The 222,679-nt window shown below is 62.3% G+C and carries 235 protein-coding genes, 3 tRNA genes and 1 riboswitch (2 of these 239 cut by a window edge); of the genes, 95 read left to right on the top strand and 143 right to left on the bottom strand.

Annotation, left to right across the window (positions count from 1 at the left end):
* From CXQ94_RS04640 to CXQ94_RS04660, 5 genes are all read right to left on the bottom strand, one after another.
* Nucleotides 1-855: the 5' portion of a hypothetical protein gene (locus tag CXQ94_RS04640; protein WP_104087034.1), read on the bottom strand. The gene continues 114 nt to the left of window position 1, outside the view; only the first 855 of its 969 coding nucleotides appear in the window; it begins with the start codon at nt 853-855; its stop codon lies beyond the left edge, outside the window.
* The gene (locus CXQ94_RS04645) at nt 848-1,894 is read right to left on the bottom strand and encodes a hypothetical protein (protein WP_104087035.1); all 1,047 of its coding nucleotides are present in this window, start codon (nt 1,892-1,894) and stop codon (nt 848-850) included. Before CXQ94_RS04645 ends, CXQ94_RS04640 begins: the two co-directional genes overlap by 8 nt.
* Before the next feature lie 183 nt (nt 1,895-2,077).
* Nucleotides 2,078-2,359, bottom strand: coding sequence for a hypothetical protein (locus CXQ94_RS04650; protein WP_104087036.1), 282 nt, complete (start codon nt 2,357-2,359; stop codon nt 2,078-2,080).
* Nucleotides 2,360-2,416: 57 nt separating this feature from the next.
* The gene (locus CXQ94_RS04655) at nt 2,417-3,256 is read right to left on the bottom strand and encodes a hypothetical protein (protein ID WP_104087037.1); all 840 of its coding nucleotides are present in this window, start codon (nt 3,254-3,256) and stop codon (nt 2,417-2,419) included.
* Nucleotides 3,256-6,285 (bottom strand): phage tail tape measure protein, encoded by a 3,030-nt coding sequence (locus tag CXQ94_RS04660; RefSeq protein ID WP_104087038.1) that lies wholly within the window; start codon nt 6,283-6,285, stop codon nt 3,256-3,258. Before CXQ94_RS04660 ends, CXQ94_RS04655 begins: the two co-directional genes overlap by 1 nt.
* A 39-nt stretch (nt 6,286-6,324) precedes the next feature.
* Between CXQ94_RS04660 and CXQ94_RS04665 the strand changes: the two genes are divergently transcribed.
* A complete protein-coding gene (locus CXQ94_RS04665; protein ID WP_104087039.1) occupies nt 6,325-6,558 on the top strand; it encodes a hypothetical protein in 234 nt (77 codons plus the stop codon).
* Here CXQ94_RS04665 and CXQ94_RS04670 read toward each other — a convergent pair.
* The 56 genes from CXQ94_RS04670 to CXQ94_RS04930 form a co-directional block, all read right to left on the bottom strand.
* Nucleotides 6,555-6,821, bottom strand: a complete 267-nt coding sequence (locus CXQ94_RS04670; protein ID WP_104087040.1) for a hypothetical protein — start codon at nt 6,819-6,821, stop codon at nt 6,555-6,557. The two genes, CXQ94_RS04665 and CXQ94_RS04670, sit on opposite strands and share 4 nt — an antisense overlap.
* Nucleotides 6,822-6,859: 38 nt before the next feature.
* The gene (locus CXQ94_RS04675) at nt 6,860-7,513 is read right to left on the bottom strand and encodes a hypothetical protein (protein ID WP_104087041.1); all 654 of its coding nucleotides are present in this window, start codon (nt 7,511-7,513) and stop codon (nt 6,860-6,862) included.
* Nucleotides 7,514-7,522: 9 nt separating this feature from the next.
* Nucleotides 7,523-7,774, bottom strand: a complete 252-nt coding sequence (locus CXQ94_RS04680) for a hypothetical protein (protein WP_104087042.1) — start codon at nt 7,772-7,774, stop codon at nt 7,523-7,525.
* Nucleotides 7,775-7,876: 102 nt separating this feature from the next.
* Nucleotides 7,877-8,401 (bottom strand): hypothetical protein, encoded by a 525-nt coding sequence (locus CXQ94_RS04685; RefSeq protein WP_104087043.1) that lies wholly within the window; start codon nt 8,399-8,401, stop codon nt 7,877-7,879.
* On the bottom strand, nt 8,402-8,608 hold the full coding sequence (locus CXQ94_RS04690) for a hypothetical protein (protein WP_104087044.1): 207 nt from the start codon (nt 8,606-8,608) through the stop codon (nt 8,402-8,404).
* 27 nt (nt 8,609-8,635) lie between these two features.
* Nucleotides 8,636-8,995: a hypothetical protein gene (locus tag CXQ94_RS04695; RefSeq protein WP_146070228.1), complete on the bottom strand. Its 360-nt coding sequence runs from the start codon at nt 8,993-8,995 to the stop codon at nt 8,636-8,638.
* A gap of 53 nt (nt 8,996-9,048) precedes the next feature.
* The gene (locus CXQ94_RS04700) at nt 9,049-9,471 is read right to left on the bottom strand and encodes a hypothetical protein (RefSeq protein ID WP_104087046.1); all 423 of its coding nucleotides are present in this window, start codon (nt 9,469-9,471) and stop codon (nt 9,049-9,051) included.
* Entirely contained in the window at nt 9,468-9,857 is a 390-nt protein-coding gene (locus tag CXQ94_RS04705; protein ID WP_104087047.1) for a DUF6093 family protein, read from the bottom strand. The genes CXQ94_RS04700 and CXQ94_RS04705 overlap by 4 nt, the downstream gene beginning before the upstream one ends.
* Nucleotides 9,858-9,866: 9 nt before the next feature.
* Nucleotides 9,867-10,328 carry a hypothetical protein gene (locus CXQ94_RS04710; protein ID WP_104087048.1) on the bottom strand — a complete coding sequence of 154 codons (462 nt, stop codon included), beginning with the start codon at nt 10,326-10,328 and terminating at the stop codon, nt 9,867-9,869.
* A gap of 1 nt (nt 10,329) precedes the next feature.
* Nucleotides 10,330-11,226 (bottom strand): P22 phage major capsid protein family protein, encoded by an 897-nt coding sequence (locus tag CXQ94_RS04715; protein ID WP_104087049.1) that lies wholly within the window; start codon nt 11,224-11,226, stop codon nt 10,330-10,332.
* A gap of 52 nt (nt 11,227-11,278) precedes the next feature.
* Entirely contained in the window at nt 11,279-11,770 is a 492-nt protein-coding gene (locus CXQ94_RS04720; protein WP_104087050.1) for a hypothetical protein, read from the bottom strand.
* An 84-nt stretch (nt 11,771-11,854) separates the two neighbouring features.
* Nucleotides 11,855-12,640 carry a hypothetical protein gene (locus CXQ94_RS04725; RefSeq protein WP_104087051.1) on the bottom strand — a complete coding sequence of 262 codons (786 nt, stop codon included), beginning with the start codon at nt 12,638-12,640 and terminating at the stop codon, nt 11,855-11,857.
* The gene (locus CXQ94_RS04730) at nt 12,624-13,937 is read right to left on the bottom strand and encodes a phage portal protein (RefSeq protein ID WP_181034070.1); all 1,314 of its coding nucleotides are present in this window, start codon (nt 13,935-13,937) and stop codon (nt 12,624-12,626) included. Before CXQ94_RS04730 ends, CXQ94_RS04725 begins: the two co-directional genes overlap by 17 nt.
* Nucleotides 13,937-15,376, bottom strand: coding sequence for a phage terminase family protein (locus tag CXQ94_RS04735; protein ID WP_258066715.1), 1,440 nt, complete (start codon nt 15,374-15,376; stop codon nt 13,937-13,939). The genes CXQ94_RS04730 and CXQ94_RS04735 overlap by 1 nt, the downstream gene beginning before the upstream one ends.
* 310 nt (nt 15,377-15,686) lie before the next feature.
* Nucleotides 15,687-16,049: a hypothetical protein gene (locus CXQ94_RS04740; RefSeq protein WP_219816979.1), complete on the bottom strand. Its 363-nt coding sequence runs from the start codon at nt 16,047-16,049 to the stop codon at nt 15,687-15,689.
* A gap of 38 nt (nt 16,050-16,087) precedes the next feature.
* A complete protein-coding gene (locus tag CXQ94_RS04745) occupies nt 16,088-16,558 on the bottom strand; it encodes a hypothetical protein (RefSeq protein ID WP_219816980.1) in 471 nt (156 codons plus the stop codon).
* Nucleotides 16,559-16,888: 330 nt separating this feature from the next.
* Nucleotides 16,889-17,101, bottom strand: coding sequence for a hypothetical protein (locus CXQ94_RS04750; protein ID WP_104087055.1), 213 nt, complete (start codon nt 17,099-17,101; stop codon nt 16,889-16,891).
* 480 nt (nt 17,102-17,581) lie between these two features.
* A tRNA-Ala gene (locus tag CXQ94_RS04755) sits at nt 17,582-17,654 on the bottom strand.
* Nucleotides 17,655-17,852: 198 nt separating this feature from the next.
* On the bottom strand, nt 17,853-18,419 hold the full coding sequence (locus CXQ94_RS04760) for a hypothetical protein (protein WP_104087056.1): 567 nt from the start codon (nt 18,417-18,419) through the stop codon (nt 17,853-17,855).
* A 20-nt stretch (nt 18,420-18,439) separates the two neighbouring features.
* Nucleotides 18,440-18,682, bottom strand: a complete 243-nt coding sequence (locus tag CXQ94_RS04765; RefSeq protein WP_104087057.1) for a hypothetical protein — start codon at nt 18,680-18,682, stop codon at nt 18,440-18,442.
* Nucleotides 18,679-19,215 (bottom strand): hypothetical protein, encoded by a 537-nt coding sequence (locus tag CXQ94_RS04770; RefSeq protein WP_104087058.1) that lies wholly within the window; start codon nt 19,213-19,215, stop codon nt 18,679-18,681. Before CXQ94_RS04770 ends, CXQ94_RS04765 begins: the two co-directional genes overlap by 4 nt.
* Nucleotides 19,212-19,421, bottom strand: a complete 210-nt coding sequence (locus CXQ94_RS04775) for a hypothetical protein (protein WP_104087059.1) — start codon at nt 19,419-19,421, stop codon at nt 19,212-19,214. The genes CXQ94_RS04770 and CXQ94_RS04775 overlap by 4 nt, the downstream gene beginning before the upstream one ends.
* The gene (locus tag CXQ94_RS04780) at nt 19,418-19,639 is read right to left on the bottom strand and encodes a hypothetical protein (RefSeq protein WP_104087060.1); all 222 of its coding nucleotides are present in this window, start codon (nt 19,637-19,639) and stop codon (nt 19,418-19,420) included. Before CXQ94_RS04780 ends, CXQ94_RS04775 begins: the two co-directional genes overlap by 4 nt.
* A gap of 319 nt (nt 19,640-19,958) precedes the next feature.
* On the bottom strand, nt 19,959-20,303 hold the full coding sequence (locus CXQ94_RS04785; RefSeq protein WP_104087061.1) for a hypothetical protein: 345 nt from the start codon (nt 20,301-20,303) through the stop codon (nt 19,959-19,961).
* Nucleotides 20,304-20,589: 286 nt separating this feature from the next.
* Nucleotides 20,590-20,805 carry a hypothetical protein gene (locus CXQ94_RS04790; RefSeq protein WP_104087062.1) on the bottom strand — a complete coding sequence of 72 codons (216 nt, stop codon included), beginning with the start codon at nt 20,803-20,805 and terminating at the stop codon, nt 20,590-20,592.
* Nucleotides 20,802-21,092 (bottom strand): hypothetical protein, encoded by a 291-nt coding sequence (locus CXQ94_RS04795; protein WP_104087063.1) that lies wholly within the window; start codon nt 21,090-21,092, stop codon nt 20,802-20,804. Before CXQ94_RS04795 ends, CXQ94_RS04790 begins: the two co-directional genes overlap by 4 nt.
* Nucleotides 21,089-21,553 (bottom strand): hypothetical protein, encoded by a 465-nt coding sequence (locus tag CXQ94_RS04800; RefSeq protein ID WP_104087064.1) that lies wholly within the window; start codon nt 21,551-21,553, stop codon nt 21,089-21,091. Before CXQ94_RS04800 ends, CXQ94_RS04795 begins: the two co-directional genes overlap by 4 nt.
* Nucleotides 21,550-21,744, bottom strand: a complete 195-nt coding sequence (locus tag CXQ94_RS04805) for a hypothetical protein (RefSeq protein ID WP_104087065.1) — start codon at nt 21,742-21,744, stop codon at nt 21,550-21,552. The genes CXQ94_RS04800 and CXQ94_RS04805 overlap by 4 nt, the downstream gene beginning before the upstream one ends.
* Nucleotides 21,741-21,992: a glutaredoxin domain-containing protein gene (locus CXQ94_RS04810; RefSeq protein ID WP_104087066.1), complete on the bottom strand. Its 252-nt coding sequence runs from the start codon at nt 21,990-21,992 to the stop codon at nt 21,741-21,743. The genes CXQ94_RS04805 and CXQ94_RS04810 overlap by 4 nt, the downstream gene beginning before the upstream one ends.
* Entirely contained in the window at nt 21,989-22,138 is a 150-nt protein-coding gene (locus tag CXQ94_RS22455) for a hypothetical protein (RefSeq protein WP_181034071.1), read from the bottom strand. The genes CXQ94_RS04810 and CXQ94_RS22455 overlap by 4 nt, the downstream gene beginning before the upstream one ends.
* Entirely contained in the window at nt 22,135-22,530 is a 396-nt protein-coding gene (locus tag CXQ94_RS04815; RefSeq protein WP_104087067.1) for a hypothetical protein, read from the bottom strand. The genes CXQ94_RS22455 and CXQ94_RS04815 overlap by 4 nt, the downstream gene beginning before the upstream one ends.
* Entirely contained in the window at nt 22,527-22,961 is a 435-nt protein-coding gene (locus tag CXQ94_RS04820; protein ID WP_146070229.1) for a hypothetical protein, read from the bottom strand. Before CXQ94_RS04820 ends, CXQ94_RS04815 begins: the two co-directional genes overlap by 4 nt.
* Before the next feature lie 188 nt (nt 22,962-23,149).
* Nucleotides 23,150-23,497, bottom strand: a complete 348-nt coding sequence (locus CXQ94_RS04825; RefSeq protein ID WP_104087069.1) for a hypothetical protein — start codon at nt 23,495-23,497, stop codon at nt 23,150-23,152.
* Nucleotides 23,498-23,529: 32 nt separating this feature from the next.
* Nucleotides 23,530-24,504, bottom strand: a complete 975-nt coding sequence (locus CXQ94_RS04830) for a DNA methyltransferase (RefSeq protein ID WP_104087070.1) — start codon at nt 24,502-24,504, stop codon at nt 23,530-23,532.
* On the bottom strand, nt 24,480-25,886 hold the full coding sequence (locus CXQ94_RS04835) for a DEAD/DEAH box helicase (protein ID WP_104087071.1): 1,407 nt from the start codon (nt 25,884-25,886) through the stop codon (nt 24,480-24,482). Before CXQ94_RS04835 ends, CXQ94_RS04830 begins: the two co-directional genes overlap by 25 nt.
* Complete coding sequence (locus tag CXQ94_RS04840) at nt 25,883-26,212, bottom strand: hypothetical protein (protein WP_219816981.1); 330 nt, start codon at nt 26,210-26,212, stop codon at nt 25,883-25,885. Before CXQ94_RS04840 ends, CXQ94_RS04835 begins: the two co-directional genes overlap by 4 nt.
* A gap of 187 nt (nt 26,213-26,399) precedes the next feature.
* Complete coding sequence (locus tag CXQ94_RS04850; protein ID WP_104087074.1) at nt 26,400-26,891, bottom strand: hypothetical protein; 492 nt, start codon at nt 26,889-26,891, stop codon at nt 26,400-26,402.
* 71 nt (nt 26,892-26,962) lie between these two features.
* Nucleotides 26,963-27,202, bottom strand: coding sequence for a hypothetical protein (locus tag CXQ94_RS04855; RefSeq protein WP_104087075.1), 240 nt, complete (start codon nt 27,200-27,202; stop codon nt 26,963-26,965).
* A gap of 69 nt (nt 27,203-27,271) precedes the next feature.
* The gene (locus CXQ94_RS04860) at nt 27,272-27,925 is read right to left on the bottom strand and encodes an RNA ligase family protein (RefSeq protein ID WP_104087076.1); all 654 of its coding nucleotides are present in this window, start codon (nt 27,923-27,925) and stop codon (nt 27,272-27,274) included.
* Nucleotides 27,926-27,934: 9 nt separating this feature from the next.
* Entirely contained in the window at nt 27,935-28,432 is a 498-nt protein-coding gene (locus CXQ94_RS04865) for a single-stranded DNA-binding protein (protein WP_104087077.1), read from the bottom strand.
* A complete protein-coding gene (locus CXQ94_RS04870) occupies nt 28,432-28,977 on the bottom strand; it encodes a hypothetical protein (protein ID WP_104087078.1) in 546 nt (181 codons plus the stop codon). Before CXQ94_RS04870 ends, CXQ94_RS04865 begins: the two co-directional genes overlap by 1 nt.
* Nucleotides 28,977-29,114 (bottom strand): hypothetical protein, encoded by a 138-nt coding sequence (locus CXQ94_RS22460; protein WP_181034072.1) that lies wholly within the window; start codon nt 29,112-29,114, stop codon nt 28,977-28,979. The genes CXQ94_RS04870 and CXQ94_RS22460 overlap by 1 nt, the downstream gene beginning before the upstream one ends.
* Nucleotides 29,114-29,953, bottom strand: coding sequence for a lambda exonuclease family protein (locus CXQ94_RS04875; RefSeq protein WP_258066719.1), 840 nt, complete (start codon nt 29,951-29,953; stop codon nt 29,114-29,116). Before CXQ94_RS04875 ends, CXQ94_RS22460 begins: the two co-directional genes overlap by 1 nt.
* Complete coding sequence (locus CXQ94_RS04880) at nt 29,950-31,167, bottom strand: AAA family ATPase (protein WP_181034073.1); 1,218 nt, start codon at nt 31,165-31,167, stop codon at nt 29,950-29,952. Before CXQ94_RS04880 ends, CXQ94_RS04875 begins: the two co-directional genes overlap by 4 nt.
* Before the next feature lies 1 nt (nt 31,168).
* Nucleotides 31,169-31,336, bottom strand: a complete 168-nt coding sequence (locus CXQ94_RS22465; RefSeq protein WP_181034074.1) for a hypothetical protein — start codon at nt 31,334-31,336, stop codon at nt 31,169-31,171.
* A gap of 70 nt (nt 31,337-31,406) precedes the next feature.
* Entirely contained in the window at nt 31,407-31,571 is a 165-nt protein-coding gene (locus CXQ94_RS22470; RefSeq protein ID WP_181034075.1) for a hypothetical protein, read from the bottom strand.
* Nucleotides 31,564-31,824 (bottom strand): hypothetical protein, encoded by a 261-nt coding sequence (locus tag CXQ94_RS04885; RefSeq protein WP_104087080.1) that lies wholly within the window; start codon nt 31,822-31,824, stop codon nt 31,564-31,566. The genes CXQ94_RS22470 and CXQ94_RS04885 overlap by 8 nt, the downstream gene beginning before the upstream one ends.
* A complete protein-coding gene (locus tag CXQ94_RS04890) occupies nt 31,817-32,119 on the bottom strand; it encodes a hypothetical protein (RefSeq protein ID WP_104087081.1) in 303 nt (100 codons plus the stop codon). Before CXQ94_RS04890 ends, CXQ94_RS04885 begins: the two co-directional genes overlap by 8 nt.
* Nucleotides 32,120-32,210: 91 nt before the next feature.
* Nucleotides 32,211-32,399, bottom strand: coding sequence for a hypothetical protein (locus tag CXQ94_RS04895; protein ID WP_104087082.1), 189 nt, complete (start codon nt 32,397-32,399; stop codon nt 32,211-32,213).
* Complete coding sequence (locus CXQ94_RS04900) at nt 32,396-32,671, bottom strand: hypothetical protein (protein WP_104087083.1); 276 nt, start codon at nt 32,669-32,671, stop codon at nt 32,396-32,398. The genes CXQ94_RS04895 and CXQ94_RS04900 overlap by 4 nt, the downstream gene beginning before the upstream one ends.
* Entirely contained in the window at nt 32,668-33,801 is a 1,134-nt protein-coding gene (locus CXQ94_RS04905) for a DNA polymerase III subunit beta (RefSeq protein ID WP_104087084.1), read from the bottom strand. The genes CXQ94_RS04900 and CXQ94_RS04905 overlap by 4 nt, the downstream gene beginning before the upstream one ends.
* A gap of 72 nt (nt 33,802-33,873) precedes the next feature.
* On the bottom strand, nt 33,874-34,203 hold the full coding sequence (locus tag CXQ94_RS04910) for a hypothetical protein (protein ID WP_104087085.1): 330 nt from the start codon (nt 34,201-34,203) through the stop codon (nt 33,874-33,876).
* A gap of 40 nt (nt 34,204-34,243) precedes the next feature.
* A complete protein-coding gene (locus CXQ94_RS23030) occupies nt 34,244-34,366 on the bottom strand; it encodes a hypothetical protein (RefSeq protein ID WP_258066720.1) in 123 nt (40 codons plus the stop codon).
* Nucleotides 34,367-35,391: 1,025 nt separating this feature from the next.
* Nucleotides 35,392-35,643, bottom strand: coding sequence for a hypothetical protein (locus CXQ94_RS04920; protein WP_104087087.1), 252 nt, complete (start codon nt 35,641-35,643; stop codon nt 35,392-35,394).
* Between the two features lie 87 nt (nt 35,644-35,730).
* Nucleotides 35,731-35,940 (bottom strand): helix-turn-helix domain-containing protein, encoded by a 210-nt coding sequence (locus CXQ94_RS04925; protein WP_181034076.1) that lies wholly within the window; start codon nt 35,938-35,940, stop codon nt 35,731-35,733.
* Nucleotides 35,941-35,963: 23 nt separating this feature from the next.
* Nucleotides 35,964-36,212, bottom strand: coding sequence for a helix-turn-helix transcriptional regulator (locus CXQ94_RS04930; RefSeq protein WP_104087089.1), 249 nt, complete (start codon nt 36,210-36,212; stop codon nt 35,964-35,966).
* Nucleotides 36,213-36,329: 117 nt separating this feature from the next.
* Here CXQ94_RS04930 and CXQ94_RS04935 point away from each other — a divergent pair, with 117 nt between their 5' ends.
* The 3 genes from CXQ94_RS04935 (at nt 36,330) to CXQ94_RS04945 (ending at nt 37,988) form a co-directional block, all read left to right on the top strand.
* Nucleotides 36,330-36,584 carry a helix-turn-helix transcriptional regulator gene (locus CXQ94_RS04935; protein WP_104087090.1) on the top strand — a complete coding sequence of 85 codons (255 nt, stop codon included), beginning with the start codon at nt 36,330-36,332 and terminating at the stop codon, nt 36,582-36,584.
* 349 nt (nt 36,585-36,933) lie between these two features.
* Nucleotides 36,934-37,188, top strand: coding sequence for a helix-turn-helix transcriptional regulator (locus CXQ94_RS04940; RefSeq protein ID WP_181034077.1), 255 nt, complete (start codon nt 36,934-36,936; stop codon nt 37,186-37,188).
* 320 nt (nt 37,189-37,508) lie between these two features.
* A complete protein-coding gene (locus tag CXQ94_RS04945) occupies nt 37,509-37,988 on the top strand; it encodes a glutathione peroxidase (RefSeq protein WP_219816982.1) in 480 nt (159 codons plus the stop codon).
* Here CXQ94_RS04945 and CXQ94_RS04950 read toward each other — a convergent pair.
* Nucleotides 37,980-38,879, bottom strand: a complete 900-nt coding sequence (locus CXQ94_RS04950; RefSeq protein WP_104087092.1) for a hypothetical protein — start codon at nt 38,877-38,879, stop codon at nt 37,980-37,982. The two genes, CXQ94_RS04945 and CXQ94_RS04950, sit on opposite strands and share 9 nt — an antisense overlap.
* A 139-nt stretch (nt 38,880-39,018) precedes the next feature.
* Here CXQ94_RS04950 and CXQ94_RS04955 point away from each other — a divergent pair, with 139 nt between their 5' ends.
* Together CXQ94_RS04955 and CXQ94_RS04960 are read left to right on the top strand one after the other, a co-directional pair.
* Complete coding sequence (locus CXQ94_RS04955) at nt 39,019-39,318, top strand: type II toxin-antitoxin system VapB family antitoxin (RefSeq protein ID WP_104087093.1); 300 nt, start codon at nt 39,019-39,021, stop codon at nt 39,316-39,318.
* Nucleotides 39,311-40,114: a LytR C-terminal domain-containing protein gene (locus CXQ94_RS04960; RefSeq protein WP_104087094.1), complete on the top strand. Its 804-nt coding sequence runs from the start codon at nt 39,311-39,313 to the stop codon at nt 40,112-40,114. The genes CXQ94_RS04955 and CXQ94_RS04960 overlap by 8 nt, the downstream gene beginning before the upstream one ends.
* Nucleotides 40,115-40,117: 3 nt before the next feature.
* On the opposite strand, the gene CXQ94_RS04965 is transcribed toward CXQ94_RS04960, so the two are convergent.
* The 4 genes from CXQ94_RS04965 to kynU all read right to left on the bottom strand — a co-directional run bounded on the left by CXQ94_RS04965 (nt 40,118) and on the right by kynU (nt 43,750).
* Nucleotides 40,118-40,744: a TetR/AcrR family transcriptional regulator gene (locus CXQ94_RS04965; protein WP_104087095.1), complete on the bottom strand. Its 627-nt coding sequence runs from the start codon at nt 40,742-40,744 to the stop codon at nt 40,118-40,120.
* A gap of 45 nt (nt 40,745-40,789) precedes the next feature.
* Nucleotides 40,790-42,052, bottom strand: coding sequence for a type II toxin-antitoxin system HipA family toxin (locus tag CXQ94_RS04970; RefSeq protein ID WP_104087096.1), 1,263 nt, complete (start codon nt 42,050-42,052; stop codon nt 40,790-40,792).
* Nucleotides 42,049-42,249: a helix-turn-helix domain-containing protein gene (locus CXQ94_RS04975; RefSeq protein ID WP_104087097.1), complete on the bottom strand. Its 201-nt coding sequence runs from the start codon at nt 42,247-42,249 to the stop codon at nt 42,049-42,051. The genes CXQ94_RS04970 and CXQ94_RS04975 overlap by 4 nt, the downstream gene beginning before the upstream one ends.
* 235 nt (nt 42,250-42,484) lie before the next feature.
* Complete coding sequence (kynU, locus tag CXQ94_RS04980) at nt 42,485-43,750, bottom strand: kynureninase (protein WP_104087098.1); 1,266 nt, start codon at nt 43,748-43,750, stop codon at nt 42,485-42,487.
* Nucleotides 43,751-43,869: 119 nt separating this feature from the next.
* On the opposite strand from kynU, the gene CXQ94_RS04985 reads away from it, so the two are divergent.
* On the top strand, nt 43,870-45,162 hold the full coding sequence (locus CXQ94_RS04985; protein ID WP_258066726.1) for a CynX/NimT family MFS transporter: 1,293 nt from the start codon (nt 43,870-43,872) through the stop codon (nt 45,160-45,162).
* Here the strand turns inward: CXQ94_RS04985 and CXQ94_RS04990 are convergent.
* Nucleotides 45,159-46,604: a DUF5129 domain-containing protein gene (locus CXQ94_RS04990; RefSeq protein WP_104087099.1), complete on the bottom strand. Its 1,446-nt coding sequence runs from the start codon at nt 46,602-46,604 to the stop codon at nt 45,159-45,161. The two genes, CXQ94_RS04985 and CXQ94_RS04990, sit on opposite strands and share 4 nt — an antisense overlap.
* A gap of 390 nt (nt 46,605-46,994) precedes the next feature.
* Between CXQ94_RS04990 and CXQ94_RS04995 the strand changes: the two genes are divergently transcribed.
* Nucleotides 46,995-48,620 carry a ribonuclease J gene (locus CXQ94_RS04995; protein WP_181034078.1) on the top strand — a complete coding sequence of 542 codons (1,626 nt, stop codon included), beginning with the start codon at nt 46,995-46,997 and terminating at the stop codon, nt 48,618-48,620.
* A 97-nt stretch (nt 48,621-48,717) separates the two neighbouring features.
* Here CXQ94_RS04995 and CXQ94_RS05000 read toward each other — a convergent pair whose 3' ends face one another.
* Nucleotides 48,718-49,185: a UPF0158 family protein gene (locus tag CXQ94_RS05000; protein WP_219816983.1), complete on the bottom strand. Its 468-nt coding sequence runs from the start codon at nt 49,183-49,185 to the stop codon at nt 48,718-48,720.
* A 119-nt stretch (nt 49,186-49,304) separates the two neighbouring features.
* On the opposite strand from CXQ94_RS05000, the gene CXQ94_RS05005 reads away from it, so the two are divergent.
* Nucleotides 49,305-50,558, top strand: coding sequence for an alpha-L-fucosidase (locus tag CXQ94_RS05005; protein ID WP_104087102.1), 1,254 nt, complete (start codon nt 49,305-49,307; stop codon nt 50,556-50,558).
* A 30-nt stretch (nt 50,559-50,588) separates the two neighbouring features.
* Here the strand turns inward: CXQ94_RS05005 and CXQ94_RS05010 are convergent, their stop codons facing one another.
* On the bottom strand, nt 50,589-51,989 hold the full coding sequence (locus tag CXQ94_RS05010) for an NAD(P)-binding domain-containing protein (RefSeq protein WP_104087342.1): 1,401 nt from the start codon (nt 51,987-51,989) through the stop codon (nt 50,589-50,591).
* A 409-nt stretch (nt 51,990-52,398) separates the two neighbouring features.
* Complete coding sequence (gene abc-f / locus CXQ94_RS05015; protein ID WP_104087103.1) at nt 52,399-54,036, bottom strand: ribosomal protection-like ABC-F family protein; 1,638 nt, start codon at nt 54,034-54,036, stop codon at nt 52,399-52,401.
* A gap of 152 nt (nt 54,037-54,188) precedes the next feature.
* Between abc-f and CXQ94_RS05020 the strand changes: the two genes are divergently transcribed.
* Nucleotides 54,189-55,145, top strand: a complete 957-nt coding sequence (locus tag CXQ94_RS05020; protein WP_104087104.1) for a DMT family transporter — start codon at nt 54,189-54,191, stop codon at nt 55,143-55,145.
* Here the strand turns inward: CXQ94_RS05020 and CXQ94_RS05025 are convergent.
* Nucleotides 55,142-55,858, bottom strand: a complete 717-nt coding sequence (locus CXQ94_RS05025; RefSeq protein WP_104087105.1) for an NADPH-dependent F420 reductase — start codon at nt 55,856-55,858, stop codon at nt 55,142-55,144. The two genes, CXQ94_RS05020 and CXQ94_RS05025, sit on opposite strands and share 4 nt — an antisense overlap.
* 42 nt (nt 55,859-55,900) lie before the next feature.
* Between CXQ94_RS05025 and CXQ94_RS05030 the strand changes: the two genes are divergently transcribed.
* On the top strand, nt 55,901-56,419 hold the full coding sequence (locus tag CXQ94_RS05030) for a MarR family winged helix-turn-helix transcriptional regulator (RefSeq protein ID WP_104087106.1): 519 nt from the start codon (nt 55,901-55,903) through the stop codon (nt 56,417-56,419).
* 46 nt (nt 56,420-56,465) lie between these two features.
* Here CXQ94_RS05030 and CXQ94_RS05035 read toward each other — a convergent pair whose 3' ends face one another.
* Nucleotides 56,466-57,119, bottom strand: coding sequence for a GntR family transcriptional regulator (locus CXQ94_RS05035; RefSeq protein WP_104087107.1), 654 nt, complete (start codon nt 57,117-57,119; stop codon nt 56,466-56,468).
* 189 nt (nt 57,120-57,308) lie between these two features.
* Between CXQ94_RS05035 and CXQ94_RS05040 the strand changes: the two genes are divergently transcribed.
* A complete protein-coding gene (locus CXQ94_RS05040; RefSeq protein ID WP_104087108.1) occupies nt 57,309-58,316 on the top strand; it encodes a 1-aminocyclopropane-1-carboxylate deaminase in 1,008 nt (335 codons plus the stop codon).
* 50 nt (nt 58,317-58,366) lie between these two features.
* Here the strand turns inward: CXQ94_RS05040 and CXQ94_RS05045 are convergent, their stop codons facing one another.
* The gene (locus tag CXQ94_RS05045; protein ID WP_104087109.1) at nt 58,367-59,572 is read right to left on the bottom strand and encodes a hypothetical protein; all 1,206 of its coding nucleotides are present in this window, start codon (nt 59,570-59,572) and stop codon (nt 58,367-58,369) included.
* Between the two features lie 320 nt (nt 59,573-59,892).
* Here CXQ94_RS05045 and CXQ94_RS05050 point away from each other — a divergent pair, with 320 nt between their 5' ends.
* Nucleotides 59,893-61,686: an ABC transporter ATP-binding protein gene (locus tag CXQ94_RS05050; RefSeq protein ID WP_104087110.1), complete on the top strand. Its 1,794-nt coding sequence runs from the start codon at nt 59,893-59,895 to the stop codon at nt 61,684-61,686.
* Nucleotides 61,686-63,431 (top strand): ABC transporter ATP-binding protein, encoded by a 1,746-nt coding sequence (locus tag CXQ94_RS05055; protein WP_104087111.1) that lies wholly within the window; start codon nt 61,686-61,688, stop codon nt 63,429-63,431. Before CXQ94_RS05050 ends, CXQ94_RS05055 begins: the two co-directional genes overlap by 1 nt.
* 23 nt (nt 63,432-63,454) lie before the next feature.
* On the opposite strand, the gene CXQ94_RS05060 is transcribed toward CXQ94_RS05055, so the two are convergent.
* On the bottom strand, nt 63,455-64,609 hold the full coding sequence (locus tag CXQ94_RS05060) for a Gfo/Idh/MocA family protein (RefSeq protein WP_104087112.1): 1,155 nt from the start codon (nt 64,607-64,609) through the stop codon (nt 63,455-63,457).
* A 208-nt stretch (nt 64,610-64,817) separates the two neighbouring features.
* Between CXQ94_RS05060 and CXQ94_RS05065 the strand changes: the two genes are divergently transcribed.
* The 17 genes from CXQ94_RS05065 to CXQ94_RS05140 all read left to right on the top strand — a co-directional run bounded on the left by CXQ94_RS05065 (nt 64,818) and on the right by CXQ94_RS05140 (nt 84,720).
* Complete coding sequence (locus CXQ94_RS05065; RefSeq protein WP_258066785.1) at nt 64,818-67,613, top strand: glycoside hydrolase family 2 TIM barrel-domain containing protein; 2,796 nt, start codon at nt 64,818-64,820, stop codon at nt 67,611-67,613.
* The gene (locus tag CXQ94_RS05070) at nt 67,586-68,332 is read left to right on the top strand and encodes an SDR family NAD(P)-dependent oxidoreductase (RefSeq protein WP_146070231.1); all 747 of its coding nucleotides are present in this window, start codon (nt 67,586-67,588) and stop codon (nt 68,330-68,332) included. The genes CXQ94_RS05065 and CXQ94_RS05070 overlap by 28 nt, the downstream gene beginning before the upstream one ends.
* Before the next feature lie 57 nt (nt 68,333-68,389).
* Complete coding sequence (locus CXQ94_RS05075) at nt 68,390-69,091, top strand: RraA family protein (protein ID WP_104087115.1); 702 nt, start codon at nt 68,390-68,392, stop codon at nt 69,089-69,091.
* A complete protein-coding gene (locus CXQ94_RS05080; RefSeq protein WP_104087116.1) occupies nt 69,091-70,059 on the top strand; it encodes a mannonate dehydratase in 969 nt (322 codons plus the stop codon). Before CXQ94_RS05075 ends, CXQ94_RS05080 begins: the two co-directional genes overlap by 1 nt.
* 28 nt (nt 70,060-70,087) lie before the next feature.
* Nucleotides 70,088-71,443: a BNR repeat-containing protein gene (locus tag CXQ94_RS05085; protein ID WP_181034079.1), complete on the top strand. Its 1,356-nt coding sequence runs from the start codon at nt 70,088-70,090 to the stop codon at nt 71,441-71,443.
* 142 nt (nt 71,444-71,585) lie between these two features.
* Nucleotides 71,586-72,740: a LacI family DNA-binding transcriptional regulator gene (locus tag CXQ94_RS05090; protein WP_181034080.1), complete on the top strand. Its 1,155-nt coding sequence runs from the start codon at nt 71,586-71,588 to the stop codon at nt 72,738-72,740.
* A gap of 264 nt (nt 72,741-73,004) precedes the next feature.
* Complete coding sequence (locus CXQ94_RS05095; protein ID WP_219816984.1) at nt 73,005-74,015, top strand: sugar ABC transporter permease; 1,011 nt, start codon at nt 73,005-73,007, stop codon at nt 74,013-74,015.
* Nucleotides 74,012-74,938 carry a carbohydrate ABC transporter permease gene (locus CXQ94_RS05100; protein WP_258066731.1) on the top strand — a complete coding sequence of 309 codons (927 nt, stop codon included), beginning with the start codon at nt 74,012-74,014 and terminating at the stop codon, nt 74,936-74,938. Before CXQ94_RS05095 ends, CXQ94_RS05100 begins: the two co-directional genes overlap by 4 nt.
* Nucleotides 74,939-75,004: 66 nt before the next feature.
* Nucleotides 75,005-76,621 (top strand): extracellular solute-binding protein, encoded by a 1,617-nt coding sequence (locus CXQ94_RS05105; RefSeq protein WP_104087119.1) that lies wholly within the window; start codon nt 75,005-75,007, stop codon nt 76,619-76,621.
* Between the two features lie 20 nt (nt 76,622-76,641).
* Complete coding sequence (locus CXQ94_RS05110) at nt 76,642-77,529, top strand: PmoA family protein (protein ID WP_146070232.1); 888 nt, start codon at nt 76,642-76,644, stop codon at nt 77,527-77,529.
* Between the two features lie 100 nt (nt 77,530-77,629).
* Nucleotides 77,630-77,770: a hypothetical protein gene (locus CXQ94_RS22475; protein WP_181034081.1), complete on the top strand. Its 141-nt coding sequence runs from the start codon at nt 77,630-77,632 to the stop codon at nt 77,768-77,770.
* A 60-nt stretch (nt 77,771-77,830) separates the two neighbouring features.
* Nucleotides 77,831-78,865 (top strand): LLM class flavin-dependent oxidoreductase, encoded by a 1,035-nt coding sequence (locus CXQ94_RS05115; protein ID WP_104087345.1) that lies wholly within the window; start codon nt 77,831-77,833, stop codon nt 78,863-78,865.
* 111 nt (nt 78,866-78,976) lie between these two features.
* Complete coding sequence (locus tag CXQ94_RS05120) at nt 78,977-79,909, top strand: sensor histidine kinase KdpD (RefSeq protein ID WP_146070233.1); 933 nt, start codon at nt 78,977-78,979, stop codon at nt 79,907-79,909.
* 5 nt (nt 79,910-79,914) lie between these two features.
* Complete coding sequence (locus tag CXQ94_RS05125) at nt 79,915-80,601, top strand: response regulator transcription factor (RefSeq protein WP_104087346.1); 687 nt, start codon at nt 79,915-79,917, stop codon at nt 80,599-80,601.
* Nucleotides 80,602-80,750: 149 nt separating this feature from the next.
* Nucleotides 80,751-81,794, top strand: coding sequence for an ABC transporter substrate-binding protein (locus tag CXQ94_RS05130; protein ID WP_104087122.1), 1,044 nt, complete (start codon nt 80,751-80,753; stop codon nt 81,792-81,794).
* 30 nt (nt 81,795-81,824) lie between these two features.
* Nucleotides 81,825-83,573 carry an iron ABC transporter permease gene (locus CXQ94_RS05135; protein ID WP_104087123.1) on the top strand — a complete coding sequence of 583 codons (1,749 nt, stop codon included), beginning with the start codon at nt 81,825-81,827 and terminating at the stop codon, nt 83,571-83,573.
* A complete protein-coding gene (locus CXQ94_RS05140) occupies nt 83,551-84,720 on the top strand; it encodes an ABC transporter ATP-binding protein (RefSeq protein ID WP_104087124.1) in 1,170 nt (389 codons plus the stop codon). The genes CXQ94_RS05135 and CXQ94_RS05140 overlap by 23 nt, the downstream gene beginning before the upstream one ends.
* Before the next feature lie 76 nt (nt 84,721-84,796).
* On the opposite strand, the gene CXQ94_RS05145 is transcribed toward CXQ94_RS05140, so the two are convergent.
* The 5 genes from CXQ94_RS05145 to CXQ94_RS05165 form a co-directional block, all read right to left on the bottom strand.
* Nucleotides 84,797-85,180, bottom strand: a complete 384-nt coding sequence (locus tag CXQ94_RS05145; RefSeq protein WP_181034082.1) for an RNA-binding S4 domain-containing protein — start codon at nt 85,178-85,180, stop codon at nt 84,797-84,799.
* Nucleotides 85,181-85,283: 103 nt separating this feature from the next.
* A complete protein-coding gene (locus CXQ94_RS05150; protein ID WP_104087126.1) occupies nt 85,284-86,285 on the bottom strand; it encodes a sugar phosphate isomerase/epimerase in 1,002 nt (333 codons plus the stop codon).
* Nucleotides 86,282-87,493 (bottom strand): Gfo/Idh/MocA family protein, encoded by a 1,212-nt coding sequence (locus CXQ94_RS05155; RefSeq protein WP_104087127.1) that lies wholly within the window; start codon nt 87,491-87,493, stop codon nt 86,282-86,284. The genes CXQ94_RS05150 and CXQ94_RS05155 overlap by 4 nt, the downstream gene beginning before the upstream one ends.
* A 12-nt stretch (nt 87,494-87,505) precedes the next feature.
* Nucleotides 87,506-88,612, bottom strand: a complete 1,107-nt coding sequence (locus CXQ94_RS05160) for a Gfo/Idh/MocA family protein (protein ID WP_104087128.1) — start codon at nt 88,610-88,612, stop codon at nt 87,506-87,508.
* Nucleotides 88,613-88,616: 4 nt separating this feature from the next.
* A complete protein-coding gene (locus CXQ94_RS05165) occupies nt 88,617-89,351 on the bottom strand; it encodes a sugar phosphate isomerase/epimerase (protein WP_104087129.1) in 735 nt (244 codons plus the stop codon).
* A 156-nt stretch (nt 89,352-89,507) separates the two neighbouring features.
* On the opposite strand from CXQ94_RS05165, the gene CXQ94_RS05170 reads away from it, so the two are divergent.
* From CXQ94_RS05170 to CXQ94_RS05195, 6 genes are all read left to right on the top strand, one after another.
* Nucleotides 89,508-90,734, top strand: coding sequence for an ROK family transcriptional regulator (locus CXQ94_RS05170; protein ID WP_258066735.1), 1,227 nt, complete (start codon nt 89,508-89,510; stop codon nt 90,732-90,734).
* 11 nt (nt 90,735-90,745) lie between these two features.
* A complete protein-coding gene (locus tag CXQ94_RS05175) occupies nt 90,746-91,855 on the top strand; it encodes a LacI family DNA-binding transcriptional regulator (protein WP_104087131.1) in 1,110 nt (369 codons plus the stop codon).
* A gap of 321 nt (nt 91,856-92,176) precedes the next feature.
* Nucleotides 92,177-93,481, top strand: coding sequence for an ABC transporter substrate-binding protein (locus CXQ94_RS05180; RefSeq protein WP_104087132.1), 1,305 nt, complete (start codon nt 92,177-92,179; stop codon nt 93,479-93,481).
* 194 nt (nt 93,482-93,675) lie between these two features.
* Nucleotides 93,676-94,650 carry a carbohydrate ABC transporter permease gene (locus CXQ94_RS05185; protein WP_104087347.1) on the top strand — a complete coding sequence of 325 codons (975 nt, stop codon included), beginning with the start codon at nt 93,676-93,678 and terminating at the stop codon, nt 94,648-94,650.
* Nucleotides 94,643-95,482 carry a carbohydrate ABC transporter permease gene (locus CXQ94_RS05190; RefSeq protein WP_104087133.1) on the top strand — a complete coding sequence of 280 codons (840 nt, stop codon included), beginning with the start codon at nt 94,643-94,645 and terminating at the stop codon, nt 95,480-95,482. The genes CXQ94_RS05185 and CXQ94_RS05190 overlap by 8 nt, the downstream gene beginning before the upstream one ends.
* A 116-nt stretch (nt 95,483-95,598) precedes the next feature.
* Nucleotides 95,599-96,471 (top strand): TolB family protein, encoded by an 873-nt coding sequence (locus tag CXQ94_RS05195; protein WP_104087134.1) that lies wholly within the window; start codon nt 95,599-95,601, stop codon nt 96,469-96,471.
* Between the two features lie 50 nt (nt 96,472-96,521).
* On the opposite strand, the gene CXQ94_RS05200 is transcribed toward CXQ94_RS05195, so the two are convergent.
* From CXQ94_RS05200 to aceA, 4 genes are all read right to left on the bottom strand, one after another.
* Complete coding sequence (locus CXQ94_RS05200; protein ID WP_258066739.1) at nt 96,522-97,616, bottom strand: S1C family serine protease; 1,095 nt, start codon at nt 97,614-97,616, stop codon at nt 96,522-96,524.
* A gap of 146 nt (nt 97,617-97,762) precedes the next feature.
* Nucleotides 97,763-98,467, bottom strand: a complete 705-nt coding sequence (locus CXQ94_RS05205; RefSeq protein ID WP_104087136.1) for a DsbA family oxidoreductase — start codon at nt 98,465-98,467, stop codon at nt 97,763-97,765.
* Between the two features lie 195 nt (nt 98,468-98,662).
* Complete coding sequence (gene aceB, locus CXQ94_RS05210) at nt 98,663-100,318, bottom strand: malate synthase A (protein ID WP_104087348.1); 1,656 nt, start codon at nt 100,316-100,318, stop codon at nt 98,663-98,665.
* A 43-nt stretch (nt 100,319-100,361) separates the two neighbouring features.
* Nucleotides 100,362-101,684: an isocitrate lyase gene (gene aceA / locus CXQ94_RS05215; RefSeq protein ID WP_104087137.1), complete on the bottom strand. Its 1,323-nt coding sequence runs from the start codon at nt 101,682-101,684 to the stop codon at nt 100,362-100,364.
* A 123-nt stretch (nt 101,685-101,807) separates the two neighbouring features.
* Here aceA and CXQ94_RS05220 point away from each other — a divergent pair, with 123 nt between their 5' ends.
* From CXQ94_RS05220 to CXQ94_RS05230, 3 genes are all read left to right on the top strand, one after another.
* Entirely contained in the window at nt 101,808-103,295 is a 1,488-nt protein-coding gene (locus tag CXQ94_RS05220; protein WP_258066741.1) for a helix-turn-helix transcriptional regulator, read from the top strand.
* A gap of 118 nt (nt 103,296-103,413) precedes the next feature.
* Complete coding sequence (locus CXQ94_RS05225; RefSeq protein ID WP_104087139.1) at nt 103,414-104,238, top strand: hypothetical protein; 825 nt, start codon at nt 103,414-103,416, stop codon at nt 104,236-104,238.
* Nucleotides 104,239-104,494: 256 nt separating this feature from the next.
* A complete protein-coding gene (locus CXQ94_RS05230; protein ID WP_104087140.1) occupies nt 104,495-105,013 on the top strand; it encodes a GIY-YIG nuclease family protein in 519 nt (172 codons plus the stop codon).
* A gap of 46 nt (nt 105,014-105,059) precedes the next feature.
* Here the strand turns inward: CXQ94_RS05230 and CXQ94_RS05235 are convergent, their stop codons facing one another.
* The 3 genes from CXQ94_RS05235 to CXQ94_RS05245 form a co-directional block, all read right to left on the bottom strand.
* Complete coding sequence (locus tag CXQ94_RS05235) at nt 105,060-105,875, bottom strand: hypothetical protein (protein WP_104087141.1); 816 nt, start codon at nt 105,873-105,875, stop codon at nt 105,060-105,062.
* Between the two features lie 138 nt (nt 105,876-106,013).
* Nucleotides 106,014-107,423 (bottom strand): NAD-dependent succinate-semialdehyde dehydrogenase, encoded by a 1,410-nt coding sequence (locus CXQ94_RS05240; RefSeq protein ID WP_104087142.1) that lies wholly within the window; start codon nt 107,421-107,423, stop codon nt 106,014-106,016.
* 180 nt (nt 107,424-107,603) lie between these two features.
* Complete coding sequence (locus CXQ94_RS05245) at nt 107,604-109,376, bottom strand: plasmid pRiA4b ORF-3 family protein (protein WP_104087143.1); 1,773 nt, start codon at nt 109,374-109,376, stop codon at nt 107,604-107,606.
* A 227-nt stretch (nt 109,377-109,603) separates the two neighbouring features.
* Here CXQ94_RS05245 and CXQ94_RS05250 point away from each other — a divergent pair, with 227 nt between their 5' ends.
* Genes CXQ94_RS05250 through CXQ94_RS05260 form a run of 3 tightly spaced genes read left to right on the top strand, consistent with a single transcriptional unit; the run spans nt 109,604 to nt 112,245 of the window.
* Complete coding sequence (locus tag CXQ94_RS05250; RefSeq protein ID WP_104087144.1) at nt 109,604-111,490, top strand: FAD-binding monooxygenase; 1,887 nt, start codon at nt 109,604-109,606, stop codon at nt 111,488-111,490.
* A 50-nt stretch (nt 111,491-111,540) separates the two neighbouring features.
* Complete coding sequence (locus CXQ94_RS05255; protein ID WP_146070234.1) at nt 111,541-111,900, top strand: hypothetical protein; 360 nt, start codon at nt 111,541-111,543, stop codon at nt 111,898-111,900.
* 57 nt (nt 111,901-111,957) lie between these two features.
* Nucleotides 111,958-112,245, top strand: coding sequence for a hypothetical protein (locus CXQ94_RS05260; RefSeq protein ID WP_104087146.1), 288 nt, complete (start codon nt 111,958-111,960; stop codon nt 112,243-112,245).
* 37 nt (nt 112,246-112,282) lie between these two features.
* On the opposite strand, the gene CXQ94_RS05265 is transcribed toward CXQ94_RS05260, so the two are convergent.
* Nucleotides 112,283-113,230: a phosphotransferase family protein gene (locus CXQ94_RS05265; protein WP_104087349.1), complete on the bottom strand. Its 948-nt coding sequence runs from the start codon at nt 113,228-113,230 to the stop codon at nt 112,283-112,285.
* A gap of 60 nt (nt 113,231-113,290) precedes the next feature.
* On the bottom strand, nt 113,291-113,734 hold the full coding sequence (locus CXQ94_RS05270) for a VOC family protein (protein ID WP_104087147.1): 444 nt from the start codon (nt 113,732-113,734) through the stop codon (nt 113,291-113,293).
* A gap of 117 nt (nt 113,735-113,851) precedes the next feature.
* Between CXQ94_RS05270 and CXQ94_RS05275 the strand changes: the two genes are divergently transcribed.
* Nucleotides 113,852-114,361, top strand: coding sequence for a hypothetical protein (locus CXQ94_RS05275; RefSeq protein ID WP_104087148.1), 510 nt, complete (start codon nt 113,852-113,854; stop codon nt 114,359-114,361).
* 46 nt (nt 114,362-114,407) lie between these two features.
* Here the strand turns inward: CXQ94_RS05275 and CXQ94_RS05280 are convergent, their stop codons facing one another.
* The 7 genes from CXQ94_RS05280 to CXQ94_RS05310 form a co-directional block, all read right to left on the bottom strand.
* The gene (locus CXQ94_RS05280; RefSeq protein WP_104087149.1) at nt 114,408-114,857 is read right to left on the bottom strand and encodes an iron chaperone; all 450 of its coding nucleotides are present in this window, start codon (nt 114,855-114,857) and stop codon (nt 114,408-114,410) included.
* A gap of 57 nt (nt 114,858-114,914) precedes the next feature.
* Entirely contained in the window at nt 114,915-115,745 is an 831-nt protein-coding gene (locus tag CXQ94_RS05285; protein WP_181034083.1) for an HpcH/HpaI aldolase/citrate lyase family protein, read from the bottom strand.
* Entirely contained in the window at nt 115,730-116,515 is a 786-nt protein-coding gene (gene hpaH / locus CXQ94_RS05290) for a 2-oxo-hept-4-ene-1,7-dioate hydratase (protein ID WP_104087150.1), read from the bottom strand. The genes CXQ94_RS05285 and hpaH overlap by 16 nt, the downstream gene beginning before the upstream one ends.
* A 64-nt stretch (nt 116,516-116,579) precedes the next feature.
* The gene (hpaD, locus tag CXQ94_RS05295) at nt 116,580-117,653 is read right to left on the bottom strand and encodes a 3,4-dihydroxyphenylacetate 2,3-dioxygenase (protein WP_104087151.1); all 1,074 of its coding nucleotides are present in this window, start codon (nt 117,651-117,653) and stop codon (nt 116,580-116,582) included.
* 28 nt (nt 117,654-117,681) lie between these two features.
* On the bottom strand, nt 117,682-119,187 hold the full coding sequence (hpaE, locus tag CXQ94_RS05300; protein WP_104087152.1) for a 5-carboxymethyl-2-hydroxymuconate semialdehyde dehydrogenase: 1,506 nt from the start codon (nt 119,185-119,187) through the stop codon (nt 117,682-117,684).
* Nucleotides 119,188-119,224: 37 nt separating this feature from the next.
* A complete protein-coding gene (locus CXQ94_RS05305; RefSeq protein ID WP_104087351.1) occupies nt 119,225-119,908 on the bottom strand; it encodes a GntR family transcriptional regulator in 684 nt (227 codons plus the stop codon).
* Nucleotides 119,905-121,377 (bottom strand): fumarylacetoacetate hydrolase family protein, encoded by a 1,473-nt coding sequence (locus CXQ94_RS05310; protein ID WP_104087153.1) that lies wholly within the window; start codon nt 121,375-121,377, stop codon nt 119,905-119,907. The genes CXQ94_RS05305 and CXQ94_RS05310 overlap by 4 nt, the downstream gene beginning before the upstream one ends.
* A gap of 177 nt (nt 121,378-121,554) precedes the next feature.
* On the opposite strand from CXQ94_RS05310, the gene CXQ94_RS05315 reads away from it, so the two are divergent.
* Entirely contained in the window at nt 121,555-122,046 is a 492-nt protein-coding gene (locus CXQ94_RS05315) for a DUF2127 domain-containing protein (protein ID WP_104087154.1), read from the top strand.
* 27 nt (nt 122,047-122,073) lie between these two features.
* On the opposite strand, the gene CXQ94_RS05320 is transcribed toward CXQ94_RS05315, so the two are convergent.
* Nucleotides 122,074-123,357: a hypothetical protein gene (locus CXQ94_RS05320; protein ID WP_104087155.1), complete on the bottom strand. Its 1,284-nt coding sequence runs from the start codon at nt 123,355-123,357 to the stop codon at nt 122,074-122,076.
* 157 nt (nt 123,358-123,514) lie between these two features.
* Here CXQ94_RS05320 and CXQ94_RS05325 point away from each other — a divergent pair, with 157 nt between their 5' ends.
* Nucleotides 123,515-124,102: an antibiotic biosynthesis monooxygenase gene (locus tag CXQ94_RS05325; RefSeq protein WP_104087156.1), complete on the top strand. Its 588-nt coding sequence runs from the start codon at nt 123,515-123,517 to the stop codon at nt 124,100-124,102.
* A 4-nt stretch (nt 124,103-124,106) separates the two neighbouring features.
* Here CXQ94_RS05325 and CXQ94_RS05330 read toward each other — a convergent pair whose 3' ends face one another.
* Nucleotides 124,107-125,033 (bottom strand): NADP-dependent oxidoreductase, encoded by a 927-nt coding sequence (locus CXQ94_RS05330; protein WP_181034098.1) that lies wholly within the window; start codon nt 125,031-125,033, stop codon nt 124,107-124,109.
* Between the two features lie 212 nt (nt 125,034-125,245).
* On the opposite strand from CXQ94_RS05330, the gene CXQ94_RS05335 reads away from it, so the two are divergent.
* Nucleotides 125,246-125,995, top strand: coding sequence for an alpha/beta hydrolase (locus CXQ94_RS05335; RefSeq protein WP_104087352.1), 750 nt, complete (start codon nt 125,246-125,248; stop codon nt 125,993-125,995).
* Nucleotides 125,996-126,028: 33 nt separating this feature from the next.
* The gene (gene kynA / locus CXQ94_RS05340) at nt 126,029-126,877 is read left to right on the top strand and encodes a tryptophan 2,3-dioxygenase (RefSeq protein WP_104087158.1); all 849 of its coding nucleotides are present in this window, start codon (nt 126,029-126,031) and stop codon (nt 126,875-126,877) included.
* Nucleotides 126,878-126,969: 92 nt separating this feature from the next.
* On the opposite strand, the gene CXQ94_RS05345 is transcribed toward kynA, so the two are convergent.
* The 4 genes from CXQ94_RS05345 to CXQ94_RS05360 are packed head-to-tail and all read right to left on the bottom strand — an operon-like array spanning nt 126,970 to nt 131,701.
* Entirely contained in the window at nt 126,970-128,130 is a 1,161-nt protein-coding gene (locus CXQ94_RS05345) for an alpha/beta hydrolase (RefSeq protein ID WP_104087159.1), read from the bottom strand.
* A gap of 16 nt (nt 128,131-128,146) precedes the next feature.
* Nucleotides 128,147-129,508, bottom strand: coding sequence for a DUF3100 domain-containing protein (locus CXQ94_RS05350; protein ID WP_104087160.1), 1,362 nt, complete (start codon nt 129,506-129,508; stop codon nt 128,147-128,149).
* On the bottom strand, nt 129,505-130,728 hold the full coding sequence (locus CXQ94_RS05355) for an amidohydrolase (RefSeq protein WP_104087161.1): 1,224 nt from the start codon (nt 130,726-130,728) through the stop codon (nt 129,505-129,507). The genes CXQ94_RS05350 and CXQ94_RS05355 overlap by 4 nt, the downstream gene beginning before the upstream one ends.
* Before the next feature lie 43 nt (nt 130,729-130,771).
* Nucleotides 130,772-131,701: a MurR/RpiR family transcriptional regulator gene (locus tag CXQ94_RS05360; RefSeq protein WP_258066746.1), complete on the bottom strand. Its 930-nt coding sequence runs from the start codon at nt 131,699-131,701 to the stop codon at nt 130,772-130,774.
* 161 nt (nt 131,702-131,862) lie between these two features.
* Between CXQ94_RS05360 and CXQ94_RS05365 the strand changes: the two genes are divergently transcribed.
* Both CXQ94_RS05365 and CXQ94_RS05370 read left to right on the top strand, forming a co-directional pair.
* The gene (locus CXQ94_RS05365; RefSeq protein ID WP_146070235.1) at nt 131,863-132,459 is read left to right on the top strand and encodes a hypothetical protein; all 597 of its coding nucleotides are present in this window, start codon (nt 131,863-131,865) and stop codon (nt 132,457-132,459) included.
* Nucleotides 132,460-132,497: 38 nt separating this feature from the next.
* Nucleotides 132,498-133,319, top strand: a complete 822-nt coding sequence (locus tag CXQ94_RS05370; protein WP_104087164.1) for a MerR family transcriptional regulator — start codon at nt 132,498-132,500, stop codon at nt 133,317-133,319.
* Here CXQ94_RS05370 and CXQ94_RS05375 read toward each other — a convergent pair.
* A complete protein-coding gene (locus tag CXQ94_RS05375) occupies nt 133,316-134,218 on the bottom strand; it encodes a hypothetical protein (RefSeq protein ID WP_104087165.1) in 903 nt (300 codons plus the stop codon). The two genes, CXQ94_RS05370 and CXQ94_RS05375, sit on opposite strands and share 4 nt — an antisense overlap.
* 214 nt (nt 134,219-134,432) lie before the next feature.
* On the opposite strand from CXQ94_RS05375, the gene CXQ94_RS05380 reads away from it, so the two are divergent.
* Complete coding sequence (locus CXQ94_RS05380; RefSeq protein WP_104087166.1) at nt 134,433-135,173, top strand: queuosine precursor transporter; 741 nt, start codon at nt 134,433-134,435, stop codon at nt 135,171-135,173.
* Between the two features lie 183 nt (nt 135,174-135,356).
* Here the strand turns inward: CXQ94_RS05380 and tgt are convergent, their stop codons facing one another.
* From tgt to CXQ94_RS05400, 4 genes are all read right to left on the bottom strand, one after another.
* Nucleotides 135,357-136,706 carry a tRNA guanosine(34) transglycosylase Tgt gene (gene tgt, locus CXQ94_RS05385; protein ID WP_104087167.1) on the bottom strand — a complete coding sequence of 450 codons (1,350 nt, stop codon included), beginning with the start codon at nt 136,704-136,706 and terminating at the stop codon, nt 135,357-135,359.
* A 77-nt stretch (nt 136,707-136,783) separates the two neighbouring features.
* A complete protein-coding gene (locus tag CXQ94_RS05390) occupies nt 136,784-137,500 on the bottom strand; it encodes an SRPBCC domain-containing protein (RefSeq protein WP_104087168.1) in 717 nt (238 codons plus the stop codon).
* A gap of 203 nt (nt 137,501-137,703) precedes the next feature.
* Entirely contained in the window at nt 137,704-138,243 is a 540-nt protein-coding gene (locus CXQ94_RS05395; protein WP_104087169.1) for an NUDIX hydrolase family protein, read from the bottom strand.
* A gap of 55 nt (nt 138,244-138,298) precedes the next feature.
* Nucleotides 138,299-138,871, bottom strand: coding sequence for a hypothetical protein (locus CXQ94_RS05400; RefSeq protein WP_104087170.1), 573 nt, complete (start codon nt 138,869-138,871; stop codon nt 138,299-138,301).
* A gap of 72 nt (nt 138,872-138,943) precedes the next feature.
* On the opposite strand from CXQ94_RS05400, the gene CXQ94_RS05405 reads away from it, so the two are divergent.
* Together CXQ94_RS05405 and CXQ94_RS05410 are read left to right on the top strand one after the other, a co-directional pair.
* Nucleotides 138,944-139,543, top strand: a complete 600-nt coding sequence (locus tag CXQ94_RS05405; protein WP_104087171.1) for a YdeI family protein — start codon at nt 138,944-138,946, stop codon at nt 139,541-139,543.
* A 74-nt stretch (nt 139,544-139,617) separates the two neighbouring features.
* On the top strand, nt 139,618-140,343 hold the full coding sequence (locus CXQ94_RS05410) for a phosphatase PAP2 family protein (RefSeq protein ID WP_104087172.1): 726 nt from the start codon (nt 139,618-139,620) through the stop codon (nt 140,341-140,343).
* Here CXQ94_RS05410 and CXQ94_RS05415 read toward each other — a convergent pair.
* The gene (locus CXQ94_RS05415; RefSeq protein ID WP_104087173.1) at nt 140,258-141,310 is read right to left on the bottom strand and encodes a glycoside hydrolase family 76 protein; all 1,053 of its coding nucleotides are present in this window, start codon (nt 141,308-141,310) and stop codon (nt 140,258-140,260) included. The genes CXQ94_RS05410 and CXQ94_RS05415 overlap by 86 nt on opposite strands.
* A 123-nt stretch (nt 141,311-141,433) precedes the next feature.
* On the opposite strand from CXQ94_RS05415, the gene CXQ94_RS05420 reads away from it, so the two are divergent.
* Complete coding sequence (locus CXQ94_RS05420; RefSeq protein WP_104087174.1) at nt 141,434-142,213, top strand: SDR family NAD(P)-dependent oxidoreductase; 780 nt, start codon at nt 141,434-141,436, stop codon at nt 142,211-142,213.
* The gene (locus CXQ94_RS05425; protein WP_104087175.1) at nt 142,210-143,400 is read left to right on the top strand and encodes an acyl-CoA dehydrogenase family protein; all 1,191 of its coding nucleotides are present in this window, start codon (nt 142,210-142,212) and stop codon (nt 143,398-143,400) included. The genes CXQ94_RS05420 and CXQ94_RS05425 overlap by 4 nt, the downstream gene beginning before the upstream one ends.
* A 25-nt stretch (nt 143,401-143,425) precedes the next feature.
* On the opposite strand, the gene CXQ94_RS05430 is transcribed toward CXQ94_RS05425, so the two are convergent.
* The gene (locus tag CXQ94_RS05430) at nt 143,426-144,232 is read right to left on the bottom strand and encodes a DUF1684 domain-containing protein (protein WP_104087176.1); all 807 of its coding nucleotides are present in this window, start codon (nt 144,230-144,232) and stop codon (nt 143,426-143,428) included.
* Nucleotides 144,233-144,330: 98 nt separating this feature from the next.
* Here CXQ94_RS05430 and CXQ94_RS05435 point away from each other — a divergent pair, with 98 nt between their 5' ends.
* The 13 genes from CXQ94_RS05435 to CXQ94_RS05495 all read left to right on the top strand — a co-directional run bounded on the left by CXQ94_RS05435 (nt 144,331) and on the right by CXQ94_RS05495 (nt 152,849).
* Nucleotides 144,331-144,888, top strand: coding sequence for an SRPBCC domain-containing protein (locus tag CXQ94_RS05435; protein WP_104087177.1), 558 nt, complete (start codon nt 144,331-144,333; stop codon nt 144,886-144,888).
* A gap of 131 nt (nt 144,889-145,019) precedes the next feature.
* Nucleotides 145,020-147,842, top strand: a complete 2,823-nt coding sequence (gene ppc, locus CXQ94_RS05440; protein ID WP_104087178.1) for a phosphoenolpyruvate carboxylase — start codon at nt 145,020-145,022, stop codon at nt 147,840-147,842.
* 138 nt (nt 147,843-147,980) lie between these two features.
* Nucleotides 147,981-148,286, top strand: a complete 306-nt coding sequence (locus CXQ94_RS05445; protein ID WP_104087179.1) for a hypothetical protein — start codon at nt 147,981-147,983, stop codon at nt 148,284-148,286.
* 138 nt (nt 148,287-148,424) lie between these two features.
* On the top strand, nt 148,425-148,961 hold the full coding sequence (locus CXQ94_RS05450; protein ID WP_258066787.1) for an Asp23/Gls24 family envelope stress response protein: 537 nt from the start codon (nt 148,425-148,427) through the stop codon (nt 148,959-148,961).
* On the top strand, nt 148,958-149,149 hold the full coding sequence (locus CXQ94_RS05455; RefSeq protein WP_104087181.1) for a DUF2273 domain-containing protein: 192 nt from the start codon (nt 148,958-148,960) through the stop codon (nt 149,147-149,149). Before CXQ94_RS05450 ends, CXQ94_RS05455 begins: the two co-directional genes overlap by 4 nt.
* Nucleotides 149,146-149,514 (top strand): hypothetical protein, encoded by a 369-nt coding sequence (locus tag CXQ94_RS05460; RefSeq protein ID WP_104087182.1) that lies wholly within the window; start codon nt 149,146-149,148, stop codon nt 149,512-149,514. Before CXQ94_RS05455 ends, CXQ94_RS05460 begins: the two co-directional genes overlap by 4 nt.
* Entirely contained in the window at nt 149,511-150,092 is a 582-nt protein-coding gene (locus tag CXQ94_RS05465; protein WP_104087183.1) for a hypothetical protein, read from the top strand. Before CXQ94_RS05460 ends, CXQ94_RS05465 begins: the two co-directional genes overlap by 4 nt.
* Nucleotides 150,089-150,691, top strand: a complete 603-nt coding sequence (locus CXQ94_RS05470; protein WP_104087184.1) for a hypothetical protein — start codon at nt 150,089-150,091, stop codon at nt 150,689-150,691. Before CXQ94_RS05465 ends, CXQ94_RS05470 begins: the two co-directional genes overlap by 4 nt.
* A 33-nt stretch (nt 150,692-150,724) precedes the next feature.
* Entirely contained in the window at nt 150,725-150,955 is a 231-nt protein-coding gene (locus CXQ94_RS05475) for a CsbD family protein (protein WP_104087353.1), read from the top strand.
* Nucleotides 150,956-150,995: 40 nt separating this feature from the next.
* Nucleotides 150,996-151,253 (top strand): GlsB/YeaQ/YmgE family stress response membrane protein, encoded by a 258-nt coding sequence (locus CXQ94_RS05480; RefSeq protein ID WP_104087185.1) that lies wholly within the window; start codon nt 150,996-150,998, stop codon nt 151,251-151,253.
* Nucleotides 151,254-151,357: 104 nt separating this feature from the next.
* Nucleotides 151,358-151,927, top strand: a complete 570-nt coding sequence (locus CXQ94_RS05485) for an RNA polymerase sigma factor (RefSeq protein ID WP_104087186.1) — start codon at nt 151,358-151,360, stop codon at nt 151,925-151,927.
* Entirely contained in the window at nt 151,924-152,514 is a 591-nt protein-coding gene (locus CXQ94_RS05490) for a hypothetical protein (protein ID WP_104087187.1), read from the top strand. The genes CXQ94_RS05485 and CXQ94_RS05490 overlap by 4 nt, the downstream gene beginning before the upstream one ends.
* On the top strand, nt 152,511-152,849 hold the full coding sequence (locus CXQ94_RS05495; protein ID WP_104087188.1) for a hypothetical protein: 339 nt from the start codon (nt 152,511-152,513) through the stop codon (nt 152,847-152,849). Before CXQ94_RS05490 ends, CXQ94_RS05495 begins: the two co-directional genes overlap by 4 nt.
* Nucleotides 152,850-152,873: 24 nt before the next feature.
* Here the strand turns inward: CXQ94_RS05495 and CXQ94_RS05500 are convergent, their stop codons facing one another.
* On the bottom strand, nt 152,874-153,794 hold the full coding sequence (locus tag CXQ94_RS05500) for a pseudouridine synthase (protein ID WP_104087189.1): 921 nt from the start codon (nt 153,792-153,794) through the stop codon (nt 152,874-152,876).
* Nucleotides 153,795-153,977: 183 nt separating this feature from the next.
* On the opposite strand from CXQ94_RS05500, the gene CXQ94_RS05505 reads away from it, so the two are divergent.
* The 4 genes from CXQ94_RS05505 (at nt 153,978) to CXQ94_RS05520 (ending at nt 157,907) form a co-directional block, all read left to right on the top strand.
* Nucleotides 153,978-155,474, top strand: a complete 1,497-nt coding sequence (locus tag CXQ94_RS05505; RefSeq protein WP_104087190.1) for a WXG100 family type VII secretion target — start codon at nt 153,978-153,980, stop codon at nt 155,472-155,474.
* A 131-nt stretch (nt 155,475-155,605) separates the two neighbouring features.
* Nucleotides 155,606-156,118, top strand: a complete 513-nt coding sequence (locus tag CXQ94_RS05510) for a hypothetical protein (RefSeq protein ID WP_104087191.1) — start codon at nt 155,606-155,608, stop codon at nt 156,116-156,118.
* A gap of 183 nt (nt 156,119-156,301) precedes the next feature.
* Complete coding sequence (locus CXQ94_RS05515) at nt 156,302-156,889, top strand: RNA polymerase sigma factor (RefSeq protein ID WP_258066751.1); 588 nt, start codon at nt 156,302-156,304, stop codon at nt 156,887-156,889.
* Complete coding sequence (locus tag CXQ94_RS05520; RefSeq protein ID WP_104087192.1) at nt 156,864-157,907, top strand: CU044_5270 family protein; 1,044 nt, start codon at nt 156,864-156,866, stop codon at nt 157,905-157,907. Before CXQ94_RS05515 ends, CXQ94_RS05520 begins: the two co-directional genes overlap by 26 nt.
* 84 nt (nt 157,908-157,991) lie before the next feature.
* On the opposite strand, the gene CXQ94_RS05525 is transcribed toward CXQ94_RS05520, so the two are convergent.
* The 3 genes from CXQ94_RS05525 to CXQ94_RS05535 form a co-directional block, all read right to left on the bottom strand.
* Complete coding sequence (locus CXQ94_RS05525) at nt 157,992-158,822, bottom strand: CPBP family intramembrane glutamic endopeptidase (RefSeq protein ID WP_258066752.1); 831 nt, start codon at nt 158,820-158,822, stop codon at nt 157,992-157,994.
* Between the two features lie 101 nt (nt 158,823-158,923).
* The gene (locus CXQ94_RS05530) at nt 158,924-159,736 is read right to left on the bottom strand and encodes a DNA-formamidopyrimidine glycosylase family protein (RefSeq protein ID WP_104087193.1); all 813 of its coding nucleotides are present in this window, start codon (nt 159,734-159,736) and stop codon (nt 158,924-158,926) included.
* A complete protein-coding gene (locus CXQ94_RS05535; RefSeq protein ID WP_258066753.1) occupies nt 159,729-164,693 on the bottom strand; it encodes an ATP-dependent helicase in 4,965 nt (1,654 codons plus the stop codon). Before CXQ94_RS05535 ends, CXQ94_RS05530 begins: the two co-directional genes overlap by 8 nt.
* Nucleotides 164,694-164,977: 284 nt before the next feature.
* Here CXQ94_RS05535 and CXQ94_RS05540 point away from each other — a divergent pair, with 284 nt between their 5' ends.
* Nucleotides 164,978-165,466 (top strand): hypothetical protein, encoded by a 489-nt coding sequence (locus CXQ94_RS05540; RefSeq protein WP_181034084.1) that lies wholly within the window; start codon nt 164,978-164,980, stop codon nt 165,464-165,466.
* Nucleotides 165,467-165,490: 24 nt separating this feature from the next.
* On the opposite strand, the gene CXQ94_RS05545 is transcribed toward CXQ94_RS05540, so the two are convergent.
* The 5 genes from CXQ94_RS05545 to CXQ94_RS05565 form a co-directional block, all read right to left on the bottom strand.
* On the bottom strand, nt 165,491-166,156 hold the full coding sequence (locus CXQ94_RS05545; protein ID WP_104087196.1) for a DUF4232 domain-containing protein: 666 nt from the start codon (nt 166,154-166,156) through the stop codon (nt 165,491-165,493).
* A 129-nt stretch (nt 166,157-166,285) separates the two neighbouring features.
* Nucleotides 166,286-166,993: a YcnI family protein gene (locus CXQ94_RS05550; protein WP_104087197.1), complete on the bottom strand. Its 708-nt coding sequence runs from the start codon at nt 166,991-166,993 to the stop codon at nt 166,286-166,288.
* A 77-nt stretch (nt 166,994-167,070) separates the two neighbouring features.
* A complete protein-coding gene (locus tag CXQ94_RS05555) occupies nt 167,071-167,748 on the bottom strand; it encodes a hypothetical protein (protein ID WP_104087198.1) in 678 nt (225 codons plus the stop codon).
* A gap of 28 nt (nt 167,749-167,776) precedes the next feature.
* A complete protein-coding gene (locus CXQ94_RS05560; RefSeq protein ID WP_104087199.1) occupies nt 167,777-169,327 on the bottom strand; it encodes a cell wall metabolism sensor histidine kinase WalK in 1,551 nt (516 codons plus the stop codon).
* Nucleotides 169,318-170,055 (bottom strand): response regulator transcription factor, encoded by a 738-nt coding sequence (locus tag CXQ94_RS05565; protein ID WP_104087200.1) that lies wholly within the window; start codon nt 170,053-170,055, stop codon nt 169,318-169,320. The genes CXQ94_RS05560 and CXQ94_RS05565 overlap by 10 nt, the downstream gene beginning before the upstream one ends.
* A 149-nt stretch (nt 170,056-170,204) precedes the next feature.
* Here CXQ94_RS05565 and CXQ94_RS05570 point away from each other — a divergent pair, with 149 nt between their 5' ends.
* Nucleotides 170,205-171,020 (top strand): excalibur calcium-binding domain-containing protein, encoded by an 816-nt coding sequence (locus CXQ94_RS05570; protein ID WP_258066757.1) that lies wholly within the window; start codon nt 170,205-170,207, stop codon nt 171,018-171,020.
* A gap of 122 nt (nt 171,021-171,142) precedes the next feature.
* Here CXQ94_RS05570 and CXQ94_RS05575 read toward each other — a convergent pair.
* Nucleotides 171,143-171,232: transfer RNA gene (locus CXQ94_RS05575), tRNA-Ser, on the bottom strand.
* Between the two features lie 92 nt (nt 171,233-171,324).
* Between CXQ94_RS05575 and CXQ94_RS05580 the strand changes: the two genes are divergently transcribed.
* Nucleotides 171,325-172,506, top strand: a complete 1,182-nt coding sequence (locus tag CXQ94_RS05580; RefSeq protein WP_258066758.1) for a winged helix DNA-binding domain-containing protein — start codon at nt 171,325-171,327, stop codon at nt 172,504-172,506.
* Nucleotides 172,507-172,517: 11 nt separating this feature from the next.
* On the opposite strand, the gene CXQ94_RS05585 is transcribed toward CXQ94_RS05580, so the two are convergent.
* Together CXQ94_RS05585 and tadA are read right to left on the bottom strand one after the other, a co-directional pair.
* Nucleotides 172,518-172,961 carry a hypothetical protein gene (locus tag CXQ94_RS05585; protein ID WP_104087202.1) on the bottom strand — a complete coding sequence of 148 codons (444 nt, stop codon included), beginning with the start codon at nt 172,959-172,961 and terminating at the stop codon, nt 172,518-172,520.
* Between the two features lie 87 nt (nt 172,962-173,048).
* Nucleotides 173,049-173,543, bottom strand: coding sequence for a tRNA adenosine(34) deaminase TadA (gene tadA, locus CXQ94_RS05590; RefSeq protein ID WP_258066760.1), 495 nt, complete (start codon nt 173,541-173,543; stop codon nt 173,049-173,051).
* 22 nt (nt 173,544-173,565) lie between these two features.
* Here tadA and upp point away from each other — a divergent pair, with 22 nt between their 5' ends.
* Complete coding sequence (upp, locus tag CXQ94_RS05595; RefSeq protein ID WP_104087203.1) at nt 173,566-174,204, top strand: uracil phosphoribosyltransferase; 639 nt, start codon at nt 173,566-173,568, stop codon at nt 174,202-174,204.
* Nucleotides 174,205-174,365: 161 nt separating this feature from the next.
* On the opposite strand, the gene CXQ94_RS05600 is transcribed toward upp, so the two are convergent.
* The gene (locus CXQ94_RS05600) at nt 174,366-174,869 is read right to left on the bottom strand and encodes a MarR family winged helix-turn-helix transcriptional regulator (RefSeq protein WP_104087204.1); all 504 of its coding nucleotides are present in this window, start codon (nt 174,867-174,869) and stop codon (nt 174,366-174,368) included.
* A 103-nt stretch (nt 174,870-174,972) separates the two neighbouring features.
* Between CXQ94_RS05600 and CXQ94_RS05605 the strand changes: the two genes are divergently transcribed.
* Nucleotides 174,973-176,592 (top strand): MFS transporter, encoded by a 1,620-nt coding sequence (locus CXQ94_RS05605; RefSeq protein ID WP_104087205.1) that lies wholly within the window; start codon nt 174,973-174,975, stop codon nt 176,590-176,592.
* A 210-nt stretch (nt 176,593-176,802) separates the two neighbouring features.
* Here the strand turns inward: CXQ94_RS05605 and CXQ94_RS05610 are convergent, their stop codons facing one another.
* A complete protein-coding gene (locus CXQ94_RS05610; protein WP_104087206.1) occupies nt 176,803-177,603 on the bottom strand; it encodes an SUMF1/EgtB/PvdO family nonheme iron enzyme in 801 nt (266 codons plus the stop codon).
* A gap of 30 nt (nt 177,604-177,633) precedes the next feature.
* A complete protein-coding gene (locus tag CXQ94_RS05615; protein ID WP_181034085.1) occupies nt 177,634-178,263 on the bottom strand; it encodes a transglycosylase in 630 nt (209 codons plus the stop codon).
* A 114-nt stretch (nt 178,264-178,377) separates the two neighbouring features.
* A riboswitch (cyclic di-AMP (ydaO/yuaA leader) is annotated at nt 178,378-178,558 on the bottom strand.
* Between the two features lie 192 nt (nt 178,559-178,750).
* Here CXQ94_RS05615 and CXQ94_RS05620 point away from each other — a divergent pair.
* The 4 genes from CXQ94_RS05620 to CXQ94_RS05635 all read left to right on the top strand — a co-directional run bounded on the left by CXQ94_RS05620 (nt 178,751) and on the right by CXQ94_RS05635 (nt 182,619).
* Nucleotides 178,751-179,260, top strand: coding sequence for a MarR family winged helix-turn-helix transcriptional regulator (locus tag CXQ94_RS05620; RefSeq protein ID WP_104087358.1), 510 nt, complete (start codon nt 178,751-178,753; stop codon nt 179,258-179,260).
* A complete protein-coding gene (locus CXQ94_RS05625) occupies nt 179,257-180,522 on the top strand; it encodes an MFS transporter (RefSeq protein WP_258066764.1) in 1,266 nt (421 codons plus the stop codon). Before CXQ94_RS05620 ends, CXQ94_RS05625 begins: the two co-directional genes overlap by 4 nt.
* A gap of 553 nt (nt 180,523-181,075) precedes the next feature.
* Nucleotides 181,076-181,927, top strand: coding sequence for a winged helix-turn-helix domain-containing protein (locus CXQ94_RS05630; RefSeq protein ID WP_104087208.1), 852 nt, complete (start codon nt 181,076-181,078; stop codon nt 181,925-181,927).
* Between the two features lie 170 nt (nt 181,928-182,097).
* Nucleotides 182,098-182,619 carry a histidine phosphatase family protein gene (locus CXQ94_RS05635; protein ID WP_104087209.1) on the top strand — a complete coding sequence of 174 codons (522 nt, stop codon included), beginning with the start codon at nt 182,098-182,100 and terminating at the stop codon, nt 182,617-182,619.
* A gap of 35 nt (nt 182,620-182,654) precedes the next feature.
* Here CXQ94_RS05635 and CXQ94_RS05640 read toward each other — a convergent pair whose 3' ends face one another.
* From CXQ94_RS05640 to CXQ94_RS05685, 10 genes are all read right to left on the bottom strand, one after another.
* Entirely contained in the window at nt 182,655-184,691 is a 2,037-nt protein-coding gene (locus CXQ94_RS05640; RefSeq protein ID WP_104087210.1) for a YhgE/Pip family protein, read from the bottom strand.
* Nucleotides 184,688-185,635: an ABC transporter ATP-binding protein gene (locus tag CXQ94_RS05645; RefSeq protein ID WP_181034086.1), complete on the bottom strand. Its 948-nt coding sequence runs from the start codon at nt 185,633-185,635 to the stop codon at nt 184,688-184,690. The genes CXQ94_RS05640 and CXQ94_RS05645 overlap by 4 nt, the downstream gene beginning before the upstream one ends.
* 182 nt (nt 185,636-185,817) lie before the next feature.
* Entirely contained in the window at nt 185,818-186,768 is a 951-nt protein-coding gene (locus tag CXQ94_RS05650) for an alpha/beta hydrolase (RefSeq protein WP_104087211.1), read from the bottom strand.
* Between the two features lie 37 nt (nt 186,769-186,805).
* Nucleotides 186,806-187,492, bottom strand: a complete 687-nt coding sequence (locus CXQ94_RS05655; RefSeq protein WP_104087212.1) for an N-acetylmannosamine-6-phosphate 2-epimerase — start codon at nt 187,490-187,492, stop codon at nt 186,806-186,808.
* A gap of 33 nt (nt 187,493-187,525) precedes the next feature.
* A complete protein-coding gene (locus CXQ94_RS05660; protein ID WP_104087213.1) occupies nt 187,526-188,455 on the bottom strand; it encodes an ROK family protein in 930 nt (309 codons plus the stop codon).
* A 170-nt stretch (nt 188,456-188,625) separates the two neighbouring features.
* Complete coding sequence (locus CXQ94_RS05665) at nt 188,626-189,555, bottom strand: dihydrodipicolinate synthase family protein (protein ID WP_258066768.1); 930 nt, start codon at nt 189,553-189,555, stop codon at nt 188,626-188,628.
* A gap of 119 nt (nt 189,556-189,674) precedes the next feature.
* The gene (locus tag CXQ94_RS05670) at nt 189,675-190,496 is read right to left on the bottom strand and encodes an ATP-binding cassette domain-containing protein (RefSeq protein WP_104087214.1); all 822 of its coding nucleotides are present in this window, start codon (nt 190,494-190,496) and stop codon (nt 189,675-189,677) included.
* Nucleotides 190,496-192,529, bottom strand: coding sequence for a dipeptide/oligopeptide/nickel ABC transporter permease/ATP-binding protein (locus CXQ94_RS05675; RefSeq protein ID WP_104087215.1), 2,034 nt, complete (start codon nt 192,527-192,529; stop codon nt 190,496-190,498). The genes CXQ94_RS05670 and CXQ94_RS05675 overlap by 1 nt, the downstream gene beginning before the upstream one ends.
* Nucleotides 192,530-192,532: 3 nt before the next feature.
* On the bottom strand, nt 192,533-193,489 hold the full coding sequence (locus tag CXQ94_RS05680) for an ABC transporter permease (RefSeq protein WP_104087216.1): 957 nt from the start codon (nt 193,487-193,489) through the stop codon (nt 192,533-192,535).
* Between the two features lie 137 nt (nt 193,490-193,626).
* On the bottom strand, nt 193,627-195,252 hold the full coding sequence (locus CXQ94_RS05685; RefSeq protein WP_104087217.1) for an ABC transporter substrate-binding protein: 1,626 nt from the start codon (nt 195,250-195,252) through the stop codon (nt 193,627-193,629).
* 389 nt (nt 195,253-195,641) lie between these two features.
* Here CXQ94_RS05685 and CXQ94_RS05690 point away from each other — a divergent pair, with 389 nt between their 5' ends.
* From CXQ94_RS05690 to CXQ94_RS05700, 3 genes are all read left to right on the top strand, one after another.
* Nucleotides 195,642-196,373: a FadR/GntR family transcriptional regulator gene (locus CXQ94_RS05690; protein ID WP_104087218.1), complete on the top strand. Its 732-nt coding sequence runs from the start codon at nt 195,642-195,644 to the stop codon at nt 196,371-196,373.
* A 91-nt stretch (nt 196,374-196,464) separates the two neighbouring features.
* On the top strand, nt 196,465-197,211 hold the full coding sequence (locus CXQ94_RS05695; RefSeq protein WP_104087219.1) for an alpha/beta fold hydrolase: 747 nt from the start codon (nt 196,465-196,467) through the stop codon (nt 197,209-197,211).
* The gene (locus CXQ94_RS05700; RefSeq protein ID WP_104087220.1) at nt 197,208-197,927 is read left to right on the top strand and encodes a triacylglycerol lipase; all 720 of its coding nucleotides are present in this window, start codon (nt 197,208-197,210) and stop codon (nt 197,925-197,927) included. The genes CXQ94_RS05695 and CXQ94_RS05700 overlap by 4 nt, the downstream gene beginning before the upstream one ends.
* On the opposite strand, the gene CXQ94_RS05705 is transcribed toward CXQ94_RS05700, so the two are convergent.
* Genes CXQ94_RS05705 through CXQ94_RS05720 form a run of 4 tightly spaced genes read right to left on the bottom strand, consistent with a single transcriptional unit; the run spans nt 197,924 to nt 204,038 of the window.
* A complete protein-coding gene (locus CXQ94_RS05705) occupies nt 197,924-200,167 on the bottom strand; it encodes a glycoside hydrolase family 3 C-terminal domain-containing protein (protein ID WP_104087221.1) in 2,244 nt (747 codons plus the stop codon). The genes CXQ94_RS05700 and CXQ94_RS05705 overlap by 4 nt on opposite strands.
* A gap of 23 nt (nt 200,168-200,190) precedes the next feature.
* Nucleotides 200,191-201,993, bottom strand: coding sequence for a glycoside hydrolase family 3 protein (locus tag CXQ94_RS05710; protein WP_104087222.1), 1,803 nt, complete (start codon nt 201,991-201,993; stop codon nt 200,191-200,193).
* Between the two features lie 30 nt (nt 201,994-202,023).
* Nucleotides 202,024-202,755 carry a phosphatase PAP2 family protein gene (locus tag CXQ94_RS05715; protein WP_104087223.1) on the bottom strand — a complete coding sequence of 244 codons (732 nt, stop codon included), beginning with the start codon at nt 202,753-202,755 and terminating at the stop codon, nt 202,024-202,026.
* A complete protein-coding gene (locus CXQ94_RS05720) occupies nt 202,755-204,038 on the bottom strand; it encodes an MFS transporter (RefSeq protein WP_104087224.1) in 1,284 nt (427 codons plus the stop codon). Before CXQ94_RS05720 ends, CXQ94_RS05715 begins: the two co-directional genes overlap by 1 nt.
* A 117-nt stretch (nt 204,039-204,155) precedes the next feature.
* Here CXQ94_RS05720 and CXQ94_RS05725 point away from each other — a divergent pair, with 117 nt between their 5' ends.
* The 4 genes from CXQ94_RS05725 to CXQ94_RS05740 all read left to right on the top strand — a co-directional run bounded on the left by CXQ94_RS05725 (nt 204,156) and on the right by CXQ94_RS05740 (nt 208,982).
* Nucleotides 204,156-204,755, top strand: a complete 600-nt coding sequence (locus CXQ94_RS05725) for a TetR/AcrR family transcriptional regulator (RefSeq protein ID WP_104087225.1) — start codon at nt 204,156-204,158, stop codon at nt 204,753-204,755.
* A 30-nt stretch (nt 204,756-204,785) separates the two neighbouring features.
* Nucleotides 204,786-206,045 (top strand): ROK family protein, encoded by a 1,260-nt coding sequence (locus tag CXQ94_RS05730; RefSeq protein WP_104087226.1) that lies wholly within the window; start codon nt 204,786-204,788, stop codon nt 206,043-206,045.
* Between the two features lie 109 nt (nt 206,046-206,154).
* Nucleotides 206,155-207,465: an MFS transporter gene (locus CXQ94_RS05735; RefSeq protein WP_258066771.1), complete on the top strand. Its 1,311-nt coding sequence runs from the start codon at nt 206,155-206,157 to the stop codon at nt 207,463-207,465.
* An 11-nt stretch (nt 207,466-207,476) separates the two neighbouring features.
* On the top strand, nt 207,477-208,982 hold the full coding sequence (locus CXQ94_RS05740; protein WP_104087228.1) for a carboxylesterase/lipase family protein: 1,506 nt from the start codon (nt 207,477-207,479) through the stop codon (nt 208,980-208,982).
* A 150-nt stretch (nt 208,983-209,132) separates the two neighbouring features.
* Here CXQ94_RS05740 and CXQ94_RS05745 read toward each other — a convergent pair.
* Nucleotides 209,133-209,205 (bottom strand) — tRNA-Arg (locus CXQ94_RS05745).
* Nucleotides 209,206-209,489: 284 nt separating this feature from the next.
* Here CXQ94_RS05745 and CXQ94_RS05750 point away from each other — a divergent pair.
* Nucleotides 209,490-211,334, top strand: coding sequence for a phosphoenolpyruvate carboxykinase (GTP) (locus CXQ94_RS05750; protein ID WP_258066772.1), 1,845 nt, complete (start codon nt 209,490-209,492; stop codon nt 211,332-211,334).
* A gap of 35 nt (nt 211,335-211,369) precedes the next feature.
* Here CXQ94_RS05750 and CXQ94_RS05755 read toward each other — a convergent pair whose 3' ends face one another.
* The 3 genes from CXQ94_RS05755 to CXQ94_RS05765 are packed head-to-tail and all read right to left on the bottom strand — an operon-like array spanning nt 211,370 to nt 213,736.
* A complete protein-coding gene (locus CXQ94_RS05755) occupies nt 211,370-211,819 on the bottom strand; it encodes an Rrf2 family transcriptional regulator (RefSeq protein WP_104087229.1) in 450 nt (149 codons plus the stop codon).
* On the bottom strand, nt 211,820-212,299 hold the full coding sequence (locus tag CXQ94_RS05760) for a hypothetical protein (RefSeq protein ID WP_104087230.1): 480 nt from the start codon (nt 212,297-212,299) through the stop codon (nt 211,820-211,822).
* Between the two features lie 21 nt (nt 212,300-212,320).
* Nucleotides 212,321-213,736, bottom strand: coding sequence for a phosphomannomutase/phosphoglucomutase (locus CXQ94_RS05765; protein WP_104087231.1), 1,416 nt, complete (start codon nt 213,734-213,736; stop codon nt 212,321-212,323).
* A gap of 110 nt (nt 213,737-213,846) precedes the next feature.
* Between CXQ94_RS05765 and CXQ94_RS05770 the strand changes: the two genes are divergently transcribed.
* Nucleotides 213,847-216,009: a RecQ family ATP-dependent DNA helicase gene (locus CXQ94_RS05770; protein ID WP_104087232.1), complete on the top strand. Its 2,163-nt coding sequence runs from the start codon at nt 213,847-213,849 to the stop codon at nt 216,007-216,009.
* 137 nt (nt 216,010-216,146) lie between these two features.
* Here CXQ94_RS05770 and CXQ94_RS05775 read toward each other — a convergent pair whose 3' ends face one another.
* Nucleotides 216,147-216,905, bottom strand: coding sequence for an SDR family NAD(P)-dependent oxidoreductase (locus CXQ94_RS05775; protein ID WP_104087233.1), 759 nt, complete (start codon nt 216,903-216,905; stop codon nt 216,147-216,149).
* The gene (locus CXQ94_RS05780; protein ID WP_104087234.1) at nt 216,906-217,796 is read right to left on the bottom strand and encodes a fumarylacetoacetate hydrolase family protein; all 891 of its coding nucleotides are present in this window, start codon (nt 217,794-217,796) and stop codon (nt 216,906-216,908) included.
* Between the two features lie 208 nt (nt 217,797-218,004).
* On the opposite strand from CXQ94_RS05780, the gene CXQ94_RS05785 reads away from it, so the two are divergent.
* The 5 genes in view from CXQ94_RS05785 to CXQ94_RS05805 are tightly spaced (at most 4 nt apart) and all read left to right on the top strand, a layout consistent with a single transcriptional unit that may run on beyond the window.
* Nucleotides 218,005-219,345: an enolase C-terminal domain-like protein gene (locus CXQ94_RS05785; RefSeq protein ID WP_104087235.1), complete on the top strand. Its 1,341-nt coding sequence runs from the start codon at nt 218,005-218,007 to the stop codon at nt 219,343-219,345.
* Nucleotides 219,346-219,349: 4 nt separating this feature from the next.
* Nucleotides 219,350-220,666 (top strand): alpha-L-fucosidase, encoded by a 1,317-nt coding sequence (locus tag CXQ94_RS05790; RefSeq protein ID WP_104087236.1) that lies wholly within the window; start codon nt 219,350-219,352, stop codon nt 220,664-220,666.
* Nucleotides 220,666-220,977 carry an L-rhamnose mutarotase gene (locus CXQ94_RS05795; RefSeq protein ID WP_104087237.1) on the top strand — a complete coding sequence of 104 codons (312 nt, stop codon included), beginning with the start codon at nt 220,666-220,668 and terminating at the stop codon, nt 220,975-220,977. The genes CXQ94_RS05790 and CXQ94_RS05795 overlap by 1 nt, the downstream gene beginning before the upstream one ends.
* Nucleotides 220,974-221,942 carry an aldo/keto reductase gene (locus tag CXQ94_RS05800; RefSeq protein ID WP_104087238.1) on the top strand — a complete coding sequence of 323 codons (969 nt, stop codon included), beginning with the start codon at nt 220,974-220,976 and terminating at the stop codon, nt 221,940-221,942. The genes CXQ94_RS05795 and CXQ94_RS05800 overlap by 4 nt, the downstream gene beginning before the upstream one ends.
* Nucleotides 221,935-222,679: the 5' portion of an amidohydrolase gene (locus CXQ94_RS05805; protein WP_104087239.1), read on the top strand. It continues 125 nt past the right edge of the window; the window shows 745 of its 870 coding nt (coding positions 1-745); its start codon is at nt 221,935-221,937; its stop codon lies beyond the right edge, outside the window. Before CXQ94_RS05800 ends, CXQ94_RS05805 begins: the two co-directional genes overlap by 8 nt.

Consider the following 222,679-nt stretch of genomic DNA (forward strand, 5'->3'; position numbering starts at 1 on the left):
TGCGAAGTGGGTTGGTAGGTCTACGGCGTCCCCGGCCCACCCCGCTGGGATGGTGAGCGAGAACGGGGACCCGACAAGAGATACGGCCCCACCTGGGCGGCGATCATGGATATGACATTGAAAGATGATCGTGACCGGGGCGTTGAAGTTGCCCACCCCAGCTAGACGCCGGGGCAACAGGATTCGGACGCGATCAATCGTTCGCCCCGCAAGTTCCTTAGGAGACCCGCCGTAGAACCATGAACCATAGGCCCGCGTCGCAGAACCCGGGATGAGGCCCTGAAATACGCGGCCAACCCGGGCAGGAATCACCGACTCCCACCCACCAACAGCAGAGTAAGTCGACGCGTCCACACACCGGTAGTCACCTCGTCCCGACTCCGACGGTCCCGGCGGTGGTTGGATCGGCGGTGGCCCCGTTTCCGGTGCCGCGGTTGGAACGACTTTCCCGGTCACGGTCGGCATTGCTGCGTTCCAGGCGAGCAGTACCTCATTACCTACGGCGGGGGTGTACGAGCCGACAAAGTCCGCCACATAGTCCACGCCGTCGGTGCCCGTCACTGTGATGGTGACTGACCCTGCCGGTACGGTCTTGACCTTCGCCCTGCCAGGTCGCGGGGATGCTGTCAGACGCCCGGTCACCACAGCCTCCGACTGGCCAGTCTCGCCGGAGACGATGTCCACCACGACGGCGTCACCAAGTGACACCACGACTGGGTCTACGTACCGTGCCGGCAGGATGTTTCCATTGACATTCACTGCGAGTTTGCCCGCCGCGTTCATCACCATGATGCCCCGATACCGGCTCAACCCGCCCAACGGAATTTGTTCTTGAAGCTTGATGAGGTTAGCCACGCACAACACCCCTAAACGCTCGTTGCGCTTCCGTGTACGAGCACGTCACTGTCAAGGTCATGGCCGCCACGGATGAGCCCGACGATTTCAGGTCCATTTTCGTCACCCGCCCTATCAAATACATTTCTTGCTGGCCTACCAGATAGGTGGCAACCTGCACCCAATCACCCACCTGGATAGACGGGTCTGGCAGGCAAATGATGTCCAGATCCTGGGTGAGTCCGGCCAATTGAGTGTCACGCATTTCCCGTGCGTACTCATCGCACTGCTGTTGCGTGTTGAGCATCGTGGACTCATAGAACTTCGGGTACCGGCCATGGGCTCCGCCAAATTTCAAAGCCCCGGAATCAATGGTGGCGATGCCACGGATCGGGACATCCTGCCCGCCAATGGTCGCCGTCCCGTCAGCGATAAACATGTTGTACAGGCCGTCAAGCTTCTGGCCGCGCTGCACATCGACGAGCATCCCGTCATCCCCGCCACGGAGTACACGCACCTCGCCGTGCTTCACCAACGGGTACACCTCAAGCTGGGCGTCCCCGTTCATCCGGTAATTGCACCCGATCCGCTTGCACAAGTCCTGGACGGCGTTGAGCCGGTCACCCTCGAAAATGAGGGACTTATTCACAGCCCTGTCCACGACCCCAGCCACAGCCACCACGGGGGCAATACCATCCATCAGCCGTCGAATCTCCGACAAGATCGTGGGCGCCCCACCCTGAGGAGATTCCGGGGCTAGTAGCTTGTAGATGCTGGCGTCAACAGCCAGATCTTCCGCCGACAGATTCAGGGAAGCGCCAGAGGACACCATGACCTGCCGCTTACCCTTCGGAATTGGCGAGCCAGGATTCACGTGGCCGCGATGGTCAATGACATAGGAACGCCACTTCTCTGTCGGAGCATTACCCGTCACCCGGTACTCACCGATCGACACTGACCCGGCCCCGCCGACCTGATACATGCACTGCAAACGGGTACCTGCGACACCGAGGGGGTCCTCCAAGAGCCACGGCATCCTAGACGCATCCACATCAGCCATCGACAGATTCAGTGACTGGATCTGTCGGCCCTCATCCCACGACAAAGACCAGGAAGTGATCGGCAAAGGATCAGGCCACACCAACCGGCCCCCGTACCAGGCAAAGACAATCAGCCGGTCAGTAGTTCGTGAGCCTGTTAGCGCGGCCCGGGTATTAGGATCAATCCACCGCACAAGGCCCCCTTAGATCAACGCATTAGCCGAGCATCGGAAGAATGGATTAGTGCCAGCCACTTCGGCCGCGATTCGCCAGTACGGGGCCTTCACCGTGAATCGCTGCACGATTGCCCCGGGCCGGGCCAGTACGCCGATGACGTTGTCCGGCTGGGCTACAGCCCACGTCGCACCATCGAATGACCACTGCACACCAAAGACCACAGACGCTTCCTCGCCAGACACCTCGGCAACCGACACGCCAACGCTGATCCATTCCCCGGCCAGCGTTTGCTGAACTTCGCCAGTCATTGACTCGGTAATTTCCTTGCCCGCAAAAAGCGGTATCCCAGTCGCCATATTTTCCCCTTACGCCCCAGACGGGGACTTGATAACGTCCAGCCAGGTCTTCCCGGCCAGTGCGGTTTCAATCTGCTGCCAAGTTGCGTACAGGGCTTCCACGTCGCCCCACGTCCAGCGCGGCACCAGAACATCCATGGATGGGCCCTTGATAAGCGGTGCTTTGATAAGCCAGTCCACGGTGTCATCACCAAGCTGCGCCCGCTTCGGCAACTCACTTACACCTGCCGCTGCGATATAACACAGCGGCGGCAGACTATTGCCCCAGGGTGCAACGGGACGGATGAGTAGCGGCCCACCCGACATGATCAAGTCCCGCAGATTATTCGACTGCTCGGCCGCCTTGGTGACCATGTCGAAATCCACGCCGCTCGCACTCGCCCGCTGCCCGATCAAAGCCACCGGATCAGTGGACCCGATGACCTGCATCAGGGAAACATCCGCCGCATACATCAGCTCGGATAACGCTGTCGCCCGGAGGACTGGCGCCCCGTCAGTGCGGTGCGTCGCGTCGATGGCGATAGCGGAGCCGGGCACCAGCGGATCTTGCAGCCACCCACGCGTTGACGGCACAGTGATGGAAGCCGCCGTCGTTGGCTGGGTGATCGTCGGACCGCTGATGATCTCAACATCGTAAGAAGCCACAATGTTGAATGGCACCTCGTCGTCGATGACATAGTCAGAATCGACCGTCTCCCGATTCCCGCCACCCCTGATCAGGGTTCGCCGCCCGGCAGCCGTCCGCCACACATTGAACACAGTCGGTGTGGCACCGAGCCCCGTCACCGTCACCCCAACGGACGGAGCCGGAGACGGGGCCAACGTAACCACTTGCACTACAGCACCCATCAGCGCGCCCTCCTTCTACCTGCAAAGTCATCCGCCTGATTGACTGCACGATTCGCGACGCCACCGGCGATGACCTCAATGCGGGCATCAATCTGTTCATTGCCGATGTACACCCGAACCTCGGGAGCCGATACAGAAACCGACCCTTGCCCACCAGAAACCGGCGAGTAAGCGGACTGACTCATGGACGCCCCATACCCACCCGCCAGAGACTTCGACGGCGCCTCGTAGGTTAGGTTGTTTACGGACTCCATGAAGGGGACCCCATACTTTTGGACGGCGGCCGTCCGTTGCATGAACTCCCCGCTGCTGGCCCAGATAGGTACATCATCAGAAGTGCCCGTGCCAGGGCCAGAGATGAGCCCTCCAATTGGGAACGGCTTCACTTTGCCGCCGCCCGCAAGCGCTTGGATTAGACCACCGGTTGCTTTCTGCTGTCCTCCGCTTCCACCGACGCCGTTGGATACGTGCTCCTCTGAGTAGATCGACTTCTCATGAGTGGTCACCCACACATTGGCTGTCTTGCCATCAAGGTTTCGGACGCTGTTGTCTATACCGTTGAGCTTCGCCATGGAGTCGACATAGTTCTGAATCGCCGTGTCCACGTTCGCGTTGTCCGGGATGCCCAAGACCTTGCGCGCCATCTTGTCCGCGTCCTCGCCAGTCATGCCGAACCGGCCGCCGGCCGCAACTAGGGAGTCGTAAGTGCCGCGAAGTTTCCCTTGTAGCTCCTCTTGCGTGGCACCGTTGTTTGCCATCGCTTCCATGTTGGAGATGCCAGCTTGCGCCACGCCATCCAAGGCACGAGAGTTGGCCTTACCGGCCTCAGTGGTGATGTCAAGACTGGTGCCGTACTTTTTGATGGAAGCGTCTAGGCCTTCAAGCGACTCTTGCCACTTGATAGCCGCCTCATTGGCCGAAAGCTGAATCAGCCCGGTAGCGAACATTGCCTCTAGCAGCTTGCCCAAAGAAGCCACTGTGCCATCGGCTGCAAGACCAACCTCAGCCAGAGCCTTGGCCGTCTCCTCGTTTGCCGCGGCCTGCGCCTGTGCCGCAGCGGTCTGCCCCTCGGCGGACTTGGAGGCCGCATCAATCAGCGGAGGGACATTGCCCAGCATCCACTGGTAGTACTCCTCATTAGTCAGGTTCACACTGAGAGTGTCTGCCTGCTTGCGAAGCGCGGCCTCGTAGGTGCCGAACGCCTTTGCCGTGTTCTCAACACTGACACCAGAGGCCTTGCCTTCTGCTGCAATCTTTGAGAACGCCTGGGCCGCCCGCTTGCCGTCACCGTTCTGCACCAGAGTGGCGAGACCGTCTGACATGCCCTGAATTGCCTTCTGCGTTTCCTTGAGCTGGGTGGTCATCTTCGCGGCCGGCACGACAGCGTTGATTGCATTGGCCCAGAACTCATTAAAGCCCTCTGTTTTAGAAACATCATTGAGGTCTCGCAGAGCCTGGCCCACAGAAGTGATCTTTTCCGAGAACGGATCAGATGATTCGCTGGCCGCCTTGAAGAAGTCCTCCCCGAAAATATCTTTAGTAGAGCCTCCCGTCTTGGCGAGACCCACCAGCTTGGCTTCAATCGAGTCAGCGGTATATACACTGTCCTTCGCCGTAGCAGCCAGTGCTATTCCGATACCAACAATGGCCAACGCCGCAATGCCGCCAGCTATACCGATCTTTTTCATCCCGGAAACCAGCCCAGCAGACGACGCACTAAACCCCGCCATGGCTGCACGAGTGGCTGCGATCTTCGGGACAAGAGTGATGAACGTTCCACCAAGTAGAAGGAGCCCGCCAACCAGCGCGGCAGCTACGGTCATTGCAGTCAGTATCGGCGTCGGGACCTGACCCACAGCGTCCACCGCAGCTTCCGCCGCCTGGACAATCCCGCGCAACATCTCAGCCGGGCCAGACCCGCTGTTGATCATGAGCGTGTCAAAGGAGCCGCCCAGCTTCTCAATGTCACCAGCAAGGTTGTCCTGCATGCGGGCCGCGGTCTCAGCGGCGTACCCGGAATCATTTACGGCATCGATCCAAGCGCCGATCCCACCAGCGCCCTTCTCGTAGATCACCGCGGCAGCGCGCACGGCGTCGGAGCCAAAGATCGTAGCCATAGACGCATTACGCTGCTCGACCGTCAGGCCCTTCATTGATGTCTGTAGATTGCCAGCGAACTTCTCAAGTCCAATGAAGTTGCCTTGGGAGTCATAGGCGCTGATGCCCAGCCTCGCCATCTCCTTCTGAGCTTCCTTGGACTGAGGGGTAAGCCTTTGCAACATTGACTTGAAGCTTGTGCCAGCATCAGAGCCGATCAGGCCGGCAGATGCAAAGGCAGCCAGGCCGCCCGTGGTCTCCTCGATGGTCAAGCCAACCTGAGAGGCAACAAGTCCGGACTGCTTGAGAGCCATCCCCAGGTCTTGGACAGAGCCCTGAGCCTTACCTGCACCAGCCGCAAGCAGATCAGCAATGTGCGGCACTTCGGTACCAGCCAGCTTGAACTGCGTCATAGCCGTTGCGGCTATCTCCGACGCTTCGCCCACGCCAAGAGCGCCAGCAGCGGCCAAGTCCATAGCGCCTGACAGCCCGCCATTGAGAATGTCCTTCGTGGACACGCCCGCCTTCGCAAGCTCCTCAATGCCCTGCGCTGCCTCCACAGCAGAGAAGGCCGTATCGGCGCCAACCTGGATTGCCTTCTCACGCAGAAGTTCCATGTTGGCAGCGGTCTCATGAGTAGCCGCGTCCACGGATGACATAGCCTTGTCGAACTCCGCAAACTTGGCAATCGACATGCCAACGCCAACCAAGATGGCGGCACCCGCCACGAGCATGCCCTTGCCGACCGTGTTCCACGCCTGCTCATTGGCCTGCGCACTAACCATCAGGCCGCGCATGCCCCGCTGGCCCTGCATTCCCGCCTGCTCAGCCGCGACACCAGTTGACCGCGCTGCCTCACCGGCCGACTGCATGTCGCTGCGGAAATTCCCGACTTCGGCCCGGAGACGTACGACAACAGAGCGCTCAGACATATAGGCCTCCGATATGGAATTTTGTGGTTAGATCATGGGATGGAACCCATAACAAAGGCCGCTACAAAGCGGCATAAATTAACCTCGGCTGGAATGATCACTGGAATTATTGGGGTGGCTCTTTTTTTGCTGCCCATAATCACCGGGCAATTGCGCAGCCCGATAATGCTTTTCTTGGGCATAATCCTGGGAGTGCTCGCAATCGCCGTAGGTTTGGCGCTCATGATTGCCGGATGGATGATCCGAATGCGCCAAGCAGCAGAAATGCGCTAAAAGCCGTCCGCTTCGATGAGCGTCAACTTCTGCCCGGGGTAGGTGTCTTTCTTATCTGCGTCTTTGGCTGCGTCGATGGGTTCGCATCCATGGCAGATGTTCTCGCTGTTCGCTTCCCAGCGGCCCACGTTCTCGTCTCCATGCGTGACGCTATGGTGCAGTCCACAGCCGGAGCAGAGCCCATCCTCGTAAAGGGTTAGCGCCAAGGCCATGACGCGGTCACGGTCAGTCCAGGTACCGTCATCCTTGCGTCCGCGCAGCACGGTCTGGGGAATCTTCCAAGACCGTGCTGTGCGCGCCTCTAGGAGGACATGGCCGTTTCGTCGGTCGGCGAGGGCGTCAGCAATTTTGGGATCATCACCTTCGGTTCCTCATTCGTTGCACGCGAATACGCAGCCTTGATCATGTTGATCTGAGCCTCGCCCAGAACTTCGGCGAGCTGCTTCACCCGGTCCAAGTTCATGGCCGGCGAGACAACAGCCTTCGCGATCACGCGCAGGTCAGATTCCTTCTGCAGAACAGCCGTGGACGCGGTGATCGCAGCAGTACGAACAAATGCGTTCACATCGTTGACAGCCGTGATCCCGGCACGCTTGCACTGATCAACAGCATCGGCCCGAGCCGCTGCAGCAACCTTGTCTAAGTCGTCCTTGAGCTCCTTTTGCGTCTCCGCCCGGATCGCCTCCACTTCGTCATACACAAGGGAACGGACGCGGAACACCTTCTTCGAGGCGGCCAGCTGCACGTACAGCGCATCGATCTTCGCCTGCAGTGTGGATCCGGAATCTTCGCCCATGGCCCGGTCAGCTTCCGGAATGGCCGCGGCGGTGCGCTGCTCGGCTTCTAGAAGATCAATGTCCGCCATCAAGTCCACGCGACCATACAACGTGACAGATCGCTCCGAACGCTTGGCGCCGGAAAGGAAAGCATCAATGTCGGTAAATTCGTCAGTCATCACAGGCTCCTAGAGTCCAAAGTTTTCGGGGGCGGAAATGAGCGGGACAGTTTTGGATTGCTTCATGTACGCGTCGCCGAGACCGTTCAGGATCTTCTTCCCGTCGAGCCCCTGGGAGAAGATGACCACTGTCAGTTGGCCGTTTTCGATGGTGGCGACCTGATCGGCAATGACCTCTTTCGGATCAAGGCCGTTCGCTTCAATGAATGCGTTGAGCTGCGCGTCCGGTAGTTCTTTGCGGAAAAACGAGATTCGTTGCATGGCTTCGTAGGCTCCTAAAGTGTGTGGTCGTAGGCTCAGTGAAAGGGTGAAGCAGCGGCGCGGGGAGCCTACGAAAACAACCCGCGCCGCCAGTAGTGGGGACTACGCGCCAGCAGCAACCACTGCACGCTCGTCAACTTGGTCCTGAACGAACCAAGTGATGCCGACCTTCTCGTAGCCGGCAGTGGCAGGAGACAGGATCCGCGGAGTACCGGACAGCACCTCGTACACCTGCACCTCGTCAGTGGCTTTGAAGGCAACCTCGTGCGCTTTCTCGCCGTCGTCGATCTGGCCGATGCGCTGCACAAGGTAGCCGTGGATTCCCTTGGACGTGATCGTGGTCCAGACCTTGTCGTCCAGGGCGTCCTTCCAGCGGAACGCGTCGGTGCTGGCCTCGTAGTTCGTGCGGCCCGGCGTGGACGAGTTTGAGGACGTGCACAGCGCGGGGTCGTTGATCGAGTCGTCGCCTGTGGAACCAAGCGCGAAGTTCGCCGCCGTGATGTTGCACGAGAGTTCCAGGATCCCCACGCCGGTCAGTTCGGAAACCTTCGGGGCGTGGTAGTTCGCGAGTGTCGGGACAAAGATCAGACGCCGATTCGCGTCCGTCAGCATTTTCTGGCCAGCCATTTACTTGCCTGCTTTCTTGAGGGAAGGAGTTTGGGAGAGTTGCGGGAACCGGCCATCAAGCCAGGTCTCGGGCACCGGATGGGGCAGCTTGGTGCCCGTGGTGTTGTCGTAAACTCGCACCCATTTGCGCGGGTCATACGTGCGGGGATTGGCCAGTACCAGCGCACTTTCGGGCGCGCCAGAATCGGCCGGCTTGGGATTAGCCAAGACGTGCCTCCTAAATAGGGGTGCGCTCTAAGCGCGTTGGGTGGTGAACGGGAATTCGTCCACACAGAAAACGGGGTGCGTCTTCGTATTTGGGATCGTCACCGTGTGGTCAGCTTGGGCATCAATAAGCGATGTCTGCTTGATGCGTGACGGGGACCAGCCAGCAACAGGGATAACCTTGTCACTCAGCAAGGCCCGCACCACATCCACAGCAACCAGCAACTGCGCGCCCGTCTGGCCGGCGTAGGTGATCTTCGGGCGCAGGTTCAGCGTGTCCGGTGTCCCGCACAACGCTTCCGTGTCCTCAGTGCCAATGCCGCCCCACAGCAGCACGTATGGGTAGGTGGGCACCTCAGGAACGTCCCACTCGTACACTTTGTAAGTCACGGGCAGGCCGACCTTTAGAAGGGCAGACAGAGCCTCGTAATGGGCGCGGATACTCACTCAAGAATCACCCCATCCAACTTCGAAAGCGCGTCAACGAACGCGCCCTCCTCGGCCTGTAACGCAAGAAGTGGATCAGGCAAAGTGCCACCACCTCCACGCGCACCGCCAAAGTAGGCAATGCCCGCAAGAGAAGCCGCGGACCCGTCAGAACCAGACCTATTGCCCCTGCGGCTACCCCAAGGAGTCATCACATCCTTGTCAGGGCCAACCTCACCCTCAACAGAATTGCCGTCCGCGTTGATGTCGTAGTTGATCGTTTCGGCCATGCGCTTGAAACTTAGCGATCCTCGCGCTTCGGACCTCATCTGATTCTTAATCTTTAGCGATCCCTTGGAGACAACCTGCCGGATCTCCTTCATGACCCGTTCAGGGGATGAAGCAAGGTCAGACGCGAGGCGTTCAAGATCATCGCTCATGCCGTCACCAACTCCACGTTCCAACGAGCCGCCGTGCGCTGATCTCCACGAGCAAGCTCAACAAGCCGGAACACTCTACCGATCAATGTCGGATCACTCCTGTGAGTAACCATGAGTACCGAGTCGCCAGTTTCCAGAGCGGTCGCCACAGGGAAATGCATCTGCAAGTTCTCCACCGTGAAAACGTGTCCACCGGCAATCGGAGACGCGGCTTGAGCAACAGTCGTCTGCACTTTGCACGCGCCCTCATAGGCCGTCTCAACCGGCGTCGTAACGATGCCGTCCGGGTCGGTAAATGGGATGCCGGGGCGGCTGGCAACACAGCCGCCCCACATGAGCTTCTCCGCCTTGGCTTGACGCCGCTTGAGCAGCAATTCAACCCGCATCGGAGCCTCCTAGTACCATGGGAACTCAACGCCAGGGGTTGGCGTTGGAACCCATCCGGATGATGGTGGGACAGTGTCGGTTCGGGTCGTTGCCACGACGCCAAGCCCTCGCATGCCTGAGGATTTGAACGTGGTCAGCATGCGCTTCTCAGACGCGGTCAGATAGGCGCCAGCCTCGTCAACTTTCCACGACTCATCAGAGTCATCAATGGCACCCTTGGTCTGCGCGTTCCGGTTGTCAAAGACGCGGGAGGCGCAGTAGAGCGTGACCATGACTGCATCATCGGGCACGGGGGTGACTAGCTCGCCAGACTCCTGTAGCCACGTCCGCTCTGATTCACGACGAACCAGAGCGGACGCGATACGCAGGCAAAGCAGGGCGCGCTTCTCGTCAGCCGAAGCGGTAACGATTGGCTCGCCCAGCCAGTCGGCAAGATCATCGACCCCGGCCAGTGGCTTAGGGGTCGCCACGCTACGGGGTCGTGTCGAACGCGACGGACACGGCGCGGGTTGCGTCGAGCGTGGTTGCCCCAAAGAAGGTATCCACGACGGACTGATCCTCAAGCTGCAAGGGGTTGTAGTGCTGAATCCAGCGCAGCGCGAAACCATCTTGTGCCACGGAAGCGGACTTGGCCGCACCCTCAGGAGCGCGGGAAGGACGCGTTACGTGGGCGAATGCGTCCGAGTGGTAGCCGATGCCGAAGTCAGCAGGCAGCGCGGGGTCGGCCAAAATGGTGAAGCCGAACAGGCGACCAATGGTTGCCTCGCGCAGAACCTCGGTTGTGCCGGACTCATTGGCCTTCTGCAACTGGGGAAGCGAAAGAATCGCGGCCTCAATGTTCGCGCCAACAGCGAAGTATCGGCCATTCGCGGTCACGTGGCGGGCGTTCAGAACATGACGGGTCTTGATCAATACCTGGATGATATTGGAACCGTCTGCCTTGACCTTCGGAATGCTTGCATCCGTGGCGATGGCAACCATCTGGGTGATCAGCGGAGACGCGATCTCGTCCACGACTGACTCGGCCTGAGGTATCAGGACCTGCTTGGTGAGGTTCTCCAAGGTGAACGTCGCGAAATCGTCCGGAAGGCGAACGGCGTTGTATAGCTGGTTTTCCAGCTTGACCGGGAACCATGCCTGGCCAAGTTCGTTGAACTCGATGGATGCCCGGGCGGTGCGGTTGGCCTTGGTGTAGACCTTGGCCTTGCCGGCGTTGATCGGGCCCAGCACGTTCACGGTCTGGCCGCGGCCAGCAACGAACTCAGTCGAGAAGTCCTGACGGACGGTGCGCGGAAGGTTGGTCAACCACCGCAGGGAAGTCAGAGTTGCCTTAGCGGCCTGCTCCGGGGTGTACAAAACATTAGCCACGAGGGCCTCCTAATTTGGTCAAAAGAAAAAGCGCCACCCGAATCAGGTAGCGCTACTTGCGAAACATGCGCTCCGCGAACTTGTCTGGGTCATCGAGGCCATCTGGCTCAACGGTTGGATCTCCGCCGCCGCGCAGCTTCTCGCGAGACTGGTTTGTAGGCGGGGCCTTCTTGCCGAACAGCGCCATTAGCTCTTCGGCGTCTTGAAGAATCTCTTCCTCGGTCGTGCCGGATAGGCGTTTGATGAGCGCTTCGGGCAGGCCGTGTTTGACGCCGACTCGTAGGCGCAGGTTCTCGGCTTCCAGAGCCGTTACCCGCTCGCCCTTGCCGTCAGCGTCTTTGGCCTTTTCCTCAGCCTCCGTTGCCCGCTTGCGTAGGTTCCGGTTCTCGCTGTTGATCTTGTTGATCTTGGTGCGGGCACGGTCGGCGTCGAATACTCCCTCGGCCTCTTCGGACTCCAACGCTTCGGTAGCTTCGGCTTCAACCTCCGGGGCTTCAACCTCAATCTCTTCGGTTTCAGTGCCTTCGATGATCTGTTCAGACATGGTGTTGCCCTCCTGGGGCTTAGTGTGTTTTGCCGCCACCAGGGCAGCACTTACAGCCCGCGCCCCAGGTGGGATGCGGGAAGACTATTTGTTCCGCGCTAGGGGCGAATCGCGAAAGGTGCCGTTCTCACGCATGCGCCACAAGACGTTCTCCTGCGTGCGGCTCTCACCGGCGGCGTCGGCTTGCTTGGCGGCCTTGTCGTATTCTTCGATGAACAGCTTTTCGGAATCGCTAGGTTCCCAGTCGCCATAAACGATCTCGGCCGTACAGCCGCAATGGCCGTGATACTCAAGGCCAGTGCCGCCAATCGAGTCTGCGCGCTGCTTGGATGAGTAGATTGGGCCGCGGCCAGCAAGCATCCCGCAGAAGGTGCACGGGTCACCGTCAGTTACGCGCCGCCAGCCAACAGCGCGCTGATCTGCGCTGCCAGTCTTTGCCACAGCAAGCCGACCGCCTGACATGACCTGCCGGCGCGTGATCCCAGAGAACTTCGTGAACGCTTTACTGTGCGCCTCGTCCGCTGCCATGCCCCGCTTGATGAGCATTTTCACCCTGACGGGGCCGGCGAGCAATGCAGCGTCGCGCATCTCAGGGACACCAAATGCCTGCTGGACTATCTTGCTCGCCGCACCAATCTCGGCTGCCTGGTACGCCGTGATGTACTCACTGGCGACCTCTTGAGACTGCCCGTAGAACAATCGCCATGCCGCCAACTGTGCGGGCATCCATGACGACATTGAGCCGTCAAGGTCGGAGACTTGCAGGCGGCGCCACAGCGACTTGGAAACCGCCGTGGCCCGCGCCGCTATCCCAAGCTGCAAAAGCCTGTGGGCCTCAGTGAGCTCGCGTCCCTCAGCCGTTAGTGCCATTGGACTGTGCGATTAGTGAGTTGGCCAGCTTGTCGTCCGCTGAAGGGTTCACGTCCTTGAAGTCCTTCCACACCTTCACATCTTCGGGAGTGACGCCCGGGATGCGATCCCAAAGCATCTCTACCGGAATGCCCAGCATGGTTGCCATCTTCCCCAAGGCGTCAGCAGCCTGGGCCATCGAACGCGATTGAAGATCTGCCCATTCCATGCGGAGAGTGAAGTCCTGCGCGTCACGCTCCCGTCCCTCAATGTGAGAGGCAAGCCGCAACGTCTGGCAATGACTGTCGCCAAAGCCGATCTTTCGCTCACCAGCCTTCAGGTCAAGCATGGCGCGGGCCTCGGTGATAGCGTCCGCAGAAAGGTTGATCATCTTGCCGGTGAGGGCGTGTGCCGGGGTTTGTGAGACGGCCGCCAGTGATTCAACGTCGGACTCGTGCGCGCTAATAAACCCGTCAAGTGGCGTCTCCGGGAGAGTGCCGAACTCAACGCCTTCCTCGCCAACAAGGATGTCCTGCTGGCGAAGTAGCAGCTTCAGTCGCTGCCCCTCGGCCTCATCACCCGGCTTCTCCATGCCCGTTGCGGTACGGATCTTCCACGAGTTGTAGTGCTGCACCAGCATGCGGTCGTAGTCGGTCTTATTGATCCGCTTGGCAGCACCAATGAAAGGCTCCACCTCACCGGGCATCCGCCCTTCAAGGTCGATCTGATTCGAGTACCGGATCGCAGGAGCAACGCCAACGCCATGAATGTTATGGGTTACGTACTCAACCTTGCCGTCTTTGACCAGCAGTGTGTGCTTAGCCTCGTCATCCACGAAAAACAGGAAGCCATTGCCGCGCTCCAAGTAATACTGCGGATACTCGTCAATGGCCGGGTCCTGATAGACCGCGTAAAGGTCACGCGGTGAGCGCCCGCGAATAGCGGCGCCGTTGTCACCGGGCATCACCGTTGAATAGGCGTAACCGTAGCCGAGTGCAGCGCGATGGATAGCCCGCTGCCTAGAAGCCATTCGGTTACGCTGCCACGGCTTCCAAAGTGCCTCGACATCGTTCGTCTCGCCGGACCGGATGAGCTCACAAACGAGCTGCTGCGCAATCGTCGTAACGACAAGAGACAACCAGGGAGTCTCGGAAACCTCGCGCAATGCTTTCTGCTCACGATCAGCATGCGCCGGAAGGATGATCTCTTCCGGGTTCCACCGCCACCACTTGTCGATGACGTCAAGACGCGCACGCTCCGCGCTCTGAGCGGGCAGCAGCACATCGTTCGTCAGTTCAAGAACAGCCGTCTGTGACATCACCATGCCTTGCCACCCCTCTTCTTGCCATTGTTCAAAACCAGTCGGCGCACCATGCGGGCCCCGACCATGCAAATAGCAAGATCTATTTTGTTCTTGGATTCACGATGAGCCTTGGCAATGGATACGTAGCCTTGAACCGGATAGCGGCGAGCATTCAGCACGTGCCGGCGCAATCGAGGATCGCCGTCGTGCGTGAATGCGTTGGACCGGATCTCTTCCAGCGTGAAGCCGACAGCCTCAGCAAAGGACCGCGCATTATCGCGAGCAGACATGTCAAACATCACCGCATGCCCCTTTCCACCTTTGGAGCCAGAAGCCCAGACGCGCAGCTTGTGTCGATACCGCAGATGCCATTCGTTGAAAAGTGGGTCCCAATAGCGGTCCATGGTTTCGTCATCAAGCACGTGCGACGGGTCTCCGAAGAAGCCCACCACCGTGTACTTGGCGAACGCGTCAACCACGGCCTCGTCCACACTTTCGCGGGGAGCCAGCCAACCGTCACCGCGCTTGCCCGGGGGCCGCTGCCACATGTTCAGGGTGACCACATGCCCATCTGACATTCGGACGCCCATCAGGCCAGTGGCATCATCTGACTTGGAGCAGTCAAGGAAGATGGATATTTCCTCGCCCAGCCCCAAGTGCATGTCGGAGTCCCGAAGCGGATCCCATTCGAGCGGGTCCGTCCACGCGTCTTCGGCTGCGGTGATTTGGTTGTACCACTTGCGCCTCGATTCGCTGGGAGTGTTCGCTGGGTTAGTGATGGACTTCTTGATGCGCCCCTCGGCGTCAAGCCAAATCGCGTCACCGCGCACAGCCTCGACCACAGACGGTGCGGCAGCCACAGTAAGCGGTGCATCAGGAGGCGCCTCGAGAGAGTCGTACATGACGCCGAAATCCGTAAACTCGGCATCCTCGCCAGCAGTTGACTCGTATGCCTCCCGCGCACGCTGCCCCACTGAATCTTCACCCGGCCGGTAAGCGTTGCAAATATCAAGCATCCGAGCCGGTGAGCCAACCTCTGACTTTGCCGCGTTGCCCTCAATCGCCCCGGCCATCTCATGGCCACCGTTTGAAGAATTCCAGTTCTGCGTCTCATTGCGGACAATCAGAGTCGGCCGGCCGCCCTCGATAGACATCACCGAAGCGGTGACAGCTTCAACCTGACGCTCGTCCCCGCCGCCCCATACGTTATATCGGCCAACCGTGATCCCGTAGTGCTTGCGTGCCTCGGAAGTAATCAGGGAGGGGAAGAATTTCATGGTGTTCTGCGTCTGTTGCTTAGATACGGCGACGATCTGAACCCAAGCGTTCGGCTCATCCCTACCCACTGGGGTGTCGCCATCCCAGTGAGAGAATGAAACCTCCGCAAACATTGCCGCCATAGACAGGCATGCTGCAACAGGGTCCTTGCCCCAGCCCTTGAGTCGCTGCAACACGGCCGAGTGATAAACGAACTGGCCCGACTCATCAACTGCGAAATACCACAGTAAGAACCTGGTCTGCTCGGGAGTGAACGCCCACGGTTTCCCATGCTTGTCCTTGAGCCAGTAGCCACACCACGCCAGGACGCGCCAGCCTAGCGTGCACTTCGGAAGCCTCCACCCATCGTCATATTGCCACGTTGGGCCGATCTTCACCGGCTCCCACTGCAAGCCAGCCGGAGGGAACGTATCAGCTAGAAGATCCTCATACCACCGGATAATCTCAGCAAAATCCGACTCGGCAGAAGTAATGAGAGCCGCACTGTTACGCGCTCTTGCCACGGGACGCCGCCCAGCGAGACTGAGCCGCCTCACGCTGCTGATTAGCCACAGGTGCAGCGGTCGCATCATCCGGGAGCTTCAGGGACGCCCACAGCGCTTTCTTTGTGGCACGATGCTGGCGAACCTCAGCGATCAATGGGTTCAATACATCCTGGCCCTGAGAGCCCTTGGTCAGCAGATCCGCACCTTCAAGACCATCCTCAAGGCGCGCAATCAGGTCCACCTCACGGCAAATGTCCTCCAACGTATCCAGCTCATCAGCGCGCAGATCATACGTGCCAGTGATTGCCTTCCATGTTTTCTTACCTTTGACATCCAAGCCAGCAGGCGCAGGAACAGTAGCCACAATGCCCTCCTGGGACGCAGAAGCGCCCACCCGGGGCGCTAGATTACCGAGGCAACGACCTCGGATAGATCAGCAAGCTTTGAGGGCGAGTTCTTGAATCGCTCTCCAGTCACCGCCATGTACCGCCCAACGGAATAGAACTCAACATTGGAGCCACCGGAACGGATATTTCGGCCGCCGCCCTCAGGCAGTAGGCCAAAGATGTGCAGCCCCTCCCCAGACTGGGAAACCTCCATGAAAGTTGCGGGGCACCGATCGACAATTTCCTGAGCCCAAGGCAGAAGATTTCCGTCATCGAAACAGTGATCCAAGTCGATGCAGCCAATGCCATCACCGAGAGCAAAGCCCATGCCAACGCCAGCGCTAGAAGCGTTTGCTTCACCGAAGGATGACCACGTGCCGGAATCCGTTGAACTTGCAGCGCGGCCGGCAACAGTTAAGGGAACTTTCGTTTGCCGGCCGTTGCGGTTGACAAGTTTCCAGCGCAGCCAGCGCGCTTTATCCGTCATTTCCACAGGAAAACGGGGCTTTCTGGATGCGTAAACGCGGTGTTTCGTGGAGCAAAACCGTGCACCAGTGCGCAGTAGCTTGAGGCTTGCACCGCAGTATTCGCAACCTGTTGATTCCATAACCTCAGTATACCATCAACTGTTACGGATAATCCTTGATTTCTAGGGGAATTTGCGAACTCGGTAAGGATCCAGAAGGGTTACGAGGCGCCCTTATCGAAGGGGGTCAAAGATGCCCTAACTGGCGGAAATAGGCGGCCTAGAGGGTCACTGAGGGCGTCTGAAGTGGTGGGAAAAAACCCAGAGAAGCCGCACGCAGGATTCGAATTGCTATCCGGCGGTGAGGGGGTCCTCCGTGAGGGGGTCCCCGCCACCCTCTTCGGCAGCAGCCTTGGGGTCAGCCTTCGTGCCCCTCTTCGGGGAGGCCTTGACCTCTTCGGCAACGCCTGCCTCGATGAGGTGGAGCGCTGCGCCGGGTGTGACCTCGATGCTAGCACCCTCGGCGTGGCCTGACATGGCTTCGTTGAGTTTGACCTGTGTCATGTTGTTCTCCCTGGGTGTTGTTCTTGTGGGCGGTGCTTGAGTTTGGCGGTTACCGTATTGCGTGCCGCGGTCTCTGCTGTGGTCTTGGCCTTGTGGCATGGCGTGCTGAGCCATTGCAGATTGTTGAGGTGATGGTTGTCGCCTGCCACTTTGTGGTCGCACTCGGCACCTACCCCATCGCATGACGGCTGGTGATCGGGGGCCTCGCACATGCCAGATGCTCGGCGCTTGACCTGGGCCTTGATGCTTGGCCAGTCTCGGGGTAGTCGGCTGGCTCGCGTACTGGTCTTCCATGCCATCGAGTCACCTGCCTACGTTGTTACCCCGCGCTCGGCCACTCGCATAAGTGTTTGGTTGGCGGCGCGGGGAAGTGTGTGGGCCGACTTTCTCCCGGTCGGCTATCGGATTAGGTTTCAACACGGCGGTCGTCCCGGCTTGCACCATCGCTGCAAGCGTTTCTTCTGGCCCGTGTACCTGGCGTGGAGAATGGGAGGTTCGAACTCCCGACCTTCGCATTGCAAGTGCGACGCTCTACCATCTGAGCTAATTCCCCGTGTCGCCAGCGCTTCTCAGCGAGTGGCGTTCGTCTGCGTCAGGCACACGAGCTGAGATACGCACCTCCCGAAGTGTTCGCATCTAGCCTGCCCACTGTGGATTGGGCATGAAAAAAGGACCGGCCCAGTGGGTCGATCCTTGCGAGGTACAGCTATGCCCCTCTTGTGAGACATTCTATGCAGCTAATTTAACTCAGTCAAGCCACGTCTCGTTCGCGTTGGCGGTAGGCGGCGAGCACGTCCTCGGGCAGGTACTTCGGATGCCCGTCAGTGGTGACTGCTTGGAGTCCGCGGCGGGTGACCCAGTTGCGGATTCGCTTGGATGTGAAGTGGATCCCGACTGCATGGGATAGCCATGCGGCGCAGTCTTTGGCGGTCATTGGTTCGGTGTTGCCTTTGATCTCTTTCATGATCTCGTCGTGGTGGCGTGGGGTTACTGCTTCGGGCCCGCTGATGAGGAGTTCGGCGCTTGTGACCCATTCGCTGATGATCCATGCGGTGCCGGCGGCGTGGTCGAGTAGGGCGTATTCAGCGGCGGTCCGGTCGATGGATTCAAGGTTCATCTTGAGTTGCATCGCGTCGAGATTGCCGGGCGCCGCGGATCCAGCGACGTTGGTACTGCGCGTCTCAGGATTCCCGGGGCGCGTCACATCGAGCCTTGCAATGGTCACGTCGAGGTCTGGAATTAGCACGTGCGCTTTGTCGATCCACGCTTGGAAGTCGGACACGCACTGCTTGCACAGGTAGGTTTCAGTGAGATTCATGCAGTCCGTTGATGTGCAGTTCAAGCGTCCTCCTTGATGGTTACTTCGTCGGTGAGTTCGGCGACGATGGTTTGGTCCGGCAGGAGTGTGATGGCGGTTGCGGTGCGTCCTCGTATCCACTCATCACGCATTGGATTGCCAGCGTTGAGAACGTCGCTCACATGCTGAATCCCTTGCAACACACCAGTATCGGTCGTGTTGGCCGTGGTGATGGTGATTGTTTTGCCGAGGTGTTTACCGGCAAGGTCTCGTACTTGGGTCATCGTTTCTCCTTGTATCGGTTGGTTCGTCCGCGCATCCTGAGTGGTTCGGGCGCTGGTCCGGTGCCGCGGTGTTGTCTGGCCCAGAGCGCACGGTCGCGTAGGTTGCCGCTGGTCACGACGTCGTTGAAGTACCCGCGGCGGAACTCGACCATTGGTGCAGCTCCGAGCTCGGCACGTTCAGCAGCGTCCATGATTCTTCCCAAGGCCGTGGCGCATTCTTCCCGCGTCCATGGCGTGGTGTGTGCCAGCTCATCCACGGCTTCATTGAAGTGGGCACGCTCCAATCCGGCGAGTCCTCGTTGCGCGCCGTAGTCGGTTGGAAGTGCCCTGTACGTGAATGGCTTGTAGGCCTCCATGATTCGGGTGAACGCTTCACGGATGCTCTCGTGGCCGTAGTAGATCGGTTCGCCCCACTCGACCATGAACGTCATATCCCCGACCTGGGCAAAGCGTGGAGCGATGTAGCCGCCTTTTGCGGGTGATGGCTCCGGCACATCCTCGTCGAGGTAGTCGCGGAATAGCTGGTTGGTCATTTGGCACCGTCCCAGTCGCAGGAGAGCCCACCGCGGTAGCCGGTTGGCGTTCCTCTGACGATGCAGGTTACGGTCCGTCCGTCGTCAAGCTTGAGGCTGTTCTCGTGAAGGTAGTCCCGCTCCTTGTCGGTAGGCGCCTCGCCGCTCCCGCACCCGGTCAGTGCGAGCAGTGCAACGATGGCGAGTGCTGCGATGGTCTTCTTCATGGCGTCTCCTTGGTTTCTCGGTATTCGTAGTCGGCGGCAGGGTCTTCAATGGCCCAGTCGTCGGTGGCTCCGTCTGGCCAGCGGAGTTGGTAGCAGCCGCGGGTCTGGTTTTCGTGGGCGCAGATCTTGGCGGTTCCGGTGATGAGCGCCCACTGTCCGCTGCGGTAGGCGTACGGGTGTTGACTGCGGATCTCTTGGCCTGCTCTGGTGTCGCTCACTTGCCCTCCTTGGGCATAAAAGGAGCCACTGCCTGTTGACAGTGGGCTAGGTGCGTCTCAATCCCCGCGAACATCCCGGGGCTGGTTCTGGTGAGTTTGACGATGGATGAGCAGCAGCCCAGATACGCCAATGGCACGGGTGGTTCTGGTCTCGCGGCCCGGATGTCCACGCAGGGCGGGTGCGGACAGCCTGGGTAGCACTCCTTGGGCTGATGGCACTCGCACGGGCACGGCACTGCATGGTCGGTTTCCTCGCACCAACCGTCGCCGGAACATGCCCGGTGCTTGCCGTCGAGGCAGTCAGGATTCATAAGGACGCTCATCCCAGCGCCTCCCGGATCGCGCCACGAATGACGTTGGGGTGGATCATAAGGGGTTCGCGTTGGTGGCCGTTTATGTCTGTCTCGGCGATGGTGCAGTACTGCTCGATCAAACGGATGGCCTTGACCAGCTTCGGCACGTCGTCCCGGGCGTGGGCAATGAACTCGGCATCGGGCTGGCGCTGTTCCTCGTTGATGCCGTCCTGGCAGGAGATGCTGGCAATGGCTTCCCTGTCGTCGCAGATGTACCAGTGGTCACCGCCTGCGCTTCCTGTGCCGAGTGCCCGCCATGGGCCCGGAGTTGCTGCGTCGGTTCGTGCTGCCATTTCGTCTAGCGTGTTCATGGCGCTTCCTTTCGGTGGTAAAAATGTGACTTCTGATAGAGTTGTTGACTATGACTAAGAAACCTGATACGTGTCCCGTGTGTGATTCCGATTTCCTGAGCGCAAGTTCGTCACGATGGGTTTCTGATCGAAGCCACATAGTTGCCACCCACTCGCGGAACTATCAGTACGTTTGCGCCGACATAAGTTGCGGCTGGAAGGGTGAGTCCTTCACTCAGTACGCAGACCGCTCAGGTGGCATCGAGACAATCCTCGACTTCTAGGATTCCTTCCATGTCCGGGGCCGTCACGGGGTCACGTCCAGCGCGCCAAAGTAGGCGTCGAGTGCGTCCATGCTCGCGTTGCCGTATCGTGCATGCAGGCATGTGCCCTTGTTGTTGCAGCTGTCGGTCCAATCAACCGCCCGGCCTTCAACGCTGAGTGAACCTGGAACTAGCCGACGTGGGTTCTCGCCCATGGACTTGAGTAGCGCCTTAGCTGCGGTGTCCTCCTGCTTGCTCATTCGCTTTTCCCTTCGATGGTTGCGGCACGGTAGGGGTTTCCGGGAGGATCAGCAGGCCCATTGGCGTTTGGGGAGTACTGAGCGCTTGCCCAGTGATCGGTCAGCGCCTCGGCGCCTTCGTCCCACGCCTCGGCTTTAGCTTGGGCGGCGATGAACGGGGTGGCAGCGGTCAGCGCGGCGAGCATCACTTGGTAGTCGTGGGCGCTTGGCTTCTGCCCGCAGGCCGCCGCAAGTTCCTTCACGGCGGTCTTGGCGGATTCGATGGCTTCCGATGTTGGGTTGCTCATTGGATCTCCTTGATGGTGAGGGTGATGGATGCGGGGCCGGTTTCTTCACTGACTCGCATGTCTGGCCCCGTCAGGTACTTGGTGGAGTCGTCTTCAACAAGGCCGTAGTCAACTAGCCCGTCGATCACAGCCTTGAGAGTGGGCACAAGGTTGTGTACGTCGAATGCGCGCCGTGTTGGCTTGGTGATGTACGCGGTGACGTGGACTTTGGTGAATCCTTGGTGAACGCCGGCCCTGTTCGCTGCGACGTGTGCAGCGAGTCGCCATTGCCTGGTGAGTTCGGCTTTCTTGGCCCAGTGCAGTCGCTGGTTGAGGTTGATCCAGTCGGCGGGTGCGTTGATGGTGAACTGCGCGAGCCTGTGCGGCCCGCTAACGGCCCCGTTGACCTCCTGACCACCACCAACCCGCTCAGCCCCTCCTGTTGCGCTGGTGGTTAATGGGCGCGTCTCCTGCGGGGTCACCGTGTGGCCTCGGCAAGTACGAGTTCGTGTTCCGCGAACCAGAGCGGTGCCAGTGCCTCGAAGTGCACGCCGACGCCATGCCCTTGATCGGACCGCAAATCATCAACCATGCCAACGACATCGAAGTAGCTCTTCGTGACCCCGGCGTCGGTAGTGACGCGCACGTGATCGCCTACTTTGAACTTGCTCATGCTGCGGGCCTCTTTCCGAAGTGTTCGTTGATCAGGTCGGGGCGTAGTGACGCCCAACTGGTGCCGTCTTCGAGTGCGACGACGGGTGCTGCTTGGTGTCCGAGTGACTGGACGTACTCGAGCGCTTTCGGGTCGGCTTCAAGGTCGATCTCCGTGTACGTGACGCCTCGCAGATCGAGTTCCTTCTTCGTGCGGGCACAACCCGGGCAATTCGATTTGGTGTAGACGGCAGTGGCGGGGTGGGTCATGAAGCTTTCCTTAGGTGGTTTTCGAGGTTGTGCGAGTAGGCCCATTTGTCGGCCTTGAGCTTGCTGTTGGTGTTGACGCCTTCCGCGCAGTTGTCGCACCACGCGTTGAAGCGCCGCGGGGCAGGGCTGGATACGCGGGCGCTCACTGCTTGCCGCCTTGCAGATCAATCGCGGGGATGAGGCCTTCTGGTTTGATGACGACGCGGGTGTGATAGACGCTCACGTCGATGGCTTCCATCTGCGTAGACACCCAGGCGACGTCGGTTGCTTGCCCGATGTAGTGCTTGCGGTATTCGTTCGGGCCTTGCTTGCACGTCACGATCAGGTCGCCGGCACGTTCGATGGAGCAGCGACCCTCGACGTAGAACAGGTAATCGCCGGTTCGCGTGTTGATGCCGACGATCTTGCGCTGAACCTCGAACTGGTCCGCGGCCTTGGACAGGTTGTCTGATGCGGTCTTGGCATCAGAGCTACAACCAGCCACTAGGAGTGTTGCAGCCAGTGCGGTGGCGATGATGGACTTCTTGGGGTGCTTCATGGTGTTTCCTCCAATGGAAAAGCCGCCCCAGTTGGGACGGCTTCGAGTGATTCGGTTAGTTGGTCGTAGATGCTTGGCGGTGGTTCGTAGTGCCGGCCAATCATGTTCTCTGGTCGGTCGCCGCAGAGGACATCAGCTTTGCAACTGCGGCAGGTGTACATGTCCTGGCCGATGTGGTCGGCGCAGTCAGGCGGCTTGGGTAGCTTTGCCTTCACGTCGTCCGGCCAGAACCGGGTGTCGTTGAAGAACAGGCCGGGTGTTTCCACTGACGGGTCACGGGCGGCTGTGAGAGCGGCCAGTGCGATGTCCGCGAACTTGGCCGGATGCTGATGCTGCTTCTCCAAGATCTTCAGCATGGAACCGACAGCCCAGCGTGGCCGGATCTCATTCAGCAACGCCGCCAGGATCCGGGCCTGCATTTCAGTGATCAAAATTTCCTCCAAATCTTTCAATCAAATGTCGCGGTCGCGTGCGTTACAGAAGGCGACGATTGATTGAATTCTTTTCCCCAACTTCTTTAAAACTGATCCACGCTGGGAGTCTCTTTTAAGTACTTGGTCTTGGTCTTGGTCTTGGACGATTTGAGGAACGGCGTTCGGAACGCTTTTGGAACGCCGTTCTACATGCGTTCCGTGTCCGGTTTCTTCTTGTCAGAAACGAATTTCGCTTTGCGTTCTGCGGCCTTCTCCTTCGCGGCCAGAACTTGCTTCTTTGTACGCTGATACTCAGCCCACGAAAGGAATTTCCAGCCGTCCTCGGTAACTTCCCAGAGTCCAGACTTGACCAGTTTCCCGGCAAGCTGCTTACCTCTCGGCCATGACTCCACGAACCATTCCGGCACCTCACCATCGGTCAAATAGTCGGTGCAATATGTGCCAGCGAGAAGCCACAAACCCATCGCCTCAAGCCCAGCAATCCTGGACTTCGGATGCGAGTGCATCTTGTCGTCAGCGTTGAACCACGCCACGTGTCAGCCTCCTTTCAGGCCCGACTTGGCGGTCATTCCAGTGAGCCAATATCGAGCACCACCTGGCCGGCGTCGCCAGCTTCTTCTTCGACTGCTGCCATGTTGCGAGTGGCCTGGACAAAGTAGCTCGGCTTCAGTTCGCAGCCAATGCCAATGCGGCCTTCGCGCACGGACTGATAGACCTCGGAGCCAACGCCCATGAATGGGGTGAATACGGTTTCACCGGGCATGGTGCGCAGCTGGACGAACCGTGCGATTACATCGAGTTGTAGCGGGTGCACGTGCTTCTCGTCGTCGGGGTCTTTTGCGTCTCGGAAGGGCAGGACATTGTCAATGCGAATGTCGTCCCAGATGCTTGATGCGTACCGGCGCCAGATCCATTGGGAGTAGCGGTTTCCGGTCTGCTTGCCGTCCCAGTATCGGTACCGGTCCAGTTCGCTCGGCACTGTCTCACTGCCTGCGTAGTCGTGCAGTCCAGTGGGGTGCTGCACTGGCAGTTCGTCACCTGGCTTGCGGAAGATTAGCAGTTCATCCGCCGCGGCCACGCCGGCCCACTTGGCGTCCTGCACGATGGTCTGGTGAGCGAGGTTCTTGGCCATGGTGCGCAGTCGGACGGCTAGCGGCTCCTTCCAGATCACATGTCGGGAAACCCACTCCCAGCCAGCGGCCTCGTGCCAGCGGATCACGTCGCCGGGGAAGTCGCGCATGGAGTCTTTGCCGCTGTTCGATGACGGGATCGGGGCGGCGTGGACCGCGGACATGCGCCCGGGCTTGGTGATGCGGAAGATCTCGTCAATGAACATGCGGTAGTGGTCGGCAAATTCTTCCGGATTGCGGGCGTTGGACACGTCGCGGTCACTGGACGAGTAGTGGTAGAGCCCGGAGAATGGTGGTGAGTAGATCGATGCATGGATCGACTCATCCGGCATGGACCGCATGAGGTCCATGGAATCGGCGTTGTAGATCGCGTACTTGTCAGTGATTACTTGGTCGAGGACACCAGCCATGGCGGGAGCTCCAATTCTTTGTCGTAGGTGTGCGGGTCTACCGCGATTGCGTGGTTCATGTGAGTGACTAGCTGGCTGAACATTTCGTCGGCCTGGCCGGCCTTGCGGCGCAGGTTCTTCAGGACGTTCTTACCGCCCTCGGTGGTGATTAGGTCTACGGTGACCGGCTTTGTCTGACCGAATCGCCATGAGCGGCGAACCGATTGGTAGTACTGCTCGTAGCTGTGGGAGGGGAAGTAGGTCATGTTGTTGCAGTGCTGCCAGTTCAATCCCCATGCGCCAATGGATGGCTTGGTGACGAGTACCCGGATTTCGCCGCGGCTGAACGCTGCGAGCTTTTCCTCTTTCGCGTCGGGCGAGTCTGAGCCGGCCACTTCCACGGCGCCGTCAATGAGCCTGGTCAGAAGTGATGACTCGTCGTTGAGGTGGCACCATGCCACACCCGACTCAACGGCGGCCAGTTTGGTTGCTGCTGTCTCGCAGCGCTGCTCCAAGGTGCGGCGCGACTCGGCTCGTTCTTCCCGAAGTCCATGCGCTGGCATGTCAAACAGTGAGTCAGGATCGGGCACACGGGCGGCCATGACATGTTCGCGCTCGATCAGTTCCGGCAGCACGAACCGATCGTCCGGGAATCCGTAGTCTGACGGGTGCCGAATGGCACGTGCCCAGGACGAAACCCACCGCCAAAACGGTTCTTCCGCGTGGCCCTTCAAGCGCCATTGCACACTGTCGCCTTGGGTGCCGCGGCCGCGGGAAGATTGCGTGCGCTGCTTGTTGGTAAAGAATCTCGTGAGCATGTCCATGTGGCCGAGTGATCCGAGAGCTTCTGCGGATGTGCCCAACTCGATGTAGTCATTTGGTGCGGCTGTGGCTGTGCCGAGTAGTCGGAATGCGTGGGTGCGCATGAACTCGGTTACCTGCGCCCGCGTCGTACCTTCGAACGATTTGATGGCGCTCGACTCATCGCAGATCACGCCGCCGAAGTCGTTGGTGTCAAACTTCCCAAGCTGCTCGTAGTTCGTAACGGTGATTGGCGCCGTCGGCTTGCCGGTACGAGACATTGCGGCGTCGTGTCCAAACTTCTCGGCCTCCTGCACCACCTGAAATCCAACGGCCAGCGGCGTCAGCAGAAGCACTGGCTTGCCGGTTTTGCGGAATACCTGGTCAGCGTAGGCAAGCTCCATGGGAGTCTTTCCCATGCCGCAGTCAGCAAACAGTGCGGCGCGGCCCTTGCGAACAGCCCAATCCACAAGCAGGTGCTGGAAGTCGTAAAGGTGCGCCGGCAAGTCCGTTGGCGTGAATCCTGCATCGTCAAGGTTCTGGGCCTTCGCCGCAAGGAATTGTTCGTAGGATGTTGCCGGAGATTCAAGTGTGAGTGTCATTGCGACCTCCTTCCTTTGCTGCCGCCGATTTCATTCGTGGCGGCGAGTAGTCGGGCCCGGCATTCTTCGGGCGTGTAGTGGTAGTGCTCGATGGCTTGTTGCCGGATACGTTCGGCTTCGTTGATGCGGTCTTGCCAGGTTGAGACGTGTGCGCGGGCTAGTTCGAGGTCGTCTTGTGCGTTGAACCATTGGATTTTTGCGTTGCCGATTTGTCGGACTTCGCGGGCAATGGCCCGGACTCGTTTTGCTTCGGTCCTGATCTCTGCGGCGGACATGCCAACGGCGGGCCGAGTTGGACGAGTCTGACCGTGCACATACCCGCTCACCTCCGCCGCCCACGTGTACGGCGGCGGGTGATGTTGTTGATGGCTTGGCGTGCGGTCGGGTCCAGGAACAGGCGCAGGCTGCGGTCGTCACGGTCCTCAGCGGCTTGCCTCTCGATGTGGTGGAAACACGCCTTGTCCGAACACAAGCCCAACGCTCCCCGGCATGCGTGGCAGCAAAGATCCGCGGTCACTGGGCTTCCATCGCGTCGGCGGTGTCGTTGAGTAGCTTGATCACGGCGCTGGTCACGCCGTAGCCGCCGACTGGGTGGTCATTCTTGATGTTGCGGGCGGCGGATCGCATGAAGTGGCCTTGCGTGTGGAAGCCGGGATGCTGGATATGCGGCGCTGGAACTGTAACGGTCGGCCCGACATCAACAGCTTCAACTTGGTGGTCGAGGCAGGTTACGGGCCTCATGCGGAGGTCGTAGGCGACGAGCCAGACGCGGCGGGCGGTTCCTTGGGTGGGTGTGAAGTAGGATCCCCATTCGTCTTGACGTTCGGTGAGTCCGTCTTGGATGGTTCGGGAGCCAATAATGACTCCCTCCGTGAAGGTTTTGCGGTTCGGGTAGTTCTCGCGGTATGGCAATGCGGATTCTTTGTAGAAGGTTCGCGGGTATTCCTTGACCTTCTCCACAGTCCCGCTGATCTCGACGCGCTGGCCTAGCTGGTAGTCGCTCATGAAAGTCTCCTAAGAATGGGTGCGCCCTGTGCAGCGGTGAGGCTGCACAGGGCTGGGGGTGGGGTGGTGGGTTACTTGGCGAGTTGCCGGGGTATGAACTTCGATCCACTGAACAGCAGTCGGGCCGCGTAAACCGGCAACACCAACTGCCAGAACGTGAGCCCTAGTGCCGGGAACCATGCAGCGAAGAACCACCACACGATCAGCGTCACGAACGCGATGGACAACGCGCCGGACAGAAGCGTTGAGACCCACTTGTCGCCAGTCCAACGCGGCTGGATAATCTCGGCTTTGATGTACGTTTCAGGCATTACGTTCCTTCTTTCGGGCATGAAAAAAGCGCCTCGGTGGGCGCTTAGGTTGGTGGTGCTTGGTGCAGGTTAGGCGGCTTCCCACTTGCCTGCGTCGTTGTGGTCGAGAGTGACCTTGGAGACTGTGCGGGATGCTTGCGAGTAGACGCAGATACCTTCCGGGTTCATGAATCCAGGTGCAGCCTCGGAGCCTTCGACGCGCAGGTACTCAAGCGCCTTGGCAATTGCAGCCGTGTCATTGGGGCCGCGGTACAGCACTGGAACAATGCCGATGTTCAGCGTCGTTTCGAGGTCCTTGAACCGGTCGGTATTGAACAGGCTGAAATGCTTCTCGGCCATGCCGTATTTGCGCTGGATACCGCTTCCCCACCACTCGCCGTAGTGCAGGCCCTCACCCAGTAGGCGCACCAGCTCGGCGGCGTTGCGTCCCACCCAACTGGCGAACCCGTAGTTGTCGGTGTCCTTGCCGGGTCGGATCAGACGTGTTCGGGACTGGGCGTAGACGCCGAAGATCGCTCCATCATGCGCAACCTTGGCGAACACGCTGCCTTCAAGGACGGTGATGTCTTCCAGCCCCGGCCATGGAAGATCGGCCGGTACGGAGTGGTAGACGTCCTTGATGGGCAAGATTCCGATGGCGGCGTTGGTGCCGTCGATCTTCTCGGTGATGGTGATGTTCCGCAACAGGCGCGGGGTCTTGGGCCATTCTTTGAACTCGATCATTGGTTCTCCTTAGAAGGGTGCTTGTGAAGTTGGTGTCGCCCACGGATCGGTAGGCGGCAGGTTGTTGCCGGTCTGCGCGTTTGGGGCGGGTTGCGAGCCTCCCCAGCCACTGTTCTGCGGCTGACCGGCAGGATGTTGCTGGTTGCCGTAGCTAGCGTTTGGACTGTCACCGAGCGGCCGGTCACGCTTACTGGTCAGCACCTCAATGGCGGACGCCTTCACATCCAGCGAGATGCCCGGCCCGTTCTTGCCTTCATAGGCGCGCTGGTAGAACTCGCCGTAGACCTTGACGCGCACACCGGAAAGCAGCTTGTCGGACAGGAACTCAGCCATCGAGCCCCACATCTCGACGCTGAACCAGTTCTCAGCAATCTTCGTAAACCCGCCATTGCCGTCCTTCTTCGACTTCGAATCAGCAATGCGGAATTTCAGGACCGGCGAACCGCTGGGCGTGTACCGGATCTCGGAATCGGCGCCCAGGTTGCCGAAGAAAATAACGTCCGCCATTACTCGGCTCCTTCTGTGGGCGTGGTTGCTGCTGCTTGGATGTAGCCGAGTAGTTGTTGGTCGGCGCCGTTGCGTTGGGCGTCGGCGTAGAGTGCCCGAAGTTCGTCAACGTTTCCAGTGAGCTTGTCCGCCTCCGCAAGCCAGTTGCGCTGTACAGGTGCGGCGAGTGGCTGAACGGTGAATGCTGACTTCTGACCGCGTCGAACCGTCAGAGGCAGGCTCAGCGGCTTCTCAATGTGACTCATGGCCGCGATCTCGATGCCACCGACAGCCTTACCGCCGTAACTCACAGACGGATTGCCGAACAAGGTAAGTCCGCGACCAACCCAAACATCAGAGTCAGGGCCCCACGCCTTAGCCAGCACACGCCGCATCGACTTGTTCGGCTTGAACGGTCGGCCTGGATACTCGGCCAACTCAACAACCACCGGCTGCTCTCCCTGCACAACATGCACCGCCGTGATCGTCACGGTGCGCGAGCCAGTCAAGTAGTCATCGAAGTTTTGTTGGTCACTCTTGGGTGCCAACGTCTCTGAAATGTCCATCAGATGTTCTCCCATGCAATTCCCTCGGCGGCAAGAGCGCGGGATAGCCGCTCGTAAAAGTCCGAGGGGTACGGTTCGCCTTCTTCATGGTCCTTGGGCCATACGTAGATGCTCGGCGTCTCTCCAAATTCGTTCATCAGAAAATCTCCTGTTCTTCCCAGTGATCAATGCGTTCCGTGGGCGGGTTGCCCTCGGTCGCCGCAAGGTATTTGTCGAGCATGTCCGCAGCGTTGACTTCCAGTGCAGCGGCGGCTTGGTGGATGACGTCGAACCATGCGTTCGACGGGTAGACGCGCTTCACATACAGAGGCATGCCGCCCGAATAAGACACATAGTCCAGCCACTCACGCCCAGAGACGAGAAGCCCTGTCTGGATCTGCGCAAGATTCTCGGCCGGAACGTCGTCATCAATGAACGTGCCCAACTGGATCCGCTGCTTCCTGGACTTGATCTCAATCAGACCGTTGTCACCCACCAGCCCATCCGGTGAATAGCCGATCTTGTAGGCGCCAAAGTCACGCACCATAAAGCCAAGTTCAACTGCCGGCGCATGACGCTTGCTGTACTCATCCCTGGCATACGGCTCATCGAGGGTGCCGCGCTCCATGTCCCGTGAAGTCGCCATCGGTTCGACATGGCCAGTAATCCGCTCGGCAGCCAGTGTCGCGGTTAGTCCTTGCGAGGTCTTATTGTCAGCAACCTTGAGCGCTGCAGTCAGTAGAAGATGAACGACGGACGCCGTAACAATCCCGGCACGTGCATCCAACCATTCCGGACTGCCCTGCTCAAGATCTTCGAAGAGAAGCAGCTCAGACTTCCGGGCGGGCGGCACGTACTTAGGCATGTCTGCATAACTTGGCGAGTCGAACGGGTCAGGGGCGGTGGGTGCGGGCCGGGCGACCTTGGGCTTGGATACAACGACGGGCGGCGTCTCCACTTTCGGAGTCACCGCCCGCGCACCTGTCTTGATCATCATTTGTTCAGCTCCCCATCTGTGAAGAAGTATTCGTGGGTGTCGGCGGTCGGGGCCACGATCTCGATGAACACTTGGAAGTTGGTCGCCTCGGCCATGGCGTCCAACAGCGCCAGGTTGTCCATGTCGAGCACGTTGCCGTCGCGGATGACAATCACGCGGAGCTCAGGGTTGGTGGCCATGATCATGGCGGCGGAAACGATCAGCTGCTTGGCGCCGGATGCTCGGCTGAATGGGACGCCTTGGTACAGCACGCCTTCATCGTCAAAGTCCAGCCCCTCAATCGGCATGACAGCTGCGGCGAGGCCGTCCTTCTTGCGCTTGTCGATGGCCTCAATGTCGGCCGTCAGCGCGGCGTACTCGTCGCGCAGACTGTCCTTACGCTTGGCCTGCTGGATCGCCGCGTTGTTGGCACGGATGGTCGCGTTGGTTTCCTCGACGCCAGCCAACTGAGCTTCGAGTGGCGCCGGATCTGCTGGGCGCTCGGTGGCGTCCAGTGCTGCGGAACTTTCTTTCATCTCGGCTTCCCAGGTTGCCAGATCGGCGGTCAGCGCGGCGATCTTGGTCTTTATGTCACTCACGTTCCCGGCAGCGTTCCGGGCCGCAGCCTCGGCCGCCAACACTGCACGCTTGGCGTCCTCAGCGGCCCGTATCGCGGCGATGAGATCGCCCGCGCTAGTTTCCTCAAGCGGCAGGCTCGGATCCACGGCGACGTCACCGATTGCCTTGCCCTGCTGGCCAACCAGCAACCGCGCTACTTCGATCTTCTTACGCTGAGCATCCAACTCGGCTGGAACGAACGGCAGATCCACGATGGACAGTAGCGCGGCCAGCTGTTCCTTGGCGCCCAGGCTGATGAACTTGCGCCCGTCAATGCCCAAGCTGCTGAGTCGGCTGTCAATGTCTGACTGGCCGAACTTCACGCCGGCCGCGTCCTTGCCCTTGAGTGTTGACCCGGACGGCGTGTAACCGCGCAACAGTGTCGAACCATCCGACAGCTCGATCTCAATGGCGCCCTTGCCGTGCCCGTCCCTGATAGGCCGCTTGATGTCGCGACTGTTGTGGCCGCAAATTGCCGCCTGCAAGCCGTCCAGCGTCGAGGTCTTGCCGGACTCATTCTTGCCCGCCAGGACAATCAAGTTTCCGGATGGGACAATCTCGGCAAAGCTAACCTTCTGGAAGTTGGTCAGGGTCGCCTTGGTAATTTTCGTGCTCATGTCAGTTCTCCATTGCTTGTTCGTTGGCTGAGTCGCGGATTGCGTCCCAGTCCCTGTCGTCGATGTGGTGGCGGCACTTGTCGGTGCCTTCGATCGGTTCGTTCTCGCAGTACTCGGGCGGCTCCTCAAGCGAGCCGCGAAAGGTGACCGTGTCGCAAAAGTCATCCATCACTTACCCCTCAGTCGGTCGATCCAGTCACGGGCGCAGCCTGTGCATGCCCGGTCGCGGTGGTTGCAGGTCATGCGATGCCCAGCGCCCGCTTGATCGTGTCCGCGCCCTCTTGCCGGTCAACGAGTTGGGCGGCGAGGGCAGAGTCAGTAGCGAGGGCCACACGTTCACGCCGGTACCGATCCTGGGCTTTCGGATCAGTGTGCGGGGTCGGCAGTTCAACCAGGTCAGACATTGGATTCCTCTTTCTTTGCAGGCACCCAGAGTTCGGGGTGGTAGACGTAATCGAGGAAGCCGGCGCGGATCTGGACTTCATTGCGGCGCACCGACTCGTCAGACACGCGCTTGTAACTGCCAATGAGTGAGCGGAAGTCCGCTGGGATCTTCGGCAGCACCTCAAGGCGGGCGATGCTCTCCACAAGACGCCCGCGCACCTCAGTGAGGCCGCGACGGGATGCAGTCAGTTCGTACAGTGGTTCGTCAGACATTGGATTCCTCGTCGTAGTGGGGAAGGGTGGCGAAACGGTGGATGATGTTTAGCGGCTCCTCGACCATTGCCCATCGCTCATCCGTGAAGTCATCGCCGGATGAGAGTTCGTTGAACTTGGTTTTCTCGTAAGCCGCCCGCGCCTTGTAGTACTCGGCGGCGAGTTCAGCGTCGGTGAGGCGCTTGGCCTTCCGGAGCATGTTCTCCCTAAGCTTCCGCTCGCGGTACGGCATGATCTCGTGACCGGAGCGCGGGTATTGCAGCTTCGGATAGATAGTCAGCGCAAGTGCTTTCACAGCCCCTCCTTGCTGTCTCGTTCTTTGCGGGCGTAGTACGGAATCCATGGGCCCACGAGAGACGCAGCCACGAGAAGGTAGAAGATCGCGTTCACTGGGTCGCCTCCGGGTAGGTTTCGAGGATGCTGGCAATAGCGCGGTCACAAGCGGCCACGATCTCCGCAGCAGGACGGCCAAGCTCCAAAGCGCGGGCCCGGACACGTTTCTCGGCAGTCAAGATTTGCCGCACCTGGAGCAAAGACTCGGGCGAGAGGGGCGGCGGCTTAGGCTTCGGGGTCATGACGTCACTCCTTCGTTGACGCCGCGCCACACTCGGATGACCGAGTGTTTGCGGGACGGGGTATTGGATTCGGTAAAGCCGATTGGCCGGATAATGCCGAGCTTCCGGGCCGCCTGGAAAACGCCGCCGACCATGTTGCCGTGCGGGGCCGGGCGCACAGACTTGCGGAGATCATCGGCCGTGAAGTCCAAGCCAGACCACGCGTAGGCCTCAAGCCAGTTGAGCGCGTCGGCTGGCCAGTCCAGATCCTCAAGCGCTGCGGGGCCGCTCATTGGTGCGGCATCCTGACTGGCATGAGAATATGCCGGTACAGGGTCGCGTCCTTCGTGTCCGCGCCGCCGTCAATGAAGTGCCACTTCTTGCCCGGACTGCCGCCATAGATGCGAACCTTCTCACCTTTGAAGCTGTTCATCAGCCCCAAGAAGTAGAAGCTGTTGAACGCAAGTCGAACGGGCTCGCCAGTAAGCGTTCCCTTGGCGAGTGGTGCGCTATCAGGCCCGAACACTCCATCGTTGAAGCTGGTCAGAACGCCCGCCTCGCTGATGGTCAAGTACGCGGGCGTGTTCCGCTCCGACATGTGATGGGCAACTTTGGCGGCTTCGAGCAGCTGCACCCGGTCAACATCCATGACGGTGGTGGGGGTGATCTCGAACAGTTCCCCAAGCTTGGGATAGTCCGCCTCAATGCCAGCCGCCGTGTACGTTGCATTCGGCAGCCTAAAGACGACGTTGCCAACCTTCGCCAAGTCCACATGCACGCTGCCCTTTTTGACCTGCTTGGCCATGTGCTTGAGCATGGAGAGTGGGACCGTAAACGACTCACTGCCGTACCCATGACCGGGAACGAAGCCGGACGTCAGCCGGTAACGGTCAGTGGACCAGAGCGTCAAGCCTTCCGGGCTGGACTTGAAGCGCACTGAGCTAATAGTTGGCAGGGTGTCATCAGTAGACGCAGCAACCAGCGCCCGACCCAATGCAGTACGCAGCGCCTCCGCATCAACCGCAATGTGTGACTCGAATACGTGGTGCGTTACCTGCTCAGGGAATTCGGAGATAGGCGCCGTCTCGACCCTGAGCTTGTAGCCCAGAGCCTCGACAGTTACCTGCTTGGCGTCGAGAGCGACCTTCACGTCCGCGCTCCGGTCGCGGCCAGTCGTGGAAGTGATCGCACTCCGCAGCCATGCGTAGCTGACTAGGAATGGATCACCCGTGCCTGGATCGGATATCAGGTCCGCCTCAGCCGTTCCGGTATTGCCGACAGCAAACAGTGACGGCACAACCGGATCGATCCGGACCATGCCCAAGATAGGGACTGCCTTCTTGCCGATGGTCGCCGGGGTCAACCTGTTCAGCGCCGCGATCCATTCCTTCGCCGGCGCCGTGATTACTTGTAGACTGCTCATTAGTTACTCCTAGATTTGGGTACGAAAAAGGCGCTCACCGGGCATGGTGGGCGCCTTACTTTTTGGGGTGGGCTAGAACTGAGCGGTCGGCCCGGCTGGCGCTGCGACGATGACCGGGGCCATGGTGATCGTGACAATGTCTTGGGAAACATACTCGTGACCTCGCACGAAATCTTCCTGCACGACGCCAACAGCCTTGGCCTTGTCGCGCATGGCTGCTTCCATGGCTCCGCGCCCGTCTTCGACGTATCGAGTCTTGCGGCCGTCGTACGTCTTGATGCCCAGCGCTGCGCCCTTGATGTCCACGTCAAGGTATCGTCCTTGCCTGTCCCACTGGATGTCACCGTTGGGCTTACGGATGCCGTACTCGGTGCGGGTCTCGGTGGTTGCTGCTTCACTCATTGCTTCTCCTATAGATAAGCCGCCCATGCAGGCGGCTGGGTTACTTGTGGTTGCGGCGGATGATCTCGGCGCCGTGGATCAGCGCCCACGCGAGGGTGGCGAGGATGGTTAGCGCGGCGACGGTGATGATGACGGCGGCGAGGACGGTGCACATGACGCTCACCGCTCACCCCACACATGCACGACCTCGGCGCGGTCAGGGCTGATGATGACCGGGCCGCTGGTTCGGTGGTGGTAACGGTGAGGTGGGAAGAGGTGGGCGAAGAGGCGCTTCATGTGGTGCTCCTAAGCTGACGGTCGAGGAGTGCAATCCTTGGTTCCAGCCGGAGCAGGCATTCCCAAATTTCTTAGGCGTGGAACATTCTGTTGGCAGCTATCGCACGTGAGTACTGGCGGGCTGTTTTTCGGTAGGACTTCCTCAGCGCATCAAGCTCTCGGTACGTCACGCTGATACCTCCGTGTCATCCTTGGCCGCCACTCGCTCTTGATACCTACGCTTGGCCGCCTCGCTGCGGCACGTCTTACACAGTCGCCCGTCTTTCTGGAACCCGATATTGGCTTCCGTGAGGTCATGGCCACGATTGCACTGAGCGCCGGGGACTAGCTTCGGGCCACTGGCCTTCCTTATGCCAGCGAGCGTGACGCCCTGATAGGACTTCTGCGAGGGATGCTGCCTGAGGTATCCGTGATTTCTGAGGTAAACCGTCAGAGCCGCACCTTTTAGGCCGATAAGTCGCTCCAGATGCGTCTGCGGAACTTCATACTCCGTTACGATCCTGAACAGCAAGTCACCGTAAGGCTTGATAGTATTCCGGGCCGGGGCGTCCAGTGGGGTCCAGCCGCGCACCGTAGTAACCTGCTCATGTAGGGCTGCTAGTTCATTTAGAACAGCCACGGGAATATCAAGCGCTGGGGACGTAACTCGCAGTCCAAGTATTCGGGTTACGCGCAGTCTCTTGGATTTGCGCTCAGCAGCCTTGCGCTGGACTCGTGGTGCGGGCGGGTAGTTTCGCATAAGCCGCACGGGGACCGGGCGGGCTGCACGTTGGCGAATGTACTCGCGAGTGAACCCGACGAGATCCCCAAGCTCCTGCAACGTATACCCGGCTGCATAGGCGGACTTGAAAATCGCGTCAGCCTCATCACTAGCCCTTGCATCGGTAAGGTCTTGTTTCACCATGTCGATGCTCACGCCGCCACCAGCCCTTTGATAGAGCCGTACTTAATGAAGAACTGAATCAATACGTTGTCCGTAGCCGTCTCGCCAGTGACGTCTGACGAATCGCGGAAGTACTTCTCGGCCGCCTTGTGGAACTGATCGGCGAACTCCGACATCAGCGCGTGCCGTGCAATGCTGTGCGCCTCACGGGAACTAATCGGACGCCCGAAATCGGCGTGCATCTTCTGAATCATTTTCTTGAGCTCAACGAATTTGGGCATGAGGTCTCTCCTTATTGCAGCCAGTTGGCTTGCCGTCAGACGACGGTCTTAGGTGGGGTGGGGTGCCCGAGTGGGCGAGGTGGCCGGTTAGGCGGAGCGGAGAAGTCGCTCGATGTTCTTGCGCTGAGTGCGCGGTTTCTGCGGCGCTGCGGGCGGTGCGATGATCGCCTGGTAGTTTTCTTCGGTAAAGCGGTAGATGCGGCCCAGCTTGGCGGCTGGCCATTTGCCTGACTTGCACATCCGATAGACGGTGTCTAGTGAGACGTTCAGTTTGGCGGCGAGTTCTGTTGTTGTCATGAGAGGTTCATCGGCTTCCATGGCTACGCCGCACTCTGGGTGGAGATTAGGCCCACTGGAAGGATGTCTGCCAGCGTCATTCCAAGCGCTGCTGCGATGTCTCCAAGCTCTCGGAGAGTGAAGTCACCATGGCCGTTGATCTTGCGGGAGAATGTTGTGAGTGGGATTCCGGAAGCACGAGCAAGAGCGTTCTTGCTGACGTTCTGACGGACGATCCCAACGAGGATATTGGTGTTAGTTGTCGATGTAATTACATCCGTGATGTTTTCCATATGGAGAGCGTAATCCCCGTTTGGGGATTAAGTCAAGCGCCTTGTTCGCTCCCGTTTGGGTAGCCAAATCCCCGTTCTGGGTTGCACATCGCAAAATGGGCAGTTAAAGTAGATGGCATGGGAACATACGGAAACGACATACAGGCAGCCATGGTTACGCAGATCAAGGCCGAAATGGCGGCGCGGGACTGGAAGCAGCCAAACCTTGCGAAAGCCTCGGGCATTCCGACCAGCACCCTGGCTCGCTACTTGAGTGGCGATCGGGACGTTCCACTGCCCGCATTCGCGGAAATCGCAAGCTCGCTCGGTCTGACCTATATCGAGCTTGCGACCCGCGCACAGCGACGGCTAGATGGAGAGAACGTCCAATAGCTTCATACCGTGCAATTCAGCAAGCGCCCCGGCCTCCCGAACGGTCATGGGGCGCTCTCCTGTTTTCCGGCTCAGGGTTGCGGCGAGGCTGGTACCCCATGCGGCACGCAAATCCGAGTCGGGAGTATCGCATGCCAGTGCGATTATGCTGTCAAAGTTCAAGTGAAGATCCCCATCTTTAGAATATTTGTACGAGTAGATACGACTTTACGCCCATCGTCCGACAGTCGCTAGTAAGTCGAAAGCCAAGCCACGCGGATCATGGCTTGGCCGCTTTAATTATGCCCCATATGGGGCAAGTGCGAGCCGGTCAAAAGGTGGCTCCAAACCGACACATACGATCATGGCCATGCCCTCAGGAAGACAGCCGGAAGCCGGACAATTAGCCCGCGCCATCTCCGCTAAGGTGCAGATGATCATGGACGACGAGCGGATTAGCGTATCCAGGTTGGCGGCCGCCGCAGGGCTGTCGAGGAATTACCTTGGAAAGCGATTGCGGAACGAGGCTTCACTCACCCTCAATGACATCGAGGCGATCTGCAAGGCGCTCGGGGAAAACCTGCCGTCATTCCTTGCGGGGGCCATTGGGTCCATGGGGGAATGAATCGCCACCGTTGCCGGTTGGGACGCAGGGAATGCCACTCGCCAGAGATTTCAGGTGAGCGGCTATTTTTGTTCTGAAACCTTGTTGGCGTGTTGACGCCGTCAACAAATTGCGCGGAAATGGGCTGTTTTTAGCACGGGCGCGCTGGTTGGAATCCATCTAGATTACGCCAATTTCGTTCATATGACACGGAACTCCGAGGGGGTTCAAATCCCCCATCCTCCGCCAGCAACAAAGCGGCTTCGAATTGCAGAAATGCTGTTCGGAGCCGCTTTTGTTTTGCCCGGCCAATCCGGTGGCCCGGGGTCTAGAATCGCACTGTGATTACTCAGAACCTCAACACCATTCCCATTGCCCTCAATGACGGCACCACCACAACGCTTGCCGGACTGGCCGCCAGGGCCGTGCTGGTGGTCAATGTGGCCTCGGAGTGCGGTTTCACCCCGCAGTACGACGCCCTTGAAGCGCTTCACGAAAAGTACCGCGATCGCGGAGTGGAAATTCTTGGCATGCCCTGTAACCAGTTTGGCGGGCAGGAGCCGGGAACGGACGCAGATATCGCCGAGTTTTGCCGTAAGAACTTCGGCGTCACTTTCCCCCTGGCGGCCAAGGCGGATGTTAATGGAGACGAAGCGCACCCACTCTTCGCGCAACTGACCGATGGCGGTGCCGCGCCCGTCAAGTGGAACTTTGAGAAGTTCCTGGTCAACGCCGACGGCGTCATGGTGGCCCGGTTCCCCTCTGCCGTTACGCCGGACTCGGAGGAGCTTCTGGCGGCCCTGGAAGCAGCACTAAACTAGCCGGGCATCCGTGACAGCGTCGAGCCAGGCACGCAGGAACGCCGCTCCGGCGTCGTCATGGATAACATCTTCGCCCAAGCCAAGGTCGGCGGAAGTCAGCACCGCATACGGTTTGGCGGGCACGCCGTCGGCCGGGCGAACGTCCACATGCTTGACCACGTGGTCGTGATGGTGCAGCCAGTCGGCCATCGCATAGTCGGTGCGCGAATCACCCATGGTGCGCCAGGCCGCGGGCACAATGCCCTGTGCCGCCAGGAGTTCCACTGCCCGGCTGGCGCCCAAATCCTTGCCTAGGCGGATGGATTCAATGTCGGTGGAAATAATGGTGGGGTCCACACGGAAGTCGATGTTGCCTGCCTCATCGGGGCTGGCGTGTTCCAGGCGAACAGCGCCCAAACCATGGGAGAGGAGCAGTTTCATGGCGTCCGCGTCAAAGTCTTGCTGCTCGATCAGGTAGTCGGCGTTTTCCACGGTGACGTGCTGTTCCACCGACACCATGGCCCTCTTGGTCTCGTCAAAGAACATGTGATCGGCGTAGCTTGCGGCGACAAGCGAACGGACCTGCTCGCCATAGCTGGCGGGCACGGCCAAATCTTTGTCCACATGGATAGTACTGGGCCCGTCGGCGGTGAAACTGAACCAGACGGCACCCTTTTCGCAGATGGCGTGAACTACGGCGCCACTTGGCAGGCCTGCGGAAATCATGGGTGCCATGACTTGTTCTGCAATGAACGTGTCCGAACGCCCGGTATTGAACACCACGGGAATGCCAGCCGCCACCAAGGAATTCAGATCGGCAATGATCGAAGGCGCAACATTTCGGGTAACCGGACTGGCAATGGGGCCGTCCACATCAAGCAAGAGGGCCAGCGGCGGTGTTTGGATCGTCATGTTCCCATGATCCCAGTCTTGGCACCCGGAGCCCAATACCCGAGGCAGAACCGGGCCAACGGTAACCTTTTGGCAACACACCAGGCGGCTCGCCCGCCGGACAGTTCCCAACCGGTCATGTTGTCCCTAGTCTGTAGGGGTGATCTTCAAAGCAGTCGGCGACAAACGCCCTTACCCGGACCATGGATACGTGACGCCCAAGGACTGGGCTGCCGTTCCACCGCGCCAAGTACGCCTGGCCGAGTTGGTGACCACCAAGGCCCAGCTGGATCTGGAGGCGCTCTTGGCGGAGGACTCCACCTTTTTTGGGGACTTGTTTCCCCACGTGGTCCAGTGGCGCGGGACGCTTTACTTGGAAGACGGCCTGCACAGAGCAGTGCGCACGGCCTTGCATCAGCGCACCATCCTTCATGCTCGAGTGTTGGTGATTGATGACTGAAGGACCTGCGGACGATGATGTCCTGCTAACGGCCCGGCAGGCGCGCAGGGCCGCCCGAGAGGCCAAGCGCCAGGCGAAGGACCGCGCCTTTGATCAACGCCATGAGCGTAAGCGATCCAAGGATGTGCAGTTCATACACGGGCACCACATTGTTGACGCCGACGGCTTGGCGCAAGCGTTTCCGGAGCCGGATAGCCCCGAGTACACGCCGGGAACCGTGCGCCGCCGCGTCACCCACGGAGTCACCTTGGTGTTGTTGACCGCGGCGCTGGTGGCCGGCGTCGTGCTTGCGGGGATGATTCAGCGAGGGGAGCTGGAGTTCAAACTTGTGCTTCCCAAGCCAACCACCCCTGTGGTCACGTGCCCGGCCGGGACCCTCGATATTCCCAAGAGTGACACCGTGAGTGTTCATGTTTTCAACGCTGGCAGCACCGAAGGCATGGCCGGCCAGGTGGCCGCAGAACTTCAAAAGCGTGGCTTCCACATCCTGACTGTGGAGAATGGCAGCACCAAGCAGACGGCCCCGGCGGTGGTGGTTTCCGGACCCGCAGGGCTGGCAGGCGCGTTCAGCCTGCAACGCAATGTTGCCGGCTCCGAGTATGTAGAAGACGATCGCAAGGATGCGAGCGTTGATTTCATTGTGACCGGGGAATACAAGGGCCTTGTGGACGCGGACAAGGTCGATCAGGCCCCCGGAGCGCTCTCCTGCCCAAGGTTGAGCCCCCCGCCGGCAGACCCCTCAGCGGTGCCGCCGGCTACGGACGCTCCGGCGGTTCCACCGGTTCCGGCGAACTAGCGCTCAGCTGATGGTGACAGGGTTGCCGTCGGCGTCAAAGGCGGCGCCGACACCAGCCTGGATGAAACGCACGGCCGCGGCCACACGGTCTTCGTCGGGCGTTGTGGAACGTCCCCGTGACGCACTGGCCGTCAGCGAGCCGTGGATTAGCTGTACCAGGCCTTCGACGTCGGAGGCGGGCAGGAAGCCCTGGTCCATGCCGTCGCGCAAAATGTCGGCCAGCAGATGGTTCAGTTCACCGACATGGACGCCAAGTTTGGCGAACGAATCACTAGAAAGCACCGAACTCATGGCCGGTCCCGGTGGCAGGTGGCGGCGGGTGAGGTCCTCCAGCTGGGCGCGGACGTAGAGCGAAAGCCGGTCCACGGGGTTATCCAGCCCCTCCAGCTTGGTCCTCAGCTCGCTGACGAAACGGCCGGTTTCATCCAGGGCGTAGGCAACCAGGAGCTGTTCAAGGTCGGCAAAGTAGTTGTAAACGGCTGTGCGGCCCACGCCGGCAGTCTTGGCAACATCTGTCATGGTCAGCCCGGGCAGGCCGTGGGTGAACAGAAGTTCACCGAACGCATTGAGGATCTTGCGCTGCGTCTGCTCGCGCTGGGCCGCGTTCGTGGGGGCGGCTATTCGTGGCATATAGACATTTTAGCGTCAATTCGTCAGTAAAAGTATTTGGGGCGCTCAGCGGCTCATGGCCGCACGCCTGATCGCCAAGACGCGGACGACGGCGGCGCTGACCTCCGGCTCAAATGGTAGTTCCGCTGTGGTCAGCTCGGAGGCGGCCAGTGCCTTGTCAATGGACTTGGCCGCGAGGCGCTCGGGCAGGTGCAAGGAGCGTGCAAAGCGGAGCCAGTCATTGCGGCCCAACCCGGTCCGGCTCCCGGCGCTTCCCCCCAGTGGCAAGGCCATGCCGGGGTCGCGGGAGGGATCGCCGTCGGTCAGCTCGGTGAGAATGCCGCCCGGGACACCCGCCGCGAAACCCTGCTCGATCTCCGCAGCCAGCGTGCATTGCAGGTCATAGGCCGGGGCAACGAAGTACTCGCCCGTGAGTTGCTGGACAACGGAAATGTTCTTGGCGTGTAGATTGCCGTTACCTGTCAGCCACCCGAACAGGAACTGCAAGAACACATTCCGCGCCGCCAGCACCTGCGCCGCGCACATGCCGACCACCGCGGCGGCAACAGCCTCCGTGGGGACGCTGTACTTGCGCGCCGGGGGCACGCCCAGCAGTTGGGCCCCATCCTCAACGGCCAGTGGCCCGCGGGGTGACCGGTCAAAACGTGAGACGAGCAGCGCAGCCTCCCCGGCGCCGTCGTACACCAGACGGGCGGCGGAGACGGGGATGGAGAGCCTCTTTGCCTTGTTAAGCAGGAGAAATTCGGTTTCAACCTGGCGGGCGTGGCTGCCGTCGTTGAACTTGAGGATGTACGCCCGGGACGGGTCCTTGTCATGGGCATAGGCGGCGGTGACCTTGTCCTGCTGGCCGGCCAACGCCGAGGTGTCGACGGGCCCCGGGATGGCGGCAAAATCGGCGAAGCGGAGCGTGTCCATGGTTTTTGTGACGGTCAGCAGCGGCTTCACCGGTTCCATGGGCTCGCCGGAGGGCAGGATTTGCACGTCGCCCAACGGGTTGCCGCCGGCCGCCAAGAGCAGCGAAAACTCGTCGGCGATAGTGGTTTTCACCGCCCAGCGCAGCTTCGCCAACCGTTCGCCCTCAGGCAGCAATCCGGCAAAGAACGCTGGCACGTTTCCGTGGCTGAGCGTCACGGGGACATCAAGGGCCGGCAGGGTTGAGGCGATCGCCGGGCCGCCCGAGCTCAGATAGTTGGGCAGGTAGGAAAAGACCACGCCGGTGTGTGCGTGCCGGACCAGGGTCGCCGCGGCACGCCCCTTTTTATAGACCACCGCCTGGTGGATCTTCTTCGCGTCCTCGGGATTCCTCACGGACGCTGCACGCTCAGACTCAGACCCAAAGCGTTCACCACGGCATTGACGATGTCCAGGCGCACGGTTTCGCGCCCATTCTCCAGATCGCTGAGCACCCGGGGGGAGACGTCCGCCAGATCCGCAGTCTCGCTTTGCGTCAGTCCCAGCTCACGCCGGCGGGCCCGCAAAGTGGCGCCAAGTTGGGCCGCGTCCATCGTCGTGTGTGAGCCTTTCGGTGCGGTTACAGCTGGGGCGCCCGTGCGCCTGGCTCCATCCTATGACCCACGGCTTCAACTTATGCATGATCCTGCCGAATATTTCGGGCGTCGACGTGACCTTTCCGCGAGGACGGCGGCAACTCGCGAGGACGGCGTAAGTTGCTCGGCGTTTGGCGAGTTGGCGCCGTCGTGACGAATCCGGCGGGCGGAAACCGCCGTCGTCGCGTTCGTCTCAGGTCACGGCCAGGCGCTCCCGGAATTTGGGGGTGTCCCACAAACCGTTCTCGAGGATGTCGAAGAGGGCGTCCACGGCATCCCACACGTCCGTGAAACCCACGTAGAGCGGGGTGATGCCAAACCGGAGCACATGGGGTTCGCGGTAGTCGCCGATGATGCCGCGGGCAATCAGCGCCGCCATGATCGAATAGCCCTCCGGGTGCATGTAGCTGACGTGGCTGCCGCGGCGCTCATGTTCCAGGGGCGTGATGAGTTCCAGCGGGTGATCCCCCCGCCGGGCGGCCACCAAGGAATTGAACAGGTCGGTCAGGGCCAGAGACTTGGCCCGCAGCTCGGCCATGGGGGCGGCCAGGCTCACATCCAGCCCGCACTCCACCAAGGCCATGGAGAGGATGGGCTGGGTACCGCACAGGAATCGGCCGATCCCGGAGATCGGCTCGTAGGAATCCTCCATGGCAAAGGGGCGGGCATGACCCCACCAACCGGAGAGCGGCTGCCAGAAACGATCCTGGTGCCTGGCATTGACCCAGATGAACGCGGGGGAGCCCGGACCACCATTGAGGTACTTGTAGGTGCAGCCCACCGCGAAATCCGCCCCGGCGCCCGTCAGATCCACTGGAACTGCGCCGGCTGCATGGGCGAGGTCCCAGATCACCAGGGCGCCGTCGTCGTGCACCAAAGAGGTGGTGGAGTCCATGTCCCACATGGCGCCGGTGCGGTAGTTGACGTGGGAAAGGGCGACGACGGCGACGTCCGCGCCCAGCGCGGCCTCCAGCGGGAGGTCGGCGTCGATCAGGCGGACCGAGTAGCCCTGGTTGAGGAAATCCACGATCCCCTCAGCCATGTAAATGTCGGTGGGGAAGTTGTCGCGCTCGGTGACAATGACCTTGCGTTGGGGGTTGGCGGCTTGTTGGATGCGCAATGCTGCGGCCAGTGTCTTGAATAGGTTCAGGGAGGTGGTGTCCGTGATGACAACCTCGCCGGGTCCGGCACCAATCAAGGACGCCAGCTTGTCACCAAGGCGGCCTGGCAGCTCAAACCAGCCGGCAGTGTTCCAGCTGCGAATTAGCCCCGTTCCCCACTCCTGCTCCAACACACGCGTGGCAGTGGCCAGCGAGGTGCGCGGCCGGGCGCCCAGGGAGTTGCCATCAAGGTAGATGACACCCTCGGGCAGAAGGAACTCCTCACGAAACCGGCGCAGCGGATCGGCTGCGTCCGCGGCTTGGCAGGCTTCTCGGGTGGTGGGCAGAGCAGAATCCATGAGGCGTCCTTGCCGTGGAAGGGGTGGGAATGGTGGCCAATCCCCAATCTATGGCCGCTCTTTGGCCCGGTCAAGGGAATGCGGTGGGGCGTGGCCGCAGACGTGACTAGGGTTATCCAGTGACCAATTTTGTTGTGAAGAAGCCGTGGACCGGGCGTATTGGCGCGCTCCTGGGAATCATGGTGATGGCCCTGAGCCTGCGCACCGCCGTCTCAGTGGTGCCCCCGCTGCTGGGTGAACTGCGCGGTGAACTGGGGTTCGACGCCTCCACGATCGGCCTGCTCGCCATGCTGCCGCCACTGATTTTCGCCGTTTTTGGCCTGCTGACCCCGGTGCTGATTCGTCGGTTCAGCCTGGAAAAGGTCTTGGTGGCTGCGGTGGTGCTGGCTGTCGCCGGGCAGCTGCTGCGGGCCGGCAGTGGTGCCGTGTGGCCGTTTTTAGGTTTCACCGCAGTGGTCATGGCCGGTTACGGCATTGGCAATGTGGTGCTGCCGCCGCTAGTCAAAAAGTACTTCCCCGACAGGGTGGGCGTGGTCACCGCCGGGTACGTGACGCTGCTGGCTGTGGGAACTGCGCTCAGCCCGCAGCTCGCTGTTCCCGTTGCGGGGCTCACCAACTGGCGGGTGTCCATCGGATTGTGGGCATCGGTCAGCATTGTGGTGTTGCTGCCGTGGGCCTTGCAAGCGTGGCGCGATCGCCGCGGCGCCCTGGGGGCGGCGCTTAAGCTCGACGCCGGGCACTCATCTGCGGCTGTCGACTCCAGTGTTGGCGCCAGTATGGATGCGGCCGCGCCGAAACTGCTGCCCTGGCGCTCGCCAGTGGCGTGGGGACTGGCGATCTTCTTGGCAGGCAACTCGGCCCAAACCTATGTGTACTTCACCTGGCTGCCGCCGTACCTGTCGGGGCACGGACTGGACGCCGGAACGGCAGGTTCGGCCCTGGCCTACTTTGCCATCTTGGGATTGCCGGTGAGTTTGCTGGTGCCGCTGTGGGTCCCGCGCATGAAGAACCCGATCTGGGCCATCCTGCTTTTCGCCGCATGCTGGGCGACGGGGCATCTGGGGCTGTACCTGGCGCCGTCGGACGGGACCTGGCTGTGGGTAACCTTCTCGGGCCTGGGCCAAGGCACCTTTGCCACGGCACTGTTGATGGTGAACCTGCGCTCGCGGACCACGCACGGCTCAGCCGTCTTGTCCGGTTTCAGCCAGGGTGTGGGGTACGCCTTTGCGGGAGTGGCACCACTTTTCTTTGGCAGCATTCACGACGCCACGGGGTCCTGGACCGCGTCCTTTGCCATGTTGGGTGTGTGCCTGGCCGTCATGCTGGTGGGCGCCGTCATGATCAACCCGAAACGGTACATTGAGGACTCCGCCGCCGTCGAAATTCCAGCGGCCGTTACCATCCGCGGCTAGAAGCTCGAAGAACTACCGGAACCGGAGAAACTGCCACCACTGGAACCATAGCCGGTGCTGCTCCCACCGGATGACGAGGAACTCCGGGCTGAATCGACGCTGCTCCTTGCGCTGGAATAGGCGTGGTCAAAGGTGCTGACGGTGTAGAAGACATTCATGCCGTAAACGGTGCCAAGGATGTTGGGGCGGCCGTGTCCGGTGGAGTAATTGCGCTGCTCACACACGGTGCGACGCATCCGGTCGGCCTCCGAGGTGGTCTTGGCATACTGGCCGATCATAGCGTCGGAATGGCCGCTCAGTAGCTGGCCCAATTCGGCGCGCGTTTCCTTGAGCCTGTCCAGTGCGGACTCGGGGGTGAGTGTGCCGTTGTGGATTTGGGACGCCCAAAGCTGCAGGTAATCCTGTGTCTGGACACTGAAGGAACCCAAGGCCGCGGCACTTTCCAGGCCGCGGGCTTCGGAGCGGTTGAGCAGTTCGGGGAGCTTGTCCAGGTCGTCGCGGAGCGGGCGGACCTGGCGGTCCCAGGCAGCCTCCCAACCGGAGAACTTGTTGAGCAAGGTGTTGGTGTCGGCAATGACGTCGTCCAAGCCATCAAGTTCAACTGCGGCATCGGCGTAGGCCTGGACCACCTTGACGTTCTTACCTTGGGAAATATCGCGCTGCGAGAAGGCGTGCGATTGTTGGTTCAAGGCGGTGACCTGGGCATAGCTGGTGCTGAAATTGCGGTACTTCTCAAGCACCTGCGCCCCATAGGTGGATTGTTGCGGAATGGTTTTCGCGTTCAGCTCGGTCACCTCCAGATCCAGGCTGACATTGGCGAAACTTGCGTCACCAGTTTTCATGAGCGCCTGGGCTTTGACCCGGTTGCGTTTCCGCAGGACAAGCCAGGCACCAAACCCGAGGACGGCCGCTCCGACGGCAATGCATGTGGTGACAATGAACCCCGGGGAGAGGTACCAGGGGCGGTTGATCAGGGCCGCGCCCTTCTTGACCCCGGCGATCGTGCCGTCAGTCCACTGAGCCTGAGCAAAAAGACTCTTAGTGGATTCCTGAATCTTGTCTTGGTCCTCAGGGGAGACCTTGCGATCCTCACCCATGAAGGTGCCCACTTTGCGGGCAATGGGGTCTACGGCAAGGATGAAAAGACCGTCCGCCCACTTCTGACCGTCGCTGCTGAGCCATTCGGGGTGCTTGTCGCGGGCAAGTTCCAAAACTGCGGCGTTTAAGACGTTGGTGCCAGCCACGCCTGCGATGGTGACAACAGCGACCTTGGTGGGCTGGCGAAAGCTAATCGCCTTGACGGCCGGGAGTAGTTGCGGCTGGTACAGCACCCCTGCGGTGTCCTCGACCACCACATCCGTTGGTGGGCTAGCCAGGGCAGCTGGTGCCCCACCGAGCATCGTCATCATGGTCAATGCCACAACGGCCAAGATCTTTTTCATTTTCCCCAATTTCCTCGCAACTTCTTCACGGTCACTCTACCGAATGGGCTATGGGGGCGATATTAAAAAGGGGGGCCAGCGGGACTGACCTTTTGGACCAACCTGGCCAACCGGAAGAAAGCACCGCCAGCAGGGCGACCCTGGCGCCGAGCCCAAATAACGGGCCGTGCCCCGCCCGCGAATCCGTCGGCGACTGCGGTGGTAAAATCGCACATAAGTACGCTCATAATTTTTTTTGGCGACACCGGACCAACTTTTGGCCGACGCGTCGCATAACAAGGCAGTGCACCTTCGCCATCCCGGCGCAGCCTGCCGCTCATAACACGATAGAGAACGGAACCCATGAGAAGAACCGCCCGCCAGACCCCGCCCCCCCTTGCAGAAGGGGCAATGCGCATTGTCGCCCTCGGCGGATTGGGGGAGATCGGTCGTAACATGACCGTCTTCGAATTCGCAGGAAAGCTGCTGATCGTTGACTGCGGTGTGCTCTTCCCCGAAGAGCACCACCCAGGTGTGGACTTGATCCTGCCCGATTTCTCCTACCTCAAGGATCGCTGGCAGGACGTTGTTGGCCTGGTGCTGACCCACGGCCACGAGGACCACATTGGCGGTGTGCCGTACTTGCTTAAGCACCGCGGTGATATTCCCGTCATTTCCGCCAAGCTGACCCTGGCATTCCTCAAGACCAAACTTGAAGAACACCGCATCAAGGGCAAACTGATCCAGGTTCGTGAGGGGGACCGTCGCAAGTTCGGCCCATTCGACGTCGAATTCCTGGCAGTCAACCATTCCATCCCGGACGGCCTGGCAGTTGCCATCCGCACGCCTGCCGGCCTGGTGCTGGAGACCGGCGACTTCAAGATGGACCAGTTCCCGCTGGACAAGCGCATCACCGACCTCGCTGGCTTCGCTCGCTTGGGCGAGGAAGGCGTGGACCTGTTCCTGCCCGACTCCACCAACGCCGAGGTTCCGGGGTTCTTGGCCGCCGAAGCGGACCTGATCCCGGCCATCGATCAGGTCATGCGCACGGCACCGCGCCGCGTAGTTGTCTCCAGCTTCGCCAGCCACGTGCACCGCATCCAGCAGATCATCGATTCTGCACACAAGTACAACCGCAAGATCGCCTTCGTTGGCCGCTCCATGGTCCGCAACATGACCACCGCCCGCGAACTTGGCTACTTGAAGATCCCCCGCGGCATGCTGGTGGATGCCAAGGAACTGGCAAAGATGGACGCCACCAAGGCCGTCCTGATCTGCACCGGTTCTCAGGGTGAGCCCATGGCAGCTCTTGCGCGCATGGCCAACGGTGACCACCAGATCAACCTGACCGAGGGCGACACCGTCTTGCTGGCCAGCTCGATGGTGCCCGGCAACGAGTCCTCGATCTACCGTCTCATCAACGACCTGACCAAACAGGGCGCCAACGTGGTCCACAAGGGCAACGCGAAGGTTCACGTTTCCGGTCACGCCAGTGCCGGCGAACTGGTCTACTGCTACAACCTGGTGCGCCCCAAGAACGTCATGCCGGTGCACGGCGAGTACCGCCACCTGAAGGCGAACGCCGCACTGGCAGTGCGCACCGGTGTAGACCCGAAGAACGCATTCATTGTTGACGATGGCACCACCATTGACCTCAAGGACGGCGTGGCGAAGGTATCCGGCAGCGTGCCGGCCGCCTACGTCTACGTGGAGAACATGGTTGCCGGCGCGGCAACGGAAGAATCCCTGGTGGACCGGATCCGTCTGGCCCAAGACGGCGCCGTCACGGTATTGCTCATTGTCAATCCCGACACCGGCAAGATCGAAGAAGACCCCGAGTACTTCTCCGTGGGCTTCAACCTCACCGACAAGGACATCGAGAAGGCCACCGTCATCGTCGAAAAGACGGTTGCCGGGCTCCGCGGTGAAAAGACAGGCCATGGCGCCGAAAAAGCTATCGCCGACGCCCTGCTCCGTTGGTCGGACCGCGCCCTCCGCCGCAAGCCGGTCTACACGGTCATCATCGTTGAAGCGTAAATAACAGCACGCGTTCACGAGCTAGTGAAGGCCTCCACCCAGTCCGGGTGGAGGCCTTCACTCGTTTAAGGGTCCTGACAACCGCTGGCTGAAACGCTCAAGTACCTATGCGCAGCTGAACCACCGAGGCCTGCGCCTCCGCAGGATCGATCAGATCATTGTCCCGGAGCCACTCGATGGCCCTGACTTTCATGACGGCGTCGTGGAATTCAGCCCAATCCGTTTGCACCTGCGGGAATTGATGCAGGGCGTCCTTGAAATGCCGGAACGGTTTGCTGCGGTCGATTGAACGGGCCAGTTCTGCCCTGCAATGGGGATCCTTGACACTGAAAATAAAGGCCTCCATGTCCCCAAAGGCCTCGAAAGAATCTATCGTCTCGATGCGGACACCGCCTCGGTCCTCAACGTTCCAGCCCTCGGCGCCAGCCTCATCTGCGGCCTCTTCACCCCACAGTTGGATCCGGCCGGTGGCAGGATCCAGCCAAAAGAACGTGTCGTAGTCCATGAAGTGGTTTTCCAATGCCATGGACAGGCCCGCAAGATCGATATCACTGATGTGCAACACGGCTCGGCCCTCCGTCATGGGTAGTCGGAATGATGAAGCAACCCATAGACACCATGGTTCTACCCGGAACGGATTTGGGCAAGAGCTAGGGCCGGGCAGGAGTGTGAAAAACTGCAACCATGATTCCACTGGTTCCCACACCCGAGCAGCTCGCCTGGCAGCACGATCAACTGGGTGTCTTCCTCCACTTCGGTATCAACACTTTCCACGGGAAGGAGTGGAGCGACGGAACCCTGCCCGCAGCCTCCTTCAACCCGGGCAATCTCGACGCCGAACAGTGGGTGAAAACTGCCCGGGACGCCGGCGCGAAATACGTCGTCTTGACCGCCAAACACCACGATGGCTTCTGCCTGTGGCCAACCGCAACCACCAGCTATTCCGTTGCGTCCTCGCCCTGGCGGGATGGGCGCGGTGACGTGGTGGCCGAGGTGGCCGCCGCCTGCCGCAAACATGGCGTGAAACTGGGCCTGTACCTGTCCCCCTGGGATCGCAATGCCGCGTGCTACCCGGATCCGGTGGCCTACGACGCGTTCTACCTGCGCCAGCTCCGAGAACTGTGCAGCAACTACGGCAAGCTGTGTGAGCTGTGGTTTGATGGCGCCGGCTCTCAGGGACGCGAATACGACTGGTCAAGCATTGCCGCCCTTATCGACGAACTCCAGCCCGGTGCCATGGTCTTCAACATGGGTGCGCCAACCATCCGCTGGGTTGGCAATGAAGATGGCCTGGCCGCAGATCCAGTGAACTATGTAGTGGACCAGACGGACTTTTCCAACTACACGGTACATTCGGCGGCATTGGCGCAGGCCCTCTATTTGCCGCCGGAATGCGATGTCTCCATCCGCCGCGGCTGGTTCTGGCACCCCGGGGATGAACCAAAGTCCCTCACCCACCTGCTCGCCATTTACTACCGTTCGGTGGGGCTGGGTGCGAACCTTTTGCTGAACCTGCCGCCAGATACTCGCGGCCTGATCCCCGACGACGACGTAGCCCGTGTGCATGCGTTTTCCGGTGAACTCCGACGCCGTTTCGCAGCCCCCAGCGTTGCTTCCCTGCACGCCGTGGGGGAAGGGGTGTGGATGGCCGAGTTCGCGGCGGAAACCCGTCTCGACCATCTGCGGCTATCCGAGGACCTCACCCGGGGGCAGCGGGTCACGGCGCACAGGATCAAGGACGGGGATGGCCAGGTAGTGATGGGCGCAGGTACCGTCGGCGCCCAACGTATCCACGTCTTCCCCGCCGTGACAGCCAAAAGGTTCTTCATCGAGTTGGACGGCGACAACCCGGCGCTGACCTCCGTCGTCGGATTTAACACCGGCGTCGAAGTCATCCCCGAGATCGACTACACGGCCTCCACCGACGCCCCGGACTAGGATCACCGGGTCCCCGGGGCGCCGCCGAAACTACTTCGTGCTGAGCTCTTCCGTGACGGTGGCCAGCGTGCCGGTATCCACATCCTGCGACGGACCGTTCAGATAGCGGTCCAGCGAGTCATCCATGGCGTTCAACCAGCGCGTGTGGTGCTTGGTGGCCATGGTGCCGGTGACAACCGAGCGGTGGACCATGTCGCGGTAACCCAAAATGTCGCTCTCCTTGTGCCCCATCCAGTCTTTGAAGAGCTGCGAAACGGCATCCAGATCGAACGGCGGGTAGTCCGTGGCATCGATCAGCTCGCGCAGGTAGTCCGACTGGAAATCGGCCTCGGCGTTGTGATCTGGCAGCGCCGCCAGGCGTTCGAGCCATAGCTGGATGTCTGCCTCGCGCGCCTGTTGCGAGGGCAACTCGATTTTTCCGGTCATGACATCACGGGCAAACCATGCCTGCGCATCAAACATGTTGAAGGTGTAGTACTGGTCCTGCGCGCCAAGGTAGAACAGGTTGGTGTTTTGCTGCCACACCACACCCTTGTACAAATTCCCCGGGTACAGCACGTTTTTGGACTTCAGGGAAAGATCGCTGGGCAGGAAAGGGTATTTGTGCTGGTAACCGGTACACAGCACGACGGCGTCGAACTCGCCCTTGGTGCCGTCTAAGAAATGCGCGGTACGGCCCTCGAAATGGGTGACAAGGGAGCGCTCAACGGTGTTTTCGGGCCAGTCAAAGCCCATGGGTGCCGTGCGGTAGCTGAAGGTGACGGACGCTGCCCCCATCTTGTGTGCTTGCATGCCGATGTCCTCGGCGGAGTAGCTGCTGCCGATCATGAGCAGGTTTTTGCCGGCAAAGCGTTCGGCGCCACGGAAGTCATGGGCGTGCAGGAGGTCGCCGGGGAAGGAGTTGATGCCCTCGAATTCAGGGACCGCGGGAAAGGCGAAGTGGCCCGTTGAAACCACCAGCTTGTCAAAGACATGTTCGGCGGTGGTACCCGTGGTCAGGTCTTCCACCGTCAGCGTGAATTCTTCGGTTGCCGGGTTGTAGCTGGTGTGGCGGGCTACCGTGTTGAACTGCACGTATTTGCGGACATCAGACTTTTCCACGCGGCCCTTGATGTAGTCGAAAAGGACTGCGCGCGGCGGGAATGAGGAGAAGGCCTGGCCAAAGTGCTCGTCAAAGGAGTAGTCGGAAAATTCCAGGCATTCCTTAGGGCCGTTGGACCACAAATGACGGTACATGCTGGTGTGGACGGGCTCGCCGTAGGCATCCAAGCCGGTACGCCAGCTGCTGTTCCACTGTCCACCCCAGTCGTCCTGCTTTTCAAAACACATGATGGACGGGATGTCCGCACCATTCTTGCGTGCTGATTCAAATGCCCGCAGCTGTGCCATGCCGCTGGGGCCCGCACCAATGATTCCGACTCGCAATGTCATGCTGTTCTCCTCATTCATTGGATATTTTTCATTCGTCGCAAGTGACGCTTCAAATCCACACTCCGGAAATCTGCGGTGGCCAGAGATGGCGCCAACGTGGCGGAGCTACAAAGCGCTGGGTGCGCGGCGGCAGTTCAAACTGCGGCAATGTGCGGGCGGCGGAGGCCGCCCGGGGCTCATGACATCAATCCCGCGCAATCCAAGCGGCGGGAGAAACGGCCCTAATCTTGGTGGCCAAAAAGGCAATCACCAAGGATTTGAAGGTGGTAGCTGCCGATCCAATGCGGCAGCGAACCTGTAACCCATTCCAACATTTTAGAAATGGTAAGTCAAAGTCATTCAATGAATAAGAGAAACTAACTCGTCCTGCTTGCGGCCCCGCATCACGCTCGGGGCCGCAAGCGTGCAACTACAGTTCGGTGACCTTGCCATCGCGGACGTCCCAGCGGGTGTCCAGGTGAACGTTTTCCAGTAGGCGCCGGTCGTGCGAAACCAGCAGGAGAGTGCCCTCGTAGCCGTCAAGGGCCTGCTCGAGCTGCTCGATGGCGGGCAGATCCAGATGGTTGGTGGGCTCATCCAGGACAAGGACGTTGACACCGCGTGCCTGCAGCAGGGCCAAGGAGGCGCGGGTGCGCTCACCGGGGGAGAGGCTACCCACCGGGCTGGTCACGTGATCCGCCTTCAAGCCGAACTTTGCCAACAGTGTGCGCACCTCGGCCTGGTTCATCTCCGGGACCAGATCCTCGAATGCGGCGCCCAAGGGCACGTCCTCCGGGAACTGGCTGCGGGCCTGGTCGATTTCGCCAAGGGCGACATTGGCGCCCAGGGAGGCCACGCCGTCGTCCGGTTCCTGGCGGCCTAGAAGCAGTCGCAACAAAGTTGATTTGCCGGCGCCATTGGGGCCCGTGATGCCGATGCGTTCGCCAGCGTTGACCTGGACCGAGACCGGGCCCAGGGTGAAGCCGTCGTGGCGCACTGTGGCCTCGTTGAGGGTGGCCACCACGGTGCTGGACCGCGGCGCGGCACCGATGCTGAACTGGAGTGCCCACTCCTTGCGCGGCTCCTCCACCTCGTCCAGCCGGGCGATCCGGGACTCCATCTGGCGCACCTTCTGGGCCTGTTTTTCGGAGGACTCACTGGCCGCCTTGCGCCGGATCTTGTCATTGTCCGGGCTCTTCTTCATAGCGTTTCGTACGCCTTGGGAGCTCCACTCGCGCTGTGTGCGGGCACGCCCCACCAGGTCCGCCTTCTTCTCGGCAAACTCGTCGTAGGCCTCGCGGGCATGCCGCTTGGCGATGGCGCGCTCCTCCAGGAACGAGTCGTAGCCGCCGTCGTACACGGTCACCTTGTTCTGGGGCAGGTCCAGCTCCACCACCTTGGTGATGCAGCGGGCCAGGAACTCCCTGTCGTGGGACACCAGAACCACGCCGCCGCGCAGGCCCTTAACGAACTCCTCCAGCCTGGCCAGGCCGGATAGGTCAAGGTCGTTGGTGGGCTCATCCAGCAGCACAATGTCGAAACGGCTCAACAAAAGTGCGGCCAAGGCAACACGAGCGGCCTGCCCGCCAGATAGTCCCGTCATGAGCGCATCCGGACCCACCTCAAGGCCTAGTTCGGCCAGGGTTGCCGGTATGCGATCGTCCAGGTCAGCCGCACCGCACGCCAGCCAGTGATCCAGGGCGTTGGCGTACCGATCATCGTCCTCGGCATTGCCTGAACCCAGTGCCTCGGCCGAGGACTCCATCGCTTCGGTGGCCTCACTGCAACCTGTGCGGCGGCCAATGTAGGCGGCGATGCTCTCACCGGCAAGGCGCTCATGTTCTTGGGGTAGCCAGCCGATGAAGGCATCCTGCGGGGCCGTGCTGACGCTGCCCGCTTGGGGTTTGTCGGCTCCGGCCAGCAGTCGCAAAAGGGTGGACTTGCCGGCCCCATTGGCGCCGACGACGCCCACCACATCGCCGGGGGCGACGGTGAGATTGAGGTTGCTGAACAAGGTACGGTGGGCGTGGCCGCCAGAAAGGTTTTTGGCCACAAGTGTTGCGCTCATGTGTCAATCTTATTTTGAATTGGGACTTCGCCGGACCGGCGGATCCGGGGTCTCGCCCTGCGAGCTCACGTTTTCGGGACGGTCATCGTCTACCCATCAGGGAACGCAACGAATCACGGCCCAGGCCGTGGGTGATGAAAGTGGAGATGCAAATGCCCGGTCAGGGATCAACAAGTAAGTGGCCGCTGGTGCAATTTATTTTGCTGGCCGTCATCTGGGGAGCCAGTTTCCTGTTCATCGCAGTCGGCCTGCAGGGACTGTCACCGGCCCAAGTGGTGCTCGGGCGCTTGTGTGCGGGAACAGTGGCGTTGGCCGCCATATCCCTGGCAACCCGACAAAAGCTGCCAAGAGAGCCCGCGGTGTGGGCGCATCTGGGCGTCGTCTCGGTTTTGCTGTGCGTTGTCCCGTTCCTGCTGTTCGCTTGGGCTGAACAGGACATTGCATCCGGCCTGGCCAGCATTTACAACGCAACAACGCCACTGATGACAACGCTCGTGGCACTCGTCGCGCTGCCGCAGGAACGTCCCGGAAAGCTTCGCCTGTTTGGCTTGCTCGCAGGGTTCCTTGGCGTCCTGGTGGTCCTGGGGCCGTGGAATGGCGCCGGTGGAGGATCACTTGCCGCGCAGGGGGCCTGTCTGCTGGCGACCGCCTGCTACGGCCTCGGGTTTGTCTACCTCAGGCGCTTTATCTCGCCGCGGGGCTTGTCCTCGCTCTCCGTGGCGACGGTGCAGGTGGGCCTTGGTGCCGTGATCATGCTGGTGCTGGCCCCGTGGATTGCGACGGGCCCCATCCAACTCTCGCCGCAGATCGTGGCAAGCATTCTTGTCCTCGGCATGGTCGGGACGGGATTGGCCTATGTGTGGAATACCAATCTCGTCGCCGCATGGGGTGCGGCGAACGCATCAGCGGTGACTTACCTGACGCCTATCGTCGGCGTCAGCCTAGGGGTGCTCCTGCTGGCCGAGCCGGTCACGTGGAACCAGCCCGTGGGGGCGCTCATCGTCGTGGCCGGAATTGCCATTAGCCAGGGCCGGCTGGACGCATTGGGCCGGTGGCGCCGGAAGGCGGCGGACCGTCGCGGCGCCGCCGCCCCTGCCGGACGTGATTAGACGGCCGGTTCCAGCTCGCGCTCTGCTGTCAGGTGGGCGGCCAGTTCGGCTGCAATTCCGGCCTTGTCGTAGCTGCCATTGAAGATCGGGGTATTCGGCTCAAAGGCCAAGCCATTGCTCAGATCTCCGGCGTCGACGGCGTCAAAACCCAGGCGCTCCACAAAGTCGAGCACCATGGTGCGGGTGGCGTCGTCGTCAGCGGCTACAGCCAAGGCGCGGCGGCCGGGAGTGCCAGCGGGCAGGGCGTCCAGTTCGAGCTCGTGGTAGCCAATGTGGTTCAAGGACTTGGCCAACAGAGCGCCCGGAATGTGCGCCAGAACCATTTCGGAGCTCGACGGCGCCTCCTCCAACTCGGGCATGTCACCGTTGGTGTCGCGCCAGTAGTTCATGGTGTCCACTACGTGCTTGCCGGCCAGGGCGGCCGGGTCGAGGGTTCGGAACTTGTGCAGCGGAACGGAGAGGACCACCAGATCGGCCTCCTCCATGACCTGGGCAGCGGTTGCGGCTTTGGCTCCGGGGGCCATGACGGAAATGATCAGGTCAATGTTCTTGGGGTCGCCGGATGCCGCAATTAGGACACGGTAACCGGCCAGCAGGGCCTGACGTGCCACGCCTGTGCCCACTTTTCCTGCGCCAAGGATGCCGATGGTCTGTGTAGTCATGCGGTTAATCTCCGTCCATATACGTTGTTCTACAGACGATCTTACTCTCATATTATCTGTTGTAAAGCGCAGTAGTGGGTTAGAATGGATGATATGAGTAACAGCGCCGCCCTAGAAACCAGCCCGAGCAGCACCCAAGAGGACTTTGGGTGGACGCTAGGCGTGTTGGTGCGCAACTATCAGAACGCCTCCGCAGCCACCATGGGTGACCTCCCCCATGGGGCCCGCGGATATCAGGTGCTAGTCGCAGTGGTGGGCGGGGAACTGCCTAACCAATTGGCGCTGGCCCAGCACCTTGGCATTGACCGCACCGTCATGACGTACCTGATCGATGACTTCGTCAAAGCCGGCCTGGTGGAACGCCAGCTGAACCCCTCGGACCGTCGTGCCCGGATCGTTGTGGGGACGGCGGCGGGCAAGGATGCGCTGGCCGACTTGCAGCGCCGCGTGACCGAGACCGAGGACGTTGTGCTCGCGGCTTTGGAGCCCGCCGAGCGCGAGGTTTTCAGAACACTTCTCCGTCGAGTGGCTTGCCATACCCCTGCCGTGAACGACCATGATCTGGGTGCATGCGAGGCCGTGGAGCAAATGCTCGGCACGGCCAAAAGCTAGTTCGCCGTCGCCGTCGTTAAGGCCGACGGCGAGTCCCGCCGGGCGCCTAGCCCTCCACCGAGGTGCCCAGGGATAACCAATTGTCCCGGCTTGCCAGCGCGGCGGCATCGGCGTCACCCATACCGGCCAGCCGGATGATCTCAGCGTGGGCCGTGACGGAGTGGCGGGCGGCGTGTGAACTGAAGCGCTGGCGCTCCACCCGCCGCAGTACTGGTAGTGCCGAATCCAGAACCTCGGGGATCATCGCGTTGCCGCAGGTGTCGATGAAGACTGTGTGGAAGTCGTCGTCGGCGGCCAGTGCCGCGTCGACGTCGTCGGCATCCAGGGCGGCCGAAAATAGGGTGTTGGCGGCGGTTAGTGCGGCCAGGTTTTGCGCAGTCAACGCGGGCACGGCCAGGCGGGTGGCGAGCTCGTGCATGGCGGCCACCACCTGTTGGGCGTTGACAGTGGATCCCGGGTCAAGTGGGGCCACCGTGGTGGCACGTCCGGGAGTGGCGATGATGAGCCCGGCCCGCTCAAGGCGCAGCAAAGCCTCCCGAATGGGCGTCCGGCTCACTCCGAGCCACGCCTCGAGCTCGGGATCCTTGAGGCGTTCGCCTGGAGCCAGGGTGCCATTGACGATGGCGTCCCGAATGGAATGATAGACATCTTCTCGGAGCAACGGGCGCTTATGGATTCCTTGGGGCAGGGGAGTGGGCATGCAACATAGAATATATCGCCCGGGCCGGACTGTGCGTGGAAAACATCAAAAACTCTTGACAAGGCGCGCTTTCCGTATGCAATATATTGCATACGGAAGAATTGGGTTGTTGCTCCGGTGCGGGCCGGAGCGCAGACAAGCAGGGGTCTGGCCTGCACCCCGGCCCCGCACCCGAAAAGGATGTCCACCATGGCAATTTCAGATTTTGAGCGCTACCCGCTGACGTTTGGCCCCAGTCCCATCCATGACCTTCCCCGCCTGTCCGAGCACCTGGGTGGCGCCACCATCTGGGCAAAGCGTGAGGACGTCAACAGCGGCCTGGCATTTGGCGGGAACAAGACCCGCAAGCTGGAATACATTGTCCCGGACGCCATCGCCCAGGGCGCGGACACTCTGGTCTCCATTGGCGGCTACCAGTCAAACCACACCCGCCAGGTGGCCGCCGTCGCAGCGAAGATCGGCATGAAGGCTCGCCTGGTCCAAGAAAACTGGGTCGACTGGCCGGACCCGCTCAGCGACCGGGTGGGCAACATCCAGCTCTCGCGCATCATGGGCGCCGACGTCAGCCTCGACGCGGCAGGCTTCGACATTGGCATTCGCAGCAGCTGGGAACAAGCCATCCAGGAGGTCAAAGACGCAGGCGGCAAGCCGTACCCCATCCCGGCAGGCGCCTCCGAACATCACCTGGGCGGGCTCGGTTTCGCCAACTGGGCCTACGAGGTGGAGCAGCAGGAAAAGGAGCTTGGCATCTTCTTCGACACGATCATTGTCTGCACAGTCACCGGCTCCACCCACGCCGGCATGATCGCAGGATTCGCCGGCCAGGAGCGCCCGCGCCAGGTCATCGGCGTTGACGCCTCCGCAACGATCGAGAAAACCCGCGACCAGGTGGCCCGGATTGCGCGCCACACCGCGGAGCTAATCGGTCTGGGCCGCGAGCTCCGCGACGAGGAAATCGATGTCAGGGAAGGCTGGGCAGGCGACTACTACGGCATCCCCATCCAATCCACCCTCGATGCCATCCGCCTCTCCGGATCCCTCGAAGGCATGATCATCGACCCCGTCTACGAGGGCAAGTCAATGGCCGGACTGATTGACCTGGTCCGGAGCCACGAGATTCCCGCAACGAGCAACGTCCTCTACGCGCACCTGGGCGGGCAGCTGGCCCTCAACGCCTACAGCGGCCTTTTCCGCTGAACGGCAGACGACGGCGGGCGCGCGCCCGCCGTCGTCGTTCTTGGCTACCACTATGAGTCCTGCGCCGGAGTCTGGTCGGCCTCCAGCTTGGCCAACTTGACCTCATAGCGCTTTTGCCGGTGTGCCTCCAACGTCAATTCGATCCAATAGGCGCACTCCCTGGCACCGTCAAAACAGGCCACCACCGAGCGGGTGAACTTGTTGCTGGGCCGGGCAGCCATGCGGTACTCCAGCCGGCCCATGTGCGCCGATTGCGGCTTGCGGAAGATGAGCAGCAGCGACGGCGCCAACCAGAGGAAATAGCCCAAAAGCGATTCGAGAACCTTCTCATTTTGTATGGCGGCGGCAGCCAAGGGGCTGACCACCGTCAAGACGACGATAACGATCAAGACCAGCGCATACGCGAGCCCCACGCCGGGGTGCGGATTGCTCCGGTAAAGCGAGAGTGCCGCGGCGATCGAAGCAGCGGCGGCAACGGCGATGGCCACCAAAACAACGGCGGAGCCGATTAACTGCGGAACAGGGAAGCCGCTGAAGGGGACAAAGGTGGCCAGAGTGAAAATGAGGCCGGCACCCGCCCACCAAACACCCAGCTTGACGATTTTCCGGGGCTCCACCAGCATTCGGTTCCGTGCGGAGACGCCCCACATTCGCTCCCATCGGCGGGTGTGCAGGCGCATGGAGGTGGTCAGGTGAAACTCGTCCATTTCACGTTGGACGGTAGCGTCGCGCTGGCGGACTACGGAAAAGATCACCAGCATCAGGCACAGTAAAGCCAGGAAGAACTTGGGACCGGAATCCGGGTCCGACGGCAGGAAGAAAACATTGTGCAAGGCCATCCACATGGTGGCAGCGGCGGCGATTCCAACCAAGAATGTCAGCAGTTCCAGCAACTCATCCAGCGCCATGGCCTGGGCTTCGCTGGCGATACCCAGCGGGTTGCGGCCACTAAACACCAGGGCAACCAGGATGGTGGCCGTGGCGCCGATGATCCAGCCCAAAGAATCGATGCCAAAGTCGAACATTTCCGGGCTGGTGAACGGGGCCAGCACTCGCTGAACGAACCGGCTCCACACCACGTTGAGGTCCCCGAAGTTGGCGATGATGCTCGCGTCCAAAGGGTGGTGGATTTGCAAGATCAGCAGGCACATCAGCCACCCGAGAAAGATCAGCGTAAGAATTTGCCGGCGCTGCTCCCGTTTTTCACGGTGGAACTCGGCAAAGTACGCCAGGTTGTGTTCTTGCGATTCAGCCACCGAAACCCCCAATGTAGGTACCCTGCCTGAGCCGATCCTATCCGAACCCTTAATTTCCGCTCCGGCCGTGGCCGACACGGCAAAAGCGCGCCCGCTCCCCGCTGGCGCGCCCGGTCTACCTGTAGCGGAACCGGGGAGCGGGCGCGAATCCTGGCCAGCCCGCGTGCACCGCTCTTCCGGCGGAGCCGGCCTGTGGGATAGTGTTGTCTCTGTGAGGTAGAGAACAGCAGTCCCCAAACCACCGTAGATCGCGCCGCCCCGATGCGCCGCTTGATCACGCTGGCCCCGCCTGCCAAACCACCATTTCTAGAAGGCCCCTTGTGCGCTCATTTCCCTATTCCAATGCCGGCAGCCCCGATCTGCGTTCTCCGTCCCGCTTCCTGTGGTGGCTTGCCAAAGCCCAACGGGCAACGTTGCTCCTGGGCATCACCTATGGTTCCATCTGGACGGTGTCCCAGGGCTTGATCCCCTATGTTCTGGGTCAGGCAGTCGACTTGGGCATTGTGGCCGGAAACTTTGGCGCCCTTACAGCGTGGGTGGGCATACTCCTGGGTCTTACCGTCATCCAGGCGGTGACCTCGACGCTGCGGCACCGGGCCGCGGTCAGCAACTGGATGCAAGCCGCGTACCGGTGTTCTCAGTTGATTGGCTACAAAGTCACCCGCAGTGGCGACGCCCTGCCGCAAAAGTTCTCAACCGGTGAGGTGGTGTCCACGTCCGCGTCGGACGCCATGCGCATTGGGGAGATCTTTGACGTTTCGGCCCGTCTGGCCGGCTCAATCGTGGGCTATCTGTTGGTGACGTTCCTGGTGTTCCAAACGTCCTGGCAACTAGGACTCGTCGTGCTTTTCGGCGTCCCCTTCTGCGGGGCCATGCTGCTCTTCGTGATCCGCCCCCTGCAAAAACGGCAGAAGGAGCAGCGCGACGCTGCCGGCAAGATGACGGCGTTGGGTGCTGACACAGTGGCGGGCCTGCGCGTGCTGCGAGGTATTGGCGGCGAGCACATCTTCGTGGAGAGGTACCGGGAGCGCTCGCGGGAAACGCAACTGGCTGGCAACAAAGTGGCGTATTCGCTTGCCGACCTCGACGCCGCGCAGGTGCTGGTGGTAGGCGTCTTCAGTGTCGCCTTCACCTGGATCGGGGCCATGCAGGCGTTGTCGGGCCAGATCGAAACCGGACAGCTGGTGGCCCTGTACGGGTACGCCGTGTTCCTGGTCTCCCCGATCCGCAACGCCTCCGACGCCGTATCCCGCTTCATCCGCGCCAACGTGGGTGCCCGCCGCATTATCGATGTTCTGGCCACCGACTCTGCCGTGCACGACGGCGGCACAACAGTTGGTGCCCCAGCCGCACCGAGCGCCTTGCTGGACAGCCGCTCCGGGGCACTGATCCAGCCGGGCCTGCTCACGGGCATCGTTTCGGCGGATCCCGCGGCGTCGGCCGACCTTGCCCGACGGCTTGGCCGCTTTGACGATGCCGTGCTGCGCGAGGCTCAAGTCCTGTGGGGTCACGCCTCCTTGCACATGGTCCCACTGGGGGAGGTGCGCTCAAGGATCGTGGTTTCCGATGCGGAGCCGCAACTTTTCACCGGATCACTGAGGGAAGAGCTGGATCCGGCCGGGCGGCACAGTGACGCCGGCATCATGGCTGCCATTGAGGTGGCCAGCGCCGCCGACGTCTTTGACGGTCTGGAGCACGGGCTCGACGACGAGGTCACCGAGAAGGGCCGTGGTTTCTCGGGCGGCCAGCGGCAACGCCTTGCCCTGGCCCGCGCCATCTTGACCGACGCCGAGGTTCTGGTTCTGATCGAACCGACCAGTGCCGTGGACGCCCACACCGAATCCCGGATTGCCGTCGCGCTGAAGGCCGAACGCGGAACGGCGTCCAACACCACCGTGGTAGTCACCGCCAGTCCCTTGATGCTCGGCGCCATGGACACCGTCTACTTCCTTGACGGGGACCAGCACCTCACCCAGGGAACACACCACGAACTCCTGGCGACAGTGCCCGACTACCGCAACGTGGTGATCCGCGGCGCCGGTATGGATGGACACGCGGAGGCAGGACGCACGCAGAATAACCACAGCACTTCGAGCACTGAAGGGCAGCGCTAATGGCTGACAATAAGCTTCCCGTGGCCGACTCGGCACAGGTTAAGGGCGAGGGTGCCCGCCTCATGCGCCAGCACAGCAAACCCCTGTCGATGGTGGTGGGACTCTATGTCTTGGCAGCCATCGCTGGCTTGGCTGGACCGTTCCTGTTGGGCCGTCTGGTAGATGCCATCACGCGCGGCACCACAGCCGGATTCGTCACCAACGTGGCCCTGGTCTTGGCTGCATTTGTGGTGGTGCAAACCTTCCTGGCACGTTGGGCGCGCCGCAAAGGTATGGTCCTTGGTGAGAAGGTTTTTGCCCAACTGCGCGAGGAATTCATGGAGCAGGTGACCTCCCTGCCGCTGTCCACGGTGGAAAAAGCCGGGACCGGTGACCTGGTCTCCCGCACTACCAACGACGTCGAAGCCGTCTCCCACACTGTTAGGTTCGGCGTGCCGCAGGTCTTGGTCTCGGTGGCCACCATAGCGCTGACGGTTGCCGCAGCGGTCTTTACCAGCCCGTTGCTGGCACTGGCCTTGTTGGTGGGTGCGCCGATGCTCATCCCCGTGACGAGGTGGTACCTCAAACGTGCCACCCCCGGTTACCTGCGTGAACGCGAAAGCTACGCTGTCCTCAACGGCGCCATCACCGAGACCATCGAGGGCGCGCGGACTGTTGACGCCCTGAGTTTGGGCCCGCACCGCCGCAACAGGATCGACGCGGCGCTGCGTGGTTGCTTTGACGTTGAAAAATACACACTGGGCCTGCGTACGGTGCTGTTCCCGGTGGCCGAGTTCTCCTTCTGGCTTCCCGTGGCAGCGGTCCTGTTGTGGGGTGGCTGGCTTGCTTCCAACGGAACGGTGAGCGCCGGTATGGTGGCCACGGTGGCCCTGTACGCCATGCAACTGATCGACCCTGTGGACACGTTGATCATGTGGATCGACGAGATCCAGGTGGGTGCGTCATCGCTGGCCCGCATCGTTGGTATCCGCAATGTTGCCGGCGACAGGACCGCCACCGACGCCCAGCCGGCGGACGAATCGCTGGTGGTGGACGAGGTTCGCTATGCGTACCGTGAGGGCCGCGATGTGCTTCACGGGATCGATCTGACACTGGTGCCGGGGGAGCGGCTGGCCATGGTTGGACCCTCCGGCGCCGGAAAATCCACGCTGGGCCGGCTGATTGCCGGGATCCACCCGCCCACAGGCGGCTCCGTCAAGGTTGGCGGGGTTCCTTTGGTGGACAGACCGTTGGACGATCTGCACCGCGAGGTGGCCCTGGTGACGCAGGAGCACCACATTTTTGTGGGAACGCTTGCGGACAACCTGCGCCTTGGTAAAGCCAGCGCCACCGACGCCGAGCTGGAAAAGGCCTTGGCCGACGTCGGATCCCTGGCCTGGGTGCGTGCCTTGCCTGACGGCCTGGCCACGGAGGTGGGCTCGGGCGCCCACACCCTGACGCCGGGCCAAGCCCAGGAAATGGCGCTTGCCCGCCTGGTGCTGGCCGATCCGCACACCTTGGTGCTCGATGAGGCGACGTCGTTGATCGACCCCGCGGCGGCGCGCGAGCTGGAATTTTCGCTCAGTGCGGTTCTGGAAGGGCGGACCGTGGTGGCCATCGCGCACAGGCTGCATACGGCGCACGACGCCGACCGGGTGGCTGTGGTGGAAAAGGGCCGGATCTCCGAACTAGGATCCCATGATGAATTGCTGGCACAGGGCGGCGCCTATGCGGCGCTATGGAATTCTTGGCGCCAGGACGCCTGAGAGGCGGCCACGACCCCGTTCCACTAGCCCGCGTTTTCCCGGGCTGCCACGTCCACCAGGAGTGGCAGCTCGGCCTGGGCCCACGGTGCGCCCAGTTCGGTAAAGGTGGCGCCGCGTTCCACCGCGAGTTCGATCCACTGTTCGATTCCGTCCACCACAACGGTGAGATTCGGGCTGGAGGAGAGAAACTCCGGGGGAATCGGAGACGGGGCCGGCCCTGTGCGGATGGCATCCAGGACCACCATGAACGGCTCGCTGTCGCACAGCGGCGAAAGCAACTCCGCGCGGTTGTTGACGTGCTCCACCATGTTGCGCAACAGGCAACGCCGTTCCAGGGGGATGCGCAAGCCGTCACCAAGCTCAAGGCAGTCCTCGGTGTAACGGAAGCGAAGAGTTCCCAGCGATCCGGTGACTCTCAGATACGGCTCTGCGGGCATTGCCGCACACAGGGTGAAGGCGCAGGTGATCAGCACGTCGCCGGTGGTCTCGATCCGAACCACTGCGGTGTCATCGGATTCAATGGCATTGGCACGGAAGAGGTCGGTGTCGATGGCGCCTATGTCTGCGCGCCGTTTGACCCCGGCCAGGTGCAGGGCTGAGACCACCGCATGAGCAAACGGGTTTGTTGCCGTCCCGTCAACAATGTCCACGCCGTCAAGTACTCGCCGGCCCGCCCACCGCGAGCGGTTCCAGTAGCTGTCCGAGCGCTGCCACAACCCCACGGCACCAATCGCACTGACTTCTCCAATGCCCGCCACGGCGTCGGTGAACACCGTGGACTGGTGCAGTCCCAATCCTTGGAACCCGACCTGGACCGAGCCCTTGCATTCCCGTTCCACCGCCACAAGCCTGTCAAAATCGGCCATCGAGGTGACGGGTGGCTTCTCCAGGTAGACATTCGCACCGGCGCGCAATGCCAGTTCGGCAAGCCTGAAATGCGTGTCCAGTGGCGTGGCGATGATGACGACATCGAGGTCGGGCACGCTAGCCAACAGTTCGCCGAGGTCATCGAAGACCTGGGTCGATTCGGGAAGGCTGCCCGGGGCTGGTGGACGGGGATCGGCCACTGCGACGAGCTTCACCGCACCGGCCATGTGCCGCAGCTGCTCCAAATGAACCGAGCCGTAACCGTGCAGGCCAGCTAAGGCGATTCGCGTGGGTCGTTTCGGGTGGTGCATCGCTGGTTTCCTTTCCGTTGACGTTGTTCGCGGTGTGGGATGCCCAGTTCTCGGCCACTTCACAGCGATTGTTCACATTGAAACATCATGATACATTAATGTTCAGTTTACAACTAAGCGCACAAGGAGGTGCCGGTGGCAACGCCCACCGCGCACCGGTGCAGTGCAGTCCGGCCCCTATTTCAGAGTGGAGATTGACGTGGCACTAATGTCTGTTGCGAGGCTGGATCCGGCGGAAACGCTAGAGCTCGAAGCCGGCTCGGCGCTCCAATCAATGTATGTTTCGCCCCGCGGGAGTGGCCGCCAGCTTGAGGTGGAGCGCTGGGAGCTCGCCTTCACCGACGCCGACGTTGACGCCGATGCGGTGGCCGCAAATCCCGGGCAGCTTGACTGGCACCAGGTCCAGACCGGTGCCATGATCCAGTGGCAGTGGTACCAGGCGGGTCTGGGACCCCACCCCTATGAGGGGCGCAATAGCAACGCCTACCTCTGGATGCAGGGCAAGCTCTGGTGGTTCAAGGCAGTGTTCGAGGTCCCGGCGGCATGGCATGGTCCCATGGCCCGCCTTGACCTCGTCTTCGACGGCGTAGATCACGACGCTGCGGTGTGGGTCGACGGTCTGCCCGCGGCCGCACATTCGGGGGCGTTTGGCGGCCCCGCCCTGGACATTAGCCACCTTCTGGACGCCCCCCAGGGGGTCAGCCACGAAGTCATTGTGGCCGTCAAGCCAGGAGGTTCGGGACAGGGTAAGGAGCATGGCACCACCGGCAAGTTGGTGAAGGCCGAAACCTACAGCCGCTGGATCAACAACCCGGACCTCATGACGGCCGGAATCTGGCGCCCGGTCCGTCTGGTCGCCACCGGCGACTTCCGCCTGGAACGGCCCATGCTTAGTTCCACGATTCGCCACGACGGCACCGCCAGTATCGAGGTAGAGGTTGAGGTGTTGCGCGCGGATGTCTCACCCGATCTCGCATTCGTCCCGCGCTACGGGCAATTCCCGCCGCTGGATGATCCTCGCGTCAAGGACGGCACTCAAGCACCCTCAGGGGTACTTCGCGCCGAGCTCTTGGACGCCGACGGGCTAGTGGTTGCAACACGAAAACTGGACGTGGAACTGCTCCGCGGACACCAATGGGTGCGCCTTTCGCTGGAATTAGATACGCCAAGACTTTGGTGGCCCAACGGGCTCGGTGATCCCCACCTTTACGAACTGCGGCTGAGCCTGGAATGCGATGGCGCTCGAACCGACGAGCTGGCGACGGTGGCAGGAGTGCGGACCTTTGCCATGAAGCGTTCGCCAGCCCCGCGAACGGCGGAGCACTGGCTTGACTGGCAGTGTGAGGTCAATGGCGAGGAACAGTTCCTACGCGGCATGAACTGGATGCCCCTTGATTTGTTGTCACTGGTGCCAGAAAAGTACGAGCACTTCCTGCGACTGGCCAAGGACGCGGGTGTGCAATTGGTGCGCGTGTGGGGTGGCGGCCTGATGGAAACGGACGGTTTCTACGAGCTCTGCGACAGCTTGGGCTTGATGGTCTGGCAGGACTTCCCGCTGAACACGGACTACGACTGTGCCGGCCTTGACTTGGAGGTTTGGGAGCAGCAGGTGGTGTGGAGTGTGGCACGGCTGCAGAACCACCCGAGCCTGGTGGTGTGGTGCGGCGGCAACGAATTCAATCCTTACCTGCCGACCAACGCGGCCGCCGTCGGAATCATGGAGCGCACGGTCAAGGACCTCGACCCCGGTCGACCCTTTGTGCGATCCTGCTCCGACGCCGGTGACGTGCACCCGTACTTGGAGTTCGACACCAGCTGGTATCTGAAACTGTACCGGCGAGCGCCGGCCCTGACCGAGTGGGGCGGGCACAGTATTCCGTCGATGGAAAGCCTTGGTGCCTTCATGCCGGAGGCCGAGCTGGTGCGCCCCATGGACCTCCTGGACAGCAGCGAACCCGACCGGTTCCAGGAGAGCCATCCCACCCTCCACCACCATTGGGCGGAGTTCAACCCGGGCAGGATTCCCAGAATGCTGGACCGGGCCCGCATCTTTGACGATCTGTCCCTGGGCGAGAATACGCGCTTCGTTGAGGCTGTGCAGCTGGGCGCGGCAGAGATCTACGAGACAGTGGCTGCCGACTTCCGGGCCTCCGACGTCGACGCCACCATGGTGATGCCCTGGGTATTTAGCCGGCCCTGGCCGTCGGTGGGCATGCAGGTGATTGACCACTGCGGACGACCAACCCCCGGCTACTACGGGATCCGGCGCGGCTACGCACCCATCGCACTTGCCATCCGCAGCCCGCACGAGGCACTGGCCGGGGGTGAAGTAGTTCCGCTGCAAATCGCAGTGAACCGCGACGCCGATGAAGAGACCCTGCGCAATGGAGCCCTCCGTCTGCGGGTCTATGACGAAAATATGGTGCTCCGCCGCCACGAAGACGCCAGCATCTCCCGGAGCCAATTTCCTGTCTTTGAGCTCCAGGTACCTCACGGCGTGCGCTACCTCATGGTGGTGGCCGATCTTGTCGGTGAGGCCGGGCACCACGAAGCGCGGTCGATGCGGATACTGCGAGTGGTCCCGGCCAGCACAGACCCGGCACTACTGGCCGAGTACAGAATCGCGCCCGCTCCCACGGCGCTGCACAACGAATCTCCGCTCAGGCCACTGGTGGAGCAGCACCCCACGGACCTGGGCCTGGAACTGCTTGCTCAACCCGAGGGATCCGCAACAACCGGAATTTTCACCCTTGAAGCGGCGGTGACCAACAGGGGGGCCGTGCCCGCAGCCTTTGTGCGCTGGACATGGGCGGATACCGAATGGATTCTTGACGCTCAGGATGACTACTTCTGGCTTGAACCGGGAGAGAGCCGTACGCTCACGGTTACCTTCACGCCCGCCCACAGGACGTCGTCGTTCGCCGAAGCACGTGGCAGCGGAACCCGACCCGATCCAAGTGGTCTAGGAGTCGCGGCTTGGAACGCCGGGCAGCGCCAAGCATGAACGGGCTGCTCGCGGGCAAAATTGTTGTGGTTGCCGGTGCCAGCCGCGGGATCGGCTTGGCCATCGGGCGCGGATTCCTGCAAGCGGGGGCGACTGTCCTCGGCCTGAGCCGGAACCCCCAGCCCGACTCGGGGTTCCACCACAGCCTGGCCGTCGACCTTGAGGACGCCGACGCCTCCGAAAAAGCGAGAGATTGGCTGCTGACACTTGGCGTGGCCCCGGACGTGTTGATCAACAATGCCGCCCTCTCGGACAAGAGGCTTCTTGAACACGTCACCACCGAGCAATGGCTCTCGATCATGGCCGTCAACCTCCGCTCCCCACACCTACTCATCCGCGACCTCGCCCCACTGATGGGGGCCGGCGGATCCATTGTGAACATCTCCTCCATCCGTGCCCTGCGAGGCTTTGCCGGCGATTCCGTCTATCAGGCAAGCAAAGGGGGCCTGGAAACGCTCACCAAGGCGCTCGCCGTCGAGCTGGCACCGCGGGGAATCCGGGTCAACGCCATAGCCCCCGGCGCCATCGCCACCAGCATGAACGCCGCGGCGCTCGCCGAACCAACCCACCGTGCCGACGCGCTCGCCAAGATTCCCTTGGGCCAATTTGGCGCACCCGAAGATGTTGCCGGAGCAGCACTGTACCTGGCCAGCGGCCTCTCAGGATTCGTCACCGGGACCACCCTGGTGGTTGACGGCGGCCAGTCCATGAGGGGCTGAGCCCGATCACTCACTATTTGCCCATGCCAAAGATCATCGAGAAGAAGAGGAACTGACATGCAAGACGTTTATGACTATGGGACTGATGTCCGCGAATTGGTGGAACGCTACCGTGCGCTCTACTCCGGCGCCATCTATGACGTGCTCGACGGCATGGGCTACCCCAACCAGGCCCTTGCCCCGGACATCAAGCCAATCCGCCAAGACATGGTGATCGCCGGCCCCGCCTTCACCGTCAAGGGCATCCCGGATGTCACGGCCAGCACCGACATGCGGGACCGTCGCATCCACCTGTTCAACGACATGCGCGCCACCGGTGTGCCGCTGCTGGATGTCCGAGACTGCAGCTTTGACACGCAGGTCGCCCACTACGGGGAGATGAACGCGACCGTGGGTGCCGCCAGCGGGGTTGTCGGGGCAATCATCGACGGCGGCTGCCGCGACACCGGGTTCTTGCTCAAACGCGACTTCCCCGTCATGGCCCGCTACCTGTCCCCAGTCGAGGCCTACCAGCGGTGGAGCTACTACGAGTGGCAGAAACCCATTGTCCTCCGCGGCGCGCTCACCACGGTGGTTCCCGTCAACCCGGGCGACTTTCTCATGGGAGACCTCGACGGCGCCGTCGTGATTCCCCGTGCCCTGGTGGTGGAGGTGCTACTCAAGTGCGAGGAACTCATTCGCACCGAGGACAACGCTCGCAGCGACTTTGCCAGCGGCATGGATCCGGTTGAGGTCTACAAGAAATACGGGCGGCTGTAATGGTAAAAATTGTTGAATACGTGCGCCCCGAACAGACGCGCCTGATGCGCCTGCTGCGCCAATGCGGCGTCGACGGTGCGGTGCTCCGGCTGCCTGAACTCACCGACGGGACCATGCCCAGCGGTCCCGAAGACGTCAAGGCCGCCGTGCAAAAAGTGCGCGACGCCGGACTCAAAGTTGAGGTGATCGAGCCACTTCCGCCGTTTGAAAAGGTCAAGCAGGGGTTGCCTGGGCGGGATGCGGAGATCGATAAGATTCACGGCCTGATCCGCACCATGGAGCAATTGGAGATCCCCATTCTGTGCCACAACTTCATGGCGGTCCACGGCTGGGGTCGGACCCGGTGGGCCGAACACGGCCGTGGGGGCGCGCTGGTGACGGGCTTCGATGCGGCAGATTTGCCCGCCTACGAAGAGCTGATCAGTGCCGAGCAGATGTGGGCAAACTACGAGTACTTTGTGGACGCCGTGGTCCCCGTCGCGGAACAGCACGGGATACAGCTGGCCATGCACCCCGACGACCCGCCTGTTGCCTCGTACCGGGGCGTGGCACGGATCATGACCTCCCCGGATGCCATAGCCCGCGCCATGGCAATGAGCGACAGCCCCGCTCAGGGACTTGCCTTCTGCCAGGGCACCTTCTCCACCATGGGTGCGGACATTCCCGCCAGCATCCACCGCTTCGCCGACCGCATCCGCTTTGTGCATTTTCGCGACGTGATTGGCACCCCCAGCAAGTTCACCGAAACCTTCCACGACGAGGGCCAGACAGACATGGCAGCGGCCATGGCCGCCTATGTGGCGATCGGCTTCACGGGGCCCATGCGCTCGGACCATGTTCCGACACTTGAAGGGGAAGAGAACAAATACCCCGGATATGAGGTGCTGGGGCGGTTGAATGCAGTTGGATATATCAGGGGACTGCTGCATTCCGCCGAGTTCGCAGCAACAACGGCCGGCGTGGACTAATCCACGTGACCTTAGCAAGGAGAATGCAATGACTCAGACGGAGACATACTCCCCGCATGGCGCCGACCTTGGCCCGCTTCAGTGCGTGCCCTTTGGCGCCAATGGCTACACCCTCGAGGATGCGCCAGGCATTGTGCGCCAGGTCCATGTCATCGGGGAAAGCTGGGCAGGGCATGCCGTGGGGCAGTCGGTGCTGACCCATGGCGAGGACCAGTATGTGGCCTACTACGACGCCGGTCGGGTCATGACGATTGCCCACCGCCGCCTGGACTCCCACGAGTGGGCGCATGTCCTCCTCGACAGCGTGCTCGAATGGGACAGTCACAACTATGTGGTCATGGCGGTGGACCAGGCGGGCCACCTGCACGTTTCGGGGAACATGCACGTGGACCCGATGGTCTACTTCCGCACCACGGTCCCGGGTGAGATCGCCACACTTGAACGCGTGCCCGTGTTGTTGAACCCGGCCGTCGAAGGGCACACCACGTATCCGGCGTTTCTAACGACTCCCAGCGGGGCCATGGTTTTCACCTTCCGTGACGGCTCCAGCGGCAACGGCGTGAACTACTACTACCTTTATGACCACGAGAGCCGGACGTGGTCCATGCTGTTGGACGTGCCCTTGTTTGACGGTGAGGGCCTGCGCAACGCTTACGCCGAACCGCCGGTCTTGGGTTCGGATGGGTTTCACCACGTGTCGTGGGTGTGGCGCGATACTCCGGACGCGGCAACAAACAGCCGTGTCTCCTATATGCGTAGCCGGGACCTTGTGCACTGGGAAACCCTGGGCGGGGATCCCATCACCTTGCCGGTGAGGTACGGGCAGGCGGGCGTTGTGGTGGACGATGTGCCCGTCCAGGGTGGCCTGCTCAATGGGCTGCACAAGGTGGGCTTCGATGCCCAAGGTCAGCCAACCATCGCCTTCCACAAGTACGACGACGTTGGAGGGAGCCAGTTGTTTGTGGCACGGGGGGCAGGCGGTAGCTGGACCATCCAGCAGGTCACCACATGGCACGGCCGCTGGGAGTTTGGTGGCGGCGGTTCGCTTGCCCATGGGATTCGATTGGGGCGCACGGTGCTGCTTCCGGATGACCGGCTGCGCCTAGACTACGAATTCAGGGGTGTCAGTGGGGCGCTTGTGCTCGATGGCACCACGCTGCTCCCGCATGCAGAAGTGCCGGTGCCCCAGCCGTACCCTGCTGAAGTTGCCGCCGGTGCCGCGCTGGACTACCCCGGGATTACTGTGCGGTTTGCCAGAGATGACGCCAGCGTCCCGGGCGTCCACCATGTGCTGCGGTGGGAGGCATTGGCGCCGAACCGGGACCAGCCCCGGCTGGAATGGCCGGAAGCGCAGCCGCTGCTCTTGTTCTCGATCGGCTCCTAGCATTCCTGCTCGTCTGGCATTGGCATCCTGGGTGGCTTGCAATTACCGGCCCAACGGTAGTTAATGTTCAATAGAATAGGGAATGTATCAAATTGTGTGAACACGAACTTATGTGGGCATCACGACGGAAAGGAACGCTGCCGTGTCGGTAACCAACCGCCAGGAGCTCATTGTGGCCCGGGCCCGCGAAAAAGGATTCGCCCGGGTTGCCGAACTCGCGGCCGAACTTGACGTCACCGGCATGACCATCCGCCGTGACCTTGACGAGCTCGTGGAACGTGGCCTGCTGCGCCGCATCCGCGGGGGAGCGGTTCCAGTAACGCTGGCTTCTGCTGGCGAAGCCAAAGGCTCACCCTCCGGGGGGCATGCTACGCGGCATGTTGGCATCGTGATTCCCGACATGTCCTTTGACGCCGGTGCACAACCCGGTTCCCCTGGCTCCGGTTCCAGCCTGGTCTACTACTTTGGCAGGGTCCTGGCAGGCGCGCGAAGCGAAGTTGAAAGCGCCGGTGGGCGTGCCAGTCTGATGCTGCTCAATCGCGGCGGCGCAGCCGCTGAATCTGGCGACGGTCCCGCCCAAGAGCGGCGGATCGTTGAGGAACTGGCCGGGCGGGTTGACGGGATCTTGCTGGCCCCCAACGCCCACACCGGCGCCGATGCCCGCGAGTACATGGACTGGCTTGAGGGACTAGGCGTTCCCGTGGTTCTCATGGAGCGCGAGCTACCGCTTAAGGTTTCCTCCCCCAATGTTTCATCGGTGCGTTCGGCGCACGAGCTTGGCGTGGGGGCCGCCATGGCGGAGCTACGGTCCCACGGACACGAACGGATCGCACTGTTGGTGCACCGGCCGTCCCAGACCAGCACGTGGATCCGGGATGGGTGGGAAAGTGCGGCCAAGGAAGCCGGCATCCCAGCACCGGTATACGCGGTGGAGGAGTTGGCAGGCTGGCCGTCCGCCGCCGCCGTCGAGCTTTTCGTTGACGGGCTGCTTCAGGCCGGTGTAACGGGGCTGCTGTGCCACAACGACAACAATGCCTACGCGGTGCTGCTCGCCTTCAAAGAACGCGGAATCAGTGTTCCCGGGGACTTCTCGCTCATCGGCTACGACGACGACTATGCGAGCATGTTCGACCCGCCGCTGACCTCGGTGGCACCGTCGCGCGACTATGTGGGAAGTCTCGCGGCGAGGCTCCTGCTGGAGCGGATCGAGCGCGGGAGTCAGAGCCGCTCGGTGCATGTCCAGGTGGAGCCCACCTTGCACCTTCGCGACTCGGTGGCAGCGCCGCCAGAGTCCTAGAACCGCGTTTAGCGTCTACTTGCCCGTCACGTGCCAACCGGTGCGTGACGGGCCTTCTTTTTGCCGTTGTAACGTTCCAAGAATGCTTGACATAGCGCACATTCATGAACGTATAATGTTCACAAGTAAACATTACGCAAATCTGCGTGGTTTTGCCGGCATTCAAAGGAGAGTGGACATGGACGTCTTGACGCCCGGCGCAGCACCATCTTTACCCCCGACCCTGCGGCTGTGGTTTCCTGCTCTTGCCAGGAGCAACCGCGGATGACAACCACCAACGAGCGACCTTCACTGAAGGAACTCAAGGTGCCAGCGGAAACACGCACCTCGTCACGTAAGCCAGCTGCAATGCCGGCCCGGCCTCCCAAACGCCTTCGCACCCGGCTTCGCGAGAACTGGATGTTGACGCTCTTTGCCATCCCCGCCATGGTGATTTTGCTGCTGTTCCACTACTTCCCACTGCTAGGCAATGTCATCGCCTTTCAGGACTATCTGCCCTTCCTTGGCATTGACGGTTCCGAATGGGTGGGGTTCGATAACTTTGCGATCCTGTTCAACGGGGATCCAGCGTTCCTGAACGCAGTCAAAAACACCCTGGTAATCACCTTTGTGCAGACAGTCTTTGTCTTCCCGGCCCCGATCGTGCTGGCACTGCTGCTCAACAGCCTGGTCTCCAACCGGTTAAAGGGCGCCGTTCAGTCCATCATGTACCTCCCGCACTTCCTGTCCTGGGTCATCGTGGTCTCCGTTTTCCAGCAATTGCTGGGCGGCAGCGGCTTCTTCAACAACTGGATCCGGCAACACGGCGGTGACGCCCTGTCCATCATCGGCAACCCCGATGGGTTCATTGCGCTGATCACCTCCCAGGTCATGTGGAAGGACACCGGTTGGGCCACTATCTTGTTCCTGGCCGTCCTGTCCCAGATCGACACCGATCTCTACGAAGCCTCAAGCGTGGACGGTGCGTCGCGGTGGCGCCAGCTCTGGCACATCACGCTGCCGGGGATGCGCGGGATCATCATCTTGCTGCTCATCCTCAAGCTGGGCGACTCACTGACTGTTGGCTTTGAACAGATCATCTTGCAACAGGCAGCAGTCGGCGTCGGCGCCTCCGAGGTCATCGACACCTACGTCTACAACAACGGAATCGTGGGTGGCAATTGGGGTGTGGCAGCCGCCGTCGGCCTGGTCAAGGGCGTCATCAGTGTGGTGCTCGTGCTGGGGGCCAACAAGCTCGCCCATCTCTTCGGAGAGTCTGGGGTCTACCAAAAATGAGTACAAAACTGAATGTCGTCGCACCGGTGCGAAAGAAGAGCAAGCTGCACAACGGCCAGTCAATGCCCCACCCGTTGATGAGGGTCTTCAAGGGCCTGGTGCTGACCATCGCCTGCGCGGCGATCGTGCTGCCTTTTGTTGGCATCATTTCCACATCATTTGCCGGGCAGGACCAAATCACCCGTGCCGGAGGCCTGGTCCTCTGGCCGGAGGAATTCTCCCTCCAGGCCTACGAATCAGTGTTTGCCGGCGGGGTTGTGAGCAAAGCGTTGGGGGTGTCGATTTTTGTCACCACCATCGGCACAGCGCTCTCCCTGATCACCACGGCCCTACTTGCTTACGCGCTCTCACGCCCGAACATGGTGGGCCGTGGCCCCATGATGATGCTGGTGCTGTTCAGCCTGCTCTTTACACCCGGGATGATCCCCACGTACTTGGCAGTCAAACAGTTTGGTCTAATTGACAGTCTTTGGGCGCTGATCATCCCCACCATGGTGAGCGGCTTCAACGTCATTGTGCTGAGATCCTTCTTCATGGGCCTCCCGCGCGAACTCTTTGATAGTGCCAAGCTCGACGGCGCATCGGAGTGGCAGATTCTGCGCAGAATCGTCCTCCCATTGTCCAAGGCAATCCTGGCCGTGGTTGGCCTGTTCTACGGTGTTGGGTACTGGAATTCGTTCTTTACCGCATTGCTCTACCTCAACGATTCGGGCTTGTGGCCGCTGCAAATGGTGGTCAGGGCCTACGTTGTTGGCGGGAGTCAGCTCAGCCCTGCCGAGCTCGGCAATCCGGACGTCCTGCCACCCCAGCCCGCCATCCAGATGGCGATTTTGATGATTTCCATCATCCCCATCGTTTGCGTTTACCCGTTCCTGCAAAAGCACTTTGCCAAGGGTGTGCTCACCGGCGCTGTCAAAGGCTGAGCCGCCAACACCACCTTCACCTCCAGCACTGAAGCCCGTCTTCCAATGAACACTTAGGAGTATTTCGTGAAAACCTCTTTCTCTCGACGCTCGTTCCTCGGCAGTACAATTTCTGCGGCGGTCCTCGCCGGCGTGGGTGCCACCACCTTGTCCTCGTGCTCCTCCGGCGGCAAGAGCGCTGCCGTGTCCGCACAGGGCGCCGGTATCTTGCCCAGCTACACGGCCTTCAAGGGAGTGGTCGCGGACAGTCCCGGCGCCGCAGGTCGCGCCACGGATGTCTTCTTCCGCTATCCGGCGAACCCGGTGAAGGTCATTTCCGCCATCCCCGGTGACGGCAACCCCTTTACGGCCCTCACGCTGGCCGACGCGACGCCACCGGCGCTCGAGTCCAATAGGTACTGGCAACAGGTCAACGAACGTCTGGGATCACCGTACCGCCCCAGCTTTGCTCCGGGCGCAGACTACGCCGCGAAATTCGCCACGGTATCCGCCGGTGGGGAGATGCCCGATTTCTTCACCGTCCTGCCAGACACGCCATCCCAGCCTGAACTTTTCAAGGCCACCGCCCTTGACCTGTCCGAGCACCTGGCTGGGGACGCGATCAATGACTATCCTTTCCTTGCCAACATTCCAACGGAATCCTGGCGGGGGACCGTGTTCAACGGTCGGATCTATGCGCTCCCCATTTCGCGTGGCACGCAGAACACGTGGGTCATGTACGGGCGCAAGGACTTGCTTGCCGCCAAGGGCATCACCAAGGATCCGGCGAGCTATGAGGAGTTCTACGCCCAGCTCAAGGAACTAACCGAGCCAAGCCAGAACAAGTGGGCCCTCGCCTCGATTCCACTTGATTATGTTCGCCAGATGCATGGCATCGGCAACAAGTGGACCGAGAAGGACGGTGTGCTCACCAGTGCTGTGAGCGATGAGGCGCAACAAGACGCCCTCGAAGCGACCCGAAAGATTGTTGAGGCGGGGTTCATCAATCCAGACGCCGCGACCACACCCAACGACCGCCAGAAGAACTGGATCCAAGCGGGCTCATCGGCTTTCGGCTGGTTCACGCTCAGCGCCTGGTCAACGCTTAAGACCGAAGGTTCGGGAGCCTATGATGCCCAAGGCGTCACCGTCCCCGGGTTCTCGTCAGGACAGACCGGGACCGCCTGGCTTGGCGATCCCAACCACAGTATTGTCGGCATCGCCAAAGCCAACAAGGACCGTGTCAAGACGATTCTGAGCATGGCCAACTGGATGGCAACCCCCTTCGGCACCGAGGAATACCTTTTCCGCAACTACGGGGTTGAGGGCGTGCACTACAACATGGTGGACGGCAGCCCCAAGGCAATAGCGGCCACCGGCCCCGAACGAGCCCTGGGTCTTGGGTACCTCAGCGCACCGCCGCGCACCAATTTCTCCCCGCTGAAGGACGTGCTGCTGGCAAACCAAAAGTTTGAGTTCGCGGTGACAGAGACGGCCGTTAGCAACGCTGCCACGGGATTGTTCTCCAACGCCCAGTCCCGCCGCGGAGCTGCCCTGGACACCGCATTGAAGAACCTCGAGCTGGACATCGTCCTGGGCCGCAAGCCCGTCGCCGACTGGGCGGCCGGAGTTAAGACGTACAAGAGCAGCGGTGGCGATCAGATTGCTACCGAGTACAAGGATGCCTTGGCAGCCAACAAGTAAACAGAATAGGTACTCGACACGTGAACTCTCCCCAGGGTACACAGGACCAGTTCCACGGAGCCATGCGCCTGACAGGTAACGGTAGCGACCGCCTCAGCCTGGTTGCCGGCGAGGTCACTGTGGCCGAGTACGTTTACAGGCCGCGGGGAAAGCAGCAGGATTCCCCGCGGCCATACTTCCACCCCTTGCGGACCCTTGCCGGGATGGTCGTGACCGATTTTGGCCCCGCCGACCATCCCTGGCATCAGGGCCTGTCCTTCGCGCTCCCGGTGGTTGGCGGTGAGAATTTTTGGGGCGGGCCCAGCTACTTGCCTGGCCGGGGCTATGTGCAGCTTGCCAACAACGGAAGTCAACGCCACAGGCGTTTTAGCACTTTCGACCCAGTCGCCGGTGACAGGGGTGGGCCAAGCTTCGTGGAGGAGCTTGATTGGGTGAGTCAGGCGGGCGCGGTGCTCTTGACTGAGGTACGCCGCATCAGTGCATCCGTGCTCGATGAGGCAAGGTGGCGACTGCATTTCGCCACCGAACTACGCAACGTGAGCGCCGGCGCCATTCGGCTGGGTTCACCCACAACTCGCGGCAGGCCCGACGCCGGTTACGGCGGACTCTTTTGGCGTGCGCCCAGATCCTTCCTTGGCGGGTCCGTGCACACCCAAGCAGGTGAAGGAGGCGAAGAACTGCTTGGCATGCGTGCGCCGTGGATGAGTTTCACCGGAACCCATGACTCCGGCGAACGGTCCACCGTCATGATGGTGGACCGCGGTCTAGGAGCCGACGTCGGCCCTCCTTGGTTTGTGCGAACCTCGGACTATCCAGGCATGGGACCGGCGCCGTTTTTCCACGAGGAGTTCGAGCTTCCTCCGGGCGAAACGTTTGCGGCAAGCTATGACGTCACGGTTACGGGCTAGGCCCTACTGCCACGCCGGAAATGAGCGTAACGTTCAAGACGGGGCGACTTGGGCCGAACGGCCCGGGTTGACGCTGAAGTATTTGTAAGGGGAGTTGGACATGCCTGACAAACAGCCACACCATCACGAACACAAGAAGATGGACAAGGGCCATGCCATCAAGGCTAAGCGGGCCGAAAAGAAGGCTAAGGGTGCTGCCGATGAGTCGGCCGATCCCGTGGCAAACATCAAAAAACACTAATTCCGCCATGTAGATACATACGCATGGAATAGCCGTTGCTTGGATGGCGTTGTGCCCACCATGAAACGAATTGGATTTCTTTCCTTCGGGCACTACGGCACCGGCCGCGGTTCGCAAACCAACTCGGCCGCCGACGCTCTCCACCAAGCCATTGACTTATCTGTTGCCGCCGAGGAGCTGGGCATTGACGGTGCTTTCTTCAGGGTGCACCACTTTGCCCGGCAGCAGGCTGCACCGTTCCCGCTCATGGCAGCGATTGCCGCACGCACCAGCCGGATCGAGATCGGCACCGGCGTCATTGACATGCGGTATGAGAACCCGCTGTATATGGCCGAACAGGCTGCCGCCACCGATTTGATCAGCGACGGCCGGCTGCAGATCGGTGTGAGCCGTGGATCACCCGAGCCCGCCGCCAACGGTGCAGCCGATTTCGGCTACTACCCGCAGGACGGTGAAACCGTTGCCGACATGGCTCGGCGTCATACCGCCGCTTTCCGCCATGCGATCAGTGGTGCCGGTGTAGCTGAACCCAGCGAACATGCGTACGTGGGGGGCGAACGGTTGCTGCGCATTGAACCGCAGTCCCCGGGTCTGGCGCAGCGCATCTGGTGGGGTGCGGGGTCGCGTAGCACCGCCATCTGGGCTGCCCGGCAAGGCATGAACTTGATGAGTTCCACGCTGCTGACCGAGGACACAGGTGTGCCGTTCGACCAGCTGCAGGCTGAACAAATCCAACTTTTCCGCGACGAATGGGCGGCGGCCGGGCACGACTTCACCCCGCGCGTCTCGGTGAGCCGAAGTGTCATCCCCATCGTGGACGACACCGACCGCATGTACTTTGGCCTGCGCGCCCAGGCCGACAACAAGGACCAGGTGGGCATGATCGACGGCTTCATCTCCCGCTTCGGCAAGAGCTACATGGGTGACCCTGCCGACCTTGCCGCCGAGCTTGCGGCCGATGAAGCAGTACAGGCCGCGGACACCCTCATGCTCACTGTCCCCAACCAGCTGGGCGTTGACTACAACGCCAAGATGCTTGAAAACATCGCCAAGTACATCGCCCCGGCGATCGGTTGGAAACCCGCCACGGCGTAACCCAGTAGAACCGTCTGAACCCGGCGACCGCCGTCGTACGTGGATGTACGACGGCGGGGCTTGGCTTGGGGATGGCGCCAGGGCCGGGGCGGGAGTGGATAGAATGTCGTGGTGCTCCACCAACCCGAAAACAGTGATCCGCGCAACACCTTTGTGAGTGTGGAGCTGTGGCGCGCCGTAGGGATTGTTCCCCTTGTTTGCGCGCTACTGGCAGTGCTCACCTTGGTGCTTTCCATCTTCGTCGAGGTGCAAGGCTGGTCAGTCTGGAGCGAAACTCTTGCCGTGATTGCAGCGGTGCTGGCTCTCGGTGCTTCGTACAATTTGGTCCGACGGCGGCGGATTGACTTGGTCACCAACTCCCACCTGCGCCGCATGGAATCTCGCCGGGCGGACCAAGTTTCCATGCTCAGCCATGAGATTCGCACTCCGCTGGCCGTGATTCGCGGATCTGCGGAACTGTTGGCAGAAGAGGGGCCCGGACCGTTGACACCAAAACAGAAGGCTTTCGTGGCGCGGATCCTTGACAACTCGGAGCGAATGTCGAACCTGGCTGAACAACTGTTGACCCAGGCCAGGATTGAAGCGGGCGTCTTTGAGGTACGGCCCACCGTTGTTGATGTGCGGGCCTTGATGCGCCACATAGTTGAGGATTTGGTGCATGTCACGGATGCGCCAATTGTGCTGGACGCCCCGGGCGCGCCGGTGCGTGCCAACGTAGATGCCGAACTAATTCGGCAGGTCGTCACCAACCTTGTCATGAACGCTGCACGCAGCAACCATGAAAGCACCGCCGTGCAGATTCGGGTGACGGCCGGAGAAGGGCAGCTGATGGTTTCCGTCAGCGACGGCGGTTCGGGCATGACCGAGCAGCAGCGGGACAGGCTCTTCACCCGTTTTTCCAGTGGCAGGCCGCTGGGCAATGGGACAGGAATCGGGCTTTTTATCTCCCAGCAAGTCATTGAATTGCATGGTGGACGGATCTTTGTTGACACTATTACGGGCGGGGGCACAACAATGATGTTCACCCTCCCCTTGAAAGAGTGAACACCATGGACACCAGCCCGCCGTTGGCGTTTGTTGTTGACGATGAGCCCGCCATGCTTGACATCGTGACGTTTGCCTTGGAAACGCAAGGCTTCATCTACCAGTCGTTCCGTTCCGCCGAGGCCCTATGGCAGGCATTGCGTCACACCATCCCGGACCTGGTGGTCCTGGACGTGATGCTCCCGGGCGTTTCCGGAATCACCATGTGTCGCCGCATCAAGGCCAGCACCCAGATTCCGGTGATTCTGCTGACCGCCAAGGGCGAGAGTGCCGACCGCATTGCCGGGCTCGAGGCCGAGGCGGATGACTACATGGTCAAACCATTCCATCCGAGGGAACTGGCCTTGCGTGCGCAGCGCCTGGTCCGCAGGGCGCCCGAGCAGAGCCAAGTCATTGCGGCAGGACCCTTTGAGCTCGATCCGGCCGGCGACTGTGTTTGTGTTGGCACGGCACGCGTTCTGCTGACCCCCAATGAGTTCAAGGTGCTCACCGCACTGGTTTCCCAGCCAGGAAAGTCACTGGGATTCGACCAGCTGCTGCTTGCCGGGTGGCGCGATGCCGACCGACTGGGTGGGCGGCAGATGCTCAAAACGGCCGTCTATAGGTTGCGGCACAAACTTGAATCGGCTGTCCCCGGAGCTGGCGAACACATTGAGAGCGTCCGGGGAACCGGATACCGCCTCAACGTCTAGTGCCGACGGTCACAGTACTGTGACCATTCGTGTGCGCACCGTGACCAAAACCAGTCGATTGCTTGCCTAGATTTAACTCATCACCCGCACTAACCTGCGAATTCCGATCGTGCACACTGACGTGCACTCGCCCTTAAAGGAGCCGTTCCATGCGACGGTACGTAAAACAAGCAGCAGCCTTTTTCGCCATTAGTGCTATCGCACTCACAGGCTGCAGTGCCAGCGCCGATGCTGTATCCGGCGATCAGTCCATGACTTTTGTCTGCAGCCCCCAAGAGGACTGGTGCCAGCTGGTGGCCGCAGAATTCACCAAAGCCTCTGGCATCAAGGCAGACTATGTGCGGCTCAGTGGGGGAGAGGCCGTGGCACGTTTGTCCGCGGCAGGGGGAAGCCCTGAATTCGACGCTTGGTTTGGTGGCGGTGCGGACGGCCACATTGCGGCTGAAGGGGAGGGTCTGATCGAGAAGTTTGTACCCGAAAATGCCTCAAAGATTGCCGCTGAATACAAGGACCCGGAAGGGTTCTGGACCGGAATCTACTCGGGTGCCCTGAGCTTCTGCTCCAACAATGACGTGATGGGCAAGCTGGGCGTAGCCGCCCCTGAATCCTGGGCGGATCTGCTGGACCCGAAGCTGAAGAAGAACGTGGCCATGGCCCACCCAGGGACCTCGGGCACCGCCTACCAGGCGCTCTGGAGCCAGGTCATGCTCAACAACGGCAGCCAGGACGCGGCGATCGACTACTTCAAGAAGATGCACAGCAACGTGCTGCAATATTCCAAGAGTGGCAGCGCACCGGGCCAGATGGCAGGCCGTGGCGAGGTTGGTGTAGGCGTGATCTTTGCCCAAGATTGCCAGAAATTCATCAACGAGGGTTTCACACAGCTGACCACCACTTTCCCGAAGGAAGGCGCCACGTTTGAGGTTGGTGCCGTGTCACTGATCAAGAATGCCAAGCATCCCGAGGCTGCCAAGAAGTTCATCGAATGGTCACTCACAGCGCAGGCCCAAGACCTTGCGGCAACCGTGGGAAGCTACAGCCTGCCCACCAACCCCGAGGCAACCATCACCAAGGACATGGTGGACACCTCCAAGATCAAAATGCTCAATGGCAATATCCGTGAGATGGGTGAGGCCAGGAACGAGCTGACAGCAAGGTTTGATCAGGAAGTCGCTCCGGCGCCCAAGAAGTAACTGGGACCAATTGCGAGCCGAAAGGACACCATGGCTATTCCACTTCTAGAATCCCCCGCCTCAGACAAGGCCCGGGGCGTACGCACTCCCGGCAAGCGGCGAGGCAAGGGCGCCAAAGATCCCGCCGTCATAGTGCTGACCACCATCGTCTGCGCTATCTTGCTGCTGATCATCGGTTTTCCACTCTTCGGATTGTTGTCCTCAGCCTTTGGCCCCAAGGGTCTTGAAGTCCTTGGCCGAATCGTTTCCGACCCCGTCAACCACCGCATCGTGGGCAACACGATGTTGCTTGGTCTAGTGGTGGGTGTGAGCGGAACCCTGGTTGGATTCCTGTTCGCCTATGCACAGGTGAAGATCAAATTCCGAGGAAAACGGGCACTGCACCTGCTGGCCATGATTCCAATTGTGGCCCCGCCGTTCGCGGTGGCAACCGCAGTGATTACTCTTTTCGGCCGCAATGGCGCCATTACCAACGGGATCTTTGGCTGGCAGGCCGACATTTACGGTCTGCCCGGGTTGACCCTTGTGCTCTCGTTGTCATTTTTTCCCGTGGCCTATATGAACATCCGGGGCATGCTGGAAAGCCTGGACCCTTCGCTGGACGAGGCGGCCGCGGGCCTGGGTGCGAGCAAGCTGCGAGTCTTCTTCACAGTCACCATTCCCATGCTGGTCCCCGGACTGGCCGGATCGTTCCTGTTGCTGTTCGTTGAGTCAATCGCCGACCTGGCCAACCCGTTGGTTTTGGGCGGAGACTACACGGTCTTGGCCAGCCGGGCCTACCTGGCCGTCACCGGCGAATTCAACATGCAAGCCGGTGCCGCCTACTCCCTAACCCTCATGCTGCCCGCGTTGCTGGTCTTCTTGGTGCAGCGCTACTGGGTATCCCGCAAGTCGGTGGTATCAATCACCGGAAAGCCAGCCGGGGCAACCGAACAAATCACTGCCCCCAGCATTAGAATTCCCATCCTTACTATCGTTGGGCTGTTGGCGGCGCTGATCGTTTCCATCTACGTCACGGTCCTGGCGGGAGGCTTCCTGAAGGTCCCGGGCGTCAACAATGAATTCACCCTGGCCCACTACCAGTTCGTGATGGCAGGACTGGGCTCCAAGGCCATGATTGACACCACCATTCTGGCGCTGATCGCAGCCCCCATTGCAGGCTTGCTCGGCATGCTGATCGGCTGGCTGGTGGTCCGCAAACTCAAGCGGGCCAGCGGGCTGATTGACTTTGTCGGCATGCTGGGGCTCGCAGTTCCCGGCACGGTGCTGGGTATTGGTTACCTGATCAGCTACAACACCCCCATGAAAATCTTCGGCCTGCAAGTATTTCCGGCGTTGGCCGGCGGCTCGGCGATCCTTGCCGGAGCCGTGGCGATCGTGATGGTCTACGTTGCAAGGTCCCTGCCGTCGGGGCAACGCGCGGCAGTTTCTGCCCTGCAGCAAATTCATCCGGCCATCGAGGAGGCTTCCACCTCCCTGGGCGCCGATTCGGCCACCACCTTCCGCAAGGTCACCCTGCCCCTGATCCAGTCGGCGCTCCTGACAGGTCTGACATTTGCCTTTGCCCGATCCATGACCACGCTGTCGCCCATCATTTTCCTGACAACCCCGGGGATCAAGATCATGACCTCGCAGATCCTCGCCGAAGTTGATTCGGGCCGGTTTGGCAACGCCTTTGCCTACTGCACCGTCCTGATCGGAATCGTGCTCACCGTCATTCTCATTCTGAACGTCATCATCCGAAAGGTGGTCTTCCGTGGACAATCTCACCGCCGCTGACCAAATTCTTGCCCCCGTCGACGCCAGCGACTTCGCACCAAGCCAGGAAAGCGGCCAGGTCACCCTTGCCGCCTTGACCAAGCGGTACGGTACCCGGGCAGATGATCCAATCGCCGTCAACGCAGTGGATCTGCACATCAAAGCGGGGGAGTTCGTAACCCTGCTGGGCCCGTCGGGCTGTGGAAAAACCTCAACGCTTCGCATGATTGCCGGCTTTGAGACCCCGTCCTCCGGGCATGTGAGCGTGGACGGGGTGGACATGGTCTCGGTGGCGCCCAACAAGCGCCCCATGTCCATGGTGTTCCAGTCCTATGCACTGTTTCCGCACTTGACCGTGCGCCAGAATGTGGCCTACGGTCTGCGTTTGAAGAAGACCTCGGAGAAGAGGCTGCGTGAGGAAGTCGATACGGCCCTGACCATCATGAACCTCATGCCCTACGCCGAAAGGGCACCGCACCAGCTCTCCGGCGGGCAGCAGCAGCGAGTCGCCCTGGCTCGAGCCCTGGTAATGCGTCCCAAGGTCTTGTTGTTCGATGAGCCGTTGTCCAACCTGGACGCCAAATTGCGCGTGCAAATGCGCAATGAGATCCGGCGCCTGCAGAAACGCCTTGGCATCACCAGCGTCTTCGTCACGCACGACCAGGACGAGGCCATGACACTCTCGGACCGCATTGTTGTCATGAACCAGGGGCGGATTGAACAAATCGATACACCCGATCGTGTTTACCGGCGGCCATCATCCATCTTCGTGGCGGACTTCATTGGCCGGGCGAACTTTCTGGATGCAACGGTCTTGACCGACCCCGTCAACGGCCGGGCACGGGTGTTCGCCCTGGGGCGCGAACGCGACGTTGAGGTGCATCAAGACGTCAACTTGGAATCGGAGGTCCTCTTGATGGTGCGGCCCGAATCGGTGCTGCTCACCCCCAACCCCGCTGCCGACACCGTCCACGGTGAAGTGGGCCGGGTGCTGAGTGCAATCTTCCACGGTGAGTCTGTCGAGTATGAGGTGGAAACCGACACAGGCAGCATTGTTGCCCTGGTCTCCGACCCCTCGGTCAGTGACATCTTTGAGCCGATGGATACCGTCAGCGTAGGTATCAAGCCGGATAGGGGATGGCTGCTTCCGGTCCCAGTGCTCGCCTGAGCTGAACTCTTAGCCAAGCTGCCGCCGTCGTACTTTTTTTCAGTACGACGGCGGCAGCTTGGCTTAACATGGCGCGTCAGTCTTCGCCGCGGAGCCTGTCCATATCCCGGCGGTCCTTCTTGGTGGGGCGGCCGGTGCCGCGGTCGCGCTGTGGCAGGCCAAGCGCCGGCAGCACCGGCCGGGGAGGGGTGTGATCGGTGAAGCAATGCGAGGCAGCCTCGGCGCCCACTCGCTTGTTGATGAGGCGGCGCACCTCAAGGATGCGCTCGTAGCCGGGTTGGCGGACACGGATGGTGTCACCGGGAACCACGGTATGTGAGGCCTTGGCGTTGACGTCATTGAGCTTCACGTGCCCGGCACGGCAGGCCGCCGTCGCCATGGAACGGGTTTTGTAGGCGCGGATGCCCCACAGCCAGGCGTCGATGCGGACCGAGGCGGGGGCAGCTTTTGGAATGCTCATGATGGAATCAACTCTAGCGCCGGGTCAGGCTCGAACGGGGAGTAGTTGTTGATGTTGCCGTCCATCATCAACAACTACTCCCCGTTCGGCGAGGGTGCGGGGGCTAGCCTTGGTTGCTGAACGCCGCGTCGAAGGACAGTGCCGACGGCGCAAAGTCGAACTTCTTCAGCGCAGCCAGTGCCTCGGGGGCGCCTTGCAGCCGGTCCATCCCGGCGTCCTCCCACTCGATGGAGATGGGGCCGTCATAGCCAATAGCCGTCAGGGCGCGGAAGGACGATTCCCAAGGCACGTCCCCGCGTCCGGCGGAGACGAAGTCCCAGCCGCGGCGCGGATCCCCCCACGGCAGGTGCGAGCCCATGACGGTGTTGCGGCCGGTGGGGCGCAGCTTCGTGTCCTTGCAGTCAACGTGGTAAATCCGGTCCTTGAAGTCCCAGATGAAGGAGACCGGGTCAATGCCCTGCCACATGAAGTGGGAGGGGTCCCAGTTCAGCCCGAACGCTTCACGGTGCCCGATGGCCTCCAAGGTACGCACGGTGGTCCAGTAGTCGTAGGCGATTTCGGAGGGGTGAACCTCGTGGGCGAAGCGCACCCCGCATTCGTCAAAGACGTCCAGAATGGGGTTCCAGCGGTCGGCGAAGTCCTGGTAGCCGGCGTCGATCACGGATTCCGGCACCGGCGGGAACATGGCAACGTACTGCCAGATGGAGGATCCGGTGAAGCCCACCACGGTCTTCACACCCAGGGCCTGGGCCAGGCGGGCCGTCAGCTTCAGTTCCTCCGCGGCGCGCTGGCGCACACCTTCGGGGTCGCCGTCGCCCCACACCTTGGTTCCCACGATTGCCTGGTGGCGGAAGTCGATGGGGTCATCGCACACGGCCTGGCCCTTGAGGTGGTTGGAGATGGCCCACACCTTCAGGCCGTAACGCTCAAGTACTGCCAGTTTGCCGGATACATAGCCGGGCTCGTCCCAGCGCCAGGGGTCCAAATGGTCTCCGGAGCAGGCGATCTCCAGGCCGTCGTAGCCCCAATCTGCGGCCAGGCGGGCCACGTCCTCAAAGGGGAGATCGGCCCACTGGCCGGTGAACAAGGTGTACGGACGGCTCATGAAAAACTCCTGGAAGACTCGGGTTTTGCGGCGTGTTCCACATTTTCGGCAGCTTCGAGAACCGGGACGGTGGCCCCTCCCGCGGCGGAGGATGTTTCGATGGCCGACAGCACCCGCTGCACACTGAGTCCTTCCTCAAACGACGGCGATGGGTCCGTGCCATTGGCAATGTCGAGGAGGAAGTCACGGATCTGGTGGGTAAAGCTGTGTTCCCAACCAAGCACATGACCCTGCGGCCACCACGCGGAAATATAGGGATGTTCGGGTTCGGTGACCAGGATGCGTCGGAAACCCTGGACATTGACAGGCTCGGTGCCATTGAGGAAATACAGCTCATTGGGGTTTTCCAGGTTGAACGTCAGAGACCCCTCTGTGCCATACACCTCAACCCGCAAAGCATTCTTTTGTCCCAGGGCAACGCGGGAAACGTCGACGCTTGCCACGGCGCCACCGGCCAGCGACAACGTGGCCCAGGCGGCGTCGTCGACCGTTACCGGTTCCGGGCCATCGGGACCAGGACGCTCACTCACGAAGGTATGCAGCCTCCCGGAAACATCTGAAACGGTGTCATTGAGCAGGTACTGAACCTGGTCAATGGCATGCGAGGCAATGTCACCCAAAGCGCCGGAGCCAGCCGTTTCCTTGCGCAACCGCCACGTCATAGGAGCCTGGTCGTCGGCCAACCAGTCCTGCAGGTACGACGCGCGGACCTGACGGACGGTGCCCAGTCGGCCGTCGGCAATGAGCTCCCGTGCCAAGGCCAGCGCCGGAATGCGGCGGTAGGTGAAGCCCACCATGGAACGGACGCCGTTGGCGCGTGCCACCTGGGCAGCGGCCACCATGGCATGGGCCTGCTCCAAAGTGTTCGCCAGCGGCTTCTCCACCAAAACGTGCTTGCCCGCGGCCAAGGCCGCAACTGCTATCTCCGCGTGCAACCAGCCGGGCGCGCAAATGTCGATGATGTCGATGTCGTCCCGGGCAATGACCTCCCGCCAATCAGTGGCCGATTCGGCCCAGCCGTATTTATGCGCCGCAGCAGCAACGGCAGCGGCGTCCCTGCCCACCAACACTTTTTGTTCAAATTCGGGAACGTCAAAATGGTTGGCGACAGAGCTCCAGGCGTTGGAATGGGCCTGGCCCATGAAGGCATAGCCGATCGCGGCCACGCCCAAGGGGCGTGGAGCTGACGGGGTTTGGGGGGAGGTCATATGCGTCGATTCCTAGAGGGTTGCTTCGGTGGGATTCCAGTCCACGGGCAAGGCCGGGGACGCGGGAGCGGAGCTTTCAACGGTGACAAATTCGCCGGTGTCCACGGATTCTGCGATCGAGACCATGGCATCGAGCACGTGGTACGCCAGCTCACCGGGCACGCGGTGCGGGATGCCAGCGCGGATGGCACGCGCCATGTCCAGCACACCCATGCCACGCCCGTTGGCCGGACCGCGCGCATCAACGGTGCTCCAGTCATCCTCGCCACGCTTGCACAGCTTGATCTCGCCGTCGAAGTTGTTCGGGTCCGGCAGTGAGATGGTCCCCTCAGTTCCGGTGATTTCAATGAATCCGGTGCGGACCTTGGGGGATTCGAAGCTGAAGATGCTGTGTGAGGATGCACCGGATTCAAACTGCGCCAGTGCGCTGACATGCGTGGGAACCTCGACGTCGAACACCTCGCCTGCCTTGGGCCCGGAGCCGATGGTGCGGGTGGGGAACGCGGTAGAGCCCACGGCGGCCACCTTGGCGATGGGGCCAAACGTCTGGACCAGCGCCGTCAGGTAGTAGGGGGCCATGTCGAACAAGGGGCCGGCACCGTCCTGGAACAAGAAGGCGGGGTTCGGGTGCCAGGATTCCGGTCCGGGGGACTGGAACATGGTCAAGGCGCTCAAGGGTGTGCCGATTTCACCGGCGTCGATCAGCCTGCGGGCCGTTTGCAGGCCGGCGCCCAGGAAAGTGTCGGGAGCGCAGGCGAGCCGCATGCCCGCCGCTTGGGCCTCCTTGAGAAGTCCCAGACCGCTTTCACGGTCCAGCGAGAACGGCTTTTCCGTCCACACATTCTTGCCCGCCTTGACGGCCGCCGTGGCAACTTCCACATGCGCTGCCGGGATGGTCAGATTGACCACGATCTCTACGTCCGGGTGGTTCAAGGCCACGTCCACGCCACCAGAGATTTCAATTCCGTATTCGGCCGCGCGGGCCGCTGCTGCCTCCTCAAACAAGTCGGCCACCACCAGCACCTTGATGTCCGGGAAGGTGGTCAGGTTGTCCAGGTACTGCTTGCTGATATTGCCTGCGCCGATGACGGCGACACCGACAGGTCCAGTCTTGGTCATGAAATCAGGCCTTTCCGGCGTTCAGGAATTCCAGGCTTTGTGCGATGCCATCGAAAATGTCGCCCGCGTAGTCATCGAATTCCACCACACCGACTTCCAGGGACTTTGCGGCGCCAATGACGTCCCAAATCGGGACCTCACCCTGCCCTGCCGGCAGCTGGGCCGAGGTGTCATTGTTCAGGGGGCCGTCCTTGATGTGGATGTATTTCACGCGCTCGCCCAAGTTGGTCAGGATGTCCACGGCGTTAGCCCCGCCCACGGAGACCCAGTAGGTGTCCACTTCAAGGACCAGTTCCGGATCCAGCAGTGTCTCAAAGTACTCCAACGCCGTGGTGCCGTTGATCTTGGACTCCAGCTCCCAGGCATGGTTGTGGTAGCCCACGCGGACACCGTATTCGGCGCCCTTCTTAGCTGCCGCATTCAACCCGGCGGCGGTCTTCTGGATGTCTTCAGCCTTCTGCCAGTTCTCTGCCGAGATGTAGGGATCAATGACTGTGGTGATGCCCAGCTTGTTCGCTGCGGCAAAGATCTCGTCCTGGTCGGCGTTCAGCAGGGGGGCGTGACCCGACGGCGCTGTGATGCCATGCTCTTTGAACGCTTCGGCGAGGGCATCTGCGGTGGCCACAAAGTTATAGGGCTCCACTTTCGTGAAACCGAGTTCTGCCACGCGGGCGATGGTGCCGGCCAGGTCTTCCTCGAGGGGCTTGCGAACAGAGTACAACTGCAGGGAATACGTCACTGGGGTCTCCTGGGAAGGTACGAATTGGTGTTCCACTCCAAGTTAGGCGAACTTTTGACGATGGTCAAGCAAAAGTTTGCCCAAAAACACAAACTAACGGATTGTGACAGATAGAAGCCTGTGTGTTATTTATTGTGAATGCAAAAGACTCCGGGTTTGCCCCTACCTCGAAGCGCTTCCTCAACCGCCACTGATGGTGCGGAGGCCTTTGGCCAGCCTTTTGCACGTTCACGAGCAGGAGACGTATTCCAACTCTTGCGTGATGGCCGGGCACGGACCCGGGCGGAACTGGCGGAGGTTACCGGCCTGGCCCGCTCCACCGTGGCTGCTCGGATTGATGCGCTGAGCGCTGCGGGACTGATAGGGCCGGCAGGGGAGGCGGTGTCCTCAGGAGGGCGGCCGCCGTCGCGCTTTGCCTTCCAACCCTCGGCCCGCGTCATCTTGGCGGTCGACGTCGGAGCCACGCACGTATTGATTGGCCTGCTGGACCTTAGCGGAACAGTGTTAAGTGAGTTGCGCGAATCCATTGACATCTCCGCCGGACCCACCACCGTTTTGGACTCTGTGTTGGATCTTTGCGGCCAGCTTTTCGCACAGGTGGGACGTCAAGAACGAGAACTAGTGGGTATTGGCATTGGTCTTCCTGGCCCGGTTGAGCATTCCACGGGCAAGCCTGCCAGTCCTCCCATCATGCCTGGATGGGATGGCTTCGATGTGCCCGGTTATGTTCAGCAACGGTTCCCCGTGGATGTCCTGGTGGATAACGATGTGAACATTATGGCTCTGGGAGAACGTGCTGCCTTCTGGCCGAACGCCGAGAATTTGCTGTTCATTAAGGTGGCCACTGGTATTGGTGCAGGAATCATCAGCGGTGGGCTGCTGCAGCGAGGCGCCGATGGAACTGCCGGCGATATTGGGCATGTGCGGGTTCCTCGCGGGGGAGACATTATGTGCCGCTGCGGCAATTTTGGCTGCCTTGAGGCCATGGCATCGGGTCCGGCTGTGGCGGCAGCCCTGGCGGCCAGTGGAGTTCCGGCCAAGACGGGGGATGACGTGCTGGATCTTGCCCGGCGCGGGAATCTTGCCGCCATCGCGGCCATGCGTCAGGCGGGTCGGGATCTAGGCGACGTTTTGGCCGCTTGCGTTAATTTGCTCAACCCTTCCGTCATTGTGATTGGCGGCGGGCTGTCCTCCGCCGGTGAGTATTTGATGGCCGGTGTGCGGGAAATTGTGTATCAACGCTCCCTGCCGCTGGCCACTGCCCGGTTGCGGATCGTGCAGTCAATGGCGGCCGACCACGCGGGTGTTCTTGGTGCCGGACGCATGGTGATTGATCACGTGCTGGCCCCCGCCAGTGTGGAACATCTGGTCCAGCAGTTATAGGAACCGACCCCTTGGACAAAGTCACGATCGCAGGTCTGGCACAACAGTTGGGCATTTCCAAGGCGTCGGTTTCCTATGCCCTCAACGGGAGGGCGGGCGTTAGTCCGGCAACGCGCGCCCGGGTCCTGGAGTTGGCGGCCGAGTTGGGGTGGTATCCCAGTTCCAGCGCCCGCGCCTTGTCACAGGCCCGCAGTGAAACCGTTGGCATTGTGCTGCTGCGCGACCCAGAGCACGTCGGCTCGGAACCGTTCTACATGAGCGTTTTAGCTGGCATTGAGGCCGTCCTGGGTGAACGTGAACTGAACCTGATGCTCCGTATTGTGGCGCCCGACGGCGGCACCCGAGGAGGTCCGCTGGCTACGGTCGGCGCAGTCAAAGGGTCGACCGCCGAGCGGGCATTTCCGGCGGAGCGAAGAGATTTGGCCGTGTACCGGCGATGGGCCGGGGAGCGTCGGGTGGACGGTGTGCTCGTCTTTGATGAAACCCGCAACGATCCCCGGGGACCACTGTTGGAACGCCTTGGCCTTCCCTTTGTCCAGGTGGGCGGCACCGCAGCGCCGGCTGCCCGCAGCGCGGCCACGACTGTGAACCAATCCGTGGATGCTGCCACCGTGGTGGAGGCGTTGCATGAGCTGGGCCACCGGCACATCGCCTATATTTCAGGGCCGTTGGAGCTAGCCCATGAGACCCTGCGCAGTGCTTCCCTGGCGGCCCATGCGTGGAGGTTGGGAATGACACTTACCTCAAGTGCCTCCGACTACACGGCGCCAGACGGCGAAGCGGCGACCATTGCGGTCATGGCTGGCCTGGTGCCCGGCTCGAAAAACTTTCCCACCGCCATCGTCTATGGCAATGACCTGATGGCTATGGGCGGGCTGGCTGGGTTGAAGAGACTAGACATTTCAGTGCCGGCGCAGGTATCTGTGGTCAGCTGGGATGATTCGATCATGTGTCAGTTCAGCTCTCCTCCAGTTGCAGCGCTGGGTCGTGACGTTCCGGAACTGGGGAAGCAGTCGGCATTGTTGCTTCTGAGGATCATTGACGGACATGCCGTAGGTGACAGGGCTATGACCCCTGGTTCTCTCCAACGCCGCGCAAGCCTGGGTGCTGCGCACTTCTAAACTCGCCAACCATTTTGAGCTCTTTCGTGTGACACATTAGTTAACCGGTTCAGTTCTGTGACTCACTTTGGCGATGTGAGAACAACCCTGAAATGACGGCCTTTTTTGGCTTCGAAGCCCCGGAAAATCAACGATTCTTTGACAGAGTGAACATCATCGGTATGTATCAACTTCATAAGTTTTCAAGAATATGACAACTTTTGATTGACGATCGTCATAAGTTCGTCTAGGTTTGGTCTCACGTCCTGCTACGGGTATTTCCTGAAGCGATGGCCAACAAGTTTTTCCGGGTTCTCTCCCATAGACAAGGAAGTCAAAGAAGTGAAAATTCGTACTTTTGCCGCAGCAGCGGCGATCGCGGCACTTGCAATCACAGCGACGGGCTGCAGTGGCGGCGCGAACAGCGGCTCAAATGATTCCAGCGGCAAGACGCTCACCTACTGGGCCAGCAACCAAGGCACCAGCTTGGACAATGACAAGGAAGTTCTTACCCCGCAGCTGAAGAAGTTTGAGGATCAGACGGGCATCAAGGTCAACTTGGAGGTCATCGGCTGGAACGACCTTCAGACTCGCATCCAGACGGCTGTGACATCCGGGCAGGCACCGGATGTGCTGAACATCGGCAACACCTGGGCTGCATCCCTGCAGTCCACCGGGGCTTTCATGCCCTTCGACGCTGCGGCCTTTGACGCGATTGGTGGCAAGGACAAGTTCGTCAAGACTGCCATGGACACCGGCGGAGTTGCCGGAGAGGACCCCACCTCCGTGCCGCTCTACGGTCTGGCCTACGGTCTGTACTACAACAAGGCCATGTTCAAAGATGCCGGCCTGACCCCGCCCACCACGTGGGAAGAAATGGTGGCCGATGCCAAGAAGCTGACCACCGGAGGCAAGCACGGTTTTTCCCTGGCAGCAGGCAGCTACACGGAAAACTCACACTTTGCTTTCATCAACGCGGCCCAGAACGGCGCAGAATTCTTTGACGCTTCCGGGAAGCCCACTTTCACCTCTGACGGCGTCGTCGATGGAATCGCCCGCTACCTGGACTTGATGCAGACGGACAAAGTTGTTGACCCCGGCAATGCCCAGTACGACAACGCCACCAAGGCCATCAACGACTTTGCCACAGGCAAAGTTGGCATGGTGCTGAGCCAGAGCAACGCCAACAGCTCCATCGCTTCCCAAGGCATGAAGGATGACGCCTTCGGTGTAGTGGCATTCCCCGCACCCGCAGGCGGCAAGGATGTGGCCACCATGGTCGCAGGCATCAACATGTCAATCTTCAAGAACACCAAGAACAAGGACGCTGCACTGCAGTTCGTGAAGTTCATGACCAGCGAGGCCACCCAGGGTGAACTGGACAAGCCGTTCGCCGCCCTGCCCGTCCTGGCCGGAGTAACCCCGAGCTTCACCGACAACGCCGAGCTCGCCAAGACGTTCTCCGACATCTACGCCAACAAGTCCAAGCCGCTTCCCCTGGTTGCCGCCGAGGACCAGTTCGAAAGCACTGTAGGCAAGGCCATGAACCAGATGTTCGCCACGGTTGCCTCCGGCGGAACCGTCTCGAAGGCCGACATCAAGGCCGCGCTGACCACCGCGCAGCAGGCCGTCGAAGCGGCAGGCTAGTCCCCACCGGCCGGCCTGGAAAATCGCTGGCGCGATTTTCCAGGAACCTGGCCGGCGTGGGCCCATCAGCCCCGGCGTACTGGGGCCCAACAGCCCTTGACGCAAAGCGACATGGTATGACCGGCGGGCGGGTTGCCTTGAGCACCCGCCCGCTGGCCCCTGAACTGTTCATGAAAGAAAGGTGAGTGTCCGCAGTGTCTGTATCCACCGCCGTTAAGAAGTCCGGCCCGGAAGCTGGGGCAACCGGAAAGCAACCCCGCAAACCCCGCCGTGCTGGTTGGTGGCTGCCGTATGCGCTGCTCGCCCCAGCCGTCATTTTTGAACTTGTCATCCACGTGATCCCCATGGTGACAGGTATTTGGATGAGCTTTCTCAAGCTCACCAAAATGTTCATCGCCAACTGGGGAAACGCCCCTTTCGTTGGTCTGAAGAATTACGAGGTCGCACTAGACTTCAATTCGGCCGTTGGCCTGGGACTGCTGAAGTCTTTCGGCATCACCGCCGCCTTCACCATCCTTGTGGTGGGTATTTCCTGGGGGCTTGGCATGGCAGCCGCCGTCGCCCTCCAAAAAACCTTCCGCGGCCGGGCCATCTTCCGGACACTGTTCCTGATCCCGTACGCCCTGCCGATGTACGCCGGTGTCATCGCCTGGAAGTTCATGTTGCAAAAAGACAGCGGCGCCCTCAATCACCTGCTTTTCGACAACCTCGGCCTGCCGGGCGACAAGCCCTTCTGGTTGATTGGCGACAACGCGTTCATCGCCGTCGTCCTTGTCGCCATCTGGCGATTGTGGCCCTTTGCCTTCCTGATGCTGATGGCCGGACTGCAGTCGGTGCCCACGGACGTTTACGAGGCGTCGGCCGTTGACGGTGCCAAGCCGATGCGCCAGTGGTGGTCCATTACGCTTCCCCTGCTGCGCCCCGTCAACATGGTCCTTGTTCTGGTCATGTTCCTGTGGACCTTCAACGACTTCAACACCCCCTTCGTCCTGTTTGGCGGCTCCCAACCCCCGGCCGGTGACTTGATCTCCTTCCACATCTACAACGCCTCGTTCCTGACCTGGAACTTCGGCTCCGGTGCGGCCATGTCTGTGCTGCTCCTGCTGTTCCTGTTGGTGGTCAGCGGAATCTACCTTCTCTTCATGAACCGGAGGAAAGACCGTGCATGAAACTACCGGCACCAAAGTCTTTAGAATCGTCACCATTACGCTGCTGAGCATCTTCACCATCATTCCCATCTACGTCATGGTGATCTCCGGGATGAAACCCCTGGCCGATGTTCAGGGCGACTTCTCCTGGTGGCCCAGCACCCTGACCCTGCAGCCGTACGTCGACATGTGGAAAACCGTTCCGCTGGCCGACTACTTCGTGAACTCGGTCATCGTTTCCAGTGCCGCCACGGTCCTTTCACTTGTCATCGCGATTTTCGCCTCCTACGCAATATCCCGTTACAAATTCCGCGGACGGTCGCTGTTTTCGGGCACCGTTTTGTCCACCCAAATGCTGCCGGGTGTCCTGTTCTTGCTGCCGCTGTTCCTGATCTTCGTCAACATCAACACGAACTTCGGAGTCCAGCTGGTTGGAACCCGCATCGGGCTGATCATCACGTACCTGACGTTCTCGCTGCCGTTCTCCATCTGGATGCTGGCAGGCTACTTTGACGGCATCCCGCGTGAACTCGATGAGGCCGCCAAAGTTGACGGGTGTGGCCCCATGCGGGCCTTGATCCGGGTAATCCTGCCCGCGGCACGGCCCGGTTTGGTAGCCGTCGCCATCTACAGCTTCATGACAAGTTGGGGTGAGGTCCTGTTTGCCTCGGTGATGACCACCGACGCGAACCGCACCCTGGCTGTGGGCCTGCAACTCTACTCGACGCAGACCAACGTGTACTGGAACCAGATCATGGCCGCCTCCGTGGTGGTCAGCATCCCCATTGTGGTGGGCTTCTTGCTCCTACAAAAGAACTTCGTGGCCGGGCTGACCGCAGGCGCCGTGAAGTAGTCCCCACCCGTTCTACCTTCCGCGACCCGTGAGCTGTGGCGGCTTAGACTCTTCTAAGTCGCCAAAGCTCACGGGTCGCGGCACATTTTGGGCAGCAATTTAGTTGGGAGACGCCAATGGCAAGGAAACTTCGCGCAAGTCAACGCGCCGAGCTCTATCTGATCGACGTGGACACCGCGGAGGCGACCCTGCGCTTCACCTCCGACACCCTGCTGTTTGAGGCCCCGAATTGGAGCCCCGACGGTTTATCGCTTTTCATCAACGGTGACGGCGGGCTCTTCCAACTGGCGGTCGACGCCGGGGACCTCCATGAGGTTGACCTGGACGGCATCACCGAGATCAACAATGACCACGTGCTGAGTCCAGACGGGAGCACCGCCTACGTTTCCAGCGAGGACGGCCACATCCACGCCGTGGACATCGCCGGTGGTGGGACTCGCCAGGTCACCACGGACAAGGACACGCCCTTCCGGCACTACCTCCACGGCATTTCACCCGATGGAGAGACGCTGGCCTACATTGGCCTGGCCGTGGACGGCGAACAGGTGCGCACCAACGTCTACACGGTCCCATCAAATGGCGGCTTGGATGTCCAGCTGACAAATGACAATTTCCCCGACGACGGCGCCGAGTTTTCCCCCGACGGGCAGTGGATCTATTTCAACTCGGAACGCGGCTCAACCACGCCGGGCCACGCCCAGCTGTTCAGGATGCCGGCTCTGGGAGGCGACGCCGAGCAACTCACCTTTGACGAACGCGTGAACTGGTTCCCGCATCCGTCACCGGATGGCACCCGGATTGCCTATGTGAGTTTCCCGCCGGGCACGCTGGGCCACCCAGAAAACGTCGACGTCGTGGTGCGGCTCCTGGACGCGGACGGCGCGATCCGAGATCTCGCCTGGGCGTTTGGCGGCCAGGGCACCATGAATGTTCCGAGTTGGTCGCCCGACGGCAGCAAGATTGCCATCGTCGCCTACCCGCTCCGCTAGGTCCCCAGCCTCGGCCCGGGCCCCTCGCCGGCGGGGGCCCGGGCCGCGGCTTAGGGGATGGTTCCCAGTGTTAGCTTGGTGGTGGCCGTCTTGCCGCCCCGGACGTAGGTGACTTGGACGGTGTCGCCGGCCTTCCGTGCCAGCGTGACTTCGGTGAGCACGGCGATGCTGGTGGCTGGCCGCTTGTCCAACAGTGTTACGACGTCGCTGGGCTTCAGGCCCGCTTTGTCGGCGGGGCCGCCGGGGGCGACGGCCTGCAAGTACAGTCCGTCCGACACCCCAAACTGTGCTGCGGCCTCGGGCGGGAGCGGGACAGCGCTGACGCCGAAGAACGGGTAGGCAACCTTGCCTGTGTCAATGAGTTGCTCGGTGATCCGGGCCGCCAGGTCCACGGGGATGGAGAATCCAATGCCGACGCTGCCGGTGGAAACGTTGGCCTCATTGGGGATGGTGGCGATGGCGCTGTTGATGCCAATCAGTTTCCCGGCGCAGTCAACCAGCGCGCCGCCGGAATTTCCGGGGTTGATGGAGGCATCAGTCTGGATGGCGCCAACCAGTACGGCTGAGGTGTCGTCGTCACTGGGAACGGGTACGTTCCGGCCCAGCGCGCTGACAATGCCTGAGGTGACTGTGCTGGAGAGCCCTAGAGGTGCCCCGAGCGCAACCACCGGCTGGCCCACCAGGACGTCGGCGGACTTTCCCAGCACAACGATTGGCAGGTCTTTGCTGGACTTCACCTTCAGGACTGCCAAATCCGATTTGGGGTCGCGGCCCACAAGTTCCGCCTCGGAGCTGTTGCCGTCGCTGAACAACACCTCAATGGTGCCGCCGTTCGCTGCCGGGGAAATGACGTGGTTGTTGGTCATGATGTAGCCCTCCTTGCGGACGATGACCCCGCTTCCCACGCCATTCGCCTCGCCATTGCTGACGGAGACGGTGACCACCCCGGGCAGCACCTGATTGGCAACGGCCGTGGAATCACACACCCCTGCACCGGCAGCAACGCTTGTGGTCGCGGGGCGCGTCAAAAGGTAGGTGATCCAGCCTCCGGCCAGCCCCGCCACTAGTGCCAGGGCAACGGCACTGGCGATGACGGCGGACAATGGCAGGCGCCTGAACCAGGGGATGCTGGGCGGTTGGTGCATGGAGGGCTCCATTCGTGACAACAGCGGGAACTGCAAGAAATTCCAGCCTACGTCACCGCATTCAGCGCCGCGCCCACCCCGGATCGGCGCTTAACCAAAAAAGCGGGCCAGCCGGTGGAAACCGACCAGCCCGCAAAGATGCTGCTTTAGATGGCGCAGCCGTCAGGTCCGCACGCCGCGGCATCGGTTCCGCCGGCGCTGACCATGGTCAGCGGGTTGGCCTCTTGCCAGGCTTCCTCAAGGGCCTGCGTGAACAACGCAGCGGGCTGGGCACCGGAGATGCCGTACTTGCGGTCGATGACAAAGAACGGCACGCCGGTGACGCCAATGGCGCGGGCCTCGGCGAAGTCGTCGCGGACCTCATCGGCGTACTTGTCGGTGTCCAGGGCTTCATTGATTTCGACGGCGTCCAGGCCGGCGTCGGTGCCAATCCGCACCAGTGCTTCACGGTTGCCGATGTCGGCCCCGTGCTCAAAGTGGGCCGACAGGAGGGCTTCCTTGACGACGTCGGCCTTTCCATGCGAGGCAGCCAGGTGCAGCAGTTGGTGCGCGTTGAAACTGTTGGCGACCACCACGTCGTCGAACTTGTAGTTCAGACCCTCTGCGGCAGCCTGCTCGGTGACATGGGCAAACATGCCCTTAACCTGTGCCGGGTCCATGCCCTTGCGATCGCTCAGGTAGCTCAGCTCGGTGCCGTCGTAGTGCTCGGGGATGGTGGGGTCCAGCTGGTAGCTGCGCCACTGCACCTCCACGGAATCCTTGTGCGGGAACGCATTCAGTGCGGTTTCAAAACGGCGCTTGCCAATGTAGCACCAGGGGCAGGCCACATCGGACCAAATCTCAATCTTCATACTTCGCCCAACAGGAAGTGTGCGGCGATTATTCCGGCCCTGCGCCACGCGAGAGGGCAGCAGTTGTTGATGTTCGCCTTGAACATCAACAACTACTGCCCTCTCGGCGGGGGTTGAGGCTGGCCCGCCGGGACCCGACCATCGGGCCTGCAGTGGCGACTTATCCGGTACGAGCCAGCCAAACTTGTGGTGCGACTACACCGCGGCGAGCTCGCGTGCCTTGACGGTTTGCGGGGTCTCCGGCTCCGGGGTCTCGGACAGGTAGTCCGAGTACGCGGAGAGTGTCAGGAAGGTGGGGAACTCCTCGCCGAGGGCCACTGCCTCGAAGATTTCCAAGGCGTCCTCGAATCGGTCGGCGTCGAAGCGGGGCATCTTTTCAAATTCCTCCTCCAGCATCTCCTTGACCCAGTCGAAGGTGATCAGCTCACCCGTATCCGTGATGGCCTGGCTGTGGATCCACTGCCAGATCTGGGACCGGGAGATTTCCGCCGTGGCGGCATCCTCCATGAGGTTGTTCAGGGCGACGGCGCCGTGACCGCGCAGCCAGGACTCGATGTACTGGATGCCCACCCAAATGTTGGCGCGGATGCCTTCTTCGGTGATGGTGCCGGTGGTGCTGGCGACGTCGAGCAAAGCCCGGTCGTCGGGCTCCACGTCCTCGCGGGTCCGGCTGATCTGGTTGGGATTCCAGCCAAGGACCTCGTCGAAGACCTCCATGGCCACGGGGACCAGATCCGGATGGGCAACCCAGGAACCGTCGAAGCCGTCGTTTGCCTCCCGCGTCTTGTCGGCACGTACCTTGTCCATGGCATTCGCGTTGGCTTCGGGATCGCGACGGTTGGGGACAAATGCGGCCATGCCCCCAATCGCCATGGCACCGCGACGGTGGCATGCCCGAACCAATTGCTCCGTGTAGGCGCGCATGAACGGAGCCGTCATGGTGATCTGGTTCCGGTCAGGGAGCACAAAACGCGGGCCGCGGGTGCGGAAATTCTTGATCACCGAGAACAAGTAATCCCAGCGGCCAGCGTTCAGGCCCGAGGCGTGATCGCGCAGTTCGTACAGGATCTCCTCCATCTCAAACGCGGCAGTGATGGTCTCGATCAGGACGGTTGCCCGGATGGTTCCCTGGGGAATGCCGAGCAGATCCTGGGCCTGGATGAAGATGTCATTCCAGAGGCGTGCCTCCAAGTGGTTTTCAATCTTCGGCAGGTAAAAGTAGGGACCCTTCCCCTGGGCGATCAGGCGCTGTGCGTTGTGGAAGAAGAACAGGCCAAAGTCCACGATGCCGCCGGCCATCGGCTTGCCGTTGATCAGCAGGTGCTTCTCCGGCAGGTGCCAGCCGCGGGGGCGGACCACGATGGTGGGCAGTTCCTCCTGCGGAGCGAGGCGGTACTCCTTGCCTTCGGCGCTGATGAAGTCAATGCGACGTTCCAGCGCATCGATCAGGTTCAGCTGGCCGCGGATCACATTGCCCCAGGTGGGGGTGGAGGAATCCTCCATGTCAGCCAGCCACACCTTGGCGCCGGAGTTCAGGGCGTTGATGGTCATCTTTCTATCCACCGGCCCGGTGATTTCCACGCGGCGGTCCTCCAGGCCGGGGGCCGGCGGGGCCACCCTCCAGCGAGGATCCTCACGGATTGTGGAGGTGTGGGCCAGGAAACGAGGATCGGAACCGCTCAAGATCTGGCGGCGACGGGTTTGCCGGGCATCGAGCAATTCCTGGCGTCGCGCCGTCGTCGTGCGGTTCAAAGCTGCGATGAAATCCAGGGCCTCGGGGGTCAGGATTTCCTCTTGGCGGTGGATGGGCTGTGCGGTCAAAGTGATGCCGTTGAACGTGATGCCGTTCAAGCTGTTTGTTGAGTTCACGGGAGCGTCTCCAAAGAATAAGGGGTTAGTGGAACTGCTGGGCTTCGGTGGAGCCGGCCAGTGCGAGGGTTCCGCTGTTTGGGTTCAGCGCGCTCGCGACCAGATCGAAGTAGCCTGTGCCTACTTCGCGCTGGTGCTTGGTTGCGGTATAGCCGCGATCTTCTGCGCCAAATTCGCGCTCCTGCAGTTCGACGTAGGCGCTCATCCCGTCCCGGGCGTAACCGTGGGCGAGGTCAAACATCGAGTAGTTCAGGGCATGGAAGCCAGCCAAGGTGATGAACTGGAACTTGAAGCCCATGGCGCCGAGTTCGCGTTGGAACTTGGCGATGGTGGCGTCGTCCAAATGTTTTCTCCAGTTGAACGACGGCGAGCAGTTGTAAGCGAGCATCTGGTCGGGGAATTCGGCGTGGACGGCGTCGGCAAATTTCTTTGCCAGGGCCAGGTCCGGGGTGCCTGTTTCCATCCAGATGAGATCGGCGTGCGGTGCGTAGGCCAAGGCCCGGGCAATGCACGGTTCAATCCCGTTGCGCACGTTGTAGAAGCCTTCGGGTGTGCGCTCGCCGGTGACAAATGGCTTGTCTCGGTCGTCCACGTCGGAGGTGATCAAGGTGGCCGCCTCGGCATCGGTGCGGGCAATGATCACGGATGGGACGCCGGCGACGTCGGCCGCGAGCCGTGCCGCGTTCAGCGTGCGGACGTGCTGGGCCGTGGGGATCAAGACCTTGCCGCCCAGGTGCCCGCACTTCTTTTCGCTGGCGAGCTGGTCTTCCCAGTGCACTCCCGCCGCGCCAGCTGCGATCATCGACTTCATGAGCTCGTAGGCGTTCAACGGACCGCCAAAGCCGGCCTCGGCGTCGGCAACAATCGGCACCATCCAGTCCTCAACGGACTGCTTGCCTTCTGAGAATTCAATCTGGTCCGCCCGCAACAGTGCGTTGTTGATGCGCCGGACCACCGTGGGGACCGAGTTGACCGGGTACAGGGACTGATCCGGGTAGGTGTTGCCCGAGGTGTTAGCGTCGGCGGCAACCTGCCAGCCGGAAAGGTAAATGGCCTTCAGCCCTGCCTTGACCTGCTGCACGGCCTGATTGCCGGTCAGTGCGCCAAGGGCGTGGGTGTAGTCGTTGGGGCCGGCATTGCGGAGTTGGTCCCAGAGTTTTTCGGCGCCGCGGCGGGCTAGGGTTTGTTCCTCGGTGACGCGTCCGCGGAGCTTGACGACGTCGTTCGCCGTGTAGCTGCGTTCGATCCCGTCCCAGCGGGGATTGGCAGCCCATTCGAGTTCGAGAGCGGCGGCGGCCTGCGCGTTGTTCTGCTCCGGCGTCTTTGCGGGTTCAAATGCTGCAGTCATGGTGCTCACTCCTTGGTGATTTCTCGTGTTCCTTCTTCGTAATTTCAACTATTCAGGGCTTTCCAAGGCGTTACTAGGGGTAATTAGTGGAAAGATCTGCACTTCTTCCCTTATTCTCAAGAAATGAACAATGCGGGTTGGAACCTCAGTGATTCACCGTCCACCGATAGCGGCGCCAACGGCGAGCTGGACATGATCGCCCTAGGGAGGCGGGTAAGGTTTCTGCGCAAGAAACTGGGCCTGACCCTTGATGACTTGAGCGCCAAGGTGGGGGCCGCGCCGTCGCAGTTGTCCCTCATCGAAAACGGGAAACGTGAGCCCAAACTGACCCTGCTCCAGCACCTTGCCGGGGCACTCGGCGTCGGACTTGAGCAACTGCTCGGAGCCGAGCCGCCAAGCCGCCGGGCCGCCCTGGAAATCGAGTTGGAAAGGGCCCAACGTGGCCCGCTGTACCAGTCGCTGGGACTGCCGAAAGTTCGCGTCAGTTCACGCCTTTCCACGGAAGTGCTGGAGTCGTTGGTGGGCCTGCAACATGAACTGGAACGCCGGTTGGATGAGCAGTCGGCCACCCCCGAGGAGGCGCGCCGGGCCAACGTTGAGCTGCGCATGGAGATGCGCGCCCGCAACAACTACTATCCAGAAATTGAAGTTCAGGCGCAGGAACTGCTCACCAAGGTGGGTCATGACCGCGGCCCGCTCTCTCATCACGTGGCCGCGGACATTGCCGAACACCTCGGTTTTGACCTGCACTATGTGGGGGATTTGCCGCATTCCACCCGCTCGGTGACTGATTTGAAGAATCACCGAATTTATCTCACCCAGGGACAGCGCTCCGACCATGACCCCCGCTCGGTGCTCCTACAAGCCCTGGGCCACTACGTCCTGGGGCATCAGACGCCCCGCAACTACGCGGACTTTTTGCGCCAGCGCGTCTACACGAACTATTTTGCGGCGTCATTGCTGATGCCCGAGCGTGCCACCGTGGACTTCCTGAAGGAGGCCAAGGCGGCGAAGGAATTGGCCATCGAGGACATTCGGGACGCTTTTGCCGTCTCCTATGAAACTGCGGCGCACCGGTTTACCAACCTGGCCACCGAACACCTGGGCATCACCACGCACTTCCAAAAAGTGCACGAGTCCGGGATCCTCCACAAGGCCTACGAGAACGACGGCGTGAACTTTCCTGCCGACCACACCGGCGCCATTGAGGGCCAGGCGGTGTGCAGGTTCTGGACCTCACGGGCCGTGTTTGAGGTGCCGGACAAGTTCCGGGCGTTCAACCAGTACACCGACACCGCCGTGGGCACCTACTGGTGCACGGCCCGAACCGAGCGCCATTCCTCGGGCGAGTATTCCTTGAGCATCGGGGTGCCGTACGCGCATGTGAAGTGGTTCCGGGGCCGAGACACCACCGAACGTTCGCAGTCCAGATGCCCGGATCCGGCCTGCTGCCGCCAGCCCCCTGCAGCTTTGTCGGCGCAATGGGCCGGGAACGCCTGGCCCTCCACCCGCGCCAACTCACACCTTCTGGCCGCCATGCCGCAGGGGGCCTTTCCCGGTGTCGACGAGACAGAGGTGTACAAGTTCCTGGCAGCCCACGAAGGGCGGTAGGGCTGGAGGTTCCACGGATCTTTGCCTGACGTTCACCCGGTGACGGGTTCATATTCCCTCACCGCGACATAGCGTGAAGGTGGCAACAGAGCCAAAGCTCCTAGAGTGAGGAACCATCATGACCACGAACCAGATCCCCGTCGTTTTGACCCCCGAGGCTGCCAGCGACGAAGACGTCGTCGGCAGTAACGTCACAGTGGTGAACCGGATGTACCAGGCACTTTTGAACGCCGCGGAAATCGCCCCCGATGCGCTGCGCAGCTACTTTGTTGACTTTTATCTCACGCAAGCGCTCGACGGCGGATTTGCCCAGTACGTCTTCATGACCCCCGACCGGGTGGAACTCGATGGCTACATTCGGGAAGGGCTAACCGCCATGGGGGCCGCGGGGCACCTGGAACTCTTCAACCGCACCGCGGCCTTGTACGACTCTCTGGCCGACAACGACGCGGAGGCCTACCTCGAAGGCGATGGTGAAGAAGGCTCCGACGGTGTCACGGCCATGGAAGCACTCGACAGCGAATTTGAGGAACTGCTGGAGACCGAGGACGTCACAGGCCTGAACGCCGCCTGGCTCCGCCGCCAGGAACTCCTGTTGGTCCTTGATGACTCGGAGCTTGCAGCCCATATCGCAGCGCGCGTTGCGCAGATCCCGGACCTTGCCGAGCGCCAAGCCGAGGCAGAGAGCGAAAACACTCCCGAATTCAAAGCCATCATTGACGAACTCTGCGACATCGCCGGGCACGAGCTGGTGAAAATTACCATGGGCGACCCGAACTTCGAACACAACGGGGAAAAGGTGCTGGCCTGGCACTTCACCACAGACCAGGGCAGCTACATCATGATCGAGGAAGACCTGGAAGCCTTCATGATCAACCCGGACACCAAAGAAGTCATCGCCCTGCTCGAGTTTGAAGATGAAGAAGAACTCGCCGTGGGGTAGTTCGCACTGGGCGGCTATCCACGCCGCGAGCGGCCAAATCCTTCCCTTATGCGCTCGGCCCACCCGGAGTTCGGTGCATCTTGCCCAGGGGCGCTGAACTCAAAGCGAGTCGTACGCATAAGGGAGGGATCCGTCGTCGGAGTTGCCCTCATGCGGCAAAGCCGGTTCGGGTCACGCGCAGCACGGCTGCCTCAGGTCGCTGAGACGGTGGACACGTGAGGCGGGCGGCTGGAGCAAGGTGCCGTAAGGTCAACGCATGGATGATCTCAAATGGAGCGTTACGGCCCCCGAGGCGGCCGCATGGCAGGCGATGCCCTTTGCCCCCGGCCTTTACAAGGTGTTCTTGACCGGAACCCTGCCCAAGGATGTTCACTGGCCTGCTGAGCTGGTCCCACTCAAGCGCGGGGATCTGATTTACGTGGGCAAGGCGAGCAACCTGCGCGGCCGGGCCAGGCACCACGCCGTGCAAACCTCAAAGTCCACTTTCCGCCGTTCCCTGGCCGCCCTTCTGGGTCTCCAAGCCCAATGGCACGGGCGATCCGCGCATCCGCGGCTGACCGATCCCGACGAAGAAATTCTCAGCGCGTGGATGGTAGCCAACCTTGGCATGTCGTTTTGCGTGCTGCCGAAGCCGGAGCTCATGGCCGAACTTGAAGAATCCATGCGTGAAGAGCTGCTCCCGCCGTTGAACCGGGACGGGCGAACCCCCGAACAGCTTCACGTCTCCTCCATGGCGGCAATCGCACATCGCAACGCCCTGCGCGATAAGGGCTAAGGGCCGCCGGCGGCGGGCCACGCGGACAAGTTGCCGCCAGCCTTGCTCAACGGCGTGGTGCCCTGGCGGCAACCGCCGTCGATCTGCGTTGTTTGATCGCCAGAACCGCTACGAGTCCTACGATGGCAAGCGCCCAGCCAACACTGACGGGCCCGGACCCCCAATCCAGGCCGCCGCGCTGGTGCGAAACGGCCATCCAGTCCGCAAATGATGCGCCGAGGGGGCGGGTGAGTACGTAGGCCGCCCAAAACGCCGGGATCGCCTTGAGCCCAAATTTCCAGTACGCGAACGCCGGAACCGCTATGGCCACGGCAAACAGGACTCCGGACCCCAGATAGCCCAGGTTGAAGGTCATTGCGGTGAGATCGCCCGCCGCGGTCCCCAAGGCAAAGGTCGCCAGCACGGCGGCCCAGTAAAACGATTCCCGCCGGCGGGAGGTGATGCTATGGATGGACAAGGTCCCCTCCGTGCGATGCCAGAGAAGGAAAACAATGGCAAGGACTGCGGCATAGAAGACGGTGGAGACTAAATAGGGAATGCCGAGCCCCACGTGGAGAACGTCCGCGGCCATTGTGCCAAAGATGCTGACCATGACCACCGCCAGCCAGTAGACCCAGGGGATGTAGCGTTTAACGGAGAACTGCAGGGCCAACGCGGCGGCAAAAGCTAAGGCACCAAGTCCGACGGCGACTGCCGGGTCAAGGGCATGGGCCAGGTAGTCGCTGGTGGTTTCGCCCATCCCCGTGGTGAGAACCTTGGTAATCCAAAAGATCGCCGTCACCTGAGGAACCTTTGAAAGCAACGGTGTTGCGGGCCCCGCGGTGGCGGGCTTTGGCCGTTCCGGCGTTATCTCCTCAAGCATGATGTGGATTCTCCGCCGGGTGGCTGGGAAGAACCCGAGAAGGACGCCGATGTTACTGGCGCAGGCCCCGACACAACAGCACCCACGGTAGTCCGCTCGCAGGCGGGGTGCCGTGGGTGCCGGTGTCGACCAGGAGGACTAGCCGGCGATGTAGACGAGCCGCTTGTTGACGAATTCATCCATGCCCAGCGGGCCAAGTTCACGGCCGTAGCCTGAGCGCTTGACTCCGCCAAACGGCATGCCTGCACCCTCGCCCGCGGCGGCATTGACGGCGGCCATGCCCGACTGGAGCTGGCGGGCTACAGCCTTGGCGCGCTCCGCATCGGTGCTGAACACGGCGGCACCGAGACCGTAGTCGGAATCGTTGGCCAGGGCCACCGCTTCCTCGTCGCTGGAAACCTTGTAGACCACCACGGCTGGCCCGAACAGTTCTTCACGGTAGGCGCGCATATCCTTGGTGATCCCTGTCAGTACGGCAGGTTCCACGTAGGAGCCGGGGCCGTCCACGCGCTTGCCGCCGGTGTGCAGCACGGCGCCCTTCGACACGGCGTCGTCGATCTGGGCCAACAGGCTGCTGGCGGCAGCGGCCGAAGACAACGGCACAAAGGTGTCGGGCTCCTCTCCGGCGGGGTCGCCCGGGGTGATCCGGGAGGCCTGCGCCGTCAGTTCTGCAACAAAGTCGTCGTAGATGTCATCCATGACGATCATGCGCTTGTTGGAGTTGCAGGCCTGCCCGGCGTTGTCCATGCGGGTACCAAAGGCCTCACGCGCCGACGCCACAACGTCGGCGCTGTCCAGAACAATGTAGGGATCCGAGCCGCCCAGTTCCAGGACCACCTTCTTCAGGTTCTTCCCGGCGGTCTGGGCGACGGCGGCACCGGCGCGCTCGGACCCGGTCAGTGAAACCCCCTGGATGCGGGGATCGGCAATGATCGTCTCGATCTGGGCATGGCTGGCGAACACGTTGACGTAGGCACCTGCGGGCAGGCCGGCGTCGTTCATGAGCTGCGCAATTGCCAGTGCCGAGCGGGGGCAGTTTTCGGCGTGCTTGAGGATGATGGTGTTGCCCAGCATCAGGTTCGGGGCGGCAAAGCGGGCCACCTGGTAGTACGGGTAGTTCCACGGCATGATGCCCAACAGCGGTCCAACGGGCAGCTTCTGGATCACGGCGCTGGCACCGTCGAGCGCCTTGATGGGCTGGTCGGCGGCCAGGCCCGGACCCTCGGTGGCAAAGTAGTCGAAAATCTCGGTGCAAAACTCTGCCTCGCCCACCGACTCGGCAAGGCGCTTGCCCATCTCTTCGGTAATAATGGCACCCAACTCGTCCTTGCGCTCGGTGAACAGCGCGCCAATGCGGGCCACGATGACGGCGCGCTCGGCGATGGGGACCTCCCGCCAAGACGCGAATGCCGCATCGGCGGCCGTGATGGCGAGTTCCACCTCGGCGTCCGTGGCCGTGGGGAACTCCTCGACAACGACGCCGGTGGCCGGGTTGACGACTCGGTAACCGGGTGAGGAGGATGTGGGATTGCTGGCGGTAGTGGTCACAATCGGGGCCTTTCGACGTTGAAACAGGGCGTGGGGGTGGGGCCGGGAGCTGCAAAACGGCGCTGTCCACCGGCCAAGAAACCTGGGGGTGGGACAACGTCGCCTCGCACCATACCTTGATCCTAGGGCCGGGCTGCCTTCAGAGGCCAAAACCGTCTGCCATTCTGTATTGCGGGGTAGTTAGGCCAGGCTCTTCAGGCGTTTCGCGACGGCCTTCGTGTCAAAGGCTTCCGGATCAATCTCTTGCCCCTTCCGTAGCCCCAGCCAGGCGCGAATGTTGTGGTGCTCCGGGTGGTTCGAATCGCGGGCAATGGCGAGTTTTTCCATCCAGCCGTGCGGCCCGAATGCGTCTTCTTGTGGTGGATGGCCACCGCCGTCGGTGCACCGGGGCAGCATTCCGGGCGCTGCCGCCGGCAGGATCTTCTCCAGCGTGATGGTGTGCTCCCAACTATCACCAAAGTCATAGAGGTAGTGCACAGCCGCGGAGGGTGCGGTCAGCAGGGAGTTCAATGCCACGTCCCGTTCATCCAGGGGAGGGGTTCCCCAGTGGTCTGCCTCGGGATCATCGGGGGCGTAGCGGACCCCGGTGGCGTGATCGCCGATCCGGAATTCGTGGAGGTGGCGGTCTTCCCAGGCAAAGAGGCGCTGGATGAGGCCGTGAAGCTCGTCCAGGGCGATCTCGGCGGGGACTTCCACGCGCCGCCACACGGGCGGAGTGATGTCATCGATCTGGATTTTCAGCTGGTACGAGGCCTGGGAAGGTGCACGGTTCACGGCCCTGGCTTCGGTGGCCTTCTTCGCTGTGATTTCCTCGATCTTGTCATCGAGGAGCTTCAATGCCGAGGCCAGTGGACTGCGCAGAACCGGCGGGACAATGATGTGGGTGCCGATTTCCACCAGACCCTCCTCGGCGGCCTCACGGATCCGTGATCCCACCAGGATGGCCTGGAATGCCCTGGGGCTGGCGAGGATGTCTGGCCCGAAGAGGGTGTCCGCTTCTACAGGCTTGTTGGATGCGGCATCAGCCAAGGCCAAGGCAATCATGACCTGGATTGACTCTTCGGGATCAAAGGGGCCGTAGGGGATGACGGAGTCGTAGAACAGGAAGTAGGCCAGCACCGCAGTGTCGTGGTCGGCTTCGGCGGGATTCTCACGCAGGGCCTTGCCAATCCTGGTCACCGTAACCCGATTGGCCTTGACCGTGATCAACCTGGTGTCTATCAATGCCTGCCAATACTGCATCAGGCGAGGCAGTTGGATCATGGAGGTGACGGGTATTGCGGCGTCGGGACCGGCCAGTGGATCGGGCCGGGACGTGGTTGAGCCAACAGCGTTTGTGTCGACGCAGGCCGCCGCTGCGGCGATGTCCTTGCGGGGCAAGAGCCGCGCGTCAGTGAGCTTGCGACCCTCGCCAAGCCATGCCAGCAACGCCACAGCCCGGCGGACAAAGAGCAATTGCGCACGAGCGACCCCCTCTTCCGCCGGGGTAAGCGAGGGAAGGGCCGCGTACTGCGAGAGCTTGAGGCCAGCCGCAGCCCGTTCGGGGCCGGTCATTTTCAGCAATTGGGCCAGGTCGTTGGGTGTGCCAGCCCATGCACCCGTTGTTGACAGGAATTCCAGGTACGTGTTGAGGGCAAGGGCCACGCCAAGTCGCATTTCGGGGTGAAAGGCGGCCGCCGATTCAAGAACCTTGCTGGTCAGAGGGACTTCCAGGTTGCAGGCATCAACGTCCGGGACGCTCTGTGCATAGTTCTTGAAGAATTCCTGCAACAACCCGGAAAGCCAATCGATCTGTTCTGGGTCGATGCCAGCTGCGCTGGCCCACGCCCGGAAGCCGGGCATCAGGGGCTCCAGTGCCCGCTCCGCCACGACATCGGTGAAGGAGAGCACTGACTTTGACGCGGCGGCCTTCGCCGGGCTGCCAAAGTGAGAGGTTTTGGATTTCTTGGCCACGGATATTCCTTCGCAGATGGAGACTGTCTCTCTCAACCGTAGCCGGACTAGGGTTCAGGGCCACGCTTTGCACGGGGCAACGCGTGAGGGCTGGCCGTCTGGCGGCTGCTTGCCTGTGAGGTGGCGCACAATTATGCTGAAAGTGCGTTATCAGAAGAGTTTGTTCAGATAGTGAACAACCGGCGGCAGTGGTCGCCGGGCCGTCCACATTGTAGGAGGCGCTCACCGTGCAGTTTCACCATCATGGCTACGTCTCAGGTGACCCGCGCATCCAGCTGGCAGCCGGAACCGGCATTGACCGTCCTGCGGAACTTCCCGACAAAGTGGACGTGCTCATCGTGGGATCCGGCCCCGCCGGAATGCTGGCAGCGGCCCAGCTTTCCCAATTCCCCGGCATCACCACCCGCATGGTGGAGCGCAGGGACGGGCGCCTAGCCATAGGTCAGGCCGACGGCATCCAGGCCCGCAGCGTGGAAACCTTCCAGGCCTTCGGCTTTGCCGAGCGCATCATCGCCGAAGCCTACAGGATCACCGAGATGGCCTTCTGGCGCCCGGATGCGCAGGATCCCACCCGCATTATCCGAGGGGGACGCGCTGTTGATGACACCACGGGCATCAGCGAGTTCCCGCACTTGATCGTGAATCAGGCGCGGGTGCTGGACTACTTTGCCGAGGTTGCGGCCTACTCGCCGACGCGCCTGACACCGGACTACGGCTGGGAATTCCAGGATCTGTTGGTCACCGGCGGTGAGGACTTCCCCGTCAAGGTCACCCTGGTGCGCACGGCCGGCCCGGACGCAGGCACCGAACGGATCGTGCACGCCAAGTACCTGCTCGGATGCGACGGCGCCCGCAGCAAGGTCCGCGACTCGATCGGCTGCGTCATGGCAGGGGACAAGGCCAACCATGCCTGGGGTGTCATGGACATCCTTGCCGTCACCGATTTCCCCGATATTCGCACCAAATGCGCCATCCAGTCCCACGATGGCGGATCCATTTTGCTGATCCCCCGCGAAGGGGGTCACCTTTTCCGCATGTACGTGGACCTGGGGGTGGTGCCAGAGGACGACAACGGTGCGGTGCGCCAGACCACCATCGAGCAGATCATCTACAAGGCCAATCAGATCCTGCACCCCTACACCTTGGATGTGCGCAATGTTGCCTGGCACAGCGTGTACGAGGTGGGGCACCGCCTCACTGACAGGTTCGACGACGTCGTGCAGGGGGACGTGGGGACACGGACCCCGCGCGTTTTCATCACCGGAGACGCCTGCCACACGCACAGCGCCAAGGCCGGACAGGGCATGAACGTGTCCATGCAGGACGGCTTCAACATCGCCTGGAAGCTGGCCCACGTCCTGGAAGGTCGCAGCCCGGAGAGCCTGCTCGCCACCTATTCGGCCGAACGTCAGGTGGTGGCCAAGAACCTCATCGACTTCGACAAGACCTGGTCCGCCATGATGGCCAAGAAGCCCGAGGAGTTCGATGACCCGGAGGAGCTTGAGGATTTCTACGTGCGCACGGCGGAATTCCCGGCCGGATTCATGACCGAATACGCGCCGTCGATGATCACCGGCGGCTCCGCCCACCAGGACCTGGCCGCCGGCTTCCCGATCGGCAAGCGCTTCAAGTCGGCGCTTGCCTCCCGAGTCTGCGACACCAACCCGATCCATCTGGGCCACCATGCCACGGCGGATGGGCGGTGGCGAATTTACGTCTTCGCCGACGCTTCCCCCGCAGGTGCCGATTCGCCCGTAGCCGACTTCGCGCAGTGGGTTTCGATGGCGCCCGACTCGCCCCTGGCGGCCACCCCGCACGGGCTCGACGCCGACGCCTGGTTTGACGTCAAGGTCGTCTACCAGCAAAAACATGAGGATATTGACATCAATGCCGTGCCCGCGGCGTTCAAACCGTTCGTTGGGCCGTTCGGGCTTGTTGACTATGAATTGGTCTACGGGGTTGTTGACGGCAACGACATTTTCGATGTGCGCGGGCTGAGCCGCGACGGCGTGGTGGTGGTGGTCCGTCCAGACCAGTACGTGGCCGCCGTGGTGCCTCTCACCGCGACCGACGAACTGGCCGCATTCTTTGCACCCATCGCGGCTGTCAGGTAGGGAAGTGCAGGACATTCTGATTCTTGACCGTCGTCGCATAGTGTGGCGGGATGGGACAGCGATGGCAATCAAGTAACCAAAAGGCGGCGGTGCACGCCCTTGACGAGCTGGTCTCTTCTTTAAGCGCTTTAGGCGGTTCACCGGCGGACTATTGGGCCAAGGGCTTCGGTGATGTGGCGAGAGACCTGGAGCATTCTGCCCTGCAGGGGGACCGGCGGGAAATCTACCTGCTGGTCGGGCGTATGCTGCGCGGCGGCATGGGAAGTGTGAACGATCTGTATTCTCCGGAGCCGGATACGGATGCTGCTTTCCGGCGTGCCCTCGATCAGGTGCACCATATTTTCAGGTTGGGCTCGGTGCGCAGGCTTCTCGATGACATATTGCTGGGCAGAAAATCCTGGTACCGGTAGTCGATCGGCGTGACAAAATTGGATACTCCTGCCATCCACCTCAACGAGGAGCCTCGCATGAGTCCGAAGCAAAAAAATGACCCCAACGCGGAGATGCCGGTCGCCGTTCGAGCCAGTGCCTCATGGGAGCGCCGGACCCGTTGGCCCAAGACCCGATACCGGCACATTCAGTGGGATGCGCGGTTCCGCGACGGCAGGGAGGAGTTCGGGGTCAAGATTGACCAGGTCCTTCAGGGATGGCGCTACCCCGCAGACGCCTGGTGTGTGCGTGCAGGTGCCGAGAGGGAATGCCCCGAAGAAGGCATAGGGCTGTGGGTGGACTACCCCTACGGCCAACCTCTCTGAGCTGGCTTTGGCTCAAATCGAGGGGAACCATCCCTAATCAATCGCGGGCGGCCAGGCGCTGCCGAAGCCAGCCCACCACGGCGTCACCCTGGCGTTGTTGAAAGGCCCGGACGGTCGGCAGACCCTGCGGCGCCGGCTGGCGGGCGGCATCAATGAAGTATGCGCCCAACCCCGACAAATAGCCGTCAACGATGCTCGCTTCGGCCTTTGAAAAGACGGGATGGGTCCCCAGCACTGCCTCCACGTCGAACATGGGATCAAAAACGCGGACGTTGACCAGCACCGTGAGCGCATCGAACCATGCGGAACCGATACACGCCCAGGGCCAATCCACGAGGATGGCACCGTTCTCACGGGTGATCAAAATGTTGTCGGCACGGACGTCGGTGTGGACCAAGGAAGACCCTCCCGAGTTCTGCAGCCCAAATTCGGCGAGGCGTTCTAAACAGTCGAGATTCTCAAGGATCCACGGGTCGCAGGATTCCGTGTGGTCCTCCCGGATGCGGGCCCACCCCTTGAAATCCTTGGCCAATTCCTCCTCCAGGCGTGGCAGCTTTTCCAGTTCTCCAGGGATCGGTGTCCGGGCAAGCCCCAGAAGGGCATCCAGCACAAGTGCCAACTCTGACATGTGCCAGGGAACCTGGGGATGGGTGCCCTCCACATCGGTGAGAACGAGCGCTATCCACTCGCCGTCGTCGAACTTTCCGATCAACGACGGCGCAGGCAGCGACGGCGGCAGCACGGCCGTAATGGCGGCCTCTTTGCGGTGAATGCCGGGAGTGGTGCTATTCAGGGCCGGGTTGACCGCCTTGACGAAGGCCCGGCGTCCCGTGATGGTGCGCACCCGATCGGCGGTTCCAGGGGAAAACCCGCCGTGCTGGCCTACGGCTTCGACAACCGGATCCCCCAGGATCGACTCGATTCCGACCTTCACGTGCTCGGGCAAGTCGGCCCACCTGATGCGGGTGCTCCATTGAGTTTCCATGAGTCCCATTATTGCTGCAAGCGATTGCTGGTTCCGACCGCTCCCCGTGGGCGCGGAGGGCTAGGCGATGCGTTCGGCCAGGGACACGATGATCCCTTCCGGGCCGCGCACATAAGCCATACGCCAGGACTGCTCGTACTCGCCGATGCCGCCGACCAGCCCGTAGCCGTCCGCAGCAAGCCTGTTGACGGTTCCCTGGAGGTCGTCAACCTCGAAGGCCACGTTGCGCAATCCCAGCTCGGTGGCCATTGCGGCCGGTAATCCGGGCTGATGCCGGGGCCGGAGGAAACTTGAAAGCTCCAGGCAAGTGCCGCCGTCGGGCGGGCGCAACATGACGATCTCGGTGCGGGAATCGGGTATTCCGATGACCGTGTCCAAGAATTCGCCCTCCACGAAAGACGGCCCGCCCTGAACTTCCAGACCCAGCCCAACGAAGAATTCGGTCACCGCGGGAAGATCCGCAACAGTGATCCCCACGTGGTCAAAACGTCGTATCGGTGACATGGTGCCAATCCTTCCGGAGATCGTCGATGCGGTCCACCCCAAAGAATGCAAGCGGAGGATCGCGCCGTGAGAGCGCCGCAGGCCTTGGGGTGGGGTTGATGCTCGTAGCATTGACGAATGAGCGATGAGCGCCAACTTTCACGTGTCCTTGATGCCCCGTGGTTGCCGCCGGGTAGTTCGGCAGAAGTTTGGGTCGGGGATGACTGCGATGCCCCGGACCCGGCGATCGTCACAAGGTTACTGCTCCTGAGACGGAATTCAAGCGGTGTCTTGGAATTCTTCTGTGTGCCAACGCCTCGGGGCCCGAATCTCCCCACACGCTATTTGGCGCTCCAGCAGTCCACACAGACCCTGGAAGACGGCACCCGGCGGCTCATGCTGGACGTTTTCTCACGAACTGACATCGCCACCCGTTGCGTTGGGTTCATCCGGAATGTGGTCCCGACGCCGGACACCAGCTACACCTACCCGTCTCCTTGGGCCCACGCCCCGGTTTTTCTGATCACCGAGGCTGCTCAACCGATGCTCGACGGCGAGTGGTTCGGGTCCGTTCGGGGCCGGGCCGAACTTTCGGAGCGACACTGGTGGCCGATCGTCGAGCATTGCCTGGCCCTCCAAATGAACTGATTTCTGCTCCTGCGGACACTTCAAGGCTCGCGGTGGTCAGTCTTTGTCAGGCGACGGCGGACATCACTACCTCGGTGACTTTCTTTTCGATGGCCGGACTCCAGGATTGGAGGGCGAAAGACACGGGCCAGATCTCGCCGTCGTCGAGGTTGGCAGCATCCTGGAACTCGATTGTTGAGTAGCGGGTGTTGAACTTGCCCGAATTCTTGAAACAGAAAACAACCTTGCCGTCCGCATTCGCGTAGGCCGGCATCCCGTACCAGGTTTTCGGCAACAACTCAGGGGCAGTCTTCGTCACCACAACGTGCACGCGCTCTGCGATCAAGCGGTCTTCCGGGTCCATCTTGGCGATGGCTTCCAGGACGGCCTGCAGACCGTCAGCCTTTTTGGCGCCCTGTTTGCCCTCTGCACGTAGCTCCGCTGCGCGCGTTTTCATGGCAGCATGCTCGGCTGCCGAGAACCCGGTGGATGTGGATGTGGCATTATTTGAGGTCATTTTTCGCTATCCTTTTGGGTTCCGCGGAGCAGTCTGCCGCCGCCTTCTGTGAACAGGCTATGCCCGCCCGCGTTTTGAGGCTTCTTCATTCCTGCTCGGAACGCTGGCCTCTGGAATGTACCGCGCTGCCAGAGCTTCGCTGCCCCGGGCTAAAAGAGTCACATCCGCACCGACCAGGATGAAGTCCGCCCCGGCATTCAGGTATCGCGCGGCCGTGGCTTCGGCAAAGGCGTTGACGCCCACTGGCTTGCCAGCCAACTTGGCAGCCTTGATGCACTGTTCGACGGCGGCGACCACCTCGGGGTGGTCCTGCTGGCCCAGTAGCCCCATGGAGGCGGCCAAGTCTGAGGGCCCCACAAATACGGCGTCGACGCCGTCGACGGCGAGAATGCCAGCCAAGTTCTCCACTGCCTGGCTCGATTCGATCTGGACCATGACCGTGATGGTTTCCGAGGCGCGCTGCAAATAATCGGGGATGCGGTTCCAGCGGGCCGACCGTGCCAGGGCCGAGCCCACGCCACGGACGCCCAGCGGCGGGTAGTGGGCAGCGGAAACCGCGGCAGCGGCGTCCTCGGCCGTGTGAACCATGGGGATCAGCAGCGACTGCACGCCCAGATCCAGGTACTGCTTGATCAGCACGGCGTCGTTCACGGGCGGGCGGACGACGGCGGTAACTGGGTAGCCGCGCATGGCCTGCAGCTGCGCAAGGATACTTTCGAGCCCGTTGGGGCTGTGCTCGGCGTCGATCAGCAACCAGTCCAGGCCTGCGCCGGCGCAGATCTCGGCCACGAGTGGGCTGGCCGAACACACCCACATGCCGGCCAGGGGGCGGTTCGCGGCCGCCAGGGCCTCCCTGAAGGACGGGTCCGGACCTATTCGAATCGGCATGTGATGGTGCCCAGCTTTCCGTAGTCGGCAAAAACTGTATCGCCCGGGTGAACCCACAACGGCCGGGTGAAGGAGCCTGCCAGGATGATCTCCCCGGCCTTGAGCACGTCCCCGTGGGGGGCGATCTTGTTGGCCAGCCAGGCCACGCCCGACGCCGGGTGGTTCAGTACCCCGGCGGCGACCCCGGTCTCCTCGACCACCTGGTTCTTGTACAGGATGGCAGCCACCCAGCGCAGGTCGACGTCGTTGGGCCGCACCGGGGTTCCACCCACCACCATGGCCCCCAAGGCGGCGTTGTCGGCGATGGTGTCCACAATGGTGCGGCCCTTCATCTCGATCCGCGAGTCAAGGATTTCCAGGGCCGGGGTGACGTATTCGGTGGCACGCAGAACATCGAAGATGGTGGCATCCGGGCCGGTGACGTCCTCCTTGAGTAGGAACGCCAACTCCACCTCGATGCGCGGGTGGGAGAACTGATTCCATTGCACCGTGCAACCGTTTTCCAGGATCGCATCCTTGAAGATGATCCCGTAGTCCGGCTCTGTGATGCCCGTGGCGGATTGCATGGCCTTGGACGTCAGTCCGATCTTGTGGCCACCTAACACCCTTCCGGCAGCTTCCCCTCGCTCCCGCCACAGGCGCTGAACCCGGTAGGAATCCGCCACCGTCATCTCCGGATAGCGCGCAGTCAGCCGGGGCATCGGCACCCGGCTCTTGCCGGCCTCCACAAGTTCGTCGGCAATGCGGGCAATGGTGTCGTCTTCAAGCATGGCGTGTCCTTAAAGTTGCGCAACTTTAGCTCCCACGGCTCGCAAGCTCGCCGCGGGTCCCTCGCTAAAGTTGCTGGCCCATTTTGAAGCCGCGTTCTTCGCCGGGTTCGCGGGTGTAGGAGAAGCCGTCGGCTCCCACGGTGACGGTCATTTCGGAGGCCTCGATGCGCTTGATGACCGGCTGCGGATTGCCGTTCAGGTCCAGGACCAGGGAGGCCTCGGTGTACCAGGACGGGACCACAGGGTTGCCCCACCAGTCGCGGCGTTGGTTGTCGTGGACGTCCCAAGTGATGACGGGGTTGTCCGGGTCTCCGGTGTAGTAATCCTGTGTGTAGATTTCCACGCGATGGTCATCCGGGTCAAGGATGTACAGGTAGAAGGCGTTGGAGACACCGTGCCGCCCCGGGCCGCGCTCAATGCGGTCCGAGATCCGCAGGGCGCCCATTTTGTCGCAGATCTGGATGATGTTGTGTTTCTCGTGCGTGGCGAATGCGATGTGGTGCATGCGGGGGCCGTCGCCGCCGGTCAGGGCGGTGTCGTGGACAGTCTGCTTGCGGTGCATCCAGGCGGCGTACGTGACGCCGTCGGAGTCCTGGATGTCCTCGGAGACCCGGAAGCCCAAGTCCTCCAGGTACTTGCGGCCGCGGGGGACATCCGGGGTGACCTGGTTGAAGTGGTCCAGCCGAACCAGCTCGCCGGCGTTGTAGAGGTCGTAGCGCTGGGTGAGCCGCTCCACGTGTGTGGTTTCGTAGAAGAACTCGTAGGGGAAGCCCAGCGGGTCCTCGACCCGGACGGCGTCGCCGATCCCCTTGACGAAGCCGTTCCTGCGGCGCTCGGTGCGGCAGCCCAGTTCCTGGTAGTAGGCCTCGGCGGCGTCCACCTCCGCGGGTGACTTCACCCGGAAGGCGGCCGCGGCGACGGCGGCCACGGGCCCCTGGCGCAGCACCAAATTGTGGTGGATGAACTCCTCCAGGGAGCGCAGGTAGATGGTGTTCGCGTCCTCCTCCGTCACATGGAGGCCCAGCACGTCCACGTAGAAGGCGCGGGACCTGGCCAGGTCGGTGACCACCAGTTCCATGTAGGCGCAGCGCACGATGTCCGGGGCCGGTAGGGAAGGGGTGGGGATGAAGTCGGTCATGGCGCTACTCCTCGTTGAGCAAGGGTTGTCAGTGGGTGGCGGATGCGCCGAATTTGGGGGTGTGCACCGCGCCCAGGGTGATGTGCACGGCCTGCTGGTCGGTGTAGAAGTCGATGGAGCGGAAACCGCCCTCGTGGCCCAGTCCGGAGGATTTGACGCCGCCGAACGGGGTGCGCAGGTCCCGGACGTTGTGGGAATTCAGCCACACCATGCCGGCCTCGACGCTCTGGGCGAAGTTGTGCGCGCGGGTCAGGTTTTGCGTCCAGATGTAGGCCGCCAGGCCGTACTTGACGCCGTTGGCCAAGGCCAGCGCCTCGTCGTCGTTCTCAAACGGGGTGATCGCCACGACGGGGCCGAAGATCTCCTCCTGGAAAATCCGGGCCTCCGGCTTTACGTCGGCGAAGACCGTGGGGGAGACATAGTTGCCGGTATCCAGCCCCGCCGGGCGTCCACCCCCAGCCAGCAGCCGCCCCTCGGACTTGCCGATCTCCACGTAGCCCATCACCTTCGCGTAGTGTTCCGGGTGCACCAGCGCGCCCACCTCGGTCTTGGGATCATGGGGGTCACCCACCACAATGTTCTTGGCCCGGGCGGCGTACTTTTCGCAGAATTCGTCGTAGATGGACCGTTCAACCAGGATGCGGGAGCCAGCGGTGCAGCGCTCGCCGTTGAGCGAAAAAACCCCGAACAGGGCGGAGTCGATTGCGGCGTCGATGTCGGCATCGGCAAACACCACGCACGGACTCTTGCCGCCCAGCTCCATGGACAGTCCCTTCAGCTTCGGGGCGGCATTGGCGAAGATGGTCTGGCCGGTAGTGGTTTCCCCGGTAAAGGAGATCAGCGGCACGTCCGGGTGCTTGACCAGTGCGTCACCGGCGTCTTCGCCCAGGCCGTTGACCAGGTTGAAAACGCCCTGTGGCAGGCCGGCTTCCTCGAAGATGGTGGCCCAGAGCGAGGCGGAGAGGGGAGTGAACTCGGCCGGTTTGAGCACCACGGTGCAGCCGGACGCCAGCGCGGGGGCCAGCTTCCATGACTCGAGCATGAACGGGGTGTTCCAGGGCGTGATGAGCCCGGCGACGCCGATCGGCTTGCGGTTGACGTAGTTGATCTGGGCTCCGGGGACTTTCATGGCGTCGTCGAACTGGGCCACAATCAGGTCCGCGAAGAATCTGAAGTTCTCCGCCGCCCGCTGCGCCTGGCCGTGCGCCTGGGTGATGGGCAGGCCGGTGTCAAAGGTTTCCAGTTCGGCCAGCCGTGACTCCTGAGCCTCCACAGCGTCGGCGATCTTGTTCAGTACCCGGGCGCGTTCCCGCGGCTTCATCCGAGGCCACGGTCCGTTCGTGAAGGCCCTGCTCGCGGCGGCCACTGCGAGGTCGATGTCCGCTTTTTGACCAGCCGCCGCCGTGGCGTAGTTGGTGTTGGACACCGGGTCCAGAACGTCAAAAGTATCCCCGCCGAGTGAGTCCACGAATGTGCCGTCGATGTAGTGCTGGATATGGGTGGGTAGGTTTTCGGGAAGGTAATGCGCAGTCATGGATTTCTTCCTTTGCATCGGTTCGTTCAGGGGAATCTCAAGGGTGTTGGGTGGCGGTGGCCGGTGCGTTGTGGCGGCTGTGGGCCAAGTAGGCGTCAAGTGTGGCGGTGCGGTGGGCGCGGGCGGCGCGTTCTATGTCCTCGGTGGTGGCACCGTTTTCAAACAGCCTCAGCAGCTCCTCATGTTCGGCCACGGATTCGCTGGCCCGGCCCGGAACGTAGCTGAAGGTGGAGGAGCGCAGCGCCTTGAGCCGGTTCCAGCCGCGGTGGACCAGGTCCAGGATGTGCGGGTTGGGACAGTTTTCAAAGAGAACGCTGTGGAATTCCAGGTTCAGGGCCGTGAACCGGAGGGGGTCGAAGTTCTCCAGACACGCCCGCATACTGGCATTGATGGCGCGGGCCCGGGCCAGATCCGCGGCGGTGATGAGAGGTGCGGACAATGCCGTGGCAGCCCCCTCCACGAGGGCAAGGGTCTGCATGGTGAACAGGTACTCCGTGGGTTCGATTCCGGACACCGTGGCGCCCACATTGTGCTCAAATGTCACGAAACCTTCGGCCTCCAACCGCCGGATGGCTTCCCTGACCGGGACCACGCTGAAGCCGAGGTCTTCGGCCAATTTGGCCAGCACCAGCCGGTAGCTGGGGGAGTACTCGCCGTCCAGGATCCTGTCCCTGATGGCGAGGTAGGCGCGCCCGGACTTGCTGCCGGTTTCATTGCTCATGGCTGCGCCGCCGGGTTCGGGTGGGTGGTGACCCATTCGGTGAACCGTTTCTGCCAGGCCGCATTCATGGGGTACAGGCCCTGAACGCTGTGACCAGCCGCGACCATCTCGGCGATGAACGTTTCCTCATGCTCCTGGGCGATCGCGGCGTCGGCTACTTCTTCCGCCAACGACGGCGGAATCACCAGCACCCCGTCGGCGTCACCGACAATGATGTCGCCGGGCTGGACGGTGGCACCGCCGCAGGAAATGGTCAGGTCCGTGTCCCAGGGAATGTGTTTGCGCCCCAGCACGGCCGGATGCGCGCCCGTGAAGAAGGTGGGCATGTCCAGTGCCGCCACGGCAGCAACATCACGGACGCCGCCGTCGGTCACGATCGCCACGGCTCCGTTGACCTGTGCGCGCAGTGCAAGGATGTCACCCACCGTCCCGGTGCCGGGCTCGCCGCGCGCCTCTATGACCAGGACGTCGCCGTCGTTGAGGGTGTCGATGATGCGCTTCTGTGCGTTGTAGCCGCCGCCGTGCGTCTTGAACAAGTCCTCGCGGTTGGGTACGTAGCGCAGGGTGCGGGCGGTGCCGGCAATTCTTAATTCGGGGCGGGTGGATTTCAATCCATCGATGCTGACATTGTTCAGCCCCCGCTGGCGCAACTGGGCGCTCAGCGTGGCAGTGCCAATGCTTGTCAGTTTGCGCTTGAGTTCGGGGCTGAGGCCCGTGGTTGCCAGCCCGGCGGCGGCAGCGGATCCGAAGGCGTCCACCCTGTCGGAGTCGGTGGTCTTGGGAACGTTGCCAAAGTCGGCCAGCTCCGTGGTGCCCTGCAGGACTGCGGTGCGCAGCCGGCCGGTGGACAGTCCGGCTTCCGGGGCGTCCACTTCAACCTCGACGACGTCGCCCGGGACGGCCACTGAGGAACCGGCCGGGGTGCCGGTCAGGATCACATCGCCCGGTTCCAAGGTCATGAGCTGAGAGAGGTCGGCAATGATTTGGCTGAACGGGAAGATCATCCCGGCCGTGGTGTCCTCCTGGACCAGCGTGCCGTTGACCCAGGTCCGAACCCGCAGGCTTGCCGGGTCCAGGCCCTCGGCGGGGATGAGGGCCGGGCCAAAGGGGGTGAATCCGTCGCCGGACTTGGAGCGGACGTTGGAGCCCTTGTCCGCGTATTTGAGGTCGTAGACGCCAAAATCGTTGCTGGCGGTCACCTGTCCCACGTGGGCCCAGGCGTCCTCAAGGGTGACGTGCCGGGCCGCAGTGCCGATGACCAGTGCAATCTCGCCCTCATAGGCGAGCAGTTCGCAGCCGGCCGGGCGCTCAATGTCCGCGCCACTCAGGCTCAACGATGACGAAGCCTTCAAAAAATACGACGGTTTGGCTGGCGTGCGTCCGCGCTGGCTGGCGCGTGACTGATATGCCACATGAACGGCGATAACCTTCCCGGCCTGCTTAAACGTGCCGGCGGTGACTTGTTCCATAAAACACTCCCGGGCTCAGGCGCGGGCAGTCAAGTTGCCCGGATGATCGAGTACGTGAATCGTATACGATTCAGGATGTCCTGTAACCTCCGTCACGTCAAGACCCTCGTGTGGGCGCCGGGGCACCGCCAAGGATGCGGTGCTACGCTCCAAACAGTAAACGGGTAAGAAGGTGGGATGGGCAGGTTGCGATTCACCGACTGGTGGGACAAGCTCTTCGCCATCGGCATCATTTTCAAAGGCCTTGACGGGGTCCTTGAACTGGTGGGAGGCGCGCTCCTGCTAGTTGTCTCGCCCGCCAAGATCAATGAGATCGCCATCTTGATTACCCAACCCGAGCTCACCGAGGATCCCGACGATTTCATTGCCAACCACATCCTGCACGGCGCCTCCGGGCTCACGGGGCATGTGGTGCTTTTTAGCGCGTTCTATCTTTTGGCGCACGGGATTGTGAAGGTGGTGCTGGTGACGGCGCTGCTGATGGACAAGCTGTGGGCCTACCCGTGGATGATCGCCGTCCTGGGTATCTTCATCCTGTATCAACTCTTTCAACTGACACAGACACCGTCTTGGGGGCTTGTGGCGTTGACGCTGTTCGACGTTTTGGTGGTGGTCCTGACCTGGCATGAGTACCGGCGGCACCGCCAGCGAGGGGCGGAACTGGCGTGAGAATCGTGGCGGGCGGAACCGCTCGGCTCAGTCCTTGTTGAGCAGTTTGGTCAGGTCCAGGCCGGCACCCGGGCCCGCAGCCACAACGCCGAAGTCCTCACGGAGCATTTCGACCAGGTTCAGACGGAAAGCGGGTGGAACTTCTACGTGCTCGCCAACAGTGACCAGGCCTTCGGCCGCCCAGCTGGCCACGTTCTTGGCCAGAACGAACAGCTCGCCGTCAGCGGTGTCCGGTGATCGCAGGGCCGCGGCAAGCACCTCCGGGGTGGGCGGGTTCTCTGATGCGCACTGGGCCATGAACGTGGCCATGGTGAAGTGCCAGTCGTCGTAGACCCCGGGCTCGGAACCGGTCAGGGTGGAGATGAAAATGAATTGGTCCAGCATCTCCCGAAACACCTCGACCGCCGGCTCCGGGTGGTCCAGGCAGTCCTGGGCGCGTGATGAGATCCGCGCGCTACCGGCCTGGAACTCGACCAGCCCGAGACCGCTCAGCAGGTGCCAGTACAGCTTCAGCCTGTCGCTGGTTTCTGCCTCGAGCTCGGCGGCGGTGGTGGAAGACAGGGCGGCCTCGCCCAGGATCCCGGCGCCGGTATGGCTGAGGGTGGCGGCCGCGTCTGCTCGGTCTTTCTTTCGCAGCAAGCCCTTGATGCTGGTGTCTTTGCCGTCGCCAATCCAGGTCAGCAGGGCCAGGGTGTTTTTCCAGAGCGGGGAAGCGGCTGCGGCTTCCATGAACAGTTCGGCGCTCAGCCCGGGAATGTAAATGGCGGGAAATTCGATGTCGGCCGGGTCGTTGAAGTCATCGATTTGCGCACCGTCCCCGGCGGGCAGCAGCGAGCCAAGCTTCAGCTCCACTGCGGGGTCCAGGCCCGGCTTGTCGGGCAGCTTGAAGACGTCCGCCAGCTCCGACAGTTCGCCGGGCGTACCCGTCCACAGGGAGGCCTGGACCAGGTAGTCAACGTAGTCCCGAACACCGCTGAGCAGGGCAAGGGTCGCCTTGGGGTTGGCGTCGGCCGACACCTCCATGACCTCACGCGCAGCGGCAGGTAGTAGGGAGAGGGCGTCCGTCCGCGGTTCCAAGATACGGTACATGTCAAAGAAGTCGTCCAGGGCCATCAAGCTGATGTCGATGGAGGCATCGTCTCGTCCCTGGGCTTCGAGCCACAGGGCGAACCCCGGGGCTATCGCCTCCATGGCCCGCTCGAGCCGGACGTCGGCCAGGGGAACGGCATGTGTGCGCGCAGCAGCGTCGGCGGCAGCCTTTGCCGGGTTGCCGAAACGAGACTTCTTGGTGCTAGCGGGCTTCTTGGCCACGAAAATCCTTTGCTGCGGCGGGAAATGTATTCCCCAAGCCTAGCCGGACGACGACGGATGGCGGCCCGCGCGCGAAAGGCGACTTCCGCCGTCGTACTAAGAGAGAAGGCGACCACATGGCGGATAACCATTGCGCGCACGACTTACAATGGCTATTATGCCCAAAACCGCGCCAGTGACCGTCTCCATCGCCCGCACCGTCCAGCCCGGATACCATCGCCAATTCGCGGCGTGGGCCCATGCCGGTCAGGAACTAGCCCGCGAATGGCCCGGCTACCTAGGCTCCGGTTGGGTCAGGACTGGACCGGATTCGGACGAATGGCACGTCATGTACCGGTTTGCCGACGTCGACGCACTGCAGGCCTGGGACGATTCCTTGGAGCGGCGCTGGTGGATCGACAGCGCCGGGGGATTGATGCAAATTACCCGGGTGGAACACCGGACGGGGATTGAGGGCTGGTTCGATCAGCCCGGCGACGTCACCATCGCCGTCCCGGAAACGGTGGTTCCGCCCCGTTGGAAGCAGGCCGTGAGTATTTTTCTGCCGTTCTTCCCGCTTAGTTTGCTGGCGAACTTTCTGCTGCACCCGGTCACCGGATCGTGGCCGTTGGTGCTGGCAGTGCTGCTGAACGTCTGCCTGCTGACGCCCATCATGACGTACCTGTTCCTGCCCCTGAGCACTCGGATGCTGCGCCCCTGGCTGCAAGCGCCCCGCAAACCCCGGCCGGGGTCTGCGGGGCGCTAGTGCCCTATGCGGTGAACGGCGTCAGAACGATCTTGCCGGATCCGTGTCCCGACATGCTTTCGGTGAAGGCGCTGGCCAGTTCCTGCATGGGGTAGGTGGCGGCCACATCCACTGCCAGCGTCCCTGCATCTACCAGTGCGCTCAGGCGATCCAGCTCACGGGCATCGGGGCGAACCCAAATGTACTGTCCGCCGTGGCCCAGCACCGTCCAGTCGGCGATCGAGGCATGCTTGCCGCCCTCTTTCAGGACTGCCAAGGTAGCTTCCAGCACGCCGCCGGCAAAGTCGGCCACGGCGTCAACGCCGTCGGGAGCCAGCGCATGGACCCGCTCCACCAAACCGTCACCGTATTCAACGGGCTCCGCACCCAATTCACGCAACCGTGCGTGGTTCTTGGCAGACCCCGTGGCGATTACACGGACACCGGCCAGGGTTGCCAGCTGAATGGCCGTGCGCCCCACGCTGCCCGAGCCGTTGTGGATCAGAAGGGTGGCGCCGGCGTTCAGTCCCAACGCGTCAAGGGTGCGCTGCGCCGTCAGGCCGGTCAGGGGGAGGCCGGCGGCCTGTTCCCAGGACAGTGACTGCGGTTTGTGGGCCACCACAGACGCCGGGAGCGCCACGAACTCGGCAAAGGTGCCGCCCTGCACGGTGTCGCGGCGACCGTAGGAGTAGACCTCGTCGCCCACCTTGAACTCGGGGGTGTCGAAGCCGACGGCGGCAACCACGCCAGCAACATCCCAGCCCGGCACCACCGGGAAGTTGACGTCCATGTAGGGGTCGAGACCGCCGGACATGACTTTCCAGTCCACGGGGTTCACGCCCGCTGCCTTGACCTGGATCAGTACAGCGCCCGGGGACACCTTGGGCATGGGCCGCTCGGTTTGCTCCAGAACTTCGGTGCCACCGTACTGGGCGTACGTCATGGCCTGCATTGTTTCACTCATGGAATGGGTCCTTTCGAGGGGGGATTTCCTTAGCCTTATGTAGTTCCAAACTCACGGTTCATTGGGAAGATTCCCGCTTTTGAAACTTTTTGTACTGGTCAGTCCATAAAGGGGTGGGGCGAGAAGGCTGAAATTTCGCGCCATCTTGCGCCCTCAGGGGCTGTTCTTCGGGCTAGCTGTAGGGTAGCAATATGAGTGAGATCACTGCGCAGCGTTTTCTTTATGGGCCCGATTCCGCGCAGTGGGCGGAGCTGTATTTGCCGACCGAACCTGCCGTAGCCGGGGTTGTGGTGGTGATCCATGGCGGGTACTGGCGCAGCGCATACGCCGCTGATCTTGGTGCCCCGCTGGCACGCGACCTCGCAGCCCACGGCGTTGCGGCTTGGAATCTGGAATACCGCCGGGTGGGCAATGGCGGAGGTTGGCCCACCACATTTTTGGATGTTGCCGCGGGAATCGATGCCCTGACGCAGGCCGCCGCCGACCACGGGCTGGACCTGGGCAAGGTGGTACTTCTGGGCCATTCCGCGGGTGGCCAGCTGGCCGTCTGGGCGGCGGGGCGGTCCCTGTTCCCAGCCGAAGCGGTAGGTGCGGATCCCGCGGTGGAGGTGAGCGGCGTCGTGAGTCAATCCGGGCTCCTGAACCTGGGGGAGGCCCAGCAGCTGGGGCTCAGTAACCACGCCGTGGATTTGCTCATGGGGCCCAACGTGGCACTGGGGGATCCCATGGCGGCGCTCCCGTTGCCCGTTCCTATCCTTGCCGTGCATGCCATGAACGACGCCGACGTCCCCGCCTCCCAGAGCGAAAGTTACGTTGCCGCTGCGGTTGAGGCTGGCGGGGATGCGCGGCTGATCCGGGTGCCCGGTGACCATTTTGACTTAATTGACGTTCGCTCGGAGTCGTATGCCAGCTGCCGGGAGCTGGTGTTGGGGCTTTTACGGCCAGCGTAGTGTGATCAGTGGTCGCCACGAAAGGACACCGCCATGCCCAAGAACACCCGCAAGATTGAATCCGGCATTGAGACCGATTTCAGCGACAAGATGAGTTACGGCGGCTACCTGGCCCTTGATACGCTGCTAAGCGCCCAACGGCCCGTCAGCCGGCCCGAACACCATGATGAAATGCTGTTCATCATCCAGCACCAGACCTCCGAACTGTGGCTGAAATTGGTGCTGCACGAGCTGCGGGCCGTGCGCGTGTACCTTGCCGAGGACAATTTGCGCGCCGCCATGAAGGGCGTGGCCCGGATCAAGCACATCCAGCGCTCGCTGACGGAGCAATGGAGCGTACTGGCGACCCTGACGCCCAGCGAGTACGCGCAGTTCCGCGGTGATCTGGGCTCATCGTCCGGGTTCCAGTCCTACCAGTACCGGGCCGTGGAGTTCCTGCTGGGCAACAAGAACGCCGGCATGCTCAAGGTGTTCGCGGGGGACCCGGCGGCCCATGAGATGCTTTCGGAGTTACTGGCCAGCTCCAGCGTGTATGACGAGTTCCTGCGCCTGATGGCACGTCGGGGCTTTGCCGTGCCCGCCGAAATCCTGGACCGCGACGTCACCAAGGCTCATGTGTTCAATGCCGAACTGGTGCAGCTGTTCAAGATTGTCTACGAAGCCCCCGATGAGAATTGGGACCTGTATGAGGCGTGTGAGGAACTTGTCGATTTGGAGGACAACTTCCAGCTGTGGCGTTTCCGGCACATGAAGACCGTCATGCGCACCATCGGCATGAAGACCGGCACCGGCGGTTCGTCCGGCGTCGGATTCCTCCAACGGGCACTGGAACTGACGTTCTTCCCGGAGCTGTTTGCTGTGCGGACCGAAATCGGGCAGTAACCCGTCCTGTTATGCGCCTGCGTCGCCGTGAACACGGCGCTGAACAGTGTTATGCGCCGCGCCCGCAGCGGGCACGGCGCATAAGAGGACAGCTAGGCGCCGGTGCGCCCACGCCAGCGGTGCGCCGCGGCGGAATCCAGGGCAGCTTCCAGCCAACGCCCCATGCCGGCGTAGGCGCGGGCGCGGATGGCTTGCGGGGAAAGGAACACGTCGTGGAATGCACCGGCAATCCGGTGCAAGGTGACATCCGAACCAAGATCCAAGGCGCGGCGGGCCACGGAATCCACATTCAGCACCACGTCGGCGGCCAAGGCGCTGGCGGACCATTTAGGTTGCAGATAACTTTTGTCCGAGAGCATCACCAGCACGGGGGCGTCGATGCCCAGTCCGCGGGCCAGGGTTGCCTGCCCCTGGAATACGGCGTTCAAGAAGGCCGGGGTCACGGGGAATCCACGGTCCGGGCGCCATTCCGAGGAGTAGTCCCACTCGCCGTCGTACCTTTTGGACACGGCGCGCGTGTAAAAACCGGGGTCAATGGGTGGCAGGGGCGCTAGCGGCTTGAACCGCGTTCGGGCCTGAACCAGCGGCGCGACCATGGCCCGGCCCATCTCCGTTGCCTGGAATTCCAGCCACGGGCTGTTAAGGACGACGGCGTCCACGGCGCCAGGGTGCCGGCCCGCCCACAGGCTCAGCGTCAGCCCGCCGGTTGAGTGGCCCAGCAAAACAAGCGGGCGCTCACCAGGCTCTTTGTTGGGGGCAGGCTGCTCGCGGCCCGTCAAGGCAGAGAAAGCAGCTTCCAGGCGTTGCCGCGCGGTAGCGAGGAAGTCGTGTTCAAATTTTGCCGCGGCCTCTTCGGAGTCCTCGTCGGGGGCTTCTGTTTCAGAAATAGCCTCCGCGGCCTTCACCTCAGGCCGCCCCATGGCCGAGAGCGCGGCGGCGATGTCGTCGTCGTACTCGGTGAGGGAGGCAACCTGGCCCGGGACCATGCCCGGGCGCAGGCTGCGACCATAGTTGTGCAAATCCAGCGCATAAAACTTTGCGCCGGCCTGGTGGAAAAACTCAGCCATTTCGCGTTGGAAGAAGTAGTCACTCCAGCCATGGACGTACAAGATGTCAGCCCCCGCCAGGGATGAAGGGTTCCACTCCAGTGCCTCACCCACGTAGCGGACCAGCGTTGCCGGGGAACCGGCAGGCAGGTCAAGGGTGAGTTGTTCGAAGTCGGGGCCGAGGACATCTTGCTGCCATGAAGTCATAGCTCGATGCTAGCCGCTAGGACCAGTAGCCGAGCGCAAACTCGGCGATGACCACCGATAGCAGGAACGAGGCGGTGATGGCAACGAGTCCCACGGGGACAATTTTCCAGCCAATGTTCTTCAATAGAGGTACATCCTTGCCCAACGACAGACCCGCCAATGTCAGCATGACTGTGGCGATGGAGAGGAAGTCGACGGCGGAGACCAGCTTGACCAGCGGCTCGGCACCAAAGAACCAGGGGCTGGAAATGTAGGCGCCGATGGTGGTGATCCAGATGATGGCGGAGATCTTCCTGGACACCTTGCCCAGGAACAGGCCCAGCAGAACCAGGCCCATGAGGACGGCGTAGCCACCAATGACGTTCCAGTGCAGGCCCTTGGCCGCTACGGATGCGGTTGCAACGCCCAGAATGGACAGCACACTCAGAGAAAGCCAGAGGGGCAGCTTGACCTCGGCAGAAGACTGGGCAACCTTTTCGCGGAAGTCGCGGTTCATTTCGTCTTCTGCGGCAGTAGCGGCACTCTCCTCTGCGGAGGGAGCAACAGAGTTTGCGGCCACGAGGGCCTCTGCAGCGGCACTCTTGCGGGTCAGCAACTTGTAGAACTTCTCCGCCAAGGGCAAGGAAACGTAGAGGCCTACATAGACGCCAAGGATGGTGGTGATCAGGTTGGAGACGGCCGCCATGCCAAGGATGGCCTGTTCGTTGCCCGGGTACGCATCGATGATGCTGGCTGCGGAGGCGGCCATCATGGAGCCTGATCCGACGCCGGAGCCCATGGCCAGGGCCAGCGGGTTGAAGATGCCCCAATTGGCCACCAGGGAGGTCAGCAAGGTGATGAAAACGGCGCCAAAGAGCGTGCCGAAAACGTACATGGCCAGAACGCCGCGGTACTGGTCGGAGTCGGGGCCGTATTTTTCCGAGACCATGGCAAAGGACGGCTCGCGGTCAAGGGAGAACGTGGCGCCCACGGTGGCCTTGCCCATGCGTAGCAGCACTGCCAGGGGCAGGGCCAAGAACACGGTGCCCAGGAGGTGTCCGATTTCCTGCAGCAACAGGGCGGGACCGGCCTTGATCAGGACAGGAAGGCTGGGGCCAATGTTGAAGGCAAGGCGGGCCACCAGCAGCATGACGGCCACACCCACTAGGGCGGAGGCAACTTTTTGCAGGTCCAGGCCCAGGGGTTTGAACTTCTGCACGGAGACCAGCAGGCCCGCGATCAGACCCCAGACCATGGGGAAAATGACAATGGATCCGATGCCAACGTTGATCTTCGCGGAGCCGATAAACTGCACGGCCAAGGCGATGATCAGGGCAAGCAGGGCAATGGGAAGAGTTTCCTTCAACCCAACTTTGGTGGGTGCTGTGCGAGTGCTCATGCTGTTTGGTCCTTTGAGAGGGCCGTGCGGTATGCGGCGGCAATGAAACGGTTGCGTTGTGCGGGGTTCGTGGCAGCGTCCGCCGTGGTCCAGGCCAGCGCGACGGCGGCCTCAAACATGACGTCGTACGCCGCGGGTGTGTCAGCCAAGGCTGCAAAGGCGTGGGAGTGGATGGGGACGTCGGCGCCGGGGATGCTCAGCCACGGATGCAGGCTGGGGATGACCTGGGAGATGTTGCCCATGTCGGTGGAGCCACCACCCAGACCGGCTGCGGGGGAGGTGTCCTTGCCGAAGACGTCCATGGCCGCGGTCCAATGCGCGGCGAGATCGTCGTCCTGCAGGAGCGGTTCGTAGAGCGGTTCGGTGGATTCGATGCTCAGCGCGGTGCCGGTGGCCAGGGCTGCGCCCTCGAAGCAGTTCCGGACGCGGACCAGCAGGGATTCGTATTCCGGCAGCGTGAAGGCGCGGCATTCAAACTCGACCACGGCCTTTTCGGGGATGATGTTGGTGACGTGGCCGGCCTCGGCCACGTACATGGCGATCCGGTGATCGCCCGGAATTTGCTGGCGCAGCAGGCCCACAGCCACCTGGCTCAGGACGGCGGCGTCGGCAGCGTTGACGCCCAAGTGCGGGGCGGCGGCGGCGTGCGCTGCCTTGCCCGTGAACGTGGCGCGGTACCGGCCCACAGCCTGCGCGCTGGTACCGGCCGGGTTATAGGTGATGCCGTCCTGGACCGGGTGGACCATCAGGGAGAGCCCGACGCCGTCGAACGCGCCATCGGCGAGCATCAGGGCCTTGCCGCCGCCGTGCTCCTCGGCCGGGGTGCCAATGGCCTTGAGCGTGATGCCCAGACTGTCCGCGAGCGGTGCCAGTGCCAGGGCCGCAGCAACCGACGCTCCGGCGATCAGATTGTGCCCGCAGGCGTGGCCAATTCCAGGCAGGGCATCGTATTCGATGCACAGTGCAACTGTGAGCTCGCCGCTGCCCACCGTGGCGGTGAACGCCGTCGGCAGTCCCGAAGTGCCCAGCTCAACCTCAAAGCCGCCCTCCCGCAGGATTGCTGCGATGGCGGTTGAGGCGCGGACTTCCTCGAAGGAGAGTTCCGGGTTGGAGTGAATGTCGCGGGCCAGTGTGTGGACCTTTTCACGCCACTGCTCGACGCCGGTGGCCAGCGCGGCATGGACGCCGGTGGACGCGGCGGTGATGTCGTTCAAATTCATGGTGGTGTTTCCTTGGGTGGGATGGTGAGAGTGTGCGTGGGCGCTAGTCCAGGTGGACGCCGAGTTCTTTCCAGAGTTGCTGGGATCGGCGAATCGTTTCCCGGCTGCGTTCCGGGTGGGCTGCCTGCATGCCGGCCAGCAAACCGTAGACGACCGACGTCGTGGCGGTGACGGATTGGAAGAACGCGATGCCCTCGGAGGGGACCACCAGCAAATGCTCGGCAATGGTGGCCAACCGGCCGCGGCGCATATCGCTGATGGCGATGATGGTGGCCCCTGCCCGGTGTGCTGCCTCGGCTGCGACGATCATTTGGCCGATGGAGCGCCAAATGTTGATGACCACCATGACGTCGCCGGGCCCCAGCGTGTTGGTGCTGGTGACCAGGTGCACGCCGGCCCGTGATTCCAGCGAGATGGGGTAGCCCATGGTGGAGCCCAGGTGGGCCATGACGCTGGCCGGGGCGGCATAGGAGCCGTGGCCGACTACCAGGATGGACTTGGCTGCGGCCAGTGTGGCGATGGTGGCTTCCACGTCTTCCGCTGAGTTCGCATCCAGGGTCAGGCGCAGGTTCTCAATGTCGCGGGTTAGTGCGGCGGTCAGCGGGGTGCTGTGTTCGCCGTGCTGGACCAGGGTGTCCTCGGTGGAAATCTTCACCAGGTAGCGTGAACGTAATTCCCGTTGCAGATCCGGCCAGCCGTGGAACCCCAGCGTCTGGGCTGTGCGGACCACCGTTGAATTGTTGACCTCGGCGTGGGCGGCGATCTCAGCAATTTCTGCATAGGAGGCCAGCTGGGGGTTGCGGATGATGACGTCGGCTACCCGGTTTTGGGCCCTGGGTAGCGCCGTATCCCCGAGAATGTCATCCAACCAGTCAAGCCCTGGCCCTGTGGGATCTAGGCGCGGGTGGGTCGCCGGGGCCTCCTCGGGAGTGCTCGAGGACACAGTTGGGGAGTCTGGTGTTAGGTGGGTCACTCTGCAAGTATGGTTGCAAATTCCTGGTATTGCAATTTCAATTGCAAATTTTGCTGGGAAGCCTACGCCAGGAAAGCATATGCCTATGCTGGAGGTGGCGGCACAGGCGGTCCGTTCCAGAACCGTTGGTTGCCACCCTTGGTATGCAAAGGATGATGACTGTGACGAATTGGCAGGAAAACCTTCAAGCGTGGGGCGCGGCATGGGCGACGATCCGGGAATCGGACCTCGGTGTTGCTGAACAAATCCTGGGCTGGCCGGCCGCAACCGGTGAATTTTCCGCGCCGGTGATTCATCTGGTCACCGCGGACGCTGCAGACGCCACAGGTGCTGCGGGCGTAGCGGGGGCCCGGGAATTTGCGGCCACCTCGGGGTGGGCCGAGACCGGGGCCGCCGTCTTGCTAACAGCCGTCACCGAGGAACTTGATCTAGTTCCGCAGCTGCCGCCAAACACAAACCTTGCCGAGGTGCCGCTGGAACATTACGACGCCGTCGAGGTTGCCTTGTTTGACCGGCCGGTCGCCGGCGGACGGGTCAAGGTCGGAGACGGGTTCGCGGTCCTGGGCGGGCTGCACATTGATGGCCAGGAGCCCGCCATGGAGGTGGCGCTGGAGGCTGTCATGCTTGCCTCACTTGGCGAGGAAGCCTTCTTGCACGGTGCCGAAACCCTCTACCTGGTGGCCGACCCCGCCCAGGCCTCCCGTGTGGCGCCCCTTGGCTCGACCCAGGTGGCGCAGATACTTAGCTTCAGGCGGTAGACCCTGACACGGTGTGAGGCGGTAGACCTGAGGATGTCATGTTTTACATAGGAGATTTCGCCAGGGCCGGCAGGGTGTCGGTTCGTATGTTGCACCACTATGACGCCATCGGGCTATTGCGTCCGGCGCGCGTTGATTCCACCGGTTACCGCCTGTATGAGGCCGCTCAACTGGCCCGGCTCAACCGGATTGTTGCGCTGAAAAGTCTTGGGTTCACGCTTGAAACCGTGTCCCGGATCCTCGATGAGAGTCTCAGCGCACAGGAATTGCGCGGCATGTTGCGGTTGCGCCGGGGCGAGCTGGAGGAACAGCTGGCCGCGGATTCTGCCCGTTTGGCGTCGGTTGAGGCGAGGCTCCGCGTCATTGAAAGTGAGGGCGTCATGCCTGAATATGAAGTCACCATCAAGTCCCTGCCCGCCGTCCGTCTGGCTGTGCTCTCCGCGGAGGCCAACAGTTTTGAGCCGCTGTCCATCACCCCCGTCATTGGGCCGCTGTACCAGCAGTTGTATGCTGCTTTGGCTGCGGCAGGGGTGACGCCCACTGGCCCGGGCGTCGCCTACTATGACGCGCTCGACGGCGGCCGGGTAAGGGTGAACGCCGGCGCCCAAGTTCCGGCGTCGCTGCGCGAGGGAGCCTTTGAGCTCGTTGAACTGCCCGCCGTAGCGCAGGCAGCCACCCTGATCCATCGCGGCCCCATGGATGATGTGATGCCCTCGGTGCAGGCCCTGGCGCGCTGGATTGATGGCAACGGGTACGCGTCCACGGGATTGAACCGGGAGTACTACCTGGACTATGGCATGGGTGACGATCCGCAAAAGTGGGTCACCGAACTTCAGGAACCGGTAGTCCGCCGGGACTAGGGCTGAGGCTCGAGCATGAGTCTCTTGTTCTCGGCAAAAGCCGCAGTGGTCTGCTCGTCGAAGGCCGTGCAAATCCGTCCCACCAATGCCTCGACGGCGGCTGCGATGCGGGGTGTTTCGGCCGGTTGACCGGCATGGATCCGGCCGTCTGGCCCCACCACCACATACCCCCATTCGTAGAGGGCATCGCAGCCAAGGGCGCAGGTCAACATGGCATTGCCCTCGAAGTCCATGCGCTCGTCATCGTTTGACGCCGTACGGGGTTTGATGTGACCGGCAATCAGCAGTCGTGCCGGATACTGTTCACCGCAAATCGAGCACGGGGCAGTCAGGCGGCCACGCAACAAGTTTTTGCGCAGATAGGCCTGCTCCAAACGGATGGTGGTCAGCGTCTTCTTGTCCGGCTCGTCGGTGCCCCACGCGCTTCCCGGCAGCCCGCGCAGGCTTGTTGCCGAGGATTGCGGGGCGGTAACGCCGGCCTCTGCCAGAAGTTCCTGCCCTTCCTCCGCGGAGAGTGCCGAAACATAGCGCTGTTGCGGCTTGCCGGCGGCGTTGAACGGTCCAGGCTCACCCACCGCGGTGATGTCTGCGGCGCGTTCGCGGTGCAGTTGCAGGTTCTGGGCGAGCGGGTGGGTGCGGACCAGCCAGCCTTCATCGGATTCGCCCACCTGCTTTTCAAAGCCGGGAGGGCGCGGGCTGGGCTGCCATTTCTCCAGGACCACGCTGACGGCCCGAACGTACGGGCCAAAGTAGTTGAAAACGACGTCGCCCTTGCGCATGTCCTTGAGCAGTTCACGGTCTGAGGCCGATTCGCCGTCGGGGCCCGGGCAACTCCACAGTGTTCCGTCGTTGATGGCTGACTCGTAGTTGCGGCCGTGGCTGACCCACCAATAGTTCATCTGCGTAACTCCTAGCGTCACTTGCGTTGGCTTGAGGCGTTGTTTCAGCCTAGCCCTTTCAATCCCCGTATGGGAGGAAAGCTACGGACATGGCAGAATTGGGGATGGTCCGGGTGCAGACGGGCCCAGTGATAATACAGCCGGCCAGCAATTCCTCTCTGGGAGGTGCTGGCATGAGCGAACCACTTAAACAAAAGAAAATTGAGACTTCACTATGTCCTCGCTGCAAAGCAACGCTTCGCCAACCCCTCTTACTGACACCGCCGCCAAGACCGGCGCAAGCGCTACGTTTGCCGCCGTCGGAAGCCCCTATTTTGGGATCCTGCTGGCATGCATGGCAGTCATCGTGATCCTGTCCAACATCGGCGCCTCCAAGGGCGTGCAATTTGGCCCGATCGTGACCGACGGCGGGTTCTTCCTGTTCCCGTTCGCCTACATTTTGGGCGATGTGATCAGCGAAATTTATGGGTTCAAGGTCAACCGCAAAGCCATCCTGACAACTTTTTCGCTGTCCATTTTCGCCTCGCTTTGCTACTGGGTGATCATCGCCCTGCCCGGGTTCACCGACGATTACGGCATCTCCAAGCAGCACGCCCTTGAGGACGCTTTGGGGCCCGTTCCGCAGATCGTGCTGGCCAGCCTGCTGGCGTTTTTGGCCGGCCAAACCGTGAATTCCGCGATCATGGTCCGGCTCAAGGCACGGCACGGCGAGCGGAAGCTGTGGGTTCGACTCATGGGATCCAGCGGTGCCGGCGAGTTCCTGGACACCCTGATCTTCTGCGCCGTCGCGGCCCCCGTGATCGGAATTGTGGGCTTTGGCATGTTCGCCAACTACGTCCTGGTGGGCTTTGTTTACAAGGTGGGCGTGCAGTACGCGCTCATTCCCGTGACCACGGCCGTCATCGGCTGGTTCAAGCGCCGCGAACCGTCCTACGTGGTGGTTGAGGCGGCCTAGCAACAGGGGATGAACGACGGCGGCACCCGGGCGATTTGAACAGCTCGCCCGGGTGCCGCCGTCGTCCGTTAAGGTCTGGGGACAGGCCGGCGCCGAGGTAGACGGAAACCCGCTGAGGTAGACGGAAAGGAATCGACGCTTCGCAGCGGACCGTCTACCTCGACGAAAGGGCCAGTGAGAGGCCTACTTTTTCGGGTAGTAGCGGCGCAGCGTTTCGGCCTTGAACGCGAAGAAAGTGCCGTCCTCGATGGCCAGGCGGGCGTCGTCGACCATTTTCACCACGAAGCGTTCGTTGTGGATGGAGATCAGCGTGGCGGAGACCATCTCCTTGGCCTTGTACAGGTGGTGGATGTAGGCGCGCGTGTAGTTTTCGCAGGTGTAGCAGTCGCATTCCTCGGACAGCGGCGTGAAGTCCCGCTTGTACTTGGCGCCGGAGAGGTTGAAGCGGCCATCCGGGGTGTAGAACGCCGAAGTGCGGGCCACCCGGGTGGGGGAGACGCAGTCGAAGGTGTCGGCGCCGTTTTCAATGGCCGTAAAAATGTCATCGGGTTCGGAGATGCCCAGCAGGTGGCGCGGCTTGTCCTCGGGCAATTCCTCGGAGCACCAGCGCACAATGGTGCCAAGGTTTTCCTTCTCCAGCGCCCCGCCGATGCCGTAGCCGTCAAAGTTCATCCCGCCCAGGTCGTGGGAGGCCTTGCGGCGCAGGTCCTCGTACTGGGCGCCCTGAATCACGCCGAAGAGGGCCTGGTACGGCTTGCCCACGCGGTCCTCGGTGAGGCGGAAGTGCTCGGCGATGCAGCGTAGCGCCCACAGCCGGGTGCGCTCCAGCGACATTTCCTGGTAGCCGCGCGAGTTCAGCAAGGTGGTCAGCTCGTCGAAGGCGAACATGACGTCGGCGCCGATCTGGTGCTGGACCTGCATGGAAACCTCGGGGGTGAAGCGGTGCATGTCCCCGTTCAGGTGCGACTTGAACCAGACGCCGTCGTCGTCGATGTGAGCCAGGCGCTCTTTGCCCACAGCCACGGAATCGTCGGCGCCAGCGTGGGGGGAGGACGCCACGGCGTCCATGTTGATGACCTTCTTGAAACCGGAGCCCAGGCTCATGACCTGGAATCCGCCGCTGTCGGTGAAGGTAGGGCCCTGCCAATTCATGAATTTGCCCAGCCCGCCGGCTTCGTCCAGGATGTCAGCGCCCGGCTGCAGGTACAGGTGATAGGCGTTGGAAAGCAGCGCCTGTGCGCCCAGTTCGCCCATGGATTCGGGAAGCACCGACTTCACCGTCGCCTTGGTACCCACGGCGATGAATGCGGGCGTCTTAATGGTGCCGTGAGGGGTGGTGATGACACCGGTGCGGCCCTGGAACTTGCCGCCGTTGGCCTGAACCAACTCCGCCGTGGGTTCGCACGTCTCCGTCAGTCGCGCCGTAACCTGAAAGCCAAATTCGCTTTGCGACGCCGGTGCTCCGGGATTTGCGGGCGGGGTCGTGGAGGGCGCGGGGGCAAGGAGGCTGGTGCTGTTTTCAGGGGAGGGCATTAGTCCATTTTGCCAGTCTTTCCCGGCGATCGGGTTCGAAGGTGTCCAACGCAACCCAACGCCAGCCCGCTTTTTGGCTACGACTCGGGGTAGTGAGTCTCCATGAACCCATCCCACTGCGATCCGATAGCTTCCAAGGCGGCGGCGCCAAGACCATAGGTGGACGCGACCACCTGGGCTCCGGGGTGTTCGCGGAGGCCTTCGACGGGCGCCTGCTGGGCCAGTATCAGCAGGCCGTCGCCGTGTTCGGCGTAGTCGGAGACAGTGAGTCCCACCTGAACGTCCGTACGGTACCAGACCTTCCCTTTGAGCGTGGCGCCAGTATTGAGCGTGATTTCGTAGGGTTCGCCCGGTTCCGGGAGCCAGCCGGTGTCGATGCCCAGGGCGTCCCACAGGTTGGTGTGTGCGGAGCTTGTGCCGTCCACGAAGACCGTCCGCCGCGTTGTGTGCGGGTGGCACTCCAGGGCGAACTTCAGCTGCTGCACAAACATGGTCCACCCCTGGGTGATGTCCTCGTCGTACTTGGCGAACTCGCCGGTCGCAACCCCGCGGGTCAGGGTCACCAAGGTGCCCTCCGGGCGCGGTTCCAGGGCGAAGACATCTCCCATTTCAAGTTCTAGCCGAAGATGATCCGGACTTTCGATGACATCGCTGAAATAGATCTGCCGGACTTCATCATCGAGCCCCTCCATCTCCCACCCGTGCCATTGGGCTACCAGGGCAGGTTCGCGCAGCATATGCCAAACCTGTTCGGCGTCGGCGTTGATGAGCACTGAGAGCTGGGTGGTGTCCATGAACCGTAATCTACGCCAGATCGCTGCCACGGGCCAGCATCGACGGTTCCGGCCCCCTGCCAAGAGCACGACGGCGGGAGGCGACCCTTCCGCTCAGCCCGTCCACGCCGTCGTACCTCTCACTGAGCAAGCGTCGGGGTGAAATGCGCCAAAGGTGATACGGCGTCGGGGTGAAACGCGCCAAAGGTGATACCGCGTCGGGGCTAGCGGCCCAGACCGGCGTAGGAGATGGCCTGGCGAACCAGGGCTCCGCGGCCGCCAACAAACTCGGCCTGCACGCCGGGGCTGAGAACCTCCTCGGGCGTCATCCAGGTCAGTTCAAGGGCGTCCTGGCGGGGCTCACATTCGCCCGTCACGGGGATGACATAGACCAGGGCCACGGCGTGCTGGCGTTCGTCGGTGAACCCGGTTTCCGACGGCGATGGCAGGTATTCGGCCACGGTAAAAGGCACCGGGCTGACGGGCAGCTGCGGGAAAGCCAGCGGGCCCAGATCCTTCTCGACGTGGCGGACAAGCGCGGCCCGGATGGTCTCCCGGTACAGCACTCTCCCGGACACCAGGGTACGCACCATGGAGCCCTCGTCGTCGGCCTGCAGCAACAAGCCCACCTCGTTGACGTAGCCCAGCGGGTCAAGGCGCACCGGCACCACCTCCACATAGACGATGGGCAGCCGGCTTCTGGCCTCGTACAGGTCCTCGTTGGACAGCCAGCCGGGGTAAGGATCAGGGGTGCGCACGCTCATATCTAAGTTCTACCCCATCCCCGCCCCGTGTGCCGCTTCCGGATGCGAAAAGCGGTCAGGATTCGCTCCCGGCACCAAAGGTGAGGGTTTCGCCATCCTTCATGATTCCAAGTTCGACGCCGTCCGCCGCACCCGCCGCCGTAGCCACGAAGCCGCCGTTCTTGGCCCGAAAAAGCGCCCCGCCATCGACGCGGTCCTGCACAAATTTGGCGCCCATGTCCGCCAGCACCTTGTTGGCGGCAGCGGGGTCCGGGGTATGCCAGGTGGCCACCACTGCCAGGCGCGCATCGGGGTCCGGAAGGCGCAGATCGGTGGAAGCGGTCAGGTCAAAACTAAAACCGCCGGGTGCGGTGACGCGGGCCCCTGGACCGGAGGAGGTATCGATCAGCTCCGCATGGGTGCCGTCGGCAAGTGTTCGCTGGACGAAGATCGCGGCGTCGCGGATCTCAAACCCCAACAACGTTCCTTGGTGGCCGGGGGATTCGCGGGACACCCCGACCTTGCCGTTGCCGGTATCAAACTCCGCCCAGTCGTCGTCGTTCTCCGAACGGGTCAGACCCAGCTCAAGCAACCGCGTGGCAGTGTCGTCAAAGAACGGGGTGAAAAGGATGGGGCGGACGCGCAGCATGGCTTCTCCTGGTGGGTGGCTTCTCCCACCGTAGCAATCCTCCGGCGGGCCTGGGCAAACTAGGGTAGAGCCATGACTGAACTTCCCGAACTCTTGCTCCCGGACGCCGCAGCCTGGCGGTTGTGGCTGGAGGAAAACCACACCTCACGCCCCGGCGTCCGCCTGGTGCTGCACAAAAAGGGTGGCGACGTCACGGCCCTGAGCTATGCAGCCGCCCTGGATGAGGCCCTGTGCTTTGGCTGGATTGACGGTGTTGTTGGTACCCGTGACGCCGGCTCGTTTGTGCGGCGGTTCACCCCGCGCACCAAAGCCAGCAAGTGGTCGCGCATCAACGTTGAGCACTATGACCGGCTGACTGCCGAGGGAAAGGTGTGGCCGGCCGGGGTGGCTGCGGCGGATGCGGCCAAGGCCGACGGCCGGTGGGAAACGGCATACTCAGGTCAGGGGACCGCGGAAACCCCGCAGGACCTGGCCGACGCCATCGCCGCCAACCCGCAGGCACAGGCCATGTTCGAGGTACTCACCGCGACCAACCGCTACTCCCTGATTTACCGCACCACCACCGTCAAGACACCCTCGGTGCGGGCGGCGAAAATTGCCGGGTTCGTCTCGATGCTGGCCGCCGGGCAAACCCCCTACCCACAAAAGCGCCGACCACCGAACGTTGGCTGATAAGTAGCTTCCAGGGCAAGAACCATGGGGTGAATACTCGGGAAACACCCGGGTAGCTCCGGCACAATGATCGGGTGCAAGAATCCCTGAGCAACTTCATGACCGTTCCCCCGCAACGCCGCGCCTACCTGCGGGCGCTGTTATTGGTGCTTGGCGGTGGCGCACTTTTTGGGGTGATCCTGCTGTCTGTCACCACCAAAACCGGAATTGCCGCCTGGGATCAGCCAGTCCATGACTGGTTCGTGGCCCAACGCTCGGGGTCGGTGACGTGGCTGTGGGAGACGGTCACCACGGTGTCCTCACCCACCTACCTGAGCGTCATTGGCCTGGTTTTTGCCGTGATTTGGGCGGTGGTGCGCCGTGAAATTTGGCGCCCGGGCCTCCTCATGGCGGCCATGGCCTTCACCGTTGCGATCTCCTACATCATCAAACATGCCGTTGACCGCCCACGCCCCTCAGCCGCGGATTTCATGATGGGACCGGACGACGCCTTCTCTTTCCCCTCCGGGCACACCCTGGGCGCGGCCGTCTTCATCCTGTCACTGGGCTACTTGTTGCTCTCTCGCCACAGCACCAAGGCGCGCCGGATAACGGTGGTTGCCGCCGCCGTCGTACTGATCCCTGCGGTGGCGATGAGCAGGCTCTACCTCGGCTACCACTGGCTGAGCGACGTCTGCGCCTCCGTGGCCCTGGGCATTGTGCTGCTGGGCCTGGTTATGGCCGTTGACACGTGGCAGCCGCTGCAAAAATGGTCCAACGCTGCACAGCGGCGGAAAGCAGCGCAGGCGCCGGCCCCGTAAATGCGGCCGCGGTCTCGGTGACCAGTAGCGCGGCCGTGGCCCGGGACTCCGCCGAAAGCCTGCCGTCGCGGCCCGCCAATGCCAGGTAGCGGCACAGGATCCCGGTGAACAGGCTGCCGTCCTCGCCAGGTTCCAGGCGAATCCCCTGGCCGGGCACGGTGAGATGAAGAACGACGGCGTCAATGATCTGCTCCGCCTGGGCCACGTATTGCGGGTGGTCCAGTTGCAGGAGTGCTGCCAGGATGGGGCCTTGGTTGTAGGTGTAGATGTTCTTTTCCACGTCCCGGCCGGTGGATGAGGGGTGAATGCCGTCCAGGTAGAGCCCCTGCTCGGGGTCGAACAGTTCGGTGCGCAGCCAGTCAGCCAGGCTGCCGGCCCGGTCAAGTTCGCCGATGCGGGCAAAGTGTAGGGCGGCGGGGCCATTGGCCGGTGTGTTCTTGAAGTCCCGTTTCCGTGACCAGTAGATGCCGCCGCCCAGGACGTCGTCGTGGGCACCGTGGAGCTGGCGTGTCAGGGAAGCGACGGCAAAGCTGGCCAAGCGGCTGGGTTTGCCCGCCACGTTCCGGGACAGATCGTTGAGCCTGGCGCAGGCGAGGGCCAGCCAGGCCATGTCGTCGTAAAAGTAGTTGGGGAAACGGCCAAAGTTGCGCAACAGGATGCCGCGGAGCAAGGCACGGGCGCGACTCAATTCCGTGGCGGCTTGCTGGTGCTTGCCCGCGGACAGGGCGTCAAATCCCGAATCCACCACGGCGTCCAGGTAGTGCGCCTGCCACCAATAGTGCCAGGGCGAGAACGGGGTGGATGCGCCAAGCGATGGTGCCGCGATGGAGGCAATCCATGTCCCTGGCAAGCCCATGAGCCGGTGACCAAAGCGGGCATGCACGTCGGTGGCGGCTTGATGTGCCAGCACGGCCCAGTCATTGGGCGCAGGAGGCTGGGTCGCAGACTCCGTGCTTTCACTATTCATACAAATAAGAATACTGTTTCCGAAGTTTCTTTGACTTCCACGAGCTGTTTTCAGTTAGTATGCATTAACGCAAGTTTTCGCTGTCCAGGTGATCGAACTGGCAGCCCTCAACGAGGAGGAACCATGGAAATTTCACACAACGGCACCGTCGCGCTCATCACGGGGGGTGCCTCCGGTCTTGGCGCGGCCACGGCGAGGCGGCTGCATGCCGCCGGGGCCGCCGTGGTGCTGGTGGATCTGCCTGCGTCCCAGGGTGCGGAACTGGCCGCCGAGTTGGGGGAGCGGGCCGTGTTTGCTCCCGCGGATGTCACGAACGAGGAGCAGGTGCGGGCCGCGATCGCTGCCGCGGCAACCCTGGGCACCTTACGCATTGTGGTCAACTGCGCGGGCATTGGCACCCCGGGCAAGGTGTTGGGGCGCGACGGCGTGCTGCCGCTTGAGCAGTTCAGCCGCGTGGTGCAGATCAACCTGATCGGCACCTTCAACGTGGTCCGCCTGTGCGCTGAGGCCATGGCGGCCGCCGAACCAATCGCCGGCGACTACGGGTCCGAGCGCGGGGTCATTGTGAACACCGCGTCGGTGGCGGCCTTTGACGGGCAGATCGGCCAGCCCGCCTACGCCGCCTCCAAGGGTGCCGTGGCCGCCATGACACTGCCCCTGGCCCGTGAATTGGCGCGTTCGCTGATCCGGGTGATGACCATTGCGCCCGGCATTTTTGAGACGCCCATGCTGGCGGGGCTGCCGCAGGCCGCGCAGGATTCGCTGGGACTACAGGTGCCGCACCCGTCCCGCCTGGGCAAGGCCACAGAGTATGCCGCCCTGGTGGAACACATTGTCGCGAACGCCATGCTGAACGGGGAGACCATCCGCCTGGACGGTGCCATCCGGATGGCACCAAAATGAGTGCTGTCCCGGCCCTGCCCGAGGCCGACTTCTACGATTACGAGTCGCTGCTGACGCCGGTCGAGGCTGCCAAACTTGCCGAGCTGCGCGAGTTCCTGGCCTCCGAGGTTGCCCCCTACGCCACGCACTGGTGGAACGAGGCGGAGTTCCCTGCACACATCCTGCCCAAAATTGCTGCACTGAAACTGGCGGCCCCCGACCGGCGCCAGTACAGTCACCTGTTCACGGGCCTGGTGGTGGCGGAGATGACCCGTACGGACACCTCGCTGGCCACCTTCTTTCTGGTCCACCACGACCTTTTCGTCCAGGCGCTCGCCGACTTCGGCTCCGAGGATCAAAAGGAGCGGCTGCTCCCGGACGCGCTCGCCCTGCGCACCACGGGGGCGTTTGCCCTGACAGAGCCGGACCATGGCAGCGACGTGGCCGGCGGCATGATCACCACCGCTCTCAAAGTTCAGGACGACGACGGCATTCACTGGGTGCTCAACGGCGCCAAGCGCTGGATCGGCAACGGGACGTTCTGCAACAACATGCTCCTGTGGGCCAAGGACGCGCAGAGTGGTGAGGTGCGCGGGTTCATCCTCGACGCCTCCCTGCCCGGGGTGAACCGCAGCAAAATTGAGCACAAGATCGCGCTGCGCACAGTTCAAAACGCGCACATCACCTTGGATAATGTGCGGGTTGCCGAGCGGGACAGGTTCGCCGGGATTGGATCCTTTGGCGACACCAACAAGCTACTCCTCGGATCACGGATTTCCGTTGCCTGGCAGGCGGTAGGGCAGCAACTGGCGGCCTTCGACGTGGCCCGGGCCTACGCCGTCGAACGCTTGCAATTTGGCAAACCGTTGGCATCCTTCCAGCTCATCCAGGCGCAGTTGGTGAAAATGTTGGGCAATGCCACGGCCTCCATGGCCATGATGGTGCGCATTGCCGCCCTGCAGGACAGGGGGCTCGACGGCGACGCCACCATGGCGCAGGTGGCCCTGGCCAAGGCGCACACCACCGCGGCCATGCGTGAGAGCGTGTCGCTGGGCCGGTCCATTCTGGGCGGCAACGGGATCGTGACCGACTACGGCATGGCGAAGATCTTTGCCGACGCCGAGGCGATCTACACCTACGAGGGCTCCCACGAGATCAACACCCTCATCGCCGGGCGGGCCATCACGGGCATCTCCGCGATCGTGTAAGGCGCCGTCCCGGCTGCCGCCGCCGCTATTTCCGGGGGTCGCGTTCGCCCGCTTCGATGGGCAGCGGCAGCCGGTTGGCGGGGGCCGGGGCGGGGCAGGTGCCGAAATCGGTGAAGGCGCTGGGGTAGTTGATGGAGCGGTTGAAGTCCACCACCACCGAGTTGTCCGGCCGCGGTTTGGTCAGCTCAAGCTTGCGCCAGTGCGAGCTGGTGACGTTGTTGCTCTCATCGAAGAACGAGACGATGAGCGAGCCCAACGCGCCTTCTTCGGCGGCGAGACGGTACTCGGTGCCGTTGTGTTCAAACACCACCTCGCCCACCAGACGGGCCACGCCGGAAACTTCGGGGTTGGCGGTGGTGATATCCACGTTGCGCGGCTCGGGGTAGCGCTCAAAAACGCCGGTGAGAACTAGTTCGGGGTTGTAGTCAAAGGCAGGGACACCATGGAACCCGGTCAGCGTGGGGGAGGCCGAGTCCCGGGTGCGGATCATGTAACGGTTGGCGCGCATGCCCAACTCGATCACCACGGTGCCGCTCTGTACCCACATTATGGATTCTTCATCGGACAGGGTCGCGGTGATGGTGCCAACCACTGGTTCACCACTGGAGACCAGCGTCAGGTTCTCCCGCGAGGTGGCCGTGAGCGACGCCGTCGTACTGGTGGCGCTCCACAGTCCGGGGACGCCGTCCAAAGGTGATGGCGTGGCCGGTAGCCACTGGAACGACGTCAAGGTGAGCCAGCCGTGCTCGGTGGCGAGCGCCGTGGCGCGGCCGGCACGGAAACGCTCCCAGCGTTCGGTGAGGCGGGTCAGTTCTGGGGTTTGGGTGGTCATGGTGCTCCTTGCAGCTGCCGTGTCTTGCTCCACTGTAGGCACAACGGGCGGGCCAGGTGGCCTATTCCGCACGTGCGTCTGGATGGGAGAATAGGGGCATGGCAACGAACAATCACCTGAACAAGGACATGACTCGTTTTGAGCTGGGGACAGTGGCTCAAGTCGATTCCGAGCACACGCAGCTGACCCTGACAAGGGATTACACGGCCGCCCCGGAACAAGTGTGGGCCATGCTGACCGAGCCGGAGCAGACCCAGAAGTGGTGGTGCAAGGTGCGGGGGAATGCCAGGACCGGGTCCTCGTTTGATCTGAAGTGGCTCAACGTCAAGGATGAAGGTCACGGTATCGAAACAGATTGGTGGAACGGGCGCGTCATTGAGGCCGTCGTGGCACGGGTGCTTGAGCTGAGTAACTCCATGCACGGCACCATCAAGGCGGAGCTTTCCCCGCTGGGCACGGGCACCCGGCTGGTTTTCACCAACACCATCAACGTGCCGGAGGAAGTCATCTTGATGTCGCTGGCTGGCTGGCATGTCCACTTGGACCACCTGCAGGAGGCGCTGGCAGGAAAAAGTGTTGATTGGCCGCACTGGTGGGACGATTTTTACCCGTGCTGGGAACAAGTTCACGCCGCCTACACGCAGGCAATGAACTGACACTATTTGAGACCGATTCGCCCGTGTGTGCGCCCGCGAAGTAGGATCCTGTTCGGCCCTAGTAGTGGCCTCACCGTATTCAGCGCCGCATACGAGCACCCCAGATTCACAGACCGTAAGGACGCTGACTCATGAGCTCAGAACTGCCCACTGCATCACAGAACAACGCTGCCTCAGAACCCGCGGAGGACAACGACCTTCGCCGCGACGTGCGCCGCGTCAGCACACTGCTGGGCGAATCCCTGGTTCGCCAGCACGGTCCCGAGCTGCTGGCCATGGTGGAGCAAGTGCGGTTGCTGACCAAGGAGTCCAAGGAAGCTGCACGAGGGGAGACCGGCACCGGGCCCTGGAGTGCTAACGACGTCGCAGAGCAGGTCCGCGAGGTCCTCTCCTCCCTGCCACTGGAGCAGGCAACCGATCTGGTCCGCGCTTTTGCGTTCTACTTCCACCTGGCCAACGCCGCCGAGCAGGTGCACCGCGTGCGCAGCCTGCGCTCCCGCGCTGAAAAGGACGGCTGGCTGGCCAAGGCCGTCACAGAGATCGCCGAGAAAGCAGGCACCGAGGCGTTGCAACAGGTTGTCAACGACCTGGATGTGCGCCCCATCTTCACCGCCCACCCCACGGAAGCCTCACGTCGTTCGGTGCTGGATAAGATCCGCAACCTCTCCGACATCCTTGCCACCCCGTCCGAGGAAGGCAGCAGCGCTCGCAGCCGCCAGGACCGCAAGCTGGCCGAGATCATCGATCAGATGTGGCAGACAGATGAACTGCGCAAGGTCCGCCCCACCCCCATGGATGAGGCCCGCAACGCCATCTACTACCTGAGCAACATCCTCACCGACGCCATGCCCGAGGTACTCACCGAACTCAGCGAGCTACTGGCCGAACACGGTGTCACACTGCCCGCCGATGCCGCGCCCCTGCGCTTTGGCTCCTGGATTGGTGGGGACCGCGACGGCAACCCCAACGTCACCTCGGATGTCACCCGCGAAGTGTTGGTGCTGCAAAATGCCAACGCCGTGAAGATCAGCATTGTGCTGCTGGACGAGCTCGTCACCATCCTCTCCAACTCCAGCGCCCTCTACGGAGCTGACAAGGAGCTGACGGATTCCATTGCTACAGACCTGGCGAACCTGCCGGGGATCGATCCGCGCATCCTGGAACTGAACGCCGACGAGCCGTACCGCCTGAAGCTGACTTGCATCAAGGCCAAACTGCTGAACACCCGCAAGCGTGTGGCCGCCGACGGTTATCACGAGCCCGGCCGTGACTACGCCACCACGGCGGAGCTCGTCGCCGAACTTGAACTGCTGGAAACTTCGCTGCGCAACAACTCCGCCGCCCTGGTGGCCGACGGCGCCCTTGCCTCCGTGCGCCGCGCCATCTCCTCCTTCGGCCTGCACCTGGCCACCCTGGACATCCGTGAGCATGCCGACTACCACCACGACGCCGTCGGGCAGCTCATGGACCGTGTGGGCGAATCATCGATCCCTTACGGCGAGCTGGACCGTGCCGAACGCCTTCTGGTGCTGAGCGCCGAGCTGGCCAGCCACCGCCCTCTGTCCGGGCACCCCATCAAGCTCGATGGCATCGCCGACGGCACCTACGACGTGTTCCGCGTTGTTCGCCGTGCGCTGCGCACCTACGGCCCCGACGTCATCGAAACGTACATCATCTCCATGACCCGCGGCGCCGACGACGTCCTGGCCACCGCCGTCCTGGCCCGCGAGGCCGGTTTGGTGCAGCTGACAGGCGAGAACCGTTACGCCAAGATCGGCTTCGCCCCGCTGTTGGAAACCGTTGATGAACTGCGCGCCTCCGCCCAGATCGTTGACCAGCTCCTTTCCGATCCCTCCTACCGCGAGCTTGTCCGCTTGCGTGGGGACGTGCAGGAAATCATGCTCGGCTACTCGGACTCCAACAAGGAATCCGGCGTCATGACCAGCCAGTGGGAGATCCACAAGACGCAGCGCAAACTGCGCGACGTTGCGCTCAAGCACGGCGTGAGCGTCCGCATGTTCCACGGCCGCGGCGGTTCCGTGGGCCGCGGTGGCGGACCCACCTACGACGCCATCATGGCCCAGCCCAACGGCGTGCTCGAAGGTGCCATCAAGTTCACCGAGCAAGGCGAAGTCATCTCGGATAAGTACTCGCTGCCCGAGCTGGCCCGCGAGAACCTGGAACTCTCCCTGGCCGCCGTCATGCAGGGCTCGGCCCTGCACCAGGCGCCCCGCCACTCCGAGGACGATCTTGGCCGTTTTGGCGAGATCATGGAAGTCATCTCCGACGCCGCCTTTGGCACGTACCGGACGTTGATTGACGACGCCGATCTCCCGGCCTACTTCCTGGCCTCCACCCCGGTGGAACAGCTGGGCAGCCTGAACATTGGCTCCCGCCCGTCCAAGCGCCCCGACTCAGGCTCCGGCCTGGGCGGCCTGCGCGCCATTCCGTGGGTGTTTGGCTGGACCCAGTCACGGCAGATCGTGCCCGGCTGGTTTGGTGTTGGTTCCGGTTTGAAGGCGGCCCGCGAGGCAGGCCGCGGCGAGGACCTCAAGGAGATGCTGGCCAATTGGCACTTCTTCTCCTCCACCATCTCCAATGTGGAGATGACCTTGGCAAAGACCGACATGGACATTGCCGCCCACTACGTGCGCACGTTGGTGCCCGAGCCGCTGCAGCACCTGTTCGCCACGATCCGTGCCGAATACGAGCTCACCGTGGCCGAGATTCAGAACCTCACAGGGGAAGCCGGGTTGCTGGACAACCAGCCGCTGCTCAAGCGCTCACTGAACGTGCGCGATCAGTACCTGGACCCGATCTCCTACCTGCAGGTGGAGTTGCTGCGTCGCGTCCGCGAAGCAGACATCACCAAGGCCGACGTGGATGAGCGCCTGCAACGCGCCATGCTCATCACCATCAACGGTGTGGCAGCTGGCCTGCGCAACACCGGGTAATCCCCACGCCTTCCTGCCCCTCGCAAGCTCGGGGCCGCGGAAAAGACGGCGTTCGCGCAAAGGGCCGGTGTTACACCGCCGGCCCTTTGCGCGAACGCCGTCTTTTTGCGTTTATGCCGATTCGCCTAGGCTGGAACCATGCCTTCTTTCCGTGCCACCATCCAGATCACCGGCCTGCGCCCCGGCCACGCCCCTGAGGAAGTCATGGACATGGCGGTGGCGGCCGTGGGTGCCGCCCATGTGGTGGAAGCCAACCAGCTGGACATTGTTTCGGGGGTTCCGCGCATCACGGTGCGGTTCATGGTGGAGGCCACGGAGTACGACGCCGAGAACCAGTCCGCGCGCAACGCTGCGGTTTCCATGGCGCACGGGATCAACACCGTGGCCACCACCGGCGCCTTGCGAATCGCCCGCCGCTCGGCCGGAAAGTGGCTCCCGCTCTAAAGCCCAAAAGGCATGTGATGCAGATCACTTAAAATTCACCGTGACGATATGACTCCCCGGTACGCCTTACTTGTGAAGGCGCCAAACGGCACCGAGCGTGAAGAGATATCCAGACGAAGAATTTCGGGAGTGATTATTTTGACTACTCAGCCTCAGGGGAAGACCCCCGCAACCGTTCAGCAGTCCGGCGCATCCAGCCAGCAGAACGCCAACACCACAGCCACCAGTCGCGGCACCACCACGGTGGCCGACGGTGTGGTCGCCAAGGTGGCAGGCATCGCCGCACAAGACATCCCGGGCGTTTACGCCTTGGGCGGTGGCGCGGCACGTGCTCTCGGCAGTCTCCGGGAGGCGGTGGGACAAAAGGACCTCACCCAGGGCGTCAGTGTTGAAGTCGGCCAGACCCAAGTGGCCGTGGACGTCACCATTGTGGTGGAGTACCCGCACCCGTTGCAAAAGGTCGCCAACGATGTACGTGACGCCATCTACGCCGCAGTTGAGGACGTGGTGGGCATGGAAGTCACCGAGGTTAACGTCTCCATCACCGACATTCATATCTCCGATGATGAAACCGACGACAAGCACGCTGATACCAACCGCGTCGACAACCGCGTAGATAACAAGAACGCAGACGACGCCGGGGAGACCCGTCCGCGGGAAGCTCGCGTCTCATGAGTGCCACCGTCACCGGGGTGGCCGTAGGCGCGACCCTGGCGATAACAGCGGTTGCGTTTGGCTTCTGGGCGATGCTGCTGGTGGCGCTGTTCATGGTGGTGGGAGCCGTCATTGGACGCACTCTGGAGGGCCGGTTGGATATGCGCGGCGTCTTTGACGCTCTGCGTGGCAAGCGGACCTCGTCATGAGTGCCGGCACGCTGGAGAACATGCGTGCCGGGCACACCACAATTTCCGCCGGAACCATGGAGCGCTTGGTGGCAGCAATTGCCGCCGATGCGTTTAGGGTCCCGTTGCAGGCGGTTCGTGCCGGAGTGAGGGACGGGCAGGGACAACTCAGCGTCTCGCTCGCCCTGGCACTGGCCATGCCGCCCTTGGCGGAACTTGCCCGAAACGCACGGGCCGGCGCCGGAGACTACAACGTTTTTCAACAGGCGGCCTCGGCTAGGGAAACAATTGCCGCCCGCATCCAAGCACTCGCCGGAACATCGGTGGGACGGGTGGATATCCGGTTTACAGGTGTTCACGCGGAAACCAAGGAGAGGGTCGTATGAGTCAGGCAACAATCATTCGACGCATTGGCAGGCGGGAAATACATTCGCCCCGGTCGGCACTTTCCATCGCGGCCGCAATTGCGTTGCTGGCAGCAGTTCTGTGGCTCATGCTGGAAACAGTCTTGGCCCTCACCGGCAATAGCCCGCTTTTGATTGCACCGGCGGAGCTCGCGCACGGCATTGCCGTATTGGGCACCGCGACGTTGCCGGCAGCCTTGATTGCAGGGGGTTTCGGGCTGGCCTTGCTCGGAATTTTTTTCGTAGGTGCCGCAATCCTGCCGGGCAACAAAGCACGTCATGTGATGGCAAACGCCCGTTCCGCCGTCGTGGTGGATCGAGATGTTCTGGCGTCGGCAATCGCCCGGACAGCACGCACCGCGGCCCGCCTTGCACCTGAACAAGTGACTGCCAGCGTGGGCCACCGGGACATCCACGTCCGGCTCCACCCCAGCTCGGGCAGGGCTGTTGATCAACAAGGTGTCCGTGAAGCCGTGGACCGGGAATTTGCTAGCTACCAGCTGGCGAGGGCGCTGAAGGTCACCGTGGTGGTGGCCCCGCACGGGGCGGTGGGCGTATGAACGGCACCCATCGCGGCCTGAACCGAACATTGTTGGGGGTATTCGGGCTGGCCCTGATCGCCGCGGGCGGCCTCGCCGTCCTGGCCGGGAGTAGCCCGGCATTCGCGCAGGGTTGGACCCGGACGGGCACCGATCTGTGGGCTGGCATCCAGACCCAGCTGGCCGCTGCCAAAATACCTGGACAAGACATCAGCTGGTGGAGCGTTGCCGCTGCGGGACTCCTCATGGTGATTGCAATCCTGCTGGTTTGTTGGATCGCCTCCCAGGGAGGCGGACGCACCAAGGAACTGGCCACCGGGGATGACCGCGCCGGCACCACCACAGTGGAAACCGCCGTCGCAGGCCAAGCCATCAAGGCGGCCCTGGCGGACAACAAGCAGGTGCTCTCGGCCGCCGTCCAGGCATGGCGTCTCAAGGGCGGCAACGGGCTGCGGATCAGCCTGCAAGCACGCAAAGGTGCCTCACCAAAAGAACTGATGGCGGTACTCGGCGACCTTGTGGACGGCCTCGACGTCCTTCTGGGCGAAGAAATCCCCGTCCTGATTCGCATCAAGAGTGGCACCAGGTCACGGTTTGCCCGCACGGAACGTGTGGCATGAACACCATTTTCAACAATGAACAAGGAGAACATCATGGGACTGAACGAGAAGATCAGCAACAGCGCAGAAAAGGGACTTGGCCAGGCCAAGGAAGAAGCCGGCAAATTGACGGGCGACCGCAAGCTGGCGCACGAAGGCCAGCGTGATCAAGCATCTGCTGAGGCTAAGCAGGCTGGCGAGAAGATCAAGGATGCGGCGGCCGACGCCGGCGAGAACATCAAGAACGCCGCCCGGAAGCTCAAGGACGGCATCACCAAGCACTAGGCGAGAACCGCCTGGCACTACGTACCTAAGGAGAATACCCATGGGTTTCTTTGGATTTATCATTCTCGGCCTGATCGTTGGAGCAATCGTCAAGGCCATCATGCCCGGCAAAGTCCGTGGCGGATGGGTCACCGGCCTGATCTTGGGTGTGGTCGGAGCCATCGTGGGAGGTTGGTTGGGATCGCTGATTTTCCACACCGATCTGGGCACCTTCTTCGACATCAGGACCTGGCTGCTGTCCATTGCGGGCGGGCTGGTGGTCGCCTTTGGCTACGGGGCCATCAAGGGCCGCAACTAAGAGAACCATTGTTGGCCGGCAGAGAACTTTGCATCTGCCGGCCAGCAGTGCGCATAAGCTCGAAACCACCGCAGACACTCAGACTGTAGAAGGGACACAAGACGATGACGCGCAGCAACCCGCCGGCCGGCCGGCTCGCTGATGCCCCCGACGCCTTGTTAGCGGAGCGTGCAGGCGACGGCGATGTGGCAGCATTTGAAACGCTCGCCCGCCGTCACGGCCCCCTCATGCGCGCCTATTCACGCCGCCTGATGAGTTCACCGGCCGAGGCCGACGACGTGGTGCAGGAATCGCTGATCACGGCCTGGAAAGAGATCGGTGACCTGCGTGACGGCGCCGCGGTCAAAGCCTGGCTCATGCGGATTGTGGCGCATCGGGCGGTCGATGCCGGCCGGCGTCGGAAGTCACACGGGAACATCGCCGACCATCCCGAGGCCATCGACAAGGCCCCCGGCCCGGAGCAATCAGCGGTCGCCGGATCGGCGAGTCAGGCCCTGCGCCGGGCGCTTGCGGGGCTGCCGGATGAACAACGGCGCTGTTGGGTCTTGAAAGAATATGGTGGTCAGTCCTATGAGGAGATTGCCCAAACCCTGGGCATCAGCGCCACCAGCGTCCGCGGCCGGCTGGCCAGGGCGCGGACCACGCTTGTGACCGAGATGGAGGAATGGCGATGAACCCTATCCGTGATTGCGGCCGGCGCATCGAAGACCTCAGCGACTACCTTGAGACTGGATTCTCCGCGGATGCCGCGCATATTGAGCATTGCCCGCAATGCCAGGCGCGTCTTGCCGGGCTGCGCAGTTTGCATACTGCTGCCCTTAATCTTATGGACGACGACGTTGCCTCCCTCAGCGGTGAGGGAACCGGCTGGCTTGATGGAATGTTGGCCAACCTGCGCCTGGAAACCCGGGCCGGGCGGTCAATTCCGCTCGCCTCCAACACTGCCGATCTGCTCACTGAGACCGAAGGTGCGGTGATTGCACTGGTGCGGAACGTGGGTGATTCCTTGGGCGGCGTGTTGATTGGCAGGTGCCGTTTGGACGGCGAAGTCACCGTTCCGGGCGCCCCCGTCGAAGTCAACGTCAACGTTTCAGCCCGGTACGGCTATCCGCTGCCGGTGATGGCCGAGGACCTGCGTGCGGCGATCCTGACCGAACTATTAGTTGAAACCGAACTCAATGTTGCCGCTGTGAACGTGGCGTTTACCGATATGCGGGAGCCATTGGCCGAACCGGGGCGCACAGATGGGGGCGGGCTGTGAGTCTGGAAGAGGAAATTCGTGAACTGGTGCTGGATCTGGAGGGCGTGTCCACCGTGTATTCGGCCGATCCATTGTGGCTAAACGTACTCAAACAAGTGGGTGCGCTGTTGCTGCCGGACGATCAGAGCGCGGAGGCGCCGTTTGTGGTGTGCCGTCTGGATTCCGATGCGCAACGGCCCGTAATGACCGTGCAGATCCGGATCGGCACCGATTCCCAGGTGCCGGCTCCGGCGCTGGCCCGCAACGTTGCCGCGGCGATCCGGGAGTTTGTTTCCTCCCGGCTGCCAGAAACCGATGTAGTAGCCGCCGTGGAGATTGCGGCGATCGGGCTCTAGCGGCCCCCGCCTGCGGTCCGGGGCTTAGATGGGGAAGGCCGACAGTTCCAGTTTGGACGAGTAGCTCACGGCCTGGCGGGTCAGCGGGTCGGTGAAGGCAATGCTGTGGGCGAGCAGCTGTAGGGGCTTGGTGTAGTCGTCGGGGGCCTGGTCGAAGAGTACCGGGTAGAAGGAGTCGTTCAAGATCCCGATTCCCTGCGATGCCAGGTGCACGCGCAACTGGTGTGTTTTACCCGTGTGAGGTTCCAAGTTGTACAGGCCCAGCGTCTCGCCGGTGGCCGGATCAACGCGGGATTTCATCAGCTCAATCCGGGTCTCGGCGTTCGGCTCGCCCTCGACCTCCTGCGCCAGCAAGTACGTCCGCGATTTGATCATCCGGCTGCGCACCACCAGCGGCAGTTCCAGCTCGGGGCGCACAGGAGCCACCGCCCTATACGTTTTCTGGATGTGACGCTTTTCAAAGAGGAGCTGGTATTTGCCCCGGGTTTCAGGATTCGCGGAAAACAGCAGCACTCCGGCCGTCATGCGGTCCAGGCGGTGGATCGGCACCAGGTCCGGCAGGTCCAGCATGACGCGCAGCCGCACCAACGCCGACTCCTGCACATACATGCCACCAGGGGTGGTGGGCAGGAAATGTGGCTTGTCCACCACCACCAAATCCTCGTCCTGATGCAAAACGCTCAGTTCCACCGGCAGGCGTGTCTCCACTGGCAGTTCCCGGTAGTACCAAATGAACTCGTGCTCATTCAAAGGAGTTGTGGGGGTGACGATTTCCCCGCCCAGTGCCTTGACGTCCCCGCGCTCAAAGCGGTCCACGATTCCTGCCGGGTCAACGTGGCCAAACTTGGCCAGAACATATTCCATGGCCGTAGCCCAAGGTCCCTCTTTGGGAATTCGCACACGGGTCGCATTGACGCCGTCGCGCACGGGGAGGGGAGATTTCATCACCTTTCAAGGGTACCGAGGGTTCCTTGCCGCAATGACCAGCGACGGCGCCGGTGACGTGTGCGTCAGCCGGATGGACGTTGTGACGGGAGGGTATGGGGAGATGGCCCCATGTTGCCTTGGCCGGGAAATTGCTAGCCTGAGGATTCGAGCAGTTCGCACCGCAATAACCTGGAGGATGCCATGCCGGCAGAGATGCTGGGTGCCGACCCCGAGCAGCTGCGAGCCTTTGCCAAGGACTTGCAGGGTTCGGCAACAGCCCTTCGCCGTGTGGCCATGACGTTGTCCGCACTGTCCTCCAGCGTGCGCTGGCACGGGCCGGATGCCGATCACTTCCGCCGGACGTGGGGTGGGCACAGGCAGGCCTTGGGCCTGGTCAGTGTGGGTTTGGAAGAGGCGTCGTCGGAGTTGAATCGCAACGCTGTGGAGCAGGAAAAGGCTAGCGCCGCCAGCTCCTTGACCGCGTCAGGGAGCGCCCATGGTCCGGCAAGCAACGCCGGCGACACGGCGGCAGCCCAAACGCTCACCGACAAGCTCAACGCCATGACACCGGGCGAACGCACCGCCTATCTGGGCAGCGATGAGTTCAAGCAGTGGGTTGCACAGAACCTTGGCGGGGCCAAGCTGGCCATGGATGCCGCCGCCGACTCGGGTTTGATAGTCAAGAATTCTGAGGAGTACGCCAACTTCCTCAGCGACTACTGGAACAACCGTGCCATGGAACGCATGGGCATTGACCCGGCAGTATGGGACACCTCCAAGGGAACCACCGCCAACTGGGAGACCATCAAGAAGGTCTACGACTTCTACGGCCAGCAGTTCCTCGCCAACCCGGACTTGCAATGGGCCGGTATGGCCAACATGATCGGCCCGTCCTTCGCCGGCGGTTTCAAGGACATGGCCATGATGCGCGATATCGCCCAAAGAGTCGTCAGCGGCCCAGTGTCCAACATTCCGCTGAAGGAGCTGCAAATGCTGCGGGTGGTGGCCGCCATGAGCGATTCCGAAATCAAGTTCTATGAAACTTCAATGCTGGATATGAATAAGGAAATCTTCCTTGACCAGGCCCGCCAGCACATGGCTTACGAACAAGGCGGGATGGAGGAGATCAACAGACTCCGTGACTCCCGGGCCATCCCACCAGAAACGGCAAGGGCGTGGCAGGAAATCAGCACCGGTGATCCCCAACAGGTCAAGAAGGGGAATACCGTGCTGTTAGAACGGGAACAAAACCACATTATTAATGATGACTACAACATCATGCGAAGCCACCCGGTCACCGGGGAGGCCGTAACCTATGTGGTCACTTTGGCCGGTGAGCCGTCCATCCCGGGCGCAAAGAGCTACCCGGAGGTTTTCCCCTATAAGTTCAGCGTTGAGTCGCCGGGGACACGAGACATTCCGTTCACCCACGTGGACAACCCGCTGCAATTCCGGACCGAAGTGACCACTGGCCTCCCGGACGGCAACATAGCCGACCAGAACCAGAGGTGGCAGCTGATAAGCAGGGACACTCTCCCCGCTTATCAAGAGCTGCTGGCCCACAACCCTGATCTTGCCCACGACATCATCGCCTCCGATTTCAATGACAGGGTTGAACAATACCGCCCCAGCAACAACGTGGTGCCGATAGTGTCCCGCATTGTTGGCGGGTTCCACGCGGAGGTCCATCAGCGATGAGGCGGGACACTCACAGGACGCCAAGGCTTGGGCGTGCGGCAGCCCTTATTGCGGCAGTATTGATTGCTTGCGGACTAACCAGTTGCGGATTCACCATCACCGGACCGCAAAAAGCTACCCAGGGGAGCACCATGGTAACCACGGAATTTTCACGGCTTGACGACACCGGTGTCAGCGCAATCTTGGCCTCCAAGTCCATGCGTCTGGACTTCCAGCAGGGCACCATCCCCAAGAGCGACGTCGGACTGCCCGAGTCCTCGTACGGGCCCGACGTGGTTGCCCCGGCAGGGGAGAAATTCACGCTGAGCATCAAGGGAAATGCCGGGACGTTGGAGGCGCAGACCGACCACGTGCGGTTCTCCACCACCGATTCCAGCCCGGGCCTGGACATGGTGTATTACTTCCTGACCACTGAGAACGTGGACGACTACGTGCAGTTGGTGCGCGATGCCATTACGGACTACGGGCTGGACGCCGAGGCAAGCAATCGGTGGATCGAAAGTGTGCTGAGCAAGCCGGGGAAGAAGAGTAACTACTCACTTGGTGATGGCAACAAATTGGGCTTCAACGTGGGCTACGATCTGCGCTACGACGGCAGCAAGCAGGTCCAGGTCATCATCGTCACCGTATCGGCCAGTTCGTAGGTCTCATCGACTGCGGCCGGTCAATCACCAGGTGAAGCTTGGTACCGAGGGGTTGGCGTACGGGCCTACCACCAGCCTTGTTAGGGTAGGGGCTGGACATCGGGGGACAAGCTGGCTGGCAACCAAGACAGGCACGACGGCGGCACCCGTGAACTCTTTTCGGCCCACCATGCAATACATAGTGTGACTACAGACAGCGACATCATTCGCAGCTCCGGTGAAAGCCCCCAGGCTTTCACCCAGCTCTATGACAAATATGCCCGAATGGTGTTCCGGTATGCCGCACGCCGGGCGGGGGAATCGGCGGCCGAGGACGTCATGGCCGAGACTTTTCTGGTCGCCTTTGAACGGCGGGAATCCTTTGACCATGCCTGGGAGGATGCGCGGCCCTGGCTCTTTGGCATCGCCACGAACCTGCTCCGCAAACACCATAGGACCGAGGCGAAAATGCTGAAGGTCACGGCCAAGGCCTCAGGACGGGAGTCCTACACGGACAGCACCGAGAGAATCGCCGAGCAACTTGATGCGGCCGCGGCAACATCGGCCCTGGCCGGTGCACTGAGGAAACTCTCGGCTGCGGATAGGGAATGCATCCTGCTCTATGCCTGGGCCGAGCTGAGCTATGAGGGCATCGCCGCGGCCACCAAGGTACCCATAGGCACTGTGAGGTCACGACTCAACCGGACCCGGCGCATCCTGAAAGAGGCTGCCGGGCCGCTCATGAACAACATTGAGGAGGCAGGTCATGGACGAGCTCAAGCTATTGCGTGAAATGCACGACGACGTTCCAGGTGTTACGGATGCAGCGGTAAATCAGGGGCGCGAACAGCTGCTACGCCGCATGGATCCGGAACGATCCGGCGCCCAGAAGGCGAAGAAAAAGCACCGCCGTAAGGCCTTGCGGATTGCCGTCATGTCCGTCGCCACGCTGGGACTTGCTGCGGCGCTGGTGGCCGGAAACGTCATAGGTGTCTCCAGGCCGCAGGGCCTTGCCTCGGCGGATGCCGCGGAGGTACTCAACAATGCTGCGGAGCTGACCATCAAGACGGCGGATCCGGTGGTGGGTCCCGGACAATTTCTGAAGGTCGACAGCACGAATCTGTGGCTTTCAATGATGGGTGCACACAATCCTCCTGACGGAGTAGGTGCGCACGGGGAGATGGAGTGGTTGGACACCGAAAAGATGTCCCTTTACATCCCCGCAAACCGCGACCAGGAGTGGGTGTGGGAAAGGTCAGGTCGAATCCCCACCACGTTCTTTGACGAGAAAAGCAAGGAATTTGCTTTGAACCAGGCCAAAGAAATGGGTGACACCTCGGAGCTTCTGAAGGGGGTAGGGGGTGCCTTTTATAATTCGCCCAGCTCATTTCCTGACGAGAAAGACATGGCTGCCTACTCACGGGATCCTCGCATGCTCCTCGACGGCATCTACAAGCGTACCGCGGGGGCAGGCCAGTCCGCTGACGGGGAAGCCCTTGTTTACATCGCCGATCTCTTGCGCACAGGCATGGTGCCAGCCGATTTGCGTGCCGCTCTGTACAAGGCAGCAGCACTCATTCCCGGAGTGAGTGTCACAGACAACCAGGCAACTCTGGACGGCCAGACAGGCATTGCCATTGGCAGGGTCGAGAAGGCCTCAGATTTCCGTCAGGACATCATAATCGACCCGGCAACTGGTCAATTAATCGGGGAAAGGGAAGTTGCCCTAACCGATAGGGGGTCCATCCCGGCCGGGACGGCTGTTGGCTGGACAACCATTCGCACTACCGTGGTTGATTCAGCGCCGTAGAAGGATACCGGAACACAAAAGACTTGCTTGTGCAGGTGGTTCAACGAACGGGGCCACCTGCACAAGCGGATCACCCAGGGATAACTAGCTGGCGACAAGTGTGCTGGCGGTGAGACCATCCTTATTGGCTGCTTGTCCCCGGATGAAGATGATGGCAACCAGCCCAAACAGGATGACAGGGAAGTTCCCAAGGGCCGCTATCGGGGCCAGCGGCCCGGATCCCGGATACATGGACAGCAGGAAGACGCTGGGATCGGTGGTGGCATGCAGCAGAATGGGCCAAATCAAATTGCCCGTCACACGCAAAGTCAGGTACATACAGATGCCGAAGGCGAAGGTGTAGAGCAACTGCAGGAGCGTGGTCAGCAGCGCTTGCCCGCCCAACAGGTTGCCGGCATGCAGGGCGGAGAAAACTGCGGCCGAGACCAGCGCCACTGCAATCTCGCGGTGGCCGGCCTTGCGCATCAAGTTCACCACGAAGCCGCGAGTCAGGACTTCCTCCGCGAAGCCGATGAACAGGCCCGCCAGCAGCCAGGCGGCGGCGTAACCGGCTCCGGCTGAGCCGTAATCAACGTTCACCATGCGCAGGATGTTAAAGCCAAGGACTATGACCACTGCGAGCCACATCCACCGTCCGCCGCGGACGGGCTGGCGGGCAAACAGTTCCTTGAGCCAGCCAAGTGAGAGTGCGAATAGGACCAGGATCAGGCCGCCGAATGCGATGGGTATTACAAAGGCGGCCATCACGTAGGCGGCGCTGTGGGGGTCGGCCAGCCAGGGACGCAGCAGTGGCGACATGGCAAGGCCGCCAAGCTGGTAAACCCCGTAGTACACGGCGGCAAGGATGACGCCCTTCCACCAGCCACCACGCTCCCAGAACTGCTTCCATGGTGAGGTGGTTCTGTTGTTCGGCAAGTTCGCATCCTTTGTTCAGGTAAATCCCGGCGTGCGCAGTTCGGGCCTCGAGCTGCTTGTCAAGAAAATGCTATCCGAGGGCGGGCTGACTGTGGGTGGCGCTACCGCCCTGCCTGGCAGCGTGGACAAAAATAGATGTCCCGCGCCATCCGGGCGGGGAACGCCGGGTCCCGCATTTTCGCGTGCCGGATGAGCGAACCACACCGTTTGCACGGCTTCCCGGCCAGACCATAAACCCACAGTGCGCCGTCGCCGCGGGCCGGGCCACCCGTGGTGGAGCGCATGGGCCTGTCCTTGTTGACGTCGAGCAGCCGCTTAGCCACCTCAACCATCCGGGGCAGGTTCGGCAGCTCGCCAACGGGAACTGACGGGTGTACACGGCCCAGGAAGCACAGTTCGTTGCGGTAAATATTTCCAATCCCGGCAAGGTTGCGTTGGTCCAGCAGGGCAAGCCCGATGGCCCGTTCCGGCTCCGCAAGTAGGCGCCGCAGTGCCTCGTCCGCGTCCCAACCCAGTCCGAGGAGGTCCGGACCCAGGTGTCCGACGGCGTTCCCAACCTCCGATTCTGGCAGGACTTCCAGCAGGCCAAGTGAGAACCCAACTGCTTCAACATCCGTTGTCCGGAGCACCGCCCGTGCGGTGTGCGCCGGGCGCCGCCAGTGCGGCGAGGCCCGGGAAGCGGGGACCGGGTTGATGTCCCAACGCCCCTCCATGGACAGGTGCGAATGAATGACGTGACCGTCCACGAACATCAGCAAGTGCTTTCCGCGTGATTGCACGGCGGACACCAGCTGCCCGGTGAAGTCCACCGTGGCGTACGCCGGCACCCGGAAGTCGCAGGCGATCAACCGTCGCCCGGCTAGGGCTGCGTCAAGGTCCCGGGCCGCCCGCCAGACGGTATCGCCCTCAGGCACGGACCCGCACCCCGCTGGGCGAGCCATACGCCCCGGCGGCTAACAGGGCCGTGGCCAGCGGGGTGTCCAGGATGCTGGCACCATTGACTTTTTCTATGGCCAGCTTGCCCACTGCTCCGCGTTTCACCACCTGAACTAGGGCTGCCGCCGCCAAGGCCACGGCCGCTTCGTCGTCGCTGAAGCACAGCAGCGTCCGGCCGCCGCGCTCCACATAGAGCACCAAAGCGCCGTCGACCAGCACCGCCAACGCACCTGCCTTGCGGCCCGGCCGGTGCCCGGAATCAAGCGTTGGCCAGGGCAGGGCGGCGCCATAGGGGTTTGCCGGATCCGTGGCGGCAAGTGCCAGAGCTTGTGGCGTACGCGGGTTTAGGGCGGCATCCTCGGCAAAGGTGCGCAGGCGGTCCACGGTGGCTGGCACGGCGAACTGAGCCGCACCCAGGTGCTCAATGAAGTAGCCGCGGCGGCACTTGCCCGTTTCCTCCAGGCGTGCCAGCACCTTGTACATGACCCCGAATCCGCCGGGAAGGCCCAAGTTCATGACCGAGCCGCGCGTCACCACCCCATACCGGTCAAGCAGCAATTCGGCTAGGGCATGGCTGCGCAGGGTGTTCTGCGCCGTTGAAACGGTGTCTGTTTCCGCCTGTGGCAGTGCGCTCCATCGCCCGGCGCCCAGCGGCGGGGCCCCGCGTTGCACGGCCGCGACCCGTCCCGGAAGCCTGCCATATCGACCCGCCCGGGCCGGGCGCAGCCGTGAGGGGGCAGGCTTTTGTTTGTGGGCGGTGTGCCCGCCGGAGAGTAGGGCGCGCACGGGTGCGAACGTGTCATTGCTGATCTTTCCCGCCCAGAACAGCTCCCAGAGGGCGGTGCTCAGCTCGTCGTCGGAGGGGACGATGTCCGGCCCGTCGGCTGTCAGCTCACGCAATTGGTGGAAGAAGTACGCGCCGCCGCCCGAGAGCGCGTTCAGGAGTCGTTGCTGGAAGTCGGTGGGCGCAAAGTCAGCAGCCGGTGCAAGCGTGAGTTCCGCCGATTCGGCGACGTGCAAACTGAGCCAGCCGTCGGTGCCGCCCAAGGCCCCGGCCCCTGAGAGGATGACCTCGCCCGTGGCCATGAGCTCGTCGAGCATGGCCGGGGAGTAGTCCGCAATGCGCTGGGCCAGAACCAACGGTTCCCACGCGGACGCCGGAATGGGCGCGCCGGCGAGCTGGTCAATCACGGTCAGCAGGCCGTCTAAACCGCGCAGAGCTGGGGACCCGGAAGCAGCGCCCACATGCTGCCACGCCGGTAAGAACCGGCCAAAGGCGGCGGCATCCACAGGTTCCACCTCGGCCCGCAGGGCCGCCAGGGAGCGCCTGCGCAGCCGCCGCAGGACCTCAACGTCGCACCACTCGGTTACGTTGGCCGCAAGGGAGGAGCCGGAGACTTGCGAGCTTTGGGAGCCGATGGGTGGGCCCACGTCGGCGAGGGCCCCGAAGTGAGCTTGCGCGTTTTGGGAGCCGATGGGTGGGCCCACGTCGGCGAGGGCCCCGAAGTGAGCTTGCGCGTTTTGGGAGCCGATGGGGAGGAACTCGCCCTCGGAGATGCGCCGGTCTGCGGCCAGTTGTGCCAAACCGGCGAGCACAACGGCGACCCCCAGCCCCAGCCGAGCCGCCGCGTCGGGGGCGGTGAAGGGGCCGTGGGTCCGGGCGTAGCGGCCCAGGAGGTCGCCCAAGGGATCGGCCACCGGTTCGATGAAGGCCAGCGGTACGCCCATGGGCAGGGGGATGCCAAGGGCGTCGCGCAGCCGGGCGGCGTCCTCGATGGCGGCGAAGCGTTCCTCCCCGCCCATCTGGACGAGCAGGGCACGGTTCGCCGATACCAGCGAGGCCAGGTGGGCGGCCGTCTGGGCCAGGTGGCCTGGCGCGTGGCCGACGTCGTCCGTTTTCACCGTGTCCAGTTCGGCAGCCGCCACGACTGGCTCGACCCCGGCCGTGGGGACCAGCCGGGCGGCAACCTCGGGAACCGTCAGCGGGCCCAACAAGCGCAGGAGGTCGGCCACGCCCTCAAGCCCGCGGGCTCTGCGGTCGGGGGCAAGCCGCTGCAGCTCGGCCTCGGTGTCGGCGATGACCTGCGGATCAAGCAGTTCGCGGAGTTCGGCACGGCCCAGCAACTCATCCAGCAGGGCAGGGTCCAAGGACAGTGCGGCGGCGCGGCGCTCGGCCAGCGGGGAGTCGCCTTCGTAGAGGAAGCTCGCCACGTACCCGAACAGCAGCGACCTGGCGAACGGGGATGGCTCATTGGTGGTGGTTTCCACGATCCGCAGCTCGCGGCGTTCAATGCTCGCCGCAATGCCCTTCAGCGCCGGAAGGTCATACACGTCCTGCAAGCATTCGCGCACCGTCTCCAGCACGATCGGGAATTGCGGGTATTTCCGGGCCACATCCAGTAGCTGCGCCGAACGCTGCCGCTGTTGCCACAGGGGGGAGCGCTTGCCAGGATTTTGGCGTGGCAACAGCAGTGCCCGGGCGGCACATTCGCGGAAGCGGCTTGCGAACAGGGCCGATCCGCCCACCTCGGCCGTGACAATGGCGTCGAGTTCGTCCGGGTCAAACAGGAACAGTTCGGCGCCGGGTGGTTCGTCGTCCATCATGGGCACCCGCAGCACAATGCCGTCGTCGGAGGCCATCGCGGAGCCGTCCAGCCCGTACCTCTCGTGCAGCCGGGCCGCCACTGCCAGGGCCCAGGGCGCGTGGACCGGCATGCCGAAGGGGCTGTGCAGCACCACCCTCCAGTCGCCGAGTTCGTCGTGGAAGCGTTCCACCATGAGTGTCGTATCGTCGGGTACGACGGCGGTGGCCGCCTTTTGTTCCTCCAGGTAGCCGAGGAGGTTGTTGGCTGCCCAGGGGTCCAAACCGGTGGCCGTGCAGCGGTCCAGCGCCTTCTTGCGAGGGGCGGCGCTGACCTCGCGGATGAAGGCGCCCAGGGCCCGGCCTAGTTCAACGGGCCGTCCCAAGGAGTCGCCCTTCCAGAACGGCAGCTTCCCTGGCTGCCCAAAGGCCGGGGTGACCAGGACCCTGTCGAAGGTAATATCCTCGATCTTCCAGCTCGTGGCTCCCAGCGCAAAGACATCGCCCACCCTGGACTCGTACACCATCTCCTCATCGAGCTCACCAACCCGGCGCCCACCCTTGTTCGAGTTCGCAGGCGCTGTTCCGGCGTCGCCCGTGCGACTCCCGGAGCCCGGGGTGTTGGCGGTATCGCCAACAATAAAAACCCCGAAGAGTCCCCGGTCTGGAATGGTTCCGCCCGACGTGACGGCCAGGCGTTGCGCGCCGGGGCGTCCAGTGATGGTTCCACCCACCCGGTCCCAGATGATGCGTGGACGCAACTCGGCAAACTCGTCGCTGGGGTAGCGCCCGGCCAGCAGGTCAAGGGTTGCATCGAATGCCGAGCGGGGGAGCGCGGTGAAAGGGGCGCTGCGCCTGACTGTGGCGAACCAGCCCTCCACATCGATGGGACCGAGGGCAGATGCCGCCACAGTTTGCTGGGCCAGGATGTCCAGCGGGTTTGTGGGGATGGAGAGCGGCTCGATTTGCCCGGCAAGCATCCGTTCAACCGTCACCGCTGAATGCAGCAGATCCGCCCGGTGCTTGGGGAACAGGAGCCCGGAGGAAATCTCGCCCACCTGGTGCCCTGCACGGCCCACGCGCTGCAGCCCGCTGGCCACCGACGGCGGCGACTCCACCTGGATGACCAGGTCCACGGCGCCCATGTCGATGCCCAGTTCCAGACTTGAGGTGGCCACCACGCAGCGCAGCCGCCCCGATTTCAAATCGTCCTCAATCAAGGCCCGCTGCTCCTTGGACACCGAGCCGTGGTGGGCCTTCGCCAGAACATTCGGGGCACCGGCCACAGCACCGGCCTGCGCCATCATCTCCGCCGGCTGTCTTGCCGGGGACTGCGTCGTCCGCCAAGGATCCACCGCGGGTGCGCCTCCGGCGTCGTCCGCTCCTTCAAGGGGCGCGAATTCCAGGCGTTCGAGGTAGATCTCGTTCAGGCGCCCCGTGAGTCGTTCGGCCAGGCGGCGGGAGTTGGCAAAGACAATGGTGGACTTGTTGGCCAAGACCGCGTCGACGATCTTCTCCTCCACATGCGGCCAGATGGAGGCGTTGGGTTGCAACCCGGAGGCCGGACCCAGGTCATGGGCCGCCGCGAGCGCCGGAAGTTCGGTCATGTCGGCCACGGGGACGGTGACGGAGAGGTTCCAGTTTTTCGTGCTGGGCGGCGCAACAATCTTCACGGGCATGGCTCCGCCCAGGAACCGGGCCACGGTGGAACGCGGCTCCACCGTGGCGGAGAGCCCAATGCGCTGGGCTGGCCGGTCAAGGAGCGCATCAAGCCGCTCCAACGAGAGCGCCAAGTGGGCGCCGCGTTTAGTGCCAGCCACGGCGTGGACCTCGTCGACAATGACCGTGTGCACCTCCGTGAGTGTTTCGCGGGCCTTGGAGGTGAGCATCAGGTACAAGGATTCCGGCGTGGTGATCAAGATCTCCGGCGGGTGGCTGAGCAGGCGACGGCGTTCGTTGGCGGGGGTGTCGCCGGAGCGGACGCCCACGCTGACGGGGGCCACGTCGAGGCCCAGTCGCTTGGCAGTCTGGGTGATGCCGATAAGCGGTGCCCGCAGGTTTCGCTCCACATCAACGCCAAGGGCCTTGAGCGGAGAAATGTACAGCACCTTGGTGCCGGTTTTTGCACGGTCCGGCGCCGGTGTTTCGCGGGATAAGCCATCCAGGGCCCACAGGAAAGCGGCAAGGGTTTTGCCGGATCCGGTAGGGGCCACCACCAGGGCGTGAGCGCCGTCGGCGATGGCCTCCCAGGCGCCGGACTGGGCCGGGGTGGGGGAGCCGAATGCGCCCAGAAACCATTCGCGGGTGGGCTTCGCGAACTGGTCCATGGAGGTGGTAGCCGGTTTTGATTGCACGGCTCCATCATGCCGCACCTCACCGACATTGGCGCGCCCTCCCACGAATCGGGGCGCACAGGGTGCGGGAATGTCAAAGTGTCGCACGGGCGCGGTAATCTAACGGTAGGGATGGCAATGGTTGCCGTTGCTGTTCCGCACCGATTCGTCGCGTCCGGTCAGCGGATCCCGAGTTTTTGATTTTGCGAGGAAGGGCAGACGCGGTGCAGACACGGCATGTGGGCAACAACTGGGTCACCCTTTTGTGTTTGGCTGTGCTCTTTCTGTTCAGTTGCTCCATCAGCATGATGACCGCTCGCGGCAATGGATCCACGCCCGGCTTCCTTGTTCTTGGCACCTTGATCACCGGTGGTGTCAGTGCCTTCTGGTGGCGCCGGCATCCGTCGTGGTGGGTGGCCCCGCGCAACCACTACTACTACCTGGCTGGCGGGACGCTGGCGGGCGTAATTCTCAGCGCCATGATCCCCTTCCTCAACGGCGCAGGCCCATGGTTCGTTTTGGGTGCGGCGTTGGCCACCTACGGGTACTTCGAACGGCTGCGGCTGTTGGTAACGGTGGGGGGCGCGGTGGCGTTCACCGGGTTCCTGGCCATGGTCATCCAGGTCGACGTGTGGGGTGGGGCGTTGCAGCTGATCTCGGCAGGCATTCTGGCCTTTGCCGCCAACAAACTTTACGTGCTGCGCAACGGCCGCCGGCGCGAGGTCCAAGACAGCGACCCCTCCTTCATCGGCTCCTTCCAAGAGTACGACGAAGAGGAACGCGTCGGCTTCTAGCCGACCCGCACCCCTGCACCGCCCCTACGGAGCGAACGCGCCAATCTGCAACAAAGCAATGTCGGTGTTGCTGCATGCCGTCAAAGGATGCACGATCGATAAGTAATCGGTGGCGCTGGGCGGATAGACCAGAACTTCATCGGCCGTCATCTGGGTGCAGTTTTGGTAATTTCCGGCCTGCGTGTAGCGCAGAACGGCCGAGGCGCTTTGATCCGGGGCCAGGGAGATGGGCCCGCTGGACGGTGCCTGCGGATCGCGAACTGCCGGCTCGCCAATCGGGGTGATGGTGCCGGACTTGATCAGCGAGACCCCCGGGTAGCCGTCCAGAATGCATGTGGTCCCGGACGTGTTCTTCACTATCAACTTCATGTAGATGCTTCCGGCCGCGCCGCCGCCGGAATCGTCCAGCGAACCCTGCAGCGAAGCGGCCGTGCACAGTGCCGTCTCGGCAGGTGCACTGGGGGACTGGCTGCTGGGCGTGGGAGTGGACGACGGCGTGGTCCCGGCAGTGCTCGGAGCCGCGGCACTGCTGGTGGTCACCGGTGAGGAGGTGGCCGGGTTGGTGGTGCCCTGGCCGCAGCCGGTCAGTACCGCACTCAACCCGATGATGGCTGTCACTGCCAGAAACGCCGATTTTCCGCGCTTCATCGAGGAGTTGCGCCGTTGCTGGGAGTTCTGGGATGAGGTCATGGCTCCACTTTTGCGCCCCGGCCACCTTGAGTCAACTGGCCTCGCCGTCGAGGTAGCCGGTCCGTGCACAGACACCCACCAGATGCGGGCGTTTTCGGTGCGGACCGGTCACCTCAGCGGGTCAAAGGACTAGGCCTTGCTGCGGCCCGAGCGCATGAACGCCAGAGCGCCAAGAATGAGCCCGGCCAGACCCGCACCCAGTCCCAGCCAGGCAGCCCAGGAGGAACCGCCGTCGGACGCAGCCGAAGCCTGCTCGCTGGCATGCTCGGAGGTTGCCGGGGCGTCATGGGTGTCGGCCACAGCGGCGGTGACGCTGACCGACGGTGCGGGCGCCTTTACCGAGTCGTGGCTGGCCCCTGCTGCCGGGATTTCTTTCCAGTCTGTCTGCCCGGTTTCACATTGCTGCAGGGTGGGGAAGTACAGCGTCTTCCCGGCGGCGTCCGGGAGCTGCAGGGACAGCGTGAACGTGTCGCGCTGATGGTCCAACAACGGCGTCTTGGCTGTGTAGGTGATGGCGGCGGTACGTTCGCTAATCTTGCTGCCGTTGGCGAGGGTGCGCGGGACATCCAACTTTTGCGTGGTCTTGCTGATGTCCCAGTTCGGGTTGACCGTGGGGGTGGCGTCGTTGAGTTCGTCGGGCAGCGTGATGGTGATGGCCGTGGTGGGCGAGCCGTCGCAGCCGTGGGCTACCGAAAATGTCATCAGCGAGTAGGCTCCGGCCGCGGTTTCGGTGGGAGTGGCCTCCACATGGGCGGAGGCGACGCCGATTCCAAGAGCCATGAGGGCGGCGGTGGTTCCGAGGGCAAGGACGGGTGAAACGGTGCGTGAAAATCGCATGGTGAGGCCTTTCGAGCGCGCAGAAATGCGCAGAGAGTTTATGGGGAAGGAACACCCCACGACGTGCTCGAAGGGTGTTAGGCGAAGACTGCCGTCAGCAGCGGCGGGCCGCGGCGGGTATCCGGGCGAATATTGCGCCACGGCAGGCGCGGTAGCGGAAGCGGTTGCACGGCCGGGCGGGCCTGTTGAGCAGGCTGAATGAGTACGGTTGCGGGGCTTCGGTAGAGCGGCTTGAGCCAGCTGGCCAAGGTCCACAACGCGTTTTCGCCATGGGCCAGCAGCAAAGCGGTGGCCAGCGTCGCAGCCATATGGGCGGCCAGCATCCAGACGGACATCGGGGATCCCATTGCCACGCCGCCGTGATGCATCAAGTCCATCCCGGACAGTGCTGGCGCGGTGGCCGGTGCCATCGCCACCGACTGCAAAACGGCGGCCGCTTGCGCCTGCGCGGACTGGGAGTGGTCGTGCATCCCGGCCGGCATGGACACGGACGGCAGCGTCACGGACAGTGTGGCGAATGCCTGGTGCAGCACCAGCTGACTCGTGGCCAGCAGGGCAAGCATCGCAGGTAGGCCCAAGCGGAACTTGGTGGCCACGGTGGAACACAGCATATGCAAGGCCATGAGTGCCGCCATGATCAACGGTGAGGGCAGAACCCCTCCGGCAATGACGTGGGCGGCGGCTGCCAAGCCAAGAATCGTGGCACCCACCAGGGTGGTTCGGAGCAGACGGAAGGGCGCAGGCGCGTAGCGCATGGTGCTCCCTCCGGTTAGGCCGACCGTCCTAGCCTATCGAGGAAATTGCCTGACTTTGAACTTGGCTCTGTGTGGACGCCGACGGCTTGGGCGCCGGCGTGGCCGTTCCCGGTGACAGGCGCAGCGTGAACGTTGTTTTTCCGGGCTTGCTGGTGACGCTGACACTGCCCTGGTGAGCGGCCATGATGGCTTGGACAATGCTCAGTCCCAATCCGGTGCTGCCGTGGGTGCCTGTACGGGCCTTGTCCGCCCGGGAGAACCTGTCAAAGATGACATCCTTGAACGCCGGGTCAATACCTGGCCCATCGTCGCTGACCTGTACCACGGCGGTTCCATCAGCTTCCACGGCCACCTTGGTGTGCACTGTGGTCCCTGCAGGGGTGTGCTTGGCGGCGTTGGAGAGGAGGTTAAGTAGCACCTGCTTGATTTGGCCGTCGTCGCACAAAACATTGACGGGTGCGTCGGGTACCTCAACGTTCCAGTGGTGGTCGGGGGCGCTGACGCGAACGTCGCTGACGGCGTCCATTGCCAGGGGCGAGAGGTCAATCATGTGCAGGTTCAGCGGCTGGCCCTCGTCGAGACGGGCCAGCATGAGCAGATCCTCCACCAGCCGGCTCATGCGCAACGATTGGGCTGTGACCCGTCCCAGGGAGGTCTTGCCGTCGGGGCTCAGCGGCTCGGTCATTTGCAAGAGTTCCGTGTAGCCGCGAATGGCTGTCAACGGTGTACGCAGTTCGTGGCTGGCATCGGCCACGAAGCGCCGCACCTTGGTCTCGCTGCGTTGGCGTGCCTGCAAGGCGTGGGAGACGTTATCGAGCATGGCGTTAAAGGCGTTGCCTACATTGCCAACCTCCGTCCCGGAATGGGCGGCGCTGTCCGGAACCCGCACGCTCAAGGCGACTTCTCCGGCGTCGAGCGGCAAATGGGCCACCTTGGTTGCCACCTCTGAAAGTTGCTCCAGGGGGCGCATGCTGCGGCGAATGATGAAGGTGCCGGCCAGGCCCAGCATAGCCAGCCCGGCGAGTGAGACGAGGGCCATGGACAGGACCAGCCTGGCGAGGGTTTGCTGTGTGGCGGCGAGCGGCAGGCCGGTGATCAGGACGTCGCCAGTGGGCAGCCCCGTGGCCTGCAAGCGGTAGCTGCCGATCGAGAGGTTCCTGTCGGTCAAGGCGCTGGTGGTCGGCAGTTCGGCCAGAACTAGGGCGTCGGCGTTGGTCAGTTCCTGCCGGGAGCCTGAGGGGGCAAGGATTCCGGCGTAATGGACGACGCCGTTGCTCAGGACTGCGCTGAGCTGGCCGGCGCTGGTGGCCCTGGCGTTGAGCGGGTCACGGGGTGAGCCGGCCGTGCCACCGTTGGGGCCGGCGAAGAATTGGCTGGTGCGTAGTGTTGCCGCGTTGACGGCTGAGTCCAGCTGGCTGTTGAGGGTGACACTGGTGGTCGTGTAGCTGACCAGGCCCACGAGGGCGCAGATGACGGTGAGTAGTGCCAGCATCAGGGCTACCAGGCGGGTGCGCAGGTGCCAGGTGCCGGGGTGCAGGAGGCGGGATCCGGCGTGTGTGAGGCTGTCTTTTACTCGCATGGTTTGATGACGTATCCGGCGCCGCGGACGGTGTGGATCATGGGTTCGCGGTCGGCGTCGATCTTTTTGCGCAGGTAGGAGATGTACAGTTCCACGATGTTGCTTTGGCCGCCGAAGTCGTAGTCCCAGACGCGGTCGAGGATGCGGGTTTTACTCAAGACGTGGCGCGGGTTTTCCATCAGGAACTGCAGGAGCTCAAATTCGGTGCTGGTCAAGGTGATCTCGGCGCCTGCCCGTGAGACTTGGCGGGTGTCCCGGTCCAGGGTGAGGTCCCCGACCTTCAGTTCGGCCGAATTGGGGGCGGTGACGCCGGCGCGCTGGACGATTCTTTGCAGGCGCAGCAGCACCTCTTCCATGCTGAACGGCTTGGTCACGTAGTCGTCGCCGCCGGCATGCAGGCCGGTGAGTCTGTCCGCCACAGCGTCCTTTGCCGTCAAGAAAAGCGCCGGGATGTCCGGGTAGATGGTGCGCATCCGGCCCAGAAGCTCCACGCCGTCCATGCCCGGCATCATGACATCCAGGACCAGCACGTCGGGGCGGAAGGAGCGGGCGATCTTGAGTGCACTTTGGCCGTCGTAGGCGACGGCGATCTCCCAGCCAGTCAACTCCAACCCCATCCGCATTAGGTCTGCCAGCGACGGTTCATCATCGACCACGAGGGCGCGGATGGGCTCGCCGCCTGGGCGGGTGAGCTTCGTGAGGCCGGATGCGGGAAGTGAATGGGACATGAGTCCATTCTCTGACGCTTGTCCTGAGAGTTACTGGATGGTTCCTGAGTGTTGTCTGTGTCTTATGCTATTCGTGTGCGGATCCAATAAATCCGTTCATTTCATCACGCACAAAAATATTGGGGAACATCTTGTTGGATACAAAAGTTATGAAACCACGCGCGGCTAAATGGCGGCCGACAAAGTCGTTTTGGATCACGGTGGCGGTTTGGGTTTTGCTGCTAGTCATCTTCGCCATCATGGGCGGGCTGGGGGCTTGGATTGTCCTCTTTGCTTTGTTTGCCATCTTGACCGCTCTTTATACGGTGGTATCCGGACGCCGGTCGTGGCTCGGGCTGCCTGGCCGCAAGGCGGGCGGAATGGCCGTGGGGGCCGGAGTTGCCGTCCTGGTGCTTGGATCGGTTGTTACGGCCACAACAATGCCGGCCACCGAACCGGTGTCGCAGGTGGTTCCGACCGCGACGACGTCGGCCTCGCCCAGCCCATCGGCCAAGAGCGTGCTGTTCACCAAGTGCACCACGGCGGCGGAGTCCAAAAAGGAATCTGGTACCGCACTGACCTGTACGGTCGGCGATGACGGCACACTGGTCTGGATGACAGAAACCCGTTCCAAGGAACTTCTTGCGGAGCGCGCCGCTGTCACGGCAAAGGCGGAAGCTGCCAAAGCAGCGGCCAAGAAGATTGAGGACGACAAAGCCGCCGCTGTTGCAGCAGAGGCGGCCAAGGTTGCTGCGGATAAGGCGGCGGCTGACCAAGCCGCGGCTGACGAGGCTGCCCGGGTGGCGGCGCAGCAGGCCGCGAAGCCACAGCCTGCCCCGGTTCAGCAGGCACCCGCAGCCCCTGACGCCTACTACAAGAACTGCGCGGCCGCGAAGGCTGCTGGCGCTGCGCCCCTGTATGTGGGCCAGTCCGGATATCGTCTTGCGCTCGATGGTGACAAAGACGGCATCGCCTGCGAGAAGTAGGCGCCCGAGTTTCAAGGTAGGTCTCTTGTCGAGGTAGTTGGCCGGGGATTTATCGCTGAAAGGTTAAAGTCGGAAGGCGTCCACATCGCTGTAAATTCTTGCGATGTGGACGCCTTCCTTATTGGCGGTGACGGTGGGATTTGAACCCACGTCAGGCTCTCACCTGAACAACATTTCGAGTGTTGCACCTTCGGCCGCTCGGACACGTCACCAACGCGTCAACAATACCGGCTAAGAGCGCTACAGCAAAAATGAGGGTTTCCAGCCGGCTCTAAATGTCTGCCCGATGGTGCAGGATAAGCACATGGATACAGCAACACAGCGCGCCTGGAGCTGGCACAGACAAGGCCTGGATGGATCTTTGGCGGGCAGCACCAGCGCCGAAATCTTCGGCAAAGCGGGATGGGCCCGATCCGTGGGCGGGGCCAATCCCTACCTGACACTTTTCTCCCGCGCCGGGATCCGCAGGGAGGCTGCCGACGCCGACGTTGCCGCAGTGCGCATCCATGAACTTCCGACGGCGCGCGGCTGCACCTACGTCCTGGGCGCCGACCACTTCGCTTGGGGTCTGACCCTGGGCCGGGGCGCCGCGGAGTCCACGGTGAAGATCCTGGATAAGTTGGGTGTGCCCCGCCAAGAAGTCGACCAGCTAGAGGCGAAAACCCTGCAACTGCTCCAGAGTGCTGCCAAAACCGGAACCGGCGCCCTGGACCCCAAACAGCTCAAAGACCAACTTGGCGACGCCGTGCGAAGCCTCGGCGAGGAAGGCAAAAAGAAGGGTGCCTCCACCACGTTGCCCACCGTGCTCGGGCTGCTCCAGGCAGACGGGCGCATAAGGCGCGTGCCCATTAACGGCAGGCTGGATCAGCAACGCTATGCCTATACGGCGTGGGGTCTGGGAACGTCAGCAGAATCGGACGAACACGCTCGGGCAACGCTCATGGAACGGTATCTGGGCTGGACCGGTGGGGCCACTCTCAAACAAACCCAATGGTTCACCGCCTTTACCGTGGCGCAGACCAAGGCTGCGCTTACAGCAACCGGTGCCGTGGAAGTGGATGGGCTATGGCTTTTGCCCGCGGATGTGGATGCCCGGGAGAACTACACGGCGCCGCGAGAGGAACAAATCCAGCTGCTCGCCGGGACGGACGCGCTCTTCCTGCTCCGGCGCAACGCCGCAGACCACTTTGCCGAAGAAGACCAGGACCGCCAGTTACTCACCCAGAGGCTTGCGCTCCAGGCAGACCTTCCCGACCATCCCATCCTTGACCGTGGCCGCATCATTGGCCTGTGGCAGTACGATCCCGCCAACGAGCGGATCGCCCACTGGCTCTTCAACGGCCCCACCAAGGCGGTGACACACCGAATCAAGGAGGTCGAAGAATTCATTCGAGAAGACCTGGGTGACTTCCGCAGCTTCAGCCTGGACTCGCCGTCGAGCAGGCAAAAACGCATCGACGCCATCGACGAAGCCGGGGCCTCCTGACCGACAGGGCGCTACTGTCCGGAGTCGCGCCACACGATCTGTTCGCCCAGCGAAACGCTCATCTCCCCAACCTGGGGGGCGTCCCCGGCCAGCATGTACGGCTGCACAATGCTCAGCGAGACCCCTTCGGCATGCTCGGCCGCCAGGTGGATGGCATCGGTGCCCTGATTCCTCAGCGAGACGTTTGAAACCACAATGGAGGCCCTGAGCTCCTCCCGGCGCTCGGACAGGCCGTGGTAGCAATCGGCGATAACATCCGTGGATTCCGGATTCTCCTCCTGGCGGGGTTGGGCCATGATGAAAACCGGCTTGCCATCGGTGCCAATGCCCGCGGCAAACGGCAGGAACTCGCCGTACTTGGCCAGGCACTGGTGGGCAAAAGGCAACGCCAAGTTCAGCAGTTCCTCCAAGTCATCTTGTGCCGCCTCGGTCACGGAATCACGCCATGAAGTCATTGATCATCCTCGCAAAATATAGTCGTCCGCCCAGATTTCGGGCTCGGGAGCCGACTCTACCAAGCGGCCACGCCAAGCGCAGACGGACTATCTGTGCCCGCTGAAAAAGTCCTTCAACAGTGCGGCGCATTCGTCCTCACGGACCCCGGGGAAAACCTCCACCCAATGGTTGAGTCGGCGCTCACGCAGCACATCAAACACCGATCCTGCGGCCCCGGCCTTCTCATCCCAGGCCCCAAAGACGACGCGGGGCACCCGGGCCAGAACGATGGCCCCTGCGCACATGGTGCACGGTTCAAGCGTGACAACCAGCGTGCAACCTTCCAGTCGCCAGGTGCCCAGTTTTTTGGCCGCCTCACGGATGGCCACGACCTCGGCATGCGCCGTCGGATCGCCATGGGCTTCACGCTCGTTGCGCCCTAAACCGAGTATCCCGCCGTCGGGCCCCAGGACCACGGCACCGATGGGAACATCGGAAGTATCGAGGGCGCGCAGGGCTTCTGAGAGGGCCAAGCCCATCCACTGGGCGTGTAAAGCCGTGGTGGTGGTCTCGATTGGGCGCGAATTCGGTGTGGAGGGCACGGCTCAATGGTAGCTTTTATCTATGCGCGTACTGGTTGCGGATCATCCGCTGATTGCCCACAAGTTGACCGTTCTGCGGGACAAGAACACTCCGTCCCCCATTTTTCGTCAACTGACTGAAGAACTTGTCACCTTGTTGGCCTATGAGGCGACCCGTGAAGTCCGGGTTGAACCCGTCAACATCGAGACCCCCGTGACCTCCGCCATCGGCACCGGACTGGTCAAGCCCACACCGTTGGTGGTCCCCATTCTGCGCGCCGGCCTTGGCATGCTTGAGGGCATGACCCGGCTCCTCCCGACTGCTGAGGTTGGCTTTCTGGGCATGGCCCGTAACGAGGAAACCCTCGAGGCCATCACCTACGCCGAACGCCTGCCCGAGGACCTGACCGGCCGCCAGGTCTACGTCCTGGATCCCATGCTGGCCACCGGTGGCACGTTGATCGAGGCTTTCAAATTCCTCTTTGACCGCGGCGCCGCCGACATCACCTGCATTTGCCTGCTGGCCGCTCCCGAGGGCCTGGCCAAGCTCGAGGCCGCCCACGGCGACCGCGACAACGTTCACATTGTCCTGGCCTCCATCGATGAAGGACTGGATGAGAACTCCTACATCGTTCCCGGCCTGGGCGACGCCGGCGATCGCCTGTACGGCGTGGTCGACTAACCGCACCAACTTTCTGAAGACGGGGGCAACTCGTGGGCACGGCGTAACTTAGCGCCGCTCCCACGAGTTGCCCCCGTTTTCGTTAACGGCGGGCCTTGCCGACTCGAGTTCTAGGAGACTGGGCCGGTTGCCTGAGCCGAATGGCTTGTGGGCCCCGTCGCCTATTTTGGGCTTTCTCGGGCCGCGATGGCGTCGGCGATGTAGTCCTCCATGGTCACCCGCAGGTCACCGAGCAGATGCTCAAACTGTTCCAGCAGCTCCGGGGGATGCTTGGCCATGGCCGCGGCGATGCGTTCACCGAGGGGCTGGAAGAACTCGTCCGCGATGATCTGAATGTTCGGCGTCGAGTGCAAGGTGACGATGCGACGATCGGCGTGCACCCGGCTGCGAACTATATGGCCGGCCAGCTCCAGACGGTTTAGCAGGGTCGAGGTGGCACCCGCGGTAAGTGCGATCCTGTCACTTAGCCGCGCGGGAGAGAGGGGTGTGCCGCGTTCCTCGGCTGCCAGGATCTCAATCAGGGCAACCGCATCTGTTGAGTGAAGGCCCTCACTGGCGGCGAATTCGCGGGCAAGTTCTGTATAGCTGGCGCCGTATGCCCGTAGCGCCTCGTTGAGGCGATCGCGCTGGTGGACGAACTCGTCGGTCGAAGCCGGGTCTTTCATGGCAGTCCCTCTCGATCGGCGACCATACTGCGCTCCACTTTATCAAATGGTGAAGTTGTTCTATGATGAAATCATTCCACCATAAAACTAGAAGGAGTGCGTCATGGCAGTTTCAACAAATGCGCGTCGCTGGATAGGGCTGATCGCCGTCGCCCTTGGCGTGGCACTCATCGTGGTCGACACCACGATCGTAAACGTGATCACCCCATCGGTGATCGATGACTTGGGCATCAATTCAAGTCAGGCACAGTGGATTCAGGAGTCATATGCGATCGTCTTCGCGGCTCTCCTGCTAGTCTCCGGCCGAATAGCCGATCTTCGCGGTGCCCGAGCCGTGTTCATCGCCGGTGTTGTCATCTTCGGCTTGACCAGCCTCCTGGCCGGGCTGGCTCCCAACGGCGAAATTCTGATTCTCGCCCGCTTCCTGCAAGGCATCGGTGCGGCCGCGATTCTGCCGACGTCATTGGCCTTGCTGAACACCATGTTCACGGGGCCCGCCCGAGGCCAGGCATTTGCCGTTTGGGGTTCCACCATTGGCGCGGCCACCGCGCTTGGCCCGGTGCTGGGCGGCTGGCTCTCGGAACACGCGTCGTGGCGGTGGGCGTTTGGTATCAACATCCCGCTCGTCATCATCATCTTGGTTATCGCCGTCGTTTTCTTGCCCCAGTCTCAGCGTTCGCAAGGCCGCGTGGACGGCATGAGCGCCGTCCTTTCCATCTTCGGGCTGGGCCTGCTGGCGTTCGGCCTGGTCGAGGGGCGCGTTTACGGCTGGGTGACGAGCAAGAAACCATTCTCGCTGTTTGGTGGTACCTGGGATTCCGGGCTTTCGCCAGCGTTCGTCGCTCTAATGCTTTCAGTGGTGCTCTTGGCAGTATTTATCGGGCGTCAGGTGGTGATCAGCCGCGGGAACAGCAAACACCAGCCACTCATGGACGTGAAGCTGTTCTCGATCTCTTCGTTCCGCAACGGAAACATCGCAACACTGATCATCGGGCTTGGCGAATTTGGCATCATCGCCGTACTGCCGCTCTGGTTGCAGTTCACGCTCAACTACAGCCCATTGGAAGCGGGGGCAACTCTTGTCCCCATCGCCATTGGTAGCTTCGTTGCCAGCGGCATCAGCTTCCCGCTGTCCGAGCGCGTCTCCCCGCTGGTGCTGGTGCGCATCGGCCTGATCCTTGAAGTCGTCGGGCTCGCTGGGCTCGGCCTCGTCGCGGCCTTGACCGACGCGAACTGGTGGTTCATCGCCCTGGTCCTGTTCTTCTACGGTATCGGCGTCGGATTTGCCACCTCGCAGGTCACCAACGTGGTCTTGGCGGATGTTCCAGAAGAAGATGGCGGTCAGAGCTCGGGTATCCAGAGCACCTTCCGCCAGCTGGGCTCTGCACTCGGTATCGCCGCGCTAACTACAGTGTTCTTCTCCTCCATGGGAAGTACCCTGCATGGCAAGCTGACCGACGCCGGCCTCTCCGGTGCTGATGCGAGCAAACTCAGCAGCGCGGTCACCGACAGTGCCGGAGCCGCCATCGGATCCTTCGCATCACACCCGGAAACGGCCTACGTGGCCGACGCCGCCAGGGAAGCAATGACCCACGCGATCGCAATTGGCTCCTACCTTGCGGCCGGCTTCCTCGTCATCGGGGTAATCGCCACCTTGCTCATTCCGAGCAAGCCGAACGCCCAGGAGCAGCTCGAGAAGCCAGTCACCGTGGGGGGCGAATGAGCTGTTGCCAACGAACGCCGTAGGCCGGGGTAGCAAGGGGCAAAGCTGATGCCGGATTCAATGGTGGTTCCCGCGACGACGGCGTCAATCCGCTAGGGCGGCGTCAACCCGCGACGACGGCGTAACTTGTCAGGCGTTTCGCGAGTTGGCGCCGTCCTGGGCGCAGAGCGTGCGAGGAACCGCCGTCGTCAGCGCAGCCGAACGCGTCGCCTAGTCGCGGTCCGTGAGGAGGCTGCGCAAGGGCGTCCATCCGATGGGGCGCGGGCCGCGAATATCGGCCCGCACCCGGTCGGCTTCCGCCGACCAGCCCTGGGCGGCGCGGGTGCCGGCGTCACCCGCGGCACCGCGAGCCACCCGAAAGCCCACGTCTTCAAGGACAGCGTCGGGCGCGCTGCCCCGGCGCACCGAGGCGCGGGCGCTCCACTGCGGATCGGCCCAGCCGCCCCCGCGAAGGCTCCTGTAGTCCCCGTAGCGGGCCGTATCCGCATAGTCCCAGCACCATTCCCACACGTTGCCGATCGTGTCGAAAAGGCCAAAATTGTTGGGTGCCTTGAGTGCCACCTCCTGGGCGCCGTCCACCTGATCGGCGGCTGTCCAGGCGATCTCGGCCAGTGCACCATACGTGGGGGAGAGGCTCCCCGCGCGGGCGGCCCACTCCCATTCCGCCTCCGTGGGAAGCCGGTAGCCGTCCGCCGCGACATCCCAGTCGACGTCGCGGCCGTCAATCTGGTAGGCAAGCTTCAGCCCGGCACACGATGATGCCGTGTTGCACCACCGCACTGCATCGAACCACGTGACAGGGTGAGCAGGCGCCCTGGAGGGCGTTTGCGCGCTGCCCAAAACGGCATGCCACACTTTTTCGGTGACGGGCGTCCGGCCTAGCTCGAACGGTCGCAGAAGCACGCTGCGGGTTGTTCCCTCGCGTGCATCACGCACCTCTTGGGTTCCGGCGGCAATGTGCACCAGCCCAAGATTGTCCGGAACTAGAGAGCCGGCGACATTTTTAGCCATGTCACCTAGTGTTCCCTAGCGTGCTGGTTTTTAGTACCAGCCGACGGCGTTCGAGTGTCCCCACGCGCCACAGGGCGTGCCGTAGCGGCCCTCAATGTAGGTCAATCCCCACGTGATTTGAGTCTGGGCGTTGGTGGACCAGTCCGAGCCAACGCTTTCCATCTTGTTGGCCGGCAATGATTGGGCAATTCCGTAGGCCCCGCTCGAGGGGTTTTCTGCGGACGTGAGCCAGCTGGATTCGCGTTCCCACAGCTGCGTCAGGCAGCTCATCTGATCCGCGCCCCAGCCGTGGGCGGCTAAGGCCGTCGCGGCGAAGGCCTTAGCAGCGGCTGGGTCGTCCACCGGGGCTGCGGGGGTCGGGGCCGGCGCAGCCGTTGGGACCGGGGTTACTGCGTCGGCTTCGCTCTTCACCGTGGGGGCGGTGGTGGATGCCGTGCTGGAACCGACCTGGATTTTTGAAAAGGCAATCGTCGCATCGGAGGGTGCGGATATTGCTGCCGGAACCTCGGTCTTGGATGCCAGTACCGAGGTCAAACTCGCAGCTGCGAAGTCGCCTGGGGCATTGTGGGCAGCGGCCTGGGCTAAGCCCCCGCTAGCCAGTAGTGCTCCTGCGATGGCCACCACAGCCATACGTTTTGCCGGGCCCCCTGGGCGGGACATGCTGTGGGATCCCGTGGTGCTGGGCGCCCCGGTGCTTCGGACTTCTCGGCGGGAAATTTTGCGGACAGAATCGGCGCGGCGGCGGCCACGCGAAGGCGTTGCGGACATAAAGATAGAGCCTCTCTACGCCTGCGAGGTGAGCTGTCGGGAACGGATTAGAGCATCCGGCCAGGCCCAAGCAGAATCTGCTTCAAGCCGTGGCTTAACCCCAAGGACTTCCAAGGTGGAGGCCCGCAATGATTGGGTCCCCCGTCTCTGCCGTCAGTGTGATGAGGAAAATGGGCGGCGGCAGAGCTCGGCGAACCGTCCATTTGCGCCATGGAACCGATGGTGTTTCGGCAGGCGCTTCTTAAGACAGTACGCAAACAACCCGCGTATGTCACATTTTGGTAACGGAGATAACAGAAGGGATATTTACTTAGCAATGCTAATGACCTAGGCTAAGGAATACGAGATACGAAACTCTTTCAGTGGACAGATACAGATGATGACTCAAATTTCAGCGGAAAATACGACGACGAAACCAGCTCCCGCCGCAGCTCAAGGCACGCTGGGGGAAGCAAAGCGGCAACCACGCGGAGTGGGCGCAGGAGTCCTTGCCGCCGAATTGCGAGTAGCAGTCATGCGCACCTCCCGCCGGTTGCGGGCTGAAGGCGCGTCCCGGGAAATTAGCCCAGGACAATACTCGGTCCTCGTGGGTGTCCTCAACGGCCCCCTGACCTCCGGCCAGCTCGCAGACCGGGAACAAATCCAAGCCCCCTCCATGACCCGAATTGTCAACGGGCTTGCCGCCGCCGGCTTCGTGACACGCGAGGCCAATCCGCAGGACAGGCGGCAGGTGCTGGTTCAAATTACGGCAGCCGGAACCGAGGCGCTTCAGCGCGCCCGCACCAGGCGGACGGAGTGGTTGGCTAAGCGGGTATCCGCCCTGACAACCGAACAACGGGCCACACTCCACCAAGCCGCTCTGATCCTGACGGAGATGAGCAGCTCATGAATTCCATGTTCCGCGCCCTGAAGGTATTCAACTACCGGCTCTGGGTGACCGGGGCATTGGTTTCCAACATCGGCACCTGGATGCAGCGTGTGGCCCAAGACTGGCTGGTCCTGACAATCCTGACCAACCATTCCGGAACTGCCGCCGGCATCACCACTGGGCTGCAATTTTTGCCCATAGTTTTCCTTGGCCCCTTTGCTGGCCTGCTGGGGGACAGGGTTAATAAGAGAAAACTATTGCTGCTTACCCAGACCGCCATGGGACTCTGCGCACTCGTCCTGGGCCTGCTGGTCGTCACCCATACGGTGGAACTGTGGCACGTATATGTGCTGGCGTTTCTGCTTGGAGTCGCCAGCGCCTTCGATGCCCCGTCGCGTCAGGCGTTTGTCTCAGAAGTCGTCGGCAAGGAAGACGTGCCCAACGCCGTCGCTCTTAACAGCGCCTCCTTCAATCTGGCCCGCCTGGCAGGCCCCGGGGTTGCAGGCCTGGTCATCGCCTTCTTTGGCACAGGCCCGGCCTTTCTTATCAATGCGGCAAGCTTTCTGGCCGTGATTATTTCCCTGTGGCGCATGCGCGTTTCCGAGCTGCAGCCCACGGTGCAGGTACCGCGGGCCAAGGGGCAGATTCGGGAAGGGTTTAGCTACATCCGCGAACGGCCGGATCTGATGATGATCATGTTCCTGGTGTTCATGGTGGGCACCTTCGGGATGAACTTCCAGATCACCAACGCCCTGATGGCCACCACAGTATTTCATCTGGGCCCCGGAGAGTATGGGCTTTTGGGCTCCATTATGGCCGTCGGCACGCTGGCAGCAGCTCTGATGGCGGCGCGGCGCAAAAACATGCGCATGGTTTACATAGTGGGAGGAGCGTTCTTATTCGGCGTCACCGTTGCGATTGCCGCCTTCATGCCCAGCTATGCCCTCTACGCCCTTGCCCTGATTCCCGTGGGAGTGGCATCAATGACGTTCCTGAACGCCTGCAACACCACCGTCCAGCTGACCACCGACTCGGCCATGCGTGGACGTGTCCTGGCTGTCTACATGGTGGTCCTGCAGGGTGGAACACCCGTGGGCGCCCCACTGGTCGGGTGGATTGCCACCGAGTTTGGGGCCCGCTGGTCGTTGGGAATCGGCGCCGTGGTGGCGGTGGCCTGTGCCGTGATAGCCCTCGTCATGATGAATCGACGCAACCATGTGCGCTTCAGGGATCAGGTCCACGGCATCCGGCCTCTGACCTTTGCCCGCGTGATGCACCGGTAAGCCACGCGGGAACCTAAATGTGAGTTAACTTTTGTTTACGTACCGTAAAAGTCTGGAAGTAAACTGAACGCCGCAGATCGCTTGCAAGGGGCATCATAGACGTGCATATTTTCTGATTGAAGATATTTATCCAAAACCGCCATGTCATAGAATTTATGGCGCGCGATTCGCCAAATATGCTCAATAAGTTTGACACAAAGCGTCATTTGTGGTGCAACTGAGATCAAAGATACATTGTGGCATTCGTCACAAATTGATATTAGATCTCAAATAATGGACGTTTTGCCCCTTTGTTACTTGCAAGATCCGATTGTTACGTAGGACACTGGCTAGTGTGAACACCCATTCAGTGAATTCTGCAGCCGCAGCAACTGTCCTTGTCCAGACATCCGGACGGATCTTGCGGCCATGTCGAATGCAGGCCTAGCCCGACCATTTATTTTTAGGCATTTTCGGCCCCTGGCCAGCCCGATTTTGGGCATTTAGTTCTGGTTCCCGGAACACGAGGAAAGCATTCGCGCCGTAGTATGCGGCCATACTCTTAGGTAGTTCAATGTCTGTAGCATCCGGATACGTCCACATCTCTGTTCGCAATGCCGCCAAGGCGGGATCCCGCAACGGCTCGCAAAACCCCCTCAACCGCGGCCTGCACCAAGATCTGTCACCCTACGGAAACCCGCTGGCATACCGTCGCGAGCCAGATGCGAGCACTTCCCGTTTTCGGGCGATTCCCGCCAATGACGCCCAACCCATGACGGCGCCCACTCCCGTCATTGCGGGGAGCGAGAAGTTGCGTGGCGTTTCGACCGACAACGTCGCCCGCGGCTTCGTTCTCTACGTCGGCGTGGATGAGGACACCGCGGCCGCGGCAGGAACGTCGCTGGCCAAGCTGGCCCAAGACATCAGGGCCTACGCCCAAACGCTGGTGCCCCAGGCCCAAAGCTACGCGGCGGTGGCCATTGCCCCCTCGGACGCCGTGGGGTCGGCACTGGACGTGGTTCGCTCAACCTTTGGCGATCCCACAGTGCTCAACCGCCAGCGCCAGGAAGCCTCCCGCATTCCCGCAGTCACCGAACAGCGGCCATCAGGGGTCCTGATTGATTTGGCACGCCGCGAGGTCCACCTCGACGGCGAAACCCTGAACCTGACGTTCAAGGAATTTGAACTCCTGAACTACCTGGTTGAAAACGGGACCCGCACCGTGGGCCGCGACGAACTCCTTGAAGGATTGTGGAGCAACGCTGACGAGGTGCCCAACGAGCGCACCATCGACGTTCACATCCGCCGCCTGCGCTCCAAACTGGGACGCCTGGCCAACACCGTGCGAACGGTCCGCGGTGAAGGCTACCGCTTCTACGAACACCCCGAAGTAGTTGTCTGGGCCGCGCCGGAATACTCGATCTAGTCCCCACGCCCTCCCACGCTGGGCGAGTTCCGCGGCGACCCGTGAGCTTTGGCGGCTTAGAGCCGTCTAAGTCGCCACATCTCACGGGTCGTGGAGCGTGTCCGGCCCCCGGGCACCCAGGGTGAGTGGTTCGGCGTCGTACTGGCCCAAACACTCACTAAACTGTGAGGATGAGCGAACACCACATCAAGCGCCTGATCCTGATGCGCCATTCCAAGGCCGCATTCCCGCTGGGCGTCGAGGATCACGAGAGGCCCCTGGCGCAACGCGGGCATGATGAGGCGCCGCTGGCTGGCAAATGGTTGGTTGAGAACAGCATTGTGCCGGACTTTATCCTGTGTTCCTCGGCCCTGCGCACTCGCCAAACCTGCACTTGGGTGTGCCAGCAGCTGGGGGAGAAGGCGCCCACCCCAAAGCTTGAAGACGAGCTGTACGCCGCCGGCCCCGCCCGGATCCTGTCCGTGATCAACCACGTGCCGGAAACCGTCACCACGCTCATGGTGATCAGCCACATGCCGGGCATCCAGGAGGTGGCTCTGCGACTGGCCAGCAGGGATTCAGACCAGGACGCCTACATGAACCTCGCCTCCGGGTACCCCACCAGTGCCTTCACCGTCCTGGAACACACCGGCGACTGGGCCACCCTGGACGGCCAGGACGCCCGCGTCACCCACTTTGTGGTCCCGCGCTAGCACGCCCCCCACAGCGGGCGTGATGCACCAGAGGACTACACCTGAATCTCCGGCATCAGCGTCTTAAGCGTCCAGGTCTTCTTCTTGATCACCGCTGCCCAGGCGAACAGAAGGCCCAGCAGCGTGTACCCCAGCAAGCCAAGGCAGATGGGCACCAGTGGCGCCAGATCTGCCCCGTAAATCAGGTGCCGCATGCCCTCCACCACATGCCCCATGGGCAAGATTTGATGCATGATGTGCAACGGTTCGGGTGTCGTCTGCCACGGGAACGTGCCGCCCGAGGAAACGAGCTGCAGCACCAGCAGAATCAGCACCACAAACTTTCCCGGTGTGCCCATCAACGCCACAATGCCTTGAATGAGCGCCGTGAAGGCCAGCGAAGCGAGCACCAGCAAGCCCAGGGTGAGCCATGGATGGCTTGGTTCTAGCCCCAAGCCAAACTTCACCACGGAGTACAGTAACAGCGCCTGAACGGTGGAGACCGCGGCAAACGGTAGCCAGCCGCCCAAGGCGATCTTCCACGACGGCGCGTTGGACGCCAACGCGCGCAGCGTCAGCGGCCGCATGGCCTGCACCAGCATGAACGCACCAATCCATAAGGCCAGCACCAGGAAGAACGGCGCCAGTCCCGAACCATAGTTGGGGGCTTGTGCTTGCGATACCGAGTTGACCTTCACCGGATCGGAGATGACATTCGATGCGTTCTCTTTGGTCTTATCGTTCGGATCGGGCACAGACCCGGCCCCGTTGCGCAACTGGGTGGACAGTTCGGTGGCGCCAGCGGAGAGCTTGGCGGAACCGTCCTTCAGATCGCCTGCACCAGTATCGAGCTTCTGTGCGCCGGCAGCGAGCTGGTTGGCGCCATCCAGGGCCGAATTCTGGCCCGCAACAAGGGTTCCGGCACCCGTGGCGAGGGAGCCAGCCCCGGCGTGAGCTTGCGCAATCGCCGCGGTCAGGGTCGGCGTCGCACTTGCCAGTTTGGCGGCTCCGTCGGCAACGGCCTGGGACCCGGCGGCCAGCTTTTGAATGTCGGCGGCGTCGCTTGCCAGCTTCGCCTTCAGATCGGTCACTGTGGGACTCGTCGCGGCCGCGGCCAACGAACTGCGGATCTGGGCTGCCTGCGCGGAAGTGATGGTGCCGGCGGATACCAGCGCGTCCAGTCGGTCGTTTATGGTCGACGTGACGGCACCGTCCAGTTGCCCGGCGGTGCCAATGGCGCCCTGCACCTTCTCATTCAAGGCCGCATTTCCGGCAGCGACGGCGGCCGCTCCATCGGAGAGCTTCTGAGTGTCGGCGGGCAGGGTGGCGGTCTGCGTCTCCAACTGGCCCAATCCCTTATCCAGTGCCGAGGCACCCGAGAGTAGTTGGTTCGCACCAGCTTCGAGTTTTACCTGGCCTGCGGCGAGGGCGTCTGCGCCCGTCAGTAGCTCGGATGTGCCGCTTTTCAGGGTACCTACGCCGGAATCCAGGGTTGCGGCTCCGTCGGCTAGCTGTTTCGCACCATCGGCAGCCTGCACCAATTGCGCGTGAATGGTGCCGTAGCCGCTAAGTAGTGCGTTGGCCGTTTGCTGGCCGACCTGCTGCGCCACGGAGGCATGAACCTGCGTTGTCACTTTGTCCACAATTGAGGTCAGCAGGTAATTGTTAGCGTCGTTGGTGGTCACCGTCAGCATCGCCTGTTTGGCCGCGTCAAAGTTTTCCGGCGACGCCAGATTGGCGGAGAATTCCGGCGGGATGATCAGGGCGAAGGCAAAATCGCCATTTTTCACTCCCGTGTTCGCTTCTTCGGGTGTGGGCACTAGCTGCCAGTCGAACTTCTTTCCATCCACCAGGTTTTGTGCCACCTCCTTGCCAACGTCCAGCTTCTTGCCGTCCTTGGTGACGGCGCCAACGTCTTGGACCACCACGGCGGCCTTGAGCTGGTTGAGGTTGCCATACGGATCCCAGTTGGCGTACAAGTACACGGCCCCGTACAGCAACGGCACCATCACCAGTGCCACGATTGTCAGTTTGGGCAGTATCCCGCCGGTCATGCGCTTGAGTTCGGAAAGGGCCAAACGGAAAACGGTCATCGCTGCCCACCTGCTCCCTGAGTTCGATCGTCGCCGCTGTCCACACGCATGGGTGGGGTCTCCGCTTCTGGTTCGCTGGCAATAGGTGCGTCAAGTACGACGCCGGAGGGCCGAGTTTGCTCCTCGGCCTCTGTCGCCGACGGGGCTGGGTCCGGATGGGGGGCAGGGTCCGGGGCTGCGGGCCCGGGCTCGGCAACAGGCAGCCGCTCTGTCAGCGCCGGATCGCCGGGATCCTCGGCGTCGTTAGTCTGCTCGGGTGCAGGCTGGGCTTGCGTAACAGGGCCCGCCGTGGCGTTGCCGGCCAGGGCTGAAGGGCCCGTCCAGTCGTCGGGAAGCCGGCCCACCACGCCAATCACCATCAGAGGCCGCGGCGGGGTGTCTGCAGGTGCGTCGGGCGCATGGCCCAGTTCTCCGGCGGCGGCCTGTTGCAGGAGCGGAAGCCAGACAGAAGGATCGGCGGTATGCCGGTCGGGGGAGTCCACCACCAGCAGGTCAACAAATTGGTTGGCCAGGGCCAGTTCCAACTGAAGATGCAGCAACCGTCCCGGGGCCAGGGCCTCTACCCACTGCTCCAGGATGTCCCGGAACCCGTGCTTCACCAGCCAGGCGGTGGGGCGGGTGCGGTCCCGGAACGCCAGCGGAACAAGCGCCAAGTCCTCTGAGACCAGGGAGCGGACCGTGAGGTGGTGTTCCGGCGCGTTGACATCGGGGGAGTCGACAATGGCGCTGCGTTGACGCAAGGCCGCCATGGAGCCGTCGTGGCCAAGGCTGACGGAACCGCTGGAGGGCTTCATGCGCCCGCTCAAGGCAAGTGCCAGGGCCGTGCGCCGCTCCTGCCCATCGGCTTGGATGAGGAGCACCTCTGCCTTGTGGGCTTCGACGGTGGTAGCGGGCAGCAACGTGTGATGGCGTCCATCAATGTGCAGCTGGCTGGTGGTGAGCATGGGGCGCTCCTTAGACGGTGAGGCGAGCTGCATCAAGTTATCAGAACTGACCGGTCGGTGCAAGAAATGCACGTACCGGTTCTTCTGCCACCTTTTCACACAACGCCCTGCGGCGTCAGCCCCATCGCGAATCCGTTAAAGCGTTGATGCCGGCGGTTTGACCCAACCACCGGCATCAACGCTTAGCGCAGGGCCCGCAGCAGGGCCTCGTCGCGATCGCGGAGGAACCGTATACTCACATCGGCATCCGGGACAAGGCCGTCGGAGCCGTGATAGACGCCGGCGTAGACCTGAAATTCGGTGGGCACACCGGCGCGCAAAAGTCGCGCAGCGTAATCAAAGTCCTCATCCCTGAACAGGTCCAGTTCACCGACCTGGATCATCGCGGGCGGCAGCCCGGACAAATCGGTGGCCCGGGCCGGTGCCGCGTACTCGCTAACCCTGTCGGTTTCATGGTCGGGGCCCAGCAGCCACTGCCAAGCCAGCGTGTTGCGTTCGCGGTTCCAGGAGGGAATGCCAGCGAATTCATAGTTGGAGGGAGTGTGGTCCCGGTCATCGAGCATCGGATACGCCAGATATTGCAGCCTCAATGCCGGGCCCTTCTCATCGCGGGCGCGCAGCACCGTGCCTGCGGCAATGCCGCCGCCGGCGCTGGCGCCACCAATTGCCAGGCGGTCCGGGTCGATGCCCAGCGAGCCGGCATTGGCTGCGGTCCACAGCAGCCCCTGGTAGGCGTCGTCGAGTGCTGCCGGGAAGGGGTGCTCGGGCGCCAGACGATACTCCACTGACACCACAACAAGGCCAGTCGACGCCGCCAGTTTCAGGCAGTAGAGATCGTCCTCGGCCATACTGCCGGCCACCATGCCGCCGCCGTGGATCCAGAACAGGCCCGGCAACGCCCCCGCAGCGGTGGCTGGACGGTAGCTGCGCAAGGCCACGTCCACTTTTTCGCCCGGTGCCACGTGGTCGGCAATAGTCACCGCGTCGGTCAGCTCCGCAGGCAAGCCGGGACGACGGGCAATGTTTGCCTCGCGCATGATGACCAGCTCATCCGGTGTTGCCGGAGGGGTGCGGCCCACCAGGAATTCAACACCTGCTTGCAGCTGCGGGTCCACTCGGTCGAAGAAGTTCAAGACGGGGGCGTCCTTTCGGGAGTCAGGTTGGGGGAGCCTAGGCGCCCAGGGCGTCCTTGAACCAGCCGGTAATGGTGGCCGGATGGGTGATGGCGGTGCCAACCACCACGGCAAAGGCTCCGGCGTCCAGGGCCTGGCGGGCCTGGGCGGGGGAGTGGATGCGGCCTTCGGCGATCAACGGCTTGCCCAGTTCTGCTGCTGCGATCTGGGCAATGAGCTCCAGGTCGGGTCCGTCGGTCTTGGGGCGTTCGCCCGAGTACCCGGCCAAGGTAGTGCCGATCAGATCTGCGCCACCCTCGGCTGCGGCAATGGCATCCTCGAGAGACCCGCAGTCCGCCATGACCAGGGCGTTGGACTGTGCATGGATGCCGGCGATCGTTTCGGCCAGGGTCAGGCCGTCCGGGCGGGGCCGGCGGGTGCCGTCAATAGCCACGATGTGCGCCCCGGCGCTCGCGCAGGACAGTGCGTGCTGGAGAGTGGGCGTGATGAAGACGCCGTCGTGGCCGTCCTTCCACAAACCGATTACGGGGACCTCCACTGCGGCGCGCGTGAACTGGATGTCGGCAATACCTTGCACCCGGATTGCTGCGGCTCCGCCAATAACGGCCGACGCCGCCACCTGGGCCGTGGTGCGAGGGTCCCGCATGGGTTCGCCCGGGTACGCCTGGGCGGAAACCACCAGTTGGCCGGACAGGGAATCGAAGTTGGTCAGTTTCAGCGTCACGGTGACTCCTAAGGAAGGGATGAACGAAAGAATTTAGGCAAGGACCAGGGAGGCTGCGCCCACCATGGCCGCGGTGTTCCCCAATGAGGCGCGGACAACGCGGACGTGTGCCAGGGGTGCCAGCAGCTCCGCCCGCAATGCCCGTTCCATGGCAGCCCACCAGAGCTCGCCGGCATCGGCCAGGCCTCCGGAGATGACTACCACGCCGGGGTCCAGAATGTTGATCAGCCCGCCCACGGCCTGCCCTGCGGCACCGGCACCCACGCCAATGGCCTTCAGCGCGGCGGCGTCCCCGCCCCGGGCCAGCTCAAACACCTCACGGGTGTCCGGCACGGACGGCGAACCACCAAAGCGCAGGTAGGCCTCGTGAATGGCAGGGCCGGAGGCGATGGCCTCCACGTGCCCGGCGTGGCCACACGAACAGGGGATGGCGGCGCCGTCGTGGTAGGCGTAAGGGGAGGCGAAGTGGCCCACGTGGCCGCCCACAAAGTGGTGGCCCAGCAGCGGCTGGCCGTCAACAACAAAGCTGCCGCCCACACCAGTGCCGAAGGCAACCATGAGTGAGGTGGCGGCGCCAGCACCGGCGCCGAGCCAGGCCTCGCCCAGCGCGTGGGCGTGCACGTCATTAACTACGGCGCAGGGCAGTCCCAGTCGCTGTGTCAGGCCGTCCGTGATGTGGGTTCCGGTCCAGCCAAGGATTGCGTCGGTGGCGGAGATGACGGTTCCCTCGGCGGCGTTGATGACACCGGCCGAGCCAACACCCACGGCCTCGACGACGGCGCCTTGCTCGGCTGCACGCTCAATCAGGAACGCCACCAGCACGGCGGTGGCATCCAGGATGGCCTCGCCTCCGTCGCGGTTCTTCGTGGGGATCTGCCCCTGGACCAGGACGGTGCCGTCCTCGGCCACCACACCGGCTGCCGTTTTGGTTCCGCCAAGGTCAACACCAACTACGTACCGCATAAAGAGTCCTTCAAAAAGTTCAAATCAAGCAAAAAAGAGTGCCACCAACCTTCGGGTGCGTGGGCCACGATGGGGCCCACGCACCCTAACTACCAAAAGGTTGGGCCCACAGCTCCGAGGGACCCCGATCGTTGGTCGCTAGCGACCAACGATCGGGGAGGAGCTGGGGACTAGATCAATCCGGTGCGCTCAAGGATTACCTTGATGGCCAGGGTCTCATCTTCGTCCAACGGGAGCATCGGTGCGCTCATGACGTTGGTCTTGATGATGCCCATCAGAACCAGGGCGGTCTTGAAGGCGCCCAGGCCTGCGGCGTTGCCGGAAACACGGCCAGCCTTCGGGGTGTAGACGATGTTGAAGACGTCGGCGATGCGGTCCTGCTCGGCAGCGGCACCGGCCCAGTCGCCAGCAACGGAGAGGTCGTACAGGCGACGGTAGGCCTTCGGGTCAACGTTGCCCAAGCCCGGAACCACACCCTGTGCGCCGCCGAGCAGTGCACCGTCAACAACCACTTCGTGGCCGGTGAAGATGTCAAAGTTCGGGATGTCGCGGGCGCCGATCAGCAGCTGGCGGAAGGAAACGTCGTCACCGGAGGAGTCCTTGACACCGGCAATGACGCCTTCGCGGCCCAGCTCCAGGAGCAGGTCAGTGGGCATCTTGAAGTGGGTGCGTACCGGGACGTCGTAGACGAACAGGGGAACGTCAACGGAAGCTGCCACGGTGCGGATGTGGCGGCCGGTCTCTTCGGCGTTGCTGATGGCGTAGTACTGGCTTGTGGCCACGATGCCGTCGGCGCCCAGGGACACCATGCGGCGGGCTTCTTCAACAACGCGGTTGGTGGTCTGCTCAACAGCACCAACCAGCAGGGGTACCTGTCCGGCGTTGACGCCGGCAATGGTGGTCAGTACGGTGTCGCGCTCGTCGTTGGTCATGTGGGTGACCTCGCCGGAGGAGCCGTTGACGAACAGGCCGGTGACGCCGCCATCGAGCAGGTGGCGGGTGAGGTTCTCCAAGGAGGGAACGTCAATGGCGCCTTCGGCGGTGCGGGGGGTGCAGACGGGCGGGATGACGCCCTGGAAACGGGAAGCGACAGTAGTCACGGTATTACTCCAAAATATTGGTGATCGATAGGGGAAAACGAGGGCCTCGGGCATGTGGTGGGCCCACATGCCCGAGGGCCCGCTTTGGTGCGGAGCGCCAAAGCGGGAGGACACGGGGACTAAATGTGAAGGAGCGACGGCGCAGCGCCGAGCAGCTTCTTGGTGTAGTCGTTGGTGGGGTTGTCGAAGATTTGCTCAGCGGAGCCCTGTTCCACAATCTCGCCGTAGTACATGACGCAGATACGGTCAGAGACGTAGCGGACTGTCTGGATGTCATGGCTGATGAAAACCATGCCCAGGTTCAGTTCCTTCTTCAGATCCGAGAGCAGGTTGAGCACCTGGGCGCGGACGGAAACGTCCAGGGCCGAGGTGGGCTCATCCGCCACGATGATGTCCGGGTCCAGGGCCAGTGCGCGGGCAATTGCCACGCGCTGGCGCTGTCCGCCGGAAACTTGCGACGGCGTGACCTCGGCTGCCGACTGCGGCAAACCAACCAGCGCCAGCAGTTCCGCGACCTTGGCCAGGCGCGATGCACCGTTGCCAATGCCGTGAATCGCCAGCGGATCAACCAGGATGTCCTGGATGGTCATGCGCGGGTTCAGTGCCGTCGAGGGGTCCTGGAAGACCACGGAGACGGACCGGCCGAATTCCTTGCGCATGGCGGCGTTGCGCTTGATGGCGGGCTTGCCATGGAACAGCACCTCGCCGGAGGTGGGCGTCTGCAGGCCCACCAGCACTGAGGCCAGTGTGGACTTGCCACAGCCTGACTCGCCAACAATGCCTACGGTCTCGCCGCGGCTGATGGAGAAGTTCACGCCGTTGACGGCCTTGACGTAGTTCGGCTTGAACAGGCCACCGGAGCGTGTCCGGTGGTGGACGTGCAAGTCCTTGAGCTCAATGACCGGGGTGGTTCCGGAAACGGCAGCTGTGTGCTTGCTCATTATGCGTTTTCCTTATCTGCGCCGGAAACTGCCAGTGCATCTTCGGCCTTGTGACTGGCCCAGAAGTGATCGGTGGTGACACCGTCACGGGTGAGCGGAACAAACGCCAGCTTCTGCGACGGGTCGGAGTCCGGGCGCTGTGAGCGTCCGGCAAACCGGTCTCCGGTGGCAAACTCGCGGGGCGAGGGAACCGTACCGGGGATCTGGTGCAGGCGAACGGCGTCGGACTCGATGGAAAGCACGGCACCGAGCAGGCCACGGGTGTATTCGTGGGTCGGGTGGGAGAGCAGCTCGGAAGCCTGTGCCGACTCCACCACCTGTCCGGCGTACATGACGGTGATCTTGTGGGCCAGGGAGGCCACCAAGGCCAGGTCGTGGCTGACGAACACCATGGCGAAGCCAAGCTGCTCGCGCAGCTCATTCAGCAAGTCAACAACCTGCTTTTGCACCGTAACGTCCAAGGCCGTGGTGGGCTCATCTGCCACCACAATCTTGGGTGAGCGGGACAGAGCCATGGCGATCAGCACGCGCTGGCGCTGCCCACCGGAAAGCTCATGCGGGTAGCTCTTGAGCGTACGGTCCGGATCCAACTTCACCAGTTCCAACAGTTCACGCGGGGTCTTGCGACCATTGCGCTTGGTGAGCTGGAGCATCTGATCCTTGATCAGCATGGACGGGTTGAGCGAGCTCAACGCATCCTGGTAGACCATGGCGATCTGCTCGCCGCGCAGGCCTTCATAGGCCTTGACGGAGCTGTGCTTGATGGCGGGGTCCAGCAGTTCCTTGCCGTCGAACTTAATGGAGCCGGTGACCTGGGCGGTCTTTGGCAGCAGGCCCATGATGGCCAGGGAGGTGATGGACTTGCCACAACCGGACTCGCCCACCAGGCCCATGGTTTCGCCTTCGCGGACGGTGAAGGAGACCCTGTCCACGATGGGGGTTTCGCCAAAGCGTCCGGGGAAACGGATGGAAAGGTTGTTGACCTCCAGGATCACCCTGGCTTCGGGGCCCACCTGCGGGAGGCGGTCCGAGCGGGAGTTTTCCACGGCCTGCAACAGGAGTAGTTCCTTGTTCAGTGCCGCGAAGGGATCCTCGATGGCGGCACGTGCGGCAGCATCGGCCTTGGCGAGCTCCAGGGCGGCGGCGGCTGAACCGTCGTCGTCCTTCACCGGAGCAGCCTTGCGCAGCTTCGGGTTCACCATGGCGTCGGTCAAACCTTCGGCCAGGATGTTCAACGACAGCACCGTCAGCAAGATGACCAGGCCGGCGAAGGTGGTTGCCCACCAGCCGCCGGAGAGCACCAGGTTACGGCCGTAGGAGATGACGTTGCCCCAGCTGGGGTTGGGGTCTTGGATACCGGCGCCCAAGAAGGACAAGGAGGCTTCCAAGATGATGGCGTCTGCAACCATGACGGTGGCAAAAACCAGGACGGGGGCGGCGGTGTTGCGCACAATGTGCTTGAGCATGATGTAGGCGCGGCCGGCACCAATGACTCGTTCGGCCCGGACATAGTCCTCGCCGTACTGGGCCAAAACGTTGGCACGGACCACGCGGGCAATCTGCGGGGTGTAGATGATGCCGATAGCGACGATGATGGTGGGCACCGAGTTGCCGAACGCTGTCAGCAGCACCGCGGCCAGGGCGATACCCGGGAACGCCATGAGGATATCCATGATGCGCATGATGACTTCGTTGACGGCCTTGGAGGAGGTCGCCGCAAAGGAACCCAAAGTGGCGCCAACAATGATTGCCAAGGCAACCGCACCAAGACCGATCATCAAGGATGCTCGGGCGCCGTACATCAGGCGGGAAAGGACGTCACGGCCAATCCGGTCGGTGCCGAACCAGTGGACGGCGCTCGGGGCCTGGGCGGGGTCGCCTGTTTCCAAGGGATCGTGCGGTGCAATCCAGGGTGCCAGAATGGCTACAACAACGATGAAGAGCAGGAACAGAAGGGCCAATTTGGAGCCCAAAGTCAGGGCCTTGAAGCGCAGGCCCGGCGCGCTGAGCCGTTCGGCTAGTTTGCTTCGCATGACTTAGACCGTCCTGATTCGGGGGTTGATGAGCAGGTAAAGAAGGTCCACCAGGATGTTGACCAGCACGAACGTCACGGCGATCACCAGGACCACGCCCTGAACCAGGTTGGTGTCGGAGTTGGTGATGCCGTTGAGGATCTGCTGGCCCATGCCGGGCAGGGAGAAGATCATTTCAATCACGACGGCGCCGCCCAGCAAGTAGCCGATGCGAAGACCCAGCACGGTTACCGGTGTGACCAGGGCGTTGCGCAGAACGTTGCGGGACACCACGGTGAAGTACGGGACACCGTTGCCGATGGCGGTGCGGACGTAGTCGCGGTCAAGTTCTTCCACCATGGAGGTGCGGACCACGCGGATCAGCGAGGCCGAGACCGGGACGGCCAGGGCGAGGGCCGGCAGCGTCATGGAGCTGAGCCAGCCGGCAAAGCCCTCGGAGGGATCTGCGAGCCCGCCGGAGGGGAACAAGGAGTTCTCACCAAGCGCGAACCACTGGATGAGCAAGATGCCCAACCAGAAGGAGGGTGTGGCGATGGCGGCGATTGAGAAGACGCGGATGACCTGGTCAACCCAGGTGTCGCGGTAGAGAGCGGCAAGTACACCGAAGACAAGGGAAATGACGACTGCTATCAGGACGCCCAGAAACGTCAGCTGCAAGGTCACAGGGAAGGCGCTGGCAATAACCTCGGTGATGGGTTTTGCCGGCGGCAGCGTGGTACCGAAATCGCCCCTAATGAGGCGGCCCAGGTAGCCAAAGTACTGAATGAAGAGGGGGTCGTTGAGACCGTTAACCTGGCGGTACTGTTCGAGGGCCTCGGGTGAGGCTCCTTCGCCCAGTGCCGCGACGGCACGGTCACCAGGGGCGAACTGCAACACCACGAAGACGAGCAGGGTGACACCCAAGATCATCAACGGTAGTGCTGCGAGCCTGCGTCCTAGCAGTCGCAAAAAGTTTGCCAATGTACATACTCCGGTTCTAATTGCGGCACGATGTTGGGAGCAACTGTGGGCCGCGTCATAGTAAATGTGATGTGAGACGGGAGGGGCCGTGGCCTAAGGGCCACAGCCCCTCCGGTCTGTGTTGCAAGGTAAAGAAATTAAGCGGTTCGGCCTACACCGACGAATGCTACGCCCGTGGTGGGCAGCGGCTGGAAACCAACCAGCTTCTTCGGATCCCATGCGGTGGGCAGCTTGCGGTGGAAGATCGGGTACAGCGGCGCCTGCTCGGCGATGATGTCGATGATTTCCTTGTAGAGCTTCTTGGCGTCATCCGGGGTAGCGGCCAGTGCTGCGTCAAGCTTGGTCTGAACCTGCTTGTACTCGGCGGTATCGCTCCAGGCGAAGCGGTTCTTGGCCCAGGTGTTTCCGCGGAAGAACCAGCTCAGCAAGATGTCGGCGTCGTTACCGAAGACCGAGGGATCGCCGGGGGCTGCGACGACGTCGTAGTTCAGGCCACCCACCTTTTCGGGGGCGTAGACGGCCGAGGAAGCCAGGATCTCCAAGGTGGTGGTGACGCCGACGGCATCCCAGTTCTTCTTGATCAGCGGGACAACGTCCTTGACCCAGGCGGTATCCGTGCTGGTCAGGGTCACCTTCAGGTCGGTAACACCGGCGCTGGCGAGCAAGGACTTGGCCTTGGCAGCGTCGAAGGTGTAAACCGTGGAAGCCTTCTGGTAGTTCGGGCTGCCTTCCTGGAAGTAGGAGGAGGCTGCCGTGCCGTTGCCCAGCAGGGCCGTCTTGATGATGGCTTCCTTGTCCAGGGCGTAATGCAGTGCCTGGCGGACTTCCTTCTTATCGAACGGTGCGCGGCTCAGGTTGAACATGAGGAACATCAGGCCGAAGGACTGAACGGACTCAACCGTAACCTTCGCCTTCAGGGCGTCAACATCCAGGTAGGGAACATCCTCGATCGCCTGAACGCGGCCGGACTGCATGGCGGTGACGCGGGCGCTGGCATCGGAGAGCAGGAACCAGGTCATGTCCTTGGCGAGGGCAGGCTTCGGGCCGTTGTAGTCGTCGTTGCGGGCGAAGACGATCTTGTCGTCCTTGGCTGCGGAAACGAACTTGTACGGGCCGGTACCGATCGGCTTGGCGTCGAACGCCTTCTGATCTGCCGAGGCGATGGCCTTCGGGACAACCTTGACCACGGAGATGCGCGGGCCGAAGCCGGCGAACGCGGTGTTGAGCTTGAACTCGACGGTCTTGGCGTCAACAGCCTTTACGGAGTCGATGAAGAAGATGAACTGTGCGAACAGGGCCTTGTTGGCCGGATCCAGAACACGCTCGAACGAGTACGCAACGTCATCGGTGGTGACCGGGGTGCCGTCGTGGAACTTGGCGCCGTCGCGGATGGTGACCTGGTAGGTCTTATCGTCGATCTTCTTGGGGTCGGCGGCGGCGAGAGCGTTGTAAGGCTCACGCGTTGCCGGGTGGAGTTCAACCAGGCCTTCGAAGATGTGCAGGTTGGCGGCCAGCGGGGTGGCGCCGGAGGAGCTCATCGGGTCGAAGCCGGTGGACAGTGAGTAAGAGATGCCAGCCTCGATGGAGCCATCCTTGTTGACAGCGGCGGCGCTGGCAGATCCGGAAGTGGAGGGCTTGGAGGAGCCACCGCATGCGGCGAGGGTTGCGGTGAAAGCAGTTGCAGTTCCAAGGACGCCTGCGGCCTTGAGGAACGTGCGGCGTGAAGCCTTGTTCAGAGGCAGGTTCTGAAGAGTATTGCTCATTCTGTTGACTCACCATTTCGTATGTTAGTTATCGGATGTAGGACGTCCGATGCTTATAGGGAAACTGTAATAGCGGTCACAGCCATTGGTCAAGTGGCTAAGGTCTCGTTTTAGCAACAAGCCTTTTGGCTCACCCGGCAAGGAATCTTAGATCCAGGGGCACGGCTCTGTGAACGACTGGGTGTGGTGGTTGTTTTGTTATCAGGGGCAGGCTTCGTGGCAAGGTAAGGTGCGAGAAGGCTGCCGCTGAGAGCGTCAGTAGGGACGCATATGCCATTATGTAGGCAAGTCGTGGGACATCCGATATTCTATGTCATAAGTCACGTCCCGAGCATTCGCCTGACTTGGGCGAACGCCGGTATCATGAGCGCCAAGATAGGGGAGCCTCGTTGTCCACCTCCACATTATTGCCCAAGGCGCGATTTAGCGCCCAGGCGCGTTTGCGCGCCCTGCAGGCAGACATTATGGAACTTATTCTGGATCGCGATCTGGATGCGGGTGACCCCATGCCCACCGAGAGTGAACTCTCCGAAGTTCTGGGCGTCGGGCGCAACACCTTGCGTGAATCACTGAAGGTTTTGCAGGCCCTGGGCGTCATCGAAATCCGCCATGGCTTTGGGATGTTCGTGGCGCCGAGCAACTTCGACGCCTTGGCCGACGGTCTGACCTTCCGAGGCCGGCTTTCCCTGCGCCATGAAGGGCTTGAGGCGCTTCAGCTTGTTGACATTCGCCAGGCCCTGGAATCAGGGCTCATCGGGGCCTGCATCGCCGAGGTTAGCGACGAGCACCTGGTCCTCATCGAAGCAGCGGTGGCCAAGATGGAGATGCTGGCGGCTACCGGGGAGACCTTCGCCGAGGCCGACGCCGAATTCCACCGGCTGCTCTTTGAGCCCCTTAACAATGAGCTGCTCATGAATCTGATGAGCGTTTTTTGGAAGGTATACCGCAAGATCCACCTGGAGATTGGGACCGGCGGCTCGGATCTGGTGAACACCGCGGCCCAGCACCGCGCCATCTACGACGCCGTTGCCTCCAAGGACGCCGTCACGGCCTCGAATCTGCTCAGCCGCCACTTTGACGGCATCAGGGCCAAGATTATCCAGTTCGTCAGCGCCGTCTAAAGCACCTCCCACTACCCCGCGACGACGGCGCAGCGAAGGCGGCGCCGTCGTAGTTTAGTGAGAGAGCGCAGTTCTCGGCGATACTGTGAACATGACGGTGCGCAAAGTTCACGCGGGTGGGTATGAGGTGGTCACAACTGACACCGATAAAGTGGACGGGCGCACGTTTTTGCTGGTCCACGGCATCGGTATGGGGATCGCGTATTTCGCCCAACTGAGCCAGGCTCTGGAAGCGCATGGGCGGGTGGTGGCCATTGACCTGCCCGGCTTCGGAGACGCGCCAGAGCCCAGGGACGCCCTGACCATGGCGCAAATGGGCAAGGTCCTCATCGACTTTGTAGAAGTTGAGGGGCTTGGCAGGCCGGTTCTGGTGGGCCACTCCATGGGTACCCAGGTGGTTGCCGAGGCTGCCGCTCAACGCCCGGACCTGTTTCCCGAGCTGGTGCTGGTGGCGCCCACGGTGAACCAGCATGAGCGCAGCATTGGCCGCCAGGCTTGGCGCATGACACAGGACCTGTTCGGTGAAAGCCCGCGTCTGCTGGCGCTGGGAATGAAGAACTATGCCAAGACTGGCCCGCGCTGGTTCATCAAGAAGTTGCGCTCCATGATGGCGCACGCCATCGAGGACACGCTGCCGCAGATCCGGGCGCACACCCTGGTGATCCGGGGCAAGCGCGATCCCGTCTGCCCACACGGTTGGGTGGAGGAAGTGACGGCGTTGATTCCCGGTGCCACCATGGTGGAGGTGGAAGGCCGTGGACACGAGACCATGGTCAAGGACGGCGAATGCGTGGCCCGGTACATCGTGGCCCACGTTGCCTACGTGGGCGGAGCATGAAGCGGCTCCTGCGCCCGTGGTGGTGGCTGCTTGACTACTTGTATGCCGGGTGGCGCCAGCTGCTATCAGTATTCCGGAGGCGCTGCCCCGCAGCCTACGCGGTAGGGGACCCTGAGAAGCCCGCCGTCGTGCTGTTGCCTGGTGTCTACGAGACCTGGCTCTTTTTGGAACCTGCCGCACAGCGGCTCAATGCCCTGGGCTACCGGGTGTTTGCCGTGCCCCAACTGGGGATCAACCGCCGGAGTGTGCCGGTTTCCGCGGACCTGGTGGGACAGGCCCTGGCTGACTTGCGCTCCGTCCACGGCGTGGATCAGGTGGTCCTGCTGGCGCACAGCAAGGGCGGGTTGATTGGCAAGCACGTGATGCTCGACGCCGACGCCAGTTCCGTGGAGATCCGAGGCTTGGTTGCGGTGGCGACGCCGTTTTCCGGCTCGCTCTACGCCCGGTACCTGCTGTCCCGGACCATGCGCGATTTCTCCCCGAATGACACGGTTCTCATGGCCCTGCAGGCAGAGACGGACATTAACGCCCAGGTGGTGTCCATCTACCCGGAATTTGATCCACACATTCCCGGCGGAAGCGCCCTGCAGGGTGCCGTTAACGTAGAAGTGCCCGTCTCCGGGCACTTCCGCACGCTAGGCGATGAGACTGTGCTGACCGCCGTCGAACAAGCCGTAGTGGGACTGTCAGTCAAGGACAGCCCCACCACCTCTTAGGCGTTACCCGCGGCCACCAACGATTCGAGCATGTCGGGGGTCAGCGGACTGCCGGGGAATGCTGCGATCCGGCTCAGCGGCATGGAGGCGAGCATCAGCATCATGGACGGGTCGGAGAACACGGCGGCAAGCTCACCTTCGCCACCATTGGCCTGCGCGGCCGCAAAGGCCTGGCCCAGCACGGCACCGCCCACAGGATGCGCAAACCATTCGCCGATCGTTGAATTGGCGCTCAGAGTCACGGTGACCACATCGCCGATGACGGCGACCGTTGCCGAGGCGCGCAGGTCACGTGAGGATGCGCCCACCTGAACTGTGTAGTCGCCGCCTTCCACGATCCAGGCGGAGACCGGCACGTTGTAGTACGCCAGGTCTTCGCGGGGGATGTCCAGTTGCACGCGCTTGCTTTCGCCGGCCGCCAAGGAAACGTTGGCGAAGGCGCGCAGCTCGCGCGGTGCGCGAACCACTGCCGAGTCGTTCACGCTGACGTAGGCCTGGACCACTTCGCGGCCGGCGAGGGCACCGGTGTTGGTGACCTCCACGCTGACGGACAGTCCGGCATCGCTTGCGGAGACCTGGAGGTCGGCGTAACCGAAGCTCGTGTAGGACAGGCCGTGCCCGAACGGGTAGCTGACCTCCACGGTGCGGGCGTCGTAGTAGCGGTAGCCAACGAACAGGCCCTCGCCATAGCGCACATGCGAGTTTTCGCCCGGGAAGTCCAGGTAGGCGGGGGTGTCTGCGAGCTTGACGGGGATGGTCTCGGCCAGCCGGCCTGAGGGGTTAACCGCGCCGAACAGGACGTCGGCGATGGCGCCGCCGCCAGCCTGGCCCAGCAGCCAGCCTTCGAGAATGGCGGGGACCTTCGCGTCCCAGCCCGAGACCCGAACAACGCTGCCGTTGGACAGTACGACGACGGTGCGCGGGTTGGCTGCCACGACGGCGTCCAGCAGATCGGTCTGTACTGCCGGGAGTTCAATGTGGGTGCGGTCGAAGCCCTCGGACTCGTCGCCGCCGGGCAGGCCCAGGAACAGTACGGCAACGTCGGCGGCTGCGGCCGCGGCCACGGCCTCCTCGAGCAGGCCCGTTGCATCGGCGTCGCCCGTTGCGTAACCGGCGGCGAAGCTGACATCGCCGGCCGCTGCGCGAATTTCATCGAGGGCGTTGTCGAGCTTTGTGGGGTTGATCAGCGAGCTGCCGGCCCCCTGGTAGCGCGGGGTGCGGCCAAATTCGCCGATGACGGCCACCTTGGTGGAGGCACCCAGGGGGAGGATGTCGCCGTCGTTCTTCAACAGCACGATGCTGCGCCCGGCAACTTCGCGGGCCAGGGCGTGGTGGGCGTCCTGGTCGTAGGTGGCCGTGGCATCGGCGCCGGCCACAGCCTTGTCAACTAGGTTCAGGACCCTGCTAGCCGCCGTGTCCAGAACCGACTCGGCCAGGGTTCCGTCGGCAATGGCCGCAACGATCTGGGCGTCCGTCACGCCGCCGCTTGCGGGCATTTCCAGGTCCATGCCGGCGGCAAGGCCTGCAACGCGGTTGCTCACGGCGCCCCAGTCGGAGACCACCAGGCCGTCGAAGCCCCACTCCTCGCGCAGGACTTTCGTCAGCAGCCACGGATCCTCGGAGGTGTACGTGCCGTTGATCTTGTTGTATGAACACATGACCGTCCACGGCTGGGCCGTCTTGACCACGCGCTCGAAGCCGCGCAGGTAGATCTCGCGCAGAGGGCGCTCGTCGATGTCGGCGCTGACGCGCAGACGGTCGGTCTCCTGGTTGTTGGCCGCAAAATGCTTCAGCGAAGTACCTACGCCTTGACTCTGCAGGCCGTTAACAAGTGCGGCGCCCAGGACACCGCTGATGAGTGGGTCCTCGGAGAGGTATTCAAAGTTGCGCCCGCCCAGGGGGGAGCGCTTGATGTTGATGCCCGGGCCCAGCAGTACCGCCACGTCCTCGGCTTTGGACTCCTCGCCCAGTGCCACGCCGACACGGTGCAGCAGCTCGGCGTCCCAGGTGGAGCCCATGGCTGCGGCAGGCGGGAAGCAGGTGGCCGGCACACTGTCGGTCAGGCCAACGTGGTCCCCGGTCCCGCGCTGCTTGCGCACTCCGTGCGGGCCGTCGGTGACCATGATGTCCGGGACGCCAACGCGCTCAATGGGCTTGGTCTTCCAAAAACTTGCGCCACTTGTCAGTGACGCCTTCTCCTCCACTGTCAGCGAGGGCAGAGTGTCTATTGCTTTCGTCATGAGATTCCTTTTCGGTGAAGGGGTTAGGAGGCTGTGGAGTAGCGCAGGCCGTGGCCAAAGCGGAACAACGGGTCAACGGTGTCGAAGGGGACATCGGGAAGGTTGGCTTCCACGGCTGCCATGGAGCGGGGCAGATCCATGGGCAATTTGCCCTGGGGCTGTGCTGCACCAAAGACGATGTCCAAGAGGGCTGCGCCGCTGGCACCAAAATTCGCGGTGATGGCGGCAGCCTCCCCAACTAGCGGGGTGAGGATTGCCGGACGGTCCAAGAACACGTCAAGAACGGTAGGCACCGTACGGCATAGCGTGGTCAGCTCCTGGAGTTGTTCGGCCGGGTAGTCCAGAGATCCGGCATGGAAGAAGTTCTCAAACATCGTCTCGCGCTGCTCAAACGGGGCCTGCAAGCGGACAATAGCGACGTCGGCCTCCTGGGGTGTTTCAACCACAGTGGCGTAGGTGGAAGCCAGCTGCGCATCAACGCCCTGCAGGTAAACCTTGACGCCGCGCGGCAGAGGAAGCGTGGGGGCACCACCATCGGTGGCCTGGTTGCTCAGCAGTGTGAAGGAAGCGCGCTGGGCGGCGTCTCCGGCAGCCCTGAACTCGTCGCTGCCAACCAATTCTGCCGCTTTCTCGACGTCCACGAAGGGCGCATCGAAGAGTCCAAGAGTGAACTTTTCACGCAGCAAGCGGCGGGCCGAGACGTCCAGACGTTCCTCGCTGATTTCCCCGCTACGCACCAGGTCAATGAGCAATTCGGGGATCGCCTCCCCGCCAAACTGGTCGGCTCCAGCGTTCAATACTGCCACCATGCGTTCGCGGGTGGAGAGGTGTTCCACGCCCCAGGCGCGGGCCGGGAACGGGGAACCGGCGATCACGGCGTCACTGAGCAGGCCCCAGTCGGTGCACACCACGCCGTCGAACTTGTAGCGATCGCGCAGCAAGCCGGTGATGACGGACTTGTTGAATCCGAAGCCCACCTCGTCGTATTCGGTACCCACGGGCATGCCGTAGTACGGCATGATCTGGCTGGTGCCGGCATCGAAGGCCGCCTCGAAGGGCAAAAGGTGGTGCTCGAAGTTGTCTCCCGGGTAAACCTGCTCGCGGCCGTAGGCGAAGTGCGGGTCCTCGCCGTCCTTTTGCGGGCCACCACCGGGGAAGTGCTTGGTCATGGTGGCCACGGAGTCCGCGCCCAGGGTTTCTCCCTGGAAGCCGCGGATGTAGGCGGCGGCGAGCTTGCCGGTGAGCTCGGCGTCCTCACCAAATGTTGCTACCTGGCGTGACCAGCGGGGCTCTGTGGCCAGGTCGATCTGCGGGTGCAGGGCAACACGCAGTCCGACGGCGGTGTATTCCTGACGGGCAATGTCACCAAAGCGTTCCACGAGTGCTTCGTCGCCAATGGCCGCTAAGCCCAGGGGTTCGGGCCACTGTGAGAACGGCCCGGCCAGCATGGCGGTGCCAGGGTTCTCGGTGAAGGAATGTCGGGGATCCGTGGACAGGGTAACGGGGATGCCCAGGCGGGAGCTGGCCGCCAGTTCCTGAAGCTTGTTGTGCCAGGTGGCCATTTCGGCCGCGTTGAGGGCGCTTCCGAAAAGGTTGAAGTGGGTCATGGCACGTCCGGTAACCATCTCCGCGGTGGAAACGGTGCCGAAAACGGGGTTGGCCTGGGCCAGTTCGCCGTTCTCACCCATGGAGAGCATGGTGTGGAAAAACAGGCCTGCCTTTTCTTCCAGCGTCATCTGGCCAAGAAGGTTCTCCACTCGGTCGGCGGTGGGCAGGCTGGCGTCCCGAAAGCTCGGATCCACGGGGTTGCTTGTTGTATCAGTCATGGGGGAAAGATGTCCTTTAATCTTGATCGGTCAGGCGGGGGATACGGTTTTTTTGCGGCGTGCCCGGCGGGCATCGTCGCGGGCCAGAAGGGGGCTGAAAAGCCACCACAGAAGGAGGGTGACGCAGGCGCCAACTGCGGCTCCGGCAAAGGTGTCGGTGAGCCAGTGGGCGCCAAGGAAGGTCCGGCTCCACATCATCACCAGCACAAAGGCGATACCCACCGGCCACCAGTAGCGGCGAACCGCAGGGGAAAGCAGAACAGCAATCAGGATGATGAATGCGGTGGTGGACACGACGTGTCCGGAGGGGAAGGAACCGTGGTCCACTATGACCAGCGGATCGGCAGGGCGGGGGCGGTCAACCATACCCTTCAGGAGCTGGGCGAAGATCGACGGGACAAGGTATGCCAGGAAGGCAAACAGCATGCCCCACCAGCGGCGGGCGAAGCCCAACACCAGGAGGATCACGGGGAGTACGATCATGCCCGGCGGGCGTCCGAACGCGTCAAGGAAAGCGACCAAACCACTGGGCGTATATCCCGGGGTGGCCGTGGCCACTGAATGCCACCATGCGTCAAAGCCCTGATAGAAGGGAGTGGCCGGTGCCGGTAGGAGCGTGAGCGTCATGGCGATGGCAAAGGCTGCGCAGCTTGCTGAGGCAACCCACTGCCACCGCTTGCGCCCATTGTGCGGAAGGGGAGTCTGCGCCCCCTGCTCGAGACCCGTCGTCGTGCGGGCTCCTGAATTCGCCGCGCCGCTCACTAGCGCACCGACTTGATCGGCAAGATCGCGACAGCGCCGAGGAGGGCAAGGACCATGGCCACCGGGAACAGGGTCCCGTAGCCGCCAAAACTGACCACGATGACACCGGCCACGGCGGGGGCGAGGGTTTGCGGCAGGGTAGCGGCGATGTTCACCACGCCCAGGTCCTTGCCAAAGTCTGTCTTGGAGGGGAGGACCTCGGTGATCAAGGCGGTGTCAACGGCTTGGAAACAGCCAAAGCCGACGCCGGAGATTGCGGAGTAGATCATCATGCCGGTCAGGGTGGGGGAGACAAACGGGACCAACAGTGCCACGGCCAGCAGGACGGAGGCGATGACGACGAAGATCTTGCGCCGGCCAAACTTGTCCGAAAGCGGGCCTGAAACCAGGGATGCCGCAATGATGCCGACCAGGCTGATCATGCCAAGCAGTGGCACGTAGCTGATGGCGCTTTCACCGAGGCCGATGTAGTCCTGCAGCATGTAGAGCTGGTAGCCGCTCACCGCAAAATAGCCGTTGTACAGCAGGAGCCGGCCGGTGAAGCCCCAAAAGAAGTCAGGGTGAGCCACCGGGTTGACCCAAAATGTCTTGAGGAACAACACCATGGAGAACGATTCACGGGGTTCGCCCACACTGGAGCGGTCGGGGTTGAACACGACAAACAGCGTGACAACCACCAGTGCAATCCCGGCCAAAACCACATACCCAGCGGGAATGTTGGAGGCCAGCTGCGAGCCAAGGATCTGTCCGCCGATCGAGCCAAGCATGAGACCGAGCCCGGAGAGTGCGGCAAAGGTGCCCCGCACCGAACGAGGGACCCTGTCCGGCATGACGGCGCTCAGGGGACCCTGTGCGAAGTTGAAGGCTATTTGCACCATGACCCAGGCAAGGGTGATCTGGACCAGGCCGTTGGCCAACCCCATGCCGATCAGGGACAGCCCGCCCACCAGGGCGCCCAGAACCATCCACGGGGCGCGGCGGCCAAACCTGCTGCGGGTCCGGTCCGAGACCATGCCGGCGATGGGCTGGGCCAGCATGGCGCCAAAGGCGCCGATTCCAGTCACCAGGGCCAGGTTAGCGGCTTTAGCGCTTTCATCGATGTGCTGGATCTGCAGGGCCAGCAAGATCCCGGGTACGGCGCCCCAGATGAGGAAGATGGAGATATTGGTGGGCAGCATCCAGATGAGCAGTTTGCGCAGGCGGCCCTTGATTTGGACGGCCCCTTCTGTGGAGCCGTCGATGAGCTGCGGGTTAGGATTCCCAGCGAGTGACGTCGTCGTCATGGGTTCATGGCCTTTCGGGTAGGCGTCTTCCTTGACGCAATTAGCAAAACCATACAACGCACGGTTTCTTTGTGCAAGGGTTAATCTTTGACCTGCATGGTGTTGTAGCATCGGGGCATGTCCGAGAAAGGTTCTTACCCCAAAGGTGTTGCCAAACGTGAAGAAATCCTGCGAACCGCACTGGCAATCTTTTCCCAAGAGGGATACCGGGGCACCTCCCTGCGCGAAGTAGCGCGGGAGTGCAAGCTGAGCCTGCCGGGCTTAATGCACTATTTCGGTTCCAAGGAAGAGCTCTTGGCGGCTATCCTGCGAAAGCGTGACGAGACGGATTTTGCCACCTCACATGCCGAAGAGGGCGACGCGTTCAAGATCCTGAGCACCATCACCCGCCACAATGCGCAGGTGCCTGGCCTGGTGCAGCTCTACGCGACCCTTTCTGCCGCCGCCAGCGACCCAAACCACCCGGCCCATGAATTCTTTGTTAGCCGCTACCAGGATTTTCGCGCAAGACTTTCGCAGGCGTTGGCCGAACGGCAGGCGGCGGGCACCCTTGCCGCGGGCCTCGACGTAGAAAAGCTTGCAGCCATTGTCATAGCGCTCGCCGACGGTATGCAGGTCCAGTGGATGCTCGATCCCGGCATCGATATGGGCGATCATGTTGATTATTTGCTCGAGCTCTTGGGAACCGTGTCACCCTCACGGTTGCTCGCTGACTGATTTTGCACAACGTGTGGCTAAACTCGGCTCATGGCGTTTCCACGAGGTTCCGAGAACGAAGCAGAGCAATCCAGCACCCTTGTTAGCGGTGATGTCCGGCGCCACAACCTTAGTGTTGTGGCACGTTTCCTTCTCGAAAATCAAGCGGCGTCCAGGAGCCAGATAGCCAAGGGAACCGGTCTAACCCGAGGCTCGGTCACGGCGTTGACGGCCCTCATGCTTGAATCCGGGCTGATATCCGAGGCGGAGCCAAAGACGCCGTCGGGCGTTGTGCAAGAAAACGCAAAGGGCAAAGGACGCCCGCTCACACTCTTGGCACTGGCTGCCGACCATGTGGCGATTCTGGTGCTCCAGCTCGATGCAGACAAAGTCACTGGACTCCTGACCACCCTGGCTGGCGAGCCCCTGCTGCGTATGGCGCAGAGCCATGGCCGACCCATGGGCCAACCCGAACCGATCTTGGACCAACTGGCCGCAGTCTTCGGCCAGCTCGTGGATGCCGCGCGGGCTCTCGGGCGGAGTCTTGTTGACGTCACGGTTGTTGTATTTGCGCCGGTGGGCGGAGAGCCTGCCGTGGTTTTGGCGGACACGGATCTCGGCTGGTGGAGCGTTGACGTTTTGGCGGGATTGCGACGGCGTGACCCCAGGCTGCCTGACTTTGCCCGGCTGGTGCCAGATTCCATTCTGGCGGCGCAGGCGGAGCTTGACCTGCTCCCGGACGTCCAGGATTTGATCTACATGAAGAGCAATTCGGGTATCGGTGGCGCCATTATTAGCGGCGGCATAGCGATCGAGGGCGCCCACAAATTGGCGGGAGCCTTGGGGCACCTGCCCTTGGTTCCAGGCGGGGAATTGTGCGGTTGTGGGCAGCATGGTTGCCTGGTCACTGTTGCCGGACCCGATGCGATTCTGGCGGCCGCTGGCTTGACGGACATCCTGATCCGCGATGGGCTAACGGCCGCGCTGTCAGAACTGACCACACGCATCTTGGCGGGTGAGCCGCGCGCCACGGCAGCTTGGGACACGGCTGTGGAATGGATCTGCCGCGCCCTGCAAATCCTGGCCATGTCCTTTGACCCGCAGATTATTGTCTTGGGTGGCTACTGGGCGCATCTGGCGCATACCGTCAAGGAGCGCCTTGAACAAGGCTGGCCTCAGCCCATGTCCGGCCAGCTTTGGGTGGGCCCCACGGTTGTGGCAGGCCAGCTGGCTGATGACGCGGCCCTGTTTGGTGCGGTCCGGGATGCCCGGGACAGGGCATTGATGGACCCGCTCAAAATATCCATATAGTTCAACCCTTGAATTATTGGCACGAGGGATGCATACTCGATTACTAGGTCTGCCAATTTGTGGCGGACATTACTTCAGTATCGCGAAATCTCAAAGATGAGGAATCCTCGTGTCCAATCCAGCTCCCTCCTCCGGCGTCACCCAGCCCAGTAAAGCGACAAGTGCTCCCGACTCGTCGCTTATCGACGATCAGCCCTCGATCAGCCCTCCGGCTACCAAGGCGATCCTGCCTTGGATGGCAATCGCCTCGGTCTTCCTCTTTGCCACCTACTCGGCCCTGACCGGCATCCTGCTGCCCGTCCAGGTTGCACTGATCAGTGAAGCCGACAAGATCACTAACCTGGCCATCGTCACCACGGTCTCATTTATCTTTACCCTGTTCGCCCAGCCCATCGTTGGCGCCTTCAGCGACAGGACCCGATCCCGGCTAGGGCGTCGCGCACCGTGGATGCTCATTGGCTCCTCGATCGCAGCTATCGCCCTGCTTGGCCTGGGCGGCATGAAGAACGTCCTGTGGATCACCGTCTTTTGGGTCATTATCCAGGTTGCCCTGAACGCTTTCCAGGGTCCGCTCTCGGCCATCGTCCCCGACCGTTTCCCCCGTTCAAAGCGTGGTGCCGCATCGGCCATGGTCGGTATGGGCATGATGATCGGTGCTGCAGTTGGCGTGGTTGCCGCCGGCCAGTTCGCTAGCAACGTGGGCATCGGCTACACCGTCTTCGGTGTGGGTGTGCTCGTCGTGACAGTGCTCTTCGTACTGTTCAACCGCGACAAGTCAAGCGTTTCCCTCGTTGTGGAACCCTTCAGCTGGAAGCAGTTCGCCTCCGGATTCTGGATCAAGCCGAAGGAAAACCCCGATTTCGCCTGGGCATTCGCCGCACGATTCTTCTTCATCCTGGGCTACTTCGTCATCTCGGCCTACAACCTCTACATCCTCACTGACTACATTCACCTCACACTGGCGGACGCAGCCGTCAAGGCTGGCCTGCTCGCCATAGTCGGCATGGTCCCGACGATTGTCTCGATCGTGCTGGCCGGATTCTGGAGCGACAAGCTCGGTCGACGCAAGGTCTTCATCTACGCCGCCACCGTCATCATGGTCATCGGCCTGGCCATGCCGCTGTTGATGCCGAGCCTCACCGGGATGCTGGTCATGAGTGCCATCAACGGCTTCGGCTTCGGTCTTTACATGGCCTGCGACACCGCCCTGATGACTGAGGTCCTGCCCGGTGGTGGCGCTGCAGCCGGTAAGGATCTTGGCATCCTGAACGTCGCCACCAATATTCCGCAGGCCCTGAGCCCGGCAGTTGCCGGCCTCCTGATTGGAGTTCTTGGCGGCTACCAAGCTCTGTTTATCTTCGGCATGATCTCAGTGGTCATCGCCGCACTCGTTCTGATCCCCATCAAAAGCGTTCGCTAGGAAAATTCGCAATGACAACATCTGCACAGCATCCCGAAGTAACCACAACAGCCGGCACGGTCCGCGGCTTCTGGCGCGAGAACTCGGCGGCCTTCCTGGGAATTCCCTTCGCGGAACCGCCCGTTGGCGAGAACCGTTTCCAGGCACCGGTTCCGCACCGGCCCTGGGAGGGCGTGCGTGACGCCCTGGAACACGGCGCCACCCCGCAGCGCAAGGCCCTCGCCGAGGTCACCCTGATCCCGGAACCGTCCATTTTGGGGGAGTCCACCCTAAACGTCAATGTTTTCACCCCCAGCCCCGTTGAAGCGGACGGCGTTGGCCTTCCGGTGTTGGTTTGGATTCACGGCGGCGGCTACGTTGCAGGCTCTCCGGCAAGTCCCTGGTACGACGGCGCGGCGTTCAATCGCGACGGTGTGGTCACGGTTTCCGTGTCCTACCGTTTGGGCTTTGACGGCTTTGGCTGGATCGAGGATGCACCGAGCAACCGTGGCGTTCTTGACTGGCTGCTTGCCTTGGAATGGGTCAAGGACAACATTGCCGCATTCGGTGGTGACCCGTCCCGGGTGACCCTTTCCGGGCAGTCGGCAGGTGGCGGTGCGGTTCAGACGCTTCTAGCGATGCCTTCCGCGCAGCCCTTGTTTAAGAGCGTGATCTCACTTTCCGGCCCGCCCACGGCGGCCACATTGGAAGAATCCGAGGAGCTGGGTCGAAAGCTGGCCGAATTGGGCGGGGTTGCACCCACCATTGCCGGGCTGTCTACGCTGAGCGAGGCCGAAGTTCTGGCACTTCAGGGCCAGGTTTCCTCCCTGAGTGCCGGAGACGGTGGCGCCGACGCGGACCCTCTGGCGGGGTTGAAGATGTTCCTGGGCGGCGGTACCTTGACGCTGGGCCCCGTAGTGGACGGCGAGCTCATCCCCCTGGGTACCGTCGATGCACTCGCTGCCGGCATCGGAGCCGATAAGGAACTGATCATTGGGACAACGGACAACGAGTTCAACATGGTCATGGCGGGCGCCCGCGATGCGCTGGCCGAGGTTCCGCCTGCGGCCGTGCTGGGCTCGGTAGGTGTGGCCCCGGCGCTCATCGAGGCCTACGTCGCCTCGCACCCGGGCCTGGGGACGGCTGAATTGGTGGGTCAGTACGTCACGGACTTCATGTTCCGGGCGCCGTCACTAAACCTCGCCGAGGTTCGTGCGGCCGCTGGGGCGCCAACGTGGCTCTACCGGTTCTCCTGGAAGTCCCCGACCATGGGCGACGCCTGCCATTGCATTGACGTCCCCTTCATGTGGGATGTTCTCGGAGAAGAGCACGTGCCGGCTATTGCGGGCACCGAACCCCCGCAGGAACTCGCCGACGGGCTGCACGCCAGTAGCGTCGCGTTCATCGCCACGGGCCAGCCAGGCTGGCCTGCCTACGACGATGTGGACCGTGCTGTGCGTGTTTATGACGTACCTACCTCTGTGGTGCGTGACGGCTATGGTGACACCCGCGCGCTGCTGCCGGAGCGTGTCTCCTAAGTCTTAGGCGCACTGGCACTACGCAAGACTGGCCTTTGTCCGCTTACCCGTTGTTGGATAACAACGGGTAAGCGGACAAAGTACTTTAATAGGCCAGAAACGTAGTTAAACAAAAAAGCGGCCCACCGAAGTGGACCGCTTTTCTTACTGTGCGCGCGAAGGGACTCGAACCCCCAACCTCCTGATCCGTAGTCAGGTGCTCTATCCATTGAGCTACGCACGCATATTCTGTTTCTATGTTTCTATGTTTCTTTGTTGACCCTCGGGCCGTGAATAACTCTAACCCGACATGGCCCTCGCGCACAAATCGAAGAAGCTCCAAATGGCGGTGTTCCCCGACACTAGACCGGTCTAGGTGATCTGCATCACAAATGATAACCATAACAATATGTGAAAACCCCGAAAATCCGGCATTTTCCTCCTCGGTACCGGGTAGAGATCCCATGTCCAATGCCTGAAAGTGCCAATTTTGGGGCAATAGCATTTAGTCACCAACTGACTGACCCAATGAAGGGATACATGATGGGCCACGCGCCAGTGCAGGAATCTGTTGAGCAGGCAATGACCACCCACAGCGGCCTGGCCGCCTGGGTTGCGGAGGTTGCTGCGCTTACCCAGCCGGAGAATATTCACTGGGTGGACGGGTCGGAGCGCGAATATGCCCGGTTGACTGACGAGTTGGTCAGTGGCGGGACGTTCACCCGGCTCAATCCGGAACTGTTTCCGAATTCCTTTGCCGCGTTTTCAGATCCCAAGGATGTGGCCCGCGTCGAGGGCAGGACGTTCATCTGCTCCAAGAGCAAGCGCGACGCCGGGTTCACCAACAATTGGATGGAACCAACGGCCATGAAGGCGATCCTGGATGACAGGTTCGCCGGGAGCATGCGCGGACGCACCATGTACGTCATTCCCTTTGTCATGGGTCCGCTGGATGCTGAGGATCCCAAATACGGCGTCGAGATCACCGACTCCGCCTACGTGGTGACCTCGATGCGCATCATGGCACGCATCGGTACCGACGTTTTGCGTCAGCTCGAACTCACCAACGCCTTCTTTGTCCCGGCACTGCACTCCGTCGGCGCACCGCTGGCACCAGGCGAAAAGGACGTTGCCTGGCCGTGCAACGAAGAGAAGTGGATTGTGCACTTCCCCGAAGAGCGTTCCATCTTCTCCTACGGCTCCGGCTACGGCGGCAACGCGCTACTGGGCAAGAAGTGCTTTGCGCTGCGCATCGCCTCCGTCATGGCCCGTGACGAAGGCTGGCTGGCCGAGCACATGCTGATCCTGAAGCTCATCAGCCCCGAAAACAAGAGCTACCACGTGGCTGCCGCGTTCCCGTCGGCCTGTGGCAAGACCAACCTGGCGCTGCTGGAACCAACCATCCCCGGTTGGAAAGCTGAGACACTCGGCGATGACATCAACTGGATGCGCTTTGGCAAGGAAGGCGAACTGCGCGCGGTCAACCCAGAGGCAGGCCTATTTGGCGTGGCACCAGGCACCGGCTGGTCCACAAACCCGAACGCCATGGCCGCGATCGCCAAGGGCAATTCGGTCTTCACCAACGTTGCCTTGACCGACGACGGCGGCGTTTGGTGGGAGGGTATGACCGAGCAGGTGCCTGCTCACCTGACCGACTGGCAGGGCAATAGCTGGACGCCAGAATCTGGCCACCCCGCAGCGCACCCGAACTCACGGTTCTGCACACCCATCGATCAGGTGGACATGCTCTCCTCGGAGTACTACGCACCCGAAGGTGTTGAAATTAACGCCATCTTGTTCGGCGGACGTCGCAAAACCACAATTCCCCTGGTAACGCAGGCTCGCGACTGGACTCACGGCATCTTCATGGGTTCCACGCTGTCCTCGGAAACCACCGCGGCCGCCACAGGGGCAGTTGGCGTGGTCCGCCGTGACCCCATGGCCATGCTGCCGTTCATGGGCTACGACGCCGGCGACTACCTCAAGCACTGGATTGAGCTCTCCGCCAAGGCAAACCAGGCCCGGCTGCCGAAGATCTTCCTGGTGAACTGGTTCCGCCGCACCTCCAGCGGTGGCTTCGCCTGGCCTGGTTTCGGTGAGAACAGCCGCGTGCTCAAGTGGGTCGTGGAACGCCTTGAGGGTACCGCCGCTGCCGTGGAGACCCCCATTGGTTTGATCCCCGCCCCCGGCTCACTGGACCTGGCAGGTTTGGAGGTGCCGGAGTCGGACCTGCAGGACGCGCTCAAGGTGGTCCCGGCCGAATGGGACGAGGAGTTGAAGGGCATCCACGAGTGGTACGCCCGCTTCGGTGATTCCCTGCCAACGGAAATGTCAGCCCAGCTGGATGACTTGAAGGCCCGCTTCGCTCTCTAGTCGCCGCCGCGCCACGGCTCCTGCTGTGGCGCGGCTTAGCGCGGGCGGGTCGTGCTAAGGGTGAGGGGCACAGGACCCTGTTGCTTGTCCTTGGACAGGCCGCCAATGGTTACGGTGTCCAAGGATAAGTAGAACGCCTCACGGGCACGGTTCAGCGCACCACGGAGTCCGCAGTCGTGCAACAGGGGGCAATCGCCTGCCTCCGAACGGCAGGCGGCCACGTCGTTGTGTTCATTCAGAGTACGCAGCACACCGCCCACGGAGATCTCCGTCCCGGCGGTGGAGATGCGCACGCCGCCGCTGCGCCCACGCACAGCCTCCACCAGACCCAAGTTGCGCAGCTTTAGCATCGACTTGCTGACGTGGTTGTACGGTGTGCCCACCATGTCGGCAACGCTTTGGGTCGTCAGGAGCTCCGATTTCCCGGAAGCGTTCAGGACCAGCAAGACGCGCAGACACACATCCGAGAACGCACTCAAACGCATTTAGTCACCCCAGATTTGGATCTCGCCAGGTTCCAAGAATGGATCGGCAAAGTCCCAACCTTCCGCAGTTTGCTTGTACGGGCGAACAGCGGAGACGCTCACGCCATGGCTGTGCTCGGCCATGATGTGGATGGCGTCGGTTGCGTCGTCCGGCAAGTGGATGTCGCAGACGACGGCGGCGGCACGGTTTTGCTCTTTTTGTTGGCCCAGAGCCTCGTAGAGGTCCGCGATCATGGTGTCGGCGTCGAGCTCGGTTTCCTCTTCGCCTTCCACGGTGTTCGGCGAGACGGCCACCAAGCTGATGTCGCCGTCGTTGCTGACCACCAAGGCCACCGGCAAGAACGCGCCGTGGGCTTCAATCTGGTCCCCGGCCACACCCAGTGCCGTGCCAATGAGCTTGTTCAAGTCGTCCTGGACCAGTGCGTCCTGGGCCGACTGCTCGCCGCTGACCTGCTCAGCCGCCGTGTTATTCGTATCCATCGGTACTCCTAAAAATGGGTATTACTGGCGGACCAGTGCCAGGACGGCGTCGCGGATGTCGGCCATAGTGCTGGCATCCACGGCCTCGGCGTTCAGTCGCAGGAAAGGTTCGGTGTTGGAGGCGCGCAGGTTGAACCACCACTGGCCGTTGTTGGCGATGAAGGTCAGGCCATCGAGCTCATCAATGGTGACTTCGTCATTAGTGTAGGCCGCACGGACGCGGGCCACAGCGGCAGGAACATCGGACAGCTGGGAGTTGATCTCGCCGCTGGAAACGTAGGGCTCGTATTCGCGCCCCAGCTCGGACAGCGGGCCATCCTGCTCGCCCAGGGCAGCCAGGACGTGCATGGCGGCCAACATGCCGGTGTCAGCGTTAAAGAAATCGCGGAAGTAGTAGTGCGCGGAGTGCTCTCCGCCAAACACGGCGCCTTCGGCAGCCATGGTGGCTTTGATGAAGGAGTGGCCCACACGGGTGCGCACCGGGCGGCCGCCGTCGTGCTCGATCAGTTCGGGCACGGCGCGCGAGGTGATGAGGTTGTGGATCACAGTGGGGTGTTCCTCGCCCAGAGCCTTGGCGCGGGCGATCTCGCGGCGAGCCACCAAAGCTGTCACAGCGGAGGGGGACAGTGGGGCGCCGAGTTCGTCGATGACAAAGCAGCGGTCCGCGTCGCCGTCGAACGCCAGGCCAATGTCTGCGCCATGCTTGACCACGGCCGCCTGGAGGTCCACCAGGTTGGCCGGCTCCAAGGGGTTGGCGGGGTGGTTGGGGAAAGTGCCGTCCAGCTCAAAGTACAGCGGCACGATCTCAAACGGCAGACCGGCCAGCAGGGTGTCGCCCAGGACGGCCGGGGTGGTCATGCCGGCCATGCCGTTGCCGGCGTCCACCACCACTTTCAGGGGGCGGGAGCCGGTCAGGTCCACCAGGGAGCGCAGGTACTCGGCGTAGTTCTTGAGAACGTCCGCCTCGGTGATGGTGCCCGTTGCCGGGGCGGTGGGGACGCCGTCGGTCAAGTATTTTTGGGCCAGGTCGCGGATGTCCATCAACCCGGTCTCGGAGGAAACGGGCACAGCGCCGGCCTTGGCCATCTTCATGCCGTTGTACTCGGCCGGGTTGTGGCTGGCGGTGAACACCGTTCCGGCTGCATTGAGTGAGCCACAGGCAAAGTACAGCTCGTCGGTGGAGATCAGGCCCAGGAGCTGGACGTTGGCGCCGCGACCGGCGGCACCGGTGGCAAACGCCTGGGAGAACTCGGGGGAGGAGGGACGCATGTCCCCGCCCACCAGCACGGTTTCGCCGGACAGGCCCAGTACATCGACAAATGCGGCGCCAACGGCGTGGACGGATTCGGCGGTGATGCTCTCGCCCACGATGCCGCGTACGTCATAGGCTTTGAAGGAGCTGGACAGGTCAACGGGTACATTCTCTGCAGTAGTCACGACACCATGGTACCGGGCACGAGTGACTAACCGGGATGGTTATCCACAGATTCGGTGGCCAGAGGGTTGAGGGGATTCCAATGTCGGTGGCCCCTGAAATACTTAGGACCATGACACCAAGCCAGTCCCAGTCCCTGCCGTCAACTGCCGTTGAGTCCTCCGCCACCCGCGAGCAGGCGTTGGTGGTGCTGCGAAAGCTGGTGGGGCGGGCGGATGCGGACTTCCACGACGGCCAGTTTGAGGCCATTGAGGCACTGGTCGACGCCGGACGGCGGGCTTTGGTGGTTCAGCGCACCGGTTGGGGGAAGTCGGCTGTGTACTTCGTGTCCTCGTTGCTGCTCCGGGCCAGGGGCGCCGGCCCCACGCTGATCGTCTCCCCGTTGCTGGCCCTGATGCGGGATCAGGTGGCCGCCGCCGAGCGGGCTGGGGTGCGTGCCATGGCCATCAACTCGGCCAACGCCACCGAATGGGATCTGGTCTCCGCGGCCCTGGCGGCTGACGAAGTGGATGTGCTGCTTGTCTCCCCGGAACGGCTGACCAACCCGTCCTTCAGGGAAAACCAGTTGCCCACCCTGATCCGCCGCACAGGGCTGCTGGTGATTGACGAGGCCCACTGCATCTCCGATTGGGGCCATGATTTCCGCCCCGACTACCGCCGGATCGCGGACCTCATAGCCCAGTTGCCGGCCTCGGTCCCGGTACTGGCCACCACGGCCACGGCAAATTCCCGGGTGGTTGCCGACATTGAGGAGCAGTTGGGTGCCGGCGTGTTCACCATTAGGGGACCGCTGGCGCGAAAGTCGCTCCGGCTGGGCGTGCTCCGCCTTGCCGAGTCACGGGACCGGCTGGGCTGGCTGCTCACTCACCTGGCCGAGCTGCCCGGCAGCGGCATTATCTACACCTTGACCGTCTCGGCCGCCGAGGACACGGCCCGCCTTTTGGCGGAGGCCGGGCATGCGGTCAAGGCGTATACGGGCCGAACTGACACCATGGAACGTGAAGCCCTGGAAGAGGCGCTCAAGGGCAATCAGGTCAAGGCCCTGGTTGCCACCAGCGCCCTGGGCATGGGCTTCGACAAACCAGACCTCGGGTTCGTGATTCACCTGGGTGCGCCGTCGTCCCCGGTGGCCTACTACCAGCAGGTGGGCCGTGCCGGCCGTGGCAGTGCCAACGCCGACGTCCTGCTCATGCCGGGGGCAGAGGACCAGGACATTTGGCAGTATTTCGCGACGGCTTCTATGCCGGCTCAGGACAAGGCCATGGCGGTTTTGGAGGCCCTGGGTGGGGCCGCCAAACCCATGTCGACTCCCGCACTGGAAGCCCGTGTGGACTTGCGGCGCACCCCGCTGGAACTGCTCCTGAAGGTCTTGGCAGTGGACGGGGCCGTGCGGAGGGTCTCCGGTGGCTGGGAATCGACGGGGCAACCGTGGTTTTACGACATCGAACGCTATGAACGCATTGCCCAGGCCCGTGTGGACGAGCAGCAGTCAATGATTGTGTACGAGAAAATGTCCGGCTGCAGGATGGAGTACTTGGCATCCGCCCTCGATGACACCACGGCGGCTCCCTGCGGGCGGTGTGATTCGTGCGCCGGACGGTGGTTCCCCACGGACATAGGCTCCGGCGCCGTGGAGGCTGCAGGCGAATCTCTGAACCATGCCGGACTGCCCATTGATCCGCGCACACTCTGGCCCACGGGCATGGACAGGCTGGGCGTACCGGTAAAGGGCAAGCTCAAGGCCGACGAACAAGTGCAGCAGGGACGGGTGCTCGCCAGAATGACGGACCTGGGGTGGGGCAATTCGCTGCGGGCCATGTTCGCCGCAGGGGCGCCGGACGCGCCGCTCGATCCTGCCATGGCGCAGGCAGTGGTGGGTGTGCTGCGCGATTGGGGTCAGGCGAGGTGGGCCGGTGCTGGCCGCCCGGTAGCCGTGGTCTCCATGCCGTCCCGTACCCGGCCCGAGTTGGTGCGCTCGCTGGCGCAGGCCATGTGTGAGATTGGCAAGTTGCCGTACCTGGGGGAGCTGTCCTACGAATTTGGCGGGCCCACCGGGCAGCGCGGTGGCAACAGCGCCTACCGTTTGGCCGGAGTCTGGGACCGGATCTCGGTAGGTCCGGACCTTGCCGCCGCACTCGCCGCGTATCCGGGTGGGCCGGTCCTGCTGATCGATGACCTCGTGGATAGCCGCTGGACGCTGACGGTCGCCGGCCGGGCCCTGCGTCTTGCCGGTGCCACCCAGGTGCTGCCGCTGGTCCTGGCACAGGCGGCGTAGCCGGCCCGGCTGCGCGAGAAGTGCGGCTCTCCACCAAAATGGGGGCTGGTGCCCGCACCGAGCCACCAGCCCCCATTTTCGCTTCGCGCCGGACTTTTCGGCGCCCCATGGGTGACGCCGCGTTGTTTTGTTTGGTTCTACTCGCCGGCGGGGCGGATACGGAGGGCTTGCATGCCGCCGTCGACGGCAATCGAGGTGCCGGTGGTGGAGCCCGAGAGGGGGCTGGCCAGGTAGGCCACCGCTCCCGCCACTTCCTCGGCCTTCACTAGACGGCCGTGCGGCTGTCGCGCGTTCAATGCGGCGCGTTCTGCGGCTGGATCAGCGGCGCTGGAGAGCAAACGGCCCACCCACGGGGTGTCGGCGGTGCCGGGGTTCACGCAGTTGACGCGAACACCTTCACGCAAATGATCGGCTGCCATCGCCTGGGTCAATGACAGCACAGCGCCCTTGGTGGCCGAGTACAACGCGCGTTGGGGCAGGCCGGCAGTGGCCGCGATGGAGCAGGTGTTGACAATGGCGGCGGCGGTGGACTGGCGCAGGTGCGGCAGTGCCGCCCGGCTCACCCTGACCATGCCGATGACGTTGATGTCCCAGACGCGAGCCCATTCGGCGTCGTCGTTGTCCTCAACGGTGCCCTGAGCGCCAATGCCGGCATTGTTAATGACAATGTCCACGCCACCAAACGCTGCCACTGTGCCGTCGATCGCGGCCTTGACCGATGCATCGTTGGCGACGTCGCAGACAAAACCAAGCTGACCGGCGGGGAGTTCGGTGGGGTTGAGGTCAAGTACGGCGACCTGAGCGCCCATGGCCTGCAGCCTTTCGGCAATCGCAGCCCCAATGCCTGATGCGCCGCCGGTGACAACTGCTGTAAGTGATGAAAGTTCCTGGCTCATCTAGGCCTCCTGTGAAGTGGTGGTGGTTCCTGCCCGGAAGAACTCTTGGCGCTGGCGGCCCAAACCGGCAATTTCAACTTCCACCACGTCGCCGTCATGGATGTAGGGGAAGCGCCCGGAGAGGGCGACGCCTTCGGGGGTGCCGGTCAAAACTACGTCGCCCGGTTCCAGCACCATGTACTGGCTCAGGTGGTGAATGACTGTGGGGACGTCGAAGATCAGATCGGCGGTATTGGAATCCTGGCGAGGCTCGCCGTTGACCCAGCTGCGCAAGCGCAGATTGTTGGCGTCGACGTCGGAGGCCGGCACCAGCCACGGACCCAGCGGGGTGGATTTGGGCAGCGACTTGCCCTTGGTCCACTGGCCGGCTGCACCGGGGATCTGGTACTCGCGCTCGGAAAGGTCGTTGGCAACCACATAGCCGGCCACCGCGGAGGCGGCTTCTTCAACGCTGGAAAGGTAGCTAACCTCGCGCCCGATCACCACCGCTAGTTCCACTTCCCAGTCGTACTTGGCTGAGAGCGGCGGGATCGGTGAGGGGTCGTTGGGGCCAACCACCGTGTTGTTCGGCTTCAGGAAGACCACCGGGATGGTGGGCGGCAGCGCTCCCGATTCGGCCGCATGCGCGGCGTAGTTCATGCCAATGCAGATGACGCTGTTGGGCCGGGCGATGGGGGATCCGATCCGCAAGGCCTCGGCACCTTCCAGCTCGGGGAGTTCACCGCGTTCGACGGCGGCACTCAGGGTTGCAAGCCCGTTGCCTGCCAGGAAGTCGCCGGTGATATCGGCGGTGATGCTGCGGGCGTCATAAATCCGCTCGGCACCGTTGGGGTCGGTGGAGATGGCAACAGGGATTTCCGCACCCTGGGAGCCAAGACGTGCAATCTTCATGGATTTCATTCCTCCGTGACCGCTGAAACTGGCGGTCGTAGTGTGCCTAAGGACCTATCCGGCGCCTTAACATCTGAGCTTTTAGGCCACTTTACCCATAACTTTCGGTAAATTCAGCATTATTGCCCACATTGACATGCAAAACATCCGATGTTTAGCTTGAGCTAACTTTTCTCTGACCATCCCCCAACTTGCAGGAGCAACAATCGTGAGCACAGTCATTGCCGTGGAGACCAGCGACGTTCGTTTTCCGACGTCGCGCGATTTGGATGGCTCGGACGCCATGAACCCGGATCCTGACTATTCCGCGGCCTACCTGCGCGTGGTGACTGACAGTGAAGACGGTCACGAAGGACATGGTTTTGTGTTCACGATTGGCCGCGGTAACGATGTGGAAACCGCCGCCATCAAGGCCCTTACCCCCTACCTCCTGAACCGCAACGTTGAAGAGCTGATTGCCGACATGGGTGCAACCTGGAAGGAGCTGGCCCACGATTCCCAGCTGCGCTGGCTGGGGCCGGAAAAGGGCGTCATGCACATGGCTATCGGCGCGGTCATCAATGCGCTCTGGGATCTGAAGGCCAAGCGTGCCGGACTTCCCCTGTGGCAGCTACTGGCACAAATGACGCCGGAGGAACTGGTCGACCTGGTGGACTTCCGCTACCTCACTGACGCCTTGACGCGTGCCGAGGCCCTGGAAATTCTGTCGGCGGCCGTGCCGGGCCGTGCCGAACGCACCGCTACTTTGCTGGCGGAGGGCTACCCGGGATACACAACGACGCCGGGCTGGCTGGGGTACTCGGATGAGAAGCTGACCCGTCTGGCCCACGAGGCCGTGGCGGACGGTTTCAAGCAGATCAAACTCAAGGTCGGGGCCGACTTGAACGATGACATTCGCCGTTTGCGTGCAGCCCGCGCCGCCGTTGGACCCGATATTAAGATTGCCGTGGACGCTAACCAGCGCTGGGACGTGGCAGAAGCCATCGAATGGATGAGCCACCTGGCCGAGTTCGACATCGCCTGGATTGAGGAGCCCACCAGCCCCGATGACATTTTGGGCCATGCGGCCATTGCCCGTGGCGTGGCCCCCATTCCTGTTGCTACTGGCGAGCATGTGCAAAACAGGGTGGTGTTCAAGCAGATGTTGCAGGCCGATGCGCTCCAGGTGCTGCAAATCGACGCCGCCCGGGTGGCAGGTGTCAACGAGAATGTGGCCATTTTGCTGCTCGCGGCCAAGTTCGGTGTCCGGGTGTGCCCGCACGCAGGAGGGGTGGGGCTCTGCGAGGCCGTGCAGCACCTTTCAATGTTTGACTTCGTGGCGGTGTCCGGCAAAAAGGATGACCGCATGATTGAATTTGTGGATCACCTGCACGAACACTTCATCACCCCCATTGACGTCCACGACGGCTGCTACTTTCCGCCCACAACTCCCGGTGGTGGCAGCGAAATGCATGCTGCCTCGATCGCCGAGTACACCTTCCCGGACGGTGGCTTCTGGCGTGCGGACGCCCAGGCTCAGGACGCGCACCATAAGAAAGTGACGGTTTAGGGCTATGCCGGAGCAAGTTCACATCGATCACGCGCCGTGGTTCACCGAAGACCGTTTTGGCATGTTTGTGCACTGGGGCTTGTACTCTCTGGCGGCCCGGCACGAATGGGTCAAGTACAGGGAGGAGATCTCCACGGCGGGGTATCAAAAATACTTTGACCACTTTGACCCCGATCTTTACGATCCACGCGAATGGGCGGCCGCGGCTAAAAAGGCTGGCATGAAGTACGTAGTGCTGACCACCAAGCACCACGACGGATTCTGTTTGTGGGATTCAGCCTTGACCGACTACAAGGCCAGCAACACGCCATACGGCAAAGACTTACTGGCACCTTATGTTGCGGCGTTGCGCGAGGCCGGCCTCAAAGTCGGTTTCTACCACTCGGTCATCGATTGGCATCACCCCGATTTTGCCATTGACGGCAACCACTCCGAGCGGAACAACCCGGCTGCGGCGGAGCTCAACAAGACCCGCGACGGCGCCAAATACAGAGAGTACCTCCACGGTCAGGTCCGCGAACTGCTGAGCAACTATGGCCAGATCGACTACCTGTTCTTCGACTTCTCCTACCCCACTGTTGGCGGCACCGCCTCGGCCGGGACAAAGTTCCCGGGCAAGGGCCGCAAGGACTGGGGCTCTGAGGAACTCATGGGCATGATCCGTGAACTGCAACCCGGGATCGTGGTCAATGACCGCCTGGATTACCCCGGCGACTTCGTTACCCCGGAGCAGTATCAGCCTGCCGGGGCCATGTTCAGCGGTGGCAAGGAAGTGCCGTGGGAGGCCTGCCAGACACTCAATGGCAGCTGGGGTTATGACCGGGACAACCTTGACTACAAATCCGCGGACCTATTGGTGCGAATGCTGATCGATGGGGTTTCTAAGGGCGGCAACCTGCTGCTCAATGTGGGCCCCACAGCCCGCGGTGAGATTGATTCGCGTGCCCACGACGCGCTGGACGGCATGGGTGAATGGATGCGCGTCCACAGCAGATCCATCTACGGTGCGGGCGCTGCCGATGCGTTGGCGCCGCTGGATGCGCGATACACCCGCCGCGGTAACCGGCTGTATCTGCACCTTTTTGCGTGGCCATTCCAGTTTGTTCACCTGCCCGGCCTTGCCGGGAAAGTGAAGTACGCCCAGCTGCTCAACGATGCCTCCGAGGTGGCCATGATGGTCCTTGAACCGGGTCAGGAGGCCGGGCACATGACCCCGGCCGGTCAAGACGCCGGGACCCTGACACTGAAACTTCCGGTGCAGCGCCCCAACGTGGCAGTGCCCGTCATCGAGCTGTTCCTCAACGACGAAAGTGATTTCTGATGCAAAAGATCGCCCTGCACACCAGGCTCAAGCCCGGCAAGGAAGCCGAATACGAATCCGTCCATGCGGCCATCAGCGACGAACTCGACGCGGCCATGCGCGCAGCTGGTGTGCATCATTGGGATATTTGGCGCAGCGGACGCGAGCTTTTCCATGTGGTTGAGGTGGACGATTACCAGGCCACGCGCAAGGAACTCGCCACCAACCCCGTGAACATCGCCTGGCAGGCCGTCATGGCAGAGCTGCTCGAGGTGGAGGACGACTACTCGGGCAATGACATGGGCCTGGCGAAAGTGTGGGAGCTGCCATGAGCGTTCCGGAACTTGGCCGATTGGGCTTTGGTGCCGCGGGCATCGGCAATCTTTACCGTGCCATGGACGACGCCGTTGCTACCGCCACCGTTGCCGCCGCGTGGGACGCCGGCATCAGGTACTTTGACACGGCCCCGCACTACGGGCTGGGCTTGTCGGAGCGTCGCTTGGGTTCCTACTTGGCCACAAAACCGCGCGAGGAGTTTGTCATCTCCACTAAGGTGGGCCGCGTCCTGGACCCGGTTGCCAACCCAACGGGAGCCAAGGACTCCGACGGTTTTGATGTGCCCGCGGACACCGTGCGCCGCTGGGACCCGTCGGAGTCGGGCATCCGGCGCAGCATCGAGGACTCTCTCGAACGGCTGGGCCTGGACCGCATCGACATCGCCTACCTCCACGATCCCGACGTTTACGGCTTGGATGAAGGCATCCGCCAGGCGCTGCCGGCCCTGGAGAAGCTCCGTGCCGAGGGCCTGGTCGGGGCCATCGGGGTGGGAGCGAACTCCTCCCAGGCCCTGCGCGAATGTGTGCTCGCAGCAGACCTTGACCTGATCATGCTGGCCGGGCGCTACACACTGCTGGAACAGCCAGCCGCCGCCGATCTGCTGCCCTTGTGCGCCGAACGCGGTGTGGGCGTGGCCAATTGCGGCGTCTACAACTCTGGCCTGCTGGCCCGCCCAGTGGTTCCCGAGGATGCGCACTACAACTACGCCCCGGCGCCGGAAGATATTCTGGCGCGTGCCAAAGCGTTGGCTGCCTGCTGCCAGGAGTTCGGTGTGGAACTTCCGACGGCGGCCCTTCAATTCGCCGCCAACCACCCTGTAGTGCGCACAGTAGTTGTTGGCGCCAGCACCCCGCAACAGATAACCCAAAATGCGCAGCGAATGACAACACCGGTGCCGGCTCAATTGTGGACCGAAATGGTGAGCCGCGGGCTGCTAGCGGAGGAACTCATTCATGCCTAAGACGGCAGATCAGTCGGGCGACGGCGTCGTACGCCTTGATTCCCATCTTCATCTGTGGGAGCTGGGGGAGGGGCAGTATTCCTGGCTGAGCCCGGCGTCGGGGCCGCTGTATGAGACATTCACTGTGGAGCAGGCCAAGGAAACACTGACCGCCGCGGGAGTTCAGCGCGCCATTTTGGTGCAGGCGGATGACACCGCCGCGGACACTGTAGCCATGCTGGACAACGCTGCCGCTCATGACTTCATTGCGGGAGTGGTGGGTTGGTTGCCGCTGGAGGATCCGGCGGCAGCCCAAGCTCTGCTGGAAAAGTGGTTGCAGCATCCCAAGTTTTGCGGGGTGCGGACTCTGATTCACGATGACCCGCGGCCGGACGTACTGGAGATCCCTGCGGTACGGGAGTCCTTGTCCATGCTGGCCCGCGCGGGCTTGCCTTTTGATGTGCCGAATGCGTTCCCGCGATACCTGGGGCAGACGGCGAAATTGGCTGCCGACATGCCGGAATTGACTCTAGTGCTGGACCATCTGGGCAAACCGCCCAGGTCAGACGGGGCCGCCGAGATGGCCAGATGGGAACAACAGCTGCGTGCGGTTGCCGCCTTGCCCAATACGGTTGCAAAAGTTTCCGGGCTGCATTGCGATGGTGTCGAGTACTCCGCGGAGGCCTTGGAACAGGTGTGGACTGTGGCGTTGGACGCCTTCGGCCCGGAACGGCTCATGTTTGGCGGTGACTGGCCGG

Origin of the sequence: Arthrobacter sp. GMC3, assembly GCF_002929305.1 — a bacterium.
GTDB lineage: Bacteria > Actinomycetota > Actinomycetes > Actinomycetales > Micrococcaceae > Specibacter.

What these genes read in the sequence shown, in the direction of transcription:
- CXQ94_RS04645 (WP_104087035.1), bottom strand. Translation starts at nt 1,894, where the DNA reads ATGGCTGATGTGGATGCGTCTAGGATGCCGTGGCTCTTGGAGGACCCC.
- CXQ94_RS04650 (WP_104087036.1), bottom strand. Translation starts at nt 2,359, where the DNA reads ATGACTGGCGAAGTTCAGCAAACGCTGGCCGGGGAATGGATCAGCGTT.
- CXQ94_RS04655 (WP_104087037.1), bottom strand. Translation starts at nt 3,256, where the DNA reads ATGGGTGCTGTAGTGCAAGTGGTTACGTTGGCCCCGTCTCCGGCTCCG.
- CXQ94_RS04660 (WP_104087038.1), bottom strand. Translation starts at nt 6,285, where the DNA reads ATGTCTGAGCGCTCTGTTGTCGTACGTCTCCGGGCCGAAGTCGGGAAT.
- CXQ94_RS04665 (WP_104087039.1), top strand. Translation starts at nt 6,325, where the DNA reads ATGGAACCCATAACAAAGGCCGCTACAAAGCGGCATAAATTAACCTCG.
- CXQ94_RS04675 (WP_104087041.1), bottom strand. Translation starts at nt 7,513, where the DNA reads ATGACTGACGAATTTACCGACATTGATGCTTTCCTTTCCGGCGCCAAG.
- CXQ94_RS04680 (WP_104087042.1), bottom strand. Translation starts at nt 7,774, where the DNA reads ATGCAACGAATCTCGTTTTTCCGCAAAGAACTACCGGACGCGCAGCTC.
- CXQ94_RS04685 (WP_104087043.1), bottom strand. Translation starts at nt 8,401, where the DNA reads ATGGCTGGCCAGAAAATGCTGACGGACGCGAATCGGCGTCTGATCTTT.
- CXQ94_RS04700 (WP_104087046.1), bottom strand. Translation starts at nt 9,471, where the DNA reads ATGAGCGATGATCTTGAACGCCTCGCGTCTGACCTTGCTTCATCCCCT.
- CXQ94_RS04705 (WP_104087047.1), bottom strand. Translation starts at nt 9,857, where the DNA reads ATGCGGGTTGAATTGCTGCTCAAGCGGCGTCAAGCCAAGGCGGAGAAG.
- CXQ94_RS04720 (WP_104087050.1), bottom strand. Translation starts at nt 11,770, where the DNA reads ATGTCTGAACAGATCATCGAAGGCACTGAAACCGAAGAGATTGAGGTT.
- CXQ94_RS04725 (WP_104087051.1), bottom strand. Translation starts at nt 12,640, where the DNA reads ATGGCACTAACGGCTGAGGGACGCGAGCTCACTGAGGCCCACAGGCTT.
- CXQ94_RS04730 (WP_181034070.1), bottom strand. Translation starts at nt 13,937, where the DNA reads ATGTCACAGACGGCTGTTCTTGAACTGACGAACGATGTGCTGCTGCCC.
- CXQ94_RS04745 (WP_219816980.1), bottom strand. Translation starts at nt 16,558, where the DNA reads ATGACGGATAAAGCGCGCTGGCTGCGCTGGAAACTTGTCAACCGCAAC.
- CXQ94_RS04750 (WP_104087055.1), bottom strand. Translation starts at nt 17,101, where the DNA reads ATGACACAGGTCAAACTCAACGAAGCCATGTCAGGCCACGCCGAGGGT.
- CXQ94_RS04760 (WP_104087056.1), bottom strand. Translation starts at nt 18,419, where the DNA reads ATGAATCTCACTGAAACCTACCTGTGCAAGCAGTGCGTGTCCGACTTC.
- CXQ94_RS04765 (WP_104087057.1), bottom strand. Translation starts at nt 18,682, where the DNA reads ATGACCCAAGTACGAGACCTTGCCGGTAAACACCTCGGCAAAACAATC.
- CXQ94_RS04770 (WP_104087058.1), bottom strand. Translation starts at nt 19,215, where the DNA reads ATGACCAACCAGCTATTCCGCGACTACCTCGACGAGGATGTGCCGGAG.
- CXQ94_RS04775 (WP_104087059.1), bottom strand. Translation starts at nt 19,421, where the DNA reads ATGAAGAAGACCATCGCAGCACTCGCCATCGTTGCACTGCTCGCACTG.
- CXQ94_RS04785 (WP_104087061.1), bottom strand. Translation starts at nt 20,303, where the DNA reads ATGAACACGCTAGACGAAATGGCAGCACGAACCGACGCAGCAACTCCG.
- CXQ94_RS04790 (WP_104087062.1), bottom strand. Translation starts at nt 20,805, where the DNA reads ATGAGCAAGCAGGAGGACACCGCAGCTAAGGCGCTACTCAAGTCCATG.
- CXQ94_RS04795 (WP_104087063.1), bottom strand. Translation starts at nt 21,092, where the DNA reads ATGAGCAACCCAACATCGGAAGCCATCGAATCCGCCAAGACCGCCGTG.
- CXQ94_RS04805 (WP_104087065.1), bottom strand. Translation starts at nt 21,744, where the DNA reads ATGAGCAAGTTCAAAGTAGGCGATCACGTGCGCGTCACTACCGACGCC.
- CXQ94_RS04810 (WP_104087066.1), bottom strand. Translation starts at nt 21,992, where the DNA reads ATGACCCACCCCGCCACTGCCGTCTACACCAAATCGAATTGCCCGGGT.
- CXQ94_RS04815 (WP_104087067.1), bottom strand. Translation starts at nt 22,530, where the DNA reads ATGAAGCACCCCAAGAAGTCCATCATCGCCACCGCACTGGCTGCAACA.
- CXQ94_RS04830 (WP_104087070.1), bottom strand. Translation starts at nt 24,504, where the DNA reads ATGGCTGGTGTCCTCGACCAAGTAATCACTGACAAGTACGCGATCTAC.
- CXQ94_RS04835 (WP_104087071.1), bottom strand. Translation starts at nt 25,886, where the DNA reads ATGACACTCACACTTGAATCTCCGGCAACATCCTACGAACAATTCCTT.
- CXQ94_RS04850 (WP_104087074.1), bottom strand. Translation starts at nt 26,891, where the DNA reads ATGAGCGACTACCAGCTAGGCCAGCGCGTCGAGATCAGCGGGACTGTG.
- CXQ94_RS04855 (WP_104087075.1), bottom strand. Translation starts at nt 27,202, where the DNA reads ATGCCTGAAACGTACATCAAAGCCGAGATTATCCAGCCGCGTTGGACT.
- CXQ94_RS04860 (WP_104087076.1), bottom strand. Translation starts at nt 27,925, where the DNA reads ATGATCGAGTTCAAAGAATGGCCCAAGACCCCGCGCCTGTTGCGGAAC.
- CXQ94_RS04865 (WP_104087077.1), bottom strand. Translation starts at nt 28,432, where the DNA reads ATGGCGGACGTTATTTTCTTCGGCAACCTGGGCGCCGATTCCGAGATC.
- CXQ94_RS04870 (WP_104087078.1), bottom strand. Translation starts at nt 28,977, where the DNA reads ATGGACATTTCAGAGACGTTGGCACCCAAGAGTGACCAACAAAACTTC.
- CXQ94_RS22460 (WP_181034072.1), bottom strand. Translation starts at nt 29,114, where the DNA reads ATGAACGAATTTGGAGAGACGCCGAGCATCTACGTATGGCCCAAGGAC.
- CXQ94_RS04875 (WP_258066719.1), bottom strand. Translation starts at nt 29,953, where the DNA reads ATGATGATCAAGACAGGTGCGCGGGCGGTGACTCCGAAAGTGGAGACG.
- CXQ94_RS04880 (WP_181034073.1), bottom strand. Translation starts at nt 31,167, where the DNA reads ATGAGCACGAAAATTACCAAGGCGACCCTGACCAACTTCCAGAAGGTT.
- CXQ94_RS22465 (WP_181034074.1), bottom strand. Translation starts at nt 31,336, where the DNA reads ATGGATGACTTTTGCGACACGGTCACCTTTCGCGGCTCGCTTGAGGAG.
- CXQ94_RS22470 (WP_181034075.1), bottom strand. Translation starts at nt 31,571, where the DNA reads ATGTCTGACCTGGTTGAACTGCCGACCCCGCACACTGATCCGAAAGCC.
- CXQ94_RS04885 (WP_104087080.1), bottom strand. Translation starts at nt 31,824, where the DNA reads ATGTCTGACGAACCACTGTACGAACTGACTGCATCCCGTCGCGGCCTC.
- CXQ94_RS04895 (WP_104087082.1), bottom strand. Translation starts at nt 32,399, where the DNA reads ATGACCCCGAAGCCTAAGCCGCCGCCCCTCTCGCCCGAGTCTTTGCTC.
- CXQ94_RS04900 (WP_104087083.1), bottom strand. Translation starts at nt 32,671, where the DNA reads ATGAGCGGCCCCGCAGCGCTTGAGGATCTGGACTGGCCAGCCGACGCG.
- CXQ94_RS04905 (WP_104087084.1), bottom strand. Translation starts at nt 33,801, where the DNA reads ATGAGCAGTCTACAAGTAATCACGGCGCCGGCGAAGGAATGGATCGCG.
- CXQ94_RS04910 (WP_104087085.1), bottom strand. Translation starts at nt 34,203, where the DNA reads ATGAGTGAAGCAGCAACCACCGAGACCCGCACCGAGTACGGCATCCGT.
- CXQ94_RS04920 (WP_104087087.1), bottom strand. Translation starts at nt 35,643, where the DNA reads ATGCCCAAATTCGTTGAGCTCAAGAAAATGATTCAGAAGATGCACGCC.
- CXQ94_RS04925 (WP_181034076.1), bottom strand. Translation starts at nt 35,940, where the DNA reads ATGACAACAACAGAACTCGCCGCCAAACTGAACGTCTCACTAGACACC.
- CXQ94_RS04930 (WP_104087089.1), bottom strand. Translation starts at nt 36,212, where the DNA reads ATGGAAAACATCACGGATGTAATTACATCGACAACTAACACCAATATC.
- CXQ94_RS04935 (WP_104087090.1), top strand. Translation starts at nt 36,330, where the DNA reads ATGGGAACATACGGAAACGACATACAGGCAGCCATGGTTACGCAGATC.
- CXQ94_RS04940 (WP_181034077.1), top strand. Translation starts at nt 36,934, where the DNA reads ATGCCCTCAGGAAGACAGCCGGAAGCCGGACAATTAGCCCGCGCCATC.
- CXQ94_RS04950 (WP_104087092.1), bottom strand. Translation starts at nt 38,879, where the DNA reads ATGACGATCCAAACACCGCCGCTGGCCCTCTTGCTTGATGTGGACGGC.
- CXQ94_RS04960 (WP_104087094.1), top strand. Translation starts at nt 39,311, where the DNA reads ATGACTGAAGGACCTGCGGACGATGATGTCCTGCTAACGGCCCGGCAG.
- CXQ94_RS04965 (WP_104087095.1), bottom strand. Translation starts at nt 40,744, where the DNA reads ATGCCACGAATAGCCGCCCCCACGAACGCGGCCCAGCGCGAGCAGACG.
- CXQ94_RS04975 (WP_104087097.1), bottom strand. Translation starts at nt 42,249, where the DNA reads ATGGACGCGGCCCAACTTGGCGCCACTTTGCGGGCCCGCCGGCGTGAG.
- kynU (WP_104087098.1), bottom strand. Translation starts at nt 43,750, where the DNA reads ATGGATTCTGCTCTGCCCACCACCCGAGAAGCCTGCCAAGCCGCGGAC.
- CXQ94_RS04990 (WP_104087099.1), bottom strand. Translation starts at nt 46,604, where the DNA reads ATGAAAAAGATCTTGGCCGTTGTGGCATTGACCATGATGACGATGCTC.
- CXQ94_RS04995 (WP_181034078.1), top strand. Translation starts at nt 46,995, where the DNA reads ATGCGCATTGTCGCCCTCGGCGGATTGGGGGAGATCGGTCGTAACATG.
- CXQ94_RS05005 (WP_104087102.1), top strand. Translation starts at nt 49,305, where the DNA reads ATGATTCCACTGGTTCCCACACCCGAGCAGCTCGCCTGGCAGCACGAT.
- CXQ94_RS05010 (WP_104087342.1), bottom strand. Translation starts at nt 51,989, where the DNA reads ATGACATTGCGAGTCGGAATCATTGGTGCGGGCCCCAGCGGCATGGCA.
- abc-f (WP_104087103.1), bottom strand. Translation starts at nt 54,036, where the DNA reads ATGAGCGCAACACTTGTGGCCAAAAACCTTTCTGGCGGCCACGCCCAC.
- CXQ94_RS05020 (WP_104087104.1), top strand. Translation starts at nt 54,189, where the DNA reads ATGCCCGGTCAGGGATCAACAAGTAAGTGGCCGCTGGTGCAATTTATT.
- CXQ94_RS05025 (WP_104087105.1), bottom strand. Translation starts at nt 55,858, where the DNA reads ATGAGAGTAAGATCGTCTGTAGAACAACGTATATGGACGGAGATTAAC.
- CXQ94_RS05030 (WP_104087106.1), top strand. Translation starts at nt 55,901, where the DNA reads ATGAGTAACAGCGCCGCCCTAGAAACCAGCCCGAGCAGCACCCAAGAG.
- CXQ94_RS05035 (WP_104087107.1), bottom strand. Translation starts at nt 57,119, where the DNA reads ATGCCCACTCCCCTGCCCCAAGGAATCCATAAGCGCCCGTTGCTCCGA.
- CXQ94_RS05040 (WP_104087108.1), top strand. Translation starts at nt 57,309, where the DNA reads ATGGCAATTTCAGATTTTGAGCGCTACCCGCTGACGTTTGGCCCCAGT.
- CXQ94_RS05055 (WP_104087111.1), top strand. Translation starts at nt 61,686, where the DNA reads ATGGCTGACAATAAGCTTCCCGTGGCCGACTCGGCACAGGTTAAGGGC.
- CXQ94_RS05060 (WP_104087112.1), bottom strand. Translation starts at nt 64,609, where the DNA reads ATGCACCACCCGAAACGACCCACGCGAATCGCCTTAGCTGGCCTGCAC.
- CXQ94_RS05065 (WP_258066785.1), top strand. Translation starts at nt 64,818, where the DNA reads ATGTCTGTTGCGAGGCTGGATCCGGCGGAAACGCTAGAGCTCGAAGCC.
- CXQ94_RS05075 (WP_104087115.1), top strand. Translation starts at nt 68,390, where the DNA reads ATGCAAGACGTTTATGACTATGGGACTGATGTCCGCGAATTGGTGGAA.
- CXQ94_RS05080 (WP_104087116.1), top strand. Translation starts at nt 69,091, where the DNA reads ATGGTAAAAATTGTTGAATACGTGCGCCCCGAACAGACGCGCCTGATG.
- CXQ94_RS05085 (WP_181034079.1), top strand. Translation starts at nt 70,088, where the DNA reads ATGACTCAGACGGAGACATACTCCCCGCATGGCGCCGACCTTGGCCCG.
- CXQ94_RS05095 (WP_219816984.1), top strand. Translation starts at nt 73,005, where the DNA reads ATGACAACCACCAACGAGCGACCTTCACTGAAGGAACTCAAGGTGCCA.
- CXQ94_RS05100 (WP_258066731.1), top strand. Translation starts at nt 74,012, where the DNA reads ATGAGTACAAAACTGAATGTCGTCGCACCGGTGCGAAAGAAGAGCAAG.
- CXQ94_RS22475 (WP_181034081.1), top strand. Translation starts at nt 77,630, where the DNA reads ATGCCTGACAAACAGCCACACCATCACGAACACAAGAAGATGGACAAG.
- CXQ94_RS05115 (WP_104087345.1), top strand. Translation starts at nt 77,831, where the DNA reads ATGAAACGAATTGGATTTCTTTCCTTCGGGCACTACGGCACCGGCCGC.
- CXQ94_RS05125 (WP_104087346.1), top strand. Translation starts at nt 79,915, where the DNA reads ATGGACACCAGCCCGCCGTTGGCGTTTGTTGTTGACGATGAGCCCGCC.
- CXQ94_RS05130 (WP_104087122.1), top strand. Translation starts at nt 80,751, where the DNA reads ATGCGACGGTACGTAAAACAAGCAGCAGCCTTTTTCGCCATTAGTGCT.
- CXQ94_RS05135 (WP_104087123.1), top strand. Translation starts at nt 81,825, where the DNA reads ATGGCTATTCCACTTCTAGAATCCCCCGCCTCAGACAAGGCCCGGGGC.
- CXQ94_RS05145 (WP_181034082.1), bottom strand. Translation starts at nt 85,180, where the DNA reads ATGAGCATTCCAAAAGCTGCCCCCGCCTCGGTCCGCATCGACGCCTGG.
- CXQ94_RS05150 (WP_104087126.1), bottom strand. Translation starts at nt 86,285, where the DNA reads ATGAGCCGTCCGTACACCTTGTTCACCGGCCAGTGGGCCGATCTCCCC.
- CXQ94_RS05155 (WP_104087127.1), bottom strand. Translation starts at nt 87,493, where the DNA reads ATGACCTCCCCCCAAACCCCGTCAGCTCCACGCCCCTTGGGCGTGGCC.
- CXQ94_RS05160 (WP_104087128.1), bottom strand. Translation starts at nt 88,612, where the DNA reads ATGACCAAGACTGGACCTGTCGGTGTCGCCGTCATCGGCGCAGGCAAT.
- CXQ94_RS05195 (WP_104087134.1), top strand. Translation starts at nt 95,599, where the DNA reads ATGGCAAGGAAACTTCGCGCAAGTCAACGCGCCGAGCTCTATCTGATC.
- CXQ94_RS05200 (WP_258066739.1), bottom strand. Translation starts at nt 97,616, where the DNA reads ATGCACCAACCGCCCAGCATCCCCTGGTTCAGGCGCCTGCCATTGTCC.
- CXQ94_RS05205 (WP_104087136.1), bottom strand. Translation starts at nt 98,467, where the DNA reads ATGAAGATTGAGATTTGGTCCGATGTGGCCTGCCCCTGGTGCTACATT.
- aceA (WP_104087137.1), bottom strand. Translation starts at nt 101,684, where the DNA reads ATGACTGCAGCATTTGAACCCGCAAAGACGCCGGAGCAGAACAACGCG.
- CXQ94_RS05220 (WP_258066741.1), top strand. Translation starts at nt 101,808, where the DNA reads ATGAACAATGCGGGTTGGAACCTCAGTGATTCACCGTCCACCGATAGC.
- CXQ94_RS05225 (WP_104087139.1), top strand. Translation starts at nt 103,414, where the DNA reads ATGACCACGAACCAGATCCCCGTCGTTTTGACCCCCGAGGCTGCCAGC.
- CXQ94_RS05230 (WP_104087140.1), top strand. Translation starts at nt 104,495, where the DNA reads ATGGATGATCTCAAATGGAGCGTTACGGCCCCCGAGGCGGCCGCATGG.
- CXQ94_RS05235 (WP_104087141.1), bottom strand. Translation starts at nt 105,875, where the DNA reads ATGCTTGAGGAGATAACGCCGGAACGGCCAAAGCCCGCCACCGCGGGG.
- CXQ94_RS05255 (WP_146070234.1), top strand. Translation starts at nt 111,541, where the DNA reads ATGGGACAGCGATGGCAATCAAGTAACCAAAAGGCGGCGGTGCACGCC.
- CXQ94_RS05260 (WP_104087146.1), top strand. Translation starts at nt 111,958, where the DNA reads ATGAGTCCGAAGCAAAAAAATGACCCCAACGCGGAGATGCCGGTCGCC.
- CXQ94_RS05265 (WP_104087349.1), bottom strand. Translation starts at nt 113,230, where the DNA reads ATGGAAACTCAATGGAGCACCCGCATCAGGTGGGCCGACTTGCCCGAG.
- CXQ94_RS05270 (WP_104087147.1), bottom strand. Translation starts at nt 113,734, where the DNA reads ATGTCACCGATACGACGTTTTGACCACGTGGGGATCACTGTTGCGGAT.
- CXQ94_RS05275 (WP_104087148.1), top strand. Translation starts at nt 113,852, where the DNA reads ATGAGCGATGAGCGCCAACTTTCACGTGTCCTTGATGCCCCGTGGTTG.
- CXQ94_RS05280 (WP_104087149.1), bottom strand. Translation starts at nt 114,857, where the DNA reads ATGACCTCAAATAATGCCACATCCACATCCACCGGGTTCTCGGCAGCC.
- CXQ94_RS05285 (WP_181034083.1), bottom strand. Translation starts at nt 115,745, where the DNA reads ATGCCGATTCGAATAGGTCCGGACCCGTCCTTCAGGGAGGCCCTGGCG.
- hpaH (WP_104087150.1), bottom strand. Translation starts at nt 116,515, where the DNA reads ATGCTTGAAGACGACACCATTGCCCGCATTGCCGACGAACTTGTGGAG.
- hpaD (WP_104087151.1), bottom strand. Translation starts at nt 117,653, where the DNA reads ATGACCGACTTCATCCCCACCCCTTCCCTACCGGCCCCGGACATCGTG.
- hpaE (WP_104087152.1), bottom strand. Translation starts at nt 119,187, where the DNA reads ATGACTGCGCATTACCTTCCCGAAAACCTACCCACCCATATCCAGCAC.
- CXQ94_RS05305 (WP_104087351.1), bottom strand. Translation starts at nt 119,908, where the DNA reads ATGAGCAATGAAACCGGCAGCAAGTCCGGGCGCGCCTACCTCGCCATC.
- CXQ94_RS05310 (WP_104087153.1), bottom strand. Translation starts at nt 121,377, where the DNA reads ATGGAACAAGTCACCGCCGGCACGTTTAAGCAGGCCGGGAAGGTTATC.
- CXQ94_RS05315 (WP_104087154.1), top strand. Translation starts at nt 121,555, where the DNA reads ATGGGCAGGTTGCGATTCACCGACTGGTGGGACAAGCTCTTCGCCATC.
- CXQ94_RS05325 (WP_104087156.1), top strand. Translation starts at nt 123,515, where the DNA reads ATGCCCAAAACCGCGCCAGTGACCGTCTCCATCGCCCGCACCGTCCAG.
- CXQ94_RS05330 (WP_181034098.1), bottom strand. Translation starts at nt 125,033, where the DNA reads ATGCAGGCCATGACGTACGCCCAGTACGGTGGCACCGAAGTTCTGGAG.
- kynA (WP_104087158.1), top strand. Translation starts at nt 126,029, where the DNA reads ATGCCCAAGAACACCCGCAAGATTGAATCCGGCATTGAGACCGATTTC.
- CXQ94_RS05345 (WP_104087159.1), bottom strand. Translation starts at nt 128,130, where the DNA reads ATGACTTCATGGCAGCAAGATGTCCTCGGCCCCGACTTCGAACAACTC.
- CXQ94_RS05350 (WP_104087160.1), bottom strand. Translation starts at nt 129,508, where the DNA reads ATGAGCACTCGCACAGCACCCACCAAAGTTGGGTTGAAGGAAACTCTT.
- CXQ94_RS05355 (WP_104087161.1), bottom strand. Translation starts at nt 130,728, where the DNA reads ATGAATTTGAACGACATCACCGCCGCGTCCACCGGCGTCCATGCCGCG.
- CXQ94_RS05370 (WP_104087164.1), top strand. Translation starts at nt 132,498, where the DNA reads ATGTTTTACATAGGAGATTTCGCCAGGGCCGGCAGGGTGTCGGTTCGT.
- CXQ94_RS05375 (WP_104087165.1), bottom strand. Translation starts at nt 134,218, where the DNA reads ATGAACTATTGGTGGGTCAGCCACGGCCGCAACTACGAGTCAGCCATC.
- CXQ94_RS05380 (WP_104087166.1), top strand. Translation starts at nt 134,433, where the DNA reads ATGTCCTCGCTGCAAAGCAACGCTTCGCCAACCCCTCTTACTGACACC.
- tgt (WP_104087167.1), bottom strand. Translation starts at nt 136,706, where the DNA reads ATGCCCTCCCCTGAAAACAGCACCAGCCTCCTTGCCCCCGCGCCCTCC.
- CXQ94_RS05390 (WP_104087168.1), bottom strand. Translation starts at nt 137,500, where the DNA reads ATGGACACCACCCAGCTCTCAGTGCTCATCAACGCCGACGCCGAACAG.
- CXQ94_RS05395 (WP_104087169.1), bottom strand. Translation starts at nt 138,243, where the DNA reads ATGAGCGTGCGCACCCCTGATCCTTACCCCGGCTGGCTGTCCAACGAG.
- CXQ94_RS05400 (WP_104087170.1), bottom strand. Translation starts at nt 138,871, where the DNA reads ATGCTGCGCGTCCGCCCCATCCTTTTCACCCCGTTCTTTGACGACACT.
- CXQ94_RS05405 (WP_104087171.1), top strand. Translation starts at nt 138,944, where the DNA reads ATGACTGAACTTCCCGAACTCTTGCTCCCGGACGCCGCAGCCTGGCGG.
- CXQ94_RS05415 (WP_104087173.1), bottom strand. Translation starts at nt 141,310, where the DNA reads ATGAATAGTGAAAGCACGGAGTCTGCGACCCAGCCTCCTGCGCCCAAT.
- CXQ94_RS05420 (WP_104087174.1), top strand. Translation starts at nt 141,434, where the DNA reads ATGGAAATTTCACACAACGGCACCGTCGCGCTCATCACGGGGGGTGCC.
- CXQ94_RS05425 (WP_104087175.1), top strand. Translation starts at nt 142,210, where the DNA reads ATGAGTGCTGTCCCGGCCCTGCCCGAGGCCGACTTCTACGATTACGAG.
- CXQ94_RS05430 (WP_104087176.1), bottom strand. Translation starts at nt 144,232, where the DNA reads ATGACCACCCAAACCCCAGAACTGACCCGCCTCACCGAACGCTGGGAG.
- CXQ94_RS05435 (WP_104087177.1), top strand. Translation starts at nt 144,331, where the DNA reads ATGGCAACGAACAATCACCTGAACAAGGACATGACTCGTTTTGAGCTG.
- ppc (WP_104087178.1), top strand. Translation starts at nt 145,020, where the DNA reads ATGAGCTCAGAACTGCCCACTGCATCACAGAACAACGCTGCCTCAGAA.
- CXQ94_RS05445 (WP_104087179.1), top strand. Translation starts at nt 147,981, where the DNA reads ATGCCTTCTTTCCGTGCCACCATCCAGATCACCGGCCTGCGCCCCGGC.
- CXQ94_RS05455 (WP_104087181.1), top strand. Translation starts at nt 148,958, where the DNA reads ATGAGTGCCACCGTCACCGGGGTGGCCGTAGGCGCGACCCTGGCGATA.
- CXQ94_RS05460 (WP_104087182.1), top strand. Translation starts at nt 149,146, where the DNA reads ATGAGTGCCGGCACGCTGGAGAACATGCGTGCCGGGCACACCACAATT.
- CXQ94_RS05465 (WP_104087183.1), top strand. Translation starts at nt 149,511, where the DNA reads ATGAGTCAGGCAACAATCATTCGACGCATTGGCAGGCGGGAAATACAT.
- CXQ94_RS05470 (WP_104087184.1), top strand. Translation starts at nt 150,089, where the DNA reads ATGAACGGCACCCATCGCGGCCTGAACCGAACATTGTTGGGGGTATTC.
- CXQ94_RS05475 (WP_104087353.1), top strand. Translation starts at nt 150,725, where the DNA reads ATGGGACTGAACGAGAAGATCAGCAACAGCGCAGAAAAGGGACTTGGC.
- CXQ94_RS05480 (WP_104087185.1), top strand. Translation starts at nt 150,996, where the DNA reads ATGGGTTTCTTTGGATTTATCATTCTCGGCCTGATCGTTGGAGCAATC.
- CXQ94_RS05485 (WP_104087186.1), top strand. Translation starts at nt 151,358, where the DNA reads ATGACGCGCAGCAACCCGCCGGCCGGCCGGCTCGCTGATGCCCCCGAC.
- CXQ94_RS05490 (WP_104087187.1), top strand. Translation starts at nt 151,924, where the DNA reads ATGAACCCTATCCGTGATTGCGGCCGGCGCATCGAAGACCTCAGCGAC.
- CXQ94_RS05500 (WP_104087189.1), bottom strand. Translation starts at nt 153,794, where the DNA reads ATGAAATCTCCCCTCCCCGTGCGCGACGGCGTCAATGCGACCCGTGTG.
- CXQ94_RS05505 (WP_104087190.1), top strand. Translation starts at nt 153,978, where the DNA reads ATGCCGGCAGAGATGCTGGGTGCCGACCCCGAGCAGCTGCGAGCCTTT.
- CXQ94_RS05510 (WP_104087191.1), top strand. Translation starts at nt 155,606, where the DNA reads ATGGTAACCACGGAATTTTCACGGCTTGACGACACCGGTGTCAGCGCA.
- CXQ94_RS05520 (WP_104087192.1), top strand. Translation starts at nt 156,864, where the DNA reads ATGGACGAGCTCAAGCTATTGCGTGAAATGCACGACGACGTTCCAGGT.
- CXQ94_RS05540 (WP_181034084.1), top strand. Translation starts at nt 164,978, where the DNA reads ATGATGACCGCTCGCGGCAATGGATCCACGCCCGGCTTCCTTGTTCTT.
- CXQ94_RS05545 (WP_104087196.1), bottom strand. Translation starts at nt 166,156, where the DNA reads ATGACCTCATCCCAGAACTCCCAGCAACGGCGCAACTCCTCGATGAAG.
- CXQ94_RS05550 (WP_104087197.1), bottom strand. Translation starts at nt 166,993, where the DNA reads ATGCGATTTTCACGCACCGTTTCACCCGTCCTTGCCCTCGGAACCACC.
- CXQ94_RS05555 (WP_104087198.1), bottom strand. Translation starts at nt 167,748, where the DNA reads ATGCGCTACGCGCCTGCGCCCTTCCGTCTGCTCCGAACCACCCTGGTG.
- CXQ94_RS05560 (WP_104087199.1), bottom strand. Translation starts at nt 169,327, where the DNA reads ATGCGAGTAAAAGACAGCCTCACACACGCCGGATCCCGCCTCCTGCAC.
- CXQ94_RS05565 (WP_104087200.1), bottom strand. Translation starts at nt 170,055, where the DNA reads ATGTCCCATTCACTTCCCGCATCCGGCCTCACGAAGCTCACCCGCCCA.
- CXQ94_RS05570 (WP_258066757.1), top strand. Translation starts at nt 170,205, where the DNA reads ATGAAACCACGCGCGGCTAAATGGCGGCCGACAAAGTCGTTTTGGATC.
- CXQ94_RS05580 (WP_258066758.1), top strand. Translation starts at nt 171,325, where the DNA reads ATGGATACAGCAACACAGCGCGCCTGGAGCTGGCACAGACAAGGCCTG.
- CXQ94_RS05585 (WP_104087202.1), bottom strand. Translation starts at nt 172,961, where the DNA reads ATGACTTCATGGCGTGATTCCGTGACCGAGGCGGCACAAGATGACTTG.
- upp (WP_104087203.1), top strand. Translation starts at nt 173,566, where the DNA reads ATGCGCGTACTGGTTGCGGATCATCCGCTGATTGCCCACAAGTTGACC.
- CXQ94_RS05600 (WP_104087204.1), bottom strand. Translation starts at nt 174,869, where the DNA reads ATGAAAGACCCGGCTTCGACCGACGAGTTCGTCCACCAGCGCGATCGC.
- CXQ94_RS05605 (WP_104087205.1), top strand. Translation starts at nt 174,973, where the DNA reads ATGGCAGTTTCAACAAATGCGCGTCGCTGGATAGGGCTGATCGCCGTC.
- CXQ94_RS05610 (WP_104087206.1), bottom strand. Translation starts at nt 177,603, where the DNA reads ATGGCTAAAAATGTCGCCGGCTCTCTAGTTCCGGACAATCTTGGGCTG.
- CXQ94_RS05615 (WP_181034085.1), bottom strand. Translation starts at nt 178,263, where the DNA reads ATGTCCCGCCCAGGGGGCCCGGCAAAACGTATGGCTGTGGTGGCCATC.
- CXQ94_RS05620 (WP_104087358.1), top strand. Translation starts at nt 178,751, where the DNA reads ATGACTCAAATTTCAGCGGAAAATACGACGACGAAACCAGCTCCCGCC.
- CXQ94_RS05625 (WP_258066764.1), top strand. Translation starts at nt 179,257, where the DNA reads ATGAATTCCATGTTCCGCGCCCTGAAGGTATTCAACTACCGGCTCTGG.
- CXQ94_RS05630 (WP_104087208.1), top strand. Translation starts at nt 181,076, where the DNA reads ATGTCTGTAGCATCCGGATACGTCCACATCTCTGTTCGCAATGCCGCC.
- CXQ94_RS05635 (WP_104087209.1), top strand. Translation starts at nt 182,098, where the DNA reads ATGAGCGAACACCACATCAAGCGCCTGATCCTGATGCGCCATTCCAAG.
- CXQ94_RS05640 (WP_104087210.1), bottom strand. Translation starts at nt 184,691, where the DNA reads ATGACCGTTTTCCGTTTGGCCCTTTCCGAACTCAAGCGCATGACCGGC.
- CXQ94_RS05645 (WP_181034086.1), bottom strand. Translation starts at nt 185,635, where the DNA reads ATGCTCACCACCAGCCAGCTGCACATTGATGGACGCCATCACACGTTG.
- CXQ94_RS05660 (WP_104087213.1), bottom strand. Translation starts at nt 188,455, where the DNA reads ATGCGGTACGTAGTTGGTGTTGACCTTGGCGGAACCAAAACGGCAGCC.
- CXQ94_RS05670 (WP_104087214.1), bottom strand. Translation starts at nt 190,496, where the DNA reads ATGAGCAAGCACACAGCTGCCGTTTCCGGAACCACCCCGGTCATTGAG.
- CXQ94_RS05675 (WP_104087215.1), bottom strand. Translation starts at nt 192,529, where the DNA reads ATGCGAAGCAAACTAGCCGAACGGCTCAGCGCGCCGGGCCTGCGCTTC.
- CXQ94_RS05685 (WP_104087217.1), bottom strand. Translation starts at nt 195,252, where the DNA reads ATGAGCAATACTCTTCAGAACCTGCCTCTGAACAAGGCTTCACGCCGC.
- CXQ94_RS05695 (WP_104087219.1), top strand. Translation starts at nt 196,465, where the DNA reads ATGACGGTGCGCAAAGTTCACGCGGGTGGGTATGAGGTGGTCACAACT.
- CXQ94_RS05700 (WP_104087220.1), top strand. Translation starts at nt 197,208, where the DNA reads ATGAAGCGGCTCCTGCGCCCGTGGTGGTGGCTGCTTGACTACTTGTAT.
- CXQ94_RS05705 (WP_104087221.1), bottom strand. Translation starts at nt 200,167, where the DNA reads ATGACGAAAGCAATAGACACTCTGCCCTCGCTGACAGTGGAGGAGAAG.
- CXQ94_RS05710 (WP_104087222.1), bottom strand. Translation starts at nt 201,993, where the DNA reads ATGACTGATACAACAAGCAACCCCGTGGATCCGAGCTTTCGGGACGCC.
- CXQ94_RS05720 (WP_104087224.1), bottom strand. Translation starts at nt 204,038, where the DNA reads ATGACGACGACGTCACTCGCTGGGAATCCTAACCCGCAGCTCATCGAC.
- CXQ94_RS05725 (WP_104087225.1), top strand. Translation starts at nt 204,156, where the DNA reads ATGTCCGAGAAAGGTTCTTACCCCAAAGGTGTTGCCAAACGTGAAGAA.
- CXQ94_RS05730 (WP_104087226.1), top strand. Translation starts at nt 204,786, where the DNA reads ATGGCGTTTCCACGAGGTTCCGAGAACGAAGCAGAGCAATCCAGCACC.
- CXQ94_RS05740 (WP_104087228.1), top strand. Translation starts at nt 207,477, where the DNA reads ATGACAACATCTGCACAGCATCCCGAAGTAACCACAACAGCCGGCACG.
- CXQ94_RS05750 (WP_258066772.1), top strand. Translation starts at nt 209,490, where the DNA reads ATGAAGGGATACATGATGGGCCACGCGCCAGTGCAGGAATCTGTTGAG.
- CXQ94_RS05755 (WP_104087229.1), bottom strand. Translation starts at nt 211,819, where the DNA reads ATGCGTTTGAGTGCGTTCTCGGATGTGTGTCTGCGCGTCTTGCTGGTC.
- CXQ94_RS05760 (WP_104087230.1), bottom strand. Translation starts at nt 212,299, where the DNA reads ATGGATACGAATAACACGGCGGCTGAGCAGGTCAGCGGCGAGCAGTCG.
- CXQ94_RS05770 (WP_104087232.1), top strand. Translation starts at nt 213,847, where the DNA reads ATGACACCAAGCCAGTCCCAGTCCCTGCCGTCAACTGCCGTTGAGTCC.
- CXQ94_RS05775 (WP_104087233.1), bottom strand. Translation starts at nt 216,905, where the DNA reads ATGAGCCAGGAACTTTCATCACTTACAGCAGTTGTCACCGGCGGCGCA.
- CXQ94_RS05780 (WP_104087234.1), bottom strand. Translation starts at nt 217,796, where the DNA reads ATGAAGATTGCACGTCTTGGCTCCCAGGGTGCGGAAATCCCTGTTGCC.
- CXQ94_RS05790 (WP_104087236.1), top strand. Translation starts at nt 219,350, where the DNA reads ATGCCGGAGCAAGTTCACATCGATCACGCGCCGTGGTTCACCGAAGAC.
- CXQ94_RS05795 (WP_104087237.1), top strand. Translation starts at nt 220,666, where the DNA reads ATGCAAAAGATCGCCCTGCACACCAGGCTCAAGCCCGGCAAGGAAGCC.
- CXQ94_RS05800 (WP_104087238.1), top strand. Translation starts at nt 220,974, where the DNA reads ATGAGCGTTCCGGAACTTGGCCGATTGGGCTTTGGTGCCGCGGGCATC.